This window comes from Duganella sacchari (genome assembly GCF_900143065.1).
Taxonomy (GTDB): Bacteria; Pseudomonadota; Gammaproteobacteria; order Burkholderiales; family Burkholderiaceae_D; genus Rugamonas; species Rugamonas sacchari.
In genome coordinates this window covers 1-230,686 of sequence record NZ_FRCX01000010.1, presented here as the reverse complement: position 1 = coordinate 230,686, position 230,686 = coordinate 1, and the positions used below count along the sequence as shown (strand labels likewise).

At 62.5% G+C, this 230,686-nt stretch carries 201 protein-coding genes and 1 tRNA gene (1 of these 202 cut by a window edge); 113 read left to right on the top strand and 89 right to left on the bottom strand.

The window, feature by feature from the left end:
• Positions 1-975: the 3' portion of an acyltransferase family protein gene (locus BUA36_RS22230; RefSeq protein ID WP_072787514.1), read on the top strand. The gene continues 189 nt to the left of window position 1, outside the view; 975 of the gene's 1,164 nt are visible here — the last part of the coding sequence; its start codon lies beyond the left edge, outside the window; it ends in the stop codon at positions 973-975.
• Here the strand turns inward: BUA36_RS22230 and BUA36_RS22225 are convergent.
• A complete protein-coding gene (locus BUA36_RS22225) occupies positions 938-1,402 on the bottom strand; it encodes a hypothetical protein (RefSeq protein ID WP_072787512.1) in 465 nt (154 codons plus the stop codon). The two genes, BUA36_RS22230 and BUA36_RS22225, sit on opposite strands and share 38 nt — an antisense overlap.
• A gap of 144 nt (positions 1,403-1,546) precedes the next feature.
• On the opposite strand from BUA36_RS22225, the gene pvdQ reads away from it, so the two are divergent.
• Both pvdQ and BUA36_RS22215 read left to right on the top strand, forming a co-directional pair.
• On the top strand, positions 1,547-3,856 hold the full coding sequence (gene pvdQ, locus BUA36_RS22220) for a bifunctional acylase PvdQ (RefSeq protein WP_072787510.1): 2,310 nt from the start codon (positions 1,547-1,549) through the stop codon (positions 3,854-3,856).
• Positions 3,857-3,929: 73 nt separating this feature from the next.
• The gene (locus tag BUA36_RS22215; RefSeq protein ID WP_072787507.1) at positions 3,930-4,187 is read left to right on the top strand and encodes a hypothetical protein; all 258 of its coding nucleotides are present in this window, start codon (positions 3,930-3,932) and stop codon (positions 4,185-4,187) included.
• Positions 4,188-4,256: 69 nt separating this feature from the next.
• On the opposite strand, the gene BUA36_RS22210 is transcribed toward BUA36_RS22215, so the two are convergent.
• Together BUA36_RS22210 and BUA36_RS22205 are read right to left on the bottom strand one after the other, a co-directional pair.
• Positions 4,257-5,126, bottom strand: coding sequence for a pirin family protein (locus BUA36_RS22210; protein ID WP_084560283.1), 870 nt, complete (start codon positions 5,124-5,126; stop codon positions 4,257-4,259).
• A gap of 34 nt (positions 5,127-5,160) precedes the next feature.
• Positions 5,161-5,760 (bottom strand): FMN-dependent NADH-azoreductase, encoded by a 600-nt coding sequence (locus BUA36_RS22205; RefSeq protein WP_072787505.1) that lies wholly within the window; start codon positions 5,758-5,760, stop codon positions 5,161-5,163.
• 118 nt (positions 5,761-5,878) lie between these two features.
• Here BUA36_RS22205 and BUA36_RS22200 point away from each other — a divergent pair, with 118 nt between their 5' ends.
• Positions 5,879-6,778, top strand: coding sequence for a LysR family transcriptional regulator (locus BUA36_RS22200; RefSeq protein ID WP_072787504.1), 900 nt, complete (start codon positions 5,879-5,881; stop codon positions 6,776-6,778).
• Between the two features lie 3 nt (positions 6,779-6,781).
• On the opposite strand, the gene BUA36_RS22195 is transcribed toward BUA36_RS22200, so the two are convergent.
• Together BUA36_RS22195 and asd are read right to left on the bottom strand one after the other, a co-directional pair.
• Positions 6,782-7,093 carry a hypothetical protein gene (locus BUA36_RS22195; RefSeq protein WP_072787503.1) on the bottom strand — a complete coding sequence of 104 codons (312 nt, stop codon included), beginning with the start codon at positions 7,091-7,093 and terminating at the stop codon, positions 6,782-6,784.
• Between the two features lie 4 nt (positions 7,094-7,097).
• Positions 7,098-7,943 (bottom strand): archaetidylserine decarboxylase, encoded by an 846-nt coding sequence (asd, locus tag BUA36_RS22190; RefSeq protein ID WP_072787502.1) that lies wholly within the window; start codon positions 7,941-7,943, stop codon positions 7,098-7,100.
• A 219-nt stretch (positions 7,944-8,162) separates the two neighbouring features.
• On the opposite strand from asd, the gene BUA36_RS22185 reads away from it, so the two are divergent.
• From BUA36_RS22185 to BUA36_RS22155, 7 genes are all read left to right on the top strand, one after another.
• Positions 8,163-10,382, top strand: coding sequence for a TonB-dependent receptor plug domain-containing protein (locus BUA36_RS22185; RefSeq protein ID WP_084560282.1), 2,220 nt, complete (start codon positions 8,163-8,165; stop codon positions 10,380-10,382).
• A 114-nt stretch (positions 10,383-10,496) separates the two neighbouring features.
• Positions 10,497-10,880, top strand: a complete 384-nt coding sequence (locus tag BUA36_RS22180; protein WP_229255785.1) for a hypothetical protein — start codon at positions 10,497-10,499, stop codon at positions 10,878-10,880.
• Positions 10,877-13,249 carry a GAF domain-containing protein gene (locus BUA36_RS22175; protein ID WP_229255784.1) on the top strand — a complete coding sequence of 791 codons (2,373 nt, stop codon included), beginning with the start codon at positions 10,877-10,879 and terminating at the stop codon, positions 13,247-13,249. Before BUA36_RS22180 ends, BUA36_RS22175 begins: the two co-directional genes overlap by 4 nt.
• Positions 13,250-14,164: a LysR family transcriptional regulator gene (locus BUA36_RS22170; protein WP_072787500.1), complete on the top strand. Its 915-nt coding sequence runs from the start codon at positions 13,250-13,252 to the stop codon at positions 14,162-14,164.
• Positions 14,165-14,306: 142 nt separating this feature from the next.
• Positions 14,307-14,597: an H-NS histone family protein gene (locus tag BUA36_RS22165; RefSeq protein ID WP_072787499.1), complete on the top strand. Its 291-nt coding sequence runs from the start codon at positions 14,307-14,309 to the stop codon at positions 14,595-14,597.
• A 213-nt stretch (positions 14,598-14,810) separates the two neighbouring features.
• Complete coding sequence (locus BUA36_RS22160) at positions 14,811-15,956, top strand: metal-dependent hydrolase family protein (protein ID WP_229255783.1); 1,146 nt, start codon at positions 14,811-14,813, stop codon at positions 15,954-15,956.
• Between the two features lie 34 nt (positions 15,957-15,990).
• Positions 15,991-16,605, top strand: coding sequence for an LON peptidase substrate-binding domain-containing protein (locus tag BUA36_RS22155; RefSeq protein WP_072787497.1), 615 nt, complete (start codon positions 15,991-15,993; stop codon positions 16,603-16,605).
• Here BUA36_RS22155 and BUA36_RS22150 read toward each other — a convergent pair.
• On the bottom strand, positions 16,602-16,844 hold the full coding sequence (locus tag BUA36_RS22150; RefSeq protein WP_229255782.1) for a DUF1294 domain-containing protein: 243 nt from the start codon (positions 16,842-16,844) through the stop codon (positions 16,602-16,604). The two genes, BUA36_RS22155 and BUA36_RS22150, sit on opposite strands and share 4 nt — an antisense overlap.
• A gap of 47 nt (positions 16,845-16,891) precedes the next feature.
• Positions 16,892-17,941: a tryptophan--tRNA ligase gene (gene trpS, locus BUA36_RS22145; protein ID WP_072787495.1), complete on the bottom strand. Its 1,050-nt coding sequence runs from the start codon at positions 17,939-17,941 to the stop codon at positions 16,892-16,894.
• Positions 17,942-18,216: 275 nt separating this feature from the next.
• On the opposite strand from trpS, the gene BUA36_RS22140 reads away from it, so the two are divergent.
• Entirely contained in the window at positions 18,217-18,468 is a 252-nt protein-coding gene (locus BUA36_RS22140; protein ID WP_072787494.1) for a CCDC90 family protein, read from the top strand.
• A gap of 41 nt (positions 18,469-18,509) precedes the next feature.
• Entirely contained in the window at positions 18,510-20,384 is a 1,875-nt protein-coding gene (locus BUA36_RS22135; RefSeq protein ID WP_072787493.1) for a CocE/NonD family hydrolase, read from the top strand.
• Between the two features lie 5 nt (positions 20,385-20,389).
• Here the strand turns inward: BUA36_RS22135 and BUA36_RS22130 are convergent, their stop codons facing one another.
• From BUA36_RS22130 to BUA36_RS22120, 3 genes are read right to left on the bottom strand one after another with little or no spacing between them, the layout of a single operon-like run.
• Positions 20,390-21,184, bottom strand: coding sequence for a substrate-binding periplasmic protein (locus BUA36_RS22130; RefSeq protein ID WP_072787492.1), 795 nt, complete (start codon positions 21,182-21,184; stop codon positions 20,390-20,392).
• A gap of 8 nt (positions 21,185-21,192) precedes the next feature.
• A complete protein-coding gene (locus BUA36_RS22125; protein ID WP_072787491.1) occupies positions 21,193-22,446 on the bottom strand; it encodes a TCR/Tet family MFS transporter in 1,254 nt (417 codons plus the stop codon).
• 16 nt (positions 22,447-22,462) lie between these two features.
• Entirely contained in the window at positions 22,463-23,122 is a 660-nt protein-coding gene (locus tag BUA36_RS22120) for an HD domain-containing protein (protein ID WP_072787490.1), read from the bottom strand.
• A gap of 195 nt (positions 23,123-23,317) precedes the next feature.
• Between BUA36_RS22120 and BUA36_RS22115 the strand changes: the two genes are divergently transcribed.
• Together BUA36_RS22115 and BUA36_RS22110 are read left to right on the top strand one after the other, a co-directional pair.
• Positions 23,318-23,812, top strand: coding sequence for a chemotaxis protein CheW (locus BUA36_RS22115; RefSeq protein WP_072787489.1), 495 nt, complete (start codon positions 23,318-23,320; stop codon positions 23,810-23,812).
• Positions 23,813-23,894: 82 nt separating this feature from the next.
• On the top strand, positions 23,895-25,523 hold the full coding sequence (locus tag BUA36_RS22110) for a methyl-accepting chemotaxis protein (RefSeq protein WP_072787488.1): 1,629 nt from the start codon (positions 23,895-23,897) through the stop codon (positions 25,521-25,523).
• An 18-nt stretch (positions 25,524-25,541) separates the two neighbouring features.
• Here the strand turns inward: BUA36_RS22110 and BUA36_RS22105 are convergent, their stop codons facing one another.
• From BUA36_RS22105 to BUA36_RS22095, 3 genes are all read right to left on the bottom strand, one after another.
• Positions 25,542-26,213 carry a ribonuclease HI family protein gene (locus BUA36_RS22105; RefSeq protein ID WP_072787487.1) on the bottom strand — a complete coding sequence of 224 codons (672 nt, stop codon included), beginning with the start codon at positions 26,211-26,213 and terminating at the stop codon, positions 25,542-25,544.
• Positions 26,213-26,953, bottom strand: a complete 741-nt coding sequence (locus BUA36_RS31565) for a YXWGXW repeat-containing protein (RefSeq protein WP_072787486.1) — start codon at positions 26,951-26,953, stop codon at positions 26,213-26,215. Before BUA36_RS31565 ends, BUA36_RS22105 begins: the two co-directional genes overlap by 1 nt.
• A gap of 251 nt (positions 26,954-27,204) precedes the next feature.
• Positions 27,205-27,429: a hypothetical protein gene (locus BUA36_RS22095; RefSeq protein ID WP_072787485.1), complete on the bottom strand. Its 225-nt coding sequence runs from the start codon at positions 27,427-27,429 to the stop codon at positions 27,205-27,207.
• Positions 27,430-27,620: 191 nt separating this feature from the next.
• On the opposite strand from BUA36_RS22095, the gene BUA36_RS22090 reads away from it, so the two are divergent.
• The 8 genes from BUA36_RS22090 to BUA36_RS22055 all read left to right on the top strand — a co-directional run bounded on the left by BUA36_RS22090 (position 27,621) and on the right by BUA36_RS22055 (position 40,006).
• The gene (locus BUA36_RS22090) at positions 27,621-30,890 is read left to right on the top strand and encodes a penicillin-binding transpeptidase domain-containing protein (RefSeq protein ID WP_072787484.1); all 3,270 of its coding nucleotides are present in this window, start codon (positions 27,621-27,623) and stop codon (positions 30,888-30,890) included.
• 81 nt (positions 30,891-30,971) lie between these two features.
• On the top strand, positions 30,972-32,297 hold the full coding sequence (locus BUA36_RS22085; RefSeq protein WP_072787483.1) for a hypothetical protein: 1,326 nt from the start codon (positions 30,972-30,974) through the stop codon (positions 32,295-32,297).
• 11 nt (positions 32,298-32,308) lie between these two features.
• A complete protein-coding gene (locus BUA36_RS22080; protein WP_307188244.1) occupies positions 32,309-32,896 on the top strand; it encodes a hypothetical protein in 588 nt (195 codons plus the stop codon).
• Between the two features lie 3 nt (positions 32,897-32,899).
• Positions 32,900-33,979 carry a hypothetical protein gene (locus tag BUA36_RS22075; RefSeq protein ID WP_072787481.1) on the top strand — a complete coding sequence of 360 codons (1,080 nt, stop codon included), beginning with the start codon at positions 32,900-32,902 and terminating at the stop codon, positions 33,977-33,979.
• Positions 33,976-34,968: a hypothetical protein gene (locus tag BUA36_RS22070; protein ID WP_072787480.1), complete on the top strand. Its 993-nt coding sequence runs from the start codon at positions 33,976-33,978 to the stop codon at positions 34,966-34,968. Before BUA36_RS22075 ends, BUA36_RS22070 begins: the two co-directional genes overlap by 4 nt.
• Before the next feature lie 90 nt (positions 34,969-35,058).
• Positions 35,059-37,314: a coiled-coil domain-containing protein gene (locus tag BUA36_RS22065; protein ID WP_072787479.1), complete on the top strand. Its 2,256-nt coding sequence runs from the start codon at positions 35,059-35,061 to the stop codon at positions 37,312-37,314.
• 14 nt (positions 37,315-37,328) lie between these two features.
• Positions 37,329-39,626 (top strand): bifunctional serine/threonine-protein kinase/formylglycine-generating enzyme family protein, encoded by a 2,298-nt coding sequence (locus BUA36_RS22060; RefSeq protein WP_072787478.1) that lies wholly within the window; start codon positions 37,329-37,331, stop codon positions 39,624-39,626.
• A gap of 35 nt (positions 39,627-39,661) precedes the next feature.
• Complete coding sequence (locus tag BUA36_RS22055) at positions 39,662-40,006, top strand: zinc ribbon domain-containing protein YjdM (RefSeq protein ID WP_072787477.1); 345 nt, start codon at positions 39,662-39,664, stop codon at positions 40,004-40,006.
• Here BUA36_RS22055 and BUA36_RS22050 read toward each other — a convergent pair.
• Positions 39,990-40,631: a GNAT family N-acetyltransferase gene (locus tag BUA36_RS22050; protein ID WP_072787476.1), complete on the bottom strand. Its 642-nt coding sequence runs from the start codon at positions 40,629-40,631 to the stop codon at positions 39,990-39,992. The genes BUA36_RS22055 and BUA36_RS22050 overlap by 17 nt on opposite strands.
• Before the next feature lie 124 nt (positions 40,632-40,755).
• On the opposite strand from BUA36_RS22050, the gene BUA36_RS22045 reads away from it, so the two are divergent.
• Complete coding sequence (locus tag BUA36_RS22045; protein WP_072787475.1) at positions 40,756-41,310, top strand: hypothetical protein; 555 nt, start codon at positions 40,756-40,758, stop codon at positions 41,308-41,310.
• A 29-nt stretch (positions 41,311-41,339) separates the two neighbouring features.
• The gene (gene aqpZ, locus BUA36_RS22040; protein WP_072787474.1) at positions 41,340-42,029 is read left to right on the top strand and encodes an aquaporin Z; all 690 of its coding nucleotides are present in this window, start codon (positions 41,340-41,342) and stop codon (positions 42,027-42,029) included.
• A gap of 49 nt (positions 42,030-42,078) precedes the next feature.
• Here the strand turns inward: aqpZ and BUA36_RS22035 are convergent, their stop codons facing one another.
• Entirely contained in the window at positions 42,079-42,957 is an 879-nt protein-coding gene (locus BUA36_RS22035; protein ID WP_072787473.1) for a LysR substrate-binding domain-containing protein, read from the bottom strand.
• A 101-nt stretch (positions 42,958-43,058) separates the two neighbouring features.
• Between BUA36_RS22035 and BUA36_RS22030 the strand changes: the two genes are divergently transcribed.
• The 3 genes from BUA36_RS22030 (at position 43,059) to BUA36_RS22020 (ending at position 44,704) form a co-directional block, all read left to right on the top strand.
• Positions 43,059-43,343 (top strand): DUF1330 domain-containing protein, encoded by a 285-nt coding sequence (locus BUA36_RS22030; protein WP_072787472.1) that lies wholly within the window; start codon positions 43,059-43,061, stop codon positions 43,341-43,343.
• Positions 43,344-43,419: 76 nt separating this feature from the next.
• Positions 43,420-43,818 (top strand): OsmC family protein, encoded by a 399-nt coding sequence (locus BUA36_RS22025; protein ID WP_072787471.1) that lies wholly within the window; start codon positions 43,420-43,422, stop codon positions 43,816-43,818.
• A 4-nt stretch (positions 43,819-43,822) separates the two neighbouring features.
• Entirely contained in the window at positions 43,823-44,704 is an 882-nt protein-coding gene (locus tag BUA36_RS22020; protein WP_072787470.1) for a pirin family protein, read from the top strand.
• A 7-nt stretch (positions 44,705-44,711) separates the two neighbouring features.
• Here BUA36_RS22020 and BUA36_RS22015 read toward each other — a convergent pair whose 3' ends face one another.
• The 6 genes from BUA36_RS22015 to BUA36_RS21990 all read right to left on the bottom strand — a co-directional run bounded on the left by BUA36_RS22015 (position 44,712) and on the right by BUA36_RS21990 (position 52,860).
• Complete coding sequence (locus tag BUA36_RS22015) at positions 44,712-46,241, bottom strand: FHA domain-containing protein (protein ID WP_072787469.1); 1,530 nt, start codon at positions 46,239-46,241, stop codon at positions 44,712-44,714.
• Between the two features lie 104 nt (positions 46,242-46,345).
• Entirely contained in the window at positions 46,346-47,419 is a 1,074-nt protein-coding gene (locus BUA36_RS22010) for a PP2C family protein-serine/threonine phosphatase (protein ID WP_229255781.1), read from the bottom strand.
• Entirely contained in the window at positions 47,416-47,895 is a 480-nt protein-coding gene (locus BUA36_RS22005; protein WP_072787467.1) for an SH3 domain-containing protein, read from the bottom strand. Before BUA36_RS22005 ends, BUA36_RS22010 begins: the two co-directional genes overlap by 4 nt.
• Before the next feature lies 1 nt (position 47,896).
• On the bottom strand, positions 47,897-49,459 hold the full coding sequence (locus BUA36_RS22000) for a hypothetical protein (protein ID WP_072787466.1): 1,563 nt from the start codon (positions 49,457-49,459) through the stop codon (positions 47,897-47,899).
• A gap of 3 nt (positions 49,460-49,462) precedes the next feature.
• Entirely contained in the window at positions 49,463-51,826 is a 2,364-nt protein-coding gene (locus BUA36_RS21995) for an FtsW/RodA/SpoVE family cell cycle protein (protein ID WP_072787465.1), read from the bottom strand.
• Positions 51,823-52,860, bottom strand: a complete 1,038-nt coding sequence (locus tag BUA36_RS21990) for a protein kinase domain-containing protein (RefSeq protein ID WP_072787464.1) — start codon at positions 52,858-52,860, stop codon at positions 51,823-51,825. The genes BUA36_RS21995 and BUA36_RS21990 overlap by 4 nt, the downstream gene beginning before the upstream one ends.
• A 126-nt stretch (positions 52,861-52,986) precedes the next feature.
• Between BUA36_RS21990 and BUA36_RS21985 the strand changes: the two genes are divergently transcribed.
• Genes BUA36_RS21985 through BUA36_RS21980 form a run of 3 tightly spaced genes read left to right on the top strand, consistent with a single transcriptional unit; the run spans position 52,987 to position 54,460 of the window.
• On the top strand, positions 52,987-53,931 hold the full coding sequence (locus BUA36_RS21985; protein ID WP_072787463.1) for an MBL fold metallo-hydrolase: 945 nt from the start codon (positions 52,987-52,989) through the stop codon (positions 53,929-53,931).
• Positions 53,931-54,098 (top strand): hypothetical protein, encoded by a 168-nt coding sequence (locus BUA36_RS30795; protein ID WP_167544323.1) that lies wholly within the window; start codon positions 53,931-53,933, stop codon positions 54,096-54,098. Before BUA36_RS21985 ends, BUA36_RS30795 begins: the two co-directional genes overlap by 1 nt.
• Complete coding sequence (locus BUA36_RS21980; RefSeq protein WP_072787462.1) at positions 54,095-54,460, top strand: alpha/beta hydrolase; 366 nt, start codon at positions 54,095-54,097, stop codon at positions 54,458-54,460. The genes BUA36_RS30795 and BUA36_RS21980 overlap by 4 nt, the downstream gene beginning before the upstream one ends.
• Before the next feature lie 45 nt (positions 54,461-54,505).
• Here BUA36_RS21980 and BUA36_RS21975 read toward each other — a convergent pair whose 3' ends face one another.
• Together BUA36_RS21975 and BUA36_RS21970 are read right to left on the bottom strand one after the other, a co-directional pair.
• On the bottom strand, positions 54,506-54,940 hold the full coding sequence (locus BUA36_RS21975; RefSeq protein WP_072787461.1) for a glycine zipper domain-containing protein: 435 nt from the start codon (positions 54,938-54,940) through the stop codon (positions 54,506-54,508).
• Between the two features lie 135 nt (positions 54,941-55,075).
• The gene (locus tag BUA36_RS21970; RefSeq protein WP_072787460.1) at positions 55,076-55,612 is read right to left on the bottom strand and encodes a GNAT family N-acetyltransferase; all 537 of its coding nucleotides are present in this window, start codon (positions 55,610-55,612) and stop codon (positions 55,076-55,078) included.
• A 136-nt stretch (positions 55,613-55,748) separates the two neighbouring features.
• On the opposite strand from BUA36_RS21970, the gene BUA36_RS21965 reads away from it, so the two are divergent.
• The 6 genes from BUA36_RS21965 (at position 55,749) to BUA36_RS21940 (ending at position 62,044) form a co-directional block, all read left to right on the top strand.
• Positions 55,749-57,182, top strand: coding sequence for a M20/M25/M40 family metallo-hydrolase (locus BUA36_RS21965; protein ID WP_072787459.1), 1,434 nt, complete (start codon positions 55,749-55,751; stop codon positions 57,180-57,182).
• Positions 57,183-57,261: 79 nt separating this feature from the next.
• Positions 57,262-57,501: a hypothetical protein gene (locus BUA36_RS21960; protein ID WP_072787458.1), complete on the top strand. Its 240-nt coding sequence runs from the start codon at positions 57,262-57,264 to the stop codon at positions 57,499-57,501.
• 32 nt (positions 57,502-57,533) lie between these two features.
• Positions 57,534-57,911: a hypothetical protein gene (locus BUA36_RS21955; RefSeq protein WP_072787457.1), complete on the top strand. Its 378-nt coding sequence runs from the start codon at positions 57,534-57,536 to the stop codon at positions 57,909-57,911.
• Positions 57,912-57,971: 60 nt separating this feature from the next.
• Positions 57,972-59,354, top strand: a complete 1,383-nt coding sequence (locus tag BUA36_RS21950; protein ID WP_072787456.1) for a TolC family protein — start codon at positions 57,972-57,974, stop codon at positions 59,352-59,354.
• Positions 59,351-60,724 (top strand): multicopper oxidase family protein, encoded by a 1,374-nt coding sequence (locus tag BUA36_RS21945; protein ID WP_072787455.1) that lies wholly within the window; start codon positions 59,351-59,353, stop codon positions 60,722-60,724. The genes BUA36_RS21950 and BUA36_RS21945 overlap by 4 nt, the downstream gene beginning before the upstream one ends.
• A gap of 63 nt (positions 60,725-60,787) precedes the next feature.
• A complete protein-coding gene (locus BUA36_RS21940; protein ID WP_072787454.1) occupies positions 60,788-62,044 on the top strand; it encodes a voltage-gated chloride channel family protein in 1,257 nt (418 codons plus the stop codon).
• Here BUA36_RS21940 and BUA36_RS21935 read toward each other — a convergent pair.
• Positions 62,041-63,633, bottom strand: coding sequence for a mechanosensitive ion channel family protein (locus BUA36_RS21935; protein ID WP_072787453.1), 1,593 nt, complete (start codon positions 63,631-63,633; stop codon positions 62,041-62,043). The genes BUA36_RS21940 and BUA36_RS21935 overlap by 4 nt on opposite strands.
• Positions 63,634-63,737: 104 nt before the next feature.
• Between BUA36_RS21935 and BUA36_RS21930 the strand changes: the two genes are divergently transcribed.
• The 3 genes from BUA36_RS21930 to BUA36_RS21925 all read left to right on the top strand — a co-directional run bounded on the left by BUA36_RS21930 (position 63,738) and on the right by BUA36_RS21925 (position 65,493).
• Positions 63,738-63,822, top strand: a tRNA-Leu gene (locus BUA36_RS21930).
• Positions 63,823-64,111: 289 nt separating this feature from the next.
• Positions 64,112-65,194 (top strand): hypothetical protein, encoded by a 1,083-nt coding sequence (locus tag BUA36_RS30430; protein WP_139260661.1) that lies wholly within the window; start codon positions 64,112-64,114, stop codon positions 65,192-65,194.
• Between the two features lie 98 nt (positions 65,195-65,292).
• On the top strand, positions 65,293-65,493 hold the full coding sequence (locus tag BUA36_RS21925) for a hypothetical protein (protein WP_072787452.1): 201 nt from the start codon (positions 65,293-65,295) through the stop codon (positions 65,491-65,493).
• Positions 65,494-65,504: 11 nt separating this feature from the next.
• Here BUA36_RS21925 and BUA36_RS21920 read toward each other — a convergent pair whose 3' ends face one another.
• Both BUA36_RS21920 and BUA36_RS31320 read right to left on the bottom strand, forming a co-directional pair.
• Positions 65,505-65,795: a hypothetical protein gene (locus tag BUA36_RS21920; RefSeq protein WP_072787451.1), complete on the bottom strand. Its 291-nt coding sequence runs from the start codon at positions 65,793-65,795 to the stop codon at positions 65,505-65,507.
• 79 nt (positions 65,796-65,874) lie between these two features.
• Positions 65,875-66,555 carry a PEP-CTERM sorting domain-containing protein gene (locus BUA36_RS31320; protein WP_084560280.1) on the bottom strand — a complete coding sequence of 227 codons (681 nt, stop codon included), beginning with the start codon at positions 66,553-66,555 and terminating at the stop codon, positions 65,875-65,877.
• Between the two features lie 315 nt (positions 66,556-66,870).
• On the opposite strand from BUA36_RS31320, the gene BUA36_RS21910 reads away from it, so the two are divergent.
• Together BUA36_RS21910 and BUA36_RS21905 are read left to right on the top strand one after the other, a co-directional pair.
• Positions 66,871-67,713: a hypothetical protein gene (locus BUA36_RS21910; protein ID WP_072787450.1), complete on the top strand. Its 843-nt coding sequence runs from the start codon at positions 66,871-66,873 to the stop codon at positions 67,711-67,713.
• A 22-nt stretch (positions 67,714-67,735) separates the two neighbouring features.
• Entirely contained in the window at positions 67,736-69,955 is a 2,220-nt protein-coding gene (locus BUA36_RS21905) for an acylase (RefSeq protein WP_072787449.1), read from the top strand.
• Between the two features lie 12 nt (positions 69,956-69,967).
• On the opposite strand, the gene BUA36_RS21900 is transcribed toward BUA36_RS21905, so the two are convergent.
• The 3 genes from BUA36_RS21900 to BUA36_RS21890 are packed head-to-tail and all read right to left on the bottom strand — an operon-like array spanning position 69,968 to position 72,908.
• The gene (locus BUA36_RS21900) at positions 69,968-70,354 is read right to left on the bottom strand and encodes an HNH endonuclease family protein (RefSeq protein ID WP_072787448.1); all 387 of its coding nucleotides are present in this window, start codon (positions 70,352-70,354) and stop codon (positions 69,968-69,970) included.
• Positions 70,355-70,371: 17 nt separating this feature from the next.
• Positions 70,372-71,544, bottom strand: a complete 1,173-nt coding sequence (locus BUA36_RS21895) for a trans-sulfuration enzyme family protein (RefSeq protein WP_072787447.1) — start codon at positions 71,542-71,544, stop codon at positions 70,372-70,374.
• Positions 71,541-72,908, bottom strand: a complete 1,368-nt coding sequence (locus tag BUA36_RS21890) for a pyridoxal-phosphate dependent enzyme (protein ID WP_072787446.1) — start codon at positions 72,906-72,908, stop codon at positions 71,541-71,543. Before BUA36_RS21890 ends, BUA36_RS21895 begins: the two co-directional genes overlap by 4 nt.
• A gap of 103 nt (positions 72,909-73,011) precedes the next feature.
• Here BUA36_RS21890 and BUA36_RS21885 point away from each other — a divergent pair, with 103 nt between their 5' ends.
• The 4 genes from BUA36_RS21885 (at position 73,012) to BUA36_RS21870 (ending at position 78,429) form a co-directional block, all read left to right on the top strand.
• Positions 73,012-74,637, top strand: a complete 1,626-nt coding sequence (locus BUA36_RS21885) for an ATP-dependent nuclease (protein ID WP_072787445.1) — start codon at positions 73,012-73,014, stop codon at positions 74,635-74,637.
• A gap of 46 nt (positions 74,638-74,683) precedes the next feature.
• Positions 74,684-75,244 (top strand): thymidine kinase, encoded by a 561-nt coding sequence (locus BUA36_RS21880; RefSeq protein WP_072787444.1) that lies wholly within the window; start codon positions 74,684-74,686, stop codon positions 75,242-75,244.
• A 158-nt stretch (positions 75,245-75,402) separates the two neighbouring features.
• A complete protein-coding gene (locus BUA36_RS21875; protein ID WP_229255780.1) occupies positions 75,403-77,484 on the top strand; it encodes a carbohydrate-binding protein in 2,082 nt (693 codons plus the stop codon).
• A 15-nt stretch (positions 77,485-77,499) separates the two neighbouring features.
• Positions 77,500-78,429: an alpha/beta hydrolase gene (locus BUA36_RS21870; protein WP_072787443.1), complete on the top strand. Its 930-nt coding sequence runs from the start codon at positions 77,500-77,502 to the stop codon at positions 78,427-78,429.
• On the opposite strand, the gene BUA36_RS21865 is transcribed toward BUA36_RS21870, so the two are convergent.
• Positions 78,410-80,560 carry a hybrid sensor histidine kinase/response regulator gene (locus BUA36_RS21865; RefSeq protein ID WP_229255779.1) on the bottom strand — a complete coding sequence of 717 codons (2,151 nt, stop codon included), beginning with the start codon at positions 80,558-80,560 and terminating at the stop codon, positions 78,410-78,412. The genes BUA36_RS21870 and BUA36_RS21865 overlap by 20 nt on opposite strands.
• Before the next feature lie 109 nt (positions 80,561-80,669).
• Complete coding sequence (locus tag BUA36_RS21860) at positions 80,670-82,031, bottom strand: MFS transporter (RefSeq protein WP_072787441.1); 1,362 nt, start codon at positions 82,029-82,031, stop codon at positions 80,670-80,672.
• 258 nt (positions 82,032-82,289) lie between these two features.
• On the opposite strand from BUA36_RS21860, the gene BUA36_RS21855 reads away from it, so the two are divergent.
• Together BUA36_RS21855 and BUA36_RS21850 are read left to right on the top strand one after the other, a co-directional pair.
• Positions 82,290-84,518: an NADP-dependent isocitrate dehydrogenase gene (locus tag BUA36_RS21855; RefSeq protein WP_072787553.1), complete on the top strand. Its 2,229-nt coding sequence runs from the start codon at positions 82,290-82,292 to the stop codon at positions 84,516-84,518.
• A gap of 69 nt (positions 84,519-84,587) precedes the next feature.
• Positions 84,588-85,121 carry a hypothetical protein gene (locus BUA36_RS21850; RefSeq protein WP_072787440.1) on the top strand — a complete coding sequence of 178 codons (534 nt, stop codon included), beginning with the start codon at positions 84,588-84,590 and terminating at the stop codon, positions 85,119-85,121.
• Here the strand turns inward: BUA36_RS21850 and BUA36_RS21845 are convergent.
• Genes BUA36_RS21845 through BUA36_RS21805 form a run of 9 tightly spaced genes read right to left on the bottom strand, consistent with a single transcriptional unit; the run spans position 85,108 to position 93,318 of the window.
• Positions 85,108-86,637, bottom strand: coding sequence for a cryptochrome/photolyase family protein (locus BUA36_RS21845; protein WP_072787439.1), 1,530 nt, complete (start codon positions 86,635-86,637; stop codon positions 85,108-85,110). The genes BUA36_RS21850 and BUA36_RS21845 overlap by 14 nt on opposite strands.
• Complete coding sequence (locus tag BUA36_RS21840; RefSeq protein ID WP_072787438.1) at positions 86,634-87,062, bottom strand: nuclear transport factor 2 family protein; 429 nt, start codon at positions 87,060-87,062, stop codon at positions 86,634-86,636. Before BUA36_RS21840 ends, BUA36_RS21845 begins: the two co-directional genes overlap by 4 nt.
• Positions 87,059-87,835, bottom strand: coding sequence for an SDR family NAD(P)-dependent oxidoreductase (locus BUA36_RS21835; protein WP_084560279.1), 777 nt, complete (start codon positions 87,833-87,835; stop codon positions 87,059-87,061). Before BUA36_RS21835 ends, BUA36_RS21840 begins: the two co-directional genes overlap by 4 nt.
• Positions 87,823-88,356 (bottom strand): DUF3833 domain-containing protein, encoded by a 534-nt coding sequence (locus tag BUA36_RS21830; protein WP_072787436.1) that lies wholly within the window; start codon positions 88,354-88,356, stop codon positions 87,823-87,825. The genes BUA36_RS21835 and BUA36_RS21830 overlap by 13 nt, the downstream gene beginning before the upstream one ends.
• Entirely contained in the window at positions 88,353-89,546 is a 1,194-nt protein-coding gene (locus BUA36_RS21825; protein ID WP_072787435.1) for an MFS transporter, read from the bottom strand. The genes BUA36_RS21830 and BUA36_RS21825 overlap by 4 nt, the downstream gene beginning before the upstream one ends.
• Positions 89,543-90,103, bottom strand: a complete 561-nt coding sequence (locus BUA36_RS21820; protein ID WP_072787434.1) for a chalcone isomerase family protein — start codon at positions 90,101-90,103, stop codon at positions 89,543-89,545. The genes BUA36_RS21825 and BUA36_RS21820 overlap by 4 nt, the downstream gene beginning before the upstream one ends.
• Positions 90,072-91,277: an SAM-dependent methyltransferase gene (locus BUA36_RS21815; protein ID WP_072787433.1), complete on the bottom strand. Its 1,206-nt coding sequence runs from the start codon at positions 91,275-91,277 to the stop codon at positions 90,072-90,074. Before BUA36_RS21815 ends, BUA36_RS21820 begins: the two co-directional genes overlap by 32 nt.
• Positions 91,274-92,041, bottom strand: a complete 768-nt coding sequence (locus BUA36_RS21810; RefSeq protein ID WP_072787432.1) for a DUF1365 domain-containing protein — start codon at positions 92,039-92,041, stop codon at positions 91,274-91,276. Before BUA36_RS21810 ends, BUA36_RS21815 begins: the two co-directional genes overlap by 4 nt.
• Positions 92,038-93,318, bottom strand: coding sequence for an NAD(P)/FAD-dependent oxidoreductase (locus BUA36_RS21805; protein ID WP_072787431.1), 1,281 nt, complete (start codon positions 93,316-93,318; stop codon positions 92,038-92,040). The genes BUA36_RS21810 and BUA36_RS21805 overlap by 4 nt, the downstream gene beginning before the upstream one ends.
• A gap of 97 nt (positions 93,319-93,415) precedes the next feature.
• Between BUA36_RS21805 and BUA36_RS21800 the strand changes: the two genes are divergently transcribed.
• Positions 93,416-94,024 (top strand): TetR/AcrR family transcriptional regulator, encoded by a 609-nt coding sequence (locus BUA36_RS21800; protein WP_072787430.1) that lies wholly within the window; start codon positions 93,416-93,418, stop codon positions 94,022-94,024.
• A 4-nt stretch (positions 94,025-94,028) separates the two neighbouring features.
• On the opposite strand, the gene BUA36_RS21795 is transcribed toward BUA36_RS21800, so the two are convergent.
• The 4 genes from BUA36_RS21795 to BUA36_RS21780 all read right to left on the bottom strand — a co-directional run bounded on the left by BUA36_RS21795 (position 94,029) and on the right by BUA36_RS21780 (position 97,599).
• A complete protein-coding gene (locus tag BUA36_RS21795) occupies positions 94,029-94,457 on the bottom strand; it encodes a copper chaperone PCu(A)C (protein ID WP_072787429.1) in 429 nt (142 codons plus the stop codon).
• Entirely contained in the window at positions 94,454-95,065 is a 612-nt protein-coding gene (locus tag BUA36_RS21790; RefSeq protein WP_072787428.1) for an SCO family protein, read from the bottom strand. The genes BUA36_RS21795 and BUA36_RS21790 overlap by 4 nt, the downstream gene beginning before the upstream one ends.
• A 71-nt stretch (positions 95,066-95,136) precedes the next feature.
• Positions 95,137-95,505, bottom strand: a complete 369-nt coding sequence (locus tag BUA36_RS21785; RefSeq protein WP_072787427.1) for a DUF2946 family protein — start codon at positions 95,503-95,505, stop codon at positions 95,137-95,139.
• 69 nt (positions 95,506-95,574) lie between these two features.
• Positions 95,575-97,599, bottom strand: coding sequence for a methyl-accepting chemotaxis protein (locus tag BUA36_RS21780; protein WP_072787426.1), 2,025 nt, complete (start codon positions 97,597-97,599; stop codon positions 95,575-95,577).
• Positions 97,600-97,994: 395 nt separating this feature from the next.
• Here BUA36_RS21780 and BUA36_RS21775 point away from each other — a divergent pair, with 395 nt between their 5' ends.
• Positions 97,995-100,250, top strand: a complete 2,256-nt coding sequence (locus BUA36_RS21775; protein ID WP_072787425.1) for a carboxy terminal-processing peptidase — start codon at positions 97,995-97,997, stop codon at positions 100,248-100,250.
• A gap of 179 nt (positions 100,251-100,429) precedes the next feature.
• Here the strand turns inward: BUA36_RS21775 and BUA36_RS21770 are convergent, their stop codons facing one another.
• Together BUA36_RS21770 and BUA36_RS21765 are read right to left on the bottom strand one after the other, a co-directional pair.
• Positions 100,430-101,815 (bottom strand): DUF1501 domain-containing protein, encoded by a 1,386-nt coding sequence (locus BUA36_RS21770; protein ID WP_072787424.1) that lies wholly within the window; start codon positions 101,813-101,815, stop codon positions 100,430-100,432.
• 12 nt (positions 101,816-101,827) lie between these two features.
• Positions 101,828-103,615 (bottom strand): DUF1800 domain-containing protein, encoded by a 1,788-nt coding sequence (locus BUA36_RS21765; protein ID WP_084560277.1) that lies wholly within the window; start codon positions 103,613-103,615, stop codon positions 101,828-101,830.
• A 364-nt stretch (positions 103,616-103,979) separates the two neighbouring features.
• On the opposite strand from BUA36_RS21765, the gene BUA36_RS21760 reads away from it, so the two are divergent.
• On the top strand, positions 103,980-104,978 hold the full coding sequence (locus BUA36_RS21760; protein ID WP_072787423.1) for a serine hydrolase domain-containing protein: 999 nt from the start codon (positions 103,980-103,982) through the stop codon (positions 104,976-104,978).
• Positions 104,979-105,042: 64 nt separating this feature from the next.
• Positions 105,043-107,193, top strand: coding sequence for a gluconolaconase (locus BUA36_RS21755; RefSeq protein WP_229255778.1), 2,151 nt, complete (start codon positions 105,043-105,045; stop codon positions 107,191-107,193).
• 12 nt (positions 107,194-107,205) lie between these two features.
• Here the strand turns inward: BUA36_RS21755 and BUA36_RS21750 are convergent, their stop codons facing one another.
• On the bottom strand, positions 107,206-107,463 hold the full coding sequence (locus BUA36_RS21750) for an NHLP-related RiPP peptide (protein ID WP_072787421.1): 258 nt from the start codon (positions 107,461-107,463) through the stop codon (positions 107,206-107,208).
• 170 nt (positions 107,464-107,633) lie between these two features.
• Here BUA36_RS21750 and BUA36_RS21745 point away from each other — a divergent pair, with 170 nt between their 5' ends.
• Entirely contained in the window at positions 107,634-108,794 is a 1,161-nt protein-coding gene (locus tag BUA36_RS21745) for a putative peptide maturation dehydrogenase (protein WP_072787420.1), read from the top strand.
• Here the strand turns inward: BUA36_RS21745 and BUA36_RS21740 are convergent.
• Positions 108,770-113,755, bottom strand: coding sequence for a response regulator (locus BUA36_RS21740; protein ID WP_229255777.1), 4,986 nt, complete (start codon positions 113,753-113,755; stop codon positions 108,770-108,772). The two genes, BUA36_RS21745 and BUA36_RS21740, sit on opposite strands and share 25 nt — an antisense overlap.
• Positions 113,756-113,964: 209 nt before the next feature.
• Between BUA36_RS21740 and BUA36_RS21735 the strand changes: the two genes are divergently transcribed.
• Positions 113,965-115,803, top strand: a complete 1,839-nt coding sequence (locus BUA36_RS21735) for a glycoside hydrolase family 16 protein (protein ID WP_072787419.1) — start codon at positions 113,965-113,967, stop codon at positions 115,801-115,803.
• A gap of 96 nt (positions 115,804-115,899) precedes the next feature.
• Here the strand turns inward: BUA36_RS21735 and BUA36_RS21730 are convergent, their stop codons facing one another.
• From BUA36_RS21730 to BUA36_RS21720, 3 genes are read right to left on the bottom strand one after another with little or no spacing between them, the layout of a single operon-like run.
• Positions 115,900-117,099 (bottom strand): DUF4861 family protein, encoded by a 1,200-nt coding sequence (locus BUA36_RS21730; protein ID WP_072787418.1) that lies wholly within the window; start codon positions 117,097-117,099, stop codon positions 115,900-115,902.
• A 13-nt stretch (positions 117,100-117,112) separates the two neighbouring features.
• Complete coding sequence (locus BUA36_RS21725) at positions 117,113-118,513, bottom strand: glycoside hydrolase family 88/105 protein (protein WP_084560276.1); 1,401 nt, start codon at positions 118,511-118,513, stop codon at positions 117,113-117,115.
• 45 nt (positions 118,514-118,558) lie between these two features.
• Positions 118,559-119,755 (bottom strand): MFS transporter, encoded by a 1,197-nt coding sequence (locus BUA36_RS21720; protein ID WP_072787544.1) that lies wholly within the window; start codon positions 119,753-119,755, stop codon positions 118,559-118,561.
• 213 nt (positions 119,756-119,968) lie between these two features.
• Here BUA36_RS21720 and BUA36_RS21715 point away from each other — a divergent pair, with 213 nt between their 5' ends.
• Both BUA36_RS21715 and BUA36_RS21710 read left to right on the top strand, forming a co-directional pair.
• Positions 119,969-121,159: an acyl-CoA dehydrogenase family protein gene (locus BUA36_RS21715; protein ID WP_072787417.1), complete on the top strand. Its 1,191-nt coding sequence runs from the start codon at positions 119,969-119,971 to the stop codon at positions 121,157-121,159.
• 10 nt (positions 121,160-121,169) lie between these two features.
• On the top strand, positions 121,170-122,306 hold the full coding sequence (locus BUA36_RS21710) for an acyl-CoA dehydrogenase family protein (protein ID WP_072787416.1): 1,137 nt from the start codon (positions 121,170-121,172) through the stop codon (positions 122,304-122,306).
• 17 nt (positions 122,307-122,323) lie between these two features.
• On the opposite strand, the gene BUA36_RS21705 is transcribed toward BUA36_RS21710, so the two are convergent.
• Positions 122,324-122,533: a YgaP family membrane protein gene (locus BUA36_RS21705; RefSeq protein ID WP_072787415.1), complete on the bottom strand. Its 210-nt coding sequence runs from the start codon at positions 122,531-122,533 to the stop codon at positions 122,324-122,326.
• Positions 122,534-122,663: 130 nt separating this feature from the next.
• Here BUA36_RS21705 and BUA36_RS31470 point away from each other — a divergent pair, with 130 nt between their 5' ends.
• The gene (locus BUA36_RS31470) at positions 122,664-122,798 is read left to right on the top strand and encodes a hypothetical protein (protein WP_267875118.1); all 135 of its coding nucleotides are present in this window, start codon (positions 122,664-122,666) and stop codon (positions 122,796-122,798) included.
• 407 nt (positions 122,799-123,205) lie between these two features.
• On the opposite strand, the gene BUA36_RS21695 is transcribed toward BUA36_RS31470, so the two are convergent.
• The 16 genes from BUA36_RS21695 to BUA36_RS21620 all read right to left on the bottom strand — a co-directional run bounded on the left by BUA36_RS21695 (position 123,206) and on the right by BUA36_RS21620 (position 143,550).
• On the bottom strand, positions 123,206-124,129 hold the full coding sequence (locus BUA36_RS21695) for a diguanylate cyclase domain-containing protein (protein WP_072787413.1): 924 nt from the start codon (positions 124,127-124,129) through the stop codon (positions 123,206-123,208).
• Positions 124,126-128,673, bottom strand: a complete 4,548-nt coding sequence (locus tag BUA36_RS21690; protein ID WP_072787412.1) for a PAS domain-containing protein — start codon at positions 128,671-128,673, stop codon at positions 124,126-124,128. The genes BUA36_RS21695 and BUA36_RS21690 overlap by 4 nt, the downstream gene beginning before the upstream one ends.
• Positions 128,674-128,778: 105 nt before the next feature.
• Entirely contained in the window at positions 128,779-129,846 is a 1,068-nt protein-coding gene (locus BUA36_RS21685; protein WP_072787411.1) for a phosphotransferase, read from the bottom strand.
• Between the two features lie 67 nt (positions 129,847-129,913).
• On the bottom strand, positions 129,914-130,477 hold the full coding sequence (locus BUA36_RS21680; RefSeq protein ID WP_072787410.1) for a prepilin-type N-terminal cleavage/methylation domain-containing protein: 564 nt from the start codon (positions 130,475-130,477) through the stop codon (positions 129,914-129,916).
• A gap of 42 nt (positions 130,478-130,519) precedes the next feature.
• Positions 130,520-131,263, bottom strand: a complete 744-nt coding sequence (locus BUA36_RS21675; protein ID WP_229255776.1) for a hypothetical protein — start codon at positions 131,261-131,263, stop codon at positions 130,520-130,522.
• 3 nt (positions 131,264-131,266) lie between these two features.
• Complete coding sequence (locus BUA36_RS21670; RefSeq protein ID WP_072787409.1) at positions 131,267-132,031, bottom strand: ABC transporter permease; 765 nt, start codon at positions 132,029-132,031, stop codon at positions 131,267-131,269.
• Positions 132,028-132,741, bottom strand: a complete 714-nt coding sequence (locus tag BUA36_RS21665) for a prepilin-type N-terminal cleavage/methylation domain-containing protein (RefSeq protein ID WP_072787408.1) — start codon at positions 132,739-132,741, stop codon at positions 132,028-132,030. Before BUA36_RS21665 ends, BUA36_RS21670 begins: the two co-directional genes overlap by 4 nt.
• Positions 132,731-133,210 (bottom strand): hypothetical protein, encoded by a 480-nt coding sequence (locus tag BUA36_RS21660; protein WP_139260660.1) that lies wholly within the window; start codon positions 133,208-133,210, stop codon positions 132,731-132,733. Before BUA36_RS21660 ends, BUA36_RS21665 begins: the two co-directional genes overlap by 11 nt.
• Positions 133,207-133,896 carry a hypothetical protein gene (locus BUA36_RS21655; protein WP_072787540.1) on the bottom strand — a complete coding sequence of 230 codons (690 nt, stop codon included), beginning with the start codon at positions 133,894-133,896 and terminating at the stop codon, positions 133,207-133,209. The genes BUA36_RS21660 and BUA36_RS21655 overlap by 4 nt, the downstream gene beginning before the upstream one ends.
• Positions 133,893-135,464, bottom strand: coding sequence for a hypothetical protein (locus BUA36_RS21650; protein WP_072787406.1), 1,572 nt, complete (start codon positions 135,462-135,464; stop codon positions 133,893-133,895). The genes BUA36_RS21655 and BUA36_RS21650 overlap by 4 nt, the downstream gene beginning before the upstream one ends.
• Positions 135,465-135,471: 7 nt before the next feature.
• Positions 135,472-136,674 (bottom strand): type II secretion system F family protein, encoded by a 1,203-nt coding sequence (locus BUA36_RS21645; protein ID WP_072787405.1) that lies wholly within the window; start codon positions 136,672-136,674, stop codon positions 135,472-135,474.
• Complete coding sequence (locus BUA36_RS21640) at positions 136,674-138,377, bottom strand: GspE/PulE family protein (protein ID WP_072787404.1); 1,704 nt, start codon at positions 138,375-138,377, stop codon at positions 136,674-136,676. The genes BUA36_RS21645 and BUA36_RS21640 overlap by 1 nt, the downstream gene beginning before the upstream one ends.
• A 5-nt stretch (positions 138,378-138,382) precedes the next feature.
• On the bottom strand, positions 138,383-139,981 hold the full coding sequence (locus tag BUA36_RS21635) for a tetratricopeptide repeat protein (protein ID WP_072787403.1): 1,599 nt from the start codon (positions 139,979-139,981) through the stop codon (positions 138,383-138,385).
• The gene (gene mshL / locus BUA36_RS21630) at positions 139,978-141,837 is read right to left on the bottom strand and encodes a pilus (MSHA type) biogenesis protein MshL (RefSeq protein ID WP_072787402.1); all 1,860 of its coding nucleotides are present in this window, start codon (positions 141,835-141,837) and stop codon (positions 139,978-139,980) included. The genes BUA36_RS21635 and mshL (BUA36_RS21630) overlap by 4 nt, the downstream gene beginning before the upstream one ends.
• 76 nt (positions 141,838-141,913) lie before the next feature.
• Positions 141,914-142,825 (bottom strand): ExeA family protein, encoded by a 912-nt coding sequence (locus BUA36_RS21625; RefSeq protein ID WP_072787401.1) that lies wholly within the window; start codon positions 142,823-142,825, stop codon positions 141,914-141,916.
• A gap of 8 nt (positions 142,826-142,833) precedes the next feature.
• Positions 142,834-143,550, bottom strand: a complete 717-nt coding sequence (locus tag BUA36_RS21620; RefSeq protein ID WP_072787400.1) for an ABC transporter ATP-binding protein — start codon at positions 143,548-143,550, stop codon at positions 142,834-142,836.
• A gap of 144 nt (positions 143,551-143,694) precedes the next feature.
• On the opposite strand from BUA36_RS21620, the gene BUA36_RS21615 reads away from it, so the two are divergent.
• The 15 genes from BUA36_RS21615 to BUA36_RS21545 all read left to right on the top strand — a co-directional run bounded on the left by BUA36_RS21615 (position 143,695) and on the right by BUA36_RS21545 (position 156,976).
• Complete coding sequence (locus BUA36_RS21615; RefSeq protein WP_072787399.1) at positions 143,695-145,401, top strand: GspE/PulE family protein; 1,707 nt, start codon at positions 143,695-143,697, stop codon at positions 145,399-145,401.
• Between the two features lie 3 nt (positions 145,402-145,404).
• A complete protein-coding gene (locus BUA36_RS21610) occupies positions 145,405-146,637 on the top strand; it encodes a type II secretion system F family protein (protein WP_072787398.1) in 1,233 nt (410 codons plus the stop codon).
• A 13-nt stretch (positions 146,638-146,650) separates the two neighbouring features.
• Positions 146,651-147,169, top strand: coding sequence for a type II secretion system protein (locus BUA36_RS21605; protein WP_167544322.1), 519 nt, complete (start codon positions 146,651-146,653; stop codon positions 147,167-147,169).
• 39 nt (positions 147,170-147,208) lie between these two features.
• Complete coding sequence (locus BUA36_RS31560) at positions 147,209-147,724, top strand: type II secretion system protein (RefSeq protein WP_072787396.1); 516 nt, start codon at positions 147,209-147,211, stop codon at positions 147,722-147,724.
• A gap of 27 nt (positions 147,725-147,751) precedes the next feature.
• Positions 147,752-148,330, top strand: a complete 579-nt coding sequence (locus tag BUA36_RS21595) for a pilus assembly FimT family protein (RefSeq protein WP_072787395.1) — start codon at positions 147,752-147,754, stop codon at positions 148,328-148,330.
• Positions 148,320-148,976: a type II secretion system protein gene (locus tag BUA36_RS21590; protein WP_072787394.1), complete on the top strand. Its 657-nt coding sequence runs from the start codon at positions 148,320-148,322 to the stop codon at positions 148,974-148,976. The genes BUA36_RS21595 and BUA36_RS21590 overlap by 11 nt, the downstream gene beginning before the upstream one ends.
• Entirely contained in the window at positions 148,973-149,848 is an 876-nt protein-coding gene (locus tag BUA36_RS21585) for a type II secretion system protein (RefSeq protein ID WP_072787393.1), read from the top strand. Before BUA36_RS21590 ends, BUA36_RS21585 begins: the two co-directional genes overlap by 4 nt.
• The gene (locus BUA36_RS21580) at positions 149,845-150,351 is read left to right on the top strand and encodes a pilus assembly PilX N-terminal domain-containing protein (RefSeq protein WP_072787392.1); all 507 of its coding nucleotides are present in this window, start codon (positions 149,845-149,847) and stop codon (positions 150,349-150,351) included. The genes BUA36_RS21585 and BUA36_RS21580 overlap by 4 nt, the downstream gene beginning before the upstream one ends.
• 157 nt (positions 150,352-150,508) lie before the next feature.
• A complete protein-coding gene (locus BUA36_RS21575) occupies positions 150,509-151,414 on the top strand; it encodes a type IV pilus biogenesis protein PilM (RefSeq protein ID WP_307188243.1) in 906 nt (301 codons plus the stop codon).
• Positions 151,411-152,094, top strand: a complete 684-nt coding sequence (locus tag BUA36_RS21570; RefSeq protein ID WP_072787390.1) for a PilN family protein — start codon at positions 151,411-151,413, stop codon at positions 152,092-152,094. The genes BUA36_RS21575 and BUA36_RS21570 overlap by 4 nt, the downstream gene beginning before the upstream one ends.
• Positions 152,091-152,852 carry a type II secretion system protein M gene (locus tag BUA36_RS21565; RefSeq protein WP_072787389.1) on the top strand — a complete coding sequence of 254 codons (762 nt, stop codon included), beginning with the start codon at positions 152,091-152,093 and terminating at the stop codon, positions 152,850-152,852. Before BUA36_RS21570 ends, BUA36_RS21565 begins: the two co-directional genes overlap by 4 nt.
• 14 nt (positions 152,853-152,866) lie before the next feature.
• On the top strand, positions 152,867-153,187 hold the full coding sequence (locus tag BUA36_RS21560) for an MSHA biogenesis protein MshK (RefSeq protein ID WP_229255775.1): 321 nt from the start codon (positions 152,867-152,869) through the stop codon (positions 153,185-153,187).
• Between the two features lie 14 nt (positions 153,188-153,201).
• Entirely contained in the window at positions 153,202-154,980 is a 1,779-nt protein-coding gene (gene mshL, locus BUA36_RS21555) for a pilus (MSHA type) biogenesis protein MshL (protein ID WP_072787387.1), read from the top strand.
• A 2-nt stretch (positions 154,981-154,982) separates the two neighbouring features.
• The gene (locus BUA36_RS21550; protein ID WP_072787386.1) at positions 154,983-155,876 is read left to right on the top strand and encodes an ExeA family protein; all 894 of its coding nucleotides are present in this window, start codon (positions 154,983-154,985) and stop codon (positions 155,874-155,876) included.
• The gene (locus BUA36_RS21545) at positions 155,873-156,976 is read left to right on the top strand and encodes a tetratricopeptide repeat protein (protein WP_072787385.1); all 1,104 of its coding nucleotides are present in this window, start codon (positions 155,873-155,875) and stop codon (positions 156,974-156,976) included. Before BUA36_RS21550 ends, BUA36_RS21545 begins: the two co-directional genes overlap by 4 nt.
• Here BUA36_RS21545 and BUA36_RS21540 read toward each other — a convergent pair whose 3' ends face one another.
• The 3 genes from BUA36_RS21540 to BUA36_RS21530 are packed head-to-tail and all read right to left on the bottom strand — an operon-like array spanning position 156,977 to position 159,632.
• The gene (locus BUA36_RS21540; protein WP_072787384.1) at positions 156,977-157,930 is read right to left on the bottom strand and encodes an HD-GYP domain-containing protein; all 954 of its coding nucleotides are present in this window, start codon (positions 157,928-157,930) and stop codon (positions 156,977-156,979) included.
• A gap of 15 nt (positions 157,931-157,945) precedes the next feature.
• On the bottom strand, positions 157,946-159,124 hold the full coding sequence (locus BUA36_RS21535) for a pyridoxal phosphate-dependent aminotransferase (protein ID WP_072787383.1): 1,179 nt from the start codon (positions 159,122-159,124) through the stop codon (positions 157,946-157,948).
• A 58-nt stretch (positions 159,125-159,182) separates the two neighbouring features.
• Complete coding sequence (locus tag BUA36_RS21530) at positions 159,183-159,632, bottom strand: putative toxin-antitoxin system toxin component, PIN family (protein ID WP_072787382.1); 450 nt, start codon at positions 159,630-159,632, stop codon at positions 159,183-159,185.
• 37 nt (positions 159,633-159,669) lie between these two features.
• On the opposite strand from BUA36_RS21530, the gene yaaA reads away from it, so the two are divergent.
• Complete coding sequence (gene yaaA / locus BUA36_RS21525; RefSeq protein WP_072787381.1) at positions 159,670-160,440, top strand: peroxide stress protein YaaA; 771 nt, start codon at positions 159,670-159,672, stop codon at positions 160,438-160,440.
• A 95-nt stretch (positions 160,441-160,535) separates the two neighbouring features.
• Here yaaA and BUA36_RS21520 read toward each other — a convergent pair whose 3' ends face one another.
• On the bottom strand, positions 160,536-161,351 hold the full coding sequence (locus tag BUA36_RS21520) for an outer membrane protein assembly factor BamD (RefSeq protein ID WP_072787380.1): 816 nt from the start codon (positions 161,349-161,351) through the stop codon (positions 160,536-160,538).
• An 87-nt stretch (positions 161,352-161,438) separates the two neighbouring features.
• Between BUA36_RS21520 and BUA36_RS21515 the strand changes: the two genes are divergently transcribed.
• The 10 genes from BUA36_RS21515 (at position 161,439) to BUA36_RS21465 (ending at position 174,302) form a co-directional block, all read left to right on the top strand.
• The gene (locus tag BUA36_RS21515; protein WP_202413903.1) at positions 161,439-162,455 is read left to right on the top strand and encodes an RluA family pseudouridine synthase; all 1,017 of its coding nucleotides are present in this window, start codon (positions 161,439-161,441) and stop codon (positions 162,453-162,455) included.
• Positions 162,455-163,243: a peptidoglycan editing factor PgeF gene (gene pgeF, locus BUA36_RS21510; RefSeq protein ID WP_072787378.1), complete on the top strand. Its 789-nt coding sequence runs from the start codon at positions 162,455-162,457 to the stop codon at positions 163,241-163,243. The genes BUA36_RS21515 and pgeF overlap by 1 nt, the downstream gene beginning before the upstream one ends.
• A 222-nt stretch (positions 163,244-163,465) precedes the next feature.
• On the top strand, positions 163,466-165,112 hold the full coding sequence (gene phaC, locus BUA36_RS21500) for a class I poly(R)-hydroxyalkanoic acid synthase (protein WP_072787376.1): 1,647 nt from the start codon (positions 163,466-163,468) through the stop codon (positions 165,110-165,112).
• 203 nt (positions 165,113-165,315) lie between these two features.
• On the top strand, positions 165,316-165,867 hold the full coding sequence (gene phaR / locus BUA36_RS21495) for a polyhydroxyalkanoate synthesis repressor PhaR (protein WP_072787375.1): 552 nt from the start codon (positions 165,316-165,318) through the stop codon (positions 165,865-165,867).
• Between the two features lie 176 nt (positions 165,868-166,043).
• The gene (locus BUA36_RS21490) at positions 166,044-167,402 is read left to right on the top strand and encodes a GH1 family beta-glucosidase (protein ID WP_072787374.1); all 1,359 of its coding nucleotides are present in this window, start codon (positions 166,044-166,046) and stop codon (positions 167,400-167,402) included.
• A 49-nt stretch (positions 167,403-167,451) separates the two neighbouring features.
• Positions 167,452-168,693 carry an ABC transporter substrate-binding protein gene (locus tag BUA36_RS21485; protein WP_072787373.1) on the top strand — a complete coding sequence of 414 codons (1,242 nt, stop codon included), beginning with the start codon at positions 167,452-167,454 and terminating at the stop codon, positions 168,691-168,693.
• Between the two features lie 3 nt (positions 168,694-168,696).
• Entirely contained in the window at positions 168,697-169,581 is an 885-nt protein-coding gene (locus BUA36_RS21480) for a carbohydrate ABC transporter permease (protein WP_072787372.1), read from the top strand.
• A complete protein-coding gene (locus BUA36_RS21475) occupies positions 169,578-170,543 on the top strand; it encodes a carbohydrate ABC transporter permease (RefSeq protein WP_371851479.1) in 966 nt (321 codons plus the stop codon). Before BUA36_RS21480 ends, BUA36_RS21475 begins: the two co-directional genes overlap by 4 nt.
• 2 nt (positions 170,544-170,545) lie before the next feature.
• On the top strand, positions 170,546-171,631 hold the full coding sequence (locus BUA36_RS21470) for an ABC transporter ATP-binding protein (protein ID WP_072787370.1): 1,086 nt from the start codon (positions 170,546-170,548) through the stop codon (positions 171,629-171,631).
• A gap of 256 nt (positions 171,632-171,887) precedes the next feature.
• The gene (locus BUA36_RS21465) at positions 171,888-174,302 is read left to right on the top strand and encodes a TonB-dependent receptor (RefSeq protein WP_072787369.1); all 2,415 of its coding nucleotides are present in this window, start codon (positions 171,888-171,890) and stop codon (positions 174,300-174,302) included.
• A gap of 57 nt (positions 174,303-174,359) precedes the next feature.
• Here the strand turns inward: BUA36_RS21465 and BUA36_RS21460 are convergent, their stop codons facing one another.
• Positions 174,360-175,745, bottom strand: a complete 1,386-nt coding sequence (locus BUA36_RS21460; RefSeq protein WP_072787368.1) for a sensor histidine kinase — start codon at positions 175,743-175,745, stop codon at positions 174,360-174,362.
• Positions 175,738-176,415, bottom strand: coding sequence for a response regulator transcription factor (locus tag BUA36_RS21455; RefSeq protein WP_072787367.1), 678 nt, complete (start codon positions 176,413-176,415; stop codon positions 175,738-175,740). The genes BUA36_RS21460 and BUA36_RS21455 overlap by 8 nt, the downstream gene beginning before the upstream one ends.
• 89 nt (positions 176,416-176,504) lie before the next feature.
• On the opposite strand from BUA36_RS21455, the gene BUA36_RS21450 reads away from it, so the two are divergent.
• From BUA36_RS21450 to BUA36_RS21415, 8 genes are read left to right on the top strand one after another with little or no spacing between them, the layout of a single operon-like run.
• On the top strand, positions 176,505-177,677 hold the full coding sequence (locus BUA36_RS21450; protein WP_229255774.1) for an efflux RND transporter periplasmic adaptor subunit: 1,173 nt from the start codon (positions 176,505-176,507) through the stop codon (positions 177,675-177,677).
• Positions 177,674-180,790, top strand: a complete 3,117-nt coding sequence (locus BUA36_RS21445; RefSeq protein ID WP_072787366.1) for an efflux RND transporter permease subunit — start codon at positions 177,674-177,676, stop codon at positions 180,788-180,790. The genes BUA36_RS21450 and BUA36_RS21445 overlap by 4 nt, the downstream gene beginning before the upstream one ends.
• Complete coding sequence (locus tag BUA36_RS21440; RefSeq protein ID WP_072787365.1) at positions 180,787-182,289, top strand: efflux transporter outer membrane subunit; 1,503 nt, start codon at positions 180,787-180,789, stop codon at positions 182,287-182,289. The genes BUA36_RS21445 and BUA36_RS21440 overlap by 4 nt, the downstream gene beginning before the upstream one ends.
• 13 nt (positions 182,290-182,302) lie before the next feature.
• Positions 182,303-182,692 carry a hypothetical protein gene (locus tag BUA36_RS21435; protein WP_072787364.1) on the top strand — a complete coding sequence of 130 codons (390 nt, stop codon included), beginning with the start codon at positions 182,303-182,305 and terminating at the stop codon, positions 182,690-182,692.
• A 5-nt stretch (positions 182,693-182,697) separates the two neighbouring features.
• The gene (locus BUA36_RS21430) at positions 182,698-183,456 is read left to right on the top strand and encodes a MipA/OmpV family protein (RefSeq protein ID WP_084560274.1); all 759 of its coding nucleotides are present in this window, start codon (positions 182,698-182,700) and stop codon (positions 183,454-183,456) included.
• Between the two features lie 21 nt (positions 183,457-183,477).
• Positions 183,478-184,308, top strand: a complete 831-nt coding sequence (locus BUA36_RS21425; protein ID WP_072787362.1) for an alpha/beta hydrolase — start codon at positions 183,478-183,480, stop codon at positions 184,306-184,308.
• Between the two features lie 18 nt (positions 184,309-184,326).
• Entirely contained in the window at positions 184,327-184,575 is a 249-nt protein-coding gene (locus BUA36_RS21420; RefSeq protein ID WP_072787361.1) for an acyl carrier protein, read from the top strand.
• Positions 184,572-185,807, top strand: coding sequence for a beta-ketoacyl-[acyl-carrier-protein] synthase family protein (locus BUA36_RS21415; RefSeq protein WP_072787360.1), 1,236 nt, complete (start codon positions 184,572-184,574; stop codon positions 185,805-185,807). The genes BUA36_RS21420 and BUA36_RS21415 overlap by 4 nt, the downstream gene beginning before the upstream one ends.
• Here the strand turns inward: BUA36_RS21415 and BUA36_RS21410 are convergent.
• The gene (locus tag BUA36_RS21410; protein WP_208861918.1) at positions 185,804-187,204 is read right to left on the bottom strand and encodes a sensor histidine kinase; all 1,401 of its coding nucleotides are present in this window, start codon (positions 187,202-187,204) and stop codon (positions 185,804-185,806) included. The genes BUA36_RS21415 and BUA36_RS21410 overlap by 4 nt on opposite strands.
• Positions 187,197-187,883: a response regulator transcription factor gene (locus BUA36_RS21405; RefSeq protein WP_072787536.1), complete on the bottom strand. Its 687-nt coding sequence runs from the start codon at positions 187,881-187,883 to the stop codon at positions 187,197-187,199. Before BUA36_RS21405 ends, BUA36_RS21410 begins: the two co-directional genes overlap by 8 nt.
• Positions 187,884-187,986: 103 nt before the next feature.
• On the opposite strand from BUA36_RS21405, the gene BUA36_RS21400 reads away from it, so the two are divergent.
• The 4 genes from BUA36_RS21400 to BUA36_RS21385 are packed head-to-tail and all read left to right on the top strand — an operon-like array spanning position 187,987 to position 194,030.
• Positions 187,987-189,138 (top strand): efflux RND transporter periplasmic adaptor subunit, encoded by a 1,152-nt coding sequence (locus BUA36_RS21400; protein WP_072787358.1) that lies wholly within the window; start codon positions 187,987-187,989, stop codon positions 189,136-189,138.
• Entirely contained in the window at positions 189,131-192,250 is a 3,120-nt protein-coding gene (locus tag BUA36_RS21395; RefSeq protein ID WP_072787357.1) for an efflux RND transporter permease subunit, read from the top strand. The genes BUA36_RS21400 and BUA36_RS21395 overlap by 8 nt, the downstream gene beginning before the upstream one ends.
• Positions 192,247-193,701 (top strand): efflux transporter outer membrane subunit, encoded by a 1,455-nt coding sequence (locus BUA36_RS21390; protein WP_371851478.1) that lies wholly within the window; start codon positions 192,247-192,249, stop codon positions 193,699-193,701. Before BUA36_RS21395 ends, BUA36_RS21390 begins: the two co-directional genes overlap by 4 nt.
• The gene (locus BUA36_RS21385; protein WP_139260659.1) at positions 193,698-194,030 is read left to right on the top strand and encodes a hypothetical protein; all 333 of its coding nucleotides are present in this window, start codon (positions 193,698-193,700) and stop codon (positions 194,028-194,030) included. Before BUA36_RS21390 ends, BUA36_RS21385 begins: the two co-directional genes overlap by 4 nt.
• On the opposite strand, the gene BUA36_RS21380 is transcribed toward BUA36_RS21385, so the two are convergent.
• Positions 193,993-195,003, bottom strand: a complete 1,011-nt coding sequence (locus tag BUA36_RS21380; RefSeq protein WP_208861917.1) for a LacI family DNA-binding transcriptional regulator — start codon at positions 195,001-195,003, stop codon at positions 193,993-193,995. The genes BUA36_RS21385 and BUA36_RS21380 overlap by 38 nt on opposite strands.
• 95 nt (positions 195,004-195,098) lie before the next feature.
• Here BUA36_RS21380 and rimO point away from each other — a divergent pair, with 95 nt between their 5' ends.
• The 5 genes from rimO (at position 195,099) to hisC (ending at position 200,858) form a co-directional block, all read left to right on the top strand.
• Complete coding sequence (rimO, locus tag BUA36_RS21375; protein ID WP_072787354.1) at positions 195,099-196,490, top strand: 30S ribosomal protein S12 methylthiotransferase RimO; 1,392 nt, start codon at positions 195,099-195,101, stop codon at positions 196,488-196,490.
• Between the two features lie 81 nt (positions 196,491-196,571).
• Positions 196,572-197,420 (top strand): creatininase family protein, encoded by an 849-nt coding sequence (locus tag BUA36_RS21370; RefSeq protein WP_072787534.1) that lies wholly within the window; start codon positions 196,572-196,574, stop codon positions 197,418-197,420.
• The gene (locus BUA36_RS21365; protein ID WP_072787353.1) at positions 197,417-198,637 is read left to right on the top strand and encodes a YncE family protein; all 1,221 of its coding nucleotides are present in this window, start codon (positions 197,417-197,419) and stop codon (positions 198,635-198,637) included. Before BUA36_RS21370 ends, BUA36_RS21365 begins: the two co-directional genes overlap by 4 nt.
• The gene (locus BUA36_RS21360; protein ID WP_072787352.1) at positions 198,634-199,803 is read left to right on the top strand and encodes a cystathionine beta-lyase; all 1,170 of its coding nucleotides are present in this window, start codon (positions 198,634-198,636) and stop codon (positions 199,801-199,803) included. The genes BUA36_RS21365 and BUA36_RS21360 overlap by 4 nt, the downstream gene beginning before the upstream one ends.
• Positions 199,800-200,858: a histidinol-phosphate transaminase gene (hisC, locus tag BUA36_RS21355; protein WP_072787351.1), complete on the top strand. Its 1,059-nt coding sequence runs from the start codon at positions 199,800-199,802 to the stop codon at positions 200,856-200,858. Before BUA36_RS21360 ends, hisC begins: the two co-directional genes overlap by 4 nt.
• Here the strand turns inward: hisC and BUA36_RS21350 are convergent.
• Positions 200,839-202,230, bottom strand: a complete 1,392-nt coding sequence (locus BUA36_RS21350) for an MFS transporter (RefSeq protein WP_072787350.1) — start codon at positions 202,228-202,230, stop codon at positions 200,839-200,841. The two genes, hisC and BUA36_RS21350, sit on opposite strands and share 20 nt — an antisense overlap.
• A gap of 3 nt (positions 202,231-202,233) precedes the next feature.
• Positions 202,234-203,139 carry a TauD/TfdA family dioxygenase gene (locus BUA36_RS21345; RefSeq protein ID WP_072787349.1) on the bottom strand — a complete coding sequence of 302 codons (906 nt, stop codon included), beginning with the start codon at positions 203,137-203,139 and terminating at the stop codon, positions 202,234-202,236.
• 237 nt (positions 203,140-203,376) lie between these two features.
• Here BUA36_RS21345 and BUA36_RS31555 point away from each other — a divergent pair, with 237 nt between their 5' ends.
• From BUA36_RS31555 to BUA36_RS21330, 3 genes are read left to right on the top strand one after another with little or no spacing between them, the layout of a single operon-like run.
• Positions 203,377-205,008, top strand: coding sequence for a methyl-accepting chemotaxis protein (locus BUA36_RS31555; protein ID WP_072787348.1), 1,632 nt, complete (start codon positions 203,377-203,379; stop codon positions 205,006-205,008).
• A gap of 48 nt (positions 205,009-205,056) precedes the next feature.
• Positions 205,057-206,286: a putative DNA modification/repair radical SAM protein gene (locus BUA36_RS21335; protein ID WP_072787347.1), complete on the top strand. Its 1,230-nt coding sequence runs from the start codon at positions 205,057-205,059 to the stop codon at positions 206,284-206,286.
• Positions 206,283-207,710 (top strand): UdgX family uracil-DNA binding protein, encoded by a 1,428-nt coding sequence (locus tag BUA36_RS21330; protein ID WP_084560272.1) that lies wholly within the window; start codon positions 206,283-206,285, stop codon positions 207,708-207,710. Before BUA36_RS21335 ends, BUA36_RS21330 begins: the two co-directional genes overlap by 4 nt.
• On the opposite strand, the gene BUA36_RS21325 is transcribed toward BUA36_RS21330, so the two are convergent.
• Complete coding sequence (locus BUA36_RS21325; RefSeq protein ID WP_072787346.1) at positions 207,682-208,044, bottom strand: DUF4870 family protein; 363 nt, start codon at positions 208,042-208,044, stop codon at positions 207,682-207,684. The two genes, BUA36_RS21330 and BUA36_RS21325, sit on opposite strands and share 29 nt — an antisense overlap.
• A gap of 22 nt (positions 208,045-208,066) precedes the next feature.
• On the bottom strand, positions 208,067-208,966 hold the full coding sequence (locus tag BUA36_RS21320; protein WP_072787345.1) for an alpha/beta hydrolase family protein: 900 nt from the start codon (positions 208,964-208,966) through the stop codon (positions 208,067-208,069).
• Between the two features lie 58 nt (positions 208,967-209,024).
• Here BUA36_RS21320 and BUA36_RS21315 point away from each other — a divergent pair, with 58 nt between their 5' ends.
• The 3 genes from BUA36_RS21315 to BUA36_RS21305 are packed head-to-tail and all read left to right on the top strand — an operon-like array spanning position 209,025 to position 211,014.
• A complete protein-coding gene (locus BUA36_RS21315) occupies positions 209,025-209,513 on the top strand; it encodes a YfbM family protein (RefSeq protein WP_072787344.1) in 489 nt (162 codons plus the stop codon).
• An 8-nt stretch (positions 209,514-209,521) separates the two neighbouring features.
• A complete protein-coding gene (locus tag BUA36_RS21310; protein WP_072787343.1) occupies positions 209,522-210,007 on the top strand; it encodes a low molecular weight protein-tyrosine-phosphatase in 486 nt (161 codons plus the stop codon).
• 41 nt (positions 210,008-210,048) lie between these two features.
• Positions 210,049-211,014, top strand: coding sequence for a sensor domain-containing diguanylate cyclase (locus BUA36_RS21305; RefSeq protein WP_072787342.1), 966 nt, complete (start codon positions 210,049-210,051; stop codon positions 211,012-211,014).
• 6 nt (positions 211,015-211,020) lie between these two features.
• Here the strand turns inward: BUA36_RS21305 and serB are convergent, their stop codons facing one another.
• The 3 genes from serB to BUA36_RS21290 all read right to left on the bottom strand — a co-directional run bounded on the left by serB (position 211,021) and on the right by BUA36_RS21290 (position 216,357).
• Positions 211,021-211,863, bottom strand: a complete 843-nt coding sequence (gene serB / locus BUA36_RS21300) for a phosphoserine phosphatase SerB (protein ID WP_072787341.1) — start codon at positions 211,861-211,863, stop codon at positions 211,021-211,023.
• A gap of 67 nt (positions 211,864-211,930) precedes the next feature.
• The gene (gene mfd, locus BUA36_RS21295) at positions 211,931-215,383 is read right to left on the bottom strand and encodes a transcription-repair coupling factor (RefSeq protein WP_371851476.1); all 3,453 of its coding nucleotides are present in this window, start codon (positions 215,381-215,383) and stop codon (positions 211,931-211,933) included.
• Between the two features lie 38 nt (positions 215,384-215,421).
• Positions 215,422-216,357: a 5'-nucleotidase gene (locus tag BUA36_RS21290; protein ID WP_072787340.1), complete on the bottom strand. Its 936-nt coding sequence runs from the start codon at positions 216,355-216,357 to the stop codon at positions 215,422-215,424.
• A 146-nt stretch (positions 216,358-216,503) separates the two neighbouring features.
• On the opposite strand from BUA36_RS21290, the gene BUA36_RS21285 reads away from it, so the two are divergent.
• The 3 genes from BUA36_RS21285 (at position 216,504) to BUA36_RS21275 (ending at position 220,073) form a co-directional block, all read left to right on the top strand.
• Positions 216,504-217,637, top strand: coding sequence for a GGDEF domain-containing protein (locus BUA36_RS21285; protein WP_229255772.1), 1,134 nt, complete (start codon positions 216,504-216,506; stop codon positions 217,635-217,637).
• 125 nt (positions 217,638-217,762) lie between these two features.
• Positions 217,763-219,508: a methyl-accepting chemotaxis protein gene (locus BUA36_RS21280; RefSeq protein ID WP_072787339.1), complete on the top strand. Its 1,746-nt coding sequence runs from the start codon at positions 217,763-217,765 to the stop codon at positions 219,506-219,508.
• A 139-nt stretch (positions 219,509-219,647) separates the two neighbouring features.
• On the top strand, positions 219,648-220,073 hold the full coding sequence (locus BUA36_RS21275) for a hypothetical protein (RefSeq protein WP_139260657.1): 426 nt from the start codon (positions 219,648-219,650) through the stop codon (positions 220,071-220,073).
• On the opposite strand, the gene BUA36_RS21270 is transcribed toward BUA36_RS21275, so the two are convergent.
• Together BUA36_RS21270 and BUA36_RS21265 are read right to left on the bottom strand one after the other, a co-directional pair.
• Positions 220,074-221,003: a lipase secretion chaperone gene (locus BUA36_RS21270; RefSeq protein ID WP_072787337.1), complete on the bottom strand. Its 930-nt coding sequence runs from the start codon at positions 221,001-221,003 to the stop codon at positions 220,074-220,076.
• A complete protein-coding gene (locus BUA36_RS21265; RefSeq protein ID WP_072787336.1) occupies positions 221,003-221,917 on the bottom strand; it encodes a lipase family alpha/beta hydrolase in 915 nt (304 codons plus the stop codon). Before BUA36_RS21265 ends, BUA36_RS21270 begins: the two co-directional genes overlap by 1 nt.
• A 180-nt stretch (positions 221,918-222,097) precedes the next feature.
• Here BUA36_RS21265 and BUA36_RS21260 point away from each other — a divergent pair, with 180 nt between their 5' ends.
• Entirely contained in the window at positions 222,098-222,778 is a 681-nt protein-coding gene (locus BUA36_RS21260; protein ID WP_229255771.1) for a TetR/AcrR family transcriptional regulator, read from the top strand.
• A 7-nt stretch (positions 222,779-222,785) separates the two neighbouring features.
• Here the strand turns inward: BUA36_RS21260 and BUA36_RS21255 are convergent, their stop codons facing one another.
• Entirely contained in the window at positions 222,786-225,128 is a 2,343-nt protein-coding gene (locus BUA36_RS21255; protein ID WP_072787334.1) for a penicillin-binding protein 1A, read from the bottom strand.
• 159 nt (positions 225,129-225,287) lie between these two features.
• On the opposite strand from BUA36_RS21255, the gene glpD reads away from it, so the two are divergent.
• On the top strand, positions 225,288-226,820 hold the full coding sequence (gene glpD, locus BUA36_RS21250; RefSeq protein ID WP_072787333.1) for a glycerol-3-phosphate dehydrogenase: 1,533 nt from the start codon (positions 225,288-225,290) through the stop codon (positions 226,818-226,820).
• A 40-nt stretch (positions 226,821-226,860) separates the two neighbouring features.
• Here glpD and BUA36_RS21245 read toward each other — a convergent pair whose 3' ends face one another.
• Positions 226,861-228,366, bottom strand: a complete 1,506-nt coding sequence (locus BUA36_RS21245; RefSeq protein WP_072787332.1) for a peptide MFS transporter — start codon at positions 228,364-228,366, stop codon at positions 226,861-226,863.
• A gap of 224 nt (positions 228,367-228,590) precedes the next feature.
• On the opposite strand from BUA36_RS21245, the gene ppnN reads away from it, so the two are divergent.
• The gene (gene ppnN, locus BUA36_RS21240; protein ID WP_072787530.1) at positions 228,591-229,961 is read left to right on the top strand and encodes a nucleotide 5'-monophosphate nucleosidase PpnN; all 1,371 of its coding nucleotides are present in this window, start codon (positions 228,591-228,593) and stop codon (positions 229,959-229,961) included.
• A 162-nt stretch (positions 229,962-230,123) separates the two neighbouring features.
• Complete coding sequence (locus BUA36_RS21235) at positions 230,124-230,354, top strand: hypothetical protein (protein ID WP_072787331.1); 231 nt, start codon at positions 230,124-230,126, stop codon at positions 230,352-230,354.
• A 26-nt stretch (positions 230,355-230,380) separates the two neighbouring features.
• Here BUA36_RS21235 and BUA36_RS21230 read toward each other — a convergent pair.
• Positions 230,381-230,686: integrase core domain-containing protein (locus tag BUA36_RS21230; protein ID WP_139260600.1), on the bottom strand; the 306-nt coding region annotated here is incomplete at its 5' end.

The window sequence follows — 230,686 nt, the reverse complement described above, 5'->3', positions numbered from 1 at the left end:
ATCTTGTCGGGCATCCGCAAGGAACAGGCGGGGACCGGGCGGTTTTCGCTGGCGCGGTTTTATGCGCGCCGTCTGCTGCGCACGGTGCCGAATTTCTATTTCGTGCTGGCGTTGTACGCCTTGTGGCCGTACTGGCGCGGTGCCAGCGTGCTGCCGCCGTTGTGGAAGTTCCTAACATTTACCCAGAATATCTTCCTCAGTCCAGGCACGGCGTTCTCGCACGCGTGGTCCTTGTGCGTGGAGGAGCAGTTTTATTTCCTGCTGCCGGCGCTGGCTTTGCTGATCGCCATGCTACGCAAGTCGCTGGTCTGGGCCTGGCTTGCGGTGGGCAGCGCCGTGCTGGGCGGGATGGCGATACGCAGCTATCTGTGGACCAGCATCGGTGACGTGGCGGACGGCAGCTATCACTACTACACGCTGATTTATTACGCCTCGTGGTGCCGTTTTGACGAATTGGTGTGTGGCGTCGCGCTGGCGCTGCTGAAGAATTATCACGCCGCTGCGTGGTCGCGCATCACCGCATACGGCAACTGGACGCTGGCGGCAGGCGTGGCACTGCTGGCGCTGACCTGGCATCTGCTGCTGGAAGATCACTACGGCTATGCGATGACGGTGTATGGCTACCCGATGCTGGGCCTGAGTTTCAGCCTGCTGCTGGTGGCGGCGCTGAGCAGCGGCTCGCTGCTGCAACGCTGGCGCGTGCCGGGCGCCGCCAGCATCGCGTTGTGGTCGTATGCCATCTACCTGACGCACAAGCAGTTGTGCGTGCTGCTGCGCGCGCCGTTGCAGGCGCAAGGCTGGGACGCGGAAAGCTGGCAAGCCATTTGCATCATGAGCGCGTCCAGCATCCTGGCCGGCTGGCTGCTTTATCTTCTGGTGGAGACACCGTTCATGAAGCTGCGCGACCGCTACGTGCCATCGAACTACGCGCCGCAGCCTAGTTCATCTCAATCACATCAAACGGCGACTGTGTAGAACCGAGGAAGGCCATGACGCTGCGCGCGCGTTCCGGCAGCTCGTCGTGGCGGGTGGCCGCAACCATAGAGCGCAGGCCCGGTATCACCTCGCTGATATGCGGGCTGTCGTAGGCGACGACCAGCAGCGCGGCCAGTTCACTGGCGCGCCCGCGGTTATTGCGCATGCGCTCTTCCAGCATCGCCAACAAGGTGCGCTGCATGCGCGGCGTGGGATTGGTGATGTAACCGAAGACCAGCGGTGTATTGGCGATCGCGTCGCACAGGCGGCTTTCGATTTGCTCCGGCTTAACGTCGGAAGCGATATCGAAGTAGGCGCCGTTCCAGCGCGTGCGCTCATACGGATGGCCGGGCGGGAAGGAGTCGGCGGTCTCGAAGCCGAGCAGGTGACTGAGGCGGCGTAGCCATGTAAGTAGAATTTCCATCATTCCTGCATTCTAGCGTTAAGCCGGTATCGCCGCTTGCAACTGGTAGTCGCGCAAACCGCGCCTTCGGATAGATCGCTGGCTTGGACATGTGAAGTTTGCAATATTTTGGGTCCCTCCCTTTTCCTCAGAACGAAAGAGAAACCCATGAACTACAAGACCGTGTCCCTTTCACTACCAGTACTGCTGTTATTTTCGGGCTGCTCCGGCGGCAGTTCAAAGGAAGCTGTCGTCAAACCCGCCCGGTACACGGCCGATATCCGGCGCACGTCGTTTGGCATTCCCCACATCAAAGGTAATAGCGAAGGCGATGTGGGATTTGGTGTGGGCTATGCCTATGCGGAAGATAACCTGTGCGCGTTGGCGGATGAAGTTGTTACCGTCAATGGCGAGCGCTCGCGCTATTTCGGGCCGGATGGTAGCCGCGCGGGGTACAGCAGTACCAATCTGGAGACGGACTATTTCTACCGCCTCATTAATGACGAAGCCTCGCTCAAACAGTCCTGGGATGCGCAACCGGAAGAGATCCGTCAGCTGGTGCTGGGCTATGTGGCAGGCTACAACCAGTACCTGCAGCAGACTGGCGTGGCAAATCTTCCTGGCGACTGCAAGGGAGGCGCGTGGGTGAGGGCGCTGAATGAGCGCGACCTCCTGCGTCTGATGCGGCGGTATGCAGTGGAAGGAAGTTCGGGCCAGTTTGTGCCTGCGGTGGTGTCCGCAGCGCCGCCAGGTGCGCCGGCGGCGGCCATGCGCAAGGCCGGTGGCACGGAGCCGAATGTGCTGAGCGCTGAGTACTGGCGCCGTTTGCACAGCAAGACCGGCAGCAACGCAGTCGCACTTGGCAAGGACCTCACGGACAATGGCCAGGGCATGTTGTTGGGGAATCCGCACTTTCCATGGAAAGGGGCGCTGCGGTTTTATCAGCTGCATCTGACCATTCCGGGCAAGATGGACGTGATGGGAGCTTCGCTGGCGGGGCTGCCGCTGGTGAATATCGGCTTCAATCAAAATCTGGCGTGGAGCCATACGGTGAACACGTCGGCGCATTTCACGCTGCATCGCTTGCAGCTGGATGCCAGAGATCCCACGCGCTATGTGGTGGATGGGCAGAGCAAGCCAATGAACAAGCGTACCGTGACAGTGGATGTGAAGCAGCCGGATGGCACGCTCAAGTCGCAGTCGCGCGATTTCTATGGCACCGAATTTGGCATGCTTGCTGTGGTGCCGGGCGTGGCGGGGTGGGACCGCAGCAATGCCTATGCGCTGGGTGACGCCAACTTGAACAATCATCGCTTGATCGTGCAGTGGTATGCCATGGGCCGTGCGGCGACATTGGCGGATTTTCGCAAATCGATCGAGTCCGTCCTGGGGCTGCCTTGGGTGAATACGCTGGCGGCCGACAAGGACGGCCAGGCTTTGTTCATGGATGTGACAGCGGTGCCGAATGTGACCTCAGCGCAGCAGGCTGCGTGCGTGGCATCGGGTGACCAGGAGCTGGCATCGCAAGGCGTCTTTATTCTGGATGGCAGCCGTACAGCCTGTGCCTGGGGTGTGGACAAGGATGCGCCGCAGGCCGGCATCTTCGCGGCGGCGAGCTTGCCGGTGCTGGTACGCAGCGACTATGTGCAGAACTCCAATGACAGCGCATGGCTGACCAATCCTGCGGCGCCGCTGACGGGATATCCCGATATCGTCAGCCGGCAGGAGTATGAGCAAAGTGGCCGCACGCGCATCGGCATCAGCCAGTTGCGTTTGAATGGCGAGCGCATGAGCCTCGCCAAGCTGCAGCAGATGGTGCTGAATAACCGCGTCTACATCGCGGAGCAGGTGATGGATGACCTGCTGCGCATTTGTAGCGGCCCTTCCTGCACGGGTTTGTCCGCGTGGGACCGTACCGCGAATCTCAACGCCAACATGGGCTACGTCTACTTTACCGGCATGTGGGATCGCTTGCGTGGCCAGCCGGTATGGAAAGTGCCATTCAATCCTGCGGACCCGGTCAACACACCACGCGGCTTGAACGTGGATGATCCCGATATCGCTGCTGCAGTACGCATGGCGCTGGCGCAAGCGGTGAACGATGCTGAGGCCAAAGGCTGGACGATGAATAAGAAGTGGGGCGATATTCAAGTCGCCGTGCGCGGAGCGAAGAAAATTCCGATACATGGTGGCGACGATATCTACGGCGTCTACAACGCCATCACCAGCACCGATATCGGCGGCGGCCTGCGCGACGTCACAGACGGCACCAGCTACCTGCAAGCCGTCACCTTCGACAAGAACGGTCCGGTTGCGCAGGCGATACTGAGCTACTCGCAATCGAGCCAGTCCTCATCGCCATACTACGCGGACCAGACGGAGCGCTTCTCCAATAAGGCATGGATCGCGCAGCCCTACACCGAAGCCCAGATCGCCGCCGACCCAAACTACCAGACCCGCCGTATCACGTTACCGTGACTGAGCTAGCGCAACCCGGCCGCCAGCGTCGCGGCTATGCTGACTGCCGTTATCGTCACGGTTGGAGCTGGCCATGAAAGATCGTTTTGCTTTACTTTTGAGCGGGCTGGTTGCTGCGGTGCTGTCGGGGGCGTCGTGGCATTGGTGGGGGCAGGACGGCACGATGATGGTGATGGCTGTTCTGTTGCTAGCGTGTGCCGTCGATAATGGCATGTTGCGACGACAGGTACGCTATCTGCTGGCAGAGCGCGAGCGGCGTGAGAAGAAGGGCGCCTTGCGCCACCTGATGGGACGCTTGATCGCGCTGCGTGAAAAAAAAGGCCGGGACTAGCCCGGCCTGAATAGGGAGAGAAGTTCGGCAGCCGCAGGCGCTTTGTTGCGCCTGACGGCTGTTTGCTCTTTATGCCTGGGCTTCTTCGCCCAGTTTGCCGGCACGGAAGTCTTCGACGGCGGCGAAGATTTCGGCCTGCGTGTTCATCACGAACGGACCATACTGTGCAATCGGCTCGTTCAGCGGCTGGCCGGCGATCAGGATAAAGCGGCTGGCTTCTTGCGCCTTCACGCTCACGCCATCCGTACCTTGCGTGTTGGCCAGGATCGCCATGCGCCCCGACGCCACTGCCTTGTCACCCAACTCCACCGCACCGCGATAGGTGAAGATGAACGCGTTGTGACCTTCTGGCAGCAGCTGGTCAAAGCTTGCACCAGCTGGCAGATCGACGTCGATGTACAGCGGTTCGGTGACCTCGCGCTGCACCGCGCCGTCCACGCCATGGCTACGGCCTGCGATCACCTTCACTTTGGCGCCAGCAGCAGTGGTGAACACCGGCACGTCCTCACCATTGAAATCGCGATACCATGGCGCGCGCATCTTGTCCTTGGCCGGCAGGTTAAGCCACAGCTGGAAGCCTTCCATCACACCGTCTTCCTGCTCCGGCATTTCGGAGTGGATCACGCCGCGGCCCGCAGTCATCCATTGCACGCCGCCGTTGGTCAGCAAGCCTTCATTACCAGCGCTGTCCTTGTGGCGCATGCGGCCCTCGATCATATATGTCACCGTTTCAAAGCCGCGATGCGGATGGCTAGGGAAACCGGCGATGTAATCGTTGGCCTGATCGCTGCCAAAATTATCCAGCATCAGGAACGGGTCCAGTCGGCGTTGCAGGGATTGGGTCAACACGCGGTTGATCTTCACGCCCGCGCCGTCCATCACGGCCTGGCCCTGGATGATGCGTTCTACACTGCGTGCATTTTTTACTTGATCGGTCATGTTGTTCTCCATTGAGTGACGCCGCCGGTTTGCATTACACCAGGATGGCGTTGATTTCTGCTTCTGCCTGCGCCTGAGCTTTTGCGACCGCTTCCGGCCCCATGCCCATGCCTTCGGCGAAGACGTACTGCACATCGGTCAAGCCCACAAAGTTCAGGAACATCTTGATGTGTGCCAGTTGGGTGTCGGTCGGTGCATCGCGATGCAGGCCGCCACGCGACAGTGCGACATAGACTTTTTTACCGTTCAGCAGACCGACAGGGCCGGTTGGGCCGTATTTGAAGGTCACGCCGGCGCGGGCAATCGCATCGAACCAGGTTTTGAGCTGGGCGGTGACACCAAAGTTGTAGGTCGGTGCGCCAATCACAATCACGTCAGCGGCTTGCACCTGGGCGATCAGTGCGTCGTCCAGCGCCACGCGGGCAGCCTGTTCGGCGGTGCGTTGATCGGCCGGCGTGAACAGTGCCTGCAGCGCTGGCTCGTCCAGTACCGGATGTGGCTGGGCGGCCAGATCGCGGCGGGCCAGGGTGGCGCCTGGGTTGGTGGCGCTGATTTTGGCAACCAGTGCATCCGCCAGACGGGTGGATTCAGAACCCGTGCTACGGGCGCTGGAGTTGATTTGCAGGATGTTCATGGTAGTGCTCCTTCGTGTTTGGTGGAGTGCTGCGTCGATGGAGTAACTTTAATCGTTTCAAATACCATGCGGAAGACGTTAAAATGGATAACATTAATCCATATATGGAACAATCATCATGGAAATCGACCCTGGCGACCTGCTTTTGTTCGCGCGCATCGTTGAATGCGGCAGTTTCAGCCTGGCGGCGGAGCGGGTGCAGCTGCCCAAATCCACCGTCTCGCGGCGCATCACGCTGCTGGAAGGTAAATTGGGCGAGCGCCTGCTCCAGCGCACCACACGCAAGCTGGTGCTGACCGAATTCGGCGCCAGCCTGCTGGAACATGCACGCAAAGTAGCGGATGAAACGGAGGCGGCGGGCGCGCTGGCGCAGCACCGGCAGGGCGCGCCGAGCGGGCTGCTGCGCGTATCGATGCCGGCTGACTTCGCCAACGTCTCGATGAGTACGGTGCTGGCCGAGTTCATGAACCGCTATCCGGCCATCTCGCTGGAACTGGACTTGTCACCGCGCCGGGTGGATCTGGTGGCGGAAGGCTTTGACCTGGCCATCCGCATGGGCAGCCTGCCGGACGATACGACGCTGGCAGCAAGGCGCGTCACACTGAGCCGCATCGCGCTGTACGCCTCGCCCATCTACACCGGGATGCGCGGCCTGCCCGAGCATCCCGACGACCTGTTCAAGCACGACCTGCTGAGCCTGCCGCCACGGCTGAACGGCCTCATACGTTGGATGCTGCTACGTGGCAAAACAGAATGGGAACGGGAATTGCCGGTCAGACTGCTGGCCAATTCGCCGGAGATGCTGGTGCGGATGGCCGCGACGGGCGTGGGCATTGCCGCGTCCACCGAAGTGTTCGCGCAGCAGTATCTGCAAACGGGAGAATTGGTGCGGGTGCTGCCCGAGTGGGCCTTCCCCACCGTGACAGGCTGGGCCGTGTTCCCCGGTCGCCGGCTGATGCCCGCAAAGACCCGGGTATTTCTCGACATGCTGGAACAAAATTTTGCGCCGCGCAGCTAGTCCTTACAGCGAGCCGAGAATAAACCACGGCACTACCAGCGTCACTGCAACGGCGAAGCGCATGGCGCTGGTGAACCGGCCAGCCTGCTGATTGATCTTTCTGCTGACACTGATTGACCAGAGTGCTGCGATGCCGCCGACGATGGCAGCAAAGCCATAACTGTACATCGCCGCAAACATCTCGACGATGCCAGCGCCCTGGTTGTGGTACTGGTCGGCAGTGAGCCAGACATTCAAGCAGGTCAGCCACAAGGGCGTAATGCCAACCAGCATGGCCAGATTCAAGACAGTCAGGCTGGTAGGCTGCTGTTGCATTGGCTTATTTCAGATCGGCCATCTTTTCGCCGAGCTGTACCGGCGCGGCCGGCTGCCAGGCGGGATTAAACTTCAGCACATCCTTCTGGAACAACATGACCACAGTCGATCCGAGCAGGAAGCGGCCCAGCTCATCGCCTTTCTTCAGCACGATGTTCTTGTCGTCGTACTTCCACTCGGTCACTTGCGGCAGGCGCGGCGGATTGACGACGCCATGCCACACGGTCGCCATGCTGCCGACGATGGTCGCGCCCACCAGCGTCATCACGAAAGGACCGTGGGCGGTATCGAACACACAGACCACGCGTTCGTTGCGGGCGAACAGGCCGGGAATGCCGCGTGCGGTGGTCGGGTTCACCGAGAACAGCTCGCCGGGCACGTAAATCATGCGCGTCAGCTTGCCATCGATGGGCATGTGGATGCGGTGATAGTCGCGCGGGCTCAGGTACAGATTGGCGAAACTGCCATGCTGGAATTGCCGGGCCAGTGCGGCATCGCCGCCGACCAGCGCAGTGGTGCTGAACTTGTGGCCCTTGGCCTGGAAAATCTGGTCATCTTCAATATCGCCGAACTGGCTGATGCGGCCATCGACCGGGCAAACGTAGGCGGCGTCGGCCAGCGGGCGGGCATCCGGGCGCAGGGCGCGCGTGAAGAACTCGTTAAACGTCTTGTAATTCTCGATATTCGGATCGAGCGCCTCGCCCATATTGACGTTATAGCGGCCCACGAACCAGCGGATCAGGCCCGTCGTCATATTGCCGGCCTTGGCGCCAGCAACACGGCCGGCGAGATTGGTCAGCGCGCTCTTCGGGAGCAAATATTGCGGCAAAACGGCAAGACGGTCGGACACGATAGCAATCCATACAAATTAACGATCGCGCATTATAGCGCCCCCACTCCGGGGTCAGGTCCGTCATTTCTACATCAGTTCGTGTAGAAATGACGGACCTGACCCCGGAGTTTATGAAATTACGCTAAACAGGGAGACTGCGTTGTTAAATTCTGAACATTTTGAATAAATCAAGGCATAATGGCTGAGTTCGCACATCCTACAACTTGTTGAAATAGCATGACGCCGATTCGCCTGACGCCGCTTGCCGCCGCTTTTTCCCTTTGTTTTGCTGCCACCACTGCGCGGGCGGAGGCGGACCAGCCCGTCAAGCCGGAGGCGGCGCCGCCGATGCAGAAGGTGGAGATCAAGGGCGCGGCCGCCAAATATGATGCGCGCCGTGATGATACCGCTAGCAAGACGGTGGTCGGCAGTGAGGAAATCCAGAAGTATGGCGATACCTCGGTGGTGGATGTGCTCCAGCGCTTGCCCGGCATTACGGTGGGCGGTGCGGCCGGCCGTAGCGGTGGCGAGATTCGCATGCGCGGCCTCGGCGCCGGCTACACGCAGATTCTGATTAACGGTGAGCGTGCCCCGGCGGGCTTTTCTATCGATTCGCTGGCGCCGGAGGTGATCGAGCGCATCGAGGTGCTGCGCGCTGCCAGCGCGGAGTTCAGCACGCAGTCGATCGCGGGCACTATCAATATCGTGTTGAAGAAGGCCTTGAAGTCCGCGCAGCATGAGCTGAAATTTGCCGGCGCCAAGGGCAACCGCTCCAGTTCGCCCAGCCTGAGTCTGCAGATGTCGGACAAGCTCGGCGCGACGTCGTATTCCTTTGGCGGCAATGCCTGGCGCTTCATGTATGACCGCATGACGCCGACCTGGGAACAGGGCGTTGATGCCGCCGGCACGCCGAATGTCGATCGTGCGCTGACCTGGCAGGATCAGGGCCGTGGCGATGGTTTCAATCTGTCGCCGCGCATCAACTGGACGCTGGAGAATGGCGATACCGTCACCTCGCAAAACTTCCTCAACTGGAACCGGTTTGCCAGCAATAGCCACAGCCGCACCCGGACGCTCATCAGCGCCGATCCTGGCCCGGACTATGATCGCATCGACAGCACCTACAGCAGCCACAATGTCTTCGGCCGTACCGACCTGAACTGGGTGCACAAGCTGGCGGAGGGCGCCAAGCTGGATCTCAAGGTCGCGCTCAGCGATGCCCATAACACGGCGGACTCCCTGCAACTCGGCGGTAACAAGGGCGAAGCGGCGACTCTGCTGCGCACCGTCACGTCGGAGAGTACGGAGCAGGGCTTCAGTACACAGGGCAAGTATTCCACACCGTACACCTTCGGCAAACCGGTGGATGGCACGGAGGCGACCGAGCATTCCTTGTCCATGGGCTGGGACGCGGGGATCACCCAGCGCGACGATACCCGCATCCAGCGCGATGCCGATTTGCCCGGCAGTAAGCCAGACAACAGCGATGAAGGTTTTTCGGCCAAGGTCACGCGTCTGGCGCTGTTTGGCCAGGATGAGTGGAACATCACGCCGCTGTGGTCGGTCTATACGGGCGTGCGCTGGGAGGGCCTGGATACGCGCGCCGACAGCAGCGCCAGCGATGCGGTGCACAACCGTTCCAGCGTGTTTAGTCCACTCATGCAGACGCTGCTCAAGCTGCCTAACAAGAAGGATCAGCTGCGTTTCGCCATCACACGTACCTACAAGGCGCCGTCGACGTCCGCGCTGATTCCGCGCAAGTTCACCTCGACCAACAACAGCCCGATCGAGCCTGACCGCCGCGGCAATCCCAATCTCAAGCCGGAACTGGCGCTGGGTCTGGACGCGTCGTTTGAGCATTATTGGGGCGATGGCGGCCTGCTGAGCGCCAGCGCGTCGGTGCGCCGGATTGAGAATTACACCCATCAGGGACTGTTCTATGAAGACAGGCGCTGGATTTCGTCCGCGATTAATGATGGCCGTGCCGAAACGCGCGGGATCGAGCTGGAAGCCAAGCTGCCGGCCAGTGTGCTGATGGACCATGCACCCAAGCTGGATCTGCGTGCCAGCGTCAGCCGTAACTGGTCGCGCGTGGATACGGTGCCAGGGCCCGATAACCGTCTGGACCAGCAGGTGCCGCTCAGCGCGACGCTGGGTGTCGACTATAAGACGCCAGACGGCCAGCTCAGTACTGGCAGCAATTTCAGTTTCCGTAACGGCGGGCTGGCCCGGCTCAGCGGCACGCAGGGCGGCTACACCTCGGTGCGCCGCGATCTGGACGTGTATGCGTTGTGGAAGCTGGACCCGCAGAACAGCCTGCGGGTGGCCGTGTCCAACCTGCTGGCGCAGGACTATGTCACTGAAAGCCTGTACAGCGACATCAGCGGCACCTTGAACCGGAGCACTGTGGCCAGCGGCGAAGCCCAGCTGCGTGTCACGGTGGAGACGCGCTTCTGAGGGTGGTATGATTTCCACGGTGAATACTCTCGCCGTGGGAATATCCTGAAAACGCCTGACGCCACCGATACTCTCCAGCCCGACGACGCGCGTCTGCGCCTGGCGCTGGCCGAGGTGCGGGATTTACAGCGCACCGTGGTGGCCTTGCGCTCAGCGCTGGAGCAGGCGCATCAGGATCGGCAGCGCGAGACGCAGGATGCGCTGTCGTCCGCTTACAACGAATCCCAGCAGATCCGCGCCACGGTCGGTTCGCTGCGCGCGGTGCTGGAGCAGGCGCAGGCTGAGAAGGAATTGGCGGTCAAGTCTGCGGTCGCCTCTGCCCAGGGCGAAATTACCCAGCTGCGCGACACGGTCACGGCGTTGCGCATGAGCCTGGAGCGGGCGGCGCAAGAGCAGGCGGATGCCATGCAGGCGCTCACCACCGCCCACTATGCCGAGATCGCCCAGCTGCACGAGACGATCCGCGCGCTCAGGACAACGCTGGAGGCCGGGGCATGATGGACAGCGACAAAGCGCCGCCCGGCGCGCGCACCAGCCGCGCCGCACGCTCTGGCAAGCCGGCCAGGTCAGCTGCCAGTGCTGTCAATGCCGCCAATGCCGGCAACGGTGAAGTCGCCACCGCAGGCGCCCAGCGCAAGCGTCTGCGCCAGGTGGAGCTGCTGCTGGAAGTCTCGCGCCGCATGGCGGCTTACGATACGCTGGATGAAATCCTCACCGCGCTGGTCGAGGTCACGACCGACGAGCTGGATGCGGAACGCGGCACGCTGTTCCTGAACGATGCTGAAACCGGCGAACTGTTCTCCCGTATCGCGCAAGGCAATATCCAGCGCGAGATCCGTTTTTTGAACCATACCGGCATCGCCGGCCACGTTTTCACCACGGGGGAGGCGGTCATCATCGCCGATGCCTACGCCGATCCGCGCTTCAACCGCTCGATCGACGAGCAGACCGGTTTCGTCACGCGTAACATTCTGTGCGTGCCGATCAAGACGGTGAAGGGCGAAGTGATAGGCGTGTCGCAGACGCTGAACAAGCGGCGCGGCAAATTCACGCGCGGCGATCTGCAACTGCTGGAGGCGTTGACCACGCAAGGTACGCTGGCGCTGCAAAGCGCGCGCTTCCTGGAGAGCATGAAGAAGATCCGTCGCCAGGAGATGGAGTTCATCGATGTGGTGTCGGAAGTCACGGCCGATATCAAACTGGGTTCGCTGCTGCAAAAGGTGATGGGCGAGGCGACGCGCCTGCTCAACGCCGAGCGCTCCACGCTGTTCCTCAACGATGAGAAGACCAGCGAGCTGTGGTCGGAAGTGGGGCAGGGGCTGGAGTCGCTGCAAATCCGCCTGCCCAACAACGCCGGTATCGCCGGTGCGGTGTTCACGTCGGGGAAGACGATCAATATTCCCTACGCCTACGCGGACCTGCGCTTCAATCCTGCGTTTGACAAGCGTACCGGGTATTTCACGCGCTCGATATTGTGCGTCCCGATTGTCAACAAGGCGGGCAAGATCATTGGCGTGACGCAGGTGCTGAACAAGCGCGGCGGCCCGTTCAGCATGGAGGATGAATCGCGCCTGCGCGCTTTCACCGCGCAGATCTCGATTGCGCTGGAAAATGCCAAGCTGTTTGCGGACGTCCAGCAAATCAAGAACTACAACGAGGCGATGCTGGAGTCGATGTCCAACGGCGTCATCACGCTGGATGGTGCGGAGAAGATCGTCACCTGCAATGCGGCGGGCTTGCGTATCCTGCGCACCAGCGCTGCCAATATTGTCGGCCGTGCGGCGGACCAGTTCTTCGGCGGCGCCAATACCTGGATGCTGGAGAAGCTGCGCCGCGTGGAGGCCAGTGAAGCGGCCGAGCATCTGATGGATGTGGAGCTCATGGTGGACGAGGAGGCACGCTCCGTCAATCTCAGTGTGCAGCCCTTGCTGTCGATGGAGAAGAAGCGTATCGGCTGGATGCTGATGATCGAGGACATCTCCAGCGAGAAGCGCTTGCGCTCTACCATGTCGCGCTATATGGACCCCGGCATCGCCGACCAGATGGTGGCGAATGGCGCGGAAATGTTGGGCGGTAAAAACGTGCCGGCCACGGTGCTGTTTTCCGATATCCGCAGCTTCACCACGATTACCGAGCAGCTGGGCGCGCAGGGCACGGTGAGCATGCTGAATGAATACTTCACGCTCATGGTCGATTGCATCCAGCGCGAGGAGGGCATGCTGGATAAATTCATCGGCGACGCCATCATGGCGGCGTTTGGCATTCCGGTCGGCCATGAGGATGATCCGGACCGCGCCGTGCGGACCGCCATCGCCATGGTGAATGAGCTGCGCAGCTGGAATCTGGCGCGGGCGGGCGAGGGCAAGCCGCCGGTGGAAATTGGCATCGGCCTCAATACCGATCTGGTGGTGTCGGGGAATATCGGTTCGAAGAAGCGCATGGATTACACCATCATCGGCGATGGCGTGAACCTGGCGGCGCGGCTGGAATCGGCCTGCAAGCAGTATGGCGTGCGTATTCTCATCAGCGAATTTACTTATCGGGCGCTGCGTGGCACCTACCGTACGCGCGAGGTGGATATCGTGGTGGTCAAGGGCAAGACCAGGCCGGTGTCGATTTACGAGGTGCTGGATTATCACAATGACGACAGCTATCCCGCGCTGGCCGAAGCCATGGGCATTTTCCGCAACGGCCTGCAAAGCTACCGCAAGCGCAACTGGCTGGCAGCCGGCAAACTGTTTGAGGAAGTGCTGGCCTTGAATCCGCGCGATGACGTGGCCCAGCTGTATGTGGACCGTTGCCGGCACATGGAGCGCCATCCCCCGCCTGCGGACTGGGACGGCAGCTTTGTCATGGAATCCAAGTGAATGAAGATACCCCGGAGCACACTGGAGCAATGGCAGGTATTGCAGGCCATCGTTGAATGCGGCGGCTATGCGCAAGCGGCGGAGGCGCTACACCGTAGCCAGTCCTCGGTCAGCTATATGGTGGCCAAGCTGCAGGAGCAGCTGGGGGTGGAGCTGCTGGAAATCGACGGCCGGCGCGCACGGTTGACCAAAAATGGCGAGGCGCTGCTGAGCAAGGCGCGCGAGCTGCTGGGCGATGCGTTTCAGCTGGAGCAGCTGGCCAGCAGCCTGGTTGAGGGCTGGGAGCCGCAGGTCAGTATCGCCGTGGACAGTCTGTTCCCGGTCGAGTTGCTGGTGCAGGTGCTGCGGGATTTTGAACCCTGGGCCAAACACACGCGCGTCAACCTGGAAGAGACCGTGTTGTCCGGCGCGGAAGATGCGTTGCTTGAAAAACGCGTGGATATTGGCATTGTCAGCCGTATTCCCTCCGGTTTTCTCGGCGATGCGCTAATGGATATTGAATTTGTCGCGGTCGCCCATCCCTGCCATCCATTGCATGCGCTGGGGCGCGAACTGGAAATGGATGATTTAAGCCGCAATTTGCATATTGTGGTGCGGGATTCGGGCACATTGAATCCACGCGATCACGGCTGGCTGAATAGTAATCAGCGCTGGAGTGTTACCAGTCCGCATACGCGGCTGGAAATGATTTGTAACGGCATAGGCTTCGGCTGGCTGGCCGAACACAAAATACAAAAGCAGCTGGAGCAGGGCTTACTCAAACCCTTGCCATTGCGCGTGGGCCAGCGGCGTAAATTATCTTTATCACTTGTGGTTGCCAATCCTGAATTAGCCGGACCGGCGACCTGCCGGCTGGCTAATTTAATCAGAAATGTGGTCCAAGAGGGAATACAGCTACGGCCGCTATGCGAATGAATAACAGTTGTGGAAAATATTCATTTTTATCGCTATATTGGTATTTAGCTGGATATATGTGGAATATTCTGGCGAAGGTATGGTAAATTGCGCCTATCAAATCTCACAGAATCTCACTCCCCCAACGATCAAAGGAATTAAGATGACGACCTACCAGGAATACAAGGCAAAGATTGCCGAACTGGAAAATCTGGCGGAATCCGCTCGTAAAAACGAAATTTCGCAAGCCAAAGAAAAAGTCGCTGCCATCATGCGTGAGCACGGTCTGACCGTTGCTGATCTGGGTGGTGTGGCCAAGGTAAAGACCTCGAAGCCACGCGCTCCGGTGCCGACCAAGTACCGTGATGACGCAACCGGCCAGACCTGGACCGGCCGTGGCCGCGCGCCAAAATGGCTGGAAGGTAAGAACAAAGACGATTATCTGATTAAGTAATTCCTTATTAAAAGCTGGTACATCGGGGTTTATATTCATAAACCCGGTACCAGCTTTTTTCTTTTTGGGGCGCACCGTATGAAGCGTGGCCGCATTGCTGTCTTATTTCCGCTGTTAATCGTTCTATTCCCGCTAGCCGCTCAGGCGGCAGATACGCTGTTAAGCCCGGCCCGGGTGTGGACCGGCGAAGGTCCGCCGCATATGGATTGGGCTGTGCTTATCCATAATGACAAGATTGCAGCAGTCGGTCCCGAAGACAAAATGAATATCCCGGCTGGCGCCGAACGTATCGCACTGCCGGATACCACGCTGATCCCTGGATTAATGGATTTGCACTCGCATGTGCTGCTCCATCCTTATAACGAAACTTCGTGGGATGACCAGGTCTTAAAGGAACAGGTCGAATACCGCACGTTGCTGGCTGGGCGTCATGCCGCTGCAACTTTACAGGCGGGATTTACCACGTTGCGCGACCTGGGCACCGAAGGCGCGTTGTATGCCGATGTCGCCATTAAAAAGGCGATTAATGATGGCGTGATCCCCGGACCGCGTTTATTTATTGCGACCCGCGCGATTGTGGCCAGCGGCAGTTATGGCCCGTCGCCGCGCAGCTATCGCGCAGACGTGGATTTGCCCAAGGGCGCGCAGGAAGCCAGCGGTGTGGAGGAAGTGGTCAAGGCGGTCCGCGAGCAGGGCGCGCGCGGTGCGGACTGGATCAAGGTGTATGCCGACTACCGCACCGGCGCCGACGGCAGCGCGCACGCCACGTTCTCCCAGATTGAGCTGACTGCGCTCGTGCAGACCGCGCATGAATCGGGACGCAAGGTGGCGGCCCATGCCAGCACGGACGAAGGCATGCGCCGCGCCACGCTGGCTGGTGTCGATACCATCGAGCATGGCTATGGCGGCAGTGAGGCCACCTTCAGGCTGATGGCCGAACGCCATGTGGCCTACTTCCCGACCCTGACCGCGCCGGAGGCGACCAGCGAATACTTCCAGAAATATCAGCGTGGCGCGGCGCCCACGCCGTCCATGCAGGCAGCGGCGCGCGCATTCCAGCTGGCGCGCAAGCTGGGCGTCATCATCGGCAATGGCAGTGATGTGGGCGTGTTCGCGCATGGCGATAATGCGCGCGAGCTGGAGTGGATGGTACGGCTGGGCATGCCGCCGGTCGAGGCTTTGCGCGCGGCCACCGTGGTGAACGCCGCAGTACTCGGGCAGTCAGGCACGCTGGGCCAGATCCGCCCCGGCTATCTGGCCGACGTGGTGGCGGTGCAGGGCGACCCGACGCAGGACATTGCAGTGCTTCACAAAGTGCAATTTGTCATGAAGGATGGAACGATTTTCCGGCGGCCATGAACCGATCTGGTGCATTTCATGAGATGATAGCGAAATGCCATCGATACCCCTTTTTCCGCTGAAAACGATTCTGTTTCCTGACGGTCACCTGCCGTTGCAGGTGTTTGAAGTTCGCTACCTTGACCTGGTCAAACGCTGCATCGCCAAGGGCGAAGAGTTCGGTGTTGTTTCGCTGCTCGATGGCAGCGAGGTGCGGGTGCCGGACCAGCACGAAACCCTGTCCGGCTGCGGCACCATGGCGCGCATCCTCGACTGGAGCGCGCCCTTGCCTGGTTTGCTGCAAATCTCCTGCATCGGTACGACGCGCTTTCAGATCAAGTCTGCCGAGCAGCTCAAGCACGGCTTGTGGATGGCCGAGGTGGACGAGGTGGCCGAAGACATGGTCGTGCCCATCCCGAGCGAGCAGCAGGACGTGGCCAACGCCTTGGGCGCGCTGATACGTTCGCTGCAAAAGAAGCAGATCTCCACCGCAAATATGTCGCTGGCGCCGCCTTACCGTCTGGACGAAGCGGGCTGGGTGGCCAACCGCTGGTGCGAGCTGCTGCGGCTGGATATGGAAGAGAAGCAGCGCCTGCTGCTGCAGGAAAATCCCGTGCTGCGCCTGGAACTGGTGCAGGATGTGCTGAGCGAGAACGGCCTGCTCGATTAGCCGGCCGATGCCGCGTACTGCACCAGCAGCGCGGCAGTGGCCACATTCAGCGCCACGGTAATCCAGAACCGGATGCGGAAACTGGTCTTGCTGGTTTTATGGCGCAGCCATTGCTGCGCCAGCAGCCCGCCGGGCCAGCCGCAGCAAAAGCCCAGCAACAGCAAGGCGTTCTCCGAAATGCGCTGGCGCTGGTGCACGGCGGCCGACTTGTCGACCGCGTAGGTGATGAAGCAGGCCACGCTGGCGACGCCATACAGCGATACCAGCCACAGTAGCGTGAGCGCGATCAGAAGTAGCTCAGGCCGAGTGCGGCCTTCACTTCGTCCGCGGTCTGGGCGGCCACTTCGCGCGCGCGCAGCGTGCCTTCTTTCAGCATCTGCATGATGTGGCCCTTGTCCTGCGCCAGTTCTTCGCGGCGCGCGCGGATCGGCGCCAGCATTTCCTGCAGCACCAGTTCCAGACGCTTCTTGACGATGGAGTCGCCCAGGCCGCCCCGCACGTAGTGGGCTTTCATTTCTTCCAGCTTGTCCTTTTCAGGATCGAAGGCGTCCAAATAGATGAAGGCGACGTTGCCTTCCAGGTGGCCAGGATCTTCCACGCGCAGGTGCAGCGGGTCAGTGTAGACCTTCTTCACGGCGGCGGTGATTTCGGCCGCGCTGGAACCCAGGTTGATGGTGTTGCCCAGCGATTTGCTCATCTTGGCTTTGCCGTCGATGCCTGGCAGGCGGCCGATGTCCGGCACCAGCGCCTTGCACTCGACCAGGATTTCCTTGTCGGCGATGCGGTTGAAGCGGCGCACGATCTCGTTGGTCTGTTCGATCATCGGGATCTGGTCTTCACCCACCGGCACCAGCGTGGCCTTGAAGGCCGAGATGTCGGCGGCCTGCGAGGCCGGGTAGGTCAGGAAGCCGGCCGGGATATCGCGCTCGAAGCCGCGCAGGGCGATCTCGGTCTTCACGGTCGGATTGCGCTCGAGACGGGCGACGGTGACCATGTTGAGGTAGTAGAAGGTCAGCTCGGCCAGTTCCGGGATCTGCGACTGGATCAGGATGGTGGATTTGGCTGGATCGATGCCGACCGCCAGGTAGTCCAGCGCCACTTCCACCACGTTGCGGTGCACCTTGTTGGTGTCGTCCATATTGTCGGTCAGCGCTTGCGAGTCGGCCAGCATGATGAACTGCTTGTATTCGTGCTGGTACTGCACGCGGTTGCGCAGGCTGCCGACGTAATGGCCAAGGTGCAGCGGACCGGTAGGACGGTCGCCGGTCAGGATGATTTGCGGGCCTTTCGGGGCGGTGGCGACGGCTTCGGTATTGGACTGTTCAGGCAAACTCATCAGGGTTCCTTTGCGTTACCCCGGTCCAGCGCGCACAGAATAAAAACGCCACCAGACAAGGGCGGCGTTGATAAAAATATCACATCACTATGGGTAGACAGTGGCCGCTTGCGCTAGGAGCGGCGCCAATACGTGCAGACGTGAAGTGGGGCGAAAAAAATCATGGCCGTATGGTTGCAGGTCGTGGCCTGTCTGTCAAGGTGCTGTGCGGCCGCAAAACGCTGTGGTGACGCGGAACTATAGTGGGCATCCAGGGTCCAACTCAGGAGGGCAAGATGCCTGACAATTTCGATTCGGTAGCGTTTATGGACACGTTGATTGAAGGCGGCTTTCCTGAAAAGCAAGCCAAAGCGCTGGCGTCGGCGCTGTTTCAGCTGATCGACAGTCAGCTGGTCACAAAAAGTTATCTGGATTTACGCCTGGCGCAGGATCTGGCGCGACTGAAGAGTGAACTGTTGCAATGGGTTTTCGGCTTGCTTATCGTGCAGACCGGGATGACGGCGGTCCTCTTTAAACTCCTGCATTAATGGTAGGATTGCTCCTTTGGAAGTCTTCCTCTGGAGTTCATATGCATCGTACCGTGGTTGCTGCATTGCTTGCCCTGTCTTTCCCCGTATTTGCGCAGACGCCGGCCATGGCGCCGGACATCCCCGCCAAGTTCGATACGACCGTTCCCGAGGCCGACTACATCAAGCGCGAAGTGATGATACCGATGCGCGACGGCGTCAAGCTGCACACCGTCATCGTGATCCCCAAAGGCGCCCAGCATGCGCCCATGGTCCTGACCCGCACGCCGTACAACGCCAGCGGCCGCGCCAGCCGCAATACCAGCCCGAGCATGCAGGCCACGGTCGGCCAGGGCGACGAGGTCATGGTCGGCGAAGGCTACATCCGCGTGTTCCAGGACGTGCGCGGCAAATACGGCTCGGAAGGCGATTACGTGATGACCCGCCCGCTGATCGGCCCACTCAACAACACCCGCACCGACCACTCCACCGACGCCTGGGACACCATCGACTGGCTGGTCAAGAACACGCCCGAATCCAACGGCAAGGTCGGCATGATCGGTTCGTCCTACGAGGGCTTCACCGTGCTCATGGCGCTGGTCAATCCGCACCCGGCGCTCAAAGCCGCCGTGCCGATGAGCCCCATGGTCGACGGCTGGCGTGGCGACGACTGGTTCCACAACGGCGCTTTCCGCCTGCCCAACCTGAGCTACATCGCCGGCCAGACTGCCGCCAAAGGCGGCGGCAAGCAACTGGCCACCGGCGTGTATGACGATTACGATGGCGTACTGCGCGCCGGGTCGGTGTCCGCGTACGCCGCGCAATTCGGCCTCGACAAACTCAACTACACCAAAAAACTGTTCGAGCATCCGGCCTACGACAGCTACTGGCAGCACCAGGCGCTGGATAAAATCCTTGCCGGGCGCGATCTGAAAGTGCCGACCATGACCGTGGTGGGCTACTGGGACCAGGAAGACATCTACGGCGCCTACGCCGTCTATAGCGCGCTGGAGCCGAAGGACAGCGCCAACAACAGGAACTTCCTGGTGGTGGGCCCGTGGCGCCACAGCGGCGTCAATTACGACGGCTCCAGCCTCGGCGTGTTCAAGTTCACCGGCGACACCGCGCTGGAGTTCCGCCGCGACTACATGCAGCCTTTCCTCGACCAATACCTCCGGGACGGCGCGCCTGCTGCCGATACGCCGCCCGTGCTGTTCTACCAGACCGGCGTCAATCGCTGGCAGAAGCTGCCGCAATGGCCGGTGGCGCAGACGCTCACGCCGATCTATCTGCAGGACGGCTTCAAGCTGGGCTTCGCTGCGCCGAAGGACAGCGCCGCCTATGACGAATACGTGTCCGACCCGGCCAAGCCGGTGCCGTTCGTTCCGCGTCCGGTGCGGATGGGCGATGGCAATGTGTGGCGTCCGTGGCTGGTCAGCGACCAGCGCGCCGTGTCTGACCGCACCGATGTGCTGACCTACACCACCGAGCCGCTGAAGACCCGGGTGCAGATCGCCGGCCAGCCGATGGTCAACCTGTATGCTTCCACCACCGGCACCGATGCTGACTGGGTGGTGAAGCTGATTGACGTGTATCCGGATGAAGTGCCGTCGCAGCCGGAGCTGGGCGGCTACCAGCTGGGCATCGCCATGGACATCTTCCGCGGCCGTTACCGCAACAGCCTGGAGACGCCATCACCGATTCCGGCCAATGCCGTCGAGCGCTACCGCTTTGCGCTGCCGAACGCCAACCACGTGTTCCTGCCGGGCCACCGCATCATGGTGCAGGTGCAGTCCAGCTGGTTCCCGCTGTATGACCGCAATCCCCAGACCTATGTGCCGAACATCTTCTACGCCAAGCCGGCCGATTACCAGAAGGCGACGCTGAAGGTGTTCCACAACAGTGCCGTGGAGCTGCCGCTGGTTGAAGTGAAATAAGCGGACTAGCGCGCGCGGACGCTGTCGTTCAGCACGTCCGCGCGGAAGTAGTGCAGATAGCCTTCCATGATCTGGTTGGACTTGCCGGCCTTGTCCAGCGCCTCACGCAAGGCCGCCTGGTCTTCCGGCTTGAGCTTGTGCGAGATGTAGGCGCCGCTCTGCTGCCAGGGCAGTTCCGCTATCGCTTCCGCCTTCAGCTTTTCCTGCAGGCCGTGCACGCGCTGGTCGCGGCGGATGGCGCCGGCCATCAGCGTCGGCCCCATGATGGTGACGTCGGCCGACCCCGCGTGCAGCAGCCGCGCCACCGCAATCACGTCGACTTCCACAAACAGGCGTCCCTGCTTGCCCAGTTCATCGACGAGCGCCGTGTAATGCTCGCCGTAGTCAAAGCCGCGCACCACGGCCACGCGCAGGTCGCGCCGCGCCAGCAGATCATGCGCGCTGGTGATCGGCGCGCGGCCGCTGTTCACGGAAATCAGCATGGCGCGGTGATTGATCATGGGGATGAAGGTGCCGGCCTTGTCGCGTGCTGCCGTGCGCGAAGCGGGCGCCAGCACGTCGGCCGATCCGGACGTGAACATGGCCACCTGGCGAGCACGCGGCACCACCGTAAACGCAAACTGGCAGCCGGCCTTGGCGCCTATCGCACGCAGCAGGTCGGGATAGATGCCTTTGATATTCTGGCCATCGACGATGACGCTGGCGCCGTTGGCCGACACCGGCACCGTCACTTCGCGCGTGCACCCCGCAATGGCGTTATGCGCCAGCAGGCTGGCGGCAAGCAGCAGCAATCCTTTCACGCATCCTTTCACGCTAGCTCCGCGTGCTTGCGGAAGTAACGCACGGCGGCGAAAATCGCCAGCGCCTGCATCGCCGCGCACAGGAAGAACGTGCTGCCGAAGCGCCAGTCGTTGGGTGGCAGGTGGCTGACGCGGCCCAGTATGTCCGATCCCAGGCGCGGCATCAGTATCACGCCGACGCTGCTGATCGATTGCAGTGATCCCATCAACTCGCCTTGCTGCTCCGGGGCGGTGGACTTGGAGATGATGCCCTGCAGCGCCGGGTTGATCGCAAACGACAGCACATTACAGAGGATGAACACATACATCATCCAGCCCTCGGTCGCCAGGCCGTAGGCGATGTAGGTCAGGAAGCCAGAGGCCATGCCCAGCAGCGACAGCTTCACTTCACCGAATTTTTTAATCAGCATGCCCAGCAGGCCGGCCTGCACGATCGCCGCCGTCAAGCCGACGCAGAACAGCGCCAGGCCATTCTGGCCGGTGGTCCAGTTGAAGCGGAAGTTGGTGTACAGGACCCAGGTGGTCTGCAGCATCATCTGCGCCAGCGTTACCAGCGTGAAGGTCACCACCAGGCCGCGGATGTCTTCGCGGCGCGTCAGCCGGATCAGGGCGGAGAAGGGATTGATCTTGGACAGGCTGAATGACGTACGGCGCGAAGCGGGCAGCGATTCCGGCACCACGAAATAGCCGTACAGCAGGTTGGCAGCGGACAGCGCGCCCGCCACATAGAACGGCAGGCGCAGGTCGACGTCGCCCAGCAGGCCGCCCAGCGCCGGGCCGCAGATGAATCCCAGGCCGAACGCCGCGCCGATCTTGCCGAAGCTCTTGGCGCGGTTCTCCGGCGTCGAGATGTCCGACGCGTAGGCCGAGGCCACCGACATGCTGGCCGACGACATGCCGCCGATTACCCGGCCGATGAACAGGCAGGCCAGATTCGGCGCCCATGCCGTGGTCAGGAAGTTGATGCTCATGCCGGCCATGGAGTACAGCAGCACGGGGCGGCGGCCGATACGGTCGCTGATCGCGCCCAGCATCGGCATGAAGATAAACTGCATCAGGCCAAACACGGCGGCCAGCCAGCCATACCAGTCGGCCTGGGCGTCGCGCGAGCCGGTGAACTGGCCGACCAGCACCGGCAGCACCGGCACGATCAGGCCGATGCCCAGCATGTCGATAAAAACGCAGATCAGTACAAAATTCAGATTGCCTGTCACTACGGGTGCAGCAGGTGCGGCGGGTGATGCGGTATCAGGTGTCGTCATGGGGACTCGATCAAGGTTACGGTGCCGCCGGACTCGCTGCCCATTCGGCGATGAAGTTGTCGCGGAAGGCGATCAGCTCCTGCAGCCGCATCTCGGCCAGGCAGCGGCCGGCGGCGGTCTGCATTTTGCCGGGCAGGGTGGCCAGCTTGGTGTCGATGTGGTCCAGCGCATAGGTTTTGTCGTCCAGCTCGCGGTGCAGCGCCATCGGGTCATCGGCGTGCGCCAGCGCAGCGCCCATGCGGCCGGCCGTATAAAACAGGCGCGCCAGGCCGACCGCGCCCAGCGCGTCCAGCCGGTCGGCGTCCTGCACGATTTTGGCTTCGATCGTCTCCGGGCGGATGCCGGCGGAAAAACTGTGGCTCTCGATGGCATGCGCCACTGCGGCCAGCTTATTGGGCGGGAAATCCAGTTCGGCCAGCTGGCGGCTGGCCAGCAGCGCGGCCTTGCGCGACGCCAGGTGGCGTTCTGGATCGTTCTTGGCCAGGTTGACCAGGTCATGCAGATAACAGCCGGCCAGGACCACCAGCGCGTCGGCCTCGGGATAGTCGTCCAACAGCAGGCTGGCGTTGCGCCAGACGCGGTGCAGGTGGTTGGTGTCATGCGCGCCGTCGATGCCCTGGGCGGCGGTGGCCAGAGCGACCAGGCGTGGGTGCCAGCTGTTGAGCAAGCTATTCATCGTTCTCCCGAGTGTCTGACGGTTTTGCCAAATCATACAGGCTCGGACCGGGATTGTGCAGGCTAAAGCTGTGGTTTAAATATCAAGTCAGAACTTGTAATAAATTTATTTATTGCCGAAATGCATTTATTTGGTGCGTCAGATCTTGACTTGAGGTAACATTGCACCACGTCATTTTAGTAATGAAGGAAAACCATGTCCAACGTAAGCGAACTGCACGCGACGGCATCCATCGCCGGCGAATATCTGGCCTTTACCCTGGGCCAGGAAGAATATGGCATCGATATCCAGAAGGTCAGCGAAATCCGCAGCTACGAAACCCCGACCCGCATCGCCAATGCGCCGGAATTCGTCAAGGGCGTGATCAACCTGCGCGGCATCATTGTGCCTATCGTTGACATGCGGATCAAATTCAACCTCGGCACGCCAACCTATGACCAGTTCACCGTGGTCATCATCCTCAACATCGGCCACCGCGTGGTGGGCATGGTGGTGGACCGCGTGTCCGACGTGACCACGCTGAGCCACGAAGAGATCAAGCCGGCGCCGGAAGTGGGTTCAGCCATGAATACCGACCATATCGTCGGCCTGGGCACCATTGAAGACCGCATGCTGATCCTGGTCGATATCGACAAGCTGATGTCCAGCGCGGACATGGGCCTGATCGAAACCACCGCACTGGCGGCCTAAGCTCAGGACCATCATGCCGGGCAGGTCCCGATGCTGGTTGCGTAGTTCTGTTTTTGATTTACTGTGAGAGGTAGGTGCAAGAATGAATATGTTGGCGAATATCAGTATCGGCAAACGCCTGGCCTTGGGTTTTACGATCATTCTGGCGTTTGCGATGCTGATTACCGGCATCAGCGTGTGGCGCCTGCAAGGCGTGGCGTCCGCCACCAGCGAGATGATGCAGGTACCGCTGGCCAAGGAGCGCATGATCTCCGACTGGTCCGGCAAGATCGACAGCGGCATCCGCCGCACCACCGCCATCGCCCGCAGCAGCGATCCTTCGCTGGGCGCCTACTTTGCGGAAGAGTCCAAGGTATCGTCGGCCGGGTCGTCCGAACTGCAGAAAAAAATCGAAGCGCTGATCAGCGACGCTGACGAAAAAGAGCTGTTCGGCCGCATTGGCGAGCAGCGCAAGGTCTACCTGTCCTCGCGCGACCAGATCGCCAAGCTCAAGACCTCCGGTGAGCTGGACGAAGCCAACAAGATTTTCGAAACCGTATTCCGTCCGGGCACGGCCAAGTACCAGGAACTCATCGCGGAACTGCTCAAGATGCAGCGCGCCAAGATCGACGCCGCCGCCCAGCATATTGAAGATGTCGCCTCGAGCAGCCGCAATCTGCTGTACGTGCTGGCGACGCTGGTGCTGGCCTTTGGCGTGACCTCCGCCTGGCTGCTCACCACCGGCATTACCCGTCCGCTGCAGGAAGCGGTGGTGGTGGCGCGCCGCGTCGCCAGCGGCGACCTGACCGCGCACATCGACGACAGCGCCAGGGACGAAACGGGCCAGCTGCTGTCGGCGCTCAAGGAAATGAACGCCAGCCTGCTGGGCATCGTGACCGAGGTGCGCCAGGGTACGGAACACATCACCATCTCGTCGACTGAAATCGCGCAGGGCAACCAGGATCTGTCGCGTCGCACCGAGCAGCAGGCCGGCGCGCTGGAGGAAACCGCATCGTCAATGGAAGAACTGACGTCCACCGTGAAGCACAATGCCGACAATGCGCGCCAGGCGAATCAGCTGGCGACGTCCGCTGCGCAGGTGGCGGTGAAGGGTGGCGAGGTGGTGGCGCAAGTGGTCGGCACCATGGATTCGATCAACCAGTCGTCCAGCAAGATCGTTGACATCATTGCGGTGATTGACGGTATCGCCTTCCAGACCAACATCCTGGCGCTGAATGCGGCGGTGGAAGCGGCGCGCGCCGGTGAGCAGGGCCGTGGCTTTGCCGTGGTGGCGACGGAAGTGCGCAATCTGGCCCAGCGTTCCGCCGGTGCGGCCAAAGAGATCAAGGCGCTGATCGGCGACTCGGTGGAGAAGGTCAACCTGGGCAGCAAGCTGGTAGCGGATGCCGGCACCACGATGGATGAAATTGTCGCCAGCGTGCACAAAGTCAGCGACATGATTTCCGAGATCACGGCGGCCAGCAGCGAGCAAAGCGCTGGCATCAACGAAGTGAATCAGGCGATCGGCTCGATGGACGCGGTCACGCAGCAGAATGCGGCGCTGGTGGAGCAGGCTGCAGCAGCGGCGGAGTCCATGCAGCAGCAGGCCGCGGCGCTGGCGCAAGCGGTCAGCGTGTTCAAGGTGGAGGACACTCTGCGCCTGTCGCACAGGGAGGCGCTGGCCAAGCCGGCAGTGGCCCAGCGCAAGCAGCTACAGATCACGCGCAGCTGACAACTGCGCAACAGCGCCTTAATCGCCGGGCGGTCGCTGGATCGCCTGTTGCGACAGGCGGTCCGCCTCGCCGTTACGGTGGCGCGGCACCCAGCGTAGCTGCACCCCTCCCAGTGCCGCCATCAACGACACCACGCGCGCGCGGTGCTCTTCCAATCCCTTTGCCCCGCGCGCGGCGCCCAGATTCACGTCATTGACCACCACCTGGCTGTCGCCATACACGGTCAGTTCCGTGGCTCCCGTGCTGCCGGCCGCTTCCAGCAAGGCCGTCAACGCCAGATATTCCGCATCGCTGCTGCTGCCATGGCCCGCGCGGCGGCTGATTGCAACCCGCTGGCCATCCGGCCCGCATAGCAGGGCGCCAATGCCGATCTGGCCCGGATTCGGATGTGCCGAACCGTCAAACCATCCACGCCACGCGGTTGCCAATGGCTGCAAGCTGGCCTTGCGCAATGCCAGCTTGTGCGCGGCGGCGGCCTGCCTGGCGAGGCGGCGCTCTTCGTCGCGTTGGCGCAGCTGCTCGCGTTCTGCCAGTAACCGGGCCAAGCCCAGCGCACCGGCGGCCAGGGTCAGTACTTGCAGCAAAGCCTGCGCTTCGCTCAGTTGATCGCGCACCGCCAGACGGCGCGCGGCCACGCGCTCGCCTTTGTAGGCGGCCGTGGCCAGCATTTCAAACTCAGGATTGTCCATTAATCACGGCGACGGTTATCGGGATGGCGATCATACCTGTTTGGCACGCCATCGCCATCACGGTCGCGGTCATAGCGGTTAGGAACGCCGTCATGATCGCGGTCACCGTAGCCGCGACGGTCGCCACGGTTGTCGTGATGGTCGTAGCGATTCGGGATGCCATCGTGGTCACGGTCGCCATTGGGGCCACGGTCCCAGCGCGCCTCCTGGCGGAACCAGTGACCTTCACGCTCAACCCAGCGTGGTTGGGTGTAGACGTAGCCCGGACGCGAAGCGATCCAGTTACCGCCTATCCAGACGTGGCGGTTGGCGCGCCATTCCCAGTAGCCCGGCGACCAGATATAGCCGGGGCGCGGGGCGGGAATGACTTCATAACGCGGAGGCGGCGGCGCGACGCTGATGTAGTCCACGCGGCCGGGACCTGCGTCAATCACGGTCCAGCCGGCAGGGACCAGACGCCAGCCGCCGCCGTCGCGCACCCATTCGGCGCTGCGCCAGGTACTGCCGATACGTTCCGGCTCCCAGCGGCCGCCAGACCATACATGGCGGTGGCCGTCCCAGTTCCAGTAGCCAGGCGCCCAGATATAGCCCCGGCGCGGCGCCGGCACGCTTTCAAAACGCAGCGGCGGAGGCGCATTGCCGATCACGACGCTGACGCCGACCTGTGCGGACGCGATGGTGGGTACAAATGCTGTTGCGCTCAGTGCCAGCATGGCGCCAGCGACTATGGGCTTAATCATGATAGTGTCCTCCGTCTGTTTGTCTGCGCAGTTGCGCGCCTGGAGAAACTATATCAACGGAAGCAATAGTGTGCCGGGATTGATGCAGTTTTTTACATATGACACAAAGCTGTGCTGCGCAGTGTGCGGCAGCGTACAGATTGCGGTTGGGGAGGCTTAAAGCGGAGTAGCTGGAGTCGCTGTAGTAGCGAAAGACTTCGCCTGTTACGCGGCAGCGCGGCTGGGCGTACAGGCGAAGGTGATACGGGCGCTCAAATTTTGCTCGCTTTGTTCGATTCAGCGGCCAGCTGCAGTGCATGGTCTTCCAGTGCCGATTGCAGTTTCTGTTCAGGCGTCAGGCGTTTTGCGCTGACCACGACCACTTGCATGCTCGGGTCATTTGCTTCGACTGGCGCTTTTTCCAGAGCGTAGGTTGCGCCGCAAGCCAGAGCCACAGTCATAACAAACAGGGCTTCGAAGTTTTTCAGAACGTTCATGATGTTTCCTTTCGGTGGTTAAAGTGAGTTTCGATGTGCTCACTTTACGTAAAGGCCCGTCCAGTCACCACCGGAATGCGACGAGACGCGGTTTTGACGGGCCAAAATGCATTTTCGTGCGATAGAAGGCAGGTTTTTCCTTGCCCCTCTGCTAAGCAAAGCCAGAGACAGACCACCTGCATGAGGGGCATATGCCGCGATTCTTCCATCAGTTCTTGCAAGCCTGGCGCGACCGTCGCCGCAGCCGCCGGCGGGCCGTCAACCTGCGTGCCGCCCAGCGTCATCCCCGCATGAAGCTGGTGCCGTCGCGCGGAGAAGTGGCGCCGCATATCATCCCGGCGCGTACGGCGTGGATTTCGCTGGCGGCGTTCTGTGTGGTGGCCGGCGGCGGCGCGCTGATCGCCGGCCATGCGCGGCATCTGACGGCGGCTACGGCGAGCACGCCGCAATCCGCCGCCAATGTGCGTGCAGCGAACGCCTATCAAGCGACCTTGCCCGGCGTCGCCTTCACCGTGCCTGAGCGGGCAGCCATCAGCGCCAGCCTGCATCCTGCCGGCGCCTTGCTGATTGCCGCCGGCGTACAGGCCTCGCCACCTGTACGGGTGGACTTGTGCAGCCAGTTGCGCAGCCCGGGCGACAAACGCTTGCAGCCACTGCGCCTTGGCTACCGCTTCGATGATGTGAAGCGCTGGGTCGCGCGCAGCCAGGACGCCAATGTGCAAATCTCGCTGCACAACGTGCTGCTGGTGGCTGACCGCAGCACGGGAGCGGACGCCATGCCGGAAGTGCAGGTGGAGGGCGTCGCACGCGCTGACTTTACCGATCCGCTGAGCGAGCCGCTGCAACTGAGATGGCGCACCAGGCAGGGTGAGGCGCGCTGGCTCAGTGACGCCAGCCTCGGTCAGATCGAGCAGGGCGCGTCCGGGCAGGTCGCGCTGCGCCAGCAAGGCTGGTTGTTGTGGGGCCGTGATTCGGCCTTGCGCATCGAACGCCGCAGCAATGCCATGTGCCCGCAGGCAGGCGAACTGCTGGTGCAGATGTATCGTCCGGGCGCATCGCCGGAGACGCCTGCACCTGCACTGGTGGCTGCCTTCCCCGCGCGCGGCCGCGCGGTGAGCAGTTATCTGGCGCCTGGCTCCTACCAGGTGCCGCAGGCAGCAGCTGGCGCGCTGGAAGACCAATCCCTGTTCGACGAATTGCAAGCGAGAGGTCTGATCCGGCTGACGGCAAATGGCGCCATCGAACTTGCTCCGCGCGATCTGCCGCAATGGCAGGCCGCCGGTGCCACCGAGCGCGTGGCGGAACTCCAGAGCTGGAAACAGATCCAGCCTGGCCCTGCGACACATAAACTGTTCAAGCGCCTGTATTACCAGGCCGACGGCGCTTACGTGCGCCAGCAGGTCGATATCTACAATAGCGAGCGCCGTTTGCTGGCCTGGCGCATCAAGGCCCCGGCGGGACTGTCACTGGACTGGACGGCCAGCACCGGCAGCAGCGCCAATGGCAGCGCGCCGGTCATGGTGGCGACCACCAGCCAGATGCCGGTGTCCGCATCGCGCCTGTTTGCGTCGCTGCCACAGGGCTGGCAGCCGTGGACGCGCGTCGCCCGCTGGCCGCAGGCGGGAGAAGGGAACGGCCGTCCGGTCGTGCACCTGACGCTGGCTTTGCCGCGCGCGGCCAACGGTGGCGAACAGCTGCAGATGCTGGTCGCGGGCCGTGTCGGCAGCGGCATCATCGGCGCCGGCGCGCAGTTCATCCCGGCCTGCACTGGCCGCGCCTGTGCAAATACCGCCGATGTCCAGCAACTCAATCTGACGCTACAGGCGGGCGCCCGCAGTGTGCAACTGGATGTTCAGCCACTGGACTTCAGCGCACCGGAAGACCAGAAATACCGCCACCTGCGCGTCGCTGGCGGGCGCCTGGTCTGGCAGCCATTGGCGCAAAGCGACAACACTGCTGCGCGCGGCGCGGCGCCGTCGCCGGTGCAACTGGCGGATCGCAATGGCACGGCGCTATGGACCGACGGTGCGCCGACCGATGCCGCCATCGATGCCGGACTGGCGCCACTGCTGGGACTCGATCCCGAACATGCCAACAGCGTTGCGGGAATGCTGAGCCGCCTGCCTGCCGCCGATGGCGCCGTCAGCGCGAAGCTGACGCTGGACCTGCCGCTACAGGCACTGAGCCAGCGCGTGCTGGATTGCGTGGCCATGCACCGTGGCCGCTGGGACGGCGGCAAGTGCAGCGGCGCCCAGCCGGCGCCCGAAGGCCGCCATGCCGGCCTGGTCATCCTCGATACTGAAACGGGCGACATCCTTGCCGCGGCGGGGATGGGCGCCGGCGCAGTCACCAGCGCCAACTGGGCCGAAGTGCGCGACTTCGACCGCACCAGTCCCGCGCGCAGCCCGCTGCGGCTGCCGGCCTTGCAGCATGATGGCGGCGCACATCAAAGCCCTGGCTCCACCTTCAAGGTGGTCAGCGCACTGGGGCTGGAGATCGCGGCGCAAAGCGATCCCCAGATTGATGCGCTGCTGGGCGGTATGCCGCTGCCCGCGATTAATCGTCTGGCAGCGCAGCGCGGTTATGGTTTCCAGACCGATGCCGCCAGCTATCCGCTCAATCCGCGCCTGGCGCACATCACCAACTACCGCGAACAAAGTCTGGACCGCCGTGCACAGGAAGGGCGCCTCGGACTGGCGCAAGCGCTGACCTACAGCCTGAATACCTGGTTTGCCTGGTCCAGCGAACTCAGTGACCGCAGCCTGTTTGGCCGTCCGGATGGCGGTGCACCCGACCTGCAGGCGCTGGATGCCGATGCGCTGGATAGCATCCGTCCCATCGTGGCGGCAGCCCATCGCCTCGGCTTTGAACAGTCGCTGCGCCTGGATGGCGGCCTGTTGCCCGCCGATTTCAACTGGCGCAACTGGGACGCGCTGCAAGCGACGCCCGCGCATATGGACCCCATCCACACCCGTCACGAACTGCGTCAGATGGCGATTGGCTTGCGCATGCAGGTCACGCCGCTGCAAATGGCGCTGGCCTCCGCCGCTGTCGGGCAGGGACGCGTCGTCACGCCCCGCATGATGTTGACGCTGGGACGGCAGGACAGCGTGACACCAGCCGCGCCGCCGCTCGGCATCCGCCTGGACCGCATCAAGGCCGGCATGAAAGGCGTGGTGGATGTGGGCACCGGCGCCGGCGCATTCCGCAGCGCGGCACTGGGGAAGGTGCGTCCGGGCCTGTATGGCAAAACCGGCACCGCGCCCAGTGGCGAAGACACTGCCACGGTCTGGTTCACGGGCTGGCTCGAAGCTGGCAGCCTGCCGGGACAGACGCACCGGCTGGCGATGGCTGCCTTTGTCAGCCATTCCGACGCCACGGGCGGCGAGCATGCCGCCCCCGTGGTTGCCGCCATCCTGTCCACCCTGGCGACCCAGAACACTGAACAGAAGGGGAAATAGCCTTGTAAACGGAATAATGAAATCGGTCCGTTTATGGCATCCTTGAGAAAACAGAATTTTAACCATCACTTACAGGATTTTATGCGCTTGCCAGGAACCCGCTATCAGGAGCATGGCTGGGAACAAGTGCGCAAGCTGCTGGGACTTTGCTCATTGCAGGCGTTCCGGCAGATTGAGATGCACCAGATGCTCGAACCCGGGCAGCACGGAGCGCTGCTGGACGCCTATACCGATGCGGTAGCGGCGTCTTTGCACGGCTATGCCCGCAGCGCGCGCGGCGAGGCGGAGGGCAACAGCTACGGCGAAAGCGTCTACGAACTGTCGCTCGGCCTGCTGTATGAATTGCAGGCGCAGCCGGCCTACTGGGCGGCGTTTGCCGCTGCCATGGCCAGCGAGCATGCGCGCAGCGGTGCGTTCTGGGATGATCCGGCGGCCGAGGGTGTGCTGCGCAAAAAGGTCAACGATATGTACGCCACCTTGCGCGACAAGGTCGATGCCGACAATTACATCGTCGCCACAGGGCGCGACTGCTCGCCCAACAAAATCTATACCTATCGCATGCTGGACACCGCGTACCGCGAGATCGCCGGCCTGTTTGCCGCATGGGAGCTGAACGCGGCGCGCGTGGCGGCGATACTGGGCCGTGAACTCGCCGGCACGCCGATCGAGGTGCGCCAGCTGAAGTCCATCAGCGGCTGCAAGGCCGAGTGGGTCATCCGCTGGAGCGCGTCGCAGGAGCAGTTTGCCGGCTCGCCAGGCCCGCTGCATACCCGGTCCAAGCGCTTCGCCAGCCTGAAAAACAGTCCGGGCAAGATTGCGTCGCTGCTCACGGAAATCGGCGATTATGAGGAGCTGTCGGCCAATATGGACAGCATCGAAGAATGGCAGACCGAGGCTGGCGAGGCCGCGCTGTGGCTCGAGGACTACTGGCGTGTGATGAGCGAATCGGAACTCGCCGAAGCCGAAGGCCGCCAGCCGGACGACGACCGCATCGTGCCGCCGCCCGAACTGGTGGCGGAGGACGATGAAGCCGAGCCGGTGGAAGCCGTGGTGGACCAAGGCCCGGCCGTCAGCGGGCCGGAGCTGGCGGCGGAGCAGTCGCGTGCCGGTGAGCTTTCTCTACCCCTCCGCTATCTTGAATTGGCGCGGTCGGCGCAGGAAGCTGGCAGCTGGACCGTGCGTATGCTGCGCGAGGAATCGCTGCCGATCCGGCTGGCGGTGTACCACAAGCTGCTCGGCCCAGCCGACGATACCTACCCGGACGCCTGGCTGGATCCCGTCACCGGCGAGCTGCCAACCTTGCAGCAGCTGGCGGCGCTGGACCAGATTTCGATGCCGACGCTGCGCAAGCGCCGCAATGAAGCAATAGATAAACTGTATGCGGCCAACGCCGCAGCGGCGCAATGAAGGAGAACGAATTGAATTCAGCACAAGATGATCTCGACGCGCGCGTGCGTGAGCGCATGCTGTTGTCGCGCGCTGTTGCAGGCGACCGGCTGATGCTGGCCGATGCCACCTTGCTGGCGGCGCTGGACGGTACGCGGCCGCTCACGCCGAATGAGCGCGCGGCGTTGTCCGCCTCGCCGCTGACCTTGCGCCGTTTTCGCCAGTTGTCGCTGGCGCGGCATGCCGCCGAGGTGACGCCAGTGGCGGTTGCGGCCAATGATCCCGTGTGGAGCGGCAGCACCGGCATGCTGCGCGCCGCCGCCACCACCGAAGCGCTGGAGTCGCTGGTGACGGATGATGGCTGCTGGACGCTGCACTTTCTGCCGCAGGACGGGGGCTGGCAGGTGATACTGGGCTTGTCGGCGGAGGCGCCGTTTGCCGCGCGTCTGCTGCGCGAGCAGCCGCAGTTGCGTGTCATCGATGGCGGCGGTGCGATTGTGCTGCAAGGCCGCCTGGACGCCGATGGTGAATGCGAACGCGCCTGGCCGTTTGCGACAGCGCCTGCTGCGCATTTCCAGCTGTATGGCGCCAGCTTTGCGGTTGAACCGGTAGCACCTTAGATCATGGGAATTTTCAGCCGTCGCCGCAAACCGGCCGCCGACACCGGCGGTCTGGGGGAGACTTTGATCGCGCTGCGGCTCGATAGTGGCGATCTTGCGCCATCCGGCAGCACGCTGGTGATATTCAATGCGGCAGGGCATGCGCGGCGACTGGCGGCGGGCAAGGTGGCTTGTGATCAGGGCGAGACTGTATTCTGTTTTGATCCCGGACCGTACACGGTGGATCTGATTCCTTTTGCGTCCGCGCCGGAATGGGGGCTGCGGATGCGTTTCGTGGTGGACGCGGCCAATCCGCGTGTGTCGCAGCAGCGCTTTGATCTGTTTTTGTATAGCGAGACGGCAGGGCGTCTGGCGCTGGCGGACTTTGCCAGCTCCGCTGAACTGGCGCTGCAGGCGGAGCTGGCGCAGGGAGCGCTGGACCTGCCGCCATGCACGTCGGTAGAAGAGTGGCACGCCTTCCGCGCGGGTCTGAATCAGCTGATGTACATGCGCTACGGCGTGACAGTGGACGATTGCGTGCCGGTGGATCTCGGTGAGCAGATTGACTACGCTACCACCTTGCAGGCGCGCGCGCGCCAGGCCGCTGCAACCATTGTGCTCCCTTCGGTTCCTGTTGCGGAGCTGCGGCAAAGGGAGTTGCGCACGCCGCAGGCATCCACGTCACAGCAGGCATCCACGGCGCAGCAGGATGCGCGCGCCTTGCGGCGCCTGTTCCTTGAGCTGCCGCCACTGAGTTCGGAACTGCGTCTGCTCACACTTCCTGACGGCGCCTTCCCCCAGCATCAGGCCTTGCTGCTACGCCTGCGCATGGCCGCGCTCAACGTCAACACCATGCCGGCACTGGCCTGGGCTGCGCCCGATCAGCCATTGCCGACCGAAGACCAGGCCCGCCGCAGCGTCCAGGCACTGGTCGCGCAGGACGCGCTGGATGAGGCCTGGGCCTTGCTGGCGCGTCTTCAATTGGCAGGCCAGGAACAGTGGCCGGCATTGCTGGACGACGCAGACCGCATCTGCGCCAACATGGAAACCGGCCTGTCCCTGCGCCGCCTGGCGCAGCCACCACGCACGGAGCCATCGCTATGACCACGATTTCGACCAGCACCGTGCCGACCAATGCCGAATGCCGCAGCCTGCTGACGGATGGCCGCACACTGACCATCACCGCCAGCCGCCGTCCGCGCGCCAACCGCGCGGACGTGAAATGCACAGTGCCGAATGCACCGGCGATCGCAGAGCATATGCAGCAAGTGGTCCGCCTGGCGCGCCATACCGAAGTCCGCCTCGATACCCGCGACCAGGTCGTGCTGAGTATGGACATCACGCCCGCCATCGGCGAACGCGATTGGGAACTGGCGGCCGTGCTGGCAGACCGCATGGTGCGCGGCTTGTGCCCATCGGCGCGCACCAGCGCCCAGGGCAGCTCCGACGCCTGGCATCTCGGCCGCGTCGCGGGTACCGTGACCACTGCGGAGACACTGCAGATCACCCATCTGGGCGCATTGAGCGGCCATGCCGATCCCTCTGCCGCCGTTTCCACGGTGCGCACCTGGTTCCCGTTGCATAGTGGCGGCATTAACGATGCGCTGGGCTGGCTGGAGGTCAGCGTATTTCCTTTGGAAGCGCCCGCCGGCACCGAGGAGGACAGCATCGCCGCCCCCGGGCTGGATCTCGCTGCTCAGCAGGAAATCCGCCAGACGCTGGCCGCCGCCCGTCACTTCGACGGTAAAGGACTTAGCCGCTGGCGGAGCGTGGTCCGCTTCGGCCAGCCGCGTTTTCAGGGCAGCTCTTATCAGCTGGCGCTGGTCATGGCCGACCGTCTCGCGCGGGGACGCGAGTTTGTGCCGCGAGGCCGTATCATCGCCACCGGCTGCTCCAGCGCCTGGCATGCGGGCCGGGTCGAAACGGTAGAGGGCCGCGAACCCAAGCTGGATTTAATATTCAATCAAGTAAATAATGGTGACCGCGTATTGTTGCCCAGGGACTGGCAAGAGCATCTGCCGCCCGGATTTGCGGCCGGACTGCGTCAAAAAGGCGCCAGTCTGGCCTGCATCGACAGGATCGGCATGATTTAAACCGTGCGCAAGAAGCAAATCGGGCGCGCCCTGCTAAAATCGGGCAGATCGCAGGGCGACCCGGAAGATGAATCGTAGAAGGAGTCTGACATGTTCCAAAAGTTTGGTTTTGGCGGCGTTAAATGCCCGCGGTGCGAGCACAAAAACGACGGCCAGTCGGACTACTGCAAGCACTGCGGTCTGACGCTGGGCGCTCCGCGCAGCGAGCCAGTCCTGCGCGACAACCGCTGGATACCCGGCGATAATGAGCTGGCCGTCTATTTTGGCGTCAGCAGGCTGTCCGGCATCTTCACCAAAACGCTGCGCGTACCGGCCACCACGCGTGCCTACATCCTGCAGGCCGATAAAGCCACCGAAGTGCCGCAAGGTGAATACGAGATTGAAGGCTTCTTCACGCGCCTGAACCATCTGCTACGCAACCAGAATGCGGAAATCCTCATCACCCGCAGCCTGCCGCTGCCGGTGGAGTTTGTGTTCAGCGACCTGTACACGGCGGAACATCTGAAAATATCGGCCCGCTTCACGGTCGCCATCCGCATCGAAAACGTGCCTGCGTTTGCGCAGCATTTCATGACCGTGCCGGGTGTGGTGAGTACCCTGCATCTGCACGAATTGCTGGAGCCTTCGGTGCGCCAGCTGGCAGCGGAATTTGTCGGCAGCCGTTCGATGCGGGAGATGGCCAATAATGCGGAACTGCGTTTGCAATTGAATGAACGTCTGCAAGCGGCATTGAAACTGCGCCTGGCCAGCTATGGCCTGGCTGTCGAAGCCGTGGAAACCGCAGCCCTGCGCCACGATAAATTTGACCACAACCGGGAACGCATCGGGACGTTGTGGCTGGTGGCGGACGAGCGCCATGTGCAGCTGGAGCATGTGAAGCAGCTGGACCAGATCTACAGCGAGGAAGAGTGGCAGTCGATCTGGCGCGAAGAGCAGAAGATGCATTCCGACTTCCGCCGCGCCGAGCTGCGTCAGGACGCCAGCGTCAACAAGGCCGAACTGACGCTGAAGGAGGCGGAACGCGTACAGGCCTTGCGCACGCGCGAGGTGGAGCTTTACAGCCGCGTCATGGAATCCAAAACACGCAAGGTCGCCGTCGATAAAGGCGCAGGTACGGTGCTGGCGGACCTGGAACATGAACTGGCCCGCAATAAATCGCATCGCCAGGGCGAGCAGGCGGATTGGGAGCATGTACGCCAGCTGGCGCAGATCCGCATGCGTACCGAACTGGAAGTGCTGCAGCAGACCGCCGCCGAACAGCGGCAGCTGGCGCAGCAACGTCTGTCGCACCAGCTGCGCCAGCAGGCGATCGAGAACCAGATTGCACAGGCATTGCAGATCGAAGACGAATCGCATCGCCGCAACGAACTGGCCGCCTTGCGCCAGCGCGAAAAGGACGAGAAGGCGCGCGAACTGCAAATTGAGGCAGAGGCGCACGCGGCCCGGATTCAGGGCATGACGATGGCCAATGCTGCCCGCCGCCGCGAGGCCGAGCGCGTGCAGGAATGGGAAGACCAGCTGGCGCTGGCCCGTCAGCGTGAGCTGCTGCGCGAAGACGCTGTCAAAGATGCGGGCAACGCGGTGCAGGTGGCCGAGATCAACCAGAAGATTGAAGATCTCAAGCGCGCGGGCGCGCAGGCTGACGCGGTGGCGCAGTATGAAAAGCTGCTGCGCACCATCGAAGCCGATGGCGTCCATGCGCGCCAGAACCAGTCCAACGCCAAGCAGGCAATGCTGGACCAGCTGGCGGTGGACGAGCAGCGCCTGATTCTGAAACAGCGGGAGCAGGAGGCCGCGTGGCAGCACGAGCTGCGCAAGTTTGAGCAGGAGCGCGCAGCGGCGTTCAGCGTGCAGCAGTCGCAGCAAGACCATGAAATCCGCCGCATGGAAACCATGACGCGCCTGAGCGACATCGCGATTGCCGCCGTTGCCGCACCGTCGAATGTGGAGGCCGTGGCGCAGATCATGAAGCTGCAAATCCAGGGTGGCATGACGCCGGAGCAGATCCAGGCGCTGGCCCAGGTGGTGGCGGCGGAGCATGGCGTCTCGCCGGTGGAGGCCGCGCGCATGGCGTATGAGCGCGTGCTGGAAGAACGTTTGCACCGCGATGCGGAGCTGGACAAGGATCGCCGTCATCAGATCGATCTGTTGAACATTCAGAATTCCGCCAGCGCCAGTGCCCTGAATACGCAGAGCCAGTTGGGCGTCGGCGTGGCGCAGGCCGGCGCACCGGTGCATCACCATCACGCATCGCCTGCGGTGCGCCGCTGCGCCAATGGCCATGTGGTGCCGGCAGGCCGTGAACATGACAAGTTTTGCGCCGAATGCGGCGCACCCGTGCAGTAATTGACTGAGTAACGATGCAGACAGCAAGAGACAAGATCCGTGAACTGCGGGCCTTACATGATGACGGTTTGTTGAGTCTCCAAGAATTCGACCGTCGCAAAAACGCTATCCTGGATGCGGAATATGCGCCGCCGGGAGGCAGCGCCGCGCCTGTGGTTCTGCCAACGCGCCAGGGCACGGAACTAGGCCTGATGACGGGCCAGGAGATCGGTCCGCAGAATCGCCGCTACCGGCTGGAGCGTCTGATCGGCATGGGCGGCATGGGCCAGGTGTGGCTGGCGACCGACCTTGCCACGCATGCGGAGCTGGGACACAGCGAGCTGGTGGCCCTCAAGATCCTGCCGCCGCAGCTGACGCAAAGCGCTACCCACGCCAAGCTGCTGATCGAGGAAGCGACCCAGGCGCGCAAGCTGGCGCATGAAAATATCGTCCGCGTGTACGAATGGGCGCAGGACCCGGCGACGTCCAGCTACTTCATCATCATGGAGTATCTGGAAGGCCAGGATCTGGACGCCTATCTGGCCGAACAGGGACCGCTGCCGCTGGAATCGGTGTACCGGCTGCTGTCGCCCATCGGCGATGCGCTGCAATACGCATGGGACAAGCACAAGCTGGTTCACCGCGACATCAAGCCGGGTAACGTCTTCCTCACGCAGCGCGGTGAGGTCAAGCTGCTGGACTTCGGCATCGCTTCCCGTGCGCGCAGTGCGGGCAGCAGTCTTGGCTTGCAGACGCCGAACGCCGGCACTGCCGGCTATCGCGCGCCGGAAGCGGGAACCCATCAGCGTCAACCCGCGCCCAGGCTGGACGTGTATGCCGTTGCGGTGATGATTTACCAGCTGCTGGAAGGCCGCATGCCGTTTGATGACATGCGCCCCGCAGACTTTCATCCGTCGCCGCCACCTGGCCTGAATGAACGCCAGTGGAAAGTGCTGCAGGAAGGCTTCGCCTATCTGCAGGAGCGCCGTCCGGCGTCGGTGAATGAACTGTTGGCGGCGTTGCGTAACGCTGCCGGACCGACGGATGCGGAGCTGGCGGCGCAGGCGGAGCAGGAGGCGCTGGAGCAGGCCGCGCGCGCGCAGCAGCGCCAGAAGGAACTGGCCGCCCAGGCCGAACAGGCGCGTGCAGTCGAAGAGCAGCGCAAGACGCAGGCGCTGGAGCTGGCGGTGCGCCGGCAGGCCGAGATACAGGCAGCTGCGGCCGAAAAGCAGCGTCAGGATCAGCAGCGCCGCGCACTGGAGGCCAAACAGCGCGCCGAGGCGGAAGCCGCTTCGCAAGCACGCAAGCAGGTACTGCGCGAACAGCTGCAGGCGCGCCGCGATGCCGATGCAAAAAAAGCGCGTGAAGAACGTGAGGAGCAGCAGCGCAAGGCTGCACAGCTGAAGGCGGAAGCCGCCTATCGCCAGGAGCAGGAACGCCACCGCAAACAGCAGGCGGAACGCCATGCCGCTGAACTGGCAGTGATGATACCGACGCCCACCAGCCCGGTAGCGGATGCCAATGGTATATTGCGCGACCGCTTCCTCGATGGCACCGGCGTGGGGCCGGACCTGGTGCTGATTCCAACGGGCCGGTTTCAGATGGGCTCTCACGAACACGAGCAGGCGCTGGCCGTGAAGGCCGGCGCGCAGAAGAACTGGCTGGAGCGCGAGCTGCCGTTGCGCTGGGTCGGCATCGAGCATTCGTTTGCGCTGGGCCGCTTCCCCGTGACGGTGGGCCAATGGCGGCGCTTCGTCAAGGATACCTGCTGGGAGTCGCAATCGGATACGGACTGGCTGGACCCGGGCTTTAAACAGACGGACGACCATCCTGTGGTCGGCGTCAGCTGGATGGACGTTCAGCTTTATCTGCGCTGGTTGTCCGGTAAAACCGGCCAGCTGTATCGGCTGCCAACCGAAGCTGAATGGGAGTACGCCTGCCGTGCTGGCACCAAGACCGCGTTCAGCTTCGGCGATACCATCAGTACCGAGCAGGCCAATTACGACGGCCATTACACCTACAACGGCGGCCAGCGTGGCGCTTACGTGCAGGGCACCAGCAAGGTTGGCGCATATCAGCCCAACCCGTGGGGACTGTTCGACATGCACGGCAACGTGTGGGAGTGGACGCAGGACGTGGTGCATGAGAATTACGTCGGCGCGCCGGTCGACGGCAGCGCCTGGGAAGAGGGCGGTGATGCTGCGCGGCGGGTGCTGCGCGGCGGCTCGTGGCTGTACAACCCGCGTTATCTGCGTTCGGCGGTGCGGAATGGTTTTTCTGCGGTGCTGGCAAATGACATTGTCGGCTTCCGCATCGCCCGCAAGCTTGCATAAGGTATACTGCCGGGCTTTGAGAGTCAGGATTCAAGATGAGCGCCTTGCCACCATGCCCTAAATGCAGTTCCGAATATACCTACGAAGATGGCGCCCAGCTGGTCTGCCCTGAGTGCGCCCATGAGTGGACGGCGGGTGCGGCGCCAGCCGCAGAAGAGGGCGCACGCGTTTACCGCGATGCGGTCGGCAACGTCTTGCAGGATGGCGACACGGTCACTGTCATCAAGGACCTGAAGCTCAAAGGTGGCGGCGGCGTGGTCAAAGTCGGCACCAAGGTGAAGAACATCCGCCTGGTCGATGCCGACCACGATATCGACTGCAAAATCGACGGCTTTGGCGCCATGAGCCTCAAGACCGAATTCGTTAAAAAGGTGGTGTGATCGCCACCGTGGAGTAGTGCGAACGCACGCTCCAGCCTATCGTCAAATACAGCCCGCGGCCTGCTTCGGTTGCGACCAGCACACGCTGCGCGGCCTGTGACAGCTGCGCCGTTCCCAGCGCCGCCATGACCGCCGCGCCAAGACCCTGATGCTGATGTTCCGGCACCGTGGTGATGCGGTCGTACACAAACACTCCCTCATATTCCGCCGCGTAGCCGCTGGCCGCGAGCGTGTCGTCTTCAGCGAAGATGCGCGCGGTGGTGATGCCATCCTGCGTTTGCAGCTGTAGCCAGTACCCCGGCGGCAGCGACGGCACCGGATTGCGGCCGGCTTCCTTGGTCATCAGGTAGGCGCCTGGCTGGATCCGCCATTTTGGCGTGACCAGCGAGAGCAGGCGCGCGTCCGTGCCGCACATCTTGATGAAGACGCGCGGCTCGTTGATGTCGCGCGCCAGCTCCGTGATGGCTGGCGACGGGCCGGTAAAGACGTAGCGGCGCTGCTCGTTCGGCAGCCCGGTATCGACCCGCAGGCCGCCGCGGTCGGGCACCGGCAGCGGCAACCCACGCGCGATCGAGCGCGCGCGCAGCCAGCCTTCCATTAATTTTAGTTCAACTTGTTTATCCATTTGAAATGGTGACAATTTGTGCATTTTGCTTATCTGTCAGCTGATATTCTTGCAGCGTTATTCAACGGAGGCAAGGTACAGCGCTCTGCAGGAAAGCGCAGGGCGATTGACTTCAGGGGAGTCTATGAAAAACCAGTTCAGACAGATCTTTATTGTTTTCCTCATGCTAATCGGCTTGCACAGCGTATGCGCTGCTGATGATCTCAGTTTACAGCCTAAATACGGACTGGCCCCCAAGACCGCTGCACAGAAAGCCGCGGATGACGCATTCCTTGCCGGGGTAGACCAGTACTACAAAGGCGACCGCAAAACCGCGGCCGGCCAGCTCGCGGGGCGTGGCTGGGCGGCTCTGCGCGAAGGCAAGCCGCAAGACGCCATCCGGCGCTTCAATCAGGCATGGTTGATCGACTCGTCGAATGCCGTCGCCTTGTGGGGCATGGCCGTGGTGGAAGCGGGCAGCGGCAGGGAGCAGCAGTCGCTGACGCTGTTCGCGGAAGCCGCGCAGGGGGCTGCCGGCGACATGGATTTTGAGATGGATTACGCAAAAGTGCTGTTCTACACGGGCGACTACGCCAGCGCGTGGAAGAAAGTGAAGCTGGCGGAGCAAACGCCGGGCGCAAAGGGACTGGACCAAGGGTTTATTACGGCGCTTAACGCAAAAATGAACAGGCCTCAGTGAGGCCATTTTTTAACTTTGAAAGGAAGACGATGAAATCGTATGGCGCAGAATTTTTTGGCACGTTCTGGCTGGTATTGGGTGGTTGCGGCAGCGCCGTTCTGGCGGCGGCTTTCCCTGGCCTGGGTATCGGCTTTACCGGGGTGTCGCTGGCCTTTGGCCTGACCGTGCTGACCATGGCGTACGCCATTGGCCATATCTCTGGCTGCCATTTGAATCCGGCTGTGTCGATCGGCCTGTGGGCAGGTGGCCGCTTCCCGGCCAATAAACTGCTGCCCTACATTGTGGCGCAAGTGCTGGGCGGGATTGTCGCCGGCGGCGTGCTGTACCTGATCGCCAGCGGCAAAGCGGGCTTTGATCTGGCGGGCGGCTTTGCCTCCAACGGTTATGGCGAACATTCGCCGGGCGGCTTCTCGCTGACGGCGGCGCTGGTGTGCGAAGTCGTCATGACCATGATGTTCCTGATCGTGATTCTGGGCGCCACCGATGCGCGTGCACCGCAGGGTTTCGCACCGCTGCCAATTGGCCTGTGCCTGACCCTGATTCACCTGATTAGCATTCCGGTGACGAATACGTCGGTCAATCCGGCCCGCAGCACGGCGGTGGCGGTGTATGTAGGCGGCTGGGCCACCAGCCAGTTGTGGTTGTTCTGGGTTGCACCGATCATTGGCGCGCTGCTGGGCGCAGTGGTTTACCGCCTGATCGCTGCAAACGACCGTTAAGCTGGTTCGGCGCCGGCCGGGACGCAGCCGCCGATGGTAAGCGCCTGGGTTAGCTCAGGCGCTCCCGCGCGAAGTCGACAAAGCTGCGGACCTTGGCGCTGGGGCGGGCTTCCGGACGGCGCAGGATGTGCATGGCGCGCGACGGCAGCTCCCATTTCGGCAGCAGTCGTACCAGCTGCCCGAGCGCGATGGCCGGCTCCATCAATGCATCCGCCTGGACAACCACGCCCATGCCGGCAATCGCGGCCATCATCAGCGAGGCGCCGGTATTGCTGACCAGCGTGCCGCGCGCCTTCACTTCGACCAGGTCTTCGCCGCGCCGGAAGCGCCAGGTGGTGCTAGCCCCCGCGAACACCAGGCAGTTGTGCCTGACCAGATCCGATGGATGGCGCGGCGTGCCGTGCTTCTTCAGATACGCGGGACTGGCAGCGGCCAATATGCGCCCCGGCGCCAGCGGCAGCGCTATCAGACTGGTGTCGGTAACCGGGCCGGAGCGGATGGCGACATCCACGCCTTCTTCGGCCATGTCGATCACGCGGTTGCTCAGCACCAGATCGATACTGACCTTGGGATAACGCGCGGTGTACTCGGCAATGACGGGCGTGAGTTTGTGTTCGCCATATGTCGCCGGTGCCGAGATGCGCAAGCTGCCCTGTGGTTCGGCGCGCAGGTTTTCCGCCACGTGGTCCGCCGCCGCCACGTTGGCCAGCACGTCGTGGCAGCGCTCCAGGTAAGCGGCGCCGATTTCGGTGAGCGTCTGGCGGCGGGTGCTGCGTTCGATGAGGCGTGCGCCCAGATGCTGCTCCAGCGCTTGCACGTGCTTGCCCACCATGACGGCGGAGATGCCCAGCGTTTCCGCCGCTGCCGCAAAGCTGCCTGCCGTCGCCGCTGCCGTGAAGACTTCCATGCTGCGTAGCTTGTCGCTCATATTCGAAACTATTTGTTAGGAGTGAGTGAAATTCTAGTCCATTTATGTCGAATCGGCTTGTGATGATAATGAAGCCTCAAACACATCACAGGAGGTTCATCATGGCAGCATACGCAATCGGATACGTAACCCTGCGCAACACGGAATGGCAAAAAGAGTACGGCGCGCATATGCCGGCACTGACCGCAAAGCATGGAGGCAAGCTGTTGGCGAAAACCGCGCCGCAAACGCTGGAAGGCTCGCCAGTGCTGCCGGAGGCGATGGTGGTGATCGAGTTCCCATCGGCCGAATATGCGCAGGCCTGGTACAACGATCCGGAACATACGCGTCTCAAGGCGCTACGCCAGTCGGGTGCGGATTTCTCGATGGTGCTGGTCGGCGCGTAGCCTTTTAGTAGAAGCACAAGCCTCTCATTCGGTGTACATTGTGGGTTCTTGATTCACCGCCTACAAGGAATACCGAATGACTATCAAAGCCCTGCGAGATCAATCCCTGCCGATGCGCCACATCGTCCACGTGCGCAATCACATTATCTCCACCGACGGCTCGGAAGCGGAAGGCGGCAACGACGCCGGCCCATCGCCCCATGACCTGTACGACGCCGCGCTGAGCGCCTGTAAAGCGCTGACCGTGGTCTGGTATGCAAAACGCAAAAACATCCCGCTGGAGCATGTGGAGGTCAGCATGGAGCGCGATGCCAGCGAAGAGCGCCAGGGCATCTACCGCCTCAACGCCACCCTGCATGTCACCGGCGATCTGACCGAGGCGCAGCGCGCGGAGCTGCTGGCCGCGGCGCAGAAGTGCCCGATCCATAAGCTGATGACTTCTGTTACCACCGAAGTGACCACCGTACTGGGATAAGGCCATGACCATTTCGAATCTGCTGAAAGGCCACGAGAAAGACCTGGGCGGCGGTTTTGTGGTGCGCCGCTATTTGCCGTCCGCAGTGAAGCAGGCAGTCGGTCCCTTCATTTTCTTCGACCATTTCGGCCCGGTGGATGTGCCGGTGGATGCCGACCATGACGTGCGTCCGCATCCGCACATCGGCCTGGCCACGGTGACCTATCTGTTTGAAGGCGCGATGGACCATCGCGACAGCCTGGGGACCTACCAGCGCATTGAACCGGGCGCCATCAACTGGATGACAGCCGGCCGTGGCATCGTTCACTCCGAGCGTACGCCGAAAGACCTGGTCGGCGTACCGCACCGCACGCACGGCCTGCAACTGTGGGCTGCGCTGCCGGCCGCGCATGAAGAGGACGAACCGGGCTTCTGCCATACGCCATCCGACGCCATTCCGGAATTGCAGCTGGATGGCGCCGATGTGCGCGTGCTGATCGGCTCCGCTTTCGGCCTGACCTCGCCCGTGCAAACCTACAGCCAGACGCTGTACCTGGACGTGGCCCTGAAAGCCGGTGCGCAACTGGCGCTGGATGGCCTGCCCGCCGAAGCGGCCATCTATCCGATCAGCGGCGAGCTGGAAGTGGATGGCGCCGCACTGGCCCTGCACAGCATGGCGCTGCTGAACACTGCGGACACACGCCAGGTCAAGGCCGGCAGCGATGCGCGCTTTGTGGTGATTGGCGGCGAGCCGCTGGACGGCCATCGCTATATGTACTGGAACTTCGTCTCGTCGCGCAAGGAGCGCGTGGTGCAGGCGGGCGAGGACTGGGAGGCGCAACGCTTCCCTCAAGTGCCGGGTGAAACCGAGTGGATTCCGCTGCCGCCGAAGAAACCGGCAGCGTAAGCAAGGTTCAGGCGGTGGACATGGCGTTCGCCGCCACCGTGCTGTAGATGTCGTTGGCGCCGGTGCGGATGATCCAGTGTTCCGGGTACGCATCGCTGGCGAAGCGGGTGTGGCCTGGCACGCGGCTCAACTTATCCAGCGAGACGGTCGGCGCCAGCGCGGTTTCCTTGCCGGTCAGCTGATCGAGATGCCAGAAGCCGCCGTCGCGGTGGAACAGCAGCGGCAGTGCAGCCGCATGGGGCGCGGCGGCAAACGCCTTCACCGGATAGCCCGGATGGGTATTGGGCGCCAGCAGGTAGAAGCTCTCTGCATTGGCGCCATGGTCCACGCGGTGCAGGATCACGCCATGCGGCATGATGGCCGACACCGACAAGGTCACGATGCCTTTGATGCTCGCGCTGAATTCGATACGCATGCCGAGGCGCAGCGCGGCCGGCTTGTGCTTGCCCGGCCACACGCCATCCAGCAGGATGCCGTAGCGCGAGACGTCTTCAATCTCAAACCCCTGGCCCGAGCGGCGGATGATGGCATGGCGGCCCGACAGCCGGCGCGTCAGGCCATTGGTTTCCTGGCCGTCGGCGGTGTAGTGGGTCAGCAGCACGTCGGATTCCGGATCGACCAGTTCGAAACGGCCGATGACGCAGTCGTCCATTGCGAACAGGCGGATCTGGCGCTGCGCACCGGCTTCCGGCGCGGCATTGACCAGCGAAGCGGCCTGGCTTGGATGCGGATGCACCGCCGCAGCTTGCGGCATGTCGATTTCAATCAGGTCTTCATCCCACGCGATGGTGGAGAAGCCCAGGTCCACTTTACCGGCTGGCGCATTCAGGTCCAGATGGGCGATGCCCGCGTTGCGGGCGGTGACGTCGATATCCAGGCTGTCGCCGCCTTGCGCGCTGACGCGGGCGATGGAGGCGTCATCCGCCATCACGCGCACGTTTTTGTGCGTGCTGAGGAAGATGCGGTGGATTTCGGTCAGGGTCGCATCCAGGCGTGGCACCAGGATGACGAAGGTGCACACCCATTTACGCGCCGCCATACCGGTGTGCTCGCTGAGCAGCTCAATGCTGATCTGGTACTGGCCATGCTCCTTGCCGCGCGACGAGAACTCGACAAACACCGGGCGCCATTCGCCGCCGACCGCGCGCACGAAGTGCTGGCGAGAAGCGCCGTTGGGAATCAGGTCGGATTGCAGTTGCAGCGTCAGTTGCGGCGCGCAGGCGTCCGGCATGCCGCGCAGTTCCATCTTGAGCGTCTGACGGCCGCCGGCCGCGCGTGGATCAAAGCCGCTGATGTGCAATTGCGGGCGCTCGGCGTGAGCGCGTTGCAGTGGCCTGGCGTAGTTGGACGGGGCGGCTTGCGCAGCAGGGACGGCATCCAGCGCCGTGGCCGGGGAGGCGGCACGGGTAGTGCGCAAGGCGCTCAGCAGGTCAAAGCTGGAAGGCTCTGCTTGGGCGTGACCGCCTTCGCAAGTTTGCGCTCCAGGCAAGACCCAGTAAGTGCAATGCGGGTGCTGGGCATTACTGCATTTTTTCATGACAAACCGACCGATGGGATACCCGTCAGTTTATGCGGTTTCCGCTCTGTTTGGCAAACTTTGCAACGACTTTTTGCAGCTTTTTGCGGCTCCCTGTGCACATATCAAAAATGCGCGGGCATTGGTGCGACAGGTAGTGCTGTTTCGTCAACGTTGCAGCCGGCCGTGGCGGCGGAAAAACGCAGCACGATCGCGCTCAGATTGTCGATGTGGAGCTGCGGCGGCGGGTTTGCCGCATAGTCGGTGAACAGGGCGTCGAGTGCGGCGCCAGCCGGCTGGTTCAGCAGCGAGGGCCAGCGTTCTATCCACGGCTGCGGATCGGCGCAAGCCCAGAAACCGTCGGTCGCTAGCAGATAGGTAGCGTCGGCGCAGACCTGGATGGCGCGGCGGTCGGCCAACTGCTGCAGGAACGGCGGCAGATTGGCAGCGTGCAGCGGCATCAGGCCATCTTCCAGGACTTGTGGATTGGCGAAGGCGTTGCCGAGGATGTAAGCCTGGGAGATCTGCGCGCGGTGCTCGCCGTGCACCTGCTGCCACCATTCCTGTTCGCCCAGCAGGCCATGCATGGCAAAGGCGGTGGCGGGGACGTGGTCGATCGTCAGGGGCCGCGCGTGTTGTCCGGTGATTTCGTACAGGCGCGAATCGCCGGCGTGGAACAGCATTGGCGGCTGGCCGGGCGGGATCTCCAGCAGCGTGAGTGTGGTGCCGGGGCGGCGGAAGCTGTCATGATCGCCCGGGTGGCTGAAGCGGGCCTGCAGGTCGAGGTGCAGCTGGTCCAGGCGCGCGCCGAGTTGTTCCAGCGTGCTGCAAGCGGGAATGCGCAGCAGGCCGGTGGCGACGGCTTCCGCAGCCTGGCGTCCGTGGCCGTGGCCGCCCATGCCATCCAGGACGGCCAGGCGCACGTGGCCTGCGGGCCAGTCGGGCAGCTGGGTGGCATGCGGTTTCTGGTCGAGCAGCAGGACCGCGCGGCCGGCGGTGTCGATGATGAGCAGATTGTCCTGATTTTCCGGCACCTGCAGTTTGCTGATGCTGGCCGCGCTGCGGGCAGCGACATCGAGGCCGGGGCCGAAGTCGAGATGGTCGGTGATGCGCGTCATCGGGGCAGGCGCCGCAGCGCGAGGTGCGAAAGGCCACAGCTTAGCTGAAAGCGCGGCGGTGGTGGGGGCCAGGTGTGTCATTCGCCGCTCCGGCGCAGCCACAGGCTGCTGGCCCAGCCGCTGGTCTCGCGGCCGTTGATGATGGTTTTGATTTGCCACCAGTCGCCGTCATGCACACCGGTGGGCGTGACGATGGCGCCTGCCTGCACGGTAGCCACGCGGGCGGAATGGACGCCTGGAGCAGCCCGCAGATTCAGGTCGCGGTGAACGTGGAAGGGCTGGCCGGCGGTTGGGGCGTCATTGGCGGGTGCGGCGTTCGCCGCAGCGCTGATGAGCGGCGCTGGCGCTGTCGATGCGATGTTGGTTGCCGCCGCCGGGCCGTGCGTGGCGTACAGAATCAGGCTGCCAAATCCCCATGCGCCCACCACCATGATGAGCAGCGCGCGCGCGTTGGGACGGCGCCACCAGCTGCGTGGCGTCAGATACGCCGCCAGGAACAGCGTGATGATGAGCCCCGCGACAAACGCGGCGATGGCATAGAGTCTGGCCGCATCCATCTCAGGCCTCGAAACGCAGCACGTAATGGCCGGCGGCCAGATGATGGCCGTGCGGCAGCAGGTAGGGCGCATCACCGACGCTGGCGACGAATTGCAGCTTGTCGTCCAGGTGATACAGCGCTTGCGTGGCGCTCAGGCGGGCGATGGTGTAGCCCTTTGCCACCGCTTCAAAGCTGAAAGCATTGCGCGACAGGCCGATGCGGTCCGCACTGATGCCTGCGCCATCGGCGCGCTGGAGGAAACGCGGTGAATCCAGCAGCCGCAGGGCGGCCAGCATTGGCGAACTGCGGCCGAAGGTAAAGCGCGCGCCGCTGGCGACACCGGCGCTGATGGGCTGCGCGAGGCAGACCAGCGCGCGATAGCGGTCCGCCATCTCCGGAGCGGCAGGCAGCAGCCGCAGCGCGCGCGTGTCGACAGGCGCAAACATGGCCGGTGCTTCCACGCGCTGTTTGCCTTCGGGCGTGCAGGCATACAGATTGTCCGAGGCATCGACGATGAGACTGATGGCGGCTTGTGCATCGTTGGCGAGGGATAGCGCGCGGTCGAAGGGCAGTTCCATCGCTTGCGCACCGGTGTCGCGGTAGCGGCTCAGGCGCGGCAAGGCGAGCGCCACCAGGCTCACGCGCTGCTGCGATACGGGAGCGTAGGTGGCATCGCTCTCGCCGGGGCGGTTGGCGGGCTTATGGCTGGCCGCAGCGGGAACGGCGGTCAGGTCGATTTGTGCGGCGCCAGCTGGCGCCTCGCTGGTGCGCGAACGGCTTTGCCACACGGCTGGTTTGGCGGCGTTGACTGGCGCCGCCTCGGTGGTTTCGGTGAGCTGACGGGAACGCGCAGGAAGGGCGGAGGTGCGCGCGATTTTCAGCAGCAGGCGCTGTCCGCCTTGCGGTTCGCGCAGCGACTTGATGGTGTAGTAACCGCTGCGCGGATCGTAACGGCAGTCGAAAGCGTCTTTGGGACGCATCTGCACGACGGGCGGCGCATCGGGGCCGTCGTTGAGGATCAGCAGGGCGGCATCGGGACCGAAAGGCCAGCCTTGCGCCACGGCGCTGGCTTCGCCCCCTTCGCCGCCGATCAAGGCCAGCCGCTGGTCAGGATAGATCGGGCACACGGCATGCCAGATCGCGCTGTCACGCGACACGCTCAGGTTGTACAGGATTTTTTCATCCGGCGCCGGCAGATAGACAGCGTGGCCAAATTTGACTTCGATCTCGCCGGGCGCCAGCGAGGTATTGCCGACCACGTCGTAGCGCACCTGATCGCTGCCCAGCAGGTCGCCGAAGTCCTTTTGGTGCAGTGTCATCAGCGTCTGCGCCAGATCGCGGGCGCGGGCGCCACGCGTAAGATGGTAGTCGTCGTCAACTTCCTCTTGCGGCAGCACCAGCGTCACATGAGAAAAGCAGCGCGTGGCGGCACGGCCGCGGTGCTCGCGCGGGCTGCGCTCCAGCAAGTCGCGCAGCAGCGGACGGCGCGAGAACAGCGACAGGCCAGGCGCCTGCCAGATCGCTTCGGCATTGAACACGTCCGGAATGCGGCCAAGGACAGCGTGTTGAACATAGGTCGGCATGATTCAAACTCCTTCTGAAGATATCGCACTGAAGGTAAGCAGGGGGCAGAGGAAAAACAGCAGGTGGCTGCCACCAGCCGACAGAAAACTCATGGGCTGCCCCATGATGGGGAAGATCGCCAGGTTGGTTCCCCAGGACAGCAGGAAGTGGCCCAGCACGAAAGCGCCGCCGCCACACAGGGCGAAATAACGGAAGCGTCCCAGCCAGGCCTGACGGAAGTTGCGGGCGCTGGCGCCGTTGCGGTAGGCCTGCCATGCGGTCAGTACCACGCCGATCAGGAAGGCGGCTTGTACGGCCCACAGCAGCAGGCCGCTCAGCAGGCCATGGCGGTTGAGGAAGAAGGAGGCGGCAAAGTCATCCTGCACGGCGGGGATCTGCACCACGTTCCCTGCCGACTGGCCCAGTGCGCGCAGGCCTAGCCAGTGATCGGCGCCGAGCCAGCCGCCTTCGCCGATGGCGCGTGCGCCGAGCAGCAACTGCTGGCCTGTGTGTGGATGTTCGGCGGGATTCAGCCAGACGAGGAAGCGGTCGGCGTAGAAGCCCCAGCGTATCAGGTCATCGGTGCCGACGAGGCGCAGGTAGACGATGGCGGCGATCGCCATGCCTGCGCCGCTGAACAGCACTGCAGCCAGGATGCGGTTGCGTGCAGCCAGCGCATAGGCCAGTCCCATGCCGGTGCTCCAGACCAGCAGCAATATCAACGGCGAGAAGTCATCCACCTGCACCAGTGCGAGGCCCAGCAGGGCGAGGAACAGCAGCGCCGGCGCGATCAATTGCAGCCAGCGCGTACCGTGATCGGCCAGCCGCTGCGGGCCGTTATGCCAGTTGAAGCGCAATGCCAGGCAGTGGGCGGTGAGGGCGGTCAGCGCGAGTTTGGCCAGTTCCACCGGCTGCAAGTCGAAGACGCCGGTTTCATCGCCCCACAGGACCTGGGCGGCCAACGCCGCCAGCGCGATGGCCGCCAGCGCGGCGAGCAGCCACTCGATGAGACGCTGCTGTAAATGAGCGCTGCGCGCAGCCTGGTATTGCGCCCACAGGCGCAGCAAACCGCCAAGGCCGGAACCGATCGCCAGCATGGCTGCGCTCTTCTGGTAGTAGCGCAGCCAGGAGGATTCCGGCGCGCCCAGTCCAAGTTCCAGTTGCGCGAGCAGTCCAACAGCCAGCAGCACCACGCCCGCACCGGTGGCGAGTGTTAAGCGGCCTGGCAGCATCAGCCACATCGCGAGCGCGCCTGCGCCCAGCAGCAGCGAGCATGCAGCACTGGGCGCCATGCCCGCGCGTTGGGAAATCAGCGCGATCACGCCGGCGGCCAGCATGCTTGTTGCTGCCAGGAGCGCGCTGCTGCCGAGGTTTGCGAGCAGGCTGACGATCAACGCGACGATACTCACGCCCAGCGCGATCCAGACTGCGCTGGCATGGCCACTCCACAGTGCGCGCTGCTGCCATTGCCAGCTGATTTGCTCCGGCAGCTTCAGTTCCGGTTCGCTGTACAACTTGATGTGGCGGCTGGGTTGCAGTGTGAGCTGGTCGCCGCTTGCCGAAAGCTGAAACCGCGTATGGCCGACCATGATCGCGTTCACGCCTTGCAGCGTGGCTTCCTGCTTGCGTAAATCCGTCGCCCCGAGCAGGACGGCAGCGCGGTCGCCGTCGGGATTGGCGGCCGATAGCTGCAAGCGGCCGTTGATGCGTGAAACCGTTGCTGCGCCGGGTGTGACCTGATCGAGTCCGAGGCGGTTATCGCAGTAGAGATTTCCGCCGAATGACAATGGCCGCGCGATGGTCAGCGGCATTGGCGCAATGCGGTTCCAGGCGGATAAGGCCTTGCTGGCCAACCGCGATTCTGGGCAATTGGCTTGGGCGTGCCCGTCGCGGTACAAGGTCGCACCGTCGTAACGCCATTCCTGGCCGTCGCGCGTAAACACGACGTGGCTTGCATCGGCCGAGCGCACGTCAAACACTGCGCCATCGATCTGGAAGTGCAGCAAGCCGTCCAGCGGCATGCTGCCCAGGCGCTGTTCTTCGCCGTCGCGCTGCACGATGACCTGACGGGACGCGCTGAGGTTACGCAGCATCCAGCTGCCGTCGGCATCGCGGTGCAATGACAAATGGTTGCGATCAGTTTGTGGCGCTGCCAGTTCCTGCTGCCCCAGGGTGACGCTGTCGCCAGGCTTGAGGTGGACGGAAATCGCAGACGGCAGCCATGCCGCCGGAGCGCGTAGCAGGGCCAATGCCTGCAGGCCGCACAGTCCCGCCAGCAGGGCCAGTACGAATGCTAGACCGCTGGTGCGGGCAACCGCGCTGGCCAGAGTAGGGTGCGGCGCCTGATGATGCGGCTGCGCCGCGCGTGTGAGTGCAATTGCCATCATGCCCCCTGCATGGCCTGCCAGCCGTTGAGTGCTGTCGGACGGCGCATGCCGTGGACTGGATCGGCTGCGTCAAATTCACCGCGCGCCAGCTTTTGGCCCTGGATCGCGTTCAGCATGCGGCTGATCTGAATGGCGTGGCGCGGACGTTTGGAGGGATCGATATGCAGCAGTGCACGCAGCAGCTCCAGTGCTGCATCGCGCCTGGCGGCTGGAATGGCGGCGGCAAAGCGGTCTGCTTCTTCGGCCTGCAGTGCCGCCGGAATCTCGCCGCCGTTCATGCCGCGCAGCCGGTCGGCGCCGGCAATGTGGTGGGCGCGGTACGCGTGTCCGCAGTCCGCGCAGAAGCGCAGCGGCATGCCGTTGGTGACGAGAAAATACAGCATCGCGCCCAGCGAGAAATAGTCGCTGCGTGCGCTGGTGGCGTAGCCTCCGCCGTCTGTCGGGAAGAATTGTTCGGGCGCCTGCCAGTTGGCGGTGCCGGCATAAGAGTGCGCCTGCAGGTTGCCTAACTCGCGGTTGGTGCCGAAATCGGCCAGCTTGATGGTGTTCAGGTGTGTATCTACCAGAACGTTGGCGGGTTTGAGGTCCAGATATCGCCAGCCGTATTGATGGACTTTGGCCAGCGCCTGATTCATCTGCGCGATCCAGCCCAAGGCCTGCGGCAGCGGCACGGTTTCGCCGCGGCCCTTCAGCGCGATCATGTGCCTGCCCAGATCGGAACCCATCAGCTCCAGCGCCAGTACCGGCAGGCCTTCGTGCCAGCCTCTGTCCAGCAAGCGCACGATATGGCGCTCGTCCCATGGCTCCAGCGACTGCAGGAATGCGATTTCATTGCTGGCGCTCGTGGTCCAGCGTTCGCGCTGCGGCGGCAGGGCGCGCGCCATCTGCTCATGGTTGATTAATTTGATCGCCACATCACTTGTCGCCTGCGGCCCGCTGGCACGCCAGATGATGCCGTACGCCGATCCACCGATCTGCTCACGCAGCCGGTAATGGCCAAGTTCCAAAGCGATAATTGCGTCTGCTGTCGTCATGAGTTCCTCCGTCGCAAAGCACTAGCGGAGGGTGGCGGAAATTTGCCCAGCCTTGTTTCGGCATGTTAAATTGATATAAATTTTAACAAGTCGACAACCTTGGCGCACCAACTACGGAGGAAGGGGATGAAGTTGATCGTGGCGCTGGCACTCATTTCCGGACTGACGGCGACGCCTGTGATGGCGGCACCGTACACTTTTATTGAAGGTAAAGTGCCCAAGGGCGTTCAGCCGGATGGCAATTCGATTGTGCTTGAGGGGCCTGAGGAGCTGCTGGTCATCGATACTGGCCGCCATCCCGCGCATACCGATCAGATTATTGCAGTGGCCAAGGCGAAGAACAAGCCGATCACCGCGATCATCAACACCCATTGGCATCTCGATCATACGACTGGCAATGCGCGTATCCACGCCGCTTATCCCGGCGCCAGACTGTATGCTAGTACGGCGGTGGAGGGGGCGTTGAAGGGCTTCCTGGCCAAAAACATCGAGCAGGCAAAAGCGCTGCTGGACGATCCCTCCGCGCCGGAGGAGCGCAAGACCGATGCGCGGCTGTATCTGGAGGCGATCAACGATCCAGCCAATTTGATTCCCGACCAGCCGGTAAAAGGGCCGATGTCAATACAGCTGGGCGCACGTGAATTGCGTCTGCATCTGGCGAAGTATGCCGCGACCGAGGGCGATGTCTGGATTCATGATCCGGCAAATAAGACGGTGTTCGCTGGCGACCTGGTGGTGGTGCCGCTGCCGTTCTTTGATACCGGATGTACCGAAGGCTGGCGCCAGGTCTTGGCCGAGATAGACCAGCTTGATTTCCACACCCTGGTTCCGGGTCATGGCTTGCCGATGGACCACGCTGCTTTTTCGAGCTATCGGCAGGCTTTTGACGCCTTCACAGCGTGCGCGGAAAGCACTGCGGGTACGGCTAGCTGCGTTGCAATCTGGCGGCAGCAGGGAGCCGCTTTCGCTGCAATGCATCCCGATCCGAAATACGTGGATGCTGCGCTGACCTATTATGTCGATCAGGTCCTGCGTGTACCAGCCAAACGCTCGGAATACTGCGGAAAGTGATGGGCAGGCTGCTGATCTTTCTGGCGATGGTGTATGGAGTCGTTTGTGTGGCGCTGTACTTCATGCAGCAATCGTTTATTTATTTCCCCCAGCAGCGGCACAGACCGGACGTGCCTCTGTTAAAGCTGGCCGCCGGTGACGACACCATTCTGGTCACATCACAGTGATAGGCCGTAGCCTGGGGAGCGGTGTGGCGGTGCAGTTGGCCAGCGAGCGGCCGGTGGCGCGGCTGGTACTGGTCACTCCGTACAACAGCATCCAGGAACTGGCCGTGGCGCGGTTCCCGTATTTTCCCGTGCGCTGGATTTTGCGCGACAAGTTTGAATCGTGGAAGTACGCGGCGAAGATTACGGCGCCGACGCTGATCGTGATGGCGGAACAGGATAAGGTCATCCCGTCAAGCAGCAGTCGCGCACTGCACACCCATTTCGCCAAGGGCGTGGCGGAGCTGGCGGTCGTGGACGGCGCGGGACACAATACGATTGCCGACTATCCTGCATACGTCCGGCTGCTTAAAAGCCAGCCCTGAAAAGAAAACAGCCAAAGCATGCTTTGGCTGTCCTGTCTTGCCGGATCAACGATCCCAGCGACCGTGGTGGTGTTCCCAGCGATCACCGCGATAGTAAGGGCGCGGTTCCACGTAGATCACGCGTGGAGGCGGTGCGTAGTAGCGTGGAGGCGGCGCGTAGTACACCTGCTCTGGGCGTTCGTAGTAGACAGGCGCCGGACGCTCGTAATAAACCGGCGCTGGCTGCGTGTAGACGCGGGTCTCTACATAACCACGGTCACGGCCGCGATAGTAGCGGTCATCCGTGCGGATGCTGTTGCCGACCGCCGCGCCGACCAGGCCACCGACAATGGCGCCATCGCGGCCGCCAGCGCTGTTGCCGATTGCTGCACCGACCACAGCACCGGCCACCGTGTTGAAATCACGGTCGCCTGCGTATGCCGACGACGATACGGCTGCTACGGTCAGTAACGCTACACCCATCATTTTTTTGCTCAACATGGTAATCCCCTTGCTGTGGCCTGCATCGGAATGAATGCGTTAGCCAGTGACTCCACTATAAACCGCAGCAGGAAAAGTACCACGCCTTATACACATGCTTACAAAGTGGCTTGGCCGGTAATGCCTTGTAACAATTCATGATGGGCGGCGCTGCGCCTCCCATTCAGGGCGCAGCAGGCTGAAAACCGTAACATCCTGATAACGGCCATTGATGAAGAAGGCCTGCCGCAGCGTGCCTTCCGCCTGAAAGCCGCACTTCTGCGCGACGCGCACGGAGGCGACGTTTTCCGGTGCGGTCAGCAATTCCAGGCGCTGGTACTGGTGAACGTTGAACAGGTAATCCACCAGCAGCCTGCACGCCTCGGTGACAAATCCGCGTCCGCCCAGTTTGGACTCGAACAGGCGGTAGCCGATTTCGCGGGTGGTCGGCGTGCGGCTTTTGAAGTGGGTGATGACACCGACAATGTGATGCAGCGCGTCTTCGATCACAAACAGCTCGCTGTCTTCGGTGACAAAGCTGTTCTGCACAAACTCCTTGCGCATGATTTCCGGCGATTTGAACTGGGTGGAAAAATAATCGCCGCGCGAGGGCAGGTCGTTGACCAATGCGATAAAGGTATTCAGATCGGCGGTCAGCAGATGACGGACGGTGCAGAGTTGACCCTTGAGCATAGGCGCTTTCTTCTGGCAGTTGAAGTTATATCGTAGAGTAAGCGGGATAGCAAATCAACAGGATGACAAGTTCATCATGATAGGTTATCGTCTAAGACGATCTTGCTACCCATTCTTTTTATAACACAGGACCCGCATGAAATCCGTCATCAAGAACTCCCTGTCGCTGACCGTTCTGGCCACCAGCCTGCTCGCCGTCGGCGCTTACGCTGCCCCTGCCAATGATCCTGCCACGCTGGCCCAGATCCGCGACAATGCCATGAAAAGCGACTGGGCGTATGAACGCCTGGCCGATCTGACTGACCTGGTGGGGCCGCGCCTGTCCGGTTCTGCCGGTGCAGCCGCCGCAGTGGAGCAGGTGGCGGACGCCATGCGCAAGCTGGGCGCCAAGGTGACGCTGCAGCCTGTGAAAGTGCCGCACTGGGTGCGCGGTGCGGAATCGGCGGAACTGGTGGAATACACCGGCCGTCCGGCAGGCATCACGCAGAAAGTGGTGCTGACCGCGTTGGGCGGCTCCGGTGCGACGCCGGCGGCTGGCCTGACTGCGCCGGTTGTCATCGTCCGCAGCTTTGAAGAACTGAAGGCCAAGGGCGCGCAAGTCAAAGGCAGCATCGTGCTGTTCGACGTAGCGTTCGACCAGGAGATGGCCAACCGTGGCCACGCTGGCCCAGCGTACGGCCATGGCGCCGGTTTCCGTTTTGCCGGTCCCAAGCTGGCGGCGGACATGGGTGCAGCGGCAGCGCTGGTGCGCTCGGTCGGCGGCGCTGACTACCGCATCCCGCACACCGGCGCTACCGGCGTGGTTGAGGGCGCGCGCATTCCTGCCGCAGCCGTGACCTCGGAAGACGCCATGCTGATGAGCCGACTGTCGGTCCGTGGTCCGCTGAAAATGCATTTGACGCTGACGCCGCAAAATCTGCCGGATGCCGATAGCTTCAACGTCATCGCCGACTGGCCGGGCACCGACAAGGCGGACGAAGTGGTGATCGTCTCCGGCCACCTGGATTCCTGGGACCTGGCGACCGGCGCCCACGACGACGGCACCGGCGTGGCGGGCGCCATGGGCGTGATCGATACGCTTAAAAAGCTGAACCTGAAACCGCGCCGCACCATCCGCGTCATCGCCTGGATGAACGAGGAAAACGGCACCCGTGGCGGCAAGGCCTACTTTGAAGCGAACAAGGACAAACTGGATAAACACTTTGCCGCGATCGAGTCGGACAGCGGCGGTGGCCGTCCATTTGGCTTCATCGGCAGCGTTACGCCGCCGATGGTGAAGTACTTCGCACCGCTGAAGGATGTGCTGGAGCCGATTGGCGCCGGCATCTTTGAACGCCGCGACATTGCCGGCGCGGCCGATACCGGCCCGCTGGAACGCGCCGGCGTGCCGGTGTTCGAGCCGCTGGTGGATTCGAGCGCCTACTTCAACTATCACCACACGCCAGCGGACACGCTGGACAAGGTGAATCCATATGAGCTGAAACGCCACGTTGCCGTAATGACGTCGCTGACCTGGTATCTGGCCAATATGGATGAGAACATCGGCCGCGTCGCGCCGCAGCAGGACTAAGCCAGCGGCAAGGCCGGGGCATGCGTGCGCCGGTCAATCCGCTGCCGTGATAGCCTTCTTGCAAGATCAGGAGGCTATCATGGACCAACTTCACTACAAAGGCTGGGAGATCATCCCGACCGTGCTGCCCACCGGCGACCATCAATGGAGCGCCAGCTGCGACCTCGCCCGCAAGACAGCGGATGGCGAAGAAGTGTTTGAAGGCGCCACCATGCAGTTCGTCCGCGCCAACAAGGACGACGCGCTGACTGCCGCGTGCGAGGAAGCGGTTACGCAAATCGACAACATCATCGCCAACCCGCTGGTCCGCATGGCCTGAACGGCTGCTGCGGCTTGTGTTACCATAGCCGCATGACTGTTCTGCTGCGATCCTTTGTCGTCTGGCTCATGCTGCTGGCGCTCCCTTACCAGGGATACGCTTCGGCGCAGATGCTGCTGTGCGTCGTTCCGGCGCCGGTGAGCACCCACGCGATGGTGATGCCAGACGGTCCGCACGATCATGCGGCCATGCTCAAGGCCGCACATCAGCATGATGGCGACAAGTCATCCAGTCACTCCAGCATGAAGTGCAGTGGCTCGGCATGCTGCGCCGCAGCCGCGCCGGTTCTGGCGCTGACGTTGCCCGCGCCGGTGATGCCGGCGCTTTCCGCTGCTGTCGTCTACACTGATTTTCTTCCCGCGGTCGATCTGGCCCACCCTGAACGTCCTCCTCAAGGCCGCTACGCCTGATGACACCCAAGCTCCGTCTGCGAGCTTGATCTCCCTGTAACGATTTTTGAGGTATAGGACATGAATTGTCTGTATAAACTCGCCGGTGGCGCCAGTCTGGTGCTGCTGTTGAGCGGCTGCGCATCGCTGTCCGGCGATGGCGGCTTTGGCGCCGCCGCTGGCGTGAGCGAGGCGCGTACCGGCGCCAAGGCCAGTGTCGCTGGCCATCTGCCGCGCAATGACGACGATGCACGCGTATTGGCGGCCGTCATTCACGAGAAACTGGGACAGCCGCTGGCTGCCGACGACGCGGTGCAGATCGCACTGCTGAACAACCGTGGTTTGCAAGCCAGCTATTGGTCGCTCGGTGTGGCAGAGGCGGACCTGGTGCAGGCTGGCCGTCTGCAAAATCCGGTGCTCGACTTTAAGCGTAGCCATGGCGGTGGCGAGGTTGGCATTGAACGCACGCTGACCTTTAATCTCATCGGCCTGATTACGGCGCCGATGGCCAGCCGTATCGAAGGCCGCCGCTACGAGCAAAGCAAACTGCTGGTTGCAAACGAGGCGCTGAAAGTAGCGGCGGACACACGCCGCGCCTGGGTGGACGCAGTGGCGTCGGCGCAGATGGCCAGTTACGCCCAGCAGGTCGAGGCATCGGCCCAGGCCAGCGCGGAACTGGCGGAACGCATGCGCAAGGCAGGCAACTGGAGTTCGCTCGATCAGGCGCGTGAGCAGGCGTACCACGCGCAGACGCTGGCGGATGTGGTCCATGCGCAGAAGGCAGCGGTGGCGGCACGTGAAAAGCTTACGCGCTTGCTGGGCCTGAGCGGTGAGCAGGCCGTGAACTACCGTTTGCCGGATCATCTGCCCGAGCTGCCGACCGCGCCGCGCGAGCTGGCTGACATTGAGCAGACCGCGCTCAACGAACGTCTGGATATTCAGGCGGCCAGGCTGGATACCGAGCAAACGGCATCGACACTGGGGCTGACCAGGACTACACGCTTCATCAATGTGCTGGATCTGGGCGTAGTCCGCAACAGCGAAGGTGCAACGGCGACGCGTGGTTATGAGCTGTCGCTGGAAATCCCGCTGTTCGACTGGGGCTCGGCGCGTGTTGCGCGTGCGGAAGCGACCTATATGCAGTCAGTGAATCTGCTGGCGCAGGCTACCGTCGATGCACGCAGCGAGGCGCGTGAAAACTATGCGGATTACCGTGCTTCGTATGATCTGGCGCGTCATTACCGCGACAAGGTGGTCCCGCTGCGCAAGCAGATTTCGGATCAGACCCTGCTGCGCTACAACGGCATGCTGATGAGCGTCTTTGAACTGCTGGCCGACGCGCGCGAGCAGGCTACTGCGGTCAGCGGCTACATCGCCGCGCTGAAAGACTACTGGACCGCGCAAGCCAACCTGGAGGCCGCGCTGGGCGGCCGTCTGCCTACCAATAAAGGAGTACAACCATGACCACCCGCAGATCTTTTTTAAGTGGAGCGGCGACCCTGATCGGCGCTGGCATGGTGACCAAGGCTGGCGCGGCGTCGGTGCCGGAAGCGCCGGTGCAGTCGTCTGCCGCCACGCAAGGACCGTTGATGCCACCGAATGGCCGGCCGTACAACCCGGTCGTCACGCTGAATGGCTGGACGCTGCCGTGGCGGATGAAGGATGGCGTCAAGGAGTTTCACCTGGTGGCGGAGCCGGTCGTGCGTGAGATCGCGCCCGGTATGACGGCCAATCTATGGGGCTACAACGGCCAGAGTCCGGGGCCGACGATTGAAGTGGTGGAGGGCGACCGGGTACGCATCTTCGTCACCAACAAACTGCCTGAGCACACCAGCGTGCACTGGCACGGCCAGCGTCTGCCCAACGGGATGGATGGCGTGACGGGGCTGACCCAGCCTGGCATCGCGCCGGGCAAGACCTTTGTCTACGAGTTCGTCGCCAGGAATGCAGGCACCTTCATGTACCACCCGCATGCGGACGAAATGGCGCAGATGGCGATGGGCATGATGGGCTTCTGGGTCACGCATCCCAAAGATCCCAAGCTGCACGCGGTGGACCGCGACTTCGTCTTCCTGCTGAGTGCTTACGACATCGATCCTGGCAGCTATACGCCGAAGATCAATACGATGACGGACTTTAACCTGTGGACCTTCAACAGCCGCGCCTTCCCGGGGATTGATCCGATGGTGGTGCGCAAGAACGATCGTGTCCGCATCCGCGTGGGCAATCTGACCATGACCAATCATCCTGTGCATCTGCATGGCCATACCTTCGAGGTGACGGGCACGGATGGCGGCTGGGTGCGGCCGGCGGCGCGCTGGCCCGAGGTGACGACGGATGTCGCGGTTGGCCAGATGCGGGCGATTGAGCTGGTGGCCGATGAACCGGGTGACTGGGCCTTCCATTGCCATAAGTCGCATCACACCATGAATGCGATGGGCCATTCGGTACCGACCATGATTGGCGTGGATCACAGCGGCGTGGCGCAGAAGATCAATAACCTGGTGCCGGGTTATATGGTCATGGGCGACAAGGGCGCGGCGATGGGCGATATGCAGATGCCGATACCGGAAAATACGCTGCCCATGATGACGGGACGCGGACCTTTCGGCAGCCTGGATATGGGCGGCATGTTCACGGTGTTGAAGGTCAGGGAGGGACTGGCGCGCAACGATTACAAAGATCCGGGCTGGTACCAGCATCCACAAGGCACAGTGGCGCGTGAATGGACGGGCGAACTGCCGGCCGCGCCACGCGCTCCCGGTGCGCCGCCATCCAGGCCTGCCGAGGCAATGGATGTGAAACGTGACGGCGACATGCATCACCATCACTAACCGAAGGAGTGGGTGGCGCGCGATTTGATCCGTCCCGGCAGATTTGTTAGTATGCAAAGCTCTATGAAGCTAACTCGCTACCCGGAACAAATCGCGCTGCTGCCCTATATCGGCAAGTGGCTCACGCTCGCCAGCCTGGTCGCCGTGCTGAGTGGCACGGCTTCGGCCTTGTTTTTGTTTGCGCTGGATTTCGCCACCAACTGGCGCGAAGCGCACCGCTGGATCATCTGGTTCCTGCCGTTGGCCGGCTTTGTGGTTGGCTGGATCTACCTCAAGGTTGGCAGCAGCGTGGAGGCGGGGAATAATCTGCTCATCGATGAAATTCACGACCCCAAAAAAGTAGTGCCATTGCGGATGGCGCCCCTGGTGTTGATCGGCACCGTTGTCTCGCACTGGTTTGGCGCTTCGGTTGGCCGTGAAGGGACAGCCGTGCAAATGGGCGGCACGCTGGCCGACCAGTTGACGCACATCTTCCGCCTGCGCCACGCCGAGCGCCGCATCGTCCTGATGGCCGGTATCAGCGCCGGCTTTGCCTCCGTATTCGGTACGCCGCTGGCCGGCGCGATTTTTGGACTGGAGGTGCTGGCCATCGGCCGCCTGCGCTATGACGCCATTTTTCCGTGCATGGTGGCGGCCATTGTCGCCGACCAGGTGGGCATGGCTTGGGGCGTGCACCATACGCATTACGCCATTAGCAGCATCGCGCCGGTGACTTTCTGGAGCGTGGCGGCAGTACTGGCCGCAGGCATCGTGTTTGGGCTGGTAGGCATGGCATTCGCCAAGTCCACGCATGCCGCATCGGCATTCATGAAGCGTTATATTCCGTATGCGCCGCTGCGCCCCATGCTGGGTGGCGCGGCCGTTGCGCTGGCGGTGTGGTGGCTGGGCACACGGTATATCGGCCTTGGTATCCCGGTTATCGTGGAAGCCTTCCAGCAGCCGCTGGCGCCCTGGGACTTCCTCGGCAAATTCATCTTCACGGTAGGCTCGCTGGGCAGTGGCTTCAAGGGCGGCGAGGTCACGCCCTTGTTCTACATCGGAGCGACCCTGGGCAACGCAATGGCGCCGCTGCTGCATCTGCCGTTTGCACTGCTGGCGGGACTGGGTTTCGTGGCCGTGTTTGCGGGCGCCGCCAACACGCCGCTGGCGTCAACCATCATGGCGATTGAACTATTCGGGCCGGAAATCGGACCATATGCGGCGCTGGCGTGCGTGGTGGCCTATCTGTTCTCCGGCCACAACGGCATCTACCGCGCCCAGCGCGTTGGCCTGCTCAAACACCGCCTGCCACCAGTCGCGCGTGACCGCCTCAAGGATTAGGCCTGCTCTGGCGGCGTGTAGTCCTGGATGAAGTGTGGTGACGTGATGTGCACCCCCCGTTCGGCAAACACGTCGTTGATCTGCTGGTGCAGGCGATTCAGCACTTCGGCGCGCTGGCGCGGAGCTTCTGCGTTGGCATAGGCAACCAGCTTGTATTCGACATAGAAATCCGATAACGCGGTCTGCATCACATACGGCTTGGGTGTGCTTGCGATGTCCGGTGTGCGCTGCGCTGCGAGTTCCAGCATCTCGTGCACTTGCCGCCACGGCGTGTCATAGCCGATGGAGATTTTTGTATCGACCACAAAGCCCGCGCCTTCCAGCACGCGCGAATAATTTTTGCTGGTGTTGGACAGCACCCAGGCATTCGGCATGGCGATTTCTTCACCCAGACCGGTACGCAGACGTGTTTCGAACATGCCCAGCTCCACTACCGTGCCTTCGGCATCACCGATACGCACATACTCGCCTTTGCGCAGCGTGCGCGCGTACATCAGGATTAAGCCGCTGGCGCCCTGGCCGACGATGCTGGAGGCGCCTATCGATACCATCAGGCCGACCAGCACCGACAAACCCTGAAAAGCGGCAGTCTGTGCACCCGGCAGGTAAGGGTAGGCCATGGCCAGCGCGAACAGCCAGATCACCACGTTAGCGATGCGGCGCGTAGGCGCGGCGGTATCCTTGTCCAGCCAGCCCGCCTGCAGCTCGCCGCTTTCCACGCGCTGGAAGATGGAACCCAGCGTCAGCATCACCAGCCGCGCAATGGCGATGATGACTGCTACCAGCACCAGTCCCGGCAGCGCGTTGACGATGCTGGTGGCGACGCCACTGATGATGTCAACCAGATAGTCCTGCAAGCGCTCACCCCAGCTGCGCGAGTAGGGGATTTTTCCGAGTATGAAAGCGAGCCACAGATACGTGGCAATCAGGCGTAGCGCCCAAATCAGCAGATGTACAGCATGGCGCATGAAGCGCACGTAATGCTCCGCATCCAGCACGCGCACGTTCTTCACCTTGACGCGACTCAGGCGGCGGCTGATCGCCTGCGCCGAGCGCATGCCCACCCAGCGGTGCAGCAGATGCAGCCCGCGCAGCACCAACAGCCATGCCAGCGTGGCGATGGCGCACAAGCCGGCGGCAATCGCCAGATAGCGCGGGCTGGCTTGCTCGCGGCGCTCGGCCAGGGCTTTGGTCAGCTGCGCCGCGCTTTCCGTCGCCACGCTGTCGGTGGTGTCGCCGGCCAGCGGGTTGGTGTCGGCTGGCGTGACGAGGAACAGCAGCGCGCCGTCCAGCATCACCTGCGTACCTTCGTTGATGGGATGAATGCCCGGCTGCTGCGCGCCGTTGCGGGCGAGTGCGGCATCCAGGCGCTTGCGCGCGCCTTCTGAACGGTCGTCCGGCGTGAAGCCTGCCATGGCCGTGCGGAACACGAAGATGGTGCGGCCGGCCAGTACCAGCTTGGCCTGCGGCGGCGCGGCTGGCGCGGTGGTTTGGGCAGGAAGGGGCAGCGCTGGCGCAGTGGCCGCCAGCGCGGGGCAGAACAACGGCAACAGCAATATGGCGCACAACAGGCGGCGCAGAACAGTCATAAACATCCTCATGGCATCGATCTTGACAATGATGCCATGTTATCGGATTTAATAGTTGTCTGGCAGTTACGGCTGGTTCATGGCATAATATTGGGCTTGTGTGGGCCTCGATGGTGAAATTGGTAGACACAGGAGACTTAAAATCTCCCACCGCAAGGTGTGCCGGTTCGATTCCGGCTCGAGGCACCAGCCCCCCCCCCCTTCCTATTCGTTATACAGCAACGCACGATGCACAGATCATTCGTGTTTATCCAGCATATTCCCGCGCACTTTAGCAGCTGAAAAGCTTTCAGCGACCACGTTGTCACGGCAATTGCCTTGTCTGCTTATATGCCACAGCCCGAGAAACACATCGCAGAATGCTTGCTGCTGTAGCGACGCTCGGCGGCTAGCGAAAATTGCAATTTAGTAACATTGTAAATATAATATATATTTTATGCATGGGAAATTAAGTCCCAATCAGGGTGATAAAAATTTTATGATGAAATTAGCAATCTCAATGTTGGTGGTCAGCATGCTAACTGCGTGTGGTGGCGGTGGATCAGCCGGTGGTGCATCTTCTGATGTACCACTGACACCTTCAATACCAACTGTGTCGCAATCAAGCACTCAACCTTTGCCGACAGCCGGCGACTATTACACTTACCGTTCCACTGCTCCTCATCAAAGTTTGTTTGACGCAAATGTCAGCCCTATTTTGACGCCGGAATATTTTCTGTACACATCGTATTTCCCCATTGGCGGTGCTAGCGCCACTCAGTTAACCCAATGGGGGTCTCCGTATTTCAATGCTGGCAATCAAGTAAAATTTGCTGATGGTGGCATAGTGAACGTGGAAGACTCTTTGGTTGGATGCGTGTATGTCTATGCACAACCGTGGAATGAGATCCCTTCGACCGTGACAGTCGATAAGTCATGGGAAACTACCACGGCGATCAATAAGGGTAGCCGTTGCAGCGGTCTTGACATGCCAGGCCAGTTGACAACCAGGGGCACAGCTGTCGCAGCTGAAACGATTCAAGTAGCGGCCGGTAGCTTTAACACGATTAAAGTGGTTTTCCAGACTTCGCTACAGAAATTAGACGGCACGATTACCCGAAGAGGCACTTGCTGGCGGGATGTGGCGTCTGGCATGAACGTAAAATGTAATATCGAAACTGTCGTTCCGGTTGGGGTGTTAGGTGGAAAAAGCGGTAATGTGACGGATGAATTAGTAAGCTACTCGACCGCTGCAACGGGCAAGCTGAAGTCGGGCGTCGAGCGCTTTGCGGGGTCCTGGAAAGATACGTTTACTTCTGATGAATCGACCGGTTGCTTGATCTATATCGAAGCTACTGGGACAATTCGCGGAAGTTGTAGATCTCGATATTTCCCGAACGTCAGTCTGCCGGTAAGCGGTCGTATTGACACGGATGGTAATGCAGATTTTACCGTTAAATCGTCTTTTGGCCCGACCTATCTCACGCATTACAAGGGGAAGGCTACGGATGTTGCGACGATGAACGGAACATCGGATTCCACGATGAGCAGTAGCGGCGAATGGCGTTTGAAACACTTCTAATATCCGCGTATTCCGCCAAGGCCCGCTGAATAGCGGGTCTTTATTCCCGTTTTGTGCTCAAGCACATGCTACCATCCCAGTTTTTCTGAATGAGTGGAATGATGGCGTCTGAAAAAACGATAAAGGTTGTGTTGGCAGCAGCGATGGTGGCTGTGGTGCTGGGTGTGGCGGGGTATGTGGTGGTGTTCTGGCATAACTATCACGGATGCCAGCAGCTGGAGGCGGAGGCTGTGAAGAATGGCCAGCCGATGTCTTGCGCGGATATCAAGGCCGCTGCGAAAGCTGCGGCCCGTCGATAAAAAGCGGAGGCTTACGCTTCTTCGATGAGTTTGAAGCCGGCCCACGACAGGGTGGTGACTTCCACTACCAGTACTTGCGGTTCGTCCTGGACGGTGCTGGACAAGCGGTACACCGCGTCACGCACTTCATTGATGGCTTCATTCCCGCTGTAGCAGTACTCGCCTTGTGGCAGGTAGTAGCCTTTGCCGTCGTCGGCCTTGATGGCGCCAGCGACATTGTATTTTGCCAGCTCAACGTTCAGACGGTCATAAGTGTCGGCCTGAGGCGCGGTATAAGAAACGCGGATGATGTAGTTAACCATGTTAAATCCTTATTGTTGAAGCCGCATCATGGCATAAAAAAACGCGCCGTAGCGCGTTTTTTATTGATGCAGGGAATAATTACTGCGGGCGGCGACGGCGGGAAATGACACCCATCAGGCTCAGGCCAGCGAGCATCATGGCGTAGGTTTCCGGCTCCGGTACTGCATTCACGGCCGACAGGGCATTCGTGGTGAAGGTGGTGTAGTTGCCGTACTGGTTGTTCACAAAGCTTTGGCCGGAGGGAACGCCGTAGTTGCCGTAGTAGCTAGAAATGCCGACGGTATTGTTACCGACCGAAACATTGCCCAAGGTGATGCTGAAGTGCGCGGTGCTGCCTTGCTGGTAGACCGATTCCGTGTACTGGCCCCAGAAGGTGAAGGCTTGATAGCCGGCCGGTGCGACCATATTCTGTGTCGTATTGCTGCCACCCAGGGCCAGGTCCAGGCCGGTCGAGGCGCCGGTGCTCCAGAAGCCTGGGTTACCAACGTAGGGCGTTGGGGGCGTGACACTGAGCACCTGGGCGCCGGTCGGAATGTAGATGGTAAAGCCATCCAGACCGGTCTGGGTACCCGCGTAGCCCTGGCCCAGGTTGGTCACGGAATAATCGAAGACAAACTGATTGCTATGGCCGACGACGGCGGTGGCGCTGGAAGTCAGTGCGTATTGGCCGCTGAGGTTGGTTTCAACGGCACTTGCGGCATTGCTCAGTACTGCAACGACGGCGATGGCGGCAAGCTTGAGCGAGATCTTTGCAATCATGTTGTTTCTCCGAAGAATTAATATTTACTTCATTGCATCCAAGGTAGCATGAACTCAGTTTAATGTCGTTGTCAGAGTGGAACTTGTGTTGCAAATAGCCCAAAAAGCAAAGCCCCGATCAGGCGGGGGACCTGTCGGGGCTTTTGGTCAAGTGTTTGGAGAAAGCACGTTTGACTGGGTGTGATAGTAAAGTGGTTTTCTTAAAATTGCCTTAGTAACCATGTTGTGAGCCGGCCCTTTGGCCTGGCGGCGGGATGGTGTAGCATGCTGGACGGCGAGCGGGCAGGGCCTGTCGCCAGGAATTCAAGGATAGATATGCAAATCAAAATCAATGACGTACTGCGCGCTTACATCGAGCCGCTGACCGAAAGCGAATACCAGGCGCTGGAGCGCAGCCTTCTGACGGAAGGTTGCCGCGACGCGCTGGTGCTGTGGGAAGATGTGCTGGTGGATGGCCACAACCGCTACCAGATCTGCCAGGAGCACGGCATCCCGTTCAAGGTAACGGAGAACACCAGTTTCAAGACCATGGAAGACGTCAAACTGTGGATGATCGATAACAACCTCGGTCGCCGCAGCATTTCGGACTACCAGCGCGGCGTGCTGGCGCTGCGCAAAAAAGAGATCATGACGGCCCGCGCGCTGGAACTGGCCGCAGAAGCTGCCGCCGAGGACGCCAAGATTGCACCGCCGGAAGGTGAAGACGCGCCGGCCAAGAAACCGGCTGCCATGCCATTGGCGTCACGCGAGGACATCGCCCGCGCAGCGCGCCTGAGCACGGCCACCATCGGCCAGATCGAAAAGATTCAGAAAACGGCAGCGCCCGAGCTGGTGGAAGCTGTACGCACCGGCACCATTTCGATCAATGCCGCTGCCAACGTAGCGTCGCTGTCGCCGGAACAGCAACTGGCGGCGGTCGCCGGCGGCAAGAAGGAGCTGCAAAAAGCCGCCAAGGAAGTGCGTGAATTGCGTGCCGCCTCGCGTCCGCAGAAGGAGCCGAAAGAAGGCCGGCCAGCATCCACCGTCGATTACGGCGATGTGCCAAGTGATGTCGCCGAGCTGCGTGCTGAAAACATCGCCCTGCGCGAGAAGAACGCCGCGCTGCTGGAAGAAATCACCGCCTTGCAACGCCGTATTTCCGAGTTGGTCAGCGCCTGATAAATCACTGGAGTCCTAGTCCATGCAGCGACTGCATACCCCGTTTGCCTTGATATGTTTTGTTTCAATCAGCGCGGCGGTTGCAGCGCCTGCAGCGGCTCCCAAGGCGCCTGCGAGCGAAGCGGCACGCCTGAAAGCTGCCGCGCAACGCGTGACGATATTGCGCGACAAGTGGGGTATTCCCCACATCTATGGCAAGACCGATGCCGATGCGGTGTTTGGCATGGTCTACGCGCAGGCGGAAGATGACTTCCATCGTGTGGAACTCAACTTCATCAACGCCATGGGCCGCCTGGCGGAAGTGGAGGGCGAGGCCGCACTGTATCGTGACCTGCGCATGAAGCTGTTCATCAATCCCGATGAGCTCAAACGCCAGTACGCCATCGCCCCCGCGTGGCTGCAGAAACTGATGAACGCCTGGGCCGATGGCCTGAACTACTACCTGCAAACGCATCCCGATGTGAAGCCTGCGCTGCTCACCAGGTTCGAGCCGTGGATGGCGCTCAGCTTCAGCGAGGGCAGTATCGGCGGCGATATTGAAACCATCGACATCAAGCAGCTGCAAGAGCTCTACGCCAACGGTGCCAAGGCGCCCTTGATGCCGCCGGTGCTGATGTCGTCCAGCGACGGTGTGGACCTGGACAAGGAACCGGGCGGCTCCAACGGTTTTGCCATCGCGCCAGCGCTGACCAAAAATGGCCGCGCGCTGCTCATGATTAATCCACATACCTCGTTCTACTTCCGGCCTGAAATTCAGGTACACAGTGAAGAGGGCCTTAATGCATATGGCGCCGTGACCTGGGGCCAGTTCTTTGTCTATCAGGGCTTTAATGACCGCGTGGGGTGGATGCACACCTCCGGCGGCGGCGATGTCATTGACGAATACCTCGAAACCATCATCGAAAGAGACGGCCGGTTCTACTACCAGTACGGCAGCGAGCAACGCCCGCTGGAGGCGGTCGATATCGCGCTACCGTACAAGACCAGCGACGGCATGGCCAGCAAAACGGTGCGTGTCTATTACAGCCACCACGGACCGATTGTACGCGCCAGGGATGGCAAATGGATCGCCGTGCGTTTGATGAATGAGCCGTTGAAGGCGCTGACGCAGTCCTTTATCCGCACCAAGGCACGCAACTACAAGGCCTTCTACAAGTCGATGGAGCTGCGCACTAATTCCTCCAACAACACCGTGTACGCTGACGCGGACGGCAACATCGCTTACTTCCACGGGAATTTCATCCCACGCCGCGATCCGCGCTTTGACTGGAAACATCCGGTGGATGGCAGCGACCCGGCGACGGAGTGGCATGGCCTGCACGAGGTCAAGGAAACCATCACGCTGTTCAATCCAAAGAACGGCTGGATCCAGAACACCAATAACTGGCCCTACACCGCCGCTGGCTCATACAGCCCGAAGGTAAAGGACTATCCGGGCTATATGTCGATGAATCCCGAGAACCCGCGTGGCATCCACGCCGTGCGCGTACTGGAAAACAAAAAGAACTTCACCATCGACAGTCTGATCGCGGCAGCCTACGACACCCAGCTGCCAGCCTTCGAGCCATTGCTGCCGCAGCTGTTTGCAGCATACGACGAACTGCCTGCCGATGATGCGCGCAAGTCCTCGCTGGCGCCACAGATCGCCGCACTGCGTGGCTGGGACATGCGCTATTCGCTGGCGTCGACCGCAACCTCGCTGGCGATCTACTGGGCGCAGGATTTGTGGACCACCTACCAGCCGGCCGCCAAGGCCAGGGAAGTGCAGGTGCTGGATTACCTGCAGGCGGCCCTCACGCCGCAGCAGCGGCTCGAAGCACTAGAGCATGCCAGGGACAAGCTGACCACAGACTTCGGCAACTGGCAAACGCCATGGGGCGAGATCAACCGCTTCCAACGTTTAACCGGTGACATCGTGCAGCCCTTCGACGACAGCAAACCAAGCTTGCCGGTGCCTTTTGCCTCGGCTAACTGGGGTTCGCTGGCCGCCTATGGCACGACCAGCAAGCAGACGACCAAGCGTATCTACGGCGAGCGTGGCAACAGCTTTGTTGCGGCGGTGGAGTTTGGGCCGCGCATCAAGGCGCGCAGCATCCTGGCGGGAGGGCAGAGCGGCAATCCGGCCTCGCCGCATTTCTACGACCAGGCCGCGATGTACGCGCGTGGGGAATTCAAGGATGTTCTGTTCTACAAGCAGGACGTCGAGAAGAACCTGGAACGACGCTACCACCCGGGCGAATAACTCGGCAAATAATCAGGGCTGTGGGAATTCAGCCTGCTCCGGGTGTTCGACTTCGGTCACTTTCACCCATTGCAGGTTTTCTACCTTGTTATTGCGGACGTTGCCATCGCGGTGGCGGATGGCGGGCAGCTTGTTTGGATTCGGCAGATAGACTTCCGCCACTAGATCGTGCACATAGAATTCGCCGGTCCGCGTGCCGCCGCGCAGCTTGACTTTCAAGCCTTCAGGATACAGCGTGGGCTTGAGTGCGCTGACCTTCTTGCCTGCGGCCAGCAGCACCCGTCCGTCTTTCGACACCTTGTAATAATCGCTGCCAACCACCGGTTTGGCGCTGGCAACGATGATCGAATAGGCGAAGCCCAGCACCAGCACGCCGACAATAATGAGTAAAAATTCCATGCGCTGGATATTAGCAGCTAAATAGCATCCAGCGAACGGCGAATATCGGCCTTTAGATCCTCTATATCTTCAATTCCCACCGACAGCCGTATCAGACCGTCGCCTATACCCAACACTGCACGCTGGGCGGCCGGTATCGAGGCGTGGGTCATCAGGGCCGGATGCTCGATCAGGCTTTCGACGCCGCCCAGGCTTTCGGCCAGTGCGAACACCTTGCATGACTCGAGGAAGCGGCGCGCACCGGGAAGATCCGTATTGAGGTCAATCGAGATGATGCCGCCGAAGCCCTGCATCTGCCGTTTGGCCAGCGCGTGCTGCGGGTGCGATTCCAGGCCAGGGTAAAACACCTTGCGCACTTCCTTCTGCTGCTCCAGCCAGCGTGCCAGTTCCAGCGCGCTGGCGCAGTGGCGTTCCATGCGGATGGCCAGCGTCTTCACGCCGCGCAGCGCCAGGAAGCTGTCGAACGGCCCCGCGATGGCGCCCACGGAGTTCTGCAAAAAGGCCAGCTGCTCGCGCCATGCCTGCTGATGCGGCTCGCCGCCGACCACCGCGATACCGCCGATGATGTCCGAGTGACCGTTCAGATACTTGGTTGCCGAGTGGACGACAATGTCGAAACCCTGTTCCAGCGGGCGCTGCACGATGGGGCTGGCGAAGGTGTTATCCGCGATGGCGATGATGCCGCGCTCACGGCAGATTTTGCCGATGGCCTGCAAATCCGCCAGCTTGAGCATGGGATTGGTCGGCGTTTCGACCCACACCATTTTGGTTTCCGGCTTGATGGCGGCCAGCAGGTTTTCAGGATTGGTCAGGTCGACGTAGGTAAAGTCATGGCCGGCGCTGCGGCGGCGCACGCGTTCAAACAGGCGGTAGGTGCCGCCATACATATCGTCGCCGGCGATGATGTGCGAGCCGGCATCGGCCAGTTCCAGCACCGTCGATATCGCGGCCAGGCCGGAAGCAAAGGCGAAGGCCTGCGAGCCGCTTTCCAGATCGGCCACGCAGCGCTCCAGCGCCCAGCGCGTCGGGTTGTGCGAACGCCCGTAGTCCAGGCCTTTGTGTACGCCGGGGCTTTCCTGCACAAAGGTGGAGGTGGCGTAAATCGGCGGCATGATGGCGCCGGTCGATGGGTCGGGCGATTGGCCGGCGTGGATCACGCGCGTGGCCAGTGCGGCTTTTTTGTCGTTCAAGATAAGGTCCTTCTCAGATGGTTAAGCAGGTCGTAGCGGGTAATCAGCCCGTAGAAGTTTTCGCCTTCGGCCACCACGGCGGTCAGGCCGCGGTCCAGCACATCGCGCAGCGCGTGCATGTCGGCGGTGGGCGGCAGGATCTCCAGGCGCTTGGTCATGGTGGTGCCGACGGCGTGGTTGAAGCGCTCCGCATCGGCGCCGACGGACAGCAGTAAATCGGATTCATCGACGATGCCAACCAGCTGGCCCTTGTCGATCACCGGCAGCTGCGCCACATCGGCGGCGCGCATGCGGTTGAAGGCGATCATCAGCGTATCTTCCGGCGTGACGCTGATGACTTCACCGGCGTCGAAGCGGCGGCCGATCAGGTCGCGCAGGTCGTTGTGCTTGCGGCGTTCCAGCAGCCCCTGGTCGCGCATCCAGCCGTCATTGTAGACCTTGGACAGGTAGCGCGTGCCGGTGTCGCACACAAAGCTGACCACGCGTTTGGGCGTGGTCTGTTCGCGGCAGTAGCGCAGCGCGGCGGCCAGCAGGGTGCCGGTGGACGAGCCGCCGGGGATGCCTTCCTCTTTCAGCAGTGCGCGCGCGGTGGCAAAGCTCTCCACGTCCTCAATGGTGTAGGCCTTGCGCACGGCGGTCATGTCGGCGATGGACGGGATGAAGTCTTCACCGATGCCTTCGACCGCCCACGAACCGCTGGTTTCCGAGACGCGGCCGGTGTCGATGTATTCCGCCAGGATCGAGCCTGCGGGGTCGGCCAGAATAAATTCCACGTGCGGCGCCACCTTGCGGAAGTAGTTGGTCAAGCCGGTCAGCGTGCCGGAGGAACCGACGCCGACCACGATGGCATCGACGTTGTGCGCCATCTGTTCCCAGATTTCCGGGCCGGTGGTGGTTTCGTGCGCCAGCGGATTGGCGAGATTATTGAACTGGTCCGAGTACCATGCGCCCGGCATCTCGGCAGCCAGCCGCGCCGCATAGTCCTGGTAGTACTCGGGATGGCCTTTGCCCACGTCGGAGCGGGTGGTGCGCACCTCGGCGCCCAGCGCTTTCAGGTGCAGCACTTTTTCCGTCGACATCTTGTCCGGTACCACCAGCAGCACGCGGTAGCCTTTCAGGCGCCCGACCAGCGCCAGGCCCAGGCCAGTATTGCCGGCGGTCGCCTCAATGATGGTGCCGCCCGGCTTGAGCAGGCCTTCGGCCTCGGCAGCTTCAATCATCGCCAGACCGATACGGTCCTTGATGGAGCCACCTGGGTTTTGCGATTCCAGTTTAAGGAACAGCTGGCAGACGCCGGTATCGAGACGGGTAATCTCGGCCAGTGGCGTGTTGCCGATTAAAGAAAATAAAGCAGGGCTACGCATACGATCTCCAAAGTGTATTTCTGGCAAGTATGCTCTTTTTTTCAAAGACCTGCAGCTATAGTATCGGCAATGGAATAGTAGCTCAGGCCGAAAGGAAACGAATATGCACATCAAGGCCATGGCGTTCTGTGGGATACGCCGCCTCAACGCGTTTGCTTCTTGGGACGAACACCAACTGCTGGCGTGGCGCGCTCAACGCACGTGGTATGAATTCAAGGACATCAACATCGTCATCGGGGTGAATGGTGGTGGTAAGACAACTTTGCTGGATATGGTGCGCATGTTGGCTCAGCCAGCCATCCTGGTCACGCTGCCGCGTGAAAACCTGGAGGCCAAGGGGCTGACCGCATTTGAATTCGCGTTTGCTGACGGGGCCAGCTTGATCGGGCAAGCGCGCAGCCATCCGGCGGATGACATGCCTTCGGCCGCAAATGTCTCGACGACCAACCATGAGGCGTTGAATGCGCAGTGGTTGAACCTGCTCTGCCGCTACCAGGATGGCACGAGGTGTTCGTTCAATCGCAATGTGAGCAAGCTGCGGCTGGATGATATATCGGAGCAGGAGTTGACGGCGCAGTTTGCACGGTTTGGCTGCCAGGTGTGCTCCTGGCCGTCCGCTGCAATTCAGGAAGAGCGCGCGATGATCGAGGCGCTGAATCAGGCGGCGCTTCATCTGCCCGGCGTCTGGTCGGAGAATGAACAGCTGGACGAATTCTTTCATCTTAGCGGACAGGCGTCCGAAGGCATGCTGGCCAAGCCGTTCTATCAGCACGATAACGGCCGCCTCGGTGTCCTGTTATCCGACGACAGCCGCCAGAGCAACCATATACACTGGTCCACTTTGCCGAGCGGATGGCGGCAAATTGCAGACTTGTTCGCTTGGCTTGGCGCCGTGCCAGCCGGGGCCATTTGCCTGGTTGAAGAGCCCGAGGTTCATCTGCACCCGCGCCTTCAGCGCTATCTTGTGAAGGAGGTGGAGCGCATCACTGCGGAGCGGGGCCTGCAGCTCTTTATCGCCACCCATTCTCCGGTTTTTCAGCAGCGTAATGCCTGGCAAGCTGACGTGTCGCTGTTTGAGGCGAATGCCCATCGGCTGCTTAACTGGCAATCGGCAGGCCGGGTGCTGGATGCGCTGGGGATCAGGGGGGCGGATATCTCTCAGAGTAATGGCATCATCTGGATAGAGGGGCCGTCTGACCGCATCTACATCAAGCACTGGTTGACGCTGTATTGTGAAACTCATGGTCTGGTGCAGTATCAGGAACATGTGGATTATGCGTTTGCATTGTATGGCGGTGCGTTGCTGAGCCATGCGAGCTTGTGCGATACCGGTGATTTCATTGAATTGCTCAGCATCAATCGCAAGCTGATGATTGTGATGGACCGGGACGACGACTTTACAACGGACGCCGCAGGTGACCTGCTATGCGTGTCGCCGCGCTCGGCCAAAAAACGCATTCTCGACGAGCTTCTTGCTGCACATGGCACTACCGAGTGTGCCTGGGTGACGGATGCCTACACGATGGAGTCCTACCTGCCACTCACCATTCGGGACCGGTATTTCAAGTTGGACAAAAACAGGCTCAGGCATCTGAGCGGTGAGAAGGTAGCCATCGCTGGCCGTTATGTGCGTGAACATCTGGCATGGGCAGGCTGCACCAGCATGCCGGATCAACTGGCCGCGCGCATGGCAGTGCTGCATCGGATGATTCAGTCCTGGACGTTGTAATCTGGCCGCTATAATGGCGGCTATAAAAATTATTTCTTAGAACAACGTGGCAAAACTCTATTTCCGATACTCTGCGATGAACGCAGGCAAATCCACCGCCATGCTGCAGGTGGCGCATAACTACGAAGAGCAGGGACAGCAGGTTCGGCTGTTCACCGCCGCTATCGATAGCCGCTACGGCGTGGGCAAGGTCACCTCGCGTCTGGGGCCGCAGCGTGAAACCGAGGTGTTCGATGCGAACACGGATTTCCTGCAAACCATCGAACACAAGATCGCCTGCGTGCTGGTCGACGAGGCGCAGTTCCTGCTCAAGGAGCAGGTCAAGCAGCTGCACCAGCTGGCGCAGGTGCGCGGCATCCCGGTCATCACTTACGGCCTGCGGTCGGACTTCCTGGGCGAACCGTTCCCCGGCTCGGCGTATCTGCTGGCGCTGGCCGACGATATCGAAGAAATCAAAAACATCTGCACTTGCGGCAAGAAGGCGACCATGAACATCCGCGTCGACGAAAACGGCAAGCGCATCAAAGAAGGCGAGCAGATCAGCATTGGCGGCAACGAAAGCTACCGCCAGGCCTGCGGCCGTTGCTTCTATAGCGAAATCCACTGATCCGCCACACGCCCGATCGCCGCACGCCTGCGGCGATTGACGCGCCAGAAATCCCGATGCTATAGTTTTCTTGCCAGCATGGAAGCGTTTCCACTGTGACATGGAAGCGCTTCCAGTTCGCACTCAGGGTTCTTCACTAAAATAATCAAGGAGACCGTATGGAGACGAAACTGCAGCATTGCATCAGATGGATGGTGGCGGTGGCGGGATTGGCCGCCGCCAGTGCGGTGTACGCGCAAAGCGCTTTACCGGGCAAGGTCGAAGCGGAAAGCTATACCAGCATGAGCGGCGTGGCGCTGGAAACCACCACCGACACCGGCGGAGGCAGCGATGTCGGCTGGATCGACGCCAACGACAGCATGACCTATAGCGTCAACGTGGCCAACGCCGGCTGGTACACCGTGCAGTACCGCGTGGCTTCACTCAACGGCGGCGGGCAGGTGGTGCTGGCGCAGAACGGCAAGACCATCAGCGAGACCGCCAATATCGGCGCCACCGGCGGCTGGCAAAGCTGGGCCACCGTCAATTCCCACGTGTTCCTGCAGGCCGGTACGCAGAACCTCACGCTGCAGGCCAAGGCCGGCGGCTTCAATCTCAACTGGATCAACTTCACGCCGGAAGCGACCGGCGTCACGCTGCCCGGCATCCGCCAGAACGGCAAGTACTGGGTCGATACTTCCGGCAACCGCGTCAATCTGCGCGGCGTGAACACCGGTAACTGGCTGGCGCTGGAGATGTGGATGATGAACACCAATCTCTCTAACAATGGCGCCGGCATTGGCGACCAGTGCACGCTGGAGACCGCGCTGACCGGCCGTTTTGGCGCGGCTGAAAAAGAGCGCCTGCTGTCGGTGTTCCGCGACAGCTGGATCACCAGCCGCGACTTCGACCTGATGAAAGGCATGGGCATGAACGTGGTGCGCGTGCCGTTCCTGTATAGCCTGGTGGAAGACGATGCCCACCCGTACACGCTGCGCGCCGACGCCTGGAAGTATCTGGACTTCGCCATCAACGAAGCCGAAAAGCGCGGCATGTATGTGATCCTGGATCTGCACGGCGCAGCGGGCGGCCAGGCCGCCGCCAGTGAGCAGCATGATGGCTGCGTCGGCGCGGCGCAGATGTGGACCAACAGCACCTACTGGGACCGTACCAAGTGGCTGTGGGACATGATCGCCAGCCGCTACAAAAACCGCACATCGATTGCGGCATACGACCTGCTCAACGAGCCGTGGGGCACGGATGCCACCACGCTGGCCAACCGCGCCTATGAGCTGTTCAACGTGGTGCGCGCCAAGGATCCCAACCACGTGATCCTGCTGCCGGGTCATAACTCCGGCATTGACGCGTATGGCAATCCGAACACGCGCGGCCTCACCAACGTGGCGTTCTGGATGCACTTCTATCCCGGCCTGTGGGGATGGAACGAAGTGCAAGGCGCCACGGCACAGGCGAATATGCATGCCAACTGGCTGCACTGCAATGTCAACGGCACCGGTGAAAGCTGCGACTGGAACGCCAAGTTGACGGCATTGAATACGCCGTTCCTGATCGGTGAATTCCAGCCATGGACGCTGACCGGCAGCTACGGCGGCCAGATCACGCGCAAGACCTACGACATCTACAATATGTACGGCTGGGCCGCGACCAACTGGGCCTACAAGACAGTCAGCTACGGCGGCTCGAATGGCGATACCAGTTCCTGGGGCTGGGGCATGGTCACCAACAGCAGCAACGGCGGCACCTTTGGCGCGCTGGATGTCGGCAGCGCCACCAACGCGGCGATTGAAAACTACTTCCGCAATTTCGCCACACAGCCGCTGGTGCGCAACGAAAGCATCGCCTACTGGATGAACTGGAAGGCGGAGGCCGGCCAGCGCATCGAGGCGGAGATGTTCTCCAGTCACAACGGCATGCGCATGGAGACCACTACCGACGCGGGCGGCGGCTTCAATGTCGGCAATACCGATAACAATGACTGGATGACCTATCCAGTCAACGTGCCGAAGACCGGCTGGTACAACTTGCAGTTCCGCGTCGCCAGTCCGTACACCGGCGGCCAGCTGGTGCTCAGCAAAAACGCCACCGACCTCGCTGCGCTGACGGTGCCCAATACGGGCGGCTGGCAGAACTGGACTACCATCACGGGGACGGTTTATTTGACTGCGGGGCAGCAGGATCTAGCGATTTTTGTGCGGGTGGGCGGTTGGAACATCAACTGGTGGACGTTGACTCCACAGTAAGGTAGGCTAGGGTGCATGACCCTGGCCATCACCGATATTCCTTCGCTGGATAACCGGCGCGTAAAGACCAGCACAGAAGATGTGCTGGTCGATAAAGTCATTCCCGGCGAGCTGCTGGTGATTGCCTTCGGCTTCGTCTCATGGGACAAGCGGCCCGATTTCGATTTTTACGGACGCCTGAAAAAGCTGGAGCAGAACAGCGGGCGGCACATCAACAAGGTGCTGGTGCGCGATTCCGGCAACAGCTGGTATCACCGCACGATTGCCGGACTGGGTGAGCATCCCGATGAAACCGCGCAGAGCCTGCGGGCGCTGATCGATGCCATCCGGCCCAGCAAGGTGGTCACCATCGGCCAGTCCATGGGCGCTTACGGCGCCTTGATGTATGGCCTGTTGCTGGAGGTGCAGCAGGTGATTGCTTTCGGCCCGCTCTCCCTGCTCGACCCGCAGCACGCCCTGCTGTATCACGAACGCCGCTGGCTGAAAGTGATGCGCGACCTGGCGGCGCGGCCACCGGCATCCGGCTATTATGATCTGCAAGCGCTGGCGCGCAGCAAAGCCGGCGCGCTGCCGGACATGCACATCGTATTCGGCACCAAGCCGGATCTGGACCAGGCCACTGAATCCGTCAACCTGGACGCCATGCATGCCCATCGTCTCGCGGCCGCAGGTAACTGCACGCTGTATCCGTTCCCGTATTCTGGCCATCCCGTGGTGCAGCACCTGATCGACACCTACCGCATCAACGCGCTGCTGGCCAAGATCATCACCGGCATCACGCTGGACGACGAGGCGCGCGAGGTCACGCCGGACTGGCATGGCTGGATCGCCGAAAACCTGCGTCTCGGCAGCCCGCCGGAAGAGCTGGTGGAGATCCTCCAGCATCATGGCTTTGCGCGCGCCAGCAGCCTTGACGCGGTGAGGGCTACGTCAGCGGCGCTGTAGCGCGCTGCAGGTCGGCCACGGTGGCGGGCTTGGTCAGGTGCAGGTCGAAGTCCGCTTCGTAGGCGCGCGTGATGTCTTCTTTCTGGCCATAGCCGGTCAGCGCGACCAACCGCAGAGGCGTATCGCCAGCCTGATGGCGGATGGCCGCAGCCAGGGCGTAGCCGTCCATGTCGGGCAGGCCGATATCCAGGATCGCCACCTGCGGCATTTTCTGCCGCACCGCGTCCAGCGCTTCGGCTGCATTGTGGGCGACGCGCACCTCATGTCCCAGCAGTTCCAGCAAAGCGGCGCCGGCGCCGGCGGCGTCCACATTGTCATCAACCAGCAGCAGTTGCAGCCCTTCGACATGCGGCGCGGCGATGGCGCAGGGTTCCGGCGCGGGCGCTGCGGACAGCGGCAATGTGACTTCAAAGCGGCTGCCTGTGCCGGCGCCCGCGCTGTAGACGGTGACCTCACCATGGTGCAGCTCAACGATTTTGCGCACGATGGCCAGTCCCAGACCCAGACCGCCAGTGCGGCGTGCGAGAGATTGCGGCGCTTGCTGGAACGGTTCAAACACGCGTGCCATCAACTCTTCGCTCATGCCGATGCCGTTATCGCTGACCACCAGCCGCGCGTGGGTGGCATCAACAGTGAGCGTGACTTGCGTGGCGCTGCTGCCAAAACGCTCCGCGTTCGACAGCAGGTTGTTGAGTACCTGTGTCAGACGGCTGCCATCGCCCATCACCCATACCGCAGCAGGCGTCGACATGCTGATTTGCTGGCCAGAGGAGGTGGTGACCGCATGCCGCACCACGTCAGCCAGGTTGACGGGCGTGGCGTCGATCTGCAGCTTGCCTGAGGTGATGCGCGAGACGTCCAGCAAATCATCCACCAGGCGGCGCAGATGCTGTACCTGGCGCCGCATCACACCGCGTTCACGGCGGTTGCCCGGCTCATCGCGGAAGTCCATCAGGTCCAGCGAGGTGACGATGGGGCTGAGCGGATTACGCAGCTCATGGCCCAGCACCGCGAGAAATTCGTCTTTCGCGCGGCCAGCTTCACGCGCGTCGGCCAGCGCGGTCTGATGGCTGGCCAGCGCCCGGTTCAGCGAATCCAGCAACTGCGCGCGCTCGCGTTCCTGCGCGTTGCGCTGATGCTCGGCCTGTTCCAGCGCTTTGCCGATGTTCTCAATCTCGATGATGGACGATGGCGCCAGTGTCAGCGGCGCGCCCGAGCCGAGTGCGGCGGCGCCTTGCTGCAGCGCTTCGATGGTCCGCACAATCCGGTTAGCCAGCAGCGACGCCAGTAAGAAGCAGCCCAGCAGCGACAAGGCAATGCCGATGCCATAAACGCCCATGCGCTCAAACGCCGCCGCGCGCAGCTTGTCAGTGGGACGGCCGACAATCACTGCCCAGCCATAGCGCGACAAGGTGGTGTAGGCGGTAGCGACTTGCTGGCCTTCGGTCGTGACGGCGGTGCCGATGCCTTCCGGACCGGCGCGCATGAGTTCCACCAGCGACTTGCTTGGCGCATCGGCTACCCGGCCTTTCTGGTCGCGGGAGCGCGCCACTGTGGCGCGGGCGCCATCGCGGATGGCGATGATGGCGTCGGTGGGCACCTGCTGGCGTTCGATCAGGCGCACCATGCGGTCCGGCAGAATCACGGCGGTCAGGGTATAGAGCTTGCCTTTGGCGTCGGTGATGGGGACCCGCACCGGGAACGCCGCACGGCCACGTGGGCCACGGGCGATGCGGCCGGCCACCGGCTGGTGGGTGGACAACACCTGGTTGAGGCTATCCGGATCGGCGGGCGCGGCGGTTTGCGGTGCGCCGTAGCTGTCCATGGTGCGGAACAGAATCTTGCCGCTATCGTCGGTGAGGATCACGCCCAGCCAGTCCGGCTGCGCCCTGGCGAGCGTGCTGGCAGCGGCGTAGAGCGCGGGCAGGTCGCCGTTTTGCAGGGCAGGGGTGCTGCCCAGCGTGGTCAGCGTGGCGACAGTGCCATCCAGTTCCGCATCAGCTGCACTGGACAGGGCGCGCGCCAGGTCCAGCATCCAGCGCTCCTGTTCGCGCTCCTTATAGTCGCCGGCCGCGTGCAAACTCCAGCCGCCTAGCAGCGCCAGCGGCAGCAGTCCGAGTGCGGTCAGCATAATCAGTACATACCGCAAAGAGAAGGCAAACCGTGGCCGTGGAGGCATAATATTTTGGAAAGGTAAATTGTAAGCCGACAATTTACCCGAAGTTGGCCGCCTTGTGCGATTAAGCTGCTGCGCGGTCCTCTTCGATCCTGCGCATCACCGGCGTTTTGAACTCGAAACGCTTGATCTCGCCCACCATCAGCAGGTAGCACAGGATGGTCACCAGCGCGTTGGCGCCGACGAATACCAGCGCACCGGCGAAGGAACCGGTCTGCTCCAGGATGTAGCCAATCACTATCGGCGTGGTGATGCCGGCCGTATTGCCGAACGTGTTGAACAGCGCGCCGCTCATGCCGCCGGCTTCTTTCGGCGAGGTGTCGGCCACCACCGCCCAGCCCAGTGCACCGATGCCTTTGCCGAAGAAGGCCAGCGACATCACCAGGATCACGACCCAGTCTGCCTCCACATAATTGGCCACGATCATGCAGGTTGACAGCAGCATGCCGCACACGATGGGCGTCTTGCGCGCCACCGACAGCGATTTGCCCGACTTGATCATGCGGTCCGAAATCACGCCGCCCAGCACGCCGCCGAGGAAGCCTGCCACGGCGGGCAGCGCGGCCACAAAGCCAGCCTTCAGGATCGTCATATGGCGTTCGGTGACCAGATACACGGGGAACCAGGTCAGGAAGAAATAGGTCAGGGTGTTGATGCAGTACTGGCCGATATACACGCCCAGCAGCATGCGGTTGCCTAGCAGCTGCTTGATGCAGGACCAGGTATCGAGCTTGGTGGTGGCCGCTGCCTTGTCCTTGCTCTCCAGGTCGACCAGTGCGCCGCCCGCTGCAATATAGGCGACTTCGGCTGCGTTGGCGCGCGGGTGGTCTTTGGGGCCGTAAATGGTCTTGAGCCAGATGAAGGCCATGATCACGCCGAGGCCGCCCATGACGAAGAACACGCTTTCCCAGCCGAAGCTGTGCACCAGCCAGCCCATGATGGGTGCGAACAGCACGGTCGCAAAATACTGGGCCGAGTTGAAGATGGCGGCCGCCGTGCCGCGTTCATTGGTGGGGAACCACGAGGAGGCGATGCGCGAGTTGCCCGGGAAGGAGGGCGCTTCCGCCGCGCCGATCAGCAGGCGCAGAATAAACAACGCCGCTACCGCCGTGGCGCCGGTAAAGAAGCCCACGCTCCCCATTAACATGGTGAATAACGACCAAAGGAATATACTGAAGAAATAGGTGATTTTTGAACCAAAGCGGTCGAGCAGCCAGCCGCCTGGCAATTGTGCCAACACATATGACCACGCAAAGGCCGAGAACACAAAGCCCATTTGCACCGGCGACAGTCCCAGCAATTTCTTCAGTTCGGGGCCGGCAATGGCAATGGTGGCGCGGTCAGCGTAGTTGATGGTGGTGACAGCGAACAGGACTGCCAGGATCAGCCAGCGTACACGGCTGGCCTGAGTGGGTTGCGTGGTCATACGGTCTCCTTGCTTTTAGTCCGATGACTATAGCTTAGATATCAGACGTCATACAACTGGTTATCTACTGCTATTTTGCGAATAAACGTTTAACTTGTTGATTTGAAAGCACACTCTACGTATTGGTACGCAGGAAAGTTGTATGATGACAAGGGGCCCTATCGAGACTGTGGCATCTTTTGCACAAACCGGTGTGGGACAGTTTAAAATAACGGGCGGAATTAACTCCAAGCACCGATCGTTTATGAGGGAATGAACATGGCAACACAAAATTCAAAAATCATCTACACGCTGACCGACGAAGCCCCACTGCTGGCAACGTATTCCCTGCTGCCTATCATCAAGAAGTTCACTGCACCGGCTGGCGTCGACGTCGTTTCCAGCGACATCTCCGTTGCTGCACGCGTGTTGGCCGAGTTCCCAGAGTTCCTGACCGACGAGCAAAAAGTACCGAATAACCTGGCCGAACTGGGCGCACTGACCCTGAAGCCGGAAGCCAACATCATCAAGCTGCCGAACATTTCGGCCTCGGTAGCCCAGCTGCAAGCGGCCATCCGCGAACTGCAAGGCAAGGGCTACAAGCTGCCGGACTTCCCGGAAGATCCAAAGACCGACGAAGAAAAAGCCCTGAAAGCGCGCTACAGCAAGTGCACCGGCTCGGCCGTGAACCCTGTGCTGCGCGAAGGTAACTCCGATCGCCGCGCACCAAAGGCGGTGAAGGACTACGCACGCAAGCACCCGCATTCGATGGGCGAGTGGAGCCAGGCATCGCGCACCCACGTGTCGCACATGCACGCTGGTGACTTCTACCACGGCGAAAAGTCCATGACCCTGGACAAGGCCCGCAACGTCAAGATGGAACTGATTACCCCGTCGGGTAAAACCATCGTGCTGAAACCGAAGGTCGCGTTGCAAGCCGGCGAGATCATCGACTCCATGTTCATGAGCAAAAAAGCGCTGCTGGAGTTCTACGAGAAAGAAATCGACGACGCCTACAAAACCGGCGTGATGTTCTCGCTGCACGTGAAAGCCACCATGATGAAGGTGTCGCACCCGATCGTGTTCGGTCACTGCGTGCGTATCTTCTACAAGGAAGCGTTTGAAAAACACGCCAAGGTGTTTGAAGAACTGGGCGTGAACGTCAACAACGGCATGGTCAACCTGTACGACAAGATCGAGAAGCTGCCAGCATCGCAGAAAGACGAGATCCTGAAAGACCTGCACGCCTGCCTGGAACACCGTCCGAAGCTGGCCATGGTCGATTCGGCCAAAGGCATCACCAACTTCCACTCGCCAAACGACGTGATCGTTGACGCATCGATGCCAGCGATGATCCGCATCGGCGGCAAAATGTGGGGCGCCGATGGCCGCACCGCCGACGTCAAGGCCGTCATGCCTGAGTCGACCTTTGCCCGTATCTACCAGGAGATGATCAACTTCTGCAAATGGCATGGCAACTTCGACCCGACCACCATGGGCACCGTGCCTAACGTCGGTCTGATGGCGCAGCAAGCCGAAGAATACGGCTCGCACGACAAGACCTTCGAGGTCGCAGAAGGCGGCATCGCCAACATCACCGATCTGGAAACCGGCGAAGTGCTGCTGACCCAGACCGTGGAAGCCGGCGACATCTGGCGTATGTGCCAGGTCAAGGACGCACCGATCCGTGACTGGGTCAAGCTGGCCGTGACCCGCGCCCGCAACTCCGGCATGCCTGCCGTGTTCTGGCTGGACACCTACCGTCCGCACGAAGCGGAAGTGATCAAGAAAGTTCAGGCTTACCTGAAGGATCACGACACCAAGGGCCTGGAAATCCACATCATGTCGCAGACCCGCGCCATGCGTTACACCCTGGAGCGTGTCTCGCGCGGCCTGGACACCATCTCGGTGACCGGCAACATCCTGCGTGACTACCTGACCGACCTGTTCCCGATTCTGGAACTGGGCACCTCGGCCAAGATGCTGTCCATCGTGCCGCTGATGGCGGGTGGCGGCATGTACGAAACCGGCGCTGGCGGTTCGGCCCCTAAACACGTGAAACAGCTGGTGGAAGAAAACCACCTGCGCTGGGACTCGCTGGGTGAATTCCTGGCGCTGGCCGTGTCGCTGGAAGAACTGGGCATCAAGAACAACAACGCCCAAGCCAAGATCCTGGCCAAGACGCTGGACGTCGCGACCGGCAAACTGCTGGACAACAGCAAGTCGCCATCGAGCCGTACCGGTGAACTGGACAACCGTGGCAGCCACTTCTACCTGGCACTGTACTGGGCGCAAGCGCTGGCAACGCAGACCGAAGATGCTGCCCTGGCAGCCCACTTCGCGCCGCTGGCCAAGACGCTGACCGAAAACGAAGCCAAGATCGTTGAAGAGCTGAACAGCGTACAAGGCCAGGCCAAGGATATCGGTGGTTACTACTACCCAGATCCAGCCAAGACCGAAGCGGTGATGCGTCCAAGCGCAACCTTCAACGCTGCCATCTCGGCGTAAGAAGATGTCTCGCTTCCGCCTGCGCGGGAGCGAGATTGACTGCCTGCGGCGTCCGTGCGAGGATGCCGCATGAGCAGCCTGTTTGAATGTAGCGTGCTCGCGCCCACGTGGTTCTGCAACCACCGCGACCTGCTGATTTACCTGGCGCCGTCGCTGTTGCTGGCGCTGCTGATCCGTGCCTTGTCCGCGCGGCATCCCTTCTTTTTTCTCTTCACCCTGGCGGGAACGATCTGTCATGAACTGGCGCACTTTGTCGCCGGCTTGCTGACGGGCGCGCGCCCGGCGGCATTTACCGTGATCCCCCGGCGCATCGGGCAGGGCTGGGAGCTGGGATCGGTGCGGCTGACGCGGGTGCGCTGGTATAACGCGGCGCCGTCGGCGCTGGCGCCGTTTCTGGTGGTGCTGCTGCCGTTTGTGGTGGCCTGGTGGCGCACCCGCAGCGGTTTACACTTTCAATGGATCGATGTAGCGCTGGCGTTTGCCATCGCGCCGCAGTTCCTGGCATGCTGGCCGTCGACCACCGACTGGAAAATCTCGCTGCGTTCCTGGCCGTATGTGGTGATCGCCGGCGCAGGCTGGTGGACCTTGGCTATGCTGCGTTGAGGTTGGACCGCAGGCTGAGCGAACGTTCGCGGATCGCCGCCAGGTCCTGCGCGCTGAAACGTTGCAACTGCTTGTACGGCATCTGCAAGCGGTGATTGCTCTCCAGGCGAGGGCGGTTGCGTTCCAAAAAATCCCAGTACAGTGCGTTATACGGACAGGCACGCTCGCCGACGCGCTGCTTCTTGTCGTAGTGGCAGCCCTTGCAATAGTCGCTCATGCGGTCGATATAGGCGGCGCTGGAGATATATGGCTTGGTGGCCAGCAGGCCGCCATCGGCATATTGGCTCATGCCCAGCGTGTTGGGCGCTTCCACCCATTCGAAGGCATCGATGTAAATGCCCAGGTACCACTGGTGCAGCGCTTGCGGCGAGATCCCGGCCAGCAGGGCAAAATTCCCGATCACCATTAGCCGGTTGATGTGATGGCTGTGCGCATGCTCCAGCGACTGGCCGATGGCGCTGGCCAGACAGCGCATGCGGGTTTGCCCATCCCAGAACCAGTGCGGCAGCGGCGTGTGGTGGTCAAACACATTCAGCTCGACATAGCCCGGCATGCGATACCAGTACACGCCACGCACGTATTCCCGCCAGCCGAGGATTTGCCGGATGTAGCCTTCGGCAGCGGCGATGGGCGCGTGGCCGTCGCGCCAGGCCTGTTCGACACGCTGGACCACGGTGCGTGGCGACAGCAGCTTCACGTTCATCGCAAACGACAGCAGTGAATGGAACAGGCGCCAGGCCTTGTAGCTCATGGCGTCCTGAAATCGGCCGAAATGGGGAAGCGCGTGCTGGACGAACGCTTCCAGCTGCACCAGCGCTTCCTCTTGGTTCAGCGGCCAGCGGAAGTCGCGGGCCTGCGGCTGGCCGAAGCTGCGCGCACCCGCATCTTCAATGGCGGCCCACAGTGCGCTGTGATCGTGGCGGGGACGGGGATCGGCTGGCTCCCACGGCATGCCGGGCCACGCCTCGCGGTTGTCCTGATCGAAGTTCCACTGGCCACCCGCCGGTGCGCCGGTCTCGCTGACCATGATGCGGTGGCGCAGACGCATGTGGCGGTAAAAGTGCTCCATCACCCAGCTGCCGCGCTGCCCGAAAAAACCTGCAGCGTCGTCGCGCGCGCTGTAGAAATGCTCGGTATCGGCCATGCCGGTGGTAATTGCCAGCGCCGCTGCATACGCGCGCAGCTGTTCATCGAGCCGCCATTCATCGGGCGCCTGCCATTCGAAGGCACTGGCCTGGTAGCGGGCCAGCAGCGCGTCCAGGTTGTCCGGCAAGGACTGCACATTGTCTTGGTCGTCGATGGCCAGGTAGTGGACCACGTGGCCGCTGGCGCGCAGGCGCGCGGCAAAGTCGCGCATGGCGGCAAAGATGGCGATGATCTTCTGCGCATGGTGCAGCACGTAGTCAGTCTCCTGGCGCACTTCCATCATCACGTACACTACATCGTCGCGCACCTTGCTGTACCAGCTGTGCTGGCCGTTGAGCTGGTCGCCCAGTATCAGGCGCAGTGTCGTCATGGTTGCGGCGGGACTGCGGCAAAGCGGCGGCGCAGCCAGCGGATGGGCGCACCGACGACCGGCAGCTTTTGCAGCAGCTCTTCGGCCGCATCCCAGTAGTCGCGGTGCAGTGTCACCTGGCCTTCGTGGTTAAAGCGGAAATGCGAGGCGCCTGCAATCTCGTAGATGCGGCCACGCAGCGTGCAGACAAAGGTCCACGTGGCAAAGGCCTGCTCACCTTGTGCGATGCGCTCGCCGATGATGAAGTGCGGGTTGTCCGTGTGCGCAAACATGTGGCGCATGATGGTTTCGATGGCGGCGACGCCGCGCACATCGTTGAACGGATCACGGAAGTGGGCGTCGGCAGCATACAGTTCGGCGGCGCGGCTGATGCTTTGCGGCGTCATGGTGGCGTACCAGTCGAGCAGTGCGTCAAGTTGGGTCATGGGTGTACCAGTCGTGATATCAGCGGGAAGCGCAGGCGGTAGGGCAGCCAGCGCAAAAATTTGAGCGCCAGCGTAAAGCGGCGCGGGAAGTGGATTTCGAAGCGGCCCGAGGCCAGCCCGCGGCGGATCGCGCGCGCTGCTGCCTGCGGTGTTTGCAGCGCCGGCATGGTGAAGTCGTTCTTGGCGGTCAGCGAGGTTTGCACGAAGCCGGGATTAATCAGATACACGCTCAGGCCACGCGGACGCAGGTCCACATACAGCAGTTCCGCCAGATTGATGAGCGCTGCCTTGCTGGGACCATACACGCTGGCATTGGGCAGGCCGAAGTAGCCGGCCACGCTGGCCACGATGGCAATACCGCCGCTGCCGCGCGCCAGCATGGCCGGCAGCACCGTCGACAGGCCGGTGTAGACGCTGCCCAGATTGGTCTGCAGCGTGCGGGCGGCGCCTTCGGCATTCACTTCCCAGCTGCGTTCGGGATGGTAGTCGGCTGCGCAGAACACAATCAGGTCGATGCCGCCGAACAGCTGGCAGATCTGTTCATGGCGCGCATGCCAGGCCTGTGCGTCGAGGATATCGAACGGCGCCACCAGCGCTTGCGGATGGCCGCTGGCCACGGCTTGCAGGCGTTCGGTACGGCGCGCCGACAACGCCACGCGCGCACCCGCCAGCAGTGCCTCCACGGCCAGCGCCGCACCAATGCCGCTGGACGCGCCGATCACCCAGACCCGCAGTCCGGCCCAGTCGCGCAATGGATGGTTCAGGGGACGCATGCGCGCCTCCGGAAAGTCAGGGTTACCTGGCCCAGCTCCACGCCGAACTTGCGCATGCTGGCGCGGTTCATCATGGTGCAGCGGTCGATCAGGAACATCCAGTCGTCAAACTGCATTTCGTAAGTGCTGCCATCGACCGGCAGCAGCAGCGTGTACTGCCAGCGCAGCGCATTGCCCGCCACTTCACCTTGCGCCTCGCCCTTGACGTCGGCCGCCGTGCCGCGCCACAGGCCATCGGCACTACGCGCAAGATGCCAGACGCGTTGCTGGGTGCTGCCGTCGTCGTAGCGGAAGCGTTCGTCCAGCGTCAGCTTGTCCTGCTCACTCACGCCGGTGATCTCGACGTGGAAGCGCTTGGCCACCTCGCCATTCCTGCGCTGGAACATGCCCCAGGCATCGGTGGTGCCGTTGAAGTAGTCGGCCAGGTCCAGCGCCGGTGTCACCGACTTGTAGTGCTGGACGTCGGGACCGGTGCAACCGGCCAGCAGGGCTGCCAGTAAGGCTATGCATTGTCGTTTCATGTCGTGCTCCTGGAGGCCGCAATAGCCAGCAATTTAAGAAAACAGGGGAGTACCGCGTAAGCCAGCGTCAGGCTGGGGCCGCCGCCATGGCCCGGCTGATAGCCCAGCCACGCCAGCAGCGGCAGCGACAGGCCGGCCAGTGCCAGCGCCAGTTTGCCGAGCAGTGTGAAGATGCCGAATCCGGCGCCCGCGCCAAGATGCGCGCCCAAGGCGCGCCCCAGCAACACGGGCGGCAGCGCCAGGTCGGCGCCCAGTGCCGCACCAGCTGCGATGCAGACCGCGCCATACGCCAGCAGGTCGCCCGGCCCGAGCAGGGCGGCGCCGCAGAATCCGGCAACCGACAACAGCATGCCCAGACGCCAGCAGCGCAGCGGTCCCAGTTTGCGCGCCAGCGCTGTCCATGCCGGCAAGCCGCAGGCAGCCGCGCCGAAATAGCAGGCCAGGAACACGCCCGCCTGCTGTGGTGCCCCTAGCTGGTCGCCGATGTAGAACAGCGCCAGCGTGGCGGGTACCGCGACCGACAGCGCGTTCAGGAAGTAGGGCAGCAGCAGGGCGCGCACTGCACGATTGCGTGTCAGTTCGCGCAGGGTGTCGCGCCAGCCCTGCGGTGCAGTGCGGGATGCTGCGGGCGGTGCGTAGCGCAGCAGGACCAGCATGGCCAGCAAGAGCAGCAGCGCATAGACCAGGCTGTAGACGGCCAGGCGGGGACGTACCTGCGCGGCGTCGCCAGCAAGTATTGCGGCTGGCACCAGGCTGGCTGCCAGCATGCCGGCCAATCCCATGCCCTCGCGCCAGGCCACCGCACCCAGCGCGCGGGGCAAATGTGCGCCCCATGCCAGATACGCGATGTTGACCAGGCTGTGCGCACCGTAGGCCAGGACCAGCATCAACGCCAGCCAAGCACCCGGTGCGCCAGCTTGTGGCGGCAGCCACAGCGCCGCAAACGCCAGTGCCAGGACGGCGGCGCCGAGCGCCATCCAGCGCCGCTGCTGCGCCTGCGCGCGGTCGAGCAGATGGCCGAGCAGCGGATCTTGCAGCATGTCGATCAGGCGTGCGGCAAATAGCACGCCACCGAGCGGCGCCAGCGCCACGCCGAGATGTGTGGCGTAGTAGGCGGGCAGCTGGACGAACAGCGGCAGCGCCGCCATCGCCAGTGGTGCGCCCAGCAGGCCGTAGGCGGCGTTGCTCATGGCGGCGTTCCCAGCAAGCGTAGGCGCAGCGTCGGGTCACGGCTGTCCGGATTGAGCCAGATATCAAAGAAGGCGCGCGCCAGCGCTTCGTCGTTGAGTTCTGCCAGCAGGCGCTGGCGGTCGTACAGGCGCATGCCGTTGCCGGGCAGGTAGACGCCGGTCAGCTCATCGCCATCACGCACATCCACGAACGCGTTGGACAGCTGCGCTTCCCATCGCGCCAGCGTGGCGGCCGCGATGGGCACGGGACTGAGGCGGCGGATTTCCTCCATGCTGGTGCTGACCAGGCGCTCGCGGCTGATGCTGCGGTAGTAGCTGAGCTGCAAAGCAAAGGGCTGCGCGGCGTCGAATGGGCGGCTGGCCGACCATAGTGTGGCGTGGTAGATGCGCAGGCCGAACCAGCGCAGGTCGCCGCCTCCCACCGCTTGCGCTTGCGGCAGCTGCGTGCGCCAGTCGGCAGCGGCCACGCTGGGTGCGCTGGCCACCGTCGCGGCAGCGAGCAGCGCGCCCAGCACCAGGCGGCGCCTAGCGTTTATGGAGAAGGAACTGGACCACATCGGTACGACCCTCATCGAAAGCAGCTTCGCAATAAGCGAAATACAGGTCCCAGATACGCATGAAATGGGCGTCGAAACCTTGCGCCGTCACTTGTGCGCGCGCGGCGTGGTAGGCGCTGCGCCAGCGCCGCAGCGTCTCTGCATAGTCGGGGCCAAAGGCGTAGTGTTCTTCGCTGTGCAGGCCGGCGCGGGCGGCGCTGCGCTCGAAGCGCTCGACGCTCGGCAGCATCCCGCCCGGGAAGATGTATTGCTGGATGAAGTCCGTGCTGCTGCGGTAGCGCGGGAAGTGGCGTTCACCGATGGTGATGGACTGCACCAGTGCCTTGCCGCCGGCTTTAAGGCGCGCTTGCACGGTGTCGAAATACTGCGGCCAATAGCGTTCGCCAACCGCCTCGAACATTTCAATCGACACCGCGGCGTCGTAGCTGCCACGGATGTCGCGGTAGTCGCGCAGCTCCAGTTGCGCGAGTGCGCCCAGGCCCGCAGCAGCGATGCGCTGCTGCGCGACCTGCAGCTGCGCTGGCGAGATGGTCAGCCCATGCACATGGATGCCCTGGCGCGCCGCGTGCTCGGCAAAACCGCCCCAGCCGCAGCCGATCTCCAGCACCCGGTCGCCCGCCCGCAGTCCCAGCGTGTTGATGACGCGCTGGTATTTGCGGGACTGTGCCTGCTCCAGCGGCAGGCCGTAGTCGCCATCAAAGATGGCCGCCGAATAGGTCCAGCTGCGGTCCAGCCACAGGCGGTAGAAGTCGTTGCCGATATCGTAGTGGCTGTGGATGTTGCGGCGGCTGCCATTGCGCGTGTTGGGCCGCAGCCAGTGGCGCACCCGGTACCAGCAGCGTGCCAGTACGCCACCGAACACCGCCGGTTCGAGCGCCGCTTCATTGCGCAAGGCCAGCCGCAGCAGCGCGACCAGGTCCGGGCTGTCGATCCAGCCCGCGCCCCAGGCTTCACCGAGGCCGATGTCGCCTGCGCGCAGGATGCAGGCGCAGGCGCGCCAGTCGTGGATCTCCAGCGTGGCGCCGGGGTTGGCATGGGCATCGCCAAACACCATGCGCGTATGGTCGGGCGTGATCAGCTCCAGATGTCCCTGGCTGATGCGGCCCAGCAAAGTCAGGAATAGCCGCGCGCTGGGCGGCGCGGTCTGGATGGCGGTTGACAGCGTACGGTTCATCGGAGCGGCTCCTCGTGGACAGTGATGTTGGTGGCGGAACGTGGCGGCTTGCGGAAAAAGGGCACTTTCTTTAACCACAGCCGCAAGGCCTGCCAGTGAATGCGGAACACGATGCCCAGTCCCAGCAGCGGATAGCGCAGCAGGGCGGCGGCCAGCGCGCTGTCGCGCATGGGCTCGGCGCGGCCGGACAGCGTGGTGCGGATCAGCAGACCGTCGTCATCGTGGTAATCGAGGCTGGTACGCGGCTGCGCGCCAGTCAGATGGAAGCGGAAATGGTAGTGGCCGGTTGGCTGGCAAAACGGCGACACATGCATCTGCTTGATGCACGTGGCCGCGCCCTCGCTTGACACCTGTAGCAGGTAGCGGTGGGTTTCGCCGAAGGTGTTGTTCACCTCGGCCAGCACGGCGCGCAGGCGGCCTTGGCGGTCATGGCAATGCCAGAAGCTGACGGGGTTGAACGCATGGCCCAATACGCGCGGGAAGGTCTGCAGCCAGATCTCGCCATTAGCCGCGATGTCGTGCTCAGCCAGCAGCGCGCGCATCCAGTGTTCCAGGCTGCTGCCGTCGCGCGGGCCGTAGTCACGCGTGCGCAGTGACAGTGGGCGGCGGCGGTCGATGCCAAACCAGCGCGACTGGCATCGCTCCAGCTGCGCCAGATTCAGGCGCACATAGAACACCGGATAGACAAAACGGTGCAGCACCGGCCGCAAGCGCGCATGCATCACGCGTGCATGGACCAGTTGGGCGGGCGCTGGTGATTTCATGGCAGGGTGGTCCACGCTGGGGCGGCGTCAAATGCGGCGGCAATGCGCAGCGCAGACTTCAGGCCGTCTTCATGGAAGCCATAGCCGCTCCAGGCACCGGCATACCAAGCGCCGCCGAGACCCTGGATCTCCGGCAGCGCGCGCTGGGCGTCAATCGCCGGCTGGTCCATGATCGGGTGGTCGTACTCGAAGCGCGCCAGGACGGAATCGGCAGCCGGTGCGACGGGCGGGTTCAGCGTCACCACCACGGGCTGGCTGAATGGCAGGCTTTGCAGCTGGTTGAGCCAGTAGCTGACACAGACGGGGCGGCTGCCATCAGTCTGCCGTGACGACAGATAATTCCAGGCCGACCACACCTTGCGCCGTTTTGGCAGTAGCTTGGCATCCGTGTGCAGCCAGGCGGTATTGGGCTGATAGCGCACGGCGCCGAGAATCGCGCGCTCGCGTTCGCTGGCGTCGACCAGCAGCGACAGTGTGGTCGGCGCGTGCGTGGCGAAGACGACATCATCAAACACTTCGCCGCGGCCGTTGCTGCTGACCATGACGTGGCCGGCGCCGCGGCGTACCGCGCTGACGGGCGTGTTGAGGCGGCAGTCGGGCAGCGTGGCGGCGATCGCCTGCACGTATTGACGCGAGCCGCCGCGCACGGTGCGCCACTGCGGCCGGTCATTCACCTGCAGCAGCGCGTGGTTCAGGCAGAAGCGCAGGAACGTCGCGGCCGGGAAGGCCAGGATGTCACGTGGTGAACTGGACCAGATCGCCGCCGCCATCGGCAGCAGATAGGCGTCGCGGAACATGGTGCTGTAACCGTGCCGTGCCAGCAACTGGCCCAGCGTGGCGCCGTCCGATGCGCAATCGGCCAGAAATGCCTCGGCATGGCGGTTGAAATGCAGGATGTCGCGCAGCATGCGCAAGAAGGACGGCGATGCCAGGCGGCGGCGCTGGGCGAACACCGTGTCCAGACTGGTGCCAGCCCACTCCAGCGCACCGTTGTCCATGGAGACGGCAAACGACATATCGCTGCCGATGCTGTCGACGCCCAGTTCGTCAAACAGCGCGATCAGGTTGGGATAGGTTTTCTCGTTGTAGACCAAAAAACCGGTGTCGACGGCACAGCGCTGGCCTGCCAGTTCGATGTCCACGGTATTTGCATGGCCGCCAAGATAGCTGCCGGCCTCGAACAGCACTACGTCATGGCGGCGCTGCAGGAAGTAGGCCGCAGCCAGGCCGGAAATCCCGGCGCCGATGACGGCAATGCGTTTACGTGGTGTATTCATGATGGTTTTAAGCGGCAATCTGCCTGTTTTTGTACCGACGTGATAATATTACTACCAATAAATCAGAAACGCTACTGATTAGTAGCGAAATTTACTTATGAGTATTCTGTCCAAATTCAGTTTTAAAGACCAGGCGTTTAAATTGCGCGAGAACGCCATCCTGGACGCGGCGACTGCGGTGCTGGGCAGTAAAGGCTACGACCTGATGACCATGGATGACGTGGCTGGGGCGGTGGGCATTTCCAAGCCCAGCCTGTACAAGCACTTCAAGTCCAAGGAGGAGCTGGTGGGCGAGGCCATGATCCGCTTGCTGGATGGGGCGATTGAGCAGGTTGCCGCGCTGGACGCGGCACTGAATCCGGTGCAGAAGCTGTCGGCGTTGCTGGAGTGGGCGCTGCGCGTGCGGCTGGGTGGCGGGCTGCCATTCCTGCCGTCGACCAGCCCGCATGTGCGGGATATGTTGATGCGCAATGTGAAGTACATGCTGCGCGTGGTGAAACTGAACCGGCAGCTGGAGGGCCTGGTGAAGCAGGCGCAGAAAGAGGGCCTGCTGAATCCGGCCCTGCCTTCTGACGCGATTTTGTTCAGCTACTATGCGCGGACCTGCGACCCGGCGGTGGAGTATCTGCAGAAGTTCAGCAAGATGGCGGACGACGATATCGTCCGCCACATGCTGACGATGACATTTGGCGGGCTGACCCGGTAAGGGATCAGTGTGCCGCGTTGAGCGGCTTGACCGGCGCTTCCACTTCCACCTTGCTGCGCACCTTCTGCGCATCTTCAATCTCCAGCGTCAGCGGTACTTTGTCGCCTTCCTTGAGCGGCTGCTTCAGGTTCAGCAGCATCAGGTGGTAGCCGCCTGGCGCCAGCTTGACCAGCTGGCCGGCGGGCAGGTCCAGCGCCTGGATCTGGCGCATGCGCATGGTGTCGTTATCCATTTTCATTTCGTGCACTTCCACCACACCGGCGGCCGGCGAGCTGGCGCCCACCAGTTTGGCCGAGGTGGTCGAAGTCAGCGTCATGAAGGCGCCGGTGGCTTTCTGGGCCGCCACGGTGGCGCGCACCCATGGTTCGCCAACGGTGACTTGCGCCAGGGCGGGCAGGGCGGCCATCAGCAGCAGGGAGAGTAGTTTTTTCATTGGAAGAGTCCTTTCAGGAAGCCGGTGTCTTTTTTCGGGTTGAGCAGTTTGCGGATGTCGTCGGCGCACTGCTGGGCGGTTTCTTCGTGTTTCATGGCCAGGCGGACTTTGCCGCTGGTGTCGAACACGTAGGTGAGGGCGGTGTGGTCCATGGTGTAGGAGCTGCCGCTCGGGACTTTGCGGTAAAAGATCTTGAAGTCCTTGGCGGCCTTGGCGGTCTGCTCCAGGTTGCCGCGCACGGCGACAAAGGTGGGATCGAAGGCGCGCGTGTACTCGGCCAGCAGTGGTGCGGTATCGCGTTCCGGATCGACGGTGACAAACACGACTTGCAGCTTGTCGCCATCGGCGCCGAGCAGGCGCTTGATCTCGACGGCGCGCGCCAGCGCGGTCGGGCATACGTCCGGACATTGGGTGAAGCCGAAGAACAGCATTACCACCTTGCCTTTGAAGTCGCGCAGTGCGGCGGGCTTGCCGTCACCGTAAAACAGCTGATAGTCGGGGCCGATGCTGCTGCCCGTGATGTCGATGGCGGTAAAGCCGGCGGCGTGCGCCGTGCCCGCCACGAATGGCAGGGCGGCCAACGACGATAGGAATAAACGGCGTTGCATAGGGAATCCTGTAGAGCGGATGTTGCGGAAGCACGCAGGGCCGATAGGCGCCAGCGTGCGGCGGACGACAATCAGGCGGCGGCAGGTGGCCCGCGCGCTTGCGCGTCGGACCAGGTGGATTGCGGCAGGCGCGCGGTGTGGCGCGGCGCCGGATAAACGTCGTGGCCTTCCAGCACCGCCAGCAGGCCGGCGGGTGCGGGCGGGGGCGCATCGTTGCCGCCCTGGACGGCGCAGAGGACGCAATGCTTGACGGTGTGCGCGGGCAGCTTGGCTGGCGCGGTATCGTCGGCTGCGCGGGTCGCGCTGCAAATCTCCAGGGCCAGCGGATTGGCGGTCAATAGCGTGACCGCCTGGCTGACCGCCGGCGCGCACAGGTTCAGCAGGATCGCTATAGAAACGATCAGGCTGGTCAAGCGCCGGTGCTGGAGAAAAATAGGCATTCAGCAATTATAAAAGAAAAAAGCCGCCACCGTGATTCACGGGGCGGCTTGATGACTGGCGCGGCGCGCTTACTTGAGCGCCAGGCGCTGTGCCTGCGCGCGCGCAGGCTGCTGGTTGCCGCTGTGGCTGCCCAGCTTGAAGATGCGCACCACGTCTTCCAGTTCATGCGCCTGGTCCTGCAGCGCCTGGGCGGCAGCGGCCGCTTCTTCCACCAGTGCGGCGTTCTGCTGCGTCACCTGGTCCATCTGGGTGATGGCTTCGTGCACCTGGCCGATGCCGGCGCGCTGTTCTTCGCTGGCGGTGCTGATTTCGGCCATGATGCCGGTCACGCGGCGCACGCTGTCAACCACTTCCTTCATGGTGCTGCCAGCCTGTTCCACCTGCTTGCTGCCGATTTCCACTTTGCTCACGGAGTCGTCGATGAGTTCCTTGATTTCCTTGGCGGCAGTGGCCGAGCGCTGCGCCAGGTTGCGCACTTCGGAGGCCACCACGGCAAAGCCGCGGCCCTGTTCGCCGGCACGCGCCGCTTCCACGGCGGCGTTCAGCGCCAGGATGTTGGTCTGGAAGGCGATGCTGTCGATGACCGAAATAATGTCGGCAATCTTGCGCGACGAGGCGGTAATCGAGCCCATGGTGTCGACCACTTGCGCCACCACTTCGCCACCCTTGACGGCGATGTCGGACGCGGCCAGCGCCATCTTGTTGGCTTGCGTTGCGTTCTCGGCGTTCTGGGTCACGGCGGTGCTCAGTTCTTCCATCGAGGCTGCGGTTTCTTCCAGGCTGGAGGCCTGCTCTTCGGTACGGCCCGACAGATCCAGATTGCCCTGGGCGATTTCCGCCGATGCGGTGGTGATCTGCTCGGCGCCCTGGCGTACCTGGCCGACCACGCCGGACAGGTTGTCGCTGATGTTGTTCAGCGAGCGCAGCACCAGGCCGATCTCATCCTTGTTATTGATTTCCAGATGCACGTCCAGGTCGCCCTGGGCGATACGGCTGGCGGCTTCGGTAGCGCGCGACAGCGGACGCGAGACCACGGCACGCACCAGCAGGAACAGCACCACCGCAAACAGCAGCAGCGAGATCAGGCCGAGCACGGCGTAGCGGTTGCGCAGCTGGCCTGCTTCACGCGTGATTTCTTCCGTGTAGGTGCCGCCGACGATGAGCCAGTTCCACGGCTTGAAGGTATGGAATTCCACCATCTTCTCGCGCGGTGTTTCGCCGTCCTTGTCGGCCCAGTCGTACCTCATGCTGCCTTCCTTGGTGTCCAGCATCTCTTTGATGAACAGGCGGCCGTCGCTGCTTTTGCTGTCCAGCAGGCTCTGGCCTTCCAGGCTCGGGTGAACCACGGCCGTGCCTAAGGTCTTGCCGGCGGCGTTGACGATGTAGACGTAGCCGGTGTCGCCGATCTTGATGGCCTTGATTTTCTCTTTCAGCACGCTGAGGTTCTTGGAAATATCGAAGCCGATGAACAGCACGCCGATGACCTTGCCGCTGCTGTCCTTGATCGGATCGTATTCGGTGATGTACTGCTTGCCGAACAGCGTGGCCAGGCCGATGTAGTTGCCACCGGCGCGCAGCAGCGGGTAGCTTGGGTGCGCGTGGTCGAGCTGGGTACCGATGGCGCGTTCGCCGTTTTCTTTTTTCAGCGAGGTGGTGACGCGCACGAACTCATCGCCGTTGGCGGCAAAGATGGTGGCCACGACGCCGGTGTCGGCGGTGAATTTGTCGGGGATGCTGAAGTCCATATTCAGCGTCTTGCCGTTGTGCTTGAGCGAAGGCGTCGGCTTGCCGCCGATGTCGACGGTTGTAGCGGTGTCCAGCGAGAAGCCGCCGTCGCCGAAGCCGGCCGCGAACAAACGCGCGAAGCTGGAGGCGTCGTTGCTCATGGCGGTGTTGAACATCTCAACGGTATTGCTGATGCCGCCCAAGGTGTTGGCGACGTTGGCCTTGGCGCGCTCTTTCAGCATGGCCGAGGTGCTCATGTTGATGAGCGTGAGCAGCAGCGCCAGAATCACACTGATGAGGCCAAAAGTAAAAACGGTAATTTTGGTACCGACACCCCAATTACGGGGATTCAAGATTATTGTTTTCATGTTCTTTTTAGAAAAATACTGCGGTTTGAAGTCGCCCGGAAGCCGGGCGCGCCCGCCGGGGAGGCGGACAACAACTGCGAAGGCAAGGGCGCTGCCGGAGCAGAGCCTTCAGGATGAAACTAAGTGAAGACCAGTATGATACCAGATTTTTTCCACAAGGCAACCAATTCGAGGAATGTCTCGAAAAATTTTGTTTTTTAAAACAATGACTTAAACAAAATGAAGTCGCAAATACGTAGTTATACTTATTTCGGATGGTGAAAAGTTGCCGTGTTTCAGGTGTGCTTAAGCTTAGGCAGAGAAACTCGGAAATACTAGTCCCGTGTTGCTTACGCTATCCTGTAGAATCAGAGCGTAGTGCTCATACCTTAATCAATACGTTTCGGAGTAAGCCGATGAAGAAGCAAATGCTGTTGGTGGCCATCCTTGCGGCCCTGTCAGTGCAGGCCGGCGCCGCCGTGCCAGAGAAAACGGCGGATACCCCCCTCAAGCCTCAAGCGGGCCAGACGCAGGCGGCCGTGTGGGCCTCGCGTGTGCTCACCAAGCTGCATTACAAGCCGGTACCGCTGGATGATGCGATGTCGGAAAAAATCTTCGACCGCTACTTCAAGTCGCTGGATGCGGAAAAAATGTTCTTCACCCAGGCCGACGTCGACCAGTACGCCATCGTCCGCACCCGCCTGGATGACGCCATCAACGGCGAAAACCTGAGTGTGCCGTTTGCCATCTTCAATCTGTACCAGCAGCGTTTCAATGAGCGCATCGCCTATGCACGCGAACTGGTCAACAAGAGCAAGTTTGAATTCACGTCCGACGAGACCTATCAGTACGACCGCGAGAAGGCCGACTGGGCCAAGAATGACGCCGAGGTGAAAGACCTGTGGCGCAAGCGCGTCAAGAATGAGTGGCTGCGCCTGAAACTGGCCGGCAAGGACGACAAGGCCATCCGCGAAACGCTGGACAAGCGTTACGAAGGCTACCTGAGCCCGTCGCGCAAGCTGACCAATGAAGACGTGTTCCAGATCTTCATGAACGCCTACGCCATGTCGATTGAGCCGCACACCAACTACCTGGGACCGCGCGCGGCTGAGAACTTTGACATCGCCATGCGCCTGTCGCTGGAAGGCATCGGCTGCGTGCTGCAATCGCGCGATGACTACACCGTGGTGCGTGAAGTGGTGACGGGCAGCCCGGCTGGCCTGTCCGGCAAGATCAAGGTGGGCGACAAGATCGTTGGCGTGGCCAAGGATGAAAAAACGCCCATGACCGAAGTGCTGGGCTGGCGCCTGGACGACGTGGTGGCGCTGATCCGCGGGCCCAAGGATTCCACCGTCAAGCTGGAAATCATCCCGGCCGACGGCGGCGCCGATGCCAAGCACCAGTTCGTCTCGCTGGTGCGTCAGAAGATCAGCATGGAAGAGCAGTCGGCCAAGAAGTCGATCTATGAAATCAAGGATGGCGCTGCCAAGCGCCGCGTCGGCGTGATTTCGCTGCCAACCTTCTACATGGACTTTGAAGCGCGCCGCAAGGGCGACAAGGATTTCAAGTCGGCCACGCGTGACGTGCAGCGCCTGCTGGTCGAGCTCAAGAAGGACAAGGTCGATAACGTGCTGATCGACCTGCGCAATAACGGCGGCGGTTCGCTGACCGAAGCGGTGGAACTGACCGGCCTGTTCATCGACAAAGGCCCGGTAGTCATGCAGCGCAATGGCGACAACAAGGTGGAAGTCGAGAGCGACACCAATCCGGGCATGGCCTGGGATGGCCCGATGGGCGTGCTGATCAACCGTGGTTCGGCCTCGGCGTCGGAGATTTTCGCGGCGGCGATCCAGGATTACGGCCGGGGCATCATCATTGGCGAGCCTAGCTTCGGCAAAGGCACGGTGCAGACCCTGTTTGGCCTGGACCGCTTTGCGCAGAACGACAAGGTGCATTATGGCGAGCTCAAGTTCACCATTGCGCAGTTCTTCCGCATCAATGGCGGCACCACCCAGCTGCGCGGCGTGACGCCGGACATCAAGCTGCCGACCATGGGCGATTCGGATACCTTTGGCGAGTCGAGCTACGACAACGCGCTGCCGTGGACCCAGATCAAACCGGCAATCTACATCCCGACCGGTGACATGAAGGAAATCGTGCCGCTGCTGGACAAAAAGCACGAGGCGCGCGTGTCCAAGGACAAGGACTTCCAGTACCTGGCCGAAGACATCGCCCTGGTGAAAAAACAGCGCAAGGAAAACTCGATCTCGCTGAACGAAGCCGCGCGCCGCAAGGAACGCGATCAGCAGGAAGCGCGCGCCAAGCTGCGTGAAGCGCGTCTGCTGTCGCCAACGCCGGGCGCCGACGATCCTATCCTGGTGCCCGATCCGAAAGATGCGCTGAACAAGGCCATTGCGGCCAAGCCAGCCAACGGCAAGGCAGCGCCAACGCCGAAAGTCGCGGGCGTCAAGGGCGCGCTGCGCAGCGATGACGGCTTGCAAGGCGCCGAGCGTTCGCTGGCCGCCGAGCTGGAAGCGGAGAAGCAGGCCAAGGCCGCCAAGGACGTGCTGCTGAACGAAGCGGTGCACATCTTGTCGGACGAAGTCAGCGTGCTGAAGACGGACACCCGCATGGCCTCGCGCGTGCTGCCTTACGCGGCGGACGTCAAGTAAAACTAAGCCGCCTCCGCTAAAAACCCGAAAGTCACAACGTGGCTTTCGGGTTTTTTATTGTGTTGGGCAGCAGATGGCGCAGGACTGCAGTGACGCCGGCGCGGACGAAGTCACCGTCGCCACCAGGACTGGCTTTGGCAGCGCTGCTTGCGACCTGTTTTTTTATCCTGTCGTCCGCGTCAGACAAAGCCGAGATTGCGGGTGCCGGCGTTGTAGTTGGCCAGGTTGGGTAACAGGCTCAGCAAATCGCTGTCCGAGGCGCCCATCCATTTGCCCAGGGTGGCGGCATATTGCTCGATCGAGGTGGTCGGCAGCAGGCGGCCCTGGCCGACATCGTCAGGACCGTCGCTGGCGACGGCCGGAGGCTTGCCGTAGTAGCGCCCGCCTTGCACGGCGCCACCCAGCATGAAGTGCATGCTGCCCCAGCCATGATCGGAGCCATCGTTGTTGCCGCTCAGTGTGCGTCCGAAGTCGGAGGCGGTGAAAGTGGTCACCTGGTTTTGCACACCAAGTTCGACCGTCGCGTTGTAGAACGCCGAGACCGCATCGGCGACGCTTTTCAGCAGGCCGGGGTGCACGGTGAGCAGGCCATCATGGGTGTCGAAGCCGCCCATCGACACAAAGAACACCTGGCGCTTGGCGCCAATCGCCGGCGCGCTGGCAATCATTCGCGCCACCATCTTGAGTTGATCGCCCAGACCGTTCGCGGCAGGGAAGGGTGTGTTGATGGTCGCGCCGCCCGCCAGCGCCGTGCTCAGTACCGTATTGGCCGAGATGGCGCGCTGCGTGATGCGCGCATAGTCTGATTGCATGAAGTGGGAATGCGGCTGCGTGACCAGCGTTTGCAGTGCGGCGCTGGCAGCACTGGAGCCAAACAGCGGATGCTCCAGCGCGGTGAAGGGCACCGGGCCGCTGGTGGATACCTGGTATTGGGTCGCCTGTTTCCCGGCCAGGAACACCGCATTGCCCGACACGTTGACGCACGTGAACGTGGCGCTGCCATTGCCCGCTTCGAACAGATCGCCCAGGCGTCCGCCCCAGCCGGACTCGGCGCCTTCCGGCAGCGAGGATTGCCACTCCGACTGCTGGTCGTTGTGCGAGAACAGCTTGGCGGGCAGCGGCGCCGATTTTTGCACATACTGCTGCTTGGTGGTGGGACCGACCAGCGTGCCGACATTCAGCAGCACGCCCATTTTTCCCGCATTGAAGATGGGCAGCAGCGGCGCCAGTTCAGGCGCCAGCGCATACTGGCGCGGCATGCCGGACCCATCCAACGGAATGCTGGAGGGCCGCAGCACCGTGCCTGTCAGCGCGCTCTGCTGATAGGCCAGCGTGGGACGCAGATTGTAGTAGGCGTTGAAGCTGGCGCTGTCGTACGGCACCAGCGTGTTGGCGTAATCATTGCCGCCGTAAAGAAAGACACAGACGATCGCCTTGTAGTCATTGGCGGTGGCAGCAGCAGCTTCCGCCATGGCGGCCAGGTTGATGGCCCACGGCGTTGCCACACCGGCGACGGACAGCATGGACGCACGTTTGAGGAAAGCGCGGCGAGATGCATTGCTCATGGCGATCTCCAGTTATTGTTGGACGAGGAATTCAGGGGCGGCCAGCACCAGCGTCAGCGCGGCGTAGATGCGGTTGTACTTGGCGGCGTCAGTGGTGGCCGGCATGCCGCCGATGGCACTACTCAGCAGGCTTAGCGTGCCGCTGCTCAGCTGCCCTGCCGCCAGCACGAGATTGATTTCACCCAGCAGCGCTTTGGCGTCGCCCGCCAGCGGCAGCAGGCTGCTGTAGTCCGCCTTGACGTCGGCGATGCCTTTGCTGACGGCGCGCTGCATGTAGTTGACGTAGCCGACCACCGACGATTCATTGGTGAGCTGGAATTCTGGCGCCACCAGGCCGGCGGCCGCCACGGCGCCATTGGGCGGCACATAGCCGGGCCGGTAGAAGTTGAACACCGATGGCGAGCGCAGCGGGCTTTGCCCCAGGCGCGCGCTGGCGTCGCTGGTGTTGCCGATGGCCCAGACGTCGGTGGCGGAGGTGGCGCGGTAGGCGCGCGCCCACGCCAGCATGCGCAGCATCGGTTCACGCAGCTTGCCGTAGCTGGTGTTGGCGGTGGTGGGCGCGGTGCGCGCCTCCTTGTCCAGCAGTACGGCACGCAGCACGGCCTTCAGATTGCCTTTGACGCCCTTGCCATCGTTGCTGAAGACGGCGGCCACGCGCGCCACATATTCCGGCGAGGGATTGCTGGTCACCAGCTTTTGAATCAGCTGGCGGCTGATGAACGGCGCCACGTTGGGATGGGCAAAAATGATATCGAGTGCGGCATTGAGCGCCTTGGCGCCATCCGCGCCGGCTGCCACGGTCTGGCCGAGGAAAGTGCTGGCGCCGGTTTCGTGACGCTTGGGGATTTGCACCATGGGCCGGTGCAGGAAGTCTGGTGTGGTGGCATTGCCGCCGGCCATATCGAAATCCCAGCCCGTGAAGATGCGGGCCAGGCCCGTGATATCGGCCAGGCCGTAAGTCTCCTGCGGCTTGCCATTCACCAGCACCGGCGTGCCATCCTGGTTGAGTCGCAGCAGGCCGATGGTAAATAGCTGCATGACTTCGCGTGCATAGTTCTCGTCCGGCATGGCGCCGGTGGCCGGGTTGTATTTGACGTTGCCGCGGAAGGTCAGGAATTGCCCCATGGCCGGGCTGGTGGAAATTTTTCCGAGCAGTGTGCGGTAGTTGCCGAACGCTTCGCCCTCCAGCAGGTCAAGATAGGCGGCGGCAGAAAAGGCGCGCCAGCCACTACCGACCAGGCCGTCAATGGCGGCCACGCAGATTTCCGACAAGGCCAGCGTGACGCGCTGGCGCAGCGTATCCGGTGACGTGATCAGCTTGCGCCAAGCGCAATTGTCGAAGCCCGCTTCGCTGTTGCGGTAGCTGATGTTGTTATAGCCCTTGCTGACCAGCCAGTCCCAGCGCGAGGTGGATTGCGGCAGGGCGAATTGCGCTTCCAGCCAGCCGGCATAACCCAGCGACTGCACCGAGGCGATGTCGGCGCGGCTGGCGCCCATCGCCGCCTGCGCCAGAAAGCGTGCCGCCGCAGCCGCGCTGATGCCGGTGATCGCGGATGCCTGAGCGCCGCCCTGTACCATCTGGTGCGGTGCGGCGTCGCCGGACGGCGTGGCCGACGTGCCGCTGTCTGCCGCAGGCGCGTCGCCCTGCAGGATGCGCGCCATGGTGGTTCCATTGCCGCTGTCGGCCGCATTGCCACCGCCACAACCTGCCAACAGCGCACTGGCACTCAGGCCCGCCAGGGCGGCAAGGGGTAGGGCGTCAGCAGGTGCTTCTTCTGCGTTGGCGATCTCGGTACTCATGGCATGGACTCCCCATTCTTCGACTGATTGAGTGTTGCTTTAAGGAATGTATGCCGGCGACAGTCACTTGTACACCTGAACTTTGTAACGGGATATGTCGCTTGCCCTGGTGCACAGTGAGCGGCCTCATGGCAACGTGGAGCGCCGTGGGGAATATGCAACAAGTTTCATTGAGATATTTGCCTTGTGAATTTCAGCTATTGGAAAGATAAATTGGACTGATATGCTGTGATGCAGCATACTTCACCTGTCTCCTCTATTCTCCTCCAAGGAAATAGACTTCAGCCCGCTCCCTGAGCGGGCTTTTTTTTGTCTTTTTTGCAGCATGCTCTAGACTGTGCATTTTTAATTGCAGAGGTAGGGTATGAGGATCTGGGGCCTGGTATTGCTGTTCCCGCTGCTGGCGGCTGCATCGGATGTGAATGACGTTGTCGCCAATGCTGCCAAGGCGTATCTGGCAGCGCCGGCCACCCGCACCTTGTCGATCGGCGTGGTCGAACACAGCAGGATGCACAGCTACCACTACGCCAGCCCGGGGCAGCCAGCACCGGATGATCAGACCATCTATCCCATCGCCTCATTGACCAAGACCTTCGCCGGCGCCTTGCTGGCCCAGGCGGCGCTTGAGCACAAGCTGAAGCTGGACGATGACGTGCGCCTGTACCTGGGCGCCGGCTACGACAACCTGGCGTTTGAAGGGCAGCCGATCCGCTTGTACCATCTGCTCAATCACCGTTCCGGCCTGCCGTTCGACAACCAGGTGGACCTGCACAGCGTCAGGTTAAGCGCGCCCCCGGGGACCCGCTTCCAGTATTCAAATGCCGCTGCCAACCTGCTGGGCGATATCCTCGCGCGCACCTACGGCAGCAGTTTCGACCAACTGGTCCGGCAGCGCATCGCCGCGCCGCTGGGCATGCAGGATACCTTCGCCGAGCCAGGCGCCGGGCAGGCCAGCCGCGTTGCGGTTGGCTATGACGATAACGGCGTGCGCCAGAGCGGCGCAGACGCCGGGTTCCAGGCTGCAGGCGGACTCAAGTCCAGCTTGCCCGACATGCTGCGCTATGCGCGCTGGCAGCTCAAGGAAAGCGATGCCGTGGTGCGCCTGTCGCACCAGCCGACTTATACCAGCGACGACTACGCGGTGGGGCTGAACTGGCAGATGCTGACCAAGGACGCGCAGCGCGTGCTGTGGCAGGACGGCGCCATTCCCGGCTACGCCAGCCTGGTGGCGCTGCATCCGCAGCAGGGCATCGCGGTGGTGGTGCTGTCCAACCAGCTGGACCGGACCACGCTGGGCCGCTTGCGCGTGCTGGTCAACGGCATCGCGCACGCGTTAAGCGCCGACAGCCTCGATGTGCCCTAGAGCTGATTGCCGCCCGTGCTAAAAATTTGTTAAACTTGCCATAAATCAACTTCGGATCAGGCAAGTGTCTCCAACTCAATTCAAACTCACATTGCTTGCGCTGGCGCTCGGCGGCGCGGCGGTTGGCGGCGGCGTCGCCTACCTGGTGGTCCACAAGTCTGCCGAACCGGAACAGATCGGCACGGTGGCGCGGCCTGCGGCGGCCGGCACGCCGACCAGCTGGCGCGCGCGCGTGAGCACCATTGCCGGCGACGGCCTGCCGGGCACCAACAATGGTCCGGGCTACCGCTCGCGCTTCTCGGACCCGTTTGGCGTGGTGCTCGACCAGGAAGGCAACCTCTACGTTGCCGATGGCGGCGACGGCAACAGCATCCGCAAAATTGATCGGGACGGCGTCAGCTCCACGTTCGCTGGCGGCACGGAAGGCTATCAGGAAGGCGCGCGCAGTGCGGCAGCGTTCAACACGCCGTCCGGCCTGGCGATCGATGCCGCCGGCAATCTGTATGTGGCCGATACCGGCAATAACGCCATCCGCAAAATCACGCCGGATGGCTCGGTTTCCACGCTGGCCGGCGACGGGCTCGCCGGCGACAAGGACGGCAAGGGCGCGGGCGCGCAATTCAATGGCCCGATCGGGATTGCCGTGGACGCGGCCGGCACGGTGTATGTGGCTGACACCTATAACGACCGCATCCGCCGCATCGCGCCGGATGGCACGGTCACCACCATCGCCGGCGGCCAGCGTGCCGGCATGGCGGACGGCGCGGCGGCCCAGGCGCTGTTTGATACGCCGACCGGCCTGGCGCTCAGCGCCGCAGGCGATCTCTACATTGCTGACACGGCCAATCACGCCATCCGCAAGCTGGGCAAGGACGGCAATGTCACCACCATCGCGGCCGCCAAGGACGATGACCGCGATGCACTGCTGCGTTCCCCGGTCGGTATTGCGCTGACCCGGGATGGCTTCCTGTACATTGGCAGCAGCGCGCACGGCCGCGTGGCGCAAATCACGCCGCAGGGCGACGTGGTGGCGCTGCAGGATGTCGACCATCCTGCCCAGCCGGGCTATGGCGCCGATGGCGGCGTGCGCCTGTATTCGCCGCGCGCCATGGCGCTGGCCAGGGATGGCTCGCTGTTCGTCACCGATGGCGCCACCTTCCGCCTGCACCACATTGCGCTCGTCAACGGCGAGGTCACGCCGGCGCCGGACGCTCCGCTGCCCGGCCGGCCATCGCACAGCGCGACCATGAAGTGGCCGGTGTCGCCGCAGAACAAGGTGCATGAAGTGGTGGGCCTGATGGGCGAAGTGCGCGGCAATTTCGACGGCGAGAGCCGCGATCATTTCCACAGCGGCATGGATGTGCAGGCCGCCATCGGCACGCCGGTACTGGCCATCACTGCGGGCAAAGTCACCGATCCGCGCGCCAGCTGGGGCTACGGCGAATTGTCGGAAGGCCTGGCGTTCGACGGCATGCAGTACGTGCACATGCGGGTCGGGCGCGATGCCAGGGACAAGGCCATCGATGGGCGTTTCCTGATATCGAAAAACCAGAAGGGCGTGGCGCAAGCCGTGCGCGTCAAACGCGGCACGCGCTTTGTGGTGGGCGAGACGCTGGGCACCATCAACCGCATGGCGCATGTGCATCTGGACTACAAGCCCAATGGCGGAGCGCTGAATCCGCTGCTGCTGCCGTTCGTTGATCTGGAGGATACGATAGCGCCCGAGATCAACAGCATCAGCGTGGTCGACCACAATGGCAAAGCGCTCACGGAAAAACGCGAAGGCCGGCTGTACATTCCGCGCAGCCTGGGCGAGGTGCAGATCGTGGTGGATGCCAGCGACCAGATCAACGGCAACCAGAAGCGCCGCCGGCTGGGGCTTTACCGTCTGGGCTACCAGTTGCTGAACCAGGATGGCGAAACCATTCCCGGCATGACGGAACCGATCATCACGCAGCAATACGACCGTCTGCCGCGCAACCGCGACGCGGTGAAGCTGGTGTATGCCGCCAACAGCGGCATTACCGTGCACGGCGCGGCCGAGACGCGCTTTGCCTATGCCATCAACAATAAGCTCATCAACAGCAAGCTCACGCCGGGCAGCTGGAAGGTCGGGGAACTGGGGCCGGGCAATTACATCCTGCGCATCACCGCCGAGGATTACGCCGGCAACGCAGCCAACCGCAACCGCGAACTCGCAGTCACGATCGACTAACGGTATTGCAAATCAGGCTGGAACCAGCGCGCCGGACAGCAGGAATGGCAGCATGGTGGCCGTGGTTTCAAGGCTGTGCATCAGCTCATCCTTGTCTGCGGCGATTTCTTCTTGCGATGGCAAGCTGCGCTCTTCAGGAACCTGGTCAGCGGACAACGTGATGCCAATGGCGGCCAATGCGGAAACCGGATCAGCCAGCAGGTGCTCGCGGAACTTGTTGTCGTTGGCTAGTTTGTCAAGGATGGAACTCAATTCGCTGGTAGTGTGCATAGTGATAAGCCCTTGATTGAAATGATGAACAAGGCATACACAGCAAGCCGCCGCCGCATACGCAAAGCCATGCTACGTCAAACTTATGTTTTTGCCAAGCGCAATCGTTGCAAATTCTGCCATCCTTAGGCTAGACTCGTAACACCCTACTTGAGCGGAAACGACAAATCATGAAGATACGACGTTGTGCTGTGCTGTACATGGAATCGCGGGAGAAGTTATCGATAGACTGGCGTACCGTGCTGGCTGGCGGCAGCGCACTGGCGGCCACCACGCAATGGCTGGCGCTGGCGCCCCATCTGGATCAGGAGCTGCCTGTGACCGCGGAGGAACTGGCGGCGCTGGGCGGCTTGAGTCACACGGTATGGACCACGCGCGCCGAGGCCGAACAGCGCTACGGTGAGGCGACTATCGCCAGCTTGCTCAAGCAGGGGCTGCTGATTGGCGACACTACCGAGCATGCTGACGCCCAGGCGCGCGACGACACCCTGCGCGCCACGCACTGGCGGCCGCTGTCCGCACTGACGCACACGTTCGGCCGCTGGCGTGAGGTCAGCAGCGACAACGGCATGGAGGCGCCCAGCTTCCAGGCGCTGCTGGAGATGTTTGGCGAACCGCCGCCGCCCACGCTGGACCTGCCGGCCGAGGGCGCACTGAAACTACCCGCAGTGCGCAGCGGCCTGCTCGACGAGCAGCTGTTCAAACGCTACACCGGACGCAATTTCGATCTACAGGCCAGCATTCCTTTGGCTGTCGCCGCGCGCCTGTTGCAGCGGACCTTTGGTGCGCAGGAAGTACGCATGGTGGGACCACACGCCTCGGTATTGAAGAAGACCAGTCCCTCCGGCGGCGGCCTGCATCCGGTCGAGGCGTTCGTGCTGGCCCAGCGCGTGGACGGCGTGACGCCCGGCTTGTATCACTACCATCCGATTGAGCACGAGCTGCGGCCTGTACGCACCATGGACAGCGCGACAGCGGCGGAGCTGGCAAAACAGATGCTGGCAGACCAGCACTGGCTGGCGGATGCGCCGCTGCAGGTGGTGATGGTGGCGCGCATGGAGCGCAGTTTCTGGAAGTACCGCAATCACCAAAAGGCCTACCGCGCACTGGCGCTGGATACAGGCCATCTGTCGCAGACCTTCTACCTGCTGGCCGCCGAAGCCGGGTTGCCGGCGTTTGTGACGGCCGCCATCAATGACGTTGACATCGAGCAGGAGCTGGGTCTGGACCACCTGCGCCATGCCGTGGTGGCGATCTGCGGCTGCGGTCCGGCGCGCGGCGGTGTGCGCTCCATGGTCGAACTGCGTTACGGCGAAACCGACGCGCTGTGATCCAGTTCGGCGTCCTCCGCTGCCTGCAGGCCGCCGATCACCAAAGCCAGTGCGGTGTTAAACGCCGCCAGCGCTTCCCTGTAGTGGGCACGTTGCGGCGATAGCAGCAACTGCTCCAGTTCACTGGCGGTCTGGTGCAGCTCCTGCATCGACAGGTTGCCCGCCGCGCCGCGCACCTTGTGTACCAGCAGTGCCGCGCTGTCGAAGGCCTGATGCTCGACGGCCGCCATCAGCCGTTCGGCGCTGGCGGCGAAGTCCTGCACGAAACGCTCCAGCAGAACGTTCAGTAGTTGCTGGTTGCCACCCAGGCGAGCCAGCGCGTCGGTCATGTCGATGCCGGCAATGACTGGCGTGTCGAACATCATTGCTGCCAGTATCGGCGCCTGATTGGCCATCGTCACTGGCGCGCTCGCCGTCCGCGCAGGTACGCTGCGTATCTGCTGGGCCAGCACACTGAACAAACGCTCAGGATCGATCGGCTTGGTAACGTAGTCGTTCATGCCCATCCCCAGGCTGCTTTCGCGGAAGCCGGCCACCGCGTGCGCGCTCATGGCGATCAGCGGCAGCGCGCGGTGCGTCTCTTTCGAGCGGATGCGCGCGGTGGCTTCGTGACCGTCCATGCCTGGCATCTGAATGTCCATCAGGACCGCATCGTAATTGTTCTGGTCGACCATCTGCAGCGCCTGCGCGCCGCTGCCAGCGATGTCCACCTGCACGTCGGCGCGCAGCAGGATCTCGCGCGCGACCTGCTGGTTGATGACGTTGTCGTCGACCACCAGCACCCGTGCGCCGGCAATGCGCTGCGCCGTCTCCGACAGTGCCGGTGCGGTCAGGGTCGCTGGATGTGCCGGTGCTGCCAGTCCCAGGCCCACCAGCACGGCCTCGCGCAGCTGTGTGGGATTGACCGGCTTGGCCAGCGTTGCGCTGATCTGGCTGTCGCTGGCTGCGCGCTCCGCGGCTTCGCGGGCGAATTCGGTCATCATCAGTACCACCGGCACCTGCGCATGGGCGGCCATCTCATGGATGCGGTGCACAGGCTCGCCGCCTGTCATGACGGGCAGGTCCCAGTCCAGCAAGACCAGATCGACCGAGTGCTGACCCAGATAAGTCTGGGCCGCGCCGGCGCTGCCGACGGTGTACACGGAATAGCCATCGCTGCGCAACTGTTGTTCCAGCATGTCGCGCACCATGACGTTATCGTAGACCACCAGCACACGCTTGCCAGTCGCTTCCGCTGGCGGCGCCGGCAGCAGTGGCGCCGCCGTTTGCTGGCGGTGCAGCGTCAGCTCAAAATAGAAACGGCTGCCGTGGCCTGGCACGCTGTCGATCGCAATGATGCCGCCCATGGCTTGCACCAGTTGCTGCGAGATCGCCAGCCCCAGGCCGGTGCCGCCGTACAGGCGCGTGGTGCTGGTGTCGGCTTGCGAGAATGCGTGGAACAGGCGTGCCTGCTGTTCGGTGCTGATGCCGACGCCAGTGTCTTCCACCACAAAGCGCAGGCGTACCGGGGCGCTCAGTTGCGGCGCGGTTTCAATCAGCTCCACGCGCAGGCCGATATGGCCGCGTGCCGTGAACTTGAGCGCGTTGCCGACCAGGTTGACTAGCACCTGGTTCAAGCGCAGCGGATCGCCGATCAGGTATAAAGGTACGTCCGGCCTGGCCCAGGCCAGCAGCTCCAGTCCTTTTTCCGCTGCGCGCCACGAGAACAGGTCGGCAATCTGCGCCAGCGTTTCCGCCAGGTCAAACGGTACGGCCTCCAGTTGCAGCTTGCCCGATTCGATTTTTGCGAAGTCCAGCACATCGTCAATGATGCTCAGCAGGTTCTGGCCGGCGCGGCCGATCTTGGTGAAGTAGTCGCGCGGCTTGGCGGGCAAGTCCAGCTGCGTGCCCAGGCCGGCAAAGCCCAGGATGGCATTCATCGGCGTGCGGATCTCGTGGCTGATATTGGCCAGGAATTCGCTCTTGGCGCGGGTCGAGGCTTCGGCATCCGCGCGGGCGCGCTGGATGGCGCTGATCGCACTGGCTTTCTGGAAGGCCGACACGAACGGCTCCTTGAGCGCCTTGAACATCTCCAGGTCCTTGCGCGCAAACGGCGTGCTTTGCTTGAACACCAGATAGCCCTGCACCTGCTGCTCGACGCGGATGCGGACGGCCAGCATGGTGCTCTGCTTGAGGAACATGTCGGGCATGATGATGGTGGCGGCGTCGACAAACTGCGCCTGCGCCGCCGCCAGCGACATGCCGGCGCGCGCCGAGGGCAGGGCATCGTGCCCCCAGCTGGCGCGGATCGCCAACGGCCCGCCCGGTGCTTCGCAGATCAGGGCGTAGGCGACGCCCACTTCGGCGATGGCGCTCGATTCGCGCAGGATGGTGTGCAGCAACGCGTCGAAATCCAGTTCGTCGTTGATGGATTTGACGATGGCGTGCACGCGCTCCAGGTGCAGGGTGCGCGAATACACTTCCTGCTGCAGATTGCGGACGCGCCAGCGGTAGATGGCCCAGCCGGTGGCCAGCACGGCCAGCGCCGCGCCGAGGCGCGCCCACCAGGTCTGGTACCAGGCCGGCAGGAAGCGCAGCTCCATGCTGAGTTCATGCGGGCTCCACACGCCATCCCGGTTGCTGCCGCGCATGTAGAGGCGATACGTGCCCGGCGGGACATTGGCGTAGGTGGCGGTGCGGCGGCTGGCGTCGGCTTCCACCCAGTCCTTGTCATAGCCGTCGAGGCGGAATGCGTAGCGGTTGCGCTGGCTGGCGGAGTAGTCGAGGGCGGCAACTTCCACCTCGACCTTGCGGGTGCCAGGCGGGATGTCCAGCGCTGGCGCATTGGCTTCCGTCAGCGGCACCGGTGACACGGTTGCGCGGTCCACATGGATGGCGCTGATGACCAGCGGCGGCTGGTAACGCCATGGCTGCGGCAGCTGGGGCTGGACCACCACATAGCCGCCCGAGGTGCCAAACACGATGTCCGATTGCGCGGTCAGGCCGACCGCGCCGACGATGTAGGGCTGGAATACCAGGCCGGCAGTCCGGTCCAGCACATGGATTTGCAGCGTGGTGGTGTCAATGGTGGCGATGCCGTCCGAGGTCGAGGCCCACATATGGCCGGCCTGGTCGGCTTGCAGTGCCGTGATGCTGCTGCTGGGCATGCCATTGGCAATGTTGATGCGGCGGAAGCGGCGCGTGCCGTCCGCATTGCGGCCATCGAGGATGGCAATACCGTTGTTGAGGCTGCCTACCCACAGCCGGCCCTGGTCATCAAACGCCAGTGCCGCGACGACGCTGTATGGCAAGGAGGTGGCATACGATGGTCCGGGCAGGATCTGCTCGATCTGGCCGCTGCCGGGCGTCAGCCGGTTCAGACCGTTGCGCGTGCCGATCCATAACGCGCCGTCGGCCGCAACGCGCAGCACGGTGATGCGGTTGTCGCTCAGGCCGCCGCTGGTGGCAGGCCCTTGCACATACAGGCGGGCGCTGCGGGTACGCAGGTCGTAGCGCATCAGGCCGGCATTCACGCCCAGCCACAGCGTGTCACCCTGGCGCACAATGGTGCCGATGCGGGGGTAGGGATCGCCGAGCGGCAGCGGCACGCGGCTGACACGGCTGCCCTTGCCGCTGGTGTGGTACAGGCCCAGTGCGGTGGCGATCCAGGCTTCCTGTGGCTCCGCTTCAGCCATGCCCAGAATCAGGCGCTTGGGCAACGCGCTGTCAGGCTGCGCCGGATTGGGACGCAGGCCGGCCGTGCGGTTGCCTTCGGCATCGATCAGATCGATGCCCTGGTCGCCCAGCGCCACCCACAGGCGGCCACCGGCATCGCGCATAAAAGCAAAGGCGGAGATTTCGCTCAGGTCGGCGCCGTCCAGGATGGTTTCGACCGTGCGATTGGCGGGGTTGTGGATGTCCACACCGCGTTCATTGGCCACCCAGACCAGGCCGCTGTGATCGCGCAGCACGGCCGCCACGCGGTCATGGCCCAGGCTGATCGCCATGGCAGGGCGGTGCGTGATGCGGCGGCCGTGGCCGTTGGTGTCAAATTCAATCAGGCCGCCGCCATAGGTGGCCGCCCACCAGTTGCCAGGGACGGTTTCGGTCAGCGACAGCACCATGGCGTTGTCGGCATCCCGGACCTGGTCCAGCGTGAGCAGGCGGGCGCCATCGCCGGCTTGGGCGACGCCGATGCCGCTGCTGAGCGTGCCAAAGATGATTTCGTTGTTGGCATTGCTGGCCAGCGACAGTACCGCGTCGCTGCGGCCATTGGCCAGCGGCAGGTCTTCAAACTTGCCGCTGTTGCGGTCGCGGCGCGACAGACCCGCATTTGAGCCGATCCACAGATCGCCCAGCTGGTCGATGTGCAAGGCGCGTATCTGCTCGCTGCGGGCGCCGCCGGCTGCGCTGGCTTCACGCGCTACGTGGTGGATGGCGCCGCCGCGTGCAGTGTCGATATAGTCCAGCCCGGCAGCGGAGCCGACCCAGATGCCGCCGCGGTCATCGCCGGCCAAGGCACTGATGGCGGGGCTGCGCAGACCGTGCGGACCGGCCGGGTAGCGCACAAACCGCTCATGGCGCTTGTCATACATGGCCACGCCGCCAGTGGTGGTGCCCAGCCACAGACGACCCTGGCGGTCCACATGCAGCGTCTGCACAAAGTCGCCTGGCAGCGAGTAGGGATCATCCACCTTGAAGAAGAAATTGCGCATGCGGTAGCCATCCCAGCGGCCCACACCGGACTGGGTGGCAAACCAGATATAGCCATCGCCGTCCTGCGCGATTGCCATGGTGATGGGATTGGGAAAGCCGCGCTCAGCCGGGGACAGGTGCTCGAACATCACGGGCGCCAGTTTTTGCCATGGCGTAGGAGCGGCGTGGACAAGGGAAGTCAGCGACAGCAGGACTGCCGCAAGATGTGCGCTCAGCAGGCGGCGCCAGCTGGCACAGCCAGCAAAAGAGAAAATGAAATCGCGCACAAGTAACCGGTAAAAGAGTCCCCATTCCTGATAGCAAGGGGAATTGCGTTTGAAAGCATACGGAATTGTCGGACTGCTGTCTATTTATTAAGTACCGTATTGTGCACCGTTGCGCGCTTTCGTTGACAAAAAATATTTATCGGAATATATTTTGGATTCGCAATTGGAATCGTTTCCAATTTGTTTGGAGTGTGGATAAGGGAGACAAAATGAAAAACCAGAAATGCGTTTTATCCGCTGTCGCTGCCAGCATTGCGCTGGCGTATGCCGTGCCGGCGATGGCCAGCGTGACCAGTCCCGTCATTGGCGCCTTGCTGTGGTCGGAAGAGTTCAACGGCACGGCGCTCAACACCAGCCTGTGGACCACCTACGATGGCAACGGCTGCCAGATCAACCTGTGCGGCTACGGCAACCAGGAGCTCGAATACTACAGTCCGAACAACCTGTCGATCGTCAACGTGCCGTTCGAGCCGAACACGCGCGCACTGGCGATCCAGGCGCGCAACCAGACCGTGGGCAGCAACGTCTTCACCTCGGGCAAAATCGATTCCTTCAACAAGGTGCAAGTGCAGTACGGCATGGTGGAAATCCGCATGGCCACGCCGCAGCTGGGCACGGGCCTGTGGCCGGCGGCGTGGATGCTGGGCGTAAGCCCGCAGGCGTGGCCGCGCAAGGGCGAAATCGACATCATGGAAATGGGTCACAAGGCCGGTAGCCGGGCTGCGGCGGGCACGCCAACGCCGGGCATCGACAACTTTGTCGGCGCCAACGTCATCACCTGGCAGCAGGCCGCCTGCGTGACGGGCAATGAAAGCTGCGCGGCCTCGACCGCATGGCAGACCAAGAACTGGTACACGCCGGCGCAATCGCTGGCCAACCGTTTCGTGATCTACCGCTTCTACTGGACCGACACCCAGATGCGCTTCACCGTGATCGACAACGGCCTCGAGTACGATATGTACAACAGCCCGTTGCCAGTCAATTCGACCGCGCTGCAGGCGCCGTTCTACCTGCTGTTCAACCTGGCCGTCGGCGGCAACTTCACCGATGCGGCGACGCCGGGCCAGGTCACGGCGCCACTGCCGGGCACCATGTATGTTGACTATGTGCGCGTCTACCAGCTGGACGGCAAAGGCGCGGTCAAACTGGGCAACCAGACGCCGCCGGAAGTGGGCAAATTTGGCGTATTCACCGACAACACCGTGGTCAACAACAAGCTGCAGGCGGGCACCACGTCCGACGTGTTCGTGTGGAACAATGCGTCCACGACGCCCGGCAATATTGCGCCGTATGAAGGGGCGAATGCGCTGTCGTGGAGCTTCAACACGCCGGGCTCGTGGTTTGGCGGCAGCGTCGAATCGCGGCAGGCGCGCGACATGAGCGGCTTCCGCAACGGCAATATGAAGCTGAAGATCAAAATTCCAGCCAATGTCGCGTTCACGGTAGGGATCCAGGACACGTACACCAACCAGAACTCGGTGAAATTCCCGGCCAATGCCACCACCTATGGACTGGTGCGGAATGGTGAATGGGGCACGGCAACGATACCGATTGCCGACCTGGCAGGTCCGAAGGTCGCGTTGCAATCGATGCTCGACCTGTTCCAGATCGCCAGCGATGGCGCGGCCTTACCGCAGTCGGCGTTCCAGATGTCGGTGGACGACATCGTCTGGGATAGCGGCGTACCGACGCCAACTCCTACACCAACCCCAACCCCAACTCCTACACCAACCCCTACGCCAACTCCAACGCCAACTCCAACGCCGACTCCGACTCCGACCCCGACCCCAACGCCGGCGCCAGCAGTGACGCAGACCAGCTCGACGATGCTGAAATTTTCCGTCAACAGCTCCAGCTGGGCCGACGTGCACTACAGCGTCAACAACGGCGGTCAATTGAACGTGCGGATGACGCAAGCGGGCGGCGTCAACAGCTACACCGCCAGCGGCCTGAAGGCGGGTGACGTCGTCCGCTATAACTTCACCTACTGGGACACCGCCAACAACTACGCGGTCGACACCGCCCAGCAAAGCTACACCATGAAGTAACAAAATCCGGGGTCAGGTCCGCCATTTCTACACGAACTCAACCTTAACGCACGCTACAGCCCGGCCCGTGTAGAAAAGACGGACCTGACCCCGGAGTTAGGGCGTGACGGTGGCTTTCAGGGGGTGGCTGGCGCGGGCGGCCATGAGGCGCGCTTTTGCTTGCCATTCGGCGGACGATGTTATGTGGCCGGCGCGGTCCCAGGCTGCGCCCAGGTAGTAGCGCAGCGGTTTGCCGGATTCGACGGGGGCGAGGATCAGTTCGTTCAGTGCGTCGCCGGTGATGTTGGTCGCGCTCGGCAGTACGATGGCGGTGCCGAACGCGCCTTTGCTGGCTTGCGTGACCCATTGCGTCAACAGTGCGCCCTGGCGTTCGACGGCAATTTCTTCTTGCTGGTTTTTGTCGGCCGGCTTTTTGTTGAGGCCTATCGCTACCAGTAATTGCTGCGGACCATTGAAGCTGAACGTGCTGTCCATGGTGTCGAAGTCCTGGCCGGCGTCGATGGTGAAGCGTTTGACTTCGCTGACTTTGGTGCCCGCCGCATCCCAGGCGTCGTAGCTTAGCTCGAATACGCTGCGGATCGGGCCGTTCGCCAGCACTTTCCATGACGCGTAATTGCGGCCGACATATAACTGCTTGCCGTCCCACACGCCGGTGCCGCCGGCGCCACGCGATTTGCCGACGTTGTACATGTCCATGCCTTCACCTTCGTCATGGTGGTAGTGGTCGTGGCCTTTGTTGTACCAGCGGTCGACGATGGGATAGCTGACGCGCTTGAACCAGATGTCCAGCCCGCTCGTGACCAGCACTTCCTTGCCGCTGCCGGTGCTGTCCGGCGCGGCCAGCGCCGGGCCGTAGGTGCGGTGGCCGACGTGGTCGTTTTCCCAGGCGAAGTCGTCCAGGCGCTCGGGGATGTAGCGCGCGTAGGTTTGCGCGGGGAACGGCGGCGTGACGACGTCGGTCTTCTCGACGGTGAAGCTGGCTTGGGTTTCGCCCGCCGCAAAGCTGTGCTGGAAGTACAGTTCGCCGTAAGCGGCGCCGATGCCTTTGGGGTCTTTGGCCTGCGGCGCGATGTTGCTGACCTGGTAGGGCAGCAGCTTGCCCTGGCTGTCTTTGACGGCGATTTTCTGGATCAGGGCGCCCGGCAGCACGCGGTTGATCTCGCTCCACGGTACGGCAATGGTTTCCGAGGGCCGCGCCAGGTTGAGGTCGTGCGTGACGGTGATGCGCGCCTGTTCGGCGGCCTGTGCAGCGCCGCCCGCGAGCAGCGCGGCGATGGGCAGGAGCAGGGTACGCATGGCGGGGCCTCTTTTATTCATGGCTGTAGTTGGTGGCGCCGGCATCTTTCGGCACGTAGTGGTAGGTACGCAGGCGTACCTGAATGTCGATCTGCGGATTGTTGAGCAGCCGGATCATTTCGGCGCCCGCCAGCAGGGTGGGGCCGTAACCGTGCAGCGCATCGACGCTGGTCGGACGGTTGTAGTAGTAGATGTGGTCGCTGGCGAGGGTGGTGCCGACGCACGTGCCTTCCACTTGCCCGCGCGCGTTGATGCGGGTGTTCAGGCCGACCCAGCCGGCCTGGGCGATGGAGCCGTAGGTGGCGGCGCTGATCCAGCCTTCGTTGATGGCGTGCGCAATCACGTAGGTGAACATGGCGCTGGCGGACGTTTCCAGGTAGGAGTCGTGGCGGTCGATCATCTGGTGCCACAGGCCGGTGCCGGACTGCTGTTCGGCGATGCCGCGCAACGCCAGCCGCAGCTGCGCCAGCACTTTCGGATAGCCGGGATGGGTATTGGGCAGCACGTCCAGCAGGTCGCTCATGGTCAGCACCGCCCAGCCGTTGGCACGCGCCCAGTAGAAGCGCGGCGCGTCCGGGTTGTTGCTGCTCCAGCCGTGGGTGTACAGGCCCAGTTGCGGGTTGAACAGATACTGTGTCAGCTGCAGCACGTTCTTCACGGCGTCGTCGAAATATTCCTGCTGGCCGGTGAGGTGGCCCATTTCTGCCAGCGCCGGCACGCCCATGTACATGTCGTCGGCCCATAGTGACACGGCCTGTGGACGCTGGCGGGCCAGCGTGCCATCCGGCAGGCGGAACTGTTTTTTATAGACCCAGTTGCTGCACACGTCGATGAACGGGCGCATGTCCGGGCCGACGTTGGCAAAGTGCGCGCGTATCATGGCCGCGCACATGGAGCCGGCATCGTCCAGCGAGCGCGGTTCCAGCACGCGCGCGAAGCTGTTGTTGCGCTGCAGGTGGAACTGCTGTTCCTGCGCGGTGAAATACGGCAGTTTGTCGGCCATGAACTGGAAGTGGCGCGCGGTCATGGCGGTGAACTTGCGGTCCCCGGTGGCGGCTGCGGCTTTGATCAGGCCGGCATGCACGATGCCCATTTCGTAAATCTGGATGCCCCATTCGGCGCTGCTGGGCTCGACGATGGCGTCGGCTGCCGGTTTGCTGAAGTCGCTGATCTGGACGCCGCTGTCCTTGTGCACCACGCGGGTGGGCGTGGTAGCGTCCATGTAGCCGCGGATGCGGTTCAGGGCGGCGGTAATTTCAGCCACGGTCGGCTTTTTGTAGGGCACGGGGTAGGTGCCTTCACTGGCGTCATAGACGCTTTTGTTGTCCGGATTGCGGTAGGGGCCGTCGGCATGTGCCGGCAGGGCGAGCAGGGTGGCGGCGACAGCCGCTATCAGGGCGGAACGGGAAGTCACGGGCGAGGTCTCTTTATTGTTAAACGTTTATTTGGTCAGGCCATTCTAAATTGGTCCGGCCAATTTTGCAATTCGGACTGGCCACTTTGTGGCAAACCAGAACACCAGCGTCGCCACGCTGAGTCCGCCGCCAAGCAGGCAGACACCGGTCCAGCCTGCTGCTGCATAGGCGCTGGTGGCCGCCCATGCGCCACTACCGCTGCCGACGGCGTAGAACATCATGTAGCAGCCGATCAGCCGGCTGTGGGATGCGCTGGCGCGGCGCAGGATCAGGCTCTGGTTGGTGACGTGCAGCGCCTGCACGCCGAGATCCAGCGCCAGGATGCCGATGATGAGTGCGGCCAGCGATTGTGGCGCCATGGCCAGCGGCAGCCAGGCCAGCAGCATCAGCAGGATGGCGATGGCGCTGATGCGGTTGGCGTGCCCGTGGTCGGCCCAGCGGCCGGCGCGCGCTGCAGCCAGCGCACCGGCCAGGCCCACCAGGCCGAAGGCGCCAATGGCGCTGTGCGAGTAGCGGTATGGCGCCGCGCTGAGCAGGAAAACCAGCGCGCTCCAGAAAGCGCCAAACACGGCAAACATCAGCAATCCAATCACGCCGCGCACTTGCAGCACACGATCCTGACGTAGCAAGGTCAGCATGGAGCCGAGCAGGGCCAGGTAGGCGCGGTGCAATGCCGCTGGCTGTTTAGGCGACGTGGTCGGCGGCAGCGTCCGCCACAGGAGGACGGCGAGCCCCAGCATCGCCAGTGCGGAGATGCCATACACGGCGCGCCAGCTGGCGAGATCGGCAATGAGGCCGGCCAACACGCGTGCCAGCAGCAGCCCGGCGACCACGCCGCTTTGGGTGGCGCCGACCACATGGCCGCGCTCGTGTTCGGCGGCGGTGCTGGCCGCGTAGGCGATCAGGCCCTGCGTCATGGCCGTGCCCAGCATGCCGACCGCCAGCATGGCAAGCAGCAGTGTCAGTGTGCCCGGCGCCAGGCACACTGCGACCAGCGCCATGGTCAGCGCAGCCAGCTGTATCAGCATCAGACGCCGGCGCGGCACCAGGTCGCCGAGCGGCACGAGCAATAGCAAAGCCAGCACGCTGCCCGCTTGCGTGGCGGCGATGACGCCGCCAGCGACCGCTTGGCTGATGCCGAACTCTGCCGCCATTGCGTTCAGCAACGGCTGGGCGTAATACACGTTGGCGACACTGAGTCCGCTGGCGCAGGCGAATAGCGCCACCAGGGCGCGGGACATGGATTGCATGTGGTACTCCAATTTGGTTTCAATTTAAAACTACTGGCAGGATAGCGTAAAAGGTTTTAATATGCAACCATTTTGGCCGTAATGAAAAAAGTTGCGCGGAAGTGAAGAAACTGCGTCTTTCTGTCGCCCTATTAAAAGAGCATGGGAGTACAATGATTTTGAACGGTCGTGCTTTTTGGCCGCGCAAAACAATAAGGAGACAGCATGGATTTGACTTACACGGCTGCGGATCTGGCGTTTCGCGACATGGTGCGGGCTTTCCTCGACACCAATCTGCCGAGCGACTTGCAAAAGAAAGTCCGCAACCACTTGCGCCTGGGCCGTCAGGATTATGTGCGCTGGCACCAGATCGTCGCGCGCCAGGGCTGGGCCGCGCCGGGCTGGCCGGTCGAGCATGGCGGCACGGGCTGGAGCGCGACCCAGCGTCACATCTGGGAAGAGGAGTGCGCGCGTGCCGGCACGCCGCCCATCCTGCCGTTTGGCGTCAACATGGTGGCGCCGGTCATCATGGCGTTTGGTAACGAGGCGCAGAAGGCGCATTACCTGCCGCGCATCCTGAATTGCGATGACTGGTGGTGCCAGGGGTATTCCGAGCCGGGCTCGGGGTCCGACCTGGCCTCGCTGAAAACCACTGCCGAGCGCGCCGGCGACCATTACATCGTCAATGGCCAGAAGACCTGGACCACGCTGGCCCAGCATGCCGACATGATTTTCTGCCTGGTCCGCACCGACAGCAGCGTACGCAAGCAGGAGGGCATTTCCTTCCTGCTCATCGACATGAAATCGCCGGGCATCACGATACGCCCCATCATCATGCTCGATGAAGACCATGAGGTGAATGAAGTCTTCTTCGATAACGTCAAAGTGCCGGTGCAAAACCTGATTGGCCAGGAAAACAAGGGCTGGACCTACGCCAAGTATCTGCTGGGCCACGAGCGCACCGGCATTGCCGCCGTGGGCCGCTCCAAGCGCGAGTTGCTGTTCCTGAAGAAGATCGCCTCGGAGCACTACAAACACGGCAAACCGTTGATGCAAGATCCGCTGTATGCCGCCAAGGTCGCCAGCCTGGAGATCGAACTCATGGCGCTGGAGACTACCGTGCTGCGCGTACTGACACGCGAATCGCATATGCCGGGGCCGGAGGCGTCCTTGCTGAAAATCCGTGGTTCTGAAATCCAGCAGCAACTCACCGAGCTCATGGTCGAAGCGCTCGGTCCTGATGCGCTGCCGTTCGCCACCGATTACCTGGAAGGCAAGGCCGAGCACGCGGTCACGGGCGACGACGCCGCCGCCCCGCTGACTGGCTACTACTTCAACTTCCGCAAGACCTCCATCTACGGCGGGTCGAACGAAATACAGAAGAACATCATCACCCAGATGATTCTGGGCCTGTAAGGGAGCGGCAATGGATTTCAATTTCAAGCAAGAACAGCAGCAGTTTGCCGACGCCCTGCGCCGCTGGGTGGACAAGGATTACGGTTTCGATGTACGCCAGCGCATTGTCCACTCGGCCAGTGGCGTGTCGGATGTGGCCTGGAACACGCTGGTGGAATTGGGCATGACTGCCTTGCCGGTGCCCGAAGCGCAGGGCGGTTTCAGCGGTACGGCGGTGGATATGCTGGTGGTGATGCAGGAACTGGGGCGCGGCCTGGTGGTGGAGCCGTACTTCGCTACCGTGTGGGGCGCCAAGTTTTTGCAGCTGGCCGGCAATCAGCATCACCGGCTGGAAGATGTCGCCAAGGGCGAACTGAAACTGGCCTGTGCGCTTGGCGAAAAGCACTCGCGCCATGATCTGGCGGATATTAAAACCATCGCCAGCATCAACGGTGAAGGCTATCGCATCGATGGCACCAAGACCGTGGTGATTCATGGCGGCCAGGCCGATGCGCTGATTGTATCAGCGCGCAGCGCGGGGACCCAGCGCGATACCAACGGCATCAGCCTGTTTGTGGTGCCGGTCGAAACTGCGGGGGTGGTGGTGCGCGATTACCGCACCATTGACGGCCAGCGCGCGGCCACGGTGCAGTTCAACCATGTGGCGGTGCCGGCCTCTGCGCTGTTGGGCAAGATGGGCGGCGGCTGGGACATGCTGGAAGAGGCGGCCGACTATGGCGTCAGCCTGCTGTGCGCGGAGGCGGTGGGGGCAATGGATGCCATCTTCGGCGCCACGCTGGAGTACCTGAAAACGCGCAAGCAGTTTGGGTTGGCGATCGGCAGCTTCCAGGCCTTGCAGCACCGCATGGCGGATATGTACATCCATCTGGAGCAGGCGCGGTCGATGGCGATGCTGGTGGCGGCGCGCATGTCGTGCGACGCCGAGGAGCGGCGCCGCGTGGCATCAGCGGCCAAGGTGCGGGTCGGCCAGGCGGCCAAGTTTATCGGCCAGCAGGCGGTCCAGCTGCATGGCGGCATGGGCGTCACCGATGAACTGCCGGCGGCGCATCACTTCAAGCGTCTGACCATGATCGAACTGACGCTGGGCGATGTGGACCACCACCTGGAACGCTTTGCCGCCCAGCGCGGCTTCCAGCAGCATTCCTGAAACACGCTGCGCGCTACTCAAACTTGCGGACGGTAGTTCTGATGGACTTCCAGTGACGATAGCCTGGCGGCACGGTACAGTGGGCAGACGCCGACCAGCGCGGTCAGCAGCGGCACGGCGCCAGCCCACCCCCACGCGCCAACCAGGCCGTGGGCGGCCGCCATCATCAAACCCAGTCCCACGCCCACCCGCAGGGCGCGATCCACAATACCGACGTTGCTACTCATGGTTCTCTCCTTTTCATATGGTGTGTTGCTAGTATGAATTGGATCGAAGTAACAAAAATATGACCTGGATCAAACTGTCGGCAATTACCGGACACATCGTGTGCCATGTCCAGATGAGGAAGCGTCATTAGTGCACGGTAAGAATGATGGTGTGCAGCGGCTACGCGGCCTGCGCGTGCCCCAGCGCCATCTCGACAGCCTGCGCAAGGCCATGGATGGGCATGGCCGGCGGCTGCAGGTGGTGGTGCTGCCTGGTCCGGGCTAGGTCCTTCCGCCCTACGAAAACAAGGATTTCGCTGCCGCCCCAACACCCACGCCATGTTGCGCGCGCAGTTTCCCCGGGCGTGACATGGTGCAGTTGAAAGCTGTGCCGGGAAAGGTTGGCCAGCGCTTGCAGGCTGCCGTGCTGCGCCAGATACGCCGGGGACGCGCACAGCATGGCCTGCTGCACGCCCCGCGGCTTGGCAACCTCGGTTGCGCTGTCGAGAAGCGGGCCGAGGCATATTGCCAGATCGACGCCCTCCCGGACCAGGTCAACCATGTGGTCGCTGAACTGGATCTCCAGTTCCGGCAGTGCCAACGACGAGCGCCGCATGGCCGATACCTCGGCAGGGGAGTGGTGGACTGCGATCAGCATGACGCTGGTCAATCAGGGGTAGGACACCGGCCTGATCAGTTCGTGTCCGAGCAATAGCGGTTGCGGCCGGTCCGCTTGGCGCGGTAGAGATTGGCGTCGGCGGTGCGGATCAGGGCGCTCGGGTCGCTGCTGTCGAGCGGCGGATGCGCGGTTGCCAGGCCCATGCTCAGCGTGACTTGCGGCGTGGTCGGCGAGGCCGCGTGCGGCAACGCCAGCTTGCGCACTTCCTCAAGAATGCGGTTGGCCACCACTTCGGTGCCGTCAGGACCTTCCTGCGGCAGCAGCAGGATGAACTCCTCGCCGCCGTAGCGCGCCAGCATGTCCTGTGGACGCGAGGCGCAGCGCTTCATGGCGGCGCTCACCTGCTGCAGGCAGACGTCGCCGGCCTGGTGGCCGTAGTGATCGTTGTACAGCTTGAAGTGGTCAATGTCGATCATGATGACCGACAGCGGCAGGCCGGCGCGTGCGCAGCGCCGCCATTCGGCATCGACGGTATCGTTGAAGTTGCGGCGGTTGGCCACGCCGGTCAGGCCATCGGTCATGCTGAGTTCGCGCATGGCGTCGCCCTGGCGCTTGATGGTCAGCTGGCTGCGCACGCGCGCGCGCACCACGGCCACATTGAATGGCTTGCTGATGAAGTCCACCGCGCCCGCTTCCAGCGCGCGCGTTTCATCTTCGGGCTGGCTCAGCGCGGTGACGAAAATCACGGGAATATCCTGCAACCGGGGCGAGCTGCGCAGCGCCGCGACGACGTCATAGCCGTCCATGCCGGGCATCACCGCGTCCAGCAGGATCAGGTCCGGTTGCTGGTCGAGCGCAATCTGCACGGCTTGCTCACCGTCCAGCGCGAACAGCACCTCGTGCTCTTCGCGCAGCGCATGGTGCAGGATCTGGATGTTTTCCATGGCGTCATCCACCACGAGTATGCGTCCATTCCTGGCCAGGTCGGTCCAACTCATGCACTTTCCTTTCGCTGCAACATAGCTTCCACCATCTGACGTGCGGCCTTGAAATTGAGCGTTTCCACCGCTTCGCTCAAGGCCTGCGCCTGCTCGGCGGAAGCCAGCGCAGGACGTAATGCCCGGAAATGTTCTAATGCTTTCAGATTGTTATTCTGAAGCAAACCTTTTAACTCCGCCAGTTTTTGCGCCAAATTGGCCGGTACAGTGTTGCTTGATGGAACTTCCTGCGCCGGCAGGGCGATGCCGCGCGCGGTGCGCGTGACCAGTTCCATGGCCTGTTCCAGCCGGCCCAGCGCGGCCGGCACGGCCAGCGTATCGGCGCCCGCATCGTGCAGCACCGCCTCCACGGCGGCGGTCAGGCGGGCGACATCGCTGGCGCCCAGGTTGGCGGCCACGCCGCGCAGGCGGTGCAGCACCTGTGCCGCCTGCTGGCGCTGCTGGACGGCCAACAGGCGCCGTACTTCGGCCACGCAGCCGCCTTGCGACTGTTCAAAGCGCTTGAGCAGGGAAATCAGCGCGTCATAATTGCCGCCCAGGCGGCCCAGCGCCGCTTCCACATCGATGCCCGGCAACGGCGACAGCGGCGGCATCAGCGTGGCCGTCGGCGCGGACGGCGGCGCCTTGGCCGGCACCGGTGCGACCATTTCGCGCGTGGCGTCGCGGATCGTGACCAGCCGCGTCAGTACCGCGATCAGCTCTTCCACATCGATGGGCTTGGCCACATGGGCATTCATGCCCGCTTCCGATGCGCGGCGGCGGTCGTCTTCCAGCACGTTGGCGGTCATCGCAATCACGGGCAGGGTCAGCAAGCCAAGGCGGCGGATTTCGCGCGTGGCGTCGTAGCCGTTCATGACCGGCATCTGCACGTCCATGAGCACCACATCATAGCGCTCGGGCGCGGCGGCCAGCAGGTCGACGGCGAGCTGGCCATTGGCTGCCACCTCCACCGACGCGCCCGCATGCAGCAGCATGTACTGCGCCACCTCCTGGTTGATTTCATTGTCCTCAACCAGCAGGATCCGCATGCCGTTGAGGCGGCCTTGCAGCGGCACGTGCTCAAGCTGCGACATGATGCCGGCCGCGGCCTGGTCGCCCGCCAGCAACGCGCTGACGCGTTCCAGCAGGCGTCCCGGACTGACGGGCTTGGCCAGCACGCCGGCGAGGCCGAGGTCGGCCGACTGCTGGGCGGCGCCTGCCGCGCGGTGTTCCGAGGTCATCAGCAAGGCCGGCGGCAGCGCAAAGTCGGGCGGCAACTGCCGCAGCATGGCGGGGCCGTCGGTGCCCGGCATGTCGCGGTCGAGCAGCAGCAAATCATAGGGACGGCCGATGCGGGTGCGCTCTTGCAGCAGGGTCAGCGCTTGTTCGGCGCCGGTGGCGCAGGCCACATGCCAGCCAAAGCTGTTGCCGGCCGCGTGCAGCGCCTGGCGCACGCTGGCGTTGTCGTCCACAATCAGCACGGACAGCGATTTGGCGGCCGGCGGCGTCGGCGCGGCGGCATACGGCGTGGTGCATTCCAGCGGGCAGGCGAACAGGAATTCGGCGCCGCGTCCCGGCTCGCTGCGCACGCTGATGGCGCCGCCCATCATGTCCGCCAGCTGGCGGCAGATGGCCAGGCCCAGCCCGGCGCCGCCGAATTTGCGGCTGGTGCTGCTGTCGGCCTGCGAGAAGGCGTCAAAAATGCCGGCCTGCTGGTCGGCCGCGATGCCGATGCCGGTGTCGCGTACGCAAAAGTCCACCAGCAGCGCCAGGTCGCCCGGCTTGGCCGAGCCGGGCGCAGGACGCACCGACAGCACCACCTCGCCCTGGGCGGTGAACTTGATGGCGTTGCTGATCAGGTTGAGCAGCACCTGCTGCAGGCGCATCGGGTCGCCCGCGAGTTCGGTCGGCATGGCCGGATCGATGTCGTACACCAGTTCGATGCCCTTGTCGCTGGCGCTGCCGCTCAGCATGACGCTGATGCTGTCGAGGATGTGCTGCAGATTGAAGCCGGCATGCTCGAGCACCAGCTGGCCGGCCTCCACGCGCGAGAAGTCCAGCACGTCATTCACCAGGCTCAGCAGGGATTGCGTGGCAAACTGGATTTTGTGCAGATAGCCGCGCTCGCGCGGGGCCAGCGGCGCCTCTTCCAGCAGGCGCGCGAGGCCGATGATGGCGTTCATGGGCGTGCGGATCTCATGGCTCATATTGGCCAGGAATTCGCTCTTGGCGCGGCTGGCTGCTTCCGCGCGGTCGCGCGCGACGATGAGTTCCTCGTTCAGTTCCTGCAAATCCAGCTCCGTTTCTTTCAATTCTGTCACGTCGGAGACTAGCACAAAGAAACCCTTAACTGAACCCGTGGCGTCCATATCCGGGATGTAATTGACCCAGGTGTGGCTGGTATCGCCCGATGGCCACTGCAAACGGCCCGCAAACCCCTGTGCCTCGCCGTTCAGCGCTGCCTTGACGTAGGCGGCGCCTTCCTGGAATTGCTGGTCGCCCACCACTTCCGGCATATGGGCGCCCATCATCTGCTCATAGCTCATGCTGTGCCAGTCGAGGAAGAAGCGGTTGGCAAAGCGGCAGCGCAGTCCGGCATCCCAGTAGGCCACCATGCCGGGCAGGTTGTCGGTCACGGTGCGAACGAAATGCTCGCTCTCGGCCAGGCGTTCGGCGGTGGCGCGCAGCACTTCCTTGGCCTGCTTGCGGTCGGTGATGTCCAGCGCCATGCCCAGCACATGGGTGGCGTTGCCGTGTTCGTCGCGCAGCGCCACCTTGCGCGTGGTCAGGTAGCGGGTGTGGCCTTCGGGCGTGGTGAACGCTTCCTCGGCGATTACCGTGACTTCATTCTGCGGCGAGGCCAGCACGGCGCGGTCGGCCGCGTTGTAGGCGCTGGCCTGCTCGGCCGGCACGATGTCGAAGTCGGTTTTGCCGATCAGCTGCTCGCTGTTGCCCAGGCCGTACATCTGGGCGCCGTGGCGGTTGAACATTTCGTAGCTCAGGTCTTCGGCGCGTTTCAGGAAAATCATGGCCGGCATGTTTTCCACCACCGAGCGCAGCAGCTGGCGCGAATGCTGCAGTTCGGCTTCCACGCGCTTGTGATCGGTGACATCGAGCAGCAGCGCGGTGATGCCGATGATCTGGCCGTCGCCGCCAAACTGCGGGTAGTAGCTCAAAATCCAGTGGTGCAGCTGGTCGGGCGAGGAGGCCGGATAGCCGGTGCGCGCAATGCCGGTCAGCGGCTTGCCGGTCGCCAGCACGACGCGGTAGTCTTCCAGCACGCCGTTGCGCACGGCGTTGTCGGGAATCATGTCGCCGATGTGGCGGCCCAGGTGGGCAACCACTTTCTGCTGGTTCAACGCGGCCAGGTAGTCGTTGATGCGGACCACGCGCAATTCCGCATCGACGTAGCTGAGGCCGACCGGCGCGGTGGCATACAGGGTTTCCAGCTGCGTGCGGTTTTTCTCGAGCTGGCTGGTGCGTTCGACCACCAGGTTTTCCAGCTGCTGGCTGTTGCGCTGCAAATCGCCTTGCAGCGTGCGCAGCGCGTGGGCCACCATGTCGGCTTCCTGGAAGGTGGTTGCCGGCATCACGAATGGCTCGCCGCCGGCCAGCGCCTGCGCCGGCCCCACCAGTTCGCGCACCGAGCGCGCGATGCGTCCGCCCACCGACCACGCCAGCGAAAAACCGGCCAGCAACACCACCGCCATGGTCAGCGAGATCAGCACCACCGCCTGCACCAGTTCCTGCGTGGCCTGGGCTTGCGGCGTGGAGATGGTGACTGCAGCGCCGCTGACGGGGGCCTTGCTCAGCCCCAGATAGATCGGCGTGCCTTGCGCGTCATTGGTTTCCAGCAGCACCTCTTGCGCCTTGCTCAGGTAGCTGCGCATCTCCGGATCGGCGGCATGGCCCAGCAGCAGGCGTGGTCCGCCCGCCTGCGCCACGATATTGCCGTCGGCGTCAAACAGGGTCATGGCCTGGTCGGCCGTGATGTGTTCGTCCTTGAGGATTTTGCTGAGCCGGTCCGGCTTGAGCAGCGCCGTCAGCGCATGGGTGACGCGGCTGTCCTGGAACACCGGCACATCGATGGCCAGCAGCGCGCTGCCTTCCACCATCACCACCGTCATCTGCGGCCGGCCGTGATCGAACAGCGGTTTCAGGCGGCGCTGGTTATTGGCCGACGTCAGCGTCTCGGGCAGCGGCGCGCCGACATTGAGCAGGACTTTGCCACTGGCTTCGCTCAACACAAATTGGGAGGCGGGAAACTGGGGGCTCAGCAGGGCGCCAGCCTGCAGGCGCAGCGCGGCCAGATCGTCGCTGCGCAGGCTGGGCGAGGAGGCCAGCGCCGTGATGGCGCCTTCGCTTTGCACCAGGTCGCGGTCGATGGCGGCGGCCACCGCGCGCGCTTCCTGCTGCGTGTCTTCCTTGAGCGAATTGCGCTCGCGGGTGTAAAACTGGCTGACCAGGGCGCCGAACGCGATCAGCGTCGGCAGGGCGCAAGCCAGGACCAGCAGCGCGATCTGCGAGCGGATGGAAGGCAGGGGTGAACGTCTGGTTTCTGGCACGCGGCAAGCCTCAGTCTGGTGCTGGCAGCACGATAGTAGCTGAGGCAGGGATTTTCAGAAAGCGCTTTTGTCCAAGACGGCGCACGGCTGCCACACCGTGCCGTATCAGATCGCCTTGCCGCAGGCGTAGGACCAGCCCAGCTCCGCCATCGGACGCGCCATCTGGCCCGATTCCAGCGCCTGGGCGCTCGATGCGGTGCCGTCGACATAGCGCTTCATGATGCCTTGCATGATGCTTGCGAGGCGGAACATATTGAACGCCAGGTAGAAGTTGAAGTCGGCCAGCTGGATGGTCTTGCCCGTGCGTTCGGCGTAGCGCGCGATGTAGTCCTGCTGCGACGGGATGCCCAGCGCCGCCAGGTCGAGTCCGGCGATGCCGCGGAATTTGCCCGGTTCGATATGCCAGCTCATGCAGTGGTAGGAAAAATCGGCAAACGGGTGGCCCAGCGTCGACAGCTCCCAGTCCAGCACGGCCAGCACGCGCGGCTCGGTCGGGTGGAACAGCAGGTTGTCGAGGCGGAAATCGCCATGCACGATGGCGGTATCGTCGCCCGGCGGGATGTTGTTGGGCAGCCAGGCGATCAGCTGGTCCATGGCCTCGATGGTGTCGGTCTGCGAGGCCAGGTACTGCTTGCTCCAGCGTTCGATCTGGCGCGCGAAGTAGTTGCCCGGCTTGCCGTAGTCGGCCAGGCCGATTGCAGCGTAGTCGGTGCTGTGCAGCAGCGCGATCACGCGGTTCATTTCATCGTAGATGGCGGCGCGCTCGGCCGGCGTCATGCCGGGCAGGGACTGGTCCCACAGCACGCGGCCTTCCACAAACTCCATCACGTAGAACGCGCGGCCGATCACCTCTTCGTCGGTGCACAGCGCGTACTGGCGCGGCGCCGGGAAGCCGTTCTTGCTGAGCGCATCCATGACGCGGTATTCGCGTTCGATGGCGTGGGCCGAGGGCAGCAGTTTGGCGGCCGGAGCCGGCTTGGTGCGCAGCACATAATGCTGGCCGCCGATCGCCAGTTTGAAGGTGGGGTTGGACTGGCCGCCCTTGAACTGCTCGACGCTCAGCTCGCCGTCGGGATAGCCCGCCACGTGCTGGCGCAGCCAGGCGTTCAGCGCGGCGGTGTCGAACTGGTGGCGCGCGGACACCGCCTTGGTGCCCATGAATTCTTCAAACATGCTGTCTCCCCGCTGGTGATGGTGACAGCTATTCTAAACGAATAAAAGTACGGACGTGCTTTTAATTTTAGAAGAACACGGCGGTGCGCTGGATGACGCTGCCGTTGTTGGTGTAAGGGCTGGTGGCGCGCACCGAGCCGGTGTTGTATTTGCCGTCATCGAGCTTGCTGTCCACCTGCTCGGCAAACGAGTCGGGCAGGTTGTCGAGGCGAATGCCGTTGCCGCCACGGCCGGCCACCACGTCGTTGTAGATGTAGACGGCGCCGCCCTGGGCGCTGGTCATGAAGTCGGTGGTGCCGTTGTACGAACCGGTGATAAAGCCCGACAGCGCCAGGTGCTGCGGCGCCAGCAGGTATTCGGCGATCTGGCCGTCGCCATTGCCGTTGCCGGTGGCGCCCGGCGCGTGGGTCGTGCCTTGCAGGTCGTCGCCGGGCAGGGCGCGGAATTTATCCTGGTAGGCATTGACGGCTGCCGTCAGCGACGTCGATTGCTGGATGATGTTCTTGACACGGGCGCTGTCGATCAGCCCCTGGCCTTTGAGCACGCCGCCCAGTAGCAGGCCGATGATGACCAGTACGATGGCGATTTCCACCAGGGTAAAGCCGCGTTGGCGTGCAGGGACGGTGTGCATGGAAACTCCTTTCGTGTTGATGCCCATAGTATAGCAAGCGCCCTAGCGCTTGTGGCCGGCATTGAGCTGGTCCAGCCGGTCGGACAGGAACTGCAGTTCGTGCGGATCGGTGATCTGGCCGCTGCGCAGCAGGCCGCCAATGAGGGCGCGCGCGCTGTCCAGTTCATTCATGTCTTCGGCGATGAAGATTTCCAGCTCGCGCGCCCACGGCGGCACGTTGGCGCCGGTGGCCTGCTGGCGGATGGCGGCGGCGTAACGTCGTGCCAGCGGAAGGTCGTGCAGGCGATGCCTGGCCACCAGCGCCGCGTGCGCCAGCCATGGCCAGCGGTGGTTGGGATCTTCGGCAAAGCGGGCGTAGACAAAGTCCAGCATCAGGCGCGCGTGCGCGGGATCGGTGACGCCGCCATACACTTCGCTGGCGGCCAGCAGCGGATACTGGCCGCGCGGGTCGAGGTCCAGCACGCGCTGCAGCCACACGATGATTGTGCGGTAATCCATATCGCGCCAGGCGATGCTGATGCCGGCCTGCTCGTCAAAGCCCTGCACGTACAACATGGTGGCCTTGGACAGCGCGACCGGATCGCCCAGCGCGGCCAGCTGCAGCGTGGCCAGCGCGGGCGCGGGCGGCAGGTCCTGCGCGCGCGCATGGACTATTGGCCGGCTGGCCTGCCACAGCAGCTGCGCGGTCAGCGTCAGCAGCACGGCCAGCAGTACGGCGCGCGGCGCGCGGCGCGAAACCGCGTTGGCAGCGGCGTGGCGCGGAGCTGGCGACAGGGCGGCGGGCATGGCTCAGATATTCTTGCGGTGCAGATCGAACAGCGCGGCGGCGGCCAGCAGGGCGACATAGATCGCGGTCTGCGTGGCGATCGCTGCGAGGTCGGCGCCGCTGCCGTTGTGGTACACCAGCCAGTCGCTGCGCGTGAACTGGTCCAGATGCGGCAGCAGCAGCGCCAGGCCATCGATGCCGGTGCTGAGCGCCTGCTGCCCGTTGCTGTGCGCGGTGCTGGCGCCGTGCCCGAGCAACTGCAGCGTCGCGATGACCCGCGCCAGCAGGTAAAACGACAACGCCGCCGCCAGTGCGGGCAGGACCTGGCTCAAGGTCAGCATGCACAGCACGCTGAACGCGGCCACGATCCAGCATTCACACAGCAGCGAGAAGGCCCACAGCGCGGCTTGCGCGGGCGGCGCAAAAAACAGGGCCAGCGCGCCAAACAGCAGCGCCGGCAAGGCGGCCAGCGCACCGAAGCCCGCCAGTTTGCCGAACAGGTAGACGGCGCGCGACAGGGGCAGCGCCAGCAGCAGTTCCAGTCCCTTGTCGCTGGCTTCGCGCGCCATGCTGGTGACGACAAAGGTGGCGATCAAAAACACGGCGGCCAGGCGCAGCACGGCGCCCAGCAGCGCTGCCTGCAGCTGGCGGCTTTCGGTCAACGCCAGTTCGTTGAGGAAGCCGCTGACTGCCACCGCAGCGGCGGCCATCACCAGCACGAGCCACAGCAGCCGGTTGCGCAGGGCTTCCAGCAGGGTGTAGCGGGCGATGGTCAACGCCGGCATCATGGCAGACGCTGCGCCGCGACCATGCGGTTGTAGAGGATGTTCGGTGAAATCCAGAGCACCATGTCGTCAAAAGCGCCGCCTGGCGCGCGTGGGTCGTCGCTGACGTCACGGGCGATCAGGGCGTTGCCGCTGCTTTGCAGATTGGTCTTCTCGTCGATGTTGCCGGCGCCGCTGTCGGCAATGATCGAGTTCTGGTCGCTGGTGGCGCCGTAGCCGTTGCGGCCAAACGAGATGATGGCGGCCGGGATGTCGTTGATGTCGGTCGCCGCAGTCAATTGGCCGTTGGCGGCCCGGGTGGCAATGGTAATGTCGCGTGGGGTTTTCAGGGTGAAGAGGACGCCCGAATCGGCAAACGCCGGTGTCACGGTATAGCCCATCAGATGGTTCCAGCCATCCAGCCTGCCGATGCCGAGTGCGGCCCATGGCAGGTAACCATAGCGCTTGTTGCAGACATTGCCGGTCCGGTCCTCCAGCCCGTTGGACGAGGAGATCGCCGGACAAGGAAGGTAGCCGTTGCGCAGTGCGTAGCCGAACAGGGCCTCGCGTGCCTCATCCATTGTCCGCCGGGTGTCGCTGATGCGGCGCTGCTCCATCTGTGAGCTCAGTGGGGCGATCATGCCGCCGATGAGCAGGCCGACAATCAGCAGCACGATGGCGATTTCCACCAGCGTGAAACCGGCCTGGCGGCGTGACATAAACTTAGGGCTCATTGACATCCTTGATACGGCCTTCATTGAGGTCGAAACGCTGGCCAGGCTTGAGCACGATTTTTTTACCGGAAGGCAGCGTTACCGTCAGCAGTGCGCTGTCTGCGCGCTGCTGCAACTGCTGCCGCATACCGGGTTGCGGCTGATCGTTGAGCCACACGGTCGTGCGATTACCGCTGCTGCGCAAAACGCCATTCATGGTCAGGGCCGACAGCGGCGCGGCGGACGCCACTGGCGCGGCGCCGGTGGCATCCGGTGCTGGCATGCCGGGTGGCGTGGCTGGTCCGCCCGGCGTACCGGGGGCGGGTTGCTGACCCTGGGAGTTGGGCGCGAGCGTGGCGCTGGCACCACGGCTCGCTTCCATGGTGGCACGTTCCGCCGGGGTGGAGAACAGACGCCCCATGCTGATCTGGGCGCCAGCATGCGGCAGCACGATCACCATGGCCAGCAGTAATGACGCAGCGCGCATCATAATTTGCCTTTCGCAGGCGCGGCGGCCGCCAGGGCTGGTGCTTTGGGCGCGGTGTTCAGCGTGATCCAGTTCAGCGTGCAGTCGGCGCCCAGCGTGGCCGCACCGGGTGCACCGGCCACGACGCCCAGGCGCTTGATGGCGCAGTCCTGCACCGCGAGGAAGTTGTTGTCGCGCAGATTCTGCAAGAAATTGAACAGATCGAGTTCATGCAGTAACTCCATGTGCAGGTGCATGCGGCTGCCGCGCAGCTGGAACTCACCCAGATCCAGCGGCGCATCCAGCTGGACTGGCTGCTGCGGTTCGATCTCGTAGCTCAACGGCGCCAGTTTGAGCTGTTCCTGGGTCTGGCGGATCGCATCCAGCCATTCCAGCCGCCGCTCGTCGCCGATCAGGCCGCGCCGGCGCAAATCGACATAGCGCTGCTGGAAATTGCGGATGTCACGCTTCTCGGTATCCACCTGCGCATAGCGCGAATACGCGGCATCGCGGGTGCGCTGGCTTTGCTCGAGGTGTTCGCTGGCCTCCTGTTTTTTCCATTCGCTCAGCAAGACGCCAGTCAGCGAAATCGTCAGCGCGGCCACCAGGGCCAGCACTGCGGTGCGTATCAAGGCAAACTCCGCGAGCCAGTAGGGCAGTGCGACCTTGGCGGCGGCAGGTTTTTTGCCAGGGACAGGATTGGCGTTCATGGTTTCCACACCAGGTTCAAGGTGAATTTTGCATGGCCGTTGCTGACGACCTGTGTACCTGCTTTGCCGGCCAGCTTGACCGAGGAGCGCACATCGACCGGCGGCTTGTCGATTTCCACGGTCATGCGCGGATGTTTGGCCAGCGCCAGGGCAAACTCGTTCATGCGGTCGACGGCGCCGCGATAATCATCTTCTGCGGTCAGCACTTCGGCTTCCAGGGCCAATCCCTGTGGTGCGCGCTGCGGAATGCCGGCCACCAGCGACGAGATGGGCTGCGCCTGCGTTTCGTCCTGGCCGGGTGCGGGCGCATTGGCAGCCGGCGCCATGACTTTCCAGTCCAGCTGCAGCAAGCGGATTTGCGGCGACGCTTCCAGCGCCTGGCTGACCACGGTGGCCATGCCCAGCGGTGTCGCGGCCTGCGTGGCCAGCATGCGCTCGACGTTGACCGCCGCCCGCATATTGGCGGTGGTGGTCACGCGCGGCGGCATTTCGGCCATGGTGTCGCGGTAGCGCCGGTCAAACTGCGCCGCTTCCGCGGTCAGCCGCGTGCTGTCATTATTGGCTTCGTGTTCTTGCCACAGATTGGTGCCGGTCCATACCGCGCAGCAGGTGGCCATGATGGCGCTGATCGCATACAGGTTGACGCGCGCGCGCCACAGCTTGAAGTAACGCTGCCACGGCCCCAGCGTGTAATGGCTTTCCGGCGTGCGGCGGGCCAGGAAGGCCAGCAGCATGGGCTCGGCCAGGTGGCGCGACATTTCGCCGGCGCGGCCGTCACCGGTTTTCAGGCCAGTGCGTTCGGCCACCGATTCCAGCGTCAGGAAATGGAATTCGGTTTCGGCGCCGTCTTCGCATTGCTGGTCCAGCGTGGCGGTGGCGGCCGCAGGCGTGACCACCACGGTTTGCAGCACATTACCGCGGCCCAGCAGGCGCTGGCTGGTCAGGAACTGCTGGGTCTTGGCCGTTTCCATGCCAATGTTGACGGGCTGGCCGTCGCGGTCCAGCGCCGGGGTCAGGCGCGAGAATTTGAGCATGCCTTGCTGGAAGTAGCTCTGGCGCCAGCCGGCCGACTGCTGCGTCACCAGCAGCAGGTGCTGGTCGCGCAGTTTGAGCTTGTAGACCAGCTCCTCGCTCAGCAGCGTGGTGGTGTACAGGCCTGCCAGTGGCCGCTGCAGCTGCTCCAGCGCTTCCACCCACGGTTGCACCGAAGCTGGATTGGTCAGCGCCGACAGCAGTACCTGGTCGTCGCGGCGGCCGGTGCTTTCGCGGCCCTGCACTTCGTGGTGGCGGAATGGCGTTTCGCGGTATTGCTGCAGCAGGCGGCGCTGCAGCAGCGTGCGGCCGGCGCGGCCGCGCACATGGGGCACGGTGACGCGCTGGAAATCCTCCTCGATCAGGTCGGCCAGGATATAAACCGGCGAGGCGCGGTGGCTGTCGACGTAGTCCATGAAATCATCGATGCCGGCGCGGTCGTTGGCAAAGCAGGCGCCGCCCGTGAGGCGGCCGCCCTGCCACAGGTAGGCGCACAGCTGGTCGCTGGTCAGATAGAATAAATGTTTGCTCAACACGCTGGCCTCACGTCCTGATCTTGCTGATCGTATCGTAGATCGGCCCCATCACCGACAGCATGATCCAGCCCACCATCACGCCCAGCACCACGGTGATGGCCGGTTCGATCATGGACTGCACCTTCTCGATCATTTCCTTCACTTCGCGGTTGTAGAAGTAGCTGACGTTATGCAGCGCGCCATCCAGCGCGCCGGTCGATTCACCCACCTTGAGCATGCGGATCACCAGCGGCGGGAAGATGCCGGTGTTCTGGAATGCAGCCGTGATGCCCGTGCCTTCGGAAATCTGCTGCGCCGCGCGGCGCAGGCCCGCCGCCACTACGCGGTTGCCGACGATGCCTTCGGACAGGTGGATGCATTCCAGGATGGTGATGCCGGAGCCGTACATCATGGCAAAGAAGGTGGCAAAGCGCGCCAGGATAATCTTGTGCAGCACCGGGCCGATCATCCATACGCGCAGCTTGAGGCCGTCGGCTGTGTAGCGCGCCTGTTCGCTGCGCGCCAGCCAGGCCCGCCCGCCAAAGAAGGCCAGCAGCGGCAAGGCCAGCATGATGTACCAGTAATTGATGAAGATGTTGGAGACGAAGATCAGCGCCTTGGTGTGGAAGGGCAGGGTGTTGCCCATGTTTTTGACGAAGGAGGTCAGCTGCGGCACCAGGTAGATCATCAGGAAGAACATGACGCCGGTGACGAACAGGCCGACGGCGGCCGGGTACATCACGATCTTCTTGGTCTGCGACGCCAGTTCGTCCTGCCACTTCAGGGTTTCGGACAGGTTCTTGAACACCTCAGCCAGCTTGCCGCTTTGTTCGCCGGCGGTAATCAGGCTGGTGAAGGTGATGTCAAACACTTCCGGATAGGCCGACAGCGCGGCCGACAGCTGCTTGCCGCCTTCGATGTTCTCGATCAGGCCCGTAATCATTTCGCGGAAGCGCGGGTGGTCGATGCTTTCGCGCAGGTCGTTGAGGCCCTCCAGGATCGGCACGCCGGCGCCCGTCATCTGCTCCATGTGGAAGCAGAAGTTGATCAGGTCCCGGCGCGTGATGACGCGCTTGATGGCGATGACCTTGGTGCGCGACACGCGGCAGTCGATCAGGTCCAGCCCCATGCGGTGCAGGCGCAGCTCCAGATCCGGCTCGTTGGCGGCGTCCATATTGCCGGGCTGGATCTGGCCGCTGGCGTCCATCGCGCGGTAGAGATATTGCGGCATCAGGCCAGCCTTTCGGTGAGATCCACCACGCGCGCGACTTCTTCCAGCGTGGTCACGCCTTCCCGCACGCGGCGCAGGCCGTCGTCGATGAGGCTATGGAAGCCGCCCTGGGCAGCGGCGGTCTTGAGCTCGCGCGAGGAGGCGCGGCGCGCCACCAGTTCGTCCAGCGCCGGCGTCATCTTGAGCAGCTCGATGATGGCGATGCGGCCCTTGTAGCCCTGGTGTGCGCATTGGTCGCAGCCGACCGCGCGGTACAGCGTCTGCGGGCCGGCTTCCTCGTCCAGGCCCAGCAGGCGCCGTTCGATGTCGTCGGCCACATGCGCTTCGCGGCAGCTGGTGCACAGCTTGCGCACCAGGCGCTGGGCGATGATGCCGATGATATTGCCGGACATGATATCGGGCAGCACGCCGATGTCCAGCAGGCGCGGCACCGAGCCGATGGCGGAGTTGGTGTGCAGCGTGGAATACACCTGGTGGCCCGTCATGGCGGCGGCGAAGGCCATTTCGGCGGTTTCCTTGTCGCGGATCTCGCCAACCAGGATCACGTCCGGGTCTTGCCGCATCATCGAGCGGATGCCCTCGGCAAAGCCCATCTTGGCCGACTCGTTGACCGAGGTCTGGCGGATCATGTTCATCGGGTATTCGACCGGGTCTTCCAGCGTCATGATGTTGACGCTTTCGGTGTTGATGTGGTTGAGGATCGAATACAAGGTGGTGGTCTTGCCGGAGCCGGTCGGCCCGGTCACCAGAATCACACCGTCGGGACGGGCGATCATGAGCTTGAGCAGGCTCAGTTCGTCCTCGCCCAGGCCCAGGCCATCGAGCGGCACGATGCCTTTCTGGCGGTCCAGCACGCGCAGCACGAAGTTTTCGCCGTGCGTGGTGGGCTGCGCCGAGGCGCGGAAGTCGATCTGGCGGCCGCTGAACTTGATCGAAATGCGGCCGTCCTGCGGCGCGCGGGTTTCGGCGATGTTCATGTTCGACATCACCTTGAGGCGCACCGCCATCGCTGGCCAGTAGGATTTGTGCAGGCTGCGGATCTGGCGCAGGATGCCGTCGATGCGGTAGCGGATGCGCAGGAACGACTGCTCCGGCTCGAAGTGGAGGTCGGAGGCGCTGTTCTGCACCGCGTCGGCCAGGATCGCGTCGATCAGGCGCACCATGGGCTGGCTGTATTCGTCCGAGGTGGTGCCCAGGCTGGCGTAATTGACCTCGCCCGTTTCAATTTCGTGCAGGATGCCGTCGATCGACAGTTCAAAGCCGTAGTACTGGTCGATGGCGCGCTGGATGTCGGACTCGTTGACCAGCAGCGGCGTAATCGTGATGCCCTTGACCAGCATGGCGCTGATCTGGTCCAGCGCGACGATGTTGCTGGTGTCGGACATGGCCAGGATCAGGTTGTCCGTGGCGCGCTCGTAGACGATCGGGAACACGCGGTAGCGCTTGGCCACATCCTTGGGGATCAGCTTGAGCGCGATGGCGTCCACCACCAGGCTGTTGAGGTCCGCGCTTTGCGTGTTGAGGTTTTCCGAGAGCGCTTCGCGCACCGTGGCTTCGGTGACGAAGCCCAGTGTAATCAGCAGTTTCCCCAGGGGTTCATTGCTGCTTTTCTGCTCGATCAGCGCGATGCGCAACTGGTCTTCGCTGATGATGCCCTTTTGTATCAGCAGTTTGCCGAGCGGGAGTTTGGGTTGTTCTGCCATGGATCTCAGTGGGCGGCGGTAGTCAGTTCATGCATGCGCTTGCGCAGCGTGTTGCGGTCGAAGGCGACAGCCTTGTCCTGGCCCAGCGCCAGCGCGCGCTGGTAATACGTCAGCGCCAGCTTGGGCTGGTTCAGGCGGTCCAGGCCGATGGCGAGGTTGTAGGCGTAGTCCGGATTGTCCGGCGCCGAACCCACCGCGCGGAAGTAAGCCTGCTGGGCGTCGCCCCAGCGCTCCTGTTGCGCGTACAGATTGCCGAGCGCGAATAGCACAGGCGCGGCCTCCGGATTGGTGGCCAGGATGTTCTTGAGGCGTGTCTCGCTGAGGCTGATGTCGCCCTGGCGCAGGCCGACCAGGCCGGCTGTGGCGGCAGCATCGTTGGGCGACAGCTCCAGCAGGCGCAGATAATAGCCGGCGGCCCGGTCTTTCTGGTTCTGGCGGGTGGCGACGGTGGCGGCGCCCAGCAAGGCGTCACGGTTGTTAGGGTCCTGCGCCAGCGCAGCGTCATATTGCTGCTGGGCGCCGGGCAGGTCGCCGCTGTTGAACGCCTGGTAGGCGCCGTCCAGTACCGGCGCCACCGGCGAGGGTTGTATGGCCCGCGCAACACGGATGTCGCTGTTGTCTGGCGCGGCCAGCGGCGGCAGTTGCTCGGTGCGCGGCGCAGCGGCAGTGGCCTGGATGGCTTGCTGGGCGGCGGCCAGCTCCTGTTCCGTCTTGCTCAGGCGACGTTCCAGGTCCTGCTGGGCGGCGCGGCTGCTGCCGCTCGGCGCCAGCATGGGATCATCCACCGCGTCAGCGCCGGTGGCCGGAACGCCGTTCGGGGCGATGGCCGCCACCACCATCTGGGCTGGCGTGGCGCCGGTCGCGCCGGGCGGTGGCATGGGCACGGGCGGCAGGCCGGCGCCGGCGCCGGGCGCCGTCAGTGCGCGCCAGTAGTACAGCCCAAAGCCGCCCACCAGCAGCACCAGCACGGCGATCAGGCCGATCAGGCGCAGGCGTTCCGGGTCCATGCCGCTCGGTTCCGCCGTGGCTGCCGCACGTGCACGCGCACGCGCGGCGGCGCGCGGCTTGTCGCCGCCACCGGATGGCGCTCCGGGTTTGCCGCCGGCGCTGGCGGCTGGCGCGGCCGCCGCTGCCGGGGTTGGCGCGGCTGTTGCCGTTGCTGCTGCAGGGCGTGCGGCGGCTGCGGCGGCCACGGGCTTGGCGGGGTCGGCGCTGAACACCAGCGGTGGCGCCATGCCGGCGGACTGCGGCGTCGGCGCGGCAGCTGCGGCCGGCGGCAGGCCGACCGGGCTGGCGGGCGCGGCCGGATCGGGCGCCAGATCCAGCGTCAGGCCGGCTTGTTTGTGATCGCTGACGGCCGGTTCCGGGCTAGGCGACGGGCGCGGTTGCGGACTGGCGGCCGGCATCGCGGGCGCCATCGGCTCCAGGCTCAAGCCGTCCAGGTTGAATTCGCGCGCCGGCGCCGGGGCCGTGGCGGGCGCCGGTTCAGGCGTCAAGGCCAAAATGTCGTCAAACGCCTCCGATGGCTTATCCAGCTCGTCTTCGGTGGCCGAGTTTTGTTTTGCGCGCTCGGCTTTCTTGAGCGCCTGCATTAAGAGACTCATGATCCATTCGCCTTCGGAACGGGATATGGTTCGGTGTCGGGTTTCTGGCCCGGCAGGATGTAACGGTAATCCTTGTAGTCGCCGTTGATGCTGGCGTCTTTGACCACCACTGGCCGGATGAAAATGACCAGCTCGGTCTTGGTACTGTTCTCATTACGGTAGGAGAACAGGTTGCCCAGCACAGGGATCGTGCTCAGCAGCGGCACACCGTCCTTGGTATTGTTCACCGAGTCCTGCATCAGGCCGCCCATGACGGCGACCTGGCCACTGTTGATACGCATGATGGACTCCAGCTCGCGCGCCTGGATCACCGGAATCCTGCTGGTCACTTTGGCATCAGCCAGCGCCGGGTTGGGGTCGTTGACGTACTCGACCACGCGGGTGATGGTTGGCCGTACGTTCAGTGTGACCTCGTCGCTGTCGGAAATCTGCGGCGTAACGCTCATGACGAAGCCCACCGGCACCGTCTGCAGGTGCGACTCGTAGGTGGGCGGCGTGGATGGCAAACCGTTCGAGTTGAGGATGGCCGGCGTGACCTTGATGGAGAAGAACACATTGTTGTCCACCACCTTGAGCAGCGCGGTCTGGTTGTTCAGCACGCTAATCTTGGGGCTTGACAGCACTTTGACCTTGCCGAACGACTCCAGCAGCTGGATGGTGGTGGCGATGTTGCCGATGCGGCTGGTGGGATTGACATAATTCATCACGAACACGCCAGGCGAGTCGCCATTAATGGTCACGCCGCTGGGCAGGGCGGACTTGCCAACTGCGGCCTGGGTCAGTTTCAGTCCGCCATTGCCGATGGACGCCCAGTTGATGCCTTGCTGGTAGGAGTCGCTCAGCTTGACTTCAATGATGGTTGCCTCAATCAGCACCTGGCGTTTGGCTGCGCCCAGCACGGTATCCAGGAATTGCTGGATTTTCTCATGCTGACGCGCGCTTGCGCGTACGGCAATCAGGCCGCCTTCCGGGTTCACGATCACGGAGGTGGTTCTGCCGCGTGACTGGCCGCCGTTCAAGTCCAGCGCAGGGGCAGTCGCAGCTGGCACTCCCAGGCCACTGGCCGTTTGAATGGGCAAGCCGCCCGGCGCCGGTTGTGCCGCCATGAGCGGGTCGACGGGATTGTCGTTGAGGTTGGAGCTGCGCAGCATGTCGCGGATATTCTTTTCCAGGTTGTACCAGAAATTATTGTCCGCGCGGTTGTTGACCACCGTGGTGGAATTATTGGTGCCGTTGGGCGAGGATGCGTTATTGGCGCTGCCGCCCTGTTGACTATTGAGGTTGCCGCCCACGGTGCTGCCGCCTTGCGACGGCGACTGCTGTAGCGTGGCCTGCACCGGATTACTGGCGTCGTTGCCACCCGTGGTGGAAATCTGCGTGGCGATATTCACGCTGCTGCTGGTGCTGCGCGCGATGTTGACGTAGTCCACCTTGTAGTTGCGCCATTCTGGCGTGTCCGGCAGCACCGTCAACGTGGTGCCGTTGATTTCATAGCGCATGTCAACCTGGCGCTGGATGCGGTTCAGCAGCTGCGGCAGGGTCTGGTCCAGCGCATTCAACGTGACGAGCCCGTCAATGCCCGGGTGAACATCGACATTCATGCCGGCATCGCGCGCCAGTGCAAACAGCAGCGACTGCACCGGCACCTTGTGCACGGTCACGCTGAAAGTCTCGACCTTGGCGGCGGGTTTGGGTGGCGGCAGCGCCACGCTTTGCTGGACCGGCTCGGGGATCGCCCCCACGGGCGGCGGCGGTTCGCTGATGTGTAGCGGTGACTGCGGTATGGTATGGCTGGCGCAAGCGCTCAGCAATACGCTGCAAACCACGGGGGCGAAGGGGGAGCTGAGTTTTTTCATTGTTTCTTTCCGGCCCAGGGAAGATGCAGGAAGTCGTTGTTTTTGTTGTGCTTTTGCAATTATGGATACCATCATCTTACAAATTTGGTGTCGCCGCAAGGACGAGATACCAAATCGCCCCTATAAAAAGGGCCAATAAACACCCGAGAACAACAGGGCGCGCGCGCCAGCGGCCGGCGGGGCGGCGAAACGCGGTTTCGGCGATGGCCTGGTGCGCGTGCACCGCTTCCACCATGGTGGCATCATCGGCAAATGCGGCCAGCAGCGCCTTGTCGGCCAGGATGTTGATGCGGCGGACGATGCCCTGCGACGCTTCGGCGATCAGCCTGGCCGCAGCCGGGCTGAACAGGGCCGGGCCTTCGTGGCCGGCCGCGCGCAGGCGGAATGCCAGGAAGTCGCCGGTCAGCTCGGCTTCGAGCGCCGGTACCTGGAAGCTGTGGGTGATGCGCTCCTTGAGCTGGCGCATGCTGGACAGGTTGAGGTTCTGGTCCAGCTCGGGCTGGCCAAACAGCACGATCTGCAGCAGCTTGCTGCGCGCGGTTTCCAGGTTGGTGAGCAGGCGGATCGCCTCCAGTGTGTCAAGCGGCATGGCTTGCGCTTCCTCGACCAGCAGCACGACCTGGCGGCCGGCGCTGTGGCGCTTGATGAGTTCGGCATGCAGGCTGCGCTGGACCTCGTCGGCGCGCAGGCCAATGGTCGGCAAGCCCAGTTCGGCGGCAATCGCGTGCTGCACTTCCAGCGGATTGAGGTTGGGGTTGACCAGGTAGATGACGTCGATATGGGCCGGCATGCGGCTTTCCAGCATGCGGCACAGCATGGTCTTGCCGGTGCCCACCTCGCCGGTGAGCTTGATGATGCCTTCGCCATTGCCGACCGCATACAGCATGGCGTCCAGAATATCGCCGCGGGCATTGCCGGAATAGAAAAACGCCGGGTTGGGCGTGATATGGAACGGCGATTCGCGCAGGCCAAAGTGGGATTGGTACATGGGCAGGCTCAGGCTATGCAAGTCAGGAAAGCTTGTTCCAGCGTCGGCGCGCCGTACTGGGCGCGGCAGGCGGCCGGGGTGCCGGTGAAACGGATGCGGCCGTCGTGAAGAATGGCCATGCGGTCGCACAGCTCGTCCACATCGGCCAGCGCGTGCGAGGTCAGGAACACGGTGCTGCCGGCCTGGCGCAGGCTGCGCAGCTGGTCTTTCAGCAGGGCGCGCGCCTTGGGGTCCAGTCCGCTCATGGGTTCGTCCAATACATACAGCGGCTTGCGCGTGAGCAGGCACGCGGCCAGGCCCAGTTTCTGGGTCATCCCTTTGGAATAGCTGCGTACCGTGCGCCTGAGCGCGTCCGGCGCCAGGTCCAGCGCGGCCAGCATGGCCTCGACGGCGGGCGGCTGGTACGGCAGACCTTGCAAGCTTAGCAGATAGCGCATGAAATCGGCGCCGGTCAGATAATACGGTGGCGTGAAGCGTTCGGGCACGAAGGCCAGCGGCTGGCGCGCGGCCGGCCGGTGGTGCGGCTGGCCGAAAATCTCGATGCTGCCGCCGTCCAGCGCGCAAAAGTCCAGCAGGCATTTGATCAGGCTGGTCTTGCCGGCGCCATTGACGCCGACCAGGCCGAAACACTCGCCGGCGCGCAGTTCCAGGTCCACGCCGTGCAGCACGCTGGCCGCACCATAGCGTTTGACAACTTGCTGAAAGCGCAGGGCCGGACCAGTCATGAGGAGCAATGGGCAAATGAAACGAGCCACACTGTAGCGCATCCGTCCAAAGAAAGCGACACCTGCGCTTGCGCCAACTCGCTCTAAAAACACATCTGGCATAGAATGGCCGCAAGTTTTAGTGAGAATCGTCAAGGAGCGGGTATGTCTAGGCCAGAGAAAGTCCGGCTGGGTGAAATTCTGGTGCAGCAAAAGCTGCTGTCCGAGGAACAGCTGACGCTGGCGTTGGCCGACCAGAAGCGCAGCGGGCGCAAGCTGGGCCGCGTGTTTGTCGAAAACGGTTATGTGACCGAAGAGCAGATCGCCGGTGCGCTGGCGCGCCAGCTGAATATCCCCTACCTCAACCTCAAGTTCTTCAACATCAATCCGGAGATTGTGCGGCTGCTGCCGGAAACCCAGGCGCGCCGCTTCCGCGCGCTGGTGCTGGAAGACCGCCGTGGTTCGCTGCTGGTCGGCATGTCCGACCCGACCGACCTGTTTGCGTACGACGAGATTGCCCGCCTCGTGCGGCAGAATATCGAGCTGGCGGTGGTCAACGAGACCGAGGTCATGGCGGCCATCGACCGCATCTACCGCCGTACCGAGGATATCTCGGACCTGGCGCGTGAGCTGGAGCAGGACCTCGGCGACGTTTCGGTGGACTTTGGCGCGCTGGCTGCGGCCAATCCCAACCTCGAAGAAGCGCCCGTGGTCAAGCTGCTGCAGTCGGTGTTTGACGACGCCGCCCAGGTGCGCGCGTCCGACATCCACATCGAACCGCAGGAAGGGCGGCTGCAGATCCGCTTCCGCATCGACGGCGTGCTGCACTTGCAGACCGAAGCCGATATCAAGATTGCACCGTCGCTGGCGCTGCGCCTGAAACTGATGTCGGACCTGGACATCTCGGAAAAGCGTCTGCCGCAGGATGGCCGTTTCGCGGTGCGCGTCAAGAACCAGCGCATCGATGTGCGGATTTCGACCATGCCGACCCAGTACGGCGAGTCGGTGGTGATGCGTCTGCTGAACCAGGGCGGCACCCAGCTCAAGCTCGATGCGATCGGCATGCCGCGCGGCCTGCTGGAGAAATTCCGCGCCATCGTCCAGCGGCCCAACGGGCTGGTGCTGGTGACCGGACCGACCGGTTCCGGCAAGACCACCACCTTGTATTGCGCGCTGTCCGAACTGAACTCGGTCGAGAAAAAGCTCATCACGGTGGAGGACCCGGTCGAATACCGGTTGGCCGGCATCAACCAGGTGCAGGTCAACGACAAGATCGAACTCAGCTTCGCGCGCGTGCTGCGCTCCGCGCTGCGCCAGGACCCGGACATCGTGCTGGTGGGCGAGATGCGCGACCAGGAAACCGCGCAAATCGGCCTGCGCGCGGCCATGACCGGCCACCTGGTGCTGTCGACGCTGCACACCAACGATGCGCTCAGCACGCCGTTGCGCCTGATGGACATGGGTGTGCCGCGCTATATGGTGGGCTCGTCGCTGCAGGCGGTGCTGGCGCAGCGCCTGGTGCGCGTGATCTGCGAAAGCTGCTCCACGCCGTATGAACCGACGCCGACCGAGCGCGAGTGGCTGAGCATGGAGCTCAACGACAAGGTCGACAAGGCGCGCTATTTCCATGGCAAGGGCTGCTCGCACTGCAATGGCATGGGTTATCGCGGCCGGACTGGCGTGTACGAGCTGCTCGAGATGACGCGCGCGGTGGTGGATGCGGCCAATGATCCCGACCCCGCGCACTTCCTCAAGGTGGCGGCGCAGCAGATGGCCGGCGAAACGCTGCGCCGGCACGCGGTGCAACTGGTGGTGCAGGGCCGCACGACGATTTCGGAAGCCATGCGCATCAGCAACCAGGTCGAGGATTAAACGGTGCCATTCTTCGCCTACAAAGGCCGCAATGCACGCGGCGAACTCATGCAGGGCATCCTGGAGGCGGCCGATAGCGGCGCCGTTGCCGACCAGCTGTTCAATACGGGCGTGACGCCGATTGAAATTGTGGTCACCAAAAAAGCCGCTGCGGCCGGCGATGGCGAGACCTGGTGGGCCAAGCTGCTGGAAAAGCGTGTCACCTCGATGGACGTGCAGCTGTTCAGCCGCCAGATGTACACGCTGCTCAAGTCCGGCGTGCCCATCATGCGCGGGCTGGCGGGTTTGCAGGAATCGGCGGTCAGCAAGGCGTTTGGCAAGGTCATCAAGGATTTGCGCGAGTCGCTGGACGCCGGCCGCGAGCTGTCGGCCGCGATGCGCCGTCATCCCGAGGTGTTCACGCCGTTTTATCTGTCGATGGTGCGGGTGGGCGAGATGACGGGGCGGCTGGAAGAAGTGTTCCTGCGCCTGTTCGATCACCTGGAGTTCGACCGCGATATGCGCGAGCGCGTCAAAACCGCCACACGCTATCCGAGCTTTGTCATGATGGCGATGCTGATTGCAATGGTGGTGGTGAATATTTTCGTGATCCCGGCGTTTGTCGGCGTGTTCGCGAAATTTCACGCGGAGTTACCGCTGATGACGCGGATACTGATCGGCACTTCCAATTTCACCGTGCGCTACTGGCCGGTGATGGCGGTCGGTGTCGCGCTGGCCGTCTGGGGCTTTCGTCTGTGGGTACGTACGCCACGTGGCCTGTATGAATGGGACAAGTTCAAGCTAAAGATACCGGTGGCAGGAAAAATCGTCCTGAAAGCGACGATGGCGCGTTTTGCGCGCAGTTTCTCGCTGTCCAGCCGCAGCGGTGTGCCGATTGTGCAGGCCTTGACGGTGGTGGCGCAGACGGTGGACAACGCTTACCTGACGGCGCGCGTGGAGCAGATGCGCGACGGCGTCGAGCGCGGCGACAGTATCTTGCGGACTGCGGCAGCGGCGAATGTTTTCACGCCAGTGGTGCTGCAGATGATCGCAGTGGGCGAAGAAAGCGGTTCGATCGATGATCTGATGGACGAGATTGCTCAGATGTACGAGCGCGAGGTGGACTATGAACTCAAGACGCTGTCAGCACAGATTGAGCCAATTCTGATCGTGTTCCTGGGGGTACTGGTGCTGGTGCTGGCGCTGGGCATCTTCCTACCTATTTGGGACTTGGGTAAGGCCGCACTCCACCAGTAAATGTTAAAAAATCGTGAGTTCCTTGACCATTTTTGTACCCTGTAAGCAACGCGGCGCCAGCCTGCTCGAATTCGCCATAGCGGTGTTTGTGGTAGGCATCCTGATCGCCGTTTTGCTGAATCGCATAGCATATTATCAGGAGCAGGCAGAGCAGGCGGCGGTCAATGCCACACTGAGTAGTCTTCGTTTTTCCTTAGAAATGAAGGTTGCAAACAGAAAATTGTCGCGAACCAACGATGATTTAACGATATTGGCCGAAGAAAACCCGTTAAATTTGCTAAAAATTAAGCCGGCGAATTACGCTGGGGAATTATTCAGCCCGACGGACAAGGATATTGGGCCGGGTAACTGGTGCTTTGATCGAACCGATAAGAGTCTGATTTATTTGTTAAATTATGCAGAATCTTTTCGAGATGCCCCATCGAAACGTTTGAAATTCAAGGTAAAATTACAGCGCTTGCCCCATAGCCCCGCCAAGCCGTCAGGCACACCTGAGACCATAGGTGTGGCCCTTGAGCAAGTGAAGGACTAGCGCATCCGCGCAAATTTTTCGGACGATTTGGAGAAAGTAATGAATAAGCAAACACGCACTGCAATTTCTCAACGCGCCCAAGGTGGCTTCACGCTGATCGAACTGATTGTGGTGATTGTGATCCTCGGGATTCTGGCGGCAACGGCCTTGCCGAAGTTTGCCGATATGGGCGGGAGTGCGCGTGCAGCATCGATGAACGCGGCAGCCGGTGCGCTGAAATCGGCTGGAGCCATCGTTAAAAGTCAGTCGCTGCTGAACAATACCGCGACCTTGGCGAGCAGTTCGGTGAGCCTGGAAGGCACCACGATCAATACCGCCTATGGGTATCCGACATTGACGGACGCGCCCACTGCTGCGGGGTTGAGCACTAACGACTACGCCTTTGTAGCCGCCCCAGGCGGCGGCACCAATCAGCCGACTGTGGCGGCAGGCGCGGTCGCGATTCAACCCAAAAATGGCGCAAGTGCCACTTGCTACATCCTGTACACCGCAGCGACTTCCGCGACGGTGCCAGCGACGGTGACCAACAGCCCATCAGCAGCCAACTGTCAATAATCGGATGCGGCAACTGCGCGACGCGCCGTGAAGTCCGATTTTTGCTCACAACCGGATGCTGGATTTACCATCATTGAGCTGGTCACGGTGCTGATTGTTGTCGGCATCGTTGGCGCCATCGGGGTAGGGCGGTTTTTCGATAACAGGGTGTTTGAAAACCGCGCGTATGCCGATCAGGCGAAGGCCATTATTCGCTATGCGCAGAAATTAGCCATTGCGCAAAATCGCTTCATGTATGTACGCGCAGATGGCAATAGCTTTGCCGTCTGCTCTGGTTCTGGTTGCGCAGCAGCCGAGGCGGTCACCGCACCGGCTGGCAGCAACAGTGGCAGCAGTGTGACCAAAGCCAATTGCCAGCTGGGTGGCGCGTATGTCGCGCAGTGGCTTTGCGAAGGGCGCCCCGCCAGCGTGACGGTCAGTGCCGGCGGCCGCGCCGAAGTCGGCGCTGGCGGCTATTTCTTCTTTGACGCGCTGGGGCGTCCTTACAACAAAGCCGATAGCGGCATTGCCGGCTCTACCTTCAACGCACCGCTGGCCATTACCTTTGCCAGTGGCGGCAATTCGGCACAGATCACCATCTATCCTGAGACAGGTTATGTGCAATAAGCGCCGACAAACTGGTCTGACGATTATTGAGCTGGTCATCTTTATTGTCATCGTCGGCATCGCCGCTGCGGGGATTCTGCGCGTGATCAACCAGTCCACGGGCGCCAGCACAGATCCGGTGCGGCGCAAGCAGGCCATCCTGATTGCCGAAGCCTATATGGAAGAGATCCAGCAGGCGCAATTTACGGTGTGCGATCCGGCGGATGCAAATGCCGCTATTGCGACCGATGCCAATGCGGCCGCGCCGGTGGGATGTGCTGCATCGTCGACGACCGAGAAGCTGGGGCCGGAAGCCGGTAATACCCGGCCCTACGATAACGTCAACGACTATGTGCCGGTAGGTTATACGCTCGGTACCCCCGTGCGCGCCTTTGCTGTGGCTGACGCCAGCGGCAAGCTGGTGGACCGGGATGTCAGCGGCGCCGCGCTGGGCGTGAACGCGGTCGGCAGCGCATTGGGCAAAGTGTCGATGGATGGCATCACGACGACCTTGACCCTGAACCTGGTCAATGGCCTGGGCGGCACCATCACCTCCACGGCGCAGAATATGATCGCTTTGCAGATCACCATTACGGTCAACTACGGTCCCGGCGAGTCCGTCACGCTGGATGGTTATCGCACCCGCTACCAGCCAGGCGCGCTATGAGCCTACCGAGCGCCGCCCGCCAGCACGGCTTTACGCTGATTGAAACCATCGTGGTCATGATGATTACCGCCATTCTTGCCGGAATCATGGTGCTGTTCATCCGCCGGCCGGTGCAGAATTATGTGGACAATGCCGCACGCGCGGACATGGCCGACGTGGCAGAGATCGCCTTGCGCCGCATGACGCGCGAATTGCGCGGCGCGCTGCCGAACAGCGTCCGCTGGGCGGTCATTGGCAATACCTCCTACATCGAATTCATCCCGACCAAAAGCGGCGCGCGCTATCTGGCTTCTGACGATGGTGCTGATCCGTCGCTGTATCACGCATTGGACTTTAGCGCGGCCACGGCGCGTACCAACTTCGATGTCGTTGGCCCCATGCCGGCCTCGCCTTACGCGATCGCGGCTGGCGACCAGATCGTGATCTATAACCTGGGTAGCGGCTTCGCTGGCGCGGACGCATATGCTGGCGGTAACCGTGTTGCCCTGACTGCGGTGAACGGCAAGACCCTGACCATGGCTGGAAACCCTTATGCAACAGCCGGGACGCCGAACAGCTCGCCAGGAAAGCGCTTTGCCGTGGTCGGCACGCCCGTGACCTTTGCCTGTACCAATGACACGGCGACCGGCAAAGGTACGCTGCTGCGTTATTGGGGCTATGGTTGGAATGCTGCGCAAATCGCACCGGCCGGTGGCAGCAATGCGCTGATGGCCGATAACGTCTACGCCTGTCTGTTTTCAGTGACTGCGGTCGCGAATCAGCAAACGGCGCTGATCGGATTGTCGATCGCGCTGGCGCGCTATAACGCTGACATGGGGGCGCCGGAAACGGTCACGCTGACGCATCAAATCCACGTGAGTAATATTCCATGAAACCATTTGCGCGCAGACGCCGGCAGGCACGCGGTGTCGCCATCATCACTGCCATCTTCCTGCTGGTCGCCGTGGCGGGTCTGGCCGTCGCGATTGTGACGCTGACGACGACCCAGCAAGCCGGAACGGCGCAGGACATCCAGGGGATACGCGCTTACCAGGCCGCCAAGGCCGGCATTGAATGGGCACTGTACACGGCGCAGCAATCCGGCTTGAATCCGCCGCAGCCGGCAGTGACCTTTGGCTGTTCGGCGGCGCAGACCACGGTGACGCGCAACGTTGCGCTGCCGGCTGGCACCAGCTTATCGCCGTTCACGGTGACGCTGGTCATTACTTGCGACAACCTGGTGGCAGGCATTGCCGGCGGCGGCAGCGGCGACGCCACTGCCGCGCACATCAGAATTACCTCCACCGCGTGCAATCAGCCTGGCGCGGGAGGCGCGTGCCCGAACGCTGCGCCGGGTGCGGATTATGTGCAGCGCGTGATCACGGCGCAGCTTTGAAGCCGCAACTGTGCGGAAATTTGTGTATTTTTACAGAATGCTTGCCATTTTGAGCATGAAATGATCGGTAACTTGAATATAATCAAGCATCTAGCGCGTAAACTTCGTGTGTTGAGATATGGGCTTCTTTAAGCGGGCTAAAAAATCGGATGGCTGGTTGACCGTCACGTTTCTGCGGGACGGTATCTGTGCGGGCCGCGTTCAGCGCGTGCGCGATGCCAAGGCCATCGTCGAGGTGTCGGCGTTTTATCCGGCCGATGCCAGCTTCTCGCCGGAAGCGCTGGAACGCATGAGCCGCGAGCTGCGCGCCAGCAGCTACCGCTGCGGCACCATGCTCGGTGGCGGCGAGTATCAGCTGCTGATGGTCGACGCCCCCAACGTGCCGCCGGACGAGTTGAAAACCGCCGTGCGCTGGCGCTTGAAGGATATGCTCGACTTCCATATCGATGACGCCACCATCGACGTGCTCGATATCCCGCAGGACAGCAGCGGCGCCTCGCGCGGCCACTCGATGTTCGCGGTAGCCGCGCGCAATGCGCTGGTGCAGTCGCGCCAGGCGCTGTTTGGTGAAGCCAAGCTGGAACTTACGGTCATCGATATCCCTGAAATGGCGCAGCGGAATATCTCGGCCTTGCTCGAAACCGATGGCCGCGGCCTGGCCATGCTGTCGTTTGACGGCGATGGCGGCCTGCTGACCATTACCTACAAGGCCGAGCTGTACCTGTCACGGCGTATCGATGTGACGCTGGAGCAGCTGCTGGAACGTGACTCGGACCGCCAGCAAGTCTGCTTCGACAAGATTACGCTGGAACTGCAACGCTCGCTGGATCACTTCGACCGCCAGTTCCATTACGTGAACGTGCTCAAGCTGCTGCTGGCGCCCACCGGCACGCACGGCCTGCACGAACACCTGGCCGCCAACCTCTACATGCCGGTGGAAGCCATGACGCTGGACGATGTGTTCGACCTGCGCAACGCGCCTGCGCTGCAGGACGCCGCGCAGCAGCAGCGTTTCTTCCTGACGCTGGGCGCGGCGCTGCGGCATGAGGAGGTGCATCTGTGAGCCAGCAGATCAATCTCTTCAATCCCATCTTCCTCAAGCAGCGTAAGATTTTCGCCGCGTTGCCGATGGTGGAAGCGCTGGGCGTGATCGTGGCTGGCGCCTTGCTGCTGACCTGGTACGCGGGCCAGCGTGTGGCGGCGCAGGAGCAGGAAGCGGAGGCGGGCAAGACAGTGTTGGCCAAACGGGAACAAAGCCTGGTACGCGCCAAGGCGCAGTTCGCGCCGCGCGCCCAGAGTCCGGCGCTGGCCGCCGAGCTGAATGCGGCGCAGGCGGAACTGAAGTCGCTGCAGGATGTGGCGGCGGTGCTGCAAGGCGGCACGCTGGGCAACACCGCGGGTTATGCAGAATACTTCCGCGCGTTTTCGCGCCAGAACGTCAACGGACTGTGGCTCACCGGCCTCACCATCACTGGCGCCGGCAATGACATCGGCGTGCAGGGCAGGGCCATGCAGCCGACCTTGATCCCGCATTACATCGCCCGTCTGACGGCGGAGAAGGTCATGCGCGGCAAGACGTTTGCGGCGCTGGACATCGCGCGGCCGGAGGCGGGGGCAGCGCCGCAGGTTGCCGCTGCGGCGGGCGTGGCGTCCACGGCGCCAGTGGTGGCGGTCGCGCCGGCCGTATCGCCATTCGTGGAGTTCAACCTGCAATCGACCATGATGCAGGAGGCCGCCAAATGAAACAGCAGCTGCTGCAACAATGGATTAAGCTCAGTACCAGGCTGGATGCGATGACGCTGCGCGAGCGCGCCATGGTGTTTCTCGCCGTGGTGGCGTCGGTCCTGTTCCTGATTTATACGGTTGCGGTTGAGCCGATGCTAAACCGGCAAAAGCTGCTGCTCATGCAGATCAAGCAGCAGCAAAACCAGATCGCCGGCATCGATATGGAAATCAGCTTGCTGGCGCAAGGCTTTGTGCCTGATCCGGATGCGGCAACGCGTGCGAAGCTGGCCTCGGTGCAGCGCGAGATCGATACCAGCAGCGCTGGCCTGATGGCGGTACAAAAAGGCCTGGTGGCGCCGGAAAAGATTGCACCGTTGCTGGAGCATCTGTTGCACGGCAATGGCAAGTTGAAGCTCATGTCGATGAAGACGCTGCCGGTCACGGGACTGAATGAGGCGATCCTGCCGGAGCCGGCGAAGGCGGCATCCACGCCGCCGGCCGCAGTCACAGCAGCGGCCCTGGTGGCGGCCGCAACGCCAGGTGCGCCAGCAGCGCCGGCAGCGGTCAAGCCGCGCGAGCTGCTGTACCGCCACGGCGTGGAAATTGTGCTGCAAGGGAGTTACCTGGACATGGTCACGTATATGGAGGCGCTGGAGTCGCTGCCGGTGCAGCTGTTCTGGGGCAAGGCCAGGCTGGATGCGCAGCAGTATCCGAACTCGCGCCTGACGCTGACCTTGTACACGCTAAGCCTGGATCAGAAATGGATGAAACTATGACGCGGCGATTCTGCATGGCGCTCCTGTTGCTGTCCGGTGCGGCGACGGCACAGTCGCTGACCGATCCCACCCAGCCGCCGCCGGAATCGCGCCTGCTGCCGGCCACGGCGGCGGATGTGGCGCCGGTGGCGACCGGCCCGCAACTGCAATCCGTGCTGATCGGCGCGCATGGCCGCCAGGTGGCCGTCATCGATGGCCAGACCATCCGCAAGGGCCAGAAGTTCAACGGCGCCGTGCTGGTGGAAGTGCGCAAGAATCAGGTAGTGCTGCAAAACGGACGGAACAGGCAAGTTCTGACCTTGTTCCCACAAGAAGCCCCAAAAGCCGCCCATTAACGCGAAGACCGCTTATGCAAAAAATTCTGACCACCGCGCTTGTGACGATGACGATGCTGCTGCTGAGCGGCTGCAGCACGCCATCCACGCGCGATACTTACGACAAGATCAGCAATGAGGTCAACGGCGCCGCTGCCAAGCCGGTCGCCGTCACGCCCAACGAGGCCGTGTCCAGTGCCTTGCTGCCGCCGGTATCGCAGCTGACCGACCAGTTGCCAAAAGCGCGGGCGGTGCTGGAGGAGCGCTTCAACGTCGCATTCAATAACGTGCCGGTGCAGCAGTTCTATAACGCGATCGTGGCGGGCACACGCTACAACATGCTGATCAACCCCGAGGTGACCGGCAATATGACGGCCAATCTGAAGGACGTGACCCTGTTCGAGGCGCTGGATGCGATCCGCGAACTGTATGGCTACGACTACAAGGTGGAAGGCACGCGCATCTACATCCGTCCGCTGACCATGCAGACCAAGATGTTCAAGATTAACTACCTGACGGCGATCCGCAAGGGCGTGTCCAGCTTGCGCGTGTCGTCAACCTCGGTGGCCAATGCGGGCATCAGCAACAGCGGCAACCAGAGCAACAACGGCTCGAACGGCAACAATAACAACAACGGCAATAACAACGGCGGCAATGACCCCAACAATCCCAACGGCACGCAGCAGACCCAACGCGATTCGGCCAATGTGCAAACGCGTTCGGAAAGCGATTTCTGGCTGGAGCTGAAGACGGCGCTGGAAGCGCTGGTGGCGATCGGCAAGGATGGCCGCAGCGTGACGGTCAGCCCGCAGTCAGGCGTGATCGTGATTCGCGCGATGCCGGATGAGCTGCGCAATGTGGACCTGTATCTGAGGGCGACCCAGGTGTCGGTTGACCGCCAGGTGATTTTGGAAGCCAAGATCCTGGAAGTGGAATTGAACAGCAATTTCCAGAGCGGCGTGAACTGGGCCGCGTTTGGCAAGTTCGCGGCGGGCGGCAACAACCGCTTCTCGGCCGGCACGCTGCAGCCGGATACCACCTTGCGTCCGCTGGGGAACGTCATCAGCAGCAATGGCAAGGCAGGCATCACTTCCCTGCCGGGCAGTTCGCTGGGGGCATCCGGCGATGCGCTGGGTTCGCTGTTTGGCATGGCGTTCCAGACCAGTAATTTCGCCGCGCTGATTTCCTTCCTTGAAGGGCAGGGCACGGTGCATGTGCTGTCCAGCCCACGCATTGCGACCTTGAACAACCAGAAGGCGCTGCTGAAAATCGGTACCGATGAATTCTATGTGACGGGCGTCAGCACGACCACGACCACCAGCGGCACGGGTACCGGCGTCACCACGCCGACCGTGACCTTGCAGCCGTTCTTCTCCGGCGTGGTGCTGGATGTGACGCCGCAGATCGACGACGACGGCAATATCATCCTGCACGTGCACCCGTCAGTGAGCCAGGTGTCGACTGTGAACAAGGGGTTGAATCTGGGCTCGCTGGGGAATTTCAGCCTGCCGCTGGCGGCGTCATCGACGTCTGAAATGGACAGCATGGTACGCGGCCAGAATGGCCAGGTGGTGGCCATCGGCGGCTTGATGCGCCAGGCCACGACCACCGACAATTCCGGCGTGCCGGGCGCCAACCGCGTGCCGGTACTGGGCGCGCTGTTTGGCAGCAAGAGCGAGGTGGTGCAGAAGCGCGAACTGGTGGTGCTCATCAAGCCGACGGTGGTGGAGACGTCGTCGGACTGGAATCAGGACCTGCTGGATAGTGGCCGCCGCATCAAGGAACTCGACCCGCGCGACAGGGGGCGCAACTGACTATGTACAGCAAACACTTCGGCCTGCGTGAGGCGCCGTTCAGCATCACGCCGGATACCAGCTATTTTTTCACCAGCCCGCATTCGCAGGAGGCGTTGAATACCTTGCTGGTGGCGGCGAAGAGCGGCGAAGGCTTCATCAAGATCACTGGCGAAGTCGGCACTGGCAAGACGCTGTTGTGCCGTAAATTCATTGCGACCATCGGTGCGGATTTTGTGACCGCCTATATTCCGAATCCCTACCTGGAACCACGCACGCTGATGCTGGCCCTGGCCGACGAGCTGGAAGTGACGCTGGAGCGTGATGTGGACCAGCACCAGTTGCTGAAATCGATCACGCACCGCCTGATGGATCTGGCGCGCGATGGCAAGCAGGTCTTGCTGCTGCTGGATGAGGCGCAGGCGATTCCGACCGAAAGCCTGGAAGCCTTGCGCCTGCTGACCAATCTGGAAACCGAAAAGCGCAAGCTGCTGCAGATCGTGCTGTTTGGCCAGCCGGAGCTGAACCAGCATTTGCAGGAAAATTCGATCCGCCAGCTGGCGCAGCGCATCACCTTCCATTATCATCTCGGCCCATTGTCGCGCGACGATATTGAATATTATCTGGCGCACCGTTTGCGTGTGGCGGGGTATGCCGGGGGACGTCTGTTCAGCCGTGGCGCGATCGCGGGTTTATACAAGTCCAGCGGCGGCATTCCGCGGCTGGTCAACATCATGGCCAACAAGGCGCTCATGCTGTGCTACGGCGAAGGCAAGCAGCAGGTGACGCGCCGCCATGTACATCTCGCTGCCAGCGATACGGTGATGCCGCAAGGCCGCCTGCGCTGGGCGTGGATGGCGGCGGGCGTGAGCCTGCTGATTGCCGCTTGCGGCCTGACCTGGGCACTGACGAAATGAGCTTGATTAATAAAATGCTGCAGGACCTGGACGCACGCGGCGGTGGCGGCGAGCCGGCCTTGAGCCAGCAGGAAGTAAAGGCCGTGCCGGCCACGGAACGGGATCGCCGTCCGCTGATCGTGGGCGGGGCGGCGGCGGGTGTGCTGGTACTGGCAGCCGGCGGCTGGTATGGCTGGCAGTACTGGCGTTCACACAACGCGCCGGCTGCGGCGCCGGTGCCCGCAGCGCGCGTGGTGGACAACCGCATTCCAGATCGGCCACGCTTCCAGGAACCGCCGGCGACAACGTCGGCGGCCACACCGACGGCATCTGGCGCCGCTGCCGTCGCGCCGTCGCCTGCCGCCAGCGCGCCCGTAGCGGAGCGCGCCGCGCCGGAGCCTGTGCCCGCCAAGCCGAAACCTGCGGAGCATGTAATGGCCGAAGCGCGTCGCGAGGAGAGCGACATGCCTGCAATGGCGCAGCAGCACAAGGCGCCGCGCGCCGCTGCGGCTACGCCGGCCACCGGCGACGGCGTCGTGCTGCGTGAACTGACGCCTAAACAAATGTCGGAAAACAGCTACCGCCGCGCGCTGGGCCATCTGCAGGAAGGCCGTGTCAACGCAGCGCTGGTGGAGCTGGACAAGTCGGTCGAACTCGATCCGCGCAACGAGGCTGCACGTCAGACCTATGTCAGCCTGCTGCTGGAAAACAAACGCACCGACGACGCCATCCGCCAGCTGCGCCTGGCCCTGGGCATCGATCCGCGCCAGCCCGGCCTGGCCATGGTGCTGGCGCGCCTGCAACTGGAACGCGGCGATCCCGCGCTGGACACGCTGCTCAAAACGCTGCCGTACGCTGGCGCCAGTCCCGACTATCACGCCTTCCTGGCGGGTGTGCTGCAGCGCGAACAGCGCCACGCCGAAGCGGCGCAGCACTACCGCGATGCGTTGCAGCTGTCGCCGCAAAATGCTGTGTGGTGGATGGGACTGGGCATCTCGCTGCAAGCCGACCAGCACCTGCCGGAAGCGCGCGAAGCCTACAACCGCGCCCGCAGCACCGGCGGCCTGACGCCGGAACTGCGCAGCTTTGTCGATCGCAAGATAGAACAGCTGTCGCGCTAATCAGAGCGCTGCTTGTGCACCCCAGATCTGCTTCATGCTGAAACGGATCGAGGCCTGGTCCTCGCTCAGGGACTCGGTGATGCTGCAGCCATCGGCGCCAGTGCGGCGCACGGCTGCCGGCGACAGCACGCCGCCAGCCGGGTCGCGCAGGCAGTGGATGCCGCGCGCCGCGCCACTGTCCAGCCGCTGGCTGACTACCCCAATCTCACCGCTGGCCAGGCGCACCAGGCAGCCCGGCGGATAATCGCCCAGCTCCTGCTGGAAGTGCCGCGCCAGCGACGCATCAACCGGCGCCATCTTGTCCTCGACCAGATTACGCAAGGCCTGATGCGGCGGCAGCGAGCGGCGGTAATTGCGCGCCGACACCTGCGCGCAGTAACGGTCGGCCAGGCTCAGTAGTTTGGCATTCAAGGTCACTTCGGGACTGGCGATGCCGGCCGGGTAGCCGCTGCCTTCGTCGTTCTCATGGTGCATCAGCACGCAGGAAATCCAGTCATCGTCTTCCACGCCCACACAGCGCAGCATGTCCACGCTTTCCTCCGGGTGGCGGCGCACGATGGCCATTTCCTCGCTGGTCAGCGGTGTGTTCTTGTTCTGGAAGCCTTCGTGATGGCGCAGCATGCCGACGTTCATGGTCAGCGCAGCAGCGGTCACGGTGAGCGTGCTGGCGGCGCTCATCTGCATGCTGTGGGCGATCACCACCGTGACCACGGCGGTTTCAATACAGTGGCGTACCGCGTAGCTGCCGTTGATCTGGCTCAGGAAAATACAGGCCAGCGCGATGTCCGGGTTGAGGTCCACCGCATCGATGACTTCGCGCGCGATGTCACGGATATCGGCTTCCGCATTGTGTTCGTTGCGCAGGTTATGCAGCAGGCGCTCGAGCCGGCGATTGGATTCGTTCAGCTGATGCAGCACCGACGATGGCGCGGCCAATGAATTGGTGTCGGACATTTTTCGATCCCGATCTTAAACTTTACCCAGCCGCTCCAGTGCGAGTGCCAGGGTCTCATCTTTTTTGGCGAAGCAGAAGCGGACAATGCCCGACTCCTTGCCTTGCTGGTAAAACGCCGAAACGGGAATCGCGGCCACCTTGATTTCGGTGGTCAGCCATTCGGCAAATTCGGCTTCGGTGCGGGTGGAAATCTGATCGTAGCGGACGCACTGGAAGTAGGTGCCGTCGGCCGGCAGCAGTTCGAAGCGCGTGTTCTTCAAGCCTTCGCGGAACAGGTCGCGCTTGCGCTGGTAGAACGCCGGCAGTTCCAGGTAGGGCCTGGGATCGGCCATGTAGCTGGCAATGCCGTGCTGCATAGGCGTGTTGACGCTGAAGACGTTGTACTGGTGGACCTTGCGGAACTCCGCCATCAGCGGCGCCGGCGCAGCCACGTAGCCGATCTTCCAACCGGTCACGTGATAGGTCTTGCCGAAGCTGGAGACGACAAACGCGCGCGCCGCCAGGTCCGGGTAGCGGCTGACCGACTCGTGCCGGTGGCCGTCGTAGACCATGTGTTCATACACCTCGTCCGACAGGATCAGCACACCGGTGCCGCGCACGATATCGCTGAGCGCCTGCATGTCAGGGGCGCGCAGCACGGTGCTGGTCGGGTTGTGCGGGGTGTTGATGATGATGAGGCGCGTCTTGCTGTTGACCGCTGCCGCCACCTTGGACCATGGCACGCTGTAGCCATCGGCGCCCACTTCCATCTCAACCGATACCGGCACGCCGCCGGCCAGCGTAATCGCCGGCACATAGCTGTCGTACACCGGTTCGATCACGATGACTTCATCGCCCGGATGGACACAGCACAGGATGGCGGTGGTGAGCGCCTGCGTGGCGCCCGAGGTGACCGTGATCTCGCTGTCAACGTTGTATTCGCAGCCGTAGATGGCGGCGATCTTGGCGACGATGGCCTGGCGCAGCACGGGCGCGCCGCTCATCATCGGGTACTGGTTGAAGTCCGCCTGCATGGCGTCGTTGACGGCGGTGATCAGGCTGCGCTCGCAGCCAAAGTCAGGGAAGCCCTGGCCCAGGTTGACAGCGCCGGCCTGCGCGGCCAGCATGGACATGCGGGTGAATACGGTGGTTCCGACCGCCGGCAAGCGGGTGGTCAGGGACGGCGTCATCGGCAAATTGGTGCGGCTGTTCATGGCGACTTGATAGTGGATCGATGACCTATTCTAGCGCAGCCCGCACGGTTTGGTGTGGCTATACGTCCAAGCTCCACTTCTCAGGCAACATCACTTTGAACATGCCCTCGCGCGCGAGGCGGCGAGCCAGCTTCAGCAGCGCCTTGTCTTTGGTGATGAGCACATGGGCCTGGGCGTCGCGCGCCAGTTCCAGGAATTTCTGGTCGTCCTTGTCGCTGCACGCGGGCAGGCGCACGCCGGAGACGGGCGGCGCCACCACCTTGATCAAGGCATCAAAGCGGGCCGCGGCCAGCGGGCGCGTGTCATCGTCCAGCGGCAGGTGCTTGTAGTGCAGCACGATGTTGTATTCGTCGCGGCAATCCGAGCGCGTGATCACGTCGATCGCGCCGGTTTCCATCGCCGACAGCAGCGCCGACCAGCGCGGGTCCTTGAAGACGAACAGGTCCAGGCACACATTGGTGTCGATGACGATGCGTTGTCGGATGGAATTCGTTGGAACAGGTATCATGTTGGGTAGTTCTTGTAAAAATGTATTTTGGAATCTTATGCTGATAGTGCTTTCCCCGGCAAAAAGTCTCGATCTGGAGACCCCGCCCACCACCAAGCTGCGCACCGAACCGTCGTTTCTCGATCACTCCGAACAACTGATCCATCGCCTGCGCGAATTTTCGCCGGCCGAGCTCGGTGAGCTCATGGACTTGTCCGACAACCTGTCCTCGCTGAACGTGGCGCGCTATGCGTCGTGGAGCAGGGACACCAGCGAAGCCCGCCAGGCAGTCATGACCTTCAATGGCGACGTCTACGATGGCCTGGATGCGCGCACGCTCAAGCCGTCCCAGCTGGATTATGCGCAGTCGCGCATCCGCATCCTGTCCGGCCTGTATGGCATGCTGCGTCCGCTGGATGTGATCCACCCGCACCGCCTGGAAATGGGCACGCGCCTGAACACCCCGCGTGGCAAGAGCCTGTATGACTTCTGGGGCGACACCATTGCCAACGCGCTCAACCAGACGGCGCAAGAGCAGGGCGCCGAAACGCTGGTCAACCTGGCGTCGGAAGAGTATTTCAAATCGGTCAAGCCGAAGACGCTGCAATTGCCGGTGATTACACCGCAGTTCGAGGATTTCAAGAACGGCAAGTACAAAATCATCTCGTTCTACGCCAAGCGTGCACGCGGCCTGATGGCGCGCTATGCGGCCGTCAAAGGCATCACCGATCCGAAGAAACTCAAGAAGTTCGATATCGACGGCTATGCTTTCGTCCCGGACGCCTCCGACGACAAGACCTGGATCTTCCGCCGCAAGCTAGCGGCCTAAAAAAACGGGGTCAGTTCTTGCAATCCAACACGGGCTCTGCCGTAGCGTCACTACGGCAGAGCCCGTGTTGGATTGCAAGAACTGACCCCGGATTTTTACATCGAAGCGTTGGAGCTCCAGAACTTCCACCAGTGACGTTCGGCTTTTTTGCCTTCGTCCAGGAACTTGGAGTTCGGGTAGTTGAGCCTGAAGACGCGCTCGGTGTCGTTGCGCAGTTCGGTCATGCCCAGCTTGTCGTAGCTGCGGATCATGATGAACAGCGCTTCTTCGATCGACGGCGAGTCGCGGAAGTCGCTCATGATGCCCATGGCGCGGTTGGCTGCCGCCAGGTAGGCGCCACGGCGGTAGTAGTAGCGCGCCACGTGGATTTCGTAGGAGGCCATGGCGTTGATCAGATAACGCATACGGTCCAGCGAGTCCGGGGTATACTTGCTGTTCGGGAACTTGGTAACGAGTTCCTTGAAGGCTGCGTAGGCTTCACGCGTGGCTTTCGGGTCGCGCTCGGTGGCGTCCTGCTCGTAGACGAAGTTCAGGAAGCTGACCTGGTCGTTAAAGTTGATCAGGCCGCGCAGATAGTACATATAATCGACGTTGGCGTGATTCGGGTGCAGCTTGATGAAGCGCTCCACCGCTGCCAGCGCCTGGGCCTGGTCCTGCGATTTGTAGTAGGCATAGGCGATATTCATCTGCGCCTGCTGGGCATAGGTGCCGAAAGGATAGCTCGATTCCAGCTTCTCAAACAACTGAATTGCGCGCTCGTAGTGCTGGCCATCCAGTTCTTCGCTCGCCTCCGAGTATAATTTCGTAGCGCTCCAACCTTTTGTTTCGTCGGCTTTTTCAGAGAAAAGGCCACAACCGGACAAACCAAGCAGAACTACTGTTGCTGCGACTACCGATAATTTTTTTTGCATATCTTTTGCAAGAAACTGTTTAACCAAAGTTTTACGAGGCTAATTATAGCCGATAGGATTACCGTGATATTAAACGCAAAGCCGAATTTGGCCGAATCTTCCTCCGAAACCGATGCCGACCTGATCGCCAATGATGGCGATTTTGGCGACGACGATGACGGCCTGGCTCCGATCGAACTGCAGCTGACCGCCGAATTCTGCGGCCAGCGCCTGGATAAAGTGATTTCCGGCCTGGTCCCGCAATTTTCCCGTGGCCGTCTGCAAACCTGGATTACCGACGGCTTTGTGACGGTGGACGGCAAGCCGGCCAAAAGCACCAAGGATACCGTCTACGGCGACGAGAAGGTCATCATTCTGCCCCAACCGGAGCCGGAAGACGAGGCTTTTAAGCCGGAATCGATGGAACTTAACATAGTTTTTGAAGATGACCATCTGATTGTGATTAATAAACCGGCCGGCCTGGTGGTTCACCCGGGCGCCGGCAACTGGTCCGGCACGCTGCTGAACGGCCTGCTGCACCATTGCCCGCAGCTGGCTGGCGTGCCGCGCGCCGGCATCGTCCACCGCCTGGACAAGGACACCAGCGGCTTGATGGTGGTCGGCAAGACGCTGGCCGCGCAGACCGACCTGGTGCGCCAGCTGGCCGCCCGTACCGTCAAGCGCGAGTACTTTGCTTTGGTGTGGGGCACGCCGCGGATTAGCGGTACTATCGATGCGGCCATGGGACGCCACCCGCGCGAACGCGTCAAGATGGCGGTCTCGACCGCCATGGGCTCCAAGCCAGCCATTACGCATTATTCGCTGATTTCCAGCGGCAAGCTGGGCGAGGGCCGTCCCGTGAGTCTGGTGCAGTGCCGCCTGGAGACGGGCCGTACCCACCAGATCCGCGTGCACATGATGTCGATAGGCTTCCCGCTGGTCGGCGACACGGTGTATGGCAAGCCGCACCTGGCCGACTATTTCCCGCGCCAGGCGCTGCAAGCGCGCCGCCTGGGGCTGGTGCATCCGGCCACCGGCGAGCAGTGCGAGTGGATGGTGCCGCTGGCAGACGATTTTGCCGCACTGCTGGCCCGCGCCGGCATTGAGGAACCGGAACAAATTTGATGTCTACACAGCAGCAGTGGTTAATCCCGCACTGGCCGGGCTTGCCTAACAATGTGGGTGTACTGTCCACCACCCGGCGCGGCGGCGTCAGTCCGGCGCCGTATGACGATGGCATGGGTGGCGGCGGCCTGAATCTGGGCACCCACGTGGGCGACCAGCCGCATAATGTAGCGCAGAACCGCGCCATCGTGGGGGACATGCTGCCGGCTGAGCCGGTCTGGCTGTCGCAAGTGCATGGTACGGCAGTGGCCAATGTGGCCGAAGTCCGGCCGCAGGAAGTGCCGGAAGCGGATGCCAGCCTGTCTACGGTGCCGGGCAGGGTATGCGTCATCATGACGGCGGACTGCCTGCCGGTCCTGTTTGCTGACAAAGAGGGCAAGACGGTGGCTGCGGCCCACGCCGGCTGGCGCGGCCTGGCATCGGGCGTGCTGGAGCGCACGGTGGAGGCCATGCGCGCGGCGGGCGCGGGCGAGCTGACTGCCTGGATGGGGCCGGCCATCGGCGCCTATCAGTTTGAGGTCGGCCCGGATGTGATGCAAGCCTTTTTGAATGGCGTGGTGGACGATTCTGGCGTGCGCCATGTGAAGGCGGCCTTCAGTACTATCGACGGCAAGCCGGGCAAGTATCTGTGCGATATCTACGGTCTGGCGCGCTATCTGCTGCACCGCGCCGGCGTCGCCAGTGTGCATGGCGGCGAGTTCTGCACCGTCTCCAACTCCGGCCGTTTCTATTCCTACCGCCGCGATGGCGTCACCGGCCGTCAGGCCACGCTAATCTGGCTTAAATGAACCAGTATCCCGTGCGGCTTGCTCAGCAGCCCGCCGCCGGGCTTTGCGCTTGCCTGTTCCCGCGATGTACATCAAAGTGCCCAAGGGCAGCACGCAATAGAACAAAAACGTTACAATTCCCGCAACGACGGATGTCTCCGTCAAGGCCATCAGTCCGACTACGTAGATCCAAGCAACAGCAACAATCAGCATTGTGTTTAACTCACTTTTAGGGAACCACAGATGAATATGCCAGATCCTCAAGCTTTTGCCAGTGCCTGGATGGAATCCAATCCGCTGGCCGCCATGATGCAGGATACCGGCGCGCACATCAAGCCAGAGGCGATGGAGCAGCTGAAAAATGACTATCTCAAGGACTTCGGGGTGTTGTGGCAGGATTTTATGAGCGGCAAGACGCCAGCCATCAGCGACCGCCGCTTCAGCTCGGCTGCCTGGCAGGGCAATCCGATGTCGGCGTTTAATGCAGCTGCGTATCTGCTGAATGCCAAATTCCTCAATGCGATGGTGGAGACGGTGGAGGCCAATGCGCAGCAAAAGCAGAAAATCCGCTTTGCCGTGCAGCAGATCATTGATGCGATGTCGCCTGCCAACTTCCTGGCCACCAATCCGGAAGCGCAGCAGAAGATGATCGAGACCAAGGGCGAGAGCCTGAGCAAGGGCCTGGCCAATATGCTGGCCGACATGAACAAGGGCCATATCTCGCTGTCGGACGAATCGGCGTTTGAAGTGGGCCGCAACCTGGCCACGACCGAGGGCACGGTGGTGTATGAAAATCCGCTGTTCCAGCTGATCCAGTACAAGCCGCAGACCGAAAGCGTCAACCAGACGCCGCTGCTGATGGTGCCGCCTTGCATCAACAAGTTCTACATCCTCGACCTGCAGCCGGAAAATTCGCTGGTGCGTTATGCGGTAGAGCAGGGCAATACCGTGTTCCTGGTCTCGTGGTCGAATCCGGACAAATCGCTGGCCAACACCACTTGGGACGATTACGTCGACAAGGGCGTGATCCAGGCCATCCGCGTGACGCAGGAGATCACCGGCGAAGACAAGCTAAATATGTTCGGCTTCTGCGTCGGCGGCACCATCGTCTCGACCGCACTGGCAGTGCTGGCAGCGCGTGGCGAGCAGGCGGCCAACAGCCTGACCCTGCTGACCACCTTCCTCGACTTCAGCGACACCGGCGTGCTGGATGTGTTTGTCGATGAAGCGCAAGTGGCGATCCGCGAGCAGCAGCTCAAGGCGGGTGGGCTGATGCCGGGCCGCGACCTGGCGACCACGTTCTCCAGCCTGCGTCCGAACGACCTGGTGTGGAACTACGTACAGTCCAACTACCTCAAAGGCAACGATCCAGCCGCGTTTGACTTGCTGTACTGGAACTCGGACAGCACCAATCTGCCGGGGCCGATGTTCTGCTGGTATCTGCGTAACACCTACCTTGAAAACAAGCTCAAGACCGGCAAACTGGTGGTGGCGGGAGAGACGGTGGACTTGAGCAAAATTGATGCACCGGCCTTCATCTACGGTTCGCGCGAAGACCATATCGTGCCGTGGCCGTCGGCATTCGGTTCGCTCAACATCCTGACCGGCAAGACCCGTTTTGTGCTGGGTGCGTCAGGCCATATTGCCGGCGTCATCAATTCGCCCGTCAAGAACAAGCGCAGCTATTGGATCAACGATGGCAAGGCGAAAACGGCCGATGCCTGGTTCGATGGCGCGGCGGAAAAGCCGGGTAGCTGGTGGCCGGAATGGGCTGGCTTCCTGAACGACCATGGCGGCAAAAAGGTCAAGCCCAAAGCCAAGCCGGGAAATACCAGATACAAGCCAATCGAGGCCGCGCCGGGCCGCTACGTGAAGGTGAAAGCTGATTAATTTTCATGTGGGGAAAAAGCAAAAAATTGTTCAACTGTAAATTTGGTTGCGTTGCAATAAATGCCAAAAGTTATATCAGATTGTGCAGGACTAGCTTTTTCCCCTCTATAATAGGTGTAGTAGGCACGTGGAAAGAGGACTACCCGTCCGCTTTCTTTCCGATTTTTTAGAGTACGCGCTGCGGCGCAATAAACGGACTTGTGATGAGTAGTGCGAAAAAAAATGCTGACCGCCTGATTAAAAAATATCCTAACCGTCGTCTGTATGACACGCAGACCAGCTCCTACATCACGTTGACCGACGTGAAACAGCTGGTCCTGGATAACGAAGAATTCACCGTCGTCGATGCCAAGACCAATGAAGACCTGAGCCGCAGCATCCTGCTGCAGATCATTCTGGAAGAAGAGGCCAGTGGCGCGCCGATGTTCTCCAGCGACGTGCTGGCCCAGATCATCCGCTTCTATGGCCACGCCATGCAGGGCATGATGGGTTCCTACCTGGAGAAGAACGTCCAGGCCTTTACCGATATCCAGCGTAAGTTCACCAGCACCGCCGTGGGCGGCCAGCCGTTCAGCCCGGAAATGTGGACTCAGTTCATGAATGTGCAGGGCCCGATGATGCAGGGCATGATGAACAACTACATCGACCAGAGCAAGAGCCTGTTCGTGCAGATGCAGGAACAGATGCAGAGCCAGAGCAAAAACCTGTTCGGCACCTTCCCGTTCGCACCAGTCCCGCCTACCGATAAAAAGTAATTTCGCTACGTGTTGCAGTGCGTATAGACGGCACAGCCTCCTCAGGTGGCTGTGCCGTTTTTGTAACCAGGCTACAAAATCCACCAATAATTCGTTGACACCCGAAATTCTTCGCTGTTAGTATCTAATCATCTTGTGGAAGCGCTTCCACTTCCTATTCAAGCGAAGGAGCTTTTGTGGTTGAAGAGACGTTTTCGCCGCCGGCCGGCTCGGTCCTGTGGCGCAAGGATTTCCTGGTAGGCGCGGCTACTGCGGCGTATCAGATTGAAGGCGCGATCCATGAAGATGGTCGTATCCCGTCGATCTGGGATACTTTTTCCGCCACGCCCGGCAAAACGCTGGCCGGCGACACCGGCGAATTCGCCTGCGATCATTATCACCGCTGGCAGGAAGACGTCGAACTGCTGGCATCCCTGAACGTCGGCGCCTACCGCCTGTCGATCTCCTGGCCGCGTGTCATGACCGCTGACGGCCATCCTAACCAGAAAGGCATCGCGTTCTACCGCAACCTGCTGAAGGCGCTGCGCGCCAAGGGCCTCAAAACTTTCGTCACCCTGTACCACTGGGACCTGCCGCAGCACCTGGAAGACAAGGGCGGCTGGGTCAACCGCGACACCGCCTACAAGTTTGCTGAATACGCCGACATCATCAGCAAGGAACTCAAAGGCCTGGTCGATGCGTGGGCCACGCTGAACGAGCCATGGTGCTCGGCCATGCACGGCTACGGCACCGGCCACCACGCGCCGGGCAAGCAGGACGTGGTGTTCGCCACGCAGGCCATGCACCATCTGCTGCTGGGCCACGGCCTGGCCGTGCAGCACCTGCGCGCCAACGATCCGGCAGCGCAAGTGGGCATCGTCGCCAATGTGGGGCGCGGCACCAGCACGGACGCCAGCCCGGCCGGCCAGCGCGCCGCCTGGCTGTTTGAGCTGCAGCACAATAACTGGATCCTCGATCCGCTGCTCAAGAAATCCTATCCCTCCGCGTTGTGGGAGCTGTGGCCAGGCGCCGAGCCGACCATCCTCAATGGCGACATGGACCTCATCGGCGCGCCGCTCGACTTCCTGGGGATTAACTACTACTTCCGCACCAATGTGGTGAGCGACGGTAAGCACGGCTACACCGAAGTCGATCTGGACGGCGTGGAGCGCACGCAAATGGGATGGGAAGTGTACCCGGATGGCCTGCGCCATCTGCTGGTCGGCTTCCACCAGGAGTATGCTAATCTGCCGCCGATTTACATTACCGAAAACGGCATGGCCACTGACGATCGTGTCATTGATGGCGAGGTCGATGACCACCAGCGCATCTCCTTCCTGAACCGCCACCTGGAGGCAGTGAACCAGGCGGTGAAAGCCGGTGTGGATGTACGTGGCTACTTTATCTGGTCGCTGATGGACAATTTCGAATGGGCCTTTGGATATGAGCGCCGTTTCGGTATTATCCATGTCGACTATGCCACGCAAAAGCGCACGCCGAAACGCAGCGCGAAACTGGTTACACAATTTTTGGCGGAGAGAGCGTCCAAAAATTAAGCTGTACGAATAGAATGGGGCGCTCGACGCCCTCACGGAGACAGACAGTATGTACAAAGCCTCAAAGCTGGGCAGCGCCATTGCGCTCGCCCTGGTAGCAAGTGGTGCAGCTCATGCACAAGCGCCGTTGAAAGCAACCGTCATTCATTGGTGGACCTCGGGTGGCGAGTCGGCCGCAGTCAAGCAGTTCGCCGAAGCCTATAACAAGGCGGGCGGCCAGTGGGTCGACCAGGCTATCGCCGGCGCCGACCAGTCGCGCGCCACCACCATCAACCGCATCGTCGGCGGCAATGCGCCGACCGCAGCGCAGTTCAACACCTCCAAGCAGTTCCGCGACTTCGTGGAGCAGGGCCTGCTGAATAACGTCGATGACGTCGCGATCGCCGGCAAGTGGGACCAGATCATGCCGCCGTCGATCCTGCAAGCGATCAAGATCAATGGCCACTTCTATGCGGCGCCGGTGGACATCCACATGCCTGCATGGTTCTTCTACTCCAAAGCCGCATATAAAAAAGCCGGCATCACCAACGAGCCGCAAACCTGGGAAGAATTCCTGGCGCAGCTGGGCAAGCTGAAAGCCGCAGGCGTGGTGCCGCTGGCCTTCGGTGGCCAGGTGTGGCAGGAGAAGATCACCTTCGACGCCATCTTCGCCATGGTCGGTGGTGCGGACCTGTACCTGAAGGTGTACCGCGACCGCGACCAGAAAGCCGTCATGTCGCCCGCCTTCAAACAGGTGCTGGTCGAATTCAAAAAGCTCAAAGGCTTTGTGGATGCTGGCTCGCCAGGCCGCAACTGGAACGACGCGACCGCGATGGTCGTACAGGGCAAAGCCGGCGTGCAGATCATGGGCGACTGGGCCAAGGGCGAATTCGCCGCTGCCAAACAAGTCGCGGGCAAGGACTTCGGCTGCTACCCGGGCTTTGGACCGAAGGCGCCGTACATCGTGGCCGGCGATGCCTTCGTGTTCCCGAAAACGAATGACGCCAATGCCATCAAGGCGCAAAAACTTTTGGCCAATGTGGTAACGTCTCCAACGGCCCAGGTAGCGTTCGCAGCGCGTAAGGGCGCGATCCCGATTCGCGGCGACGTCGATGAATCACAGCTGGATATTTGCGCGCGCCAGGGCCTGGCCATCATGCGCGACAAGTCGCGCCAGCTGCCCAATACCGAGATGCTGGCTTCACCGGATACCACCGGCGCACTGCAGGACGTGCTGACCAGCTACTGGAACAAGAACCAGTCGCCGGAAGACGCGCAAAAAGCGTTTGCCCGCGCCATTAAAGGCGAATAAGTCATGTTCAAGAAACGTATCAACGTTTCATTCGCGGCCTACGTCGCCATCCTGCCGATGGCGTTGACCGTGCTGCTGGCCTACCTCGGCACCATGCTGTGGACGGCGCGCGTATCAGTCAGTAGCTCGCGCACTTTCCCGGCCAGCGACTTTGTCGGCGCCTCGCAGTATGTCCGCCTGTTCAACAACGAGCGCTGGCTGCTGTCGCTGCAAAACGTCGCGCTCTACGGCGTGCTGTTCATCGCCCTGTGCCTGCTGATCGGCTTCCTGCTGGCGGTGTTCATCGACCAGAAGGTGATGGCGGAAGGTGCATTGCGTACCGTGTTCCTGTATCCGTATGCGATGTCGTTCGTGGCCACGGGCCTGATCTGGCAGTGGATACTGAATCCCGAACTGGGCATCCAGGAAGTGCTGCATAAAATGGGCTGGGCCAATGCGCAATTCGACTGGATTGTCGACCAGGACATGGCCATCTATACCATCGTGATCGCCACCGTGTGGCAGGCGTCCGGCCTGGTGATGGCGCTGATGCTGTCCGGCCTGCGGGGCGTGGATGAGGAAATCTGGAAGGCCGCCCGTATCGACGGCATCCCGCGCTGGCGCGTCTACTGCAGCATCGTGCTGCCGATGCTGGGGGCCTCGGTATCGACCGCCTTCGTGCTGCTGTTCGTGATGGTGGTGAAGGTATTCGACGCTGTCGTCGCCATGACGCAGGGCGGTCCTGGCACCGCCAGCGAAGTGCCGGCCAAGTTCATCATGGATTATCTGTTCGGCCGCGCCAATATCGGCCTGGCTTCCGCTGCTTCGATCGTACTGCTGCTGACAGTACTGGCCATCGTCGCGCCGCTGTATTTTGTGCGTAACCGCCGCGCTGCGATGGGGGCATGATGGGACAAGTTGTGAAACTCGATAAAACCACCGGCGTTGCCGCCGCTGAACCTGCGCACCCCAATGCCGCCAACGACGCCAGCATCCCGACACCGCGTCCACGCCGCAGCCTGGCGTGGACACCGGCGCGCATCGGCGTGTATGCCTTCCTGATGATCGCCGCGCTGTTCTTCCTGCTGCCGCTGTACGTGATGCTGGTGACGTCGGTGAAACCGATGGAAGAGATCCGTCTCGGTACGCTGTTTGCGCTGCCGCAGCACTTCACGCTGGAGCCATGGACCCAAGCCTGGTCATCGGCGTGTACGGGCCTGGAGTGCAACGGTATCCGTGGCGGCTTCTGGAACTCGGTCGCCATCGTTGTCCCCAGCACCATTTTATCGATAGCGATCGGTGCGGTGAACGGCTATGCGCTGTCGTTCTGGCGTCCGCGTGGCGCCGGCTTCCTGTTTGCGATCCTGATGATGGGCGCCTTCATACCGGTGCAGGTGATGATCTACCCGCTGGTGCGCGTGCTGGCGTCGGTGAACCTGTTCAGCTCTCTGCCGGGCATCATCCTTATCCACACCATCTTCGGCATGCCGGTGATGACGCTGCTGTTCCGTAACTACTATGCCGCGCTGCCGCTGGAACTGTTCAAGGCCGCGCGTATCGATGGCGGTGGTTTCTGGCGTATCTTCCTGCAGCTGATGGTACCGATGTCGACGCCGGTGATCGTGGTTGCCGTCATCATGCAGGTGACCGGCATCTGGAACGACTTCCTGCTTGGCCTGGTGTTTGCGGGTTCCGAGCATCTGCCGATGACGGTGCAGCTGAATAACATCATCAACACCACCACTGGCGAGCGGCTGTACAACGTGAATATGGCGGCGACCATCCTGACCTCGGTCGTGCCGCTGGCGCTCTACTTTATTTCTGGCCGCTGGTTCGTGCGCGGCATCGCTTCTGGCGCTGTGAAGGGTTAAACATGTCTAACGTAGCTATTCGTAATTTGCAGATCCAACTCGGTGGCAACAAGGTCATCGAGTCCTTGAACCTGGACGTGAAAGCAGGGGAGTTCGTGGTGCTGCTCGGTCCATCGGGCTGCGGCAAATCCACACTGCTGCACAGTATCGCAGGCCTGATCGACACCAGCGCCGGCCAGATCGAAATTGGCGGCAAAGACATGACCTGGGCCGATCCCAAAGACCGCGGCATCGCGCTGGTGTTCCAGTCCTATGCGCTGTATCCAACCATGAACGTGGAATCGAATATGTCCTTCGGCTTGCGCATCAATGGCACGCCGAAAGCGGAGATCGCGCGCCGCGTCTCGCGCGCCTCCGACATGCTGCAACTGGGGCCGCTGCTCAAGCGCAAGCCGGCCAACCTGTCCGGTGGCCAGCGCCAACGCGTCGCCATCGGCCGCGCCATCGTGCGCGAAGCCGACGTCATGCTGTTTGACGAACCACTGTCCAACCTCGACGCCAAGCTGCGCACAGAACTGCGCCGCGAACTGAAACAGCTGCACAAACAGCTGGGCGCCACCATGATCTACGTGACCCACGACCAGGTCGAGGCAATGACGCTGGCGCAGCGCATGGCCGTGATGAAAGGCGGCGTAGTGCAGCAGTTCGACACGCCGGACATCATCTACAACACGCCGGCCAACCTGTTCGTCGCCACCTTCCTCGGCTCGCCGGGCATGAACCTGTTCAAGGGCGAGGTCGAACAGCAGGGCGGCCGCGCCATCTTCAGCAACCAGCACATGTCAGTCGACGTGACTGGCTATCCATTCAAGGCGCCACTGGCCGGCAAGCACGCGTGCGTGCTGGGTGTGCGTCCCGAAGACATCGACGTCGGTCACAGCGACGGCGCCGGTCAGACGATGCGCGCATCGGTCTCGCTGATCGAGGCCATGGGCGCGCACCGCGTAGTGTGGCTGGATTTCCACGGTACCCAGGTGGCTGGCATCGTGCAAGACCAGCAGCAGATCGAAACCGAGAGCAGCATCACCTTCTCAGTCCGCACCAGCCGTATTTCCCTGTTTGACGGAGCCAGCGAACAGCGGCTCTAAAAAAATTTGGGGTCAGGTCCGTCATTTCTACACGACCTCATCCTTAACACGCGTTTACGGATGAGGTCGTGTAGAAATGACGGACCTGACCCCGGAGTTCTGCCCCAAGTTTTTGTAGTTAGTTAGACCCCGGGCCGCCACGGCATGGCCCGACGCCTTCGTGCGTCTTGTGGTGGAACCGGTTCCACCGTGCATAGTCGTCCAAAGAGCCGGCAGGCACGCCACCTTAACTGATGGAAGAAGCGAGGATAGACAAATGAAAAAAACGATTTTGGCTCTCAGCATTGCGCAGATGGCACTTGCGACCGGCGCCGCCTATGCCCAGCAAGCGTCGCCGGATGCGCCTGCCGCCAGCGATGATATGGAGAAGATCATCGTCACGGCCACCCGCCGCGATACGCTGGTCCAGGACACGCCGCTGGCGATTACCGCCTACACCCAGGACACGCTGGCCAATAATCAGGTCAAGGACCTGGCCACGATGACTGCCATGGTGCCTAGCCTGGTGGTCGAGCCGCACAGCGACTCGGGCGGCGTCCACGTGTACATGCGCGGCGTCGGCTCGGCCAATCACACGGAGCTGGGCGACCCGGCCGTGGCGTTTTATGTGGACGGCATCTATGTGCCGCGTCCCCAAGGTGCGACGGCGCTGATGTATGACCTCAACCACGTTGAGGTGGCACGCGGCCCGCAAGGTACGCTGAATGGCCGTAACTCGACTGCCGGTGCGGTCAACCTGGTGTCCGGTGCGCCCAGCACCAGCAAGGTGTTTGGCTCGGCCAGCATCGTGCTCGGCGACTATCACCGCGTGCAAACGCAGGGCATGATTAATATTCCGCTCAGCGACGATATCGCGCTGCGCATCGCTGCCATCAAGGACCAGCACGACGGCTACGTCGATTTCCGCAAGGGCTCGAACGTGATGCCGGGCGCGCAGAAGTACGGCGCCGGTAATCAGCAGGGCGCGCGCGCTTCGCTGCTGTGGAAGTTCACGCCGGATCTGAAGGCGACCTTCATCGTTGACTACTACAGCGACACGGGCGCCGGCAATATCTACCTGTCGGCGGAGCCCAAGCCTGGCCAGGATCTGCGCTCGGCCCTGATCGATACCCCGGGCACGCTCGACCAGTCCATCATCACCGCCAAGACCAAGGTGCAATGGCGTCCGGTGGAAGGGATCGAGGCGCAGTATCTGGGTTCGTGGAGCCGCCTGAAGCGCAGTAACGCCAGCGATGCGGATGCGGGTTTCTACCCGGGCTTCAAGGCGGAGAACCGAACGGAGTGGGGCCAGTTCGACAGCGTCTCCAACGAGCTGCAACTGCGCTCGGATTCGGAAGCGCCGCTGCAGTGGGTGGGCGGCCTGTTCTTCTTCCGCGAGAAGAACAAGATCCGCTTTGACATTGACCGCAGCCAGATTTCGGAAGCCATGCTGGCGCAGGATATCGCCAACGGCAGCGTGATCTTCGTGCAGCCGACCGTGGGCCAGTATGCCTCGGCGATGTCTTTCATCCAGGGCGACCGTCAGCTGCATTCGAAAGCCGCTTTTGCACAGGCAAGCTATGAGCTGGATCCGGTGTGGAAGCTGACCGCAGGCGCACGTTATACCAAGGATCACAAATACGATATCGGTGGCCAGAACTGGGCCTGCCCGAACTGGCCGGATAACGCACCGCGCGGCGCGACGCTGACGCCAAGCCAGATCGCGCAGCTGGTGACGCCAGGCGTGGGCACCATCAACACCCACAATATCGGCCCAGGCGGTGTGGTGAACCAGGCCACCTGCGGCAATACCTACGGCGATAACACGGCGGATCTGGCGTATGGCCAGGCCACCTGGCTGGGTCGCGTGGAGTACAAGCTGTCGAAAGATATCCTGACCTTTGCCTCGGTGACCACCGGCTTCCACTCGCCGGCGATCGGCGATGGCGGCGCCACCACCAAGCCGGAAAAGCTGACCAGCTATGAAATCGGCTTCAAGTCGGATCTGCTGGACCACAAGCTGTCGCTGAATATCGATGGCTTCTGGATGAAGTACAAGGACAAGCTGGAGTCTCAGGTGGTCAACAACACGCTGCAGAACTTCAACGCGGCCGGCGCTTCGGTCAAGGGTGTGGAAGCGGAATGGGCATGGCGTCCGACCAATGTGGACCGTTTCAGCGGCAACGCTACCTGGCTCAAGGCGCGCTATGACGATTTCCTGTCGTGCGACGTGGATGCCGCGCGTGCCAATGGCCAGTCCTGCGGCACGACTGCGCCTACCGTCAACGTTGGCGGCAGCGTGCTGAAACACGCGCCGACCTTTGCGGCGACGCTGATGTATGAACATGACTTCACGCTCGGCAAGGGCCGTGTCACGCCGCGCGTGTCGCTGCACCATGAGAGCGAGTCCTTCGTCGGCTCAGGCGCTTTCAGCAACGATGTGCCGGGCCATCCTGGCGTGAAGATGCAGGCTGCCTACAGCACGCTGGACCTGAGCGTGCGCTACGAACCGTTCGGCAAGGCTTACACCGCTGAACTGTTCGTGAACAACGCGACTGACAAGGAAGTGAAGTATGACGCGATTGAAGTCTGCACGCAGGTCGGCGCACCATGCCAGCCTACGCAGCAGATCTGGGCCGCGTATTACAACAACCCACGCACCTTTGGCGCGCGCGTTTCGATGAAGTTTTAGTAGTAGGGGGTAGAAGTAGTTCTTTGGGCTGGCGTGTTCCCCTCGCCAGCCCTTTTTTTATGTCTGCTGAAACGTGACCTGTACGCGCGTGCCGCGGTTTTCCGGCCCCGAGGCGATGCTCAGTTGCGCGCCGTGGCGGGCCGCGATTTCATACGCGATCGGCAGCCCCAGCCCGCATCCGCCAGCCAGTTCGCTGGTGCTGCCGCGATAAAAGCGTTCCAGCACCAGGCCGCGTTCCTGCTCGGGGATGCCCGGGCCATCATCTTCCACCACCAGTGTGACTGGACTGGCGTTCAGGATCAACGTAACGGTGCCGCCGCTCGACTGATATCGGATGGCGTTGTCGATCAGATTGCCGATCAACTCGCGCAGCAGGTTGCTTTCACCGGTAATCATGACGCCGTCCTCCGGGCCTTCGTAGCCTAGATCGATTTCTTTTTCCAGCGCGGCGTCGGCCCAGCGTTCGACTTCTTCGCGGGCGATGCCGGCCAGGTCGACCGGGGCTAGCTTGAGGTGCTTTTCGGTTTGCTGCTCCGAGCGCATCAGCGTCAGCAACTGTTGTGTCACGTGGTGCAACCGCGTGACCGCCCGGTGCACATCGCCTAGCGCCTGGTCGTGCTTGAGCGGGTCGCGTTCGCGCAGGACGCGCTGGGTCTGGACTTGCAGCGTCGCCAGTGGCGTGCGTAGCTGGTGCGCGGCGTTGGAGATGAAGCGCTTTTGCGAATCCTGTTCTTCGCTGAGTTTTGTAATCAGGCGGTTGATGGCGCTGATGAGCGGTGCGATTTCTGCGGGCATGCTTTCCGTATCGGCCACCGGCGTCAGGTTGTCGGTTTCGTAGGCGCCGAGACGCGCTGCGACGCTGTCCACTTTTCTCAGATTGCGTGTGACTGCCAGCCAGATAAAGGCGGCTGCCAGCACCAGTACGGCGATCTGCAGCGGCGCCCATTGCGAGAAAATCTTGGTGGCTACGCTCTCGCGCTTGTGCATGGTCTCTGCAACCAGGATGCGTACGGTGTCGTTGATGCCGGCCGGCGCCGGGCGGTCTATCGCCACCACGCGCACCGGCTGCGAGTCGATCACCGCATCGTAAAACTGTGGTCTGGAAGGGCGCATGGGCAGCGGCGGCGCTGGCAGGAATGCGTTGCTGAGCAGGTGACCTTGCCGCTCCGACGATGCTTGCCAGTAGATGCGGTCCACCCGGTCCCACTCGAACATCTGGATTGCCGTTGGCGGCAGCACCAGTTGTACCTGCCTGTCGTTTGCCTTGATTTGTGCCGCCAGCGTCATTGCCGAATCCAGCAGCCATTGGTCATGTACCTGATAGCCGACATAGCGGGCAATCAGCACGCCTCCAGCTGCGCCCAAACCCAGCACCGCCAGCAGCGGAACTGCCAGATGGACCAGTAGCTGCCGCCGCAGACTGGATTGCGCGGGTTTATTCATGCGCTGCTTCTTCCAGGCGATAACCCAGGCCGCGCAGGGCGCGTATCAGCGTTTGCGAGTTGGCTTCCGCCAGCTTGCGGCGCAGGCGGCTGATGAAGACTTCAATCATGGCCGGATTTTTTTCATCGGCATGGTCGTAGATGTCGTCGACAAACTGGGTCTTGCTCACCACCCGGCCGGGACGGCGCAGCAGCAGCTTGAGCACCGACGCCTCGGCGGCAGTCAGCGCCAGTTCGCGGCCGTGGATGCTGGCTTGCCGGGTGGCAGGTTCAAACACGATGTCGCAGAACTGGATACGCGATTCCTGCGGTGCGCCGCGCCGCAGCAGGGCGCGGATGCGCGCTTCCAGTTCCGGCAAGGCGAAAGGTTTGGCGAGGTAGTCGTCGCCGCCCGCATCCAGTCCCGACACACGGTCGTCCAGATCGAAGCGGGCTGTCAGGATCAGCACCGGTGTGGTCATGCCCGCCTTGCGCAGACGGCGCAGCACCTCAAGACCATCCATGTCGGGCAGGCCCAGGTCCAGTATCACCAGGTCGTAGCTGGTGCTTTTGCAGGCGTCGATCGCGGCCTGGCCGTCGAAGACCACATCGGTGGCGTAGTCGGACTGCGCCAGGGAACTGCTCAGCCCATGGGCAAGTTCCCGGTCGTCTTCAACAAGTAAAAGTGGCATGGCAAGGTTCAGGCAAGGTTGGCTCGGTACTATCACGCGCAAGAATACTGGCCAGGCGCCGCACCATTGTAACTGACACGGAAAATTGCATGGATATGAAGAGTAGGTCGATTGCCATTGCCGCCCTGGCGCTGGCGGCAGCGGTAGTCATCGCATATGAGCTGTCCCCACACCATCCAGCGCAGGCAGCGACGCAGCCGCCCGCGGGGATGGCCGCACCGTCGAATCCCGACGAACTCCAATACCCCAACGGCGCAGCGCAGCTGGAAATGATACGCGCGCAAGTGATGCCCGCCGTCGCCGTGCCGGCGGGCGACACCCTCAGCGCGCGCGTAGTATATGACGAAGATGTCACCGCCCGTCTGGGCGCGAGCGTGGCTGGGCGGGTGGTGGCGATCAAGGCCGCGCCTGGTGATAAGGTACGTAGCGGTCAGGTACTGGCTGAAATCGATTCCGCCGATTTCGGCGCAGCGCTTGCGGATTTGAGCAAGGCGCAGGCGGATGAAGAACGCAAGCGCCAGGTCTTCGAACGCGCCAGGGATCTGGTGCCGGGCGAGGCGATCGCCAGCAAGGATTGGGAAGCCGCACAGGCCGATTATGCCCAGGCGCGCGCTGAAACGGTGCGCGCCGCACAGCGCGTCAAAAATATCAACCCATACGGAGCGCGCGGACAGGGGCAGCACCTTGCGCTGGCCAGTCCGATGGACGGCGTGGTGGCTGAACGGACGGTAACGCCGGCGCTGGACGTCGGCCCTGGCATGGCCGCGCCGATGTTCGTGGTGACCAATCCCAAGCGACTGTGGCTGCTGATCGACGTGCCGGAATCCATGCTGGCCAGGATCACGCTCGGCTCCGGCGTCGATGTGGAAAGCGATGCCTACCCTGGCGAGCATTTCAAGGCCGCGATTACCCAGCTTGGGCAGACGGTTGACCCCAACACGCGCCGCGTTGTGGTGCGCGCCCGCGTCGACAACCCGGCCGGTAAATTACTGCCGGAGATGTTCGTGCGTAGTACGCTGCTGCATGAACAGGGCAGCGCGGTGCGCGTGCCGAACAGCGCGCTGGTCAATCGTGGCTTGTACAACTATATATTCGTGCAGACCGGGAAGGGCCATTTCCAGCGCCGCCAGGTCAAGATGCTGACCCATGGCGGCGATGCCAGCTATCTGGGCGAAGGCGTGAAAGGTGGAGAAAACATCGTCACCAGCGGCGCCTTGCTGCTGGATGCGGAGATGGGCGCCCGTGCAGGCAGTGCGCCATGATAGACCGTTTGATTGTGTTCGCGCTGCGCCAGCGCGTGTTTGTCATGGTGCTGGTTTGTGCGCTGACCGGGTTTGGCATTTATGCCTTGTCCAACTTGCCGATTGAGGCTTTTCCCGACGTGCAGGATGTGCAGGTGCGCGTGATCTCCCAGCTTGCCGGGCAGGCGCCGGAAGACATGGAACGTACGGTGACCTTGCCGATTGAGCGTGAGGTGGCCGGCATTCCGCACCTGATTAACGTGCGCTCGGTGACCATGACCGGTCTTTCCATCGTCACGCTGACCTTCGATGACGACACGGACAATTATTTTGCGCGCCAGCAGGTGACGGAAAAGCTGTCTACTGTCACGCTGCCGACCGGCGTACAGCCGCAGCTTGCGCCGCTGTCAACCGCCGTCGGCGAGGTGTACCGCTATGCGGTGGAAGGCCCGCGCGGGATGCCGGAAGCGGACATCCGCACCTTGCAGGACTGGACCATCCGTCCCGCGCTGCGCATGACGCCGGGCGTGGCCGATGTGGTCAGCTTTGGCGGCACGATCAAGGAATACCAGATCGAAGCCGACCCTTTCCTGCTGCGTAAATACCAGATCACGCTGGACCAGCTTAGCCAGGCCATCAACAATGGCACGGGCAGCGCCGGCGGTGGCCTGCTTAAACTTGGCGATGCTTCGCTGGTGGTGCGTTCTGCGGGCCTGTTCAAGGATCTGGCCGATATCCGCCAGGTCGTTGTGGCGGCGCGCCAGGGCCGCGCCATCACGGTGGGCGATGTGGCGGCCGTGCGCGAAGGCGAACGGCCACGCTTCGGCATCGTTGCGGCGGATGCACGCGACAGCATTGTTGAAGGCATCGTCTCGATGACCAAGGGCGGCAATCCGTCCAAGATCAATGCGGAGCTCAAGAAGCGCATTGCGCAGCTGAAGAAACGGCTGCCGGAGGGCGTGAAGATCGTGCCGATTTACGACCGTACCGATCTGGTTCACCACACGGTGAAGACGGTGGTGGAAAACCTGGTGACGGGCGCGCTGCTGGTGATCGCCATTCTGGTGGTGTTTTTATCGAGCTGGCGGGCGGCGTTGATCGTTGCAACCGTGATCCCACTGGCGCTGCTGTTCGCCTTCATCCTGATGCATGCACGCGGCGTATCGGCCAACCTGATTTCACTGGGGGCGGTGGACTTCGGCATCATCATCGATAGCGCGGTGGTGATTGTTGAAGCGCTCATGGTGCGTATGGCCGTGATGCCGGTGCAGGAAGCGAATCCTATCGAAGCGCGCATGCATGTGCTACACCGGACCATGAGCGACATGGCGCATCCGGTGCTGTTCTCCAAAGCGATCATCATTCTGGCCTTTGTGCCCATCTTTACCTTTCAGCGTGTCGAAGGGAAGATCTTTACGCCGGTGGCGCTGACGCTGTCCTTTGCCCTGGCTGGCGCGGTGCTGCTGACCTTTACCTTGCTGCCAACCCTGCTGTCGTGGACCACGCAGCGCCGGCCGCTGGTGGAAAAGCACAGCCGCTGGCTGACATGGCTGCAGCAGCGTTATCACCGCTTGCTGGACTGGGCGCTGGGCCGCTCCAAACCGGTGCTGTGGCTATCCATGCTGCCGCTGGTGGTTGCGTTTACGCTGGCGCCGCGCCTGGGCAGTGAATTCATGCCCAAGCTGGACGAGGGCAATATCTGGCTGACCATTACCTTGCCGACGTCGGCTTCGCTGGAAACCACCAAGCAGGTGGAGCGGCTGATGCGCGCCAAGCTGATGGCTTATCCAGAAGTGGCGCACGTCATCAGCCAGGCCGGCCGCCCGGATGATGGCTCCGATCCTAAAGGCCCCAACAATCTGGAGACGCTGGTTGATCTCAAGCCCCGCGCCCAGTGGCGCTTTGCCGACAAGGAGGCGCTGGTGGCCAGCATGTCCAACAGCCTGGCCGCGATTCCCGGTGTGACGACCAATTTCTCGCAGGTGATCCAGGATAACGTGGAGGAGTCGCTGTCCGGCTTCCGTGGCGAGATTGTCGCCAAAATCAGCGGCAACAACCTCGATGTCCTGGAAAGCAAGGCGCAGCAGCTGGTGGATGTGATCCAGGCGATTCCCGGTGCGACCGACGTCGAAGCGACGCATATCGGCGGCCAGAGCGAAGTGGTGGTCACGCCTGACCGTGGCCGGCTGGCGCGCTATGGCATCACCATCGGCGACGTCAACACCCTGGTCAACGAGGCATTGTCGGGCGCCGCTGTGACCAGCTACTACGACCAGGACAAGCGTTTCGACGTGGTGCTGAAGATGAATGAACACAATCGCCAGAGCATCGATGCGATCGGCGAACTGCGACTGGCCGTGCCAGGCACGCAGGTGGGCAATGGCCCGGGCACGGTGGCGCTGCGCGAGGTCGCGGACATCGAGCTGCGTCAGGGCGTGTCGCGCATCCTGCGTGAAACCGGTTCGCGCAGCGTGATCGTCAAAATGAATCTGCTGGGCCGCGACCAGGGCAGCTTTATCGATGAAGCACAGCGCGCGGTCAGTGAGAAGGTGAAGCTGCCGCCTGGTTATGACATCAGCTGGGGCGGTCAGTTTGAAAATTCGCAGCGCGCGGCCAAGCGGCTGGCAGTGATTATTCCGCTGACGATATTGCTGATGTTCTCCCTGTTGTTCTGGGCTTTCCGTTCGGTGCGCCTGGCGGCGCTGGTGCTGGGCATGGTGCCGTTCACCATGATCGGCGGTCTGGCGGGACTGGCGCTGGCGGGGCTGCATCTGTCGGTGTCGGCGGCGGTTGGCTTTATCGCGGTGGCCGGGATCTCGGTGCAGAACGGCGTCATCATGGTGGAGGAAGTCATCCAGCGCGTGCGTGAAGGTGCGACTGTCGGTCTGGCCATCGTGCAGGGCGCCGCGATCCGTCTGCGTCCTATCCTGATGACTGCGCTGATGGCGGGTATGGGCCTGCTGCCGGCTGCGCTGTCGCATGGCATCGGCAGCGAGACGCAACGGCCGTTTGCCTGCGTGATCGTGGGCGGTATCGTTAGCGGCACCATTTTCACCTTGCTGGTGCTGCCGGTTGCACTACGCCTGTTCGGTAACTTCTCTGAGCCAGTTGACGCTGCGCCGTCCAAATCATGAACCGATATTTACCGACGCTGTCCTTTGGGCGTATTGCCCTGGTTTCCCTGCTGGCCGGTTGTGCTGTCGGGCCGGATTACCAGCGCCCGGCGCTGGACCTGCCGCAGTCGTATGCGCAGACAGCGGCTGCGCAGCACTATGCGCTGCAAAAGGATATCCAGAATAACTGGTGGACCTTGTTCCAGTCGCCCGCGCTCAACGCGCTGATCGAACAGGCCTGGGCGGCCAATCCCGGTATCGAGGCTGCCCAGGCGTCCTTGCGCGCGGCGCAGGAAAACGTCTATGCCCAGCAGGGTTACTTCTATCCGACGGTGCAGGCGGGCTATACGCCGTCGCGTACCAAGCTGGCGGGTAATCAGGGGGGCAATTCGCCGGGCGTGCAGGGTAACGGTTCCGTCATCAGCACCACGCAGAACACGCCGGCCAGCGAAGGCGGCACGGCGCCTTTCAACGCGCCGGTGATATACAACTTCCACACCGCGCAGCTTACCGTTGGCTATACGCCGGACGTGTTTGGCGCCAATCGCCGCCAGCTGGAATCGGCCCAGGCGCAGCAGCAGGTACAGCGCTTCCAGCTGGAGGCGGCGTACATCACGCTGGCCTCGAATATCGTGGCGGCGGCGTTTCAGGACGCCTTGTTACGGCGGCAGATCGCGCTGGTGCAGGAAACCATCACTGCCAATCAGAACGCGCTGACACTGGCGCAACGCCAGCTTGGCGCTGGTTATATCTCGCGGCTGGACTTCACCGCGCAGCAAGGTGCGCTGGCGCAATCGCGGCAGCTGTTGCCGCCGCTGCAAAAGCAGTTTGAGCAGAATCGCGATTTGCTGCGCGTACTGGCCGGCATCCGTGCTGACGGGGCGGTGCCAGGTTTTGACTTGAGCACCTTCCAGCTGCCGCAGGATCTGCCGCTTACCTTGCCTTCCCACCTGGTGGAGCAGCGCCCGGACGTGCGCGCCGCCGAGGAGCAACTGCGTTCCGCCAGTGCGGAAGTGGGCATTGCACGTGCGGCGCGCCTGCCGCAGTTCTCGATCTCCGGCTCGGCGGGCGGCACAGCCAGCCAGTTCGGCCAGATGTTCTGGAACAGCGGCAAATTCTTCGAGCTGACCGCCAGTGTGACGCAAAGCCTGTTCGATGGCGGCACGCTCAAGCACCGCGAAGCTGCGGCCAATGAATCGCTGCGCGGCGCTGTCGCCACTTACCGTTCAACGGTGGCCGGTGCGTTCCAGAATGTCGCCGATGTGCTGCATGCGATCGATACCGACGCGGAAGCGCTGCGCTCGGCCGCGGATGCCAGCGCGGTGGCCAGGGCAGCACTGGAGCTGACTGAACGCCAGCACGCCAAAGGCTATCAGGACCGCCTGGCGCTGATCGCCGCCGAACAGAATGTCCGCCAGGCCGGCATCACGCTGGCGCAGGCACAGGCCAGCCAGTTGGGCGACACCGCCGCTTTGTTCCAGGCGCTCGGCGGCGGCTGGTGGAACAGGAATGAACGTTAGAGAGGAAGACATCATGCGTAAGCTACTCATCAGCATTCTGCCCGCCGTCATTGGCGTGGCGCTCCTGCCGGGTTGCGCAAGCAAGTCGCAGCAAGCCTCTGCGGTCGACTGGGACCATGGCGCCAAACATGGCTGGGTGGTGGCGCGCTACGCGCCGGGCGCCAGCGGCAGCGCGCTGCCGCCATGCCTGGCCAGCCTGCCGGAAACGGAGTATGTGAAGCACCGCTACGCCAAACTGCGCTACCGCCAGGGCCATCATACGCACGACGTGGTCGCCGAGCTGCCGCCTGGCTTGCCGTTGAATGATGGCCAGCCGGTGGAACTGTGGCCGGCGGATTGCGCGGCCGGACAGCTGGCCCATATCAGTCGTATACTGGCGGCCACTGCGCAAGCCAACGACTGAAGAATATGACGACACTGCTTCCCCATCTGCGCCGCATCGCGGTGCATCTTAGCCTATGGATGCTGGTGGCGCCACCGCTGCATGCGCAGCAGGGCGACACCGCGCCAGACCTGCGCCTGATTGGCGATATCGGCGCTGGCGTCAACGCCGCGCCGACGGCGGCAAGCGCGCAATCGAATGGCGTCAAGCCCATTCCTTATTTGAATTTCGACTATGGCCCGGTATTTGCCCGCATCGATACTTTTGGCGTGAAACTGACGCCCATGGGGGCCGGCAGTGTGGAGCTGCTCACGCGCGTGCTATCGGACGGCTACACCCCGCGCAACGCCGCTGCCGGCACGGCGCATCGTGCAGACTCGTTGCCACTCGGCGTGGGGACTTTGCAGGTGACGCCGGTGGGGGCGTTGATGGCCAATTTTTACCACGACCTCGGCAAGTCCAAAGGCAATCTGATCGACTTGATGTATGCTGCTGAGCTTCCGCTGGGCGGGCTCACACTGTATCCTCAGGTCGGTATCGAACACCGGTCTGCGGCATATGTCCGTTATTACAATGGTGATGATAGTGCTAATTCGTTGTACCGGGCGGGTGCATCCAACAATACTTTTGCAGCAGTTTTCGCCGAAATGCACCTAAGTGGTCCCTGGTATGCGAATATAAACGTCCGCAGGACCTGGCTTGGAAAAACAATACAAAATAGTCCTCGGGTGCAGCGCACCACGCTGGACACCAGCTTAGTATCACTAAGCTACCGTTTCAACTGAAAAAACCAAAACGGGATAGAGATGAAAACAATCACACTGCCGGGCGGCGATCATGCTGTCCTGGCGCTGCATGGCTTGCTGGGTAACCCGCTTGAAATGCAGTATCTGGGCAAGCGCTTGCAGAAGGCCGGTTACACGGTCGTCATTCCGCTGATCCCAGGCTACGGTTATGCCACCGGGGCAGGGCAGTCGTACCGCACCACGAATTACCAGCACTGGTACGAGGAAGTCGTACGTCATTTTGATGAGCTGAAGGCCAGGCATAAAACCGTCTCGGTGACCGGCTTGTGCATCGGCGCGGTGCTGGCGCTGCGGCTGGCGATGGAACGCGGCGACGAAATCGCCGCGCTGTCGCTGTTGTCTACCACGCTGGCCTATGACGGCTGGAGCCTGCCGTGGTACCGCTTCCTGCTGCCGCTGGCGTACTACACGCCGGCGCGCTATCTGTACGCCTACCACGAACGTCATCCGTTTGGCCTGAAAAACGAAAACCTGCAGCGCTGGATTGCGCGTGAAATGAAGGTGAGCGGTTCGTCGGCGGCGGGCGCCTCGCGGCTGTCCGCCGAGGGCATTTTCCAGGCGCACCGTCTGATTAAAGAGGTGCGGCGCGGCCTGCCGCAGGTGCGTACGCCTGCCTTGATCATCCACGCGGAAGAAGATGATGTCGCCAGCACGCGCAGTGCGGATCTGGTTGAATCCAGCATCAGCTCTACCTCGCGTCGCAAGATCATCCTGCATGACAGCTATCACATCATTACACTGGATAATGAAAAAGAGATCGTGGCGGATGAAACCGTCGCGTTTATCGATAGCCATGCACAGGCATTTAATCACCATCTGAAAACCGCTTAAGCGAAACACTTATATATCATGACCACTTCACTGCCGACCGTTATCAACCTGCTGGCCAAGAGCCTGGATATTCCGCCTGAATCGATTACCGGCGACACCGAGCTGGAAACGCTGGGCGCAGATTCCTTGACGGTGATCGAGGTGATTTTTGACCTCGAAGAACAATTCAACATCCAGGTCGGCGACGAGCGTCCTGACCTCAAGACCGTGCAGGACATCGCCGACCAGGTCGACCGCCGCGTCGCCGCCAAAGCAGAGGCGCCATGAGCAATCGCCGTGTCGTGATCACCGGGCTGGGCGCCATTTCGGCGCTAGGTGTCGGCGCAGAACGCAATTTCCAGCAAGCCTTGCAAGGCCAGAGCGGCATCCACCTGCTGGAGCTGCCCGGCAACCACCAGCGCGCCGGCATCCCGGCGGCGCAAATCCGTTTTCCCCTGCCTGAGCTCATCAAGTCATCCGAGCATGCGCTGTTCGACCGCCACGCCCTGCTGGGCTGGTCGGCCGCCAGCGAGGCGCTGCAGCAGTCCGGCGTGACGGTTGGCGATGAGCTGTCGGAGCAGAGCGGCGTATTCTGGGGCACCGGCATGGGCGGCGCCTCGACGGTGGAAGCAGGTTATGTGGACCTGTTCGTCGAAGGCAAATCGCGCGTGCGTCCGATGTCGGTGGTCGCCGCCATGAACAACGCGGCAGCGTCGCAGATTGCCTTGCGTTGCCAGTTCAAAGGTTCGGTCAACAACTACAGCAATGCTTGCGTGTCATCGGCACAGGCCATCGGTGAAGCGTATCGCCACATCCATCACGGCTATGCGGAACGCGTGCTGGCGGGCGGCTCGGAAGCGCTGCTGAGCTATGGCGTGGTCAGCGCCTGGGAAGCGTTGCGCGTGCTGGCTGCGGCGGATGCGGGCGACATCGCCCGTTCGTGCCGGCCGTTCTCGGAAAAACGCACGGGCCTGGTGCTGGGCGAGGCGTCGGCTGCGGTGATGCTGGAGTCGCTGGAATCGGCACAGCGCCGTGGCGCGACCATTCTGGCGGAACTGGTGGGCTATGGCGCCAGCAATGACTCCACCCACATCACCAAGCCGGACGCGGATGGCCAGGCCCGCGCGATGGGCATGGCGCTGCGTCACGCAGGCCTGGACGCCGCGCAAATCGGTTACATCAACGCCCACGGCGCCGGTACGGCTGCGGGCGACCTGACCGAGACCCAATCCATCCGCCAGGCTTTCGGCGCCGCCGCCGACAAGCTGATGGTCAGCTCCACCAAATCCGTCCACGGCCACACGCTGGGCGCGGCGGGCGCACTGGAATTCGTCATGACGGTGCAGGCGCTTGCCAGCGGTTCGATTCCGCCGACCGCCTTCCTCGACCAGCGCGATGCGCAGTGCGACCTGGACTATGTGCCACTGCAGGCCCGTCATGGCCAGGCGATGGAAGCTGCCATGTCAAACTCCTTCGCGTTTGGTGGCAGCAATGTGGCGCTGATCGTTCAACGCTACTAGGCAGCCCCCGGCGGCAGGCGCATGCTGAACAGGGCGCCGCCGCCTGCCTGATTGGCCACTTCCAGCCGGCCGCCATGGGCCTTCATGATTGCCTGCGATAGCGCCAGGCCCAATCCAAAACCCTCCACATCCCCGGCACGCGGGCGCGAACCGCGGAAGAAGCGGTCGAACACGAAGGGCATTTCCGCTTCATCCAGGCCGGAACCCTGATCGGCGATCGCCAGCAGCGCGCCTTCTTCATCTGCCTTGAGGCTGATGGTAATGCGGCTGCCTTGCGGCGAAAACTTGATCGCGTTGTCCAGCAGGTTGCGCAGCACCAGCCCAAGCGGCCCCAGGTCCACCTTCGGCGTCGTGGCCAGCTGATTGACCAGCACCAGCGAGATCCGGCGTTCATCGGCGACCGGCTGCATGCGTTGCATGGTGTCTGTCGCGAGCTGTTCCAGCGTCCCCAGTTCGGTTGGTGCGCGTTCCTGGCCAGCGTCGATACGGGCCAGCATCAGCAGCTCTTCTACCAGCATGGTCAGGCGTTCCACTTCGTCCAGACAGGAGCGCAGGGCGCCGACGTAGGAGTCGGTATCGCGCGGCCGGCGCAAGGTAATCTCGATCTCCGCGCGCAGCCGCGACAGCGGCGAGCGCAGTTCGTGCGAGGCATCCGCGGTAAAGCGGCGCTGCACTTCAAACGCCTGCTCGATCCGTTCCAGCATGGCGTTGAGCGTATCCACCAGGTGGCTGATCTCATCTTCGCCGCCAGGGTGGGGCAGGCGCTGGTGCAGATTGCTGTCGCCGATCTGGTGCGCCTGGTCGACGATGTTTTCGATGGCGACAAACAGCTTGCTGGACAGGCGCGCACCGGCCCAGCCGACCGCCGCCAGCAAGGCCATCGCCATCGCCGCGAACAGCGATGCCGCGGATTGCAGAATATGGTTGGCGTCGTCCAGCGAGCCCGCCACCTGTACCGCGTAACGCTGGCCCGGTCCGCGCGAAGGCAGGGACACCATGCGCAGCGGCTCTTCGCTGGTATCGGGCAGGGTGTCGAACACCGTTTCGCCAGCCGTTAGCCGCGCCAGCAGCGCTGGTGGCGCCGGCAGTTTTTCCGAGCCGAGGTTGGCGCTGCGGGCCAGTATCCGGCCATCGGCATCGATGATCTGCACCAGGCGGTCCAGCCGCGTCAGCGACGGCGGCGCGCTGCCGCTGGCGGCTTCATGGATGCGTACCGGTGCGCCGTTACCATCGGCCAGCATGGCCAGTTCGGTTTCCGCCAGCGCCAATAATGCCGCGTCGAGCTGGCGATTGACGGATTGCGACAACACCCACCATCCGGCGGCGGCAGTCGCGCCGATCGCGGCCAGCACGGCCAGCAGGTGGACCAGCACCAGTCGGCGGCGCAGACTAAGCACCGTCATGCTCCGGCAGCGCCAGACAGAAGCCGCGTCCGCGCACGGTGGCGATCAGCGCCGCCTGGCCAGGCGCGTCAACTTTGCGGCGCAGGTTTTTGATGTGGACGTCCATCAGGTTGTCGATGGCAATCAGGTCCGCGTGCCAGACGTGTTCCGCCAGCTGCTGACGGCTGACGACCGCGCCCGTATGTTGCATGAACAGTTCGAGGATGGCGTATTCCTTGGGCGTCAGATCCAGTTTGGCGCCTGCCCGTGTGACGGCGCGGCTGCGCAGATCGAGCAGCAGGTCGGCCACCTGCAACGCGGCCGGCGGCTGCACGCGTTCCACCCGGCGCAGCAGCGCGCGCACCCGCGCCAGCAGTTCATCGAAGACGAAAGGCTTGGTCAGGTAATCGTCGGCGCCCGTATTCAGGCCGGTGATGCGGTCGGCGACGGCGTCGCGCGCCGTCAGCATCAGCACCGGCAAAGTCTGGCCGTCTGCGCGCCATTCGGTGCACACGGTGACGCCGTCCTTCCCCGGCATCATCCAGTCGAGGATGGCCATGTCGAACCGCGAGAGCGCGTGATGGCTGGCTTCCTCCGCCGAATGGGCGACCGTCACCGCGTAGCCTTCTTCTTCCAGGCCACGTGCCAGCAGGCGGGCTGCCTTGTGATCGTCTTCTACCAACAGGATGTGCATGATCGAGAGTATAGCAGTGCCGGCGCAGGCCTTTTCTGAAGAAGAATTCAGGATGCGGTGCAGCAAATTTACTTAACATGCTCGCACTAAGGAGGGTACCGCCATGACAACAACAACAACTCTGAAAAACTTCTATCTGCCGTGTGCACTGGGCATCGCTGCCTTTGCGCTGACCGGGTGGAGCGTTTACGGCTTGCAGGCCAGGGAAGCCGCTGCGCCGCAGCCAGAACCCGCGCTGGTGCATGAAGGCGATTTGCTGCGCCTGCCGCAAAAATCGCCATTGCGACGTTCGCTGGTGGTGCAGGCAGTGGCCGATCAAACCGTGCAGGCGCCGTTCATTTTGCCGGCGGTGGTGGAAGCCGATCCCGCGCGCCTGGTGAAGGTATTGCCACCGCTGGCGGGACGCATCGTTCGCCTCAACAAGCAGCTTGGCGATGCCGTGCAAGCTGGCGAGGTGCTGTTCGTGATCGACGCACCGGATTTCGCGCAAGCCAACGCTGACGCCACCAAGGCGCAATCGGCCCTGACGCTGGCGCGCCGCAACCTGGAACGCCAGCGGGAACTGGACAAGTCGGACATCGCCGCGCGCCGCGACCTGGAGCAGGCGCAGAGCGACTATGAGCAGGCCGCCAGTGAAGCGGCGCGCGCCAATGCGCGTTTGAGCCAGGCCGGTGGCGCCGGTGCTGGCGGTACTGCGGTTGCAGGCGGCAAGCTGGCCGTGCGTTCGCCGATCCCGGGCCGCGTGGTCGCGCTGGCCGCAGCCGAAGGCGGTTATTGGAACGACGCTACCGCACCGCTGATGACGGTGGCGGATCTGTCGCGCGTGTTCGTCAGTGCCAATGCACAGGAAAAGGACTTGAACCAGCTGTACGTCGGCCAGCAGGCGGCGATCCGGCTGGACGCCTACCCGGAGCCGTTGAAAGGGCAGGTCGGCTACGTCAGCGAGATGCTGGACGCGGATACACGTACGGTCAAGGTGCGTATGCCGTTCGATAATCGCGATGGACGCCTCAAGCCAGGCATGTTTGCCGAAGCCACGCTGCTGGCGCGCGCACACCCCGGCATTGTGGTGCCGATGTCCGCCATCATCCAGAACGGTTTTGCCAGCCGCGCTTTTGTGGAAGTCAAGCCGTGGCAATTCCAGCCGCGTGAACTCAAGCTGGGCGCGCAGATCGGTGAACAGGTGGAAGTGCTGTCCGGCTTGAAAGCAGGTGAGCGTATCGTGGTCAAGGATGGAGTGCTGCTGAATGATTGAACGTCTGGTCACCCTGTGCTTTAACCGGCGCGGCATCGTCTCGCTGATTTTCCTGATGGTGGCGTTGTACGGCGCTTACTGCTGGACGCAGCTGCCGTTGGAAGCTTACCCGGATATCGCCGACACCACCTCGCAGGTGGTCACGCAAGTCAATGGTCTGGCCGCCGAAGAGGTGGAGCAGCAGATCACCATTCCGCTTGAGCGCGAGATCATGGGGACGCCGGGCATGCATGTGATGCGCTCGAAGTCCACCTTTGGCCTGTCGCTGATTACCGTGGTGTTCCAGGACGGTGCGGAAGACTACTGGTCGCGCCAGCGCCTGCAGGAGCGTATTGCGGGCGTCAGCCTGCCGTATGGTGCGCAGCCTGCGCTTGATCCATTGACCTCGCCGATCGGCGAAATCTACCGCTACACGCTGGAGTCGAAAACGCGCGATCTGCGCGAACTGTCGGAGCTACAGCGCTGGAAGGTGATTCCACGCCTGAAGCAGGCTGCCGGCGTTGTTGACGTCAGCAATTTCGGCGGGCTGACCACGCAATTCCTGCTTGAGTTTGATCCGGCCAGGCTGTCCAAGTACAACCTGTCGCTGGCGCAGATCACGCAAGCGATTGCCGCCAACAACGCCAATGCCGGCGGCAGCGTGCTGACGCGCGGCGAACAAGGCCTGGTGGTGCGCGGCGTGGGCCTGATCCACAGTCTGGATGACCTGGGCAATATTGTCGTCACGCAGAAGGATGGCGTGCCGGTGCTGGTGAAGGACCTGGGCAATGTCACGCTCGGCAATCAGGAGCGCCACGGTGTGCTGGGCAAGGACCATGTGTCGGATACCGTCTCCGGCATCGTGCTGCTGCTGAAGAACGAGAATCCGTCGCGCGTGATTGCCGGCGTCCATGAAGCCGTGCAGGATCTGAACGACCACCTGCTGCCCAAGGATGTCAAGGTCGTACCCTATATGGACCGCAGCACGCTGGTGGACGCCACCGTGCACACCGTCGGCAAGACGCTGATTGAAGGCGTGGTGCTGGTGACGCTGGTGCTGGTGCTGTTCCTCGGCAGCCCGCGTGCGGCGCTGATTGCGGCTGCGGCGATTCCGGTATCGCTGATGATCGCCTTCATCCTGATGCACCACTTTAAAATTCCGGCGAATCTGCTGTCGCTGGGCGCAATCGACTTCGGCATCATTGTGGATGGCGCGATTTTCGTGCTGGAGAATATCCTGCGCAAACGCGAAGAGCAGCCGGAAGGCCTGATGTCCGGCCAGGCCGCGCTGAAGGCCACGCTGCAGGTGATGCGCCCAACCTTCTTTGGCATGCTGGTGATTATGATTGCCTACTTGCCGCTGTTCGCCTTCCAGCGTATCGAGTACAAGCTGTTCTCGCCGATGGCGTTTGCCGTGGGCTTTGCCCTGCTTGGCGCGCTGCTGATGACGATGATGCTGATACCCGGCATGGCGTTCTGGGCTTTCCGCAAACCGCGCAAGATTTTCCATAACCCGTTGCTGGAATGGCTGATGCCGCGCTACGAAGCGCTGTTGCAACGGCTGGTCGGCAAATCACGGCTGGTGCTGGTCCTGGCCGGCGCAACGCTGGCGGGCGTGATCCTGCTGGGCGGCGCTATCGGCCGCGACTTCCTGCCGACGCTGGACGAAGGCTCGATCTGGCTGCAAGTGACGCTGCCGCCTGGTATCTCGCTGACCAAAGCCACCCAGATGGCCGACGCGCTGCGCGAAACCACGCTGAAAGAGCCGCAGGTCGCCCACGTGGTGACGCAGCTGGGCCGCAATGACGAGGGGACGGACCCGTTCACGCCATCGCATATCGAGTGTGCGGTGACGCTGCATCCCTATAGCGAGTGGCCGTCGGGCATGAGCAAGCAGGATCTGATCGACAAGCTGGCCGCGCGCTACCGCGAGCTGCCGCGTACCGACGTCGGTTTCTCGCAGCCGATGATCGACGGTGTGCTGGACAAGCTGGCTGGCGCCCACAGCGATCTGGTGGTCAAGGTCTATGGTGAAGACTTCCACCAGACCCGCAAGCTGGCCAGCGCGGTCGAGCATCTGCTGCGCACCGTGCCGGGTGCGGAAGATGTCATCATCGACCAGGAACCGCCGTTGCCGCAGGTGCGGATTGATGTTGACCGCGCGGCGGCCGCACGCCTGGGCATCAACGTGGCCGACGTGATGGCGCTGATCCAGACCGGCATCGGCGGCAGCCCGGTGGCGCAAGTGTTTGTCGATGACCGCAGCTACGACGTGGCGGCGCGCTTCAGCGGCAACACCCGCAACAATCCGCAGGCGATTGGCGATCTGGTGCTGAATGCCGCCAACGGCGCACACGTTGCGCTGGCGCAGGTGGCGCATATCCGTCTGGCGGAAGGCGAAACCACGATTACCCGTGAAATGAACCGCCGCCACCTGACCGTGCGGACCAATCTGCGCGGCCGTGACCTGTCGTCCTTCCTGGAAGAGGCGCAGTCACGCATCGAACACGAAGTGGCTTACGACCATGCGCGTTACCAGATCACCTGGGGCGGCCAGTTCGAAAACCAGAAGCGTGCGCAGGCGCGTCTGGCGGTGATTGTGCCGGCGGTACTGGCGCTGATGTTTGTGATGCTGTTCTCCGAGTTCGGCAACCTGCGCCAGCCTGGCCTGATTCTGCTGGCGGTGCCGCTGTCGCTGCTGGGTGGCCTGGTCGCCCTGCAAATGCGCGGGATGACACTGAACGTGTCGTCGGCAGTGGGCTTCATCGCCTTGTTTGGCGTCTCGGTGCTGAACGCGGTGGTAATGCTGGCCAATCTGAACCGCTGGCGCAAGCTGCTGCCGGACGATCTGCGCACGGCGGTCATCAACGGTGCCCGCGAGCGTGTGCGTCCGGTGCTGACCACCGCCACGGTAGCCGCCTTGGGCCTGGTGCCGGCGGCGCTGGCCCATGGCCTGGGCAGCGATGTGCAGCGGCCGCTGGCCACGGTGGTGGTCGGCGGACTGGTGACAGCCACCGTGCTGACGCTGGTGCTGCTGCCAGCCTTGTATTACCTGATTGAAGATCGTGTCGCGCGCCGCGCCGGCCCGGACGGCAAGGTCACGCTGGATGCGATGGAAGGAGATAACGTATGATGAAAAAGCTTGTTCCCACTGCGCCAGCTGTGGCGGCGGCGTTGCTGGCTGCATCACTGGCCGCCTCGCTGACTGGCTGCGCTGCCGGTCCTGATTTTGTCCGTCCCGCTGCGCCAGCCGTGGACCGCTACACGGCAGAGGCGCTGCCCGAAGTGGCTGACCAGCGCTATACCCTGGGACAGGACGTGCCATCACAGTGGTGGACGCTGTTTGGCTCCGATGAACTGAACGCGCTGGTCGAGGCAGCGCTGGCCGCCAACCCGGACCTACAGGCGGCCGAAGCAGGCCTGCGCGCGGCACGTGAAACCGCTGCCGCACAACGCGGCACGCTGTGGCCAAGTGTCGATCTGCATTTCCAGCCGACGCGCCAGAAGATCGCCAATCCGTTGGCCAGTCCGGCCGCCTCGGGCGTCAGCCTGTACTCGCTGCATACGGCGCAGCTGAACATCGGCTACACGCCGGATGTCTTCGGCGGCTCGCGCCGTGCAATGGAGGCCGTCGATGCGCAAACCGACGTGACGCGCTTCCAGCGCGACGCCGCACGGCTGTCGCTGACGTCCAACCTGGTGCTGGCCGCGATCACCGAGGCTTCGCTACACGCCCAGCTCGACGCCACGACGGCCTTGGTGGAAAACGCCCGCCAACAGCTGGACGCGGTACGCAAGCAGCAAGGGGCGGGGCAACTGGGCGCTGCGGACGTCGCTGCGCAGGAAGCATTGCTGGCGCAGATGGAGGCGACGCTGCCGCCAGTGGAAAAACAACTGGCGCAGCAGCGTGATCTGCTGTCGGTGCTGGCTGGCCGCCTGCCAGGTGCGGGCGTGACGCAGCGTCTGGCGTTTGCCGCGCTGCGCTTGCCGGAGCAGCTGCCGCTTAGCCTGCCGGCACGATTGATCGAGCAGCGCCCGGACATCCGCGCAGCCGAAGCCGAGCTGCATGCGGCCAGTGCGCAGATCGGCGCCGCCAAGGCGGCGCGCTTGCCGGATATCTCGCTGTCGGCGACCCTGGGCAGTGCGGCGCTGAGCACGGGCACGCTATTCAAGGCCGGCAATGGCTTCTGGAGCATTGGTGCGGACCTGGTACAACCGCTGTTCCATGGCGGTGCGCTCAAACATCAGCAACTGGCGGCCGAGGCAAGCTACGACCAGGCCGCGGCACAGTACCGCAGCGTGGTGCTGACGGCGTTCCAGGACGTGGCCGATACGCTGCATGCGATTGAAGCCGACAGCCGCTCGCTGCGCGCATTGGCCTCGGCTGAACAGGCGGCCGGCCGCAGCCTGGCGATAGCCCGGCGCCAGTGGCAGGCGGGCGCCGTGGGCCATCCAGTGGTGCTGCAGGCGGAGCAGGCATACCAGCAGGCGCTGCTGGCGCGCATACAGGCGCAGGCCGTACGCTACGCGGACACGGTCGCGCTGTTCCAGGCATTGGGAGGTGGCTGGCGGGAGGATGCATGAGAACCGCGATGCTGATGGCGTGGATGCTGTCCGGTTGTGCCGCCGTCTATGACAGCGTCTACAACTACGAAGAAGGGTGGCGTGATGCCGTGGTGGAAAGCGTCGCGCCCGACGCGGCGCAGCTGGCGCAGGCCAGCGTCGATTGTCGCCGCATAGTGCCGCAAGGGCGCTATGTCTATGTGCGCTACGAGTCGGCACTGCGGCCCCGGCATGCCGTTGTGGCGGTGCCGGAGAACGTGGAGGTACAGGTCGGTCAGCGGGTGTATATCAACATCCGCGACTGCAGCCAGGCTATTGTGCCGGAGGCGCCACCGAGCCGCGACGGGTAACGGTGACCGGGAAATCGCGCGTGATCTCGTGCCGGGTGCCGTAGCAGATGTTGAGCAGCCAGCGCACCGCATTTTGCGTCAGCTGCTGCATCGGGATGTGCACCGAGGTCAGGCCCGGCGACGAGAATTCTGCCGAGTAGTCATCGTCGTAGCCGACAATCGAAACGTCGTTCGGCACGCGGACGCCGGCGCGGTGGAAGCAGGACATGGCGCCCACCGCCATTTCATCATTGGCGCAGAATAGGCCCGTGAACTGGCGGCCTTCGTTAATCAACTGCTGCGTGGCGCCAAAGCCGCCTTCGCGCGAGAAGTCCGATGGAATCTGGCGCACCGAATCGCGCGCGATGCCGGCGCGCTCCAGCGCATCAAAGAAGCCATGCAGACGTTCCTCATTGTCCGAGGTGCCGACCGGGCCGGAGATTACCGCCAGCTGGCGATGACCCGCGTCCAGCAAGGTGCGGGCCGCCAGTTCACCGCCGTGGTAGTGGTCGGGGCAGAACGAGGACGACTCCAGCTCCAGGCTGCGGCGGTTCAGGAACGCCATCTTTGGATGCATCTTGTGCAGCATCTGCATGTCTTCGTCCAGCAGGTCGTGGCCCAGCACGACGATGCCGTCGCAATCGCGGCCGATCAGGAACTTGACCGCTTCAATCGCTTCGTCGCGAGGCGTGCCGTCGCCGCAGCCGGTGGCCACCACCACGTGGCGGCGCATGGCGCGCAGTTCAATGTCGGTCTGTTTGAGGATGGTGCCGTAGTAGGCGCCGAAGAAGGAGGGAGCGAAAATGCCGATCATGCCCAGTGACTGCGCCGATAGCGAGCGGCCGATGGAGGAAGGGCGGAAATTCAGCTGTTCGATGGCGGCTTGTACTTTTTTCATCGCCTCGGCCGATACCGGGCCGGCGCCTGAAATGGCGCGCGATGCTGTCGACATGCCTACACCGGCGAGCATTGCGACGTCTTTCAGTGTTGCCACACAATCTCCTATAGAAAAGAGGGCGTTAAGCCACTATCCTAACATGGTATAATGTTCGATTGCTCGTAATTCTTGTGACGTTTTAAGCAACCATCATGCAATCGCAACCACTCTCTCGTCTTCCCAAGCCAGCCGCCGGCGCGCCAGCACCTAAAGTGGGCTTTGTATCGCTCGGCTGCCCTAAAGCGCTGGTCGACTCCGAACAGATCCTGACCCAGCTGCGTGCAGAGGGTTACGAGACCGCCAAGTCTTACGACGGCGCCGATCTGGTGATCGTCAATACCTGCGGCTTCATCGACGCCGCCGTGCAGGAATCGCTGGACGCCATCGGCGAAGCGCTGGCTGAAAACGGCAAGGTGATTGTGACCGGTTGCCTGGGCGCGAAAAAAGATGCCGACGGCTCGGACCTGATCACCAAGATCCACCCGAAAGTGCTGGCCGTGACCGGCCCGCACGCACTGGGCGAAGTGATGGACTCGGTGCACCTGCACCTGCCGAAGCCGCACGAACCATTCATCGACCTGATTCCACCGCAAGGCATAAAGCTGACGCCGAAGCACTACGCCTACCTGAAAATTTCGGAAGGCTGTAACCACCGCTGCTCGTTCTGCATCATTCCATCGATGCGCGGCGACCTGGTGTCGCGTCCTATCGGCGAGCTGCTGCTGGAAGCGGAAAACCTGTTCAAGTCGGGCGTCAAGGAACTGCTGGTGATTTCGCAGGATACCTCGGCCTATGGCGTGGACGTCAAGTTCCGCACCGGTTTCTGGAACGGCCGTCCGATCAAGACCCACATGACGCAGTTGATGGAAGCGCTGGGCGAACTGGCCAAGTCCTACGGCGCCTGGGTGCGTATGCATTACGTCTACCCATACCCGCACGTGGACCAGGTGATCCCGCTGATGGGCGAGCACGTTCTGCCTTACCTGGACATCCCGATGCAGCACGCGCACCCGGATGTACTGAAGCGCATGAAGCGTCCGGCCAGCGGCGAGAAGAATCTGGACCGCATCCTGGCATGGCGCAAGATGAACCCGAACCTGACCATCCGTTCGACCTTCATCGCCGGTTTCCCGGGCGAGACCGAAGCGGAATTCGAATACCTGCTGGACTTCCTCAAGGAAGCGCAGATCGACCGCCTGGGCTGCTTCGCCTATTCGCCGGTGGAAGGCGCTACCGCCAATGAACTGGCCAATCCGGTGCCGGAAGAAGTGCGCGAAGAGCGCCGCGGCCGCGTCATGCTGCTGCAGGAAGAAATTTCGAAAGCGCGCCTGAAAGCCAAGGTTGGCAGCACCGTGCGTGTACTGATCGATGAAGTCAACCGTACCGGTGGCGTCGGCCGCTCGGCCGCAGACGCGCCAGAAATCGACGGTGTGGTGTACGTCAAACCACCGTACGAGCCGCATAAAAAGCTGGTTGTCGGCCAGTTCGTCGATGTGCAGATCACTGCGTCGGACGCACACGATCTGTGGGGCGCAGCGCTCTAAAGACGAATTTAACGATTCATCTACTATAATAAAGGCGGACCAGCGTACTACGCGGTCCGCCTTTATCATTTTTAGATGCTTATGCCTGACTTGAAAATCCCGGCGGCGTTGGCCGCTTGCTTGCTGGTAGGCGTGCTGGCGCGGCCCGCGGTTGCGGCCGAAGCGCCGCTCATGCTGGAAGAAATGACCAGCACAGAACTGCGCGCCCGCATCGACGGTGGCGCCACCACCGCCATTATTCCCATCGGCGGAACGGAACAAAGCGGTCCGTATATCGCGCTTGGCAAACACAATGTCCGCGCCGTGGCGCTGGCGAAGATGATTGCGCAAAAGCTGGGCAATGCCGTAGTGGCCCCGGTCGTCTCTTACGTCCCCGAAGGCAGCATCACGCCGCCCGCTGGCCATATGCGCTTTGCCGGCACGCTGTCGATACCCGAACAAACCTTTGAAGACTTGCTGGTGTCAACCGGCCAGAGTCTGCGCCAGCACGGCTTCCGGCACATCGTGCTGATTGGCGACCATGGCGGCTATCAAAAAAGCGAGACCAAGGTTGCGCAGCGCCTGAACAAGGCCTGGGCCAGGGACGGCAAGGCTAGCGCCCTGGCGCTGCTGGCTTACTACGATGTCACGCAAGACGCTTATGTGGCGGATCTGCAAAAGCGCGGCTACAGCAAGGCCGAAATCGGCCTGCATGCCGGCCTGGCGGATGCGGCGCTGATGCTGGCCACTGATAAATCCCTGGTGCGCAGTGACGCGCTGGCGCGCGGTCCTTCGCCGACTGTCGAGCAAGGTGTGCGTGGCGATGCGCGCCGCGCGACGGCCGAACTGGGCAAACTGGGCGTGCAGCGCATCGTCGATACGTCGGTGGCTGCGATTACTGAATTTGCGGCGCATGGCGCGCCATCCACTTCTGTTAAAGAATCCAAATGAAACCATCTACCAATCGCATCGTTTATGCGGCCCTGGCCGCCGCAGGTCTGATCGCCGCCGGCACGCTGCTGGCCGCCGCCACTGCGCCCGCCGCCGCACCAGCCGCTGCACCGGCCAACGTCTATGCCGGCATTGCGCCATCCAATATGAGCCCGGCCGTGCGCGACCACCTGCCGCGCGTGTATGTGCCTAACCTGCGCTCCAACGACGTGTATGTGATCGACCCGGAGAGCATGAAGGTGGTCGACAAGTTCAAGGTTGGCGTCGGCCCGCAGCACGTGGTGCCGGGCTGGGACCTGCAAACGCTGTGGGTTGCCAATAACGCCGAGCGTACCAACAAGGGCAGCCTGACGCCGATCGATCCGCGCACCGGCAAGCCGGGCCAGCAGATCCCGGTGGATGATCCCTACAATATGTACTTCTCGCCGGACGGCAAATCGGCCATCGTGGTGGCGGAAGCCCTGCACCGCCTGGACTTCCGCGATCCGCACACGATGGCGATGCAGTATGCGATCGACGCGCCGCAGTGCGGTGGCATCAACCATGCGGACTTCTCGCCGGACGGCCGCTATGCCATGTTTACCTGCGAATTCAATGGTTCGGTGACCCGTATCGACCTGCAAGCGCGCAAGGTGGATGGCTACCTGAAGCTGTCCATGCCGACCACGCGCTTCTCCGAGAAACCAACCATTGATGATGTACTGGCCAGCGAAGTGTGCACCTCGAAGAAGGGCATGCCGCAGGATATCCGCGTTTCGCCGGATGGCAAGCGTTACTACATCGCCGACATGGATGCCGACGGCGTGCACATCGTCGATGCGGCCAGCTTCCAGAAGGTTGGCTTCATCCCGACCGGCCTGGGCGCGCACGGCCTGTACCCGAGCCGTGATGGCACCAAGCTGTATGTGGCCAACCGCGGCACTCACAAGATCCACGGCAAGCGCAAAGGCAAGGGCAGCGTGACGGTGATCGACTTCGCCACCGAGAAAGTGATCGCGACCTGGCCGATCCCTGGCGGCGGCAGCCCGGACATGGGCAACGTCAGCGCCGATGGCAAATATCTGTGGCTGTCGGGCCGCTTTGACGATGTGGTGTACCGCATTGATACCAGCAACGGCGACGTCAAGCAGGTCAAGGTTGGCCAGGAGCCGCACGGCCTGACCGTCTGGCCGCAACCGGGCCGCTACTCGCTGGGCCACACCGGCAATATGCGATGAATACCAGGAAGTCGCCGCAAACAGCGCTGATCCACTCGGATTACCAGGCGCCGGAAGGCTTCGCGGCTTTTCCGGGGGCGATACACCATGCGTCCACGGTGCTGTTCAAGAACGTGGCCGCCATGCGTTCGGGTGACTGGAAAGAGAAAAACTCTTATACCTATGGCCTGCATGGCACGCCGACCACCTTCACGCTGGAGGCGCGTCTGGCGGAGATCGAGGGCGGCGAGCAGTGCCTGCTGGCGCCCAGCGGACTGGCGGCGATTTGCATGGTTGATTTCGCGCTGCTGAAATCGGGCGACGATGTGCTGTTGCCGGACAATGTCTATAACCCGAACCGCGAGCTGGGTCGCTGGCTGTCGGCGGACTTCGGCATCACGGCACGCTATTACGATCCGCTCATCGGCGAGGGCATCGCCGCACTGATCCAGCCGAACACAAAGCTGATCTGGACCGAGGCGCCCGGCTCGGTGTCGATGGAAGTGCCGGACCTGCCGGCCATCTGCAAGGCCGCGCACGAGCGAGGCGTGCTGGTGGCGCTGGATAATACCTGGTCGGCAGGCCTGGCGCTGCGCGGCTTCGATCTGGGTGCGGACATTGTGATGCAGGCGCTGACCAAGTACCAGTCCGGCGGTTCCGATGTGCTGATGGGCGCCGTCATCACGCGCGACCGCGATCTGCATGACCGTATCAGCCTGGCGCATATGCGTCTGGGTCTGGGTGTGGGCGCGGATGATGCCTACCTGGTGTCGCGTGGTTTGCCGACCATGCGTTTGCGTTTTGACGCGCATGACGCGGCGGCGCGCAAGCTGGCGGCATGGCTGCAAGGGCGGCCGGAGATCAAGCGTGTTCTGCATCCGGCCTTCCCGGACTGTCCCGGCCACGAGACGTGGAAGCGCGACTTTAGCGGCGCCGGCGGCTTGTTCTCGGTGATCTTCGACGAGCGTTATACGGAAGAACTGACCGACCGGTTTGTCGACGCGCTCAAGCTGTTCAAGATCGGTTTCAGCTGGGGTGGTCCCAACAGCCTGGCGGTGCCATATCGTATCCAGCACATGCGCAAGAACTGGCAGGACAAGGGCACCCTGGTGCGCTTCAACGTCGGCCTGGAAGACGTGAGTGATTTAATCGCCGACATCGAGCAGGCATTTGGGGAAATGCCATGAGCAGGTTCTGGAGCAAAGTGGTAGACGGCCTGACGCCTTACACGCCAGGCGAGCAGGTACAGATGCCCAACCTGGTCAAGCTGAATACCAACGAAAATCCCTACGGCCCGTCGCCCAGGGCGATTGCGGCGATGCAGGCGGCCGTGGGTGATGGCTTGCGCAAGTATTCCGACCCGTCCAATGCCGGTTTGAAGGACGCGGTAGCGCGGCGCTTTGGTCTGACACGTGAACAGGTCTTCGTCGGCAACAGCTCGGACGAAGTGTTGGCGCATACCTTCCACGCCTTGCTCAAGCATGAACTGCCGCTGCTGCGGCCAGACATCAGCTACAGCTTCTACCCTACCTATTGCAGCCTATATGGGATCGAGTCGCTTGAGCTGCCGCTCAATGAGCGCTTTGAGGTTGATGTCGCGGACTACCATCGTCCTTGCGGCGCCATCATCATAGCCAACCCGAACGCGCCGACCGGCATCGCGCTGCCGCTGGCGCAGATCGAGGCGCTGCTGCTAGCCCACCCGGATCAACCGGTGGTGATCGATGAAGCCTATGTGGACTTTGGCGGCGAAAGTGCCGCTGCGCTGCTGGACCGCTACGATAATCTGCTGGTGATCCAGACCTTGTCGAAATCGCGTTCGCTGGCCGGCCTGCGGGTTGGTTTTGCGTTGGGTCATCCAGACTTGATCGCAGGCCTGGAACGGGTGAAGAACAGCTTTAACTGCTACCCGCTGGGCCAGGTGCAGCAGGCCGGTGCGATTGCCGCGCTGGATGACGTGGCGTACACGGAACAGACTTCGCAAGCCATCATCGCCAGCCGCACGTGGCTGACATTGCAGATGCAGGCGATGGGATTTGACGTGCTGCCGTCGCACGCCAACTTCATCTTCACCCGCCACCCGCAGCGCGATGGTGCGCAACTGGCGGCGGCGCTGCGCGAGCGCGCCATCCTCGTGCGCCATTTCAAGTCGCCGCGCATCGACCAGTTCCTGCGTATCTCCATCGGCACGGACGAAGAGTGTGGCAAGCTGGTGGACGCGCTCAAGGCGATACTGGCCTGACTTTCAGACGCGCGAAACTGACGCAGGCGCCGACGGCGGCAAACACCGCCGCCACGGCGAGCGCAGTCACCGGCCCCGCAGCGTGCGCCAGCATGAAGCAGCCGGCCACGGTGGCAGCGCCGGTAGCCTGGCCCGTGAGTCGCGCCGTGGCCACAATGCCGCTGGCGCTGCCCGCGCGCGTGAGCGGCGCACTGCTCATGATGGCTTTCATATTCGGCGCCTGGAACAGGCCAAAGCCGACGCCGCACACTGCCATGCGCCAGATGATCGCGTAGTCCGACGCCGCCGGCGGCAGCAGGATCAGCGTCACCACACCGGCGCACAGTAGCAGCAGGCCCGCGCCGCAAAGCGCGCCGGCGGTGTAGCGTTCACTGAGCCGGCCTGCAACAGGCCCCATCACCGCGACCATCGCGGGCCACGGCGTCATCAGGAAGCCGGTTTCGATCGGTGAACGGCCCAGCGCTTCAAAATAAAACGGCAACGAGACGAAAGCCGCGCCCTGTACCGCAAAGGTGCACACGGCCGTCAGCGCGGACAGCGTGAACACGGGGATGCGAAACAGATCGACCGGCAGCAGCGGCGCGCTGTGGCTGCGCTGACGCCGCAGCAGCAAGGCGAAGCACACCACCGCCACGATCAGCTCGGGCACCCAGCGCTGCGGCGATGCGCCGTGCGCGCCCTCGGCAAACAGCAGCACCAGGCTGCCGAAAGCGCCAACGTTATAGGCTGCGGCCAGGTGATCGAAACGGTGCGTGCCGCGCGCGTTGTCCGGCACGGCGCCGCGCGCCACCAGCCACGCGGTCAGGCCGAACGGGACGTTGATCGCGAATAGCCAGGGCCATGATGCGACCGACAGGATCAATGAACTCACGGTCGGGCCGACAGCAAACGCCACCGCCACCACCAGCGCATTGGTGCCAAAGCCGCGGCCTTGTAGCGCCGCCGGGTAAATGGCACGCATCAGCGCCGTCGTCACCGCCATGACGGCACTGGCGCCCAGCCCCTGTACGAAGCGCGCCGCTACCAGCGATGGCAGCGACCACGCCAGCGCGCAGCCTAGCGAGGCGGCGGTGAACGCTACCAGTCCGCCGATGAATACGCGCCGGTAGCCAGCGATTTCACCGAGCGCGGCAAACGGCAGCAGCGTGGCCACCATCGCCAACTGATAGATATTCACGATCCACACCGATGCCGCAGGCGTGGCTTGCAGCTGCGCTGCCATGGCGGGCAGCGCGGTGTTGGCGATGGCGGTGTCCAGCGAGGCCATGGCCACCGCAGTCATGACGGCGAGCATGGCGCGGAAGCGCGGGCCGGCAGCCAGTCCATCCTGTGGCGCGGTGGTGGGCGTGGTGGAGGCGATGAACGCCGTCACGGTTTAGTCCCGCACCACGCCGGATGGGCCGATGCGCTGTGCATTCGGCACGTCCGACATGCGGATACGGATCAGGTGGCGGCGTTCGTCGCTATAGGTGGTGCGGCCGTGCAGCATGCGATGGTTATCGGCCAGCATCAGCGTGTCGGTCGGCAGCTGCTCCATGAAGCGCGGGGCTTCCTGTTCAGCGACGCAGTTCATGATTTCCAGTGCTTCTTCCAGCGCCGGGCTGCTCAGGTCCGGACGTGCTGCCAGGCCTTTCATGATGGCGTCATAACGCCAGCGCATGGTGAAGCGGTCGCCGTCGCGTTTTGGCGGGCCGAAGACTGGCGCCGTGAAGACTTCAATATTCTCATCGCCCGCCGCGTACACGGCCGGCACACGGAACGGAACCTCTACCTTGCTCAGCAGCTCGAACGCCGCCGCGCCCTCCGGTGTGCGGTGCAAGGCCTGATAGATAGCTTCTGCGTCGATCAGGATCGAATGGCCGCCGTCGCAGCGGGCCGCATTGACCACGTAAAGAATGAACTGCTCTTCCGGCATCGGGTAGAACGATGAATCGGTGTGCATGTCGGCGCTGCCCACGCGTTCCGAGAACGTGACGAAGCGGCCATCGGCGCCGGTTTCCGGACGGGCCCTGACGTCCCAGGCCACGCGGCCGGTACGCTGGTCGGTGGAGGTCGGATACCCCAGCATCAGCGTCAGCGCGTACAGCGCGGCGTTGCGGCGATCCTCGGGGAGTTCGTGCAGGCCCAGATTGCGCAGCACCACACCGTTCGCGCCCAGCTTGCGGATCTGCTCACTCAATTTGCGCAAGGTGGCGACTTCCTTGAGTTCCTCACGCAGCGCCACTTCGTCCGCGTGGGGATAAAAGCCATTATCGTTAAAGCTATCAAAACGCTTATTCAATAGCTCAAAAATAATATTAAGATCATTACCCCATGAAAAATCTGTTGTAGCCAGGCAGATATTGCCTTGATATTCAATCGATGACAGCATGATTACCTCTAAAGTCTTTTGTGATCGCTATTCTATTGGAATACACTGGCTATGTTTGTTGTATTATTGGGTGAATAAAATGCTTATATTTTTATTTGAAGAAAATATTTTTATATTTTATAGAACGATTATCGGGGAGAGATGGAAATGAAGCAATTGACTGAATTACCAGTCGCAACCAAGCTCAGCCTGGCCTTTGTTGCGGTATTGCTCATGACTACGATTGTTGGGGTTTTCTCAATATTCGAGCTATCAAAGGTGAATGAAATATCGACACGCTTGTCATCGCGCTGGTTACCCAGTGTGCGGGTAATTGAAGATATTAAATCGCAAGTCGCGCGTATTAGAACCAGGGAATTGCAATATATTATTTCCACAGATCCATCTGAATTAGATAAATATGACAAGGTAATCGCTGCCGACCTTGTTGATTTACAAAAAATGCAAAAAGATTATGAGGCGTTGCTGGAATCCGCAGAAGAAAAACAGATGTATGGCCAATTCGTCGAGCAATGGGAACGCTATATGGCGGAAGATGGCAAGATCCGCGCGGCGGTGCGTGCCGGTGACACGGAACTGAGCAAGAAGCTGATCCGGGGCGAGTCGAATAAACTCATCGTCTCGCTGCGCGGACAGGTCGACAAGCTGGTGGACTTCTACAGCAATGGCGGCAAGGCGGCAGCGGAAGAAGGTGTGCTGCGCTATGCCTCGTCGCGCGTATGGATCATTTCGCTGATGGTCGGCAGTGTGGTGCTGGGCGCGGTGGGCGCGATGCTGATTACGCGCAGTCTGATGCGCGGGCTGGGCGGCGAGCCGACGTATGCCGCCGATATCGTCAACCGCATCGCCGCCGGCGATCTGTCGGTGCAGGTCGAAGTGCGCGATGGCGATGAGCATAGCTTGCTGCATGCAATGAAGATGATGCGTGACAGCCTGGCGAAAATCGTCACCGACGTGCGCGGTTCCACCCACGTTATTGCCTCGGCGTCGGACCAGATCGCGGCCGGTAATCTGGACCTGTCATCGCGCACCGAACAGCAGGCCAGTTCACTGGAGGAGACGGCGGCATCGATGGAGGAGCTGACCTCCACGGTGCGACAGAACTCCGACACGGCGGCGCAGGCCAATCAGCTGGCCGGTTCCGCGTCGAACGTGGCGCAGGCCGGTAGCGATGTGGTGGGCCGCGTGGTGGATACGATGGAATCGATCAATGCCTCGTCGCGCAAGATTGCGGACATCATCACGGTCATCGACGGCATCGCCTTCCAGACCAATATCCTCGCGCTCAACGCTGCGGTGGAAGCGGCGCGCGCTGGCGAGCAGGGGCGCGGCTTTGCGGTGGTTGCATCCGAGGTGCGCAACCTGGCGCAGCGCTCTGCGGGCGCCGCCAAGGAGATCAAGGAATTGATCGGCAACTCGGTCAGCCAGGTGGAAGAGGGCAGCAAGCTGGTGGCGGAAGCCGGCACCACGATGGACCAGGTGGTGGCCAGCGTGCGCCACGTGACGGACCTGATTGCCGAAATCACCATGGCTGGCAAGGAGCAGAGCACCGGCATCGAACAGGTGAACCAGGCCATTGCGCAGATGGATACGGTGACCCAGCAGAACGCGGAGCTGGTGCAGCAGGCGGCAACGGCGGCGCAAAGCATGCAGGAGCAGGCCACGTCGCTGGCGCAGCTGGTGAGCGTATTCCGTCTCAGCGCTCATGAGGAAAACGCCTTGCGTCCGCCGTCGCTGTCGCATGCCGCACCACGCAGGCTCTCCTTGTCTTCGCCCTAGACCGCATTTTTGCTATACTGTATAAAAACACAGTGTAGCGAGGCGGGAATGGAACTGAATGACAAGCTGGAAATCCTGGCGGATGCGGCCAAATACGACGCCTCCTGCGCCAGCAGCGGGGCGCCGAAGCGCAACTCCATCGGCAAGGACGGTTTTGGCGCGACCACGGGCATGGGCATCTGTCACAGCTATACGCCCGATGGACGCTGCGTCTCGCTGTTGAAAGTCCTGTTGACCAATTACTGCCTGTACGACTGCCAGTATTGCGTGAACCGGCGCTCCTCCAACGTGCCGCGTGCGCGCTTTACGGTGGCGGAAGTGGTAAAGCTGACTACCGACTTCTATCTGCGTAACTACATTGATGGGCTGTTCCTCAGCTCAGGCATCATCCAGTCTGCGGATTACACCATGGAGCAGCTGGTGCAGGTTGCGCGTGAGCTGCGCGAGGTGCACCAGTTCCGCGGCTACATCCACCTGAAGACCATCCCCGACGCCGATCCGGCACTGATCGCGGCAGCGGGGCGTTATGCCGACCGCCTCAGCGTGAATATCGAACTGCCGTCGCACGACAGTGTGCAGAAGCTGGCGCCGGAAAAGAGTGTGCATACCATCAAGCTGGCCATGGGCTCGATCCGCCGCAAGCTCGATGAAAAGGCGGAAGAGCCCAGAGCGCCGCGCTTTGCGCCAGCCGGGCAAAGCACGCAAATGATTGTGGGCGCCGATGCCAGCGACGACCAGCAAATCCTGACCACGGCCGAGACGCTGTACGGCAGCTATAAGCTCAAGCGCGTGTACTACTCGGCTTTCAGTCCGATACCGCAAAGCCCGAAGAGCGTGCCATTGGCGCCGCCGCCCATGCAGCGCGAGCATCGCCTGTATCAGGCGGACTTCCTGTTGCGCAGCTATGGCTTCCAGGTCAATGAACTGCTGCCGGCCAGCGGCAATCTGGCGCTGGACATCGATCCCAAGCTGGCCTGGGCCTTGTCGCATCGCGAGCATTTTCCGTTGGACCTGAATCGTGCGGAACCGCACATGATTGCGCGCGTGCCTGGCATCGGATTGCGCAATGCGCAGCGGATTGTGGAGTTGCGGCGTTTGCGCCAGGTGCGCTATGCGGACTTGTCGCGACTCAGGTGCAGCATGAAGAAGATTTCACCGTTCATCATCACGGCGGACTATTTTCCGGCCAACGACAGCAGTCCATCCGAACATCTGCGGCGGGCCATGGCGGAAGCGCCGCAGCAAATGAACCTGTGGCCGGAGCTGCAGGCGGCATGATGCGCAAGGTGGTCCGTTCGTTTGACGAGTGGCGCGTTGCGGCACGTGAGCTGATTGCAGGCCGTATCGCGCCGGAATCCGTGGAATGGGCGACCAGCGAAAGCGACGGCGACCTGTTCTCGGCTTTTGGCGCTGAACCGCATGCACCGGCGAGCCAGGCGGCACTGCATCTGCCGCGCCAGCTGGTGGAGATGCTGATGGCGGCCGGCTGCTTCAATACGCCCGATCGCTGGGCTTTCCTGTACAAGGTGCTGTGGCGCTGGCAGCTGGGTCAGCGCGACGTGGTATCCGCCGCCGATCCCGATGGTGCGCGCCTGCATGCCATGGTCAAGGCAGTGCATCGCGAGGAGCACGACATGCATGCCTACGTGCGTTTTCGTGAGCGCAAGGAGGAGGACGGCGCGCCGCGCTTTGTCGCTTGGTTCGAGCCCACGCACGAGGTGCTGCCGCAGGTGGCGCGGCACTTTGCGCGCCGCATGGGCGGCACCAGCTGGATGATCGCCACACCGGCAGCGGCCGTGGCGTGGGATGGCGAACGCCTGCACGACATGCCGCCGCTGATGCGCAGCGCAGCTGATATCGATGATGCCGGCGAAGCGCTGTGGCTGACCTACTACCGCAGCATCTTCAATCCGGCGCGCGTGAACGCGGATCTGCTGCGCAGCCATATTCCATCGCGCTTCTGGAAGAATTTGCCGGAAGGCGCCATCGTGCCTGCCATGGTCAGCGCGGCGGCCAATGGCGAGCGTCGTACCGGACAGACCAGCACAGTAGGCCGGCGCAGCGGCGCCACCACGATACCCGTCGCCGCAGAACGCGCCCAGCCCCAGCGTGAAGTGCCATCGACGCTCGACCAGTGCCGCCGCTGCGATTTGTGGCGCAATGCGACGCAGGCGATACCCGGCGTTGGGCCGCGCAACGCGCGCATCATGCTGGTAGGTGAGCAGCCCGGCGACCAGGAAGATTTGCAAGGCTTGCCATTTGTCGGCCCCGCAGGCGCGGTGCTGGACCGTGCGCTGGCAGAAGCGGGCGTCCGGCGCGATGCTGTGTATCTGACCAACGCCGTCAAGCATTTCAAGTGGGAGTTGCGCGGCAAACGGCGCTTGCATAAAACCCCGGCGCAAAGCGAGATCGCCGCCTGTCACCTGTGGCTGGAAGAAGAACTGGCGCGCGTGAAGCCAGACGTGATTGTGGCGCTGGGCAGCACGGCGCTGAAGTCCGTGCTGGAGCGGGGCAGTGCGACCATGCAGTCCGTGATGGATGCGCCGTTTGAACACGACGGCCGCTGGGTAATCACGGTCTACCACCCGTCATACGTGCTGCGCGCGCCCGATGAGGCGACCCGCCAGCAGGCCTATGAGGTGATTGTCAATGGCCTGCGGCAGGCGCTGGAACTTATAGCGGCGCCGGCTCGTTCCGGTTGATGCGGACGATGCCGACGATCAGGCGATAGGCCTTCCACAGCCAGGCGCCGATCCAGATTAGCCAGGCCACCGGAATGCCGATGATGGTGATGAAGAAGGCGCAGCCGACCACGATCAGCACCACATACCACCAGAACGAACGGATCATCCACGTGTGGTGGCTATGGACGAAGGTGTTCTCCGTGCTGGGTCGCTGCAGATAGTTGAGTATCAGCGGGATGATGGAAAATGCGCCCAGCGAAAACACAAAGCTGACGGCGTGTATCACGTACAGCCACCATGCTGTCGTTTTGGCCGATTCCAGGCGGCCATCCAGTACCAGTTCTTGGGACATGATCTCTCCTCGTTTTGTCGTACTACGTGCCAGCGCGGGCTGCGCCCAGCGTCCGCTGCAGGAAGGCAGTGACGTCGGCGAAGAACTCCGGCTGTATGGTTTCGCGGTCAAAGCCTTCCGGGTCCTGCGAAGGCTTGAAGTTCGGCCGCGTCATCTCCGGCGGGAACTTGCTCATGAAAGCAAAGTGTCCGGCACCGGCTATGTCTTGGTGTTCCACCAGTTCGGGATGGGCCACGCCTTCGATGATTTTGTGTGCATGTTCGATCGGCGTGATCTCGTCCTTTTCACCGGTACGTATCAGGATGGGCAGGTTCACCGGGCGTAGTGAGCCGGCGATAAACCAGAACGTCGCTGGATTCAGCAGCACCAGCGAACGGATGCGGGCGTCGGGCGTGACAGGTACCGGTTCCGGCTGTGTGCCGGAATCCTTGCAGTCATAAGGGCCGCTCCAGGGCAGACCACCGGCCGCCGCCAGCGCGGTGTAGCCACCGATGGAGTGGCCGATGACAGCGACACCGTTGCCGGCAATATGCGCACCCACGGTGGCATCGGCCAGCGCGGCGTTGATGGTGAGCGTGATGTGGCGCGGACGGTTGGCCAGATTTTCTGCGGTGCCGGCCAGCGTGTTGTCGAGCCGCGTATTGCCGGTGTGGGCGGGCAGGGCGACGATAAAGCCCGCCAGCACCAGGTGCTTGGCCAGTTGGCGATAGGCCCATGGCGTGCCGGAGTGGCCGTGCGAGATGACGACCAGCGGATAAACGCCGGCCGCTGGCGGGGCATCCATTGCCACGTCCAGCGAGTAAGGGCCGAAGTGTTCGGTATGCTCTTCGCCGTGCGCCGGGTAGAGCAGCGCAAGCGGCACGTCCGCGCCTTGGACGGCGTCGTGTACCTTGCTCAGCCGGCAGCCGCAGCGATAACCCATGTCTGATCCTTTTTCGCATAAAATGCAATGATGCTGATTATATAAGGTGCTGACTGTCATGGGTATGCGTGCCTCGTTCATTGCGGTAGATAGCGAACAGATAGACCGTTTTATGGCAGATCCCGATGCGCTGGGTGACTTCGTCTATGGCGAAGACCAGGCGCCGCCCCAGCATGCGATGGATGTCGACAAGGCCTGGCATGCGATTCACTTTGTGCTGAACGGCAGCGCCGAACCTGGCGCCGACGATGCCGCGCCGGTGATCTTCGGTGGCGAGCCAGTTGGCGAAGAAATGGATTATGGCCCGGTACGGGTGCTGCAGCCAGCCGAGGTGCGGGCCTTGTCGGCCACGCTGGCGGGTATCGGCGCAGAAGACATCCGCGCGCGCTTTTCGTCGGACCGGCTGGCCGCTGCGGACATCTATCCCGGTGTGTGGACGGAACCGGAGGAGGATCTCGACTACGTGCTGCACAATTACCGCGAAATGGCCCAGTTCTATGCCGACGCCGCCCAGCGTGGTGATGGCCTGCTGCTCTACATTGCGTGAGGTAAGGCATGGCTAAACCGGTATCGGTGCTGTTTGTCTGCATGGGGAATATCTGCCGCTCGCCGACGGCGGAAGGGGTGTTCCGCCATCGCGTGCAAGCGGCCGGGCTGGCGCACCGCTTCGTGATCGATTCGGCGGGCACGCACGGCTATCACGTGGGCGAGCCGCCCGACGCACGGTCGATGGAGTATGCGGCCAAACGTGGCTACGACCTGTCGGCGCAGCGTTCGCGCAAGGTGTCGGCGCGCGATTTCGAGGAGTTCGACCACCTGCTGGCGATGGATCACGATAACCTGAAGTTGCTGAAAGCGGCGTGCCCGCCGGAGTACCAGCAAAAGCTGGGGTTGATTATGTCGCACGCCACGCGCAGCGGCTCGGACGTGGTGCCTGACCCTTACTACGGCGGCAGCCAGGGCTTTGACCAGGTGCTGGACTATATCGAGGATGCCACAGATGGCTTGATCGCTACGCTCGGAGGCAAAAAGATCGGGTAGTATTATGAAACGACTACGCTTACCAGGCATAGGAGATCATCTTGAAAGAACCCGGCATACCCCTTGATGAGGTTCAACGGCTTTCAGCGCTAAAGTCGCTTGACGTTCTGGATACCCCGCCCGAAGAGCGCTTTGACCGCGTGACCCGCATGGCCAAGCGCATGTTTGGCGTGGAGGCAGCGCTGGTGAGCCTGGTCGACGAGAATCGCCAGTGGTTCAAATCACGCGCCGGGCTGGATGCGGCTGAAACGCCGCGCAATGTCTCGTTCTGCGGCCACGCGATTCTTGGCGACGATATCCTGTACATTCCCAATGCCCTGGCGGACGAGCGTTTCGCCGACAACCCGCTGGTCACTGGCGGGCCGAAGATCCGCTTCTATGCGGGTTGTCCGCTGCGTGCCGTGGGCGGCGCCAAGGTCGGGACGCTGTGCCTGATCGACAGCGCGCCGCGCAACTTCGATCAGGAGGACAAGCTGGCGCTGCACGATCTGGCGTCGATGGTGGAAGATGAACTCAGCGCCTTCCAGAACGCTACCACGGACGAGCTGACCAGGATATCAAACCGCCGTGGCTTCTTGCAGCTGGCTGCCTATGGGCTCAACTTCTGCGTTCGCCATCACCAGCCGGCGACGCTGGCATTTATTGACCTGGACCGCTTCAAACCGATCAACGACAATTTCGGCCATGCGGAGGGCGACCGTGCGCTGGCGGCGTTTGCCAGTGTGATGCGCAGCAGTTTCCGCAGCACGGACTTGTGCGCGCGCCTGGGCGGCGACGAATTTGTGGTGCTGCTGACAGGTGCCAACAAGCCGGAAGCGCAAGCGGTGATTGACAAGTTCAGCGCCCAGCTACATGACTACAACGCCAGCGCCAAACGTGGCTACGACCTGGCGTTTTCCTATGGGGCGGAAGAATTCCAGCCGAACGCGCCGCAATCGGTGGAAGCGCTGCTGGCCGCCGGTGACGCGCAGATGTACGCGATCAAGGCGGCCAAGCGCCGGCACTGAGCCGGTTTATTGCAGCAGTGCGAGGATGCCGTCCAGGCCGACGAAATTCAGCGCCACATTGGCCTGCTCGCGCACCACCGGCTTGGCGCGGAAAGCCACTGACATGCCGGAAATGCCCATCATCTTGAGGTCATTGGCGCCGTCGCCCATGACGATGGCTTGCGACGGCGTGATGCCCAGTTCCGCGCACACGCGTTCCACGGTGCGCTTCTTCTCTTCTGCATCAACGATGCCACCCACCACCTTGCCGGTCAGTTTGCCGTCAACGATTTCCAGCTGGTTGGCGTGGGTGTAGTCCAGGCCCAGGCGCTGTTTCAGGCGCTCGGTGAAATAGGTGAAGCCGCCCGACACCAGCAGGGTTTTCAGGCCGGCCGCCTGCACCGCTTTCAACATGCTTTCCGCACCGGGCGACAGTTGCAGGCGTTCTTCGTAGACGCGTTCCAGCGCCGAGGCGTCCAGGCCTTCCAGCAGCGCCACGCGGCGTTTCAGGCTTTCCGAGAAATCCAGTTCGCCGCGCATGGCCGCTTCGGTGATTTCCGAGACTTGCTTCTTCAAACCCTGCATGTCGGCGATTTCGTCGATGCACTCAATGGTAATCAGGGTCGAGTCCATGTCCATCGCCACCAGTTTGAACTCGCTCATCTTGTGGAAGCCGATGGAGTAGGTGGCGTCCAGCTGTGCCGCATGGGCTGCTACTTCGATGGTCTGGCGCAGTGCTGGCGAAAAGGTGATGCCTTCGCAACGCAGGGCGCGGTCGCTCAGCCAGGTGAGATTGGCAGGGGCGGTCAGTGCGGCGATACGCTCAAGACGGGCCTTGCAGTCGTCCACGCCTTGTAAAACGAGATTCATTGCGGTTTTTGCGTTTGTCATAGGTTTAGCATTGTTTGGGCTAAGTGGCCACGGTACGATGGTCTGGTTATGCGGTCAACTGTTTAATCGCGGCCTTGATCTGGCTGACGCGCGCGGGCAGGTCCGGCATGGCGGCAGTGATCTTGAGCTTGTCCTGGCCATTGAGCTTGATCTGGCGGTTCTTCTGGATCAGCTCAATGATACGCATTGGATCGATCGGCGGCTTGGGCATGAACTGCAGATTGGCGGCCTCGGTGTGGGCATCGATCTTGATGATGCCCACCGTTTTGGCGGCGATGCGCAGGCGGTGGGTTTCAATCAGCGCCTTGACCGGATCCGGCAGCTTGCCGAAGCGGTCGATGAGCTCTTCCTGCATATCGTCGATCTTGTCCTGCGTTGCGCAATTGGCCATGCGCTTGTAGATGGACAGGCGCTCGTGGACGTCGCCGCAGAAATCGGCCGGCAGCAGCGCCGGCACGTGCAGGTTGATCTCGGTGGTGGTGGCCAGCGGCGCCGCCAGGTCCGGCTCCTTGCCAGCCTTGAGCGAACGCACCGCTTCGTTGAGCATGTCGGAATACAGCTGGAAGCCGATTTCCGTCATCTCGCCGGACTGGTTGTCGCCGAGGACTTCGCCGGCGCCACGGATTTCCAGGTCGTGCATGGCCAGGTAGAAGCCGGAACCCAGTTCTTCCATCTGCTGGATCGCATCCAGGCGGCGCTGCGCCTGTTTGGTCAGCGACTGCAGGTCGTGTACCAGCAGGTAGGCGTAGGCCTGGTGGTGCGAACGGCCGACGCGGCCACGCAGCTGGTGCAGCTGCGCCAGGCCGAACTTGTCGGCGCGGTGCATGATGATGGTGTTCGCGGTCGGCACGTCGATACCGGTTTCGATAATCGTGGTGCACAGCAGGATGTTGTAGCGCTGGGCGACGAAATCGCGCATCACTTTTTCCAGGTCGCGTTCGTGCATCTGGCCGTGGGCGACGGCGATGCGCGCTTCCGGCAGCAGCTCGGTCAGCATGGCCAGGCGGTTCTGGATGGTTTCCACTTCGTTGTGCAGGAAGTAGGCCTGGCCGCCGCGCTTGAGCTCACGCAAACAGGCTTCGCGGATGATCGACTCGCCCTCGCTGCGCACGAAGGTTTTGATCGCCAGGCGCTTTTGCGGCGCGGTGGCGATCACCGAGAAGTCGCGCAGGCCTTCCAGCGCCATGCCCAGCGTACGCGGGATTGGCGTGGCGGTCAGCGTCAGCACGTCGACTTCGGCGCGCAGCGATTTCAGGGCTTCCTTCTGGCGCACGCCAAAACGGTGTTCCTCGTCGATGATGACCAGGCCGAGGCGGGTGAACTTGACGTCGTCCGACAGCAGCTTGTGGGTGCCGATGATGATGTCGAGCGTACCGTCAGCCATGCCCTTGATGGCCTGGGCGATTTCCTTGCCGGTACGGAAGCGCGACATTTCGGCGATGCGCACCGGCCAGTCGGCAAAGCGGTCGGCGAAGGTTTGCGCATGCTGCTCGGCCAGCAGCGTGGTCGGCGCCAGGATGGCGACCTGCTTGCCGCCCATGACGGCAATGAAGGCCGCGCGCAGCGCCACTTCGGTCTTGCCGAAGCCGACGTCGCCGCACACCAGGCGGTCCATCGGTTTGCCGGACGTCATATCGCGCACCACGTTGTTGATGGCTTCCTGCTGATCCGGCGTTTCGTCGAAGCCGAAGCTGTCGGCGAAGCGTTCGTAATCGTGCGCCGAATACTCAAACGCATGGCCCTGGCGCAGCGCGCGGCGGGCGTAGAGGTTGAGCAGTTCGGCGGCGGTGTCGCGCACCTGTTCGGCGGCTTTGCGCTTGGCTTTTTCCCATTGGCCGGAACCGAGTGTGTGCAGCGGCGCATCGTCCGGCGAGGCGCCGGAGTAGCGCGAGATCACATGCAGCTGTGACACTGGCACATACAGCTTGGTCTCTTTGGCGTACTCCAGGTGCAGGAATTCAGCCTCGCCTTCGCCCAGGTCCATGCTGGTCAGGCCCATGTAGCGGCCGATGCCATGGTTGACGTGGACCACCGGGTCGCCGATCTTCAGCTCCGACAGGTCGCGCACCATCGACTCGACTTGCGTGACGGCTTCCTGCTTCTTCTTGCCGACGCGGCGGCCGGAGCCCGCATACAGTTCGGTCTCGGTGATGAAGATGAGGCGTGCGCCCTCAGCGGCCAGTTCGAAGCCGGCATGCAGCGGCGCCACGCCCAGCGCCAGTTTGGCGTCCGAGGCGACAAAGGCGTCGAAACCTTCGACCGGCGCCAGCGCCAGGTCGTATTCGTTGAAATACTGCTGCAGCGTTTCGCGGCGGCCGTTGGACTCGGCGCAGATCATCACGCGGCTGCCGGACTGCATCAGGTAGCCGCGCAGATTGGTCAGCGGATCGTCTAGGTGGCGGTTGACGGCGATGTTGGGCACTGGCGCCGACAGCTCGGAGGCGCCGGCGTCCGGATTCTTGCGCACGGCGATCTGCGGATACGGCTTGGCCAGCACGAAGAACTGCTCTTCGTTGAGGAACAGGTCTTCCGGCGCCATGATGGGGCGCTCGCGGTCGGACTTGATAAAGCGGTAGCGCGATGCGGTATGGGTCCAGAAGCGCTTGATGGCCGCTTCGATGTCGCCCACGGTGGCGACTACCGCGCCTTGCGGCAGGTAGTCGAACAGCGTGGCGGTCTGTTCGAAGAACAGCGGCAGGTAGTACTCAATGCCGGCCGAGGCGATGCCGGCGCCGATGTCCTTGTAGACCACGGCGCGCGACGGGTCGCCTTCAAAATGCTCGCGCCAGCGGCTGCGGAAGGCGGTGCGCGACGCTTCGTCCATCGGGAATTCGCGGCCCGGCAGCAGGCGCACCTGCCTGACCGGGTACAGCGAGCGCTGGGTGTCGGCATCGAAGGTGCGGATGGTTTCGATGGTGTCGCCAAACAGGTCGAGCCTGTACGGCAGCGCGGAACCCATCGGGAACAGGTCAATCAGGCCGCCGCGCACCGAGTACTCGCCCGGCGACATCACTTGCGTGACGTGGGTGTAGCCGGCCAGCGTCAGCTGCGCCTTGAGCTGGGCTTCGTCCAGCGATTCGCCCTGCTGGAAGAAGAAGGTGTAGGCAGCCAGGAAGGACGGCGGCGCCATACGCACCAGCGCGGTGGTGGCCGGGACCAGCATGACGTCGCACTGGCCGCTGGAGATTTCATGCAGTGTGGCCAGGCGCTCGGACACCAGATCCTGGTGCGGCGAGAAGGCGTCGTAGGGCAGGGTTTCCCAGTCGGGCAGCAGGTGGCAGCGTAGCTGCTCGCCGCCGAACCACGGGATTTCATCCAGCAGGCGTTGAGCGTCGCTGGCCGATGCCACGACGATGGCCAGCATCTGGCCACGCGATTTGAGGTCCAGCGCAATTTGCGCCAATGCGTACGCATCCGCCGAGCCATGCAGCGCGGGCAGGGCAAAGCGGTTGCCAGGTTTGGGAATGGATTTTGTTAAGGCTGACGACACAACATACATTCAACGGTTATCCAGACACCTATTATAGCAAGCCATGCTCAAGGCTGTCGGCGGTTGGCCACGCCAAACGGAATGTGTACCATCGGGATATTCCCGGCCGGCGATTGCAGGTGGCTCAACTGGTCGTCAAAGAACATATGCGGCCTGAAAATGCCCAGCACGCGGGCTTTCTCCATGCCGCCCAGGAAGAAGGTTTCGTTGGCCGACACGCCCCAGCTCTTGAGCGTGGTCACCACGCGCTCGTGCGCCGGCGCGCTGCGGGCGGTGATGATGGCGATGCGCAGGACTTTCCGGTAAGCGGGATCGGCGCGCTGGGCGTCTTCTTCCAGCTGCTGCATCAGCGACAGCTTGCGGAACAGGTCGGCCAGCGGTCCGGGCTGGTGCGGGATGGCCACGCGCGCGGTTTCGTGAGCGTGGAATTCGTCAACGTTGTTATTGCGCTTGAAGACGGTTTCCGATTCGTCGTCGGCAATCACGCCGTCAAAGTCGAAGGCGATGCGTAGTTCGCCGTCGGCCTCGTCGTCTTCGGTGCGCGAGGGCAGCACCAGGCCGGCCGGGTAGTGGGCGTCCAGTGCGCGCCGCACGTCTTCTTCATTTGCTGATAAAAATAAAGAGGTGTTGAACGCTGGCAAATAGCGGTAGGGCGATTCGCCGGTCAGGAAGCAGGCGCGCGAAATATCCAGGCCGTAGTGGGCAATTGAATTCATCACGCGCAGGCCGGTTTCCGGCGAGTTGCGCGAGAACAGCACCACTTCCACCGGCGCCGTGTCCGGATGCAGCTTGTTGATGCTGAGGAAGCGGCGGATGAAGGGGAAGGCCACGCCCCTGTCGAGGATGGCGCCGATCTGCTGTTCCTGGTATTTGCGATAGGCTTCGGCGCCGCCTTCCAGGTAGACCTGGTGCGAGGCGGTCAGGTCAAACAGGGCGCTGGAGGCGATACCGATGACCAGCTTGTGTTCAATGGGGTAGGGCATGGCGTAGGGCGTAATCTGCGAAGAGCATTACTGTACCTTATCCATGCGTGGCGCGGCGGCGGGATTTGATTTCTTTCTTGCAATTTATAGATTGCTTCGGGGCAGGCGCTGCGCTACATTGACATTACCTTTCCATGGATGCTGGCGTGCTGAACCTCGATACCCTTTTGCTGGTCCAAATCTGCGTCACGCTGCTGACCACGGCGTTGCTGGTGGCCTCCGCCTGCTACACCCAGAGTCCGCCAGAGCAGCGCTGGTGGGCGGTGGGCAATGTGGCGGTGTCGGTCGGCATGACGCTGGGGAATTTCGACAGCGTGCCCGTCTTCATCAACAGCGCGCTGAGCTACGGCGTGATTGCGTTCGGCCTGGCGCTGGTGCTGCGCGGCCTGCGCGTGTACTGCGCCAGTTCGCTGAGCTGGACCAGCATTGCCATCATTACCGCGATTGCGGTGCTGGTGGCGGCGTATTACTCGTTGGGGGAGCCGAGCCTGCGCGCGCGCCTGTGCTTCAGCGGTTTTTATTTTGCACTGCTTAACTGGATCTGCGCGGCCGCAGTGGCGCGGCATGGCAGCTGGCGCGTATCCGGCATCGCGGTGGCCGGCTTTACCTTGCTGGGTCTGGCCTTGTTCCTGCGCGGCCTGCACATGGTGGTGGATGCAGATCCGGCCGACGATGCCAGTTCGCTGGTGATCGGCCTGAGCGCGCTGGTGGTGCCGCTGGCGCAGGTCTGCATCGCGTTCGGCCTGATCCAGATGGTGATGTGGCGCTATGCGGAGCGGCTGCGGCGCCTGTCGACGCTGGATGCGCTGACGGCGGCGCTGAACCGCGCCGGCCTGGAGGTGCAGGGCAAACGCATGTTCCTGCGCGCCCAGCGCGCGCAGCGCAGCATCGCGGTCATCATGATCGATGTCGATAACTTCAAGGTGATTAACGACAGCTACGGCCATCCGGTGGGCGACGAGGTGCTGCGCCATCTGGCGCGCGTGGTCAAGGTGGAGCTGCGGCCGCATGATGTGCTGGCGCGCTTTGGCGGCGAGGAGTTCGTGCTGGTGCTCGATGGCGTCGATCTGGCGTCGGCTGTGAGGGTGGCGGAGCGCGTGCGTGCGCGCATCGAGCAGGAGGCGGTGTCGCTCGACAAGCTGACGGTGAACTACACGGCTAGCATGGGCGTAGTCTGTTCCGATCAGCACGACTACGATCTGATACGCCTGATCTCCGCCGGCGACGCCGCCATGTATGAGGCCAAACGTGCAGGACGCAACCGAGTCGCCGCCGGCTGAGATTGTGAACACCGCGCCACAAGTCGCCACAATCTCATTGACGCCGCCGTTGCTGGGGCCGCATATTGTTGGCTAGGAACAATATTCACCAAATCTATCCGACGGTCCACTGACAGGAGTGCGCAATGTTCAAGAATTTACTCATCAAGTGGAAGCTGGCGACGCTGGTCGCGATCATGATGGTGGCCTTGCTGGTGGTGGGCTCGGCCGGCTATCGCGGCATTGCCAAGGTGGGCGGTGCGGTCAACGAAATCGGCGTGGTGCGCCTGCCGTCGATCCAGGGCCTGCTGGTCATGAGCGAGGGCCAGACGGCCGTGGCGGCCGCCACGCTGTATGCGGGTACCTATTCCAACGATTTTCAGGCGCAGGCCAAGTTCGCAGAAGCGATCGAGATGCGCAAGAAGGCATGGGCAAATATCGACCGTGGCTGGAAGCGCTACGAGCCGCTGCCGCAAACGGCGGAAGAGGCGGTGATGTGGAAGCAGTTCACGGCCGAATGGGCCGAGTGGAAAAACGTCGATGACAAGATCGGCGCCACCATCACGGCGCTCGCGGCCAACAAGGATGAGCAGAAGCAGAAGGATTTGTTTGGCGAGTTTTACCAGGCCTACAACCAGTCGCGCCCGCTGTTCCAGAAGGCCGAAACCACGCTCATGAAAATCGAGCGCCTGAATGAGGATATCTCGAGCAGCAGTGTGGATGAGGGCATGGCGGCCGTGACCAGCGCCGAGTGGGCGATGGTGATTGCGGCCGTGATTGCGGCGGTGGTGGCGATCGGTTGCGCGGCCTATATCACGGGCGCGATCACCAATCCGATCAATGAGGCGGTGCGCGTGGCGCAGACGGTGGCGTCGGGCGACCTGACCAGCCGCATCGAGGTGCACACCAGCGAGGAAACCGGTCAGCTACTGGGCGCGCTCAAGGGTATGAACGACAGCCTGATCCGCATTGTCGGCCAGGTGCGCAATGGCACGGATACGATCGCCACGGCCTCGCAGGAGATCGCCACGGGCAATCTGGATCTGTCGCAGCGTACCGAAGAGCAGGCCAGTTCGCTGGAAGAGACCGCATCCTCGATGGAGGAATTGACGTCCACCGTGCGCCAGAATGCGGACAATGCGCGCCAGGCGAATACGCTGGCGGAATCGGCATCCGGCGTGGCGCAGCGCGGCGGCGATGTGGTGGCGCGCGTGGTGGAAACCATGGATTCGATCAACGCGTCGTCGAACAAGATTGTCGACATTATTTCGGTCATCGACGGCATTGCGTTCCAGACCAATATCCTGGCGCTCAATGCGGCGGTGGAAGCGGCGCGTGCCGGCGAACAGGGCCGCGGTTTTGCGGTGGTGGCAGGCGAGGTGCGGACGCTGGCGCATCGTTCGGCCGCAGCGGCCAAGGAGATCAAGGAGCTGATCGGCGATTCGGTCGAGAAGGTCGGCGCCGGCAGCAAGCTGGTGGAAGAGGCCGGCGCGACGATGGGCGAGATCGTGACCAGCGTGCAGCGCGTGACCGACATTATGGGCGAAATTACCATGGCCACGCAGGAGCAGAGCACGGGTATTGATCAGATCAATATGGCGGTGGGGCAGATGGATACGGTGACGCAGCAGAATGCGGCGCTGGTGGAGCAGGCTGCGGCGGCTGCGGCGTCCCTGCAGGAGCAGGCGGCGGGACTGGCGGAGGTGGTGAGCGTGTTCCGCATGGATCAATCGATGGTGCCGCGCGCGCAGCCGATGGCCGCGCGCAAGACGGCCGTCGCCGCACCGCGTGTGGTGGCTGCAGCGGCGCGGCCGACGCTGAAAGCGGTGTCCGCCAAAGCGCCGGCCAGGCAAATGGCCACCGCATCGGCGGACGACTGGGAAGAGTTTTAACCGACAATAAAGTAAGCCACTATCTGGCGCAGCAGCACAGTGAAGCAGCCTTCGGGCTGCTTTTTTTTATATGATTTATCTCAATCGTGGCGCGTGGCGGCGGTGCTAGCGTGGCAGCTCATCTGCAAGGAGAGCGATCATGCTTGGCACCAATGAAAACCATCGGCTTGAAGATAGTGCGAGAAATTCTTATGATGTGCGGATAGGCGCATTGGAAAAGGAGGTCGCCGTGATGCAGAGCAGCTTGGCCACGAAGGACGACTTTCATGCATTGCGGACTGAAATGCAGGCCAGTCATGAGCGTATTTTGACGCTGCTGTACGAACACAAGCTGGAGTTTCAGCAGGCACTGGCGACACAGCGCGAGGATTTTCATACGGCGCTGGCGCAGCAGCGCGAGTATTTCAACGCCGCACTGGCAAAACAGCGCGAAGAGTTTTATGCCGCCCTGGCGGAGACCAAGCTCGATTTGCACAAGGCGCTGATCGGCCATATCTGGAAGCTCTACGGCTTCGCCTCATTGGTGGTGGGCGGCGTGTATTTCATTGCCCGCTATGTGCATTAACTACTCATAGGCAGGCAGGCGTTTTTGTTCGTCGGGCGTGAAGCCGGTGTCGCGCAGTTGCTGCAGGCTGGCCGCGCTGGCGGTGTTTTGCAGCAGTTGCTTGCGTTGTGCCTGGTAGGCGCTGATGCGCTGCTGCCAGTCGGCTTCTTCGCGGTCGACATCGGCCAGGCGCGCGGCGGCGGCCGGTGACAGCGCGGCGGCGCGCATGCGGTAGACCTCGTTGTCGTCGGCGCCGCGTGCGCGCGCTGCGCTAACCGATTCCTCCAGCCGTATCACTTTAGTCGGCGCATCCTTTTCTTCCCGTACCTGCTGCGGCAAGCGGGCATCCAGCTCGGCCAGCCGCTGTTGGCGCTGCGTTGCGGTCAGGCTGGTGTCGCTGCTGATGTCGAGGCGGGCGATGGCGTCCAGGTCGTAGGCGTCGCTGGCGCCAAACAGACCGGCGATTTCCTCATTGCTGAAATAGGCGGTGCGCAGTTGCTGCATGGCGCTCAGGCGCTGGCGCGCGCCCTGGGCCGGATTGGCGGGTGGCGGCAGGCCATGTTCCACATCGACCAGCGCGCGCTTGTAGGCCAGGTAGGCGTCCAGCAGGCGGCGAGCTTCGGCGGCCGGCGCTGGCCGCAGGCGGCGTTCCAGTTCGCGGATGATCTGGGTGCGGATGGCGTCCAGCGGCCGCTCGCCCAGGCCGGCCAGGTAGTAGTCGAACAGGTAGGCCAGTTCGGCGTTGACTTCCAGCTGGTCGTTGGCGTTGGCGCGCACGTCGCCATCGGCGTGCGTGCCGGCCATGGAGCGGGCAAACGGCAACGGCTCTGGCGCGGCGCGCTGCGCGGACGTGGCGGCAGCTGCTGTGGGCGCGTCGCCGCGCGCCCACAGCAGCCAGGCGGCGCCGGCTGCCACGGCCGCCAACACCACGACGCGCAGCGCGGCCCGCATCAGAGTCCCAGTCCTTGCAGGCGGTTGGCCTGCTGGCGGAAGATGGTCACCGGATTGGTCTCGAACAGATTGGTAATGCCGATCAGCTGGTTCACTTCATCGAGGTGGTTGAGCGCGTAGTCGTCGCGGATCACGCGGCCCAGATGGCTGGAGCAGCTGCTGACCAGGCCATCGTTCTTGGCGCCGTTGAAGGCCAGCGACGTCAGCGCCAGTACCGGGTCGCTGGCGTCGAGCACATTGGTGTACGGCTGGGCGCCGCTCCACGAGAAGTAGTACACGCCGCGCACCTGGTAGTCGCCCTCGCCGCAAGCGGAGGTGGGCACGCCTTCCGGATGGCGGCTGTTGAAGGCCAGCGTGCCGGCCGTGCTCAGCGAGGTGGCGGCTGCGCGCGCATTTTGCGGCAGGGTCGGGCTGCCGGACAGGAAGCTGATCAGGCCGGAGACGGCATTGGCCACGCTATACGTCACATCCGGGACGGCGCCGATCAGCACGTCGGCTACGCGCGAACCTTTGTTGACGCCGCCCACGCTGCTGACCGAGGCTACCAGGTCGGGACGCACGGAGGCGACGTAGCGCGAGGTCGGGCCGCCATGGCTATGGCCGATCAGGTTGACTTTCGCTGCGCCCGTTGCGGCCAGGATCTGCTTGACCTGCAACAGCAGCTGTTCGCCGCGCACTTCGGTGCTATTGGCGGCCGAGACCTGCGTTACGTAGACCGTGGCGCCGCCGCTGCGCAGCGCGCTGGCGATGCCATAGAAATAGTCGACCGGGCCGACATTGTCAAAGCCGAACAGGCCGTGCACCAGCACGATGGGATATTTGGTCTGGGTGTAGCCGGCCGCCCACGACGGGGCGGGCAGGGCGCTCAGCAGGGCTAGGCACAACGTCAGGTACTGCCAAATGCGTTTTCTCATGGTGGTCTCCGATATGGTTGTAGTTGTGATGCCGGGATCTGGCCCCGTCAATAAAATGTAGCACCCGCGTCAAGGCCTTGCAGTCCGCACGCACGGCCCCAGAAGCCAATCTGCTGGCTTGGTGAACGCGCCCGGGCGCGTAGGCTATAATCGGTCAAAAAATAAACTACAGGGACAACCTTGCCTGCGCAATTCGACTTCCAACAATTTCAGGCGATGACGCCGCTCGACGGCGCCAATATCTGGGCCTATCTGCTGGACCGCCACGCCGACCGCATCACGGTCAAGCGCCGCAAGCCGGCGCTGGAGAATCTGGAAAAAATCTTCAACGCGACGTTCAAGCTGGCCAACGAGGTAGGCTTCCGCGCCATGAACCTGCGCGACCTGTGCGGCGAGACGGGGCTGTCGATGGGCGGCCTGTATGGCTATATCACCAGCAAGGACCAGCTGGCGGAGATGATCGAGGACGTGGTGCGCCACGCCACGCTGGAAGTGCCGAAGATGTTCCGCGATGTCAGCGCGCCGCTGGACCAGCTGGAAGCGCTGATCCGGGCGTCGATTTATGTGTCGGAGATTTTGCAGCCGTGGTTTTATTTCGTCTTCATGGATTCGCGCGTGCTGCAGGCGGAGCAGCGCGGCACGGCCAAGGAGTCGGAGCTGCATGTGCAGTCGCTGTTTGCCGGCATCATCGCGCAGCTGCCGCCGCAGCCGGGCAGCAGCCCGGAACTGGCGGCGGCGCACATCCTGGCGATGTTCCAGGACTGGTATGTCAAGCGCTGGAAGTACCGCGCGGCCGACATCAGTCCGGATACCTTTGCCGACAGCGCCGTGCGCATGATGCGCGGCTATCTGTCGGCCTGAACCCGGCTTAGCGGGCCGGCGGCACCGGCCTGATATTTTCCGCGTTGGGCTGCGTGCCTGGCGCCGGCGCAGGCGGCGTGGCCGGCGCGGCTGGCGTGCCGGGTTCGACGTTCTCGGCGCCGGCCGGCGTGTCGTCCATGTCCAGCGTGTGGCGCGCGGCGTCGCCCGTGAACTCGTCATACAGCCATTCGCCGTTCACCTGCGTCAGCCCGGTCGGCAGCGGACGTTCCTGCGGCGGCCGGCTTTGCATCGCCACCTTCATGTAATCGATCCAGATCGGCAGCGCCACGGTGGCGCCGAACTCTTTGCCACCCAGCGATTTGGAATCGTCGTAGCCCATCCACGATACCGCCACGATGCCGCCGCCGTAGCCGGCGAACCAGCCGTCGATGGCGTCGCTCGAGGTGCCGGTCTTGCCGGCCAGGTCGGGGCGGCCCAGGCGGCCGACGGCGGCGCCGGTGCCGCTGCGCGTGACTTCACGCATCATCGCGTCCATCACATAGGCGTTGCGCGGATCGAGCACGCGCGCCTCGTCGGGCAGCGTGGTGCGCGGCTTGGCTTCCTGGATGATCTTGCCGTCGCCGTCGACGATCTTGGCGATCAGGTAGGGCTCGACCGAGTAGCCGCCGTTGGCGAACACCGAGTAGGCGCCGGCCATTTGCGCCGGCGTGACGGAGCCGGTGCCCAGCGCCATGGTCAGGTTTTTCGGATGCTTGGCCAGGTCAAAGCCAAACTTGCCCAGGTAGCCGTGCGCATACGGCACCGTGATGGCGCGCAGGATGCGGACCGAGACCACGTTCTTCGATTCGGCCAGCGCGCGGCGCATGGTGATCGGGCCGTCGAACTTGCCGTCGTCGTTTTTAGGCGACCAGGCTTCGTTGCCGGTTTCGGCGCCGGTCAGGTCGAGCGGCACGTCGTTGATCAGCGTCGATGGCGAGAAGCCGCGCTCCAGCGCTGCCGAATAGACGAACGGCTTGATCGAGGAACCGGGCTGGCGCCAGGCCTGTGTCACGTGGTTGAACTTCTGCAGGTTGTAGTCGAAACCGCCGACCATGGCGTGGTAGCCGCCGGTGACCGAATCGATCGACACAAACGCTGCCGCCACTTGCGGCACTTGCGTGATGCTCCAGCCGTTCTTCTCCTGCATGATGCGGATGACGGCGCCCGGACGCAGGCGGATGCTTTCCCTGGCCTTGTCGGTCAGCGCGCTGGCGGCCAGTTTCAGGCCGTCGCCGCTGATGGTGATTTCTTCGCCGGACGGGTTTTGCACCTTGACCGCTTTCGGTCCCGCTTCCAGCACCACGGCCGGAATCAGGCCGTCGCTGCCGGGGCGCTTCTGCAGCGCTTCCTCGATGGCGTCGTCGCGTTCTTCCTCGCCGGCCGGCAGCGTGATGACGGCTTCCGGACCGCGGTAGCCGTGGCGCTGGTCGTAGTTGAGCACATTGCGGCGCATCGATTCGTAGGCCGCCTTCTGGTCGGCTTTCAGGATCGTGGTGTAGACGCTGATCCCCTTGGTATAGGACTCTTCCTTGAACTGGGCGTAGACTGCCTGGCGCGCCAGCTCGGCCACATATTCGGCGTGGACATCGAAATCCTGGCCCTTGCGGCTGATGTGCAGGGTTTCGTGCAGCGCCTTCTGGTACTGCTGCTCGGTGATGTAGTCGTTATCGCGCATGGCGCGCAGCACTACCTGCTGGCGTTGCTTGGCGCGCTTGGGATTGACGGCCGGGTTGTGGCGTGCCGGATTTTGCGGCAGGCCGGCCAGCATGGCCATTTCGGCCACCGACAGCTCCTTGAGCGGCTTGCCGAAATAGGTCTGGGCGGCGCTGCCGAAGCCGAACGAGCGCTGGCCCAGGTAGATCTGGTTCATATACAGTTCCAGGATCTGGTCCTTGCTCAGCGCTGCCTCGATCTTCATGGCCAGCATGACTTCGTTCAGCTTGCGGCCGTAGAATTTCTCGCGCGTCAGGAAGAAGTTGCGCGCCACCTGCATGGTGATGGTCGAGCCACCCTGGCGCATGGCGCCGCCCAGGTTGGCCTTGGCCGCGCCCAGCGCGCGTTTCCAGTCGATGCCGTTATGCTCGTAGAAGCGCTTGTCCTCGATTGCCAGCACCGATTTTTTCATCATCTCCGGAATGTCCTTGATGGCGATGAAGTCGCGGTGTTCCTCGCCGAATTCGCCGATCAGGGCGTTGTCGGCGGTGTAGATGCGCAACGGGATTTTCGGCCGGTAGTCGGTAATTGCGTCCAGCGATGGCAGGTTGGGCGCCACCACCAGCAGCAGGTAGGCGATCAGCAGGCCGGCGGCGACCAGCGCGGCCAGGCCGGCGGCAAGGGCGGCACGTATCATATTGCGGCGGTTGATCCAGGTGGGGGTGGGAATAGGGGAGGTTGAGGTTGTCAAAACATCATCTCGTGGTTGCACAGGTATGGGCGATTATAGATCATGGCTATTGTTACTTGGCGTCACTTGTCGTAACGTACAGGTATACAGCTCCAAAGGGACCAAATGGCGGAACCGCAGCATATACTCGATTGTGATGTCCTCGTCATCGGCGGCGGCATCAATGGCGCCGGCATTGCCCGTGATGCGGCCGGACGCGGGCTGTCGGTGGTGTTGTGCGAGAAGGATGATCTGGCGTCGCACACCTCGTCGGCGTCCACCAAGCTGATACACGGCGGCTTGCGCTATCTCGAGTATTACGAATTCAATCTGGTGCGCAAGGCGCTGATCGAGCGCGAGGTGCTGCTGCGCGCGGCGCCGCACATCATGTGGCCGCTGCGCTTTGTGATGCCGCATGCGCGCGGCCAGCGGCCGGCCTGGCTGATACGCGCCGGCCTGTTTTTATACGATATGCTGGCGCGGCGCGAGCTGCTGCCGGCATCGGCCGGCATTAATCTGCGCAGGCACGCGGCGGGCCAGCCGCTCAAGCCGGAGTTTGAGCGCGGCTTTATCTATTCCGATGGCTGGGTCGATGATGCGCGGCTAGTGGTGCTGAACGCCATCGACGCCGGCGAGAAAGGCGCCACCATCCTGACCCAGGCCGTATGCCAGAAACTGGAGCGCAAAAGCGCCGACTGGGAAGCCACCCTGTTCAAGCCCAGCTGCGGGCAGATCCGCGTGAATGCACGCTATGTGGTCAACGCGGCAGGGCCGTGGACCGCCGGCCTGCTGCACGGCGCCGTGCCGCGCGAGGAGGCGGGCCGGCTGCGGCTTATCAAGGGCAGCCACATTGTGGTCAAGCGTATTTTTGAACACGACAACGCCTACATCTTCCAGCATCCCGACGGCCGCATTGTGTTTGCCATCCCGTATGAGCAGGATTTCACGCTGATCGGCACCACCGACCTGGATTACCACGGCGATGCCGGCCAGGTCGCCATCAGCGAAGACGAAATCAGTTATCTGTGCGGACTGGCCAGCCAGTATTTTGCCCAGCCCATCGTGCCGGCCGACGTGGTGTGGACGTATTCGGGCGTGCGCCCGCTGGTGGAAGACGGCGCGGACGCCAAGGCGGTCACGCGCGACTACCGGCTGGAAGTGGACAGCAACGGGCCGCCGATCCTGAGCGTCTTTGGCGGCAAGATCACCACCTTCCGCAAGCTGGCGGAAGAAGCGGTGGACCACATCGCCAAGGCGCTCGACAACCGTCACGGCAGCTGGACCCACAACGCCTGCCTGCCGGGCGGCGACCTGTTTGGCGCCGAGCCGCAAAACCGTTCGGTGCGGGACTTTACCCAGTGGACGCACGCCCAGCAGGCGCGTTACCACTGGCTGCCGCCGCTGCTGGTGGCGCGCTACTGCCGTGCTTACGGCACGCGTCTCCATACCTTGCTGAGCGAACGCGCGGACGTCGCCGCCATGGGCGAGGAAATCGCGCCCGGCCTGTACGCGGCAGAAGTGGAATACCTGCGCCGCTACGAATGGGCGCGCAGTGCCCAGGACATCCTGTGGCGCCGCAGCAAACTGGGCCTGCACCTGCCGGCCGATACTGCCGACACCCTGCAAGCCTGGCTCAACGCCCATCCGCTGGCCAGGTAGGCCCAAATAAAAACGGCGCCCTCGGGCGCCGTTCTCGTGATTACTTCACACCGTGCATGAGTTTCTGGATCAGCGGAGCGATCAGGAACAGCAGCACGCCGCCCGCCATCAGCGACCAGAAGCCGAAGGTGTAGCCGTGCAATGCCGATGGCACCGACATGCCGCCTTCGCCCGACACCGCCGACGCGAAGATGCCCGACAGGTTGTTGCCGATACCGGTCGACAGGAACCAGCCGCCCATGCCCAGGCCCACCAGGCGGGTCGGCGCCAGCTTGGTCACCATCGACAGGCCGATCGGCGACAGGCACAGCTCGCCGATCGATTGCAGCACATAGACCATGAACAGGGTCCAGAACGGGATCTTGTTGTTGACGTCCACCAGGCTCGACAGCGCGAACATCAGCAGCAGGAAAGCGGTGCCGTTGAAGATCAGGCCCAGGCCGAATTTACGCGGGATCGACGGATTGGCGCGGCCCATGGCCACCCAGATAAACGCGATGATCGGTGCGCAGGTGATGATGGCCAGCGAGTTTACGGTCTGGAACCAGGCGACCGGGAAGGTCCAGTTGAACATTTCGCGGTTGACGATTTTTTCGGCCAGGAAGGTGAACGAGCTGCCAGCCTGCTCGAAGAAGCACCAGAACATGATGTTGAAGAAGAAGATCACCAGCATGGCGATGACCTTGTCGCGCGCGACCTTGCCGTTTTTGACGCCTTCCACCAGCAGCATTACCGACAGCAGCACGAACAGGATCGACAGCACCACCTGCAGGTTCTTGGCGCCGGCGGCCAGCAGCGAGTACACCACGGGGATTACGCACAGCGAGCCGATGACCACATAGGCGAGGCGCTTGGGATCGGCGTTATGCGCATCCGGTGCGCCGATGCCTTTGAGGCCGCGGCGGCCGATGTAGAACCATACCAGGCTGACCAGCATGCCGACGCCGGCCGACATGAACACCACTTTGTATGCCGGCATGCCGCCAGTACCAAAGATGGCCGATGCCAGCCACTCGGTCAGCACCGGTGCGACCAGCGCGCCGGAGTTGATGCCCATGTAGAAAATCGTGAAGCCGGAGTCGCGGCGCGTGTCGCCGGTGCTATACAGCTTGCCGACCATGGTCGAGATGTTGGGCTTGAACATGCCGTTACCGACAATAATCGTGGCCAGGCCGAACTTGAAGATGGTCTCGTCGGGGAAGGCAATCATGAACAGGCCGGCGGCCATGAAGGCCGCACCGACCAGGATGGAGCGCTGGTAGCCCAGCACGCGGTCTGCAACATAACCACCGAACAGCGCGGCGGCGTACACCAGCGCCAGATAGGAGCCGTAGACGAGGTTGGCGGAGGATTCGCCGGCCGAGTCGCCGTTGTAGAACTGGGCGACCACGTAGAGCACCAAGGCCCAGCGTATGCCGTAGAACGCAAAGCGTTCCCAGAACTCGGTCATGAACAACATCCACAGCGGGGCAGGGTGCCCCATGATCTGCTTAAATTCCGGAATCGCGGCTTCCGTATTATGGGTGGTGGTGGTCGCACCGCTCATGCGGCTTCTCCTAATAATTATGGTCAAAAAGGAACTGGTTTCCCTTGTGGGGCAGCCAAATTGCGCGCCATTGTAATCTACAAATCTGCGTGTGGCGCACTTTTTGATGGTGTCCCTGCAAACTAATATCATTTGTGTTAATAATTCACCAGCCCCCACAAGCGGCCCAGATGTCGTATATTGGTGGCGCAGCACTCATAGAAACTGAATAGGATTTGTGCATCATGGAATATGACGTTGTCGATACCCTGATTTCCCCGGAAGGACAGTTGGAAATTCTGTCCAAGGCTGAAGTGAACAAGCTGCTTGATACCAGTCAGGGCGGCTTGTATAACGTGTTCCGCAAATGCGCGCTGGCCGTGCTCAATTGCGGCAGCACCATCGACGATGGAAAGGAACTGCTGGAACGGTATAAATCGTTTGACATCAGCATTGTGCAGCGCGAGCGCGGCATCAAGCTCGATATCAAGGGCGCGCCAGCCATCGCTTTTGTGGACGGCAAAATGATCAAGGGTATCCACGAGCACCTGTTTGCGGTGCTGCGGGATATCGTCTTCGTCAGCAATGAGGTGACCGACAATCCCAAGTTCGACCTGGATAAAACCGAAGGCATCACCGATGCCGTGTTCCACATCCTGCGCAATGCGGGCGTGCTGAAGCCGATGCTGAATCCGAACCTGGTGGTGTGCTGGGGCGGCCACTCGATCAACCGCGAGGAGTACAACTACTCCAAGAAGGTGGGCTACGAGATGGGCCTGCGCGACCTGGATATCTGCACCGGCTGCGGCCCTGGCGCGATGAAAGGCCCGATGAAAGGCGCCACCATCGGCCACGCCAAGCAGCGCCTGCATCGCGGCCGCTACCTCGGCATCACGGAGCCGGGCATCATCGCGGCGGAGTCGCCGAATCCTATCGTCAATGAACTGGTCATCATGCCGGACATTGAAAAGCGTCTGGAAGCGTTTGTCCGCACCGGCCATGGCATCGTGGTGTTCCCGGGCGGCGCGGGTACGGCGGAAGAGATCCTTTATATCCTGGGCATCCTGCTGCACCCGGATAATGCCGATATTCCGTTCCCGCTGGTGTTTACTGGTCCGGAAACGGCGCGCGAGTATTTTGTGCAGATCAACCAGTTCATCCACGATACGCTGGGGCCTGAGGCGCAGAGCCGCTATAAAATCATCATCGACGATCCCGAGCTGGTGGCGCGCGAAATGCAGGCGGGGATCAAGGCGGTGCGCGAGTTCCGCAAGACCCGCAGCGACGCGTATTACTACAATTGGGGCCTGAAGATCGACACCGAGTTCCAGCGCCCGTTCCCGCCGACGCACGAGAACATGCGTAACCTGAGCCTGCACAAGAACCAGCCGGTGCACCTGCTGGCGGCGCATCTGCGCCGCGCGTTTTCGGGTGTGGTGGCGGGCAACGTCAAGGAAGAGGGCATCCGCGCCATCGAGAAGCACGGCCACTTTGAGATCCACGGCGACAAGGAAATCATGGGGCCGATGGACGCACTGCTGGCATCCTTCGTTGCCCAGCACCGCATGAAGCTGGCTGGCAAACCCTACACTCCTTGCTATCGCGTGATCCAGTAAGTGTAGGTATATACAGGGAGTCCTTCCCGGCTCCCTGTGGTAAACCTTCTCTTTTGAGCTCTCTTTTCCTCTCTTTCTCCCTCTTTTCCTCTCTTTTTGAACTCCCTTCTCTTTTTGAGGTCTAAATAGGGGAAAAGAGAGCAAAAGAGAGGAGAAAAGAGAATGTTTACCACAATGAGCGTGCAGCTGCCTACCCATATCCTGCTCGACCAGAAGCAACTTTCCACCACGATGGACCCGGGCAGCCCCCGTGGCTACCAATGGAAATGCCTGTTCCTGCCGGAGGGCACTGTATTGCGCTCGCGGACTTACGGCGAGCATAATTCAGAGCGGCGCAAATGGCGATTGCGTCTTGAAGACATCGCCTTTGTGACTAGTCCTGGAATAGGTTGACGGGTAACCGCCTTTTTCGTTACCCGCTAACTAAGCTCCATTAAAGACGCCCGATGGACTTCATCGGGCGTTTTGTATTGTAGGGCGGTATGTAACCGCTTTGTATTGTAGATTGCGATTGCTTGGCGAATCATGACCTCTGCCTGCTCCAGGTTCGCCGGTTTGCTGATAAGGAACTCGGTCTTGAGTATTCCATTGACCCGCTCGGCCAAGGCGTTTTGATAGCAGTCATATCCATCAGTCATTGAGCATACGATGCCATAACGGTGATGGATTTGTTGGTAGGCTGTAGCGCAGTATTGAATGCCCCGGTCCGAATGATGGACAAGACG

Excerpts from the sequence above, each read along its gene's own strand:
- BUA36_RS22225 (WP_072787512.1), bottom strand. The coding sequence starts at position 1,402 with ATGATGGAAATTCTACTTACATGGCTACGCCGCCTCAGTCACCTGCTC.
- pvdQ (WP_072787510.1), top strand. The coding sequence starts at position 1,547 with ATGAACTACAAGACCGTGTCCCTTTCACTACCAGTACTGCTGTTATTT.
- BUA36_RS22215 (WP_072787507.1), top strand. The coding sequence starts at position 3,930 with ATGAAAGATCGTTTTGCTTTACTTTTGAGCGGGCTGGTTGCTGCGGTG.
- BUA36_RS22210 (WP_084560283.1), bottom strand. The coding sequence starts at position 5,126 with ATGACCGATCAAGTAAAAAATGCACGCAGTGTAGAACGCATCATCCAG.
- BUA36_RS22205 (WP_072787505.1), bottom strand. The coding sequence starts at position 5,760 with ATGAACATCCTGCAAATCAACTCCAGCGCCCGTAGCACGGGTTCTGAA.
- BUA36_RS22200 (WP_072787504.1), top strand. The coding sequence starts at position 5,879 with ATGGAAATCGACCCTGGCGACCTGCTTTTGTTCGCGCGCATCGTTGAA.
- BUA36_RS22195 (WP_072787503.1), bottom strand. The coding sequence starts at position 7,093 with ATGCAACAGCAGCCTACCAGCCTGACTGTCTTGAATCTGGCCATGCTG.
- BUA36_RS22185 (WP_084560282.1), top strand. The coding sequence starts at position 8,163 with ATGACGCCGATTCGCCTGACGCCGCTTGCCGCCGCTTTTTCCCTTTGT.
- BUA36_RS22175 (WP_229255784.1), top strand. The coding sequence starts at position 10,877 with ATGATGGACAGCGACAAAGCGCCGCCCGGCGCGCGCACCAGCCGCGCC.
- BUA36_RS22170 (WP_072787500.1), top strand. The coding sequence starts at position 13,250 with ATGAAGATACCCCGGAGCACACTGGAGCAATGGCAGGTATTGCAGGCC.
- BUA36_RS22165 (WP_072787499.1), top strand. The coding sequence starts at position 14,307 with ATGACGACCTACCAGGAATACAAGGCAAAGATTGCCGAACTGGAAAAT.
- BUA36_RS22155 (WP_072787497.1), top strand. The coding sequence starts at position 15,991 with ATGCCATCGATACCCCTTTTTCCGCTGAAAACGATTCTGTTTCCTGAC.
- trpS (WP_072787495.1), bottom strand. The coding sequence starts at position 17,941 with ATGAGTTTGCCTGAACAGTCCAATACCGAAGCCGTCGCCACCGCCCCG.
- BUA36_RS22140 (WP_072787494.1), top strand. The coding sequence starts at position 18,217 with ATGCCTGACAATTTCGATTCGGTAGCGTTTATGGACACGTTGATTGAA.
- BUA36_RS22135 (WP_072787493.1), top strand. The coding sequence starts at position 18,510 with ATGCATCGTACCGTGGTTGCTGCATTGCTTGCCCTGTCTTTCCCCGTA.
- BUA36_RS22125 (WP_072787491.1), bottom strand. The coding sequence starts at position 22,446 with ATGACGACACCTGATACCGCATCACCCGCCGCACCTGCTGCACCCGTA.
- BUA36_RS22120 (WP_072787490.1), bottom strand. The coding sequence starts at position 23,122 with ATGAATAGCTTGCTCAACAGCTGGCACCCACGCCTGGTCGCTCTGGCC.
- BUA36_RS22115 (WP_072787489.1), top strand. The coding sequence starts at position 23,318 with ATGTCCAACGTAAGCGAACTGCACGCGACGGCATCCATCGCCGGCGAA.
- BUA36_RS22110 (WP_072787488.1), top strand. The coding sequence starts at position 23,895 with ATGAATATGTTGGCGAATATCAGTATCGGCAAACGCCTGGCCTTGGGT.
- BUA36_RS22105 (WP_072787487.1), bottom strand. The coding sequence starts at position 26,213 with ATGGACAATCCTGAGTTTGAAATGCTGGCCACGGCCGCCTACAAAGGC.
- BUA36_RS31565 (WP_072787486.1), bottom strand. The coding sequence starts at position 26,953 with ATGATTAAGCCCATAGTCGCTGGCGCCATGCTGGCACTGAGCGCAACA.
- BUA36_RS22095 (WP_072787485.1), bottom strand. The coding sequence starts at position 27,429 with ATGAACGTTCTGAAAAACTTCGAAGCCCTGTTTGTTATGACTGTGGCT.
- BUA36_RS22090 (WP_072787484.1), top strand. The coding sequence starts at position 27,621 with ATGCCGCGATTCTTCCATCAGTTCTTGCAAGCCTGGCGCGACCGTCGC.
- BUA36_RS22085 (WP_072787483.1), top strand. The coding sequence starts at position 30,972 with ATGCGCTTGCCAGGAACCCGCTATCAGGAGCATGGCTGGGAACAAGTG.
- BUA36_RS22075 (WP_072787481.1), top strand. The coding sequence starts at position 32,900 with ATGGGAATTTTCAGCCGTCGCCGCAAACCGGCCGCCGACACCGGCGGT.
- BUA36_RS22070 (WP_072787480.1), top strand. The coding sequence starts at position 33,976 with ATGACCACGATTTCGACCAGCACCGTGCCGACCAATGCCGAATGCCGC.
- BUA36_RS22065 (WP_072787479.1), top strand. The coding sequence starts at position 35,059 with ATGTTCCAAAAGTTTGGTTTTGGCGGCGTTAAATGCCCGCGGTGCGAG.
- BUA36_RS22060 (WP_072787478.1), top strand. The coding sequence starts at position 37,329 with ATGCAGACAGCAAGAGACAAGATCCGTGAACTGCGGGCCTTACATGAT.
- BUA36_RS22055 (WP_072787477.1), top strand. The coding sequence starts at position 39,662 with ATGAGCGCCTTGCCACCATGCCCTAAATGCAGTTCCGAATATACCTAC.
- BUA36_RS22050 (WP_072787476.1), bottom strand. The coding sequence starts at position 40,631 with ATGGATAAACAAGTTGAACTAAAATTAATGGAAGGCTGGCTGCGCGCG.
- BUA36_RS22045 (WP_072787475.1), top strand. The coding sequence starts at position 40,756 with ATGAAAAACCAGTTCAGACAGATCTTTATTGTTTTCCTCATGCTAATC.
- aqpZ (WP_072787474.1), top strand. The coding sequence starts at position 41,340 with ATGAAATCGTATGGCGCAGAATTTTTTGGCACGTTCTGGCTGGTATTG.
- BUA36_RS22035 (WP_072787473.1), bottom strand. The coding sequence starts at position 42,957 with ATGAGCGACAAGCTACGCAGCATGGAAGTCTTCACGGCAGCGGCGACG.
- BUA36_RS22030 (WP_072787472.1), top strand. The coding sequence starts at position 43,059 with ATGGCAGCATACGCAATCGGATACGTAACCCTGCGCAACACGGAATGG.
- BUA36_RS22025 (WP_072787471.1), top strand. The coding sequence starts at position 43,420 with ATGACTATCAAAGCCCTGCGAGATCAATCCCTGCCGATGCGCCACATC.
- BUA36_RS22020 (WP_072787470.1), top strand. The coding sequence starts at position 43,823 with ATGACCATTTCGAATCTGCTGAAAGGCCACGAGAAAGACCTGGGCGGC.
- BUA36_RS22015 (WP_072787469.1), bottom strand. The coding sequence starts at position 46,241 with ATGAAAAAATGCAGTAATGCCCAGCACCCGCATTGCACTTACTGGGTC.
- BUA36_RS22010 (WP_229255781.1), bottom strand. The coding sequence starts at position 47,419 with ATGACACACCTGGCCCCCACCACCGCCGCGCTTTCAGCTAAGCTGTGG.
- BUA36_RS22005 (WP_072787467.1), bottom strand. The coding sequence starts at position 47,895 with ATGGATGCGGCCAGACTCTATGCCATCGCCGCGTTTGTCGCGGGGCTC.
- BUA36_RS22000 (WP_072787466.1), bottom strand. The coding sequence starts at position 49,459 with ATGCCGACCTATGTTCAACACGCTGTCCTTGGCCGCATTCCGGACGTG.
- BUA36_RS21995 (WP_072787465.1), bottom strand. The coding sequence starts at position 51,826 with ATGATGGCAATTGCACTCACACGCGCGGCGCAGCCGCATCATCAGGCG.
- BUA36_RS21990 (WP_072787464.1), bottom strand. The coding sequence starts at position 52,860 with ATGACGACAGCAGACGCAATTATCGCTTTGGAACTTGGCCATTACCGG.
- BUA36_RS21985 (WP_072787463.1), top strand. The coding sequence starts at position 52,987 with ATGAAGTTGATCGTGGCGCTGGCACTCATTTCCGGACTGACGGCGACG.
- BUA36_RS30795 (WP_167544323.1), top strand. The coding sequence starts at position 53,931 with ATGGGCAGGCTGCTGATCTTTCTGGCGATGGTGTATGGAGTCGTTTGT.
- BUA36_RS21975 (WP_072787461.1), bottom strand. The coding sequence starts at position 54,940 with ATGTTGAGCAAAAAAATGATGGGTGTAGCGTTACTGACCGTAGCAGCC.
- BUA36_RS21970 (WP_072787460.1), bottom strand. The coding sequence starts at position 55,612 with ATGCTCAAGGGTCAACTCTGCACCGTCCGTCATCTGCTGACCGCCGAT.
- BUA36_RS21965 (WP_072787459.1), top strand. The coding sequence starts at position 55,749 with ATGAAATCCGTCATCAAGAACTCCCTGTCGCTGACCGTTCTGGCCACC.
- BUA36_RS21960 (WP_072787458.1), top strand. The coding sequence starts at position 57,262 with ATGGACCAACTTCACTACAAAGGCTGGGAGATCATCCCGACCGTGCTG.
- BUA36_RS21955 (WP_072787457.1), top strand. The coding sequence starts at position 57,534 with ATGACTGTTCTGCTGCGATCCTTTGTCGTCTGGCTCATGCTGCTGGCG.
- BUA36_RS21950 (WP_072787456.1), top strand. The coding sequence starts at position 57,972 with ATGAATTGTCTGTATAAACTCGCCGGTGGCGCCAGTCTGGTGCTGCTG.
- BUA36_RS21945 (WP_072787455.1), top strand. The coding sequence starts at position 59,351 with ATGACCACCCGCAGATCTTTTTTAAGTGGAGCGGCGACCCTGATCGGC.
- BUA36_RS21940 (WP_072787454.1), top strand. The coding sequence starts at position 60,788 with ATGAAGCTAACTCGCTACCCGGAACAAATCGCGCTGCTGCCCTATATC.
- BUA36_RS21935 (WP_072787453.1), bottom strand. The coding sequence starts at position 63,633 with ATGACTGTTCTGCGCCGCCTGTTGTGCGCCATATTGCTGTTGCCGTTG.
- BUA36_RS30430 (WP_139260661.1), top strand. The coding sequence starts at position 64,112 with ATGATGAAATTAGCAATCTCAATGTTGGTGGTCAGCATGCTAACTGCG.
- BUA36_RS21925 (WP_072787452.1), top strand. The coding sequence starts at position 65,293 with ATGATGGCGTCTGAAAAAACGATAAAGGTTGTGTTGGCAGCAGCGATG.
- BUA36_RS21920 (WP_072787451.1), bottom strand. The coding sequence starts at position 65,795 with ATGGTTAACTACATCATCCGCGTTTCTTATACCGCGCCTCAGGCCGAC.
- BUA36_RS31320 (WP_084560280.1), bottom strand. The coding sequence starts at position 66,555 with ATGATTGCAAAGATCTCGCTCAAGCTTGCCGCCATCGCCGTCGTTGCA.
- BUA36_RS21910 (WP_072787450.1), top strand. The coding sequence starts at position 66,871 with ATGCAAATCAAAATCAATGACGTACTGCGCGCTTACATCGAGCCGCTG.
- BUA36_RS21905 (WP_072787449.1), top strand. The coding sequence starts at position 67,736 with ATGCAGCGACTGCATACCCCGTTTGCCTTGATATGTTTTGTTTCAATC.
- BUA36_RS21900 (WP_072787448.1), bottom strand. The coding sequence starts at position 70,354 with ATGGAATTTTTACTCATTATTGTCGGCGTGCTGGTGCTGGGCTTCGCC.
- BUA36_RS21890 (WP_072787446.1), bottom strand. The coding sequence starts at position 72,908 with ATGCGTAGCCCTGCTTTATTTTCTTTAATCGGCAACACGCCACTGGCC.
- BUA36_RS21885 (WP_072787445.1), top strand. The coding sequence starts at position 73,012 with ATGCACATCAAGGCCATGGCGTTCTGTGGGATACGCCGCCTCAACGCG.
- BUA36_RS21875 (WP_229255780.1), top strand. The coding sequence starts at position 75,403 with ATGGAGACGAAACTGCAGCATTGCATCAGATGGATGGTGGCGGTGGCG.
- BUA36_RS21870 (WP_072787443.1), top strand. The coding sequence starts at position 77,500 with ATGACCCTGGCCATCACCGATATTCCTTCGCTGGATAACCGGCGCGTA.
- BUA36_RS21865 (WP_229255779.1), bottom strand. The coding sequence starts at position 80,560 with ATGCTGACCGCACTCGGACTGCTGCCGCTGGCGCTGCTAGGCGGCTGG.
- BUA36_RS21860 (WP_072787441.1), bottom strand. The coding sequence starts at position 82,031 with ATGACCACGCAACCCACTCAGGCCAGCCGTGTACGCTGGCTGATCCTG.
- BUA36_RS21855 (WP_072787553.1), top strand. The coding sequence starts at position 82,290 with ATGGCAACACAAAATTCAAAAATCATCTACACGCTGACCGACGAAGCC.
- BUA36_RS21850 (WP_072787440.1), top strand. The coding sequence starts at position 84,588 with ATGAGCAGCCTGTTTGAATGTAGCGTGCTCGCGCCCACGTGGTTCTGC.
- BUA36_RS21845 (WP_072787439.1), bottom strand. The coding sequence starts at position 86,637 with ATGACGACACTGCGCCTGATACTGGGCGACCAGCTCAACGGCCAGCAC.
- BUA36_RS21840 (WP_072787438.1), bottom strand. The coding sequence starts at position 87,062 with ATGACCCAACTTGACGCACTGCTCGACTGGTACGCCACCATGACGCCG.
- BUA36_RS21835 (WP_084560279.1), bottom strand. The coding sequence starts at position 87,835 with ATGCGTCCCCTGAACCATCCATTGCGCGACTGGGCCGGACTGCGGGTC.
- BUA36_RS21830 (WP_072787436.1), bottom strand. The coding sequence starts at position 88,356 with ATGAAACGACAATGCATAGCCTTACTGGCAGCCCTGCTGGCCGGTTGC.
- BUA36_RS21825 (WP_072787435.1), bottom strand. The coding sequence starts at position 89,546 with ATGAGCAACGCCGCCTACGGCCTGCTGGGCGCACCACTGGCGATGGCG.
- BUA36_RS21820 (WP_072787434.1), bottom strand. The coding sequence starts at position 90,103 with ATGTGGTCCAGTTCCTTCTCCATAAACGCTAGGCGCCGCCTGGTGCTG.
- BUA36_RS21815 (WP_072787433.1), bottom strand. The coding sequence starts at position 91,277 with ATGAACCGTACGCTGTCAACCGCCATCCAGACCGCGCCGCCCAGCGCG.
- BUA36_RS21810 (WP_072787432.1), bottom strand. The coding sequence starts at position 92,041 with ATGAAATCACCAGCGCCCGCCCAACTGGTCCATGCACGCGTGATGCAT.
- BUA36_RS21805 (WP_072787431.1), bottom strand. The coding sequence starts at position 93,318 with ATGAATACACCACGTAAACGCATTGCCGTCATCGGCGCCGGGATTTCC.
- BUA36_RS21800 (WP_072787430.1), top strand. The coding sequence starts at position 93,416 with ATGAGTATTCTGTCCAAATTCAGTTTTAAAGACCAGGCGTTTAAATTG.
- BUA36_RS21795 (WP_072787429.1), bottom strand. The coding sequence starts at position 94,457 with ATGAAAAAACTACTCTCCCTGCTGCTGATGGCCGCCCTGCCCGCCCTG.
- BUA36_RS21790 (WP_072787428.1), bottom strand. The coding sequence starts at position 95,065 with ATGCAACGCCGTTTATTCCTATCGTCGTTGGCCGCCCTGCCATTCGTG.
- BUA36_RS21785 (WP_072787427.1), bottom strand. The coding sequence starts at position 95,505 with ATGCCTATTTTTCTCCAGCACCGGCGCTTGACCAGCCTGATCGTTTCT.
- BUA36_RS21780 (WP_072787426.1), bottom strand. The coding sequence starts at position 97,599 with ATGAAAACAATAATCTTGAATCCCCGTAATTGGGGTGTCGGTACCAAA.
- BUA36_RS21775 (WP_072787425.1), top strand. The coding sequence starts at position 97,995 with ATGAAGAAGCAAATGCTGTTGGTGGCCATCCTTGCGGCCCTGTCAGTG.
- BUA36_RS21770 (WP_072787424.1), bottom strand. The coding sequence starts at position 101,815 with ATGAGCAATGCATCTCGCCGCGCTTTCCTCAAACGTGCGTCCATGCTG.
- BUA36_RS21765 (WP_084560277.1), bottom strand. The coding sequence starts at position 103,615 with ATGAGTACCGAGATCGCCAACGCAGAAGAAGCACCTGCTGACGCCCTA.
- BUA36_RS21760 (WP_072787423.1), top strand. The coding sequence starts at position 103,980 with ATGAGGATCTGGGGCCTGGTATTGCTGTTCCCGCTGCTGGCGGCTGCA.
- BUA36_RS21750 (WP_072787421.1), bottom strand. The coding sequence starts at position 107,463 with ATGCACACTACCAGCGAATTGAGTTCCATCCTTGACAAACTAGCCAAC.
- BUA36_RS21745 (WP_072787420.1), top strand. The coding sequence starts at position 107,634 with ATGAAGATACGACGTTGTGCTGTGCTGTACATGGAATCGCGGGAGAAG.
- BUA36_RS21735 (WP_072787419.1), top strand. The coding sequence starts at position 113,965 with ATGAAAAACCAGAAATGCGTTTTATCCGCTGTCGCTGCCAGCATTGCG.
- BUA36_RS21730 (WP_072787418.1), bottom strand. The coding sequence starts at position 117,099 with ATGCGTACCCTGCTCCTGCCCATCGCCGCGCTGCTCGCGGGCGGCGCT.
- BUA36_RS21720 (WP_072787544.1), bottom strand. The coding sequence starts at position 119,755 with ATGTCCCGCGCCCTGGTGGCGCTATTCGCCTGCGCCAGCGGACTCAGT.
- BUA36_RS21715 (WP_072787417.1), top strand. The coding sequence starts at position 119,969 with ATGGATTTGACTTACACGGCTGCGGATCTGGCGTTTCGCGACATGGTG.
- BUA36_RS21710 (WP_072787416.1), top strand. The coding sequence starts at position 121,170 with ATGGATTTCAATTTCAAGCAAGAACAGCAGCAGTTTGCCGACGCCCTG.
- BUA36_RS21705 (WP_072787415.1), bottom strand. The coding sequence starts at position 122,533 with ATGAGTAGCAACGTCGGTATTGTGGATCGCGCCCTGCGGGTGGGCGTG.
- BUA36_RS21695 (WP_072787413.1), bottom strand. The coding sequence starts at position 124,129 with ATGAGTTGGACCGACCTGGCCAGGAATGGACGCATACTCGTGGTGGAT.
- BUA36_RS21685 (WP_072787411.1), bottom strand. The coding sequence starts at position 129,846 with ATGTTTGAAGAATTCATGGGCACCAAGGCGGTGTCCGCGCGCCACCAG.
- BUA36_RS21680 (WP_072787410.1), bottom strand. The coding sequence starts at position 130,477 with ATGCACACCGTCCCTGCACGCCAACGCGGCTTTACCCTGGTGGAAATC.
- BUA36_RS21675 (WP_229255776.1), bottom strand. The coding sequence starts at position 131,263 with ATGCCCGCCGCCCTGTCGCCAGCTCCGCGCCACGCCGCTGCCAACGCG.
- BUA36_RS21670 (WP_072787409.1), bottom strand. The coding sequence starts at position 132,031 with ATGATGCCGGCGTTGACCATCGCCCGCTACACCCTGCTGGAAGCCCTG.
- BUA36_RS21665 (WP_072787408.1), bottom strand. The coding sequence starts at position 132,741 with ATGAGCCCTAAGTTTATGTCACGCCGCCAGGCCGGTTTCACGCTGGTG.
- BUA36_RS21660 (WP_139260660.1), bottom strand. The coding sequence starts at position 133,210 with ATGATGCGCGCTGCGTCATTACTGCTGGCCATGGTGATCGTGCTGCCG.
- BUA36_RS21655 (WP_072787540.1), bottom strand. The coding sequence starts at position 133,896 with ATGAACGCCAATCCTGTCCCTGGCAAAAAACCTGCCGCCGCCAAGGTC.
- BUA36_RS21645 (WP_072787405.1), bottom strand. The coding sequence starts at position 136,674 with ATGCCGCAATATCTCTACCGCGCGATGGACGCCAGCGGCCAGATCCAG.
- BUA36_RS21640 (WP_072787404.1), bottom strand. The coding sequence starts at position 138,377 with ATGGCAGAACAACCCAAACTCCCGCTCGGCAAACTGCTGATACAAAAG.
- BUA36_RS21635 (WP_072787403.1), bottom strand. The coding sequence starts at position 139,981 with ATGAGTCTCTTAATGCAGGCGCTCAAGAAAGCCGAGCGCGCAAAACAA.
- mshL (WP_072787402.1), bottom strand. The coding sequence starts at position 141,837 with ATGAAAAAACTCAGCTCCCCCTTCGCCCCCGTGGTTTGCAGCGTATTG.
- BUA36_RS21625 (WP_072787401.1), bottom strand. The coding sequence starts at position 142,825 with ATGTACCAATCCCACTTTGGCCTGCGCGAATCGCCGTTCCATATCACG.
- BUA36_RS21620 (WP_072787400.1), bottom strand. The coding sequence starts at position 143,550 with ATGACTGGTCCGGCCCTGCGCTTTCAGCAAGTTGTCAAACGCTATGGT.
- BUA36_RS21615 (WP_072787399.1), top strand. The coding sequence starts at position 143,695 with ATGTCTAGGCCAGAGAAAGTCCGGCTGGGTGAAATTCTGGTGCAGCAA.
- BUA36_RS31560 (WP_072787396.1), top strand. The coding sequence starts at position 147,209 with ATGAATAAGCAAACACGCACTGCAATTTCTCAACGCGCCCAAGGTGGC.
- BUA36_RS21590 (WP_072787394.1), top strand. The coding sequence starts at position 148,320 with ATGTGCAATAAGCGCCGACAAACTGGTCTGACGATTATTGAGCTGGTC.
- BUA36_RS21585 (WP_072787393.1), top strand. The coding sequence starts at position 148,973 with ATGAGCCTACCGAGCGCCGCCCGCCAGCACGGCTTTACGCTGATTGAA.
- BUA36_RS21580 (WP_072787392.1), top strand. The coding sequence starts at position 149,845 with ATGAAACCATTTGCGCGCAGACGCCGGCAGGCACGCGGTGTCGCCATC.
- BUA36_RS21565 (WP_072787389.1), top strand. The coding sequence starts at position 152,091 with ATGAAACAGCAGCTGCTGCAACAATGGATTAAGCTCAGTACCAGGCTG.
- BUA36_RS21560 (WP_229255775.1), top strand. The coding sequence starts at position 152,867 with ATGGCGCTCCTGTTGCTGTCCGGTGCGGCGACGGCACAGTCGCTGACC.
- mshL (WP_072787387.1), top strand. The coding sequence starts at position 153,202 with ATGCAAAAAATTCTGACCACCGCGCTTGTGACGATGACGATGCTGCTG.
- BUA36_RS21550 (WP_072787386.1), top strand. The coding sequence starts at position 154,983 with ATGTACAGCAAACACTTCGGCCTGCGTGAGGCGCCGTTCAGCATCACG.
- BUA36_RS21545 (WP_072787385.1), top strand. The coding sequence starts at position 155,873 with ATGAGCTTGATTAATAAAATGCTGCAGGACCTGGACGCACGCGGCGGT.
- BUA36_RS21540 (WP_072787384.1), bottom strand. The coding sequence starts at position 157,930 with ATGTCCGACACCAATTCATTGGCCGCGCCATCGTCGGTGCTGCATCAG.
- BUA36_RS21535 (WP_072787383.1), bottom strand. The coding sequence starts at position 159,124 with ATGAACAGCCGCACCAATTTGCCGATGACGCCGTCCCTGACCACCCGC.
- BUA36_RS21530 (WP_072787382.1), bottom strand. The coding sequence starts at position 159,632 with ATGATACCTGTTCCAACGAATTCCATCCGACAACGCATCGTCATCGAC.
- yaaA (WP_072787381.1), top strand. The coding sequence starts at position 159,670 with ATGCTGATAGTGCTTTCCCCGGCAAAAAGTCTCGATCTGGAGACCCCG.
- BUA36_RS21520 (WP_072787380.1), bottom strand. The coding sequence starts at position 161,351 with ATGCAAAAAAAATTATCGGTAGTCGCAGCAACAGTAGTTCTGCTTGGT.
- pgeF (WP_072787378.1), top strand. The coding sequence starts at position 162,455 with ATGTCTACACAGCAGCAGTGGTTAATCCCGCACTGGCCGGGCTTGCCT.
- phaC (WP_072787376.1), top strand. The coding sequence starts at position 163,466 with ATGAATATGCCAGATCCTCAAGCTTTTGCCAGTGCCTGGATGGAATCC.
- phaR (WP_072787375.1), top strand. The coding sequence starts at position 165,316 with ATGAGTAGTGCGAAAAAAAATGCTGACCGCCTGATTAAAAAATATCCT.
- BUA36_RS21485 (WP_072787373.1), top strand. The coding sequence starts at position 167,452 with ATGTACAAAGCCTCAAAGCTGGGCAGCGCCATTGCGCTCGCCCTGGTA.
- BUA36_RS21480 (WP_072787372.1), top strand. The coding sequence starts at position 168,697 with ATGTTCAAGAAACGTATCAACGTTTCATTCGCGGCCTACGTCGCCATC.
- BUA36_RS21475 (WP_371851479.1), top strand. The coding sequence starts at position 169,578 with ATGATGGGACAAGTTGTGAAACTCGATAAAACCACCGGCGTTGCCGCC.
- BUA36_RS21470 (WP_072787370.1), top strand. The coding sequence starts at position 170,546 with ATGTCTAACGTAGCTATTCGTAATTTGCAGATCCAACTCGGTGGCAAC.
- BUA36_RS21465 (WP_072787369.1), top strand. The coding sequence starts at position 171,888 with ATGAAAAAAACGATTTTGGCTCTCAGCATTGCGCAGATGGCACTTGCG.
- BUA36_RS21460 (WP_072787368.1), bottom strand. The coding sequence starts at position 175,745 with ATGAATAAACCCGCGCAATCCAGTCTGCGGCGGCAGCTACTGGTCCAT.
- BUA36_RS21455 (WP_072787367.1), bottom strand. The coding sequence starts at position 176,415 with ATGCCACTTTTACTTGTTGAAGACGACCGGGAACTTGCCCATGGGCTG.
- BUA36_RS21450 (WP_229255774.1), top strand. The coding sequence starts at position 176,505 with ATGGATATGAAGAGTAGGTCGATTGCCATTGCCGCCCTGGCGCTGGCG.
- BUA36_RS21445 (WP_072787366.1), top strand. The coding sequence starts at position 177,674 with ATGATAGACCGTTTGATTGTGTTCGCGCTGCGCCAGCGCGTGTTTGTC.
- BUA36_RS21440 (WP_072787365.1), top strand. The coding sequence starts at position 180,787 with ATGAACCGATATTTACCGACGCTGTCCTTTGGGCGTATTGCCCTGGTT.
- BUA36_RS21435 (WP_072787364.1), top strand. The coding sequence starts at position 182,303 with ATGCGTAAGCTACTCATCAGCATTCTGCCCGCCGTCATTGGCGTGGCG.
- BUA36_RS21430 (WP_084560274.1), top strand. The coding sequence starts at position 182,698 with ATGACGACACTGCTTCCCCATCTGCGCCGCATCGCGGTGCATCTTAGC.
- BUA36_RS21425 (WP_072787362.1), top strand. The coding sequence starts at position 183,478 with ATGAAAACAATCACACTGCCGGGCGGCGATCATGCTGTCCTGGCGCTG.
- BUA36_RS21420 (WP_072787361.1), top strand. The coding sequence starts at position 184,327 with ATGACCACTTCACTGCCGACCGTTATCAACCTGCTGGCCAAGAGCCTG.
- BUA36_RS21415 (WP_072787360.1), top strand. The coding sequence starts at position 184,572 with ATGAGCAATCGCCGTGTCGTGATCACCGGGCTGGGCGCCATTTCGGCG.
- BUA36_RS21405 (WP_072787536.1), bottom strand. The coding sequence starts at position 187,883 with ATGCACATCCTGTTGGTAGAAGACGATCACAAGGCAGCCCGCCTGCTG.
- BUA36_RS21400 (WP_072787358.1), top strand. The coding sequence starts at position 187,987 with ATGACAACAACAACAACTCTGAAAAACTTCTATCTGCCGTGTGCACTG.
- BUA36_RS21395 (WP_072787357.1), top strand. The coding sequence starts at position 189,131 with ATGATTGAACGTCTGGTCACCCTGTGCTTTAACCGGCGCGGCATCGTC.
- BUA36_RS21390 (WP_371851478.1), top strand. The coding sequence starts at position 192,247 with ATGATGAAAAAGCTTGTTCCCACTGCGCCAGCTGTGGCGGCGGCGTTG.
- BUA36_RS21385 (WP_139260659.1), top strand. The coding sequence starts at position 193,698 with ATGAGAACCGCGATGCTGATGGCGTGGATGCTGTCCGGTTGTGCCGCC.
- rimO (WP_072787354.1), top strand. The coding sequence starts at position 195,099 with ATGCAATCGCAACCACTCTCTCGTCTTCCCAAGCCAGCCGCCGGCGCG.
- BUA36_RS21370 (WP_072787534.1), top strand. The coding sequence starts at position 196,572 with ATGCCTGACTTGAAAATCCCGGCGGCGTTGGCCGCTTGCTTGCTGGTA.
- BUA36_RS21365 (WP_072787353.1), top strand. The coding sequence starts at position 197,417 with ATGAAACCATCTACCAATCGCATCGTTTATGCGGCCCTGGCCGCCGCA.
- BUA36_RS21360 (WP_072787352.1), top strand. The coding sequence starts at position 198,634 with ATGAATACCAGGAAGTCGCCGCAAACAGCGCTGATCCACTCGGATTAC.
- hisC (WP_072787351.1), top strand. The coding sequence starts at position 199,800 with ATGAGCAGGTTCTGGAGCAAAGTGGTAGACGGCCTGACGCCTTACACG.
- BUA36_RS31555 (WP_072787348.1), top strand. The coding sequence starts at position 203,377 with ATGAAGCAATTGACTGAATTACCAGTCGCAACCAAGCTCAGCCTGGCC.
- BUA36_RS21335 (WP_072787347.1), top strand. The coding sequence starts at position 205,057 with ATGGAACTGAATGACAAGCTGGAAATCCTGGCGGATGCGGCCAAATAC.
- BUA36_RS21330 (WP_084560272.1), top strand. The coding sequence starts at position 206,283 with ATGATGCGCAAGGTGGTCCGTTCGTTTGACGAGTGGCGCGTTGCGGCA.
- BUA36_RS21325 (WP_072787346.1), bottom strand. The coding sequence starts at position 208,044 with ATGTCCCAAGAACTGGTACTGGATGGCCGCCTGGAATCGGCCAAAACG.
- BUA36_RS21320 (WP_072787345.1), bottom strand. The coding sequence starts at position 208,966 with ATGGGTTATCGCTGCGGCTGCCGGCTGAGCAAGGTACACGACGCCGTC.
- BUA36_RS21315 (WP_072787344.1), top strand. The coding sequence starts at position 209,025 with ATGGGTATGCGTGCCTCGTTCATTGCGGTAGATAGCGAACAGATAGAC.
- BUA36_RS21310 (WP_072787343.1), top strand. The coding sequence starts at position 209,522 with ATGGCTAAACCGGTATCGGTGCTGTTTGTCTGCATGGGGAATATCTGC.
- serB (WP_072787341.1), bottom strand. The coding sequence starts at position 211,863 with ATGAATCTCGTTTTACAAGGCGTGGACGACTGCAAGGCCCGTCTTGAG.
- mfd (WP_371851476.1), bottom strand. The coding sequence starts at position 215,383 with ATGTATGTTGTGTCGTCAGCCTTAACAAAATCCATTCCCAAACCTGGC.
- BUA36_RS21290 (WP_072787340.1), bottom strand. The coding sequence starts at position 216,357 with ATGCCCTACCCCATTGAACACAAGCTGGTCATCGGTATCGCCTCCAGC.
- BUA36_RS21280 (WP_072787339.1), top strand. The coding sequence starts at position 217,763 with ATGTTCAAGAATTTACTCATCAAGTGGAAGCTGGCGACGCTGGTCGCG.
- BUA36_RS21275 (WP_139260657.1), top strand. The coding sequence starts at position 219,648 with ATGCTTGGCACCAATGAAAACCATCGGCTTGAAGATAGTGCGAGAAAT.
- BUA36_RS21270 (WP_072787337.1), bottom strand. The coding sequence starts at position 221,003 with ATGCGGGCCGCGCTGCGCGTCGTGGTGTTGGCGGCCGTGGCAGCCGGC.
- BUA36_RS21265 (WP_072787336.1), bottom strand. The coding sequence starts at position 221,917 with ATGAGAAAACGCATTTGGCAGTACCTGACGTTGTGCCTAGCCCTGCTG.
- BUA36_RS21255 (WP_072787334.1), bottom strand. The coding sequence starts at position 225,128 with ATGATACGTGCCGCCCTTGCCGCCGGCCTGGCCGCGCTGGTCGCCGCC.
- glpD (WP_072787333.1), top strand. The coding sequence starts at position 225,288 with ATGGCGGAACCGCAGCATATACTCGATTGTGATGTCCTCGTCATCGGC.
- BUA36_RS21245 (WP_072787332.1), bottom strand. The coding sequence starts at position 228,366 with ATGAGCGGTGCGACCACCACCACCCATAATACGGAAGCCGCGATTCCG.
- ppnN (WP_072787530.1), top strand. The coding sequence starts at position 228,591 with ATGGAATATGACGTTGTCGATACCCTGATTTCCCCGGAAGGACAGTTG.
- BUA36_RS21235 (WP_072787331.1), top strand. The coding sequence starts at position 230,124 with ATGTTTACCACAATGAGCGTGCAGCTGCCTACCCATATCCTGCTCGAC.